General features: G+C 34.0%; 194 protein-coding genes, 4 tRNA genes, 3 rRNA genes and 2 pseudogenes (1 of these 203 only partly in view). 115 read left to right on the top strand and 88 right to left on the bottom strand.

The genetic code is table 11. From position 1 onward, the window contains the following. Positions 1–148 precede the first annotated feature (148 nt). From ACNC7R_RS16600 to ACNC7R_RS16535, 14 genes and pseudogenes are all read right to left on the bottom strand, one after another. Positions 149–1,051: an IS1595 family transposase gene (locus tag ACNC7R_RS16600; protein WP_417942162.1), complete on the bottom strand. Its 903-nt coding sequence runs from the start codon at positions 1,049–1,051 to the stop codon at positions 149–151. 147 nt (positions 1,052–1,198) lie between these two features. Beyond that, a pseudogene (locus ACNC7R_RS16595) lies at positions 1,199–1,775 on the bottom strand (REP-associated tyrosine transposase). A gap of 910 nt (positions 1,776–2,685) precedes the next feature. Further along, on the bottom strand, positions 2,686–3,180 hold the full coding sequence (locus ACNC7R_RS16590) for a hypothetical protein (protein ID WP_417942161.1): 495 nt from the start codon (positions 3,178–3,180) through the stop codon (positions 2,686–2,688). 10 nt (positions 3,181–3,190) lie between these two features. Then, on the bottom strand, positions 3,191–6,718 hold the full coding sequence (locus ACNC7R_RS16585; protein WP_417942160.1) for a hypothetical protein: 3,528 nt from the start codon (positions 6,716–6,718) through the stop codon (positions 3,191–3,193). Between the two features lies 1 nt (position 6,719). Continuing rightward, complete coding sequence (locus ACNC7R_RS16580; RefSeq protein ID WP_417942159.1) at positions 6,720–8,921, bottom strand: hypothetical protein; 2,202 nt, start codon at positions 8,919–8,921, stop codon at positions 6,720–6,722. A 23-nt stretch (positions 8,922–8,944) separates the two neighbouring features. Beyond that, positions 8,945–9,445: a hypothetical protein gene (locus ACNC7R_RS16575; protein WP_417942158.1), complete on the bottom strand. Its 501-nt coding sequence runs from the start codon at positions 9,443–9,445 to the stop codon at positions 8,945–8,947. 355 nt (positions 9,446–9,800) lie between these two features. Continuing rightward, positions 9,801–10,037: a hypothetical protein gene (locus tag ACNC7R_RS16570; RefSeq protein WP_417942157.1), complete on the bottom strand. Its 237-nt coding sequence runs from the start codon at positions 10,035–10,037 to the stop codon at positions 9,801–9,803. A gap of 329 nt (positions 10,038–10,366) precedes the next feature. Continuing rightward, positions 10,367–10,819, bottom strand: a complete 453-nt coding sequence (locus ACNC7R_RS16565; protein ID WP_417942156.1) for a CHAP domain-containing protein — start codon at positions 10,817–10,819, stop codon at positions 10,367–10,369. Continuing rightward, on the bottom strand, positions 10,816–11,103 hold the full coding sequence (locus ACNC7R_RS16560; RefSeq protein WP_417942155.1) for a hypothetical protein: 288 nt from the start codon (positions 11,101–11,103) through the stop codon (positions 10,816–10,818). The genes ACNC7R_RS16565 and ACNC7R_RS16560 overlap by 4 nt, the downstream gene beginning before the upstream one ends. Before the next feature lie 318 nt (positions 11,104–11,421). After that, the gene (locus ACNC7R_RS16555; RefSeq protein ID WP_417942154.1) at positions 11,422–11,667 is read right to left on the bottom strand and encodes a hypothetical protein; all 246 of its coding nucleotides are present in this window, start codon (positions 11,665–11,667) and stop codon (positions 11,422–11,424) included. A 423-nt stretch (positions 11,668–12,090) separates the two neighbouring features. Continuing rightward, complete coding sequence (locus ACNC7R_RS16550) at positions 12,091–12,291, bottom strand: hypothetical protein (RefSeq protein ID WP_417942153.1); 201 nt, start codon at positions 12,289–12,291, stop codon at positions 12,091–12,093. A gap of 122 nt (positions 12,292–12,413) precedes the next feature. Next, positions 12,414–13,130, bottom strand: a complete 717-nt coding sequence (locus ACNC7R_RS16545; protein ID WP_417942152.1) for a DUF3164 family protein — start codon at positions 13,128–13,130, stop codon at positions 12,414–12,416. 12 nt (positions 13,131–13,142) lie between these two features. Continuing rightward, positions 13,143–13,427, bottom strand: coding sequence for a hypothetical protein (locus tag ACNC7R_RS16540; protein ID WP_417942151.1), 285 nt, complete (start codon positions 13,425–13,427; stop codon positions 13,143–13,145). Continuing rightward, entirely contained in the window at positions 13,424–13,558 is a 135-nt protein-coding gene (locus ACNC7R_RS16535; protein ID WP_417942150.1) for a hypothetical protein, read from the bottom strand. The genes ACNC7R_RS16540 and ACNC7R_RS16535 overlap by 4 nt, the downstream gene beginning before the upstream one ends. 306 nt (positions 13,559–13,864) lie before the next feature. Here ACNC7R_RS16535 and ACNC7R_RS16530 point away from each other — a divergent pair, with 306 nt between their 5' ends. From ACNC7R_RS16530 to ACNC7R_RS16520, 3 genes are all read left to right on the top strand, one after another. After that, a complete protein-coding gene (locus tag ACNC7R_RS16530; protein ID WP_417942149.1) occupies positions 13,865–14,548 on the top strand; it encodes a S24 family peptidase in 684 nt (227 codons plus the stop codon). Positions 14,549–14,719: 171 nt separating this feature from the next. After that, positions 14,720–15,151 (top strand): DUF6896 domain-containing protein, encoded by a 432-nt coding sequence (locus ACNC7R_RS16525; protein WP_417942148.1) that lies wholly within the window; start codon positions 14,720–14,722, stop codon positions 15,149–15,151. A gap of 13 nt (positions 15,152–15,164) precedes the next feature. Further along, entirely contained in the window at positions 15,165–15,713 is a 549-nt protein-coding gene (locus ACNC7R_RS16520) for a hypothetical protein (protein WP_417942147.1), read from the top strand. 517 nt (positions 15,714–16,230) lie between these two features. Here ACNC7R_RS16520 and ACNC7R_RS16515 read toward each other — a convergent pair. The 3 genes from ACNC7R_RS16515 to ACNC7R_RS16505 all read right to left on the bottom strand — a co-directional run bounded on the left by ACNC7R_RS16515 (position 16,231) and on the right by ACNC7R_RS16505 (position 20,169). Beyond that, positions 16,231–16,620, bottom strand: coding sequence for a DUF1634 domain-containing protein (locus ACNC7R_RS16515; RefSeq protein WP_417942146.1), 390 nt, complete (start codon positions 16,618–16,620; stop codon positions 16,231–16,233). Positions 16,621–16,624: 4 nt separating this feature from the next. Further along, positions 16,625–17,461 carry a sulfite exporter TauE/SafE family protein gene (locus ACNC7R_RS16510; protein ID WP_417942145.1) on the bottom strand — a complete coding sequence of 279 codons (837 nt, stop codon included), beginning with the start codon at positions 17,459–17,461 and terminating at the stop codon, positions 16,625–16,627. 257 nt (positions 17,462–17,718) lie between these two features. Next, positions 17,719–20,169 carry a TonB-dependent siderophore receptor gene (locus ACNC7R_RS16505; RefSeq protein ID WP_417942144.1) on the bottom strand — a complete coding sequence of 817 codons (2,451 nt, stop codon included), beginning with the start codon at positions 20,167–20,169 and terminating at the stop codon, positions 17,719–17,721. 356 nt (positions 20,170–20,525) lie between these two features. Between ACNC7R_RS16505 and ACNC7R_RS16500 the strand changes: the two genes are divergently transcribed. From ACNC7R_RS16500 to ACNC7R_RS16460, 9 genes are all read left to right on the top strand, one after another. Further along, complete coding sequence (locus ACNC7R_RS16500; RefSeq protein ID WP_417942143.1) at positions 20,526–21,848, top strand: TolC family protein; 1,323 nt, start codon at positions 20,526–20,528, stop codon at positions 21,846–21,848. Between the two features lie 5 nt (positions 21,849–21,853). Beyond that, positions 21,854–23,068 (top strand): efflux RND transporter periplasmic adaptor subunit, encoded by a 1,215-nt coding sequence (locus ACNC7R_RS16495; protein WP_417942142.1) that lies wholly within the window; start codon positions 21,854–21,856, stop codon positions 23,066–23,068. Between the two features lie 2 nt (positions 23,069–23,070). Next, the gene (locus ACNC7R_RS16490) at positions 23,071–23,814 is read left to right on the top strand and encodes an ABC transporter ATP-binding protein (RefSeq protein ID WP_417942141.1); all 744 of its coding nucleotides are present in this window, start codon (positions 23,071–23,073) and stop codon (positions 23,812–23,814) included. A gap of 2 nt (positions 23,815–23,816) precedes the next feature. Continuing rightward, positions 23,817–25,034 (top strand): ABC transporter permease, encoded by a 1,218-nt coding sequence (locus ACNC7R_RS16485; protein WP_417942140.1) that lies wholly within the window; start codon positions 23,817–23,819, stop codon positions 25,032–25,034. Between the two features lie 12 nt (positions 25,035–25,046). After that, positions 25,047–26,084 (top strand): sensor histidine kinase, encoded by a 1,038-nt coding sequence (locus ACNC7R_RS16480; RefSeq protein ID WP_417942139.1) that lies wholly within the window; start codon positions 25,047–25,049, stop codon positions 26,082–26,084. A gap of 24 nt (positions 26,085–26,108) precedes the next feature. After that, positions 26,109–26,834 carry a LytR/AlgR family response regulator transcription factor gene (locus ACNC7R_RS16475; protein WP_163409826.1) on the top strand — a complete coding sequence of 242 codons (726 nt, stop codon included), beginning with the start codon at positions 26,109–26,111 and terminating at the stop codon, positions 26,832–26,834. A gap of 425 nt (positions 26,835–27,259) precedes the next feature. Then, complete coding sequence (gene sprA / locus ACNC7R_RS16470; RefSeq protein WP_417942138.1) at positions 27,260–34,369, top strand: cell surface protein SprA; 7,110 nt, start codon at positions 27,260–27,262, stop codon at positions 34,367–34,369. 217 nt (positions 34,370–34,586) lie between these two features. Further along, on the top strand, positions 34,587–35,657 hold the full coding sequence (locus ACNC7R_RS16465) for a glycosyltransferase family 9 protein (RefSeq protein ID WP_417942137.1): 1,071 nt from the start codon (positions 34,587–34,589) through the stop codon (positions 35,655–35,657). 255 nt (positions 35,658–35,912) lie between these two features. Next, positions 35,913–38,819, top strand: coding sequence for an FAD-binding and (Fe-S)-binding domain-containing protein (locus ACNC7R_RS16460; protein ID WP_417942136.1), 2,907 nt, complete (start codon positions 35,913–35,915; stop codon positions 38,817–38,819). Positions 38,820–38,963: 144 nt separating this feature from the next. On the opposite strand, the gene ACNC7R_RS16455 is transcribed toward ACNC7R_RS16460, so the two are convergent. Then, the gene (locus ACNC7R_RS16455; protein ID WP_417942135.1) at positions 38,964–40,118 is read right to left on the bottom strand and encodes a Gfo/Idh/MocA family oxidoreductase; all 1,155 of its coding nucleotides are present in this window, start codon (positions 40,116–40,118) and stop codon (positions 38,964–38,966) included. 314 nt (positions 40,119–40,432) lie between these two features. Here ACNC7R_RS16455 and ACNC7R_RS16450 point away from each other — a divergent pair, with 314 nt between their 5' ends. The 5 genes from ACNC7R_RS16450 (at position 40,433) to ACNC7R_RS16430 (ending at position 45,492) form a co-directional block, all read left to right on the top strand. Continuing rightward, a complete protein-coding gene (locus tag ACNC7R_RS16450) occupies positions 40,433–42,367 on the top strand; it encodes an amino acid permease (protein WP_417942134.1) in 1,935 nt (644 codons plus the stop codon). Between the two features lie 280 nt (positions 42,368–42,647). Beyond that, positions 42,648–42,893, top strand: coding sequence for a hypothetical protein (locus tag ACNC7R_RS16445; RefSeq protein WP_417942133.1), 246 nt, complete (start codon positions 42,648–42,650; stop codon positions 42,891–42,893). Beyond that, positions 42,883–43,173 (top strand): type II toxin-antitoxin system RelE/ParE family toxin, encoded by a 291-nt coding sequence (locus tag ACNC7R_RS16440; protein WP_417942132.1) that lies wholly within the window; start codon positions 42,883–42,885, stop codon positions 43,171–43,173. Before ACNC7R_RS16445 ends, ACNC7R_RS16440 begins: the two co-directional genes overlap by 11 nt. 225 nt (positions 43,174–43,398) lie before the next feature. Next, positions 43,399–44,802 carry a dihydrolipoyl dehydrogenase gene (gene lpdA, locus ACNC7R_RS16435; RefSeq protein ID WP_417942131.1) on the top strand — a complete coding sequence of 468 codons (1,404 nt, stop codon included), beginning with the start codon at positions 43,399–43,401 and terminating at the stop codon, positions 44,800–44,802. 147 nt (positions 44,803–44,949) lie between these two features. Then, positions 44,950–45,492, top strand: coding sequence for a lipocalin family protein (locus tag ACNC7R_RS16430; protein WP_417942130.1), 543 nt, complete (start codon positions 44,950–44,952; stop codon positions 45,490–45,492). Between the two features lie 63 nt (positions 45,493–45,555). On the opposite strand, the gene ACNC7R_RS16425 is transcribed toward ACNC7R_RS16430, so the two are convergent. Then, positions 45,556–45,930 carry a DoxX family membrane protein gene (locus ACNC7R_RS16425; RefSeq protein ID WP_243234573.1) on the bottom strand — a complete coding sequence of 125 codons (375 nt, stop codon included), beginning with the start codon at positions 45,928–45,930 and terminating at the stop codon, positions 45,556–45,558. Between the two features lie 240 nt (positions 45,931–46,170). Next, the gene (locus ACNC7R_RS16420) at positions 46,171–47,358 is read right to left on the bottom strand and encodes a vWA domain-containing protein (protein WP_417942129.1); all 1,188 of its coding nucleotides are present in this window, start codon (positions 47,356–47,358) and stop codon (positions 46,171–46,173) included. A 183-nt stretch (positions 47,359–47,541) separates the two neighbouring features. On the opposite strand from ACNC7R_RS16420, the gene ACNC7R_RS16415 reads away from it, so the two are divergent. From ACNC7R_RS16415 to ACNC7R_RS16405, 3 genes are all read left to right on the top strand, one after another. Beyond that, complete coding sequence (locus ACNC7R_RS16415) at positions 47,542–48,843, top strand: anthranilate synthase component I family protein (RefSeq protein WP_417942128.1); 1,302 nt, start codon at positions 47,542–47,544, stop codon at positions 48,841–48,843. 24 nt (positions 48,844–48,867) lie between these two features. Beyond that, the gene (locus ACNC7R_RS16410) at positions 48,868–49,878 is read left to right on the top strand and encodes a dipeptide epimerase (RefSeq protein WP_417942127.1); all 1,011 of its coding nucleotides are present in this window, start codon (positions 48,868–48,870) and stop codon (positions 49,876–49,878) included. A gap of 92 nt (positions 49,879–49,970) precedes the next feature. Beyond that, positions 49,971–50,435 carry a DUF1456 family protein gene (locus ACNC7R_RS16405; RefSeq protein ID WP_417942126.1) on the top strand — a complete coding sequence of 155 codons (465 nt, stop codon included), beginning with the start codon at positions 49,971–49,973 and terminating at the stop codon, positions 50,433–50,435. A 178-nt stretch (positions 50,436–50,613) separates the two neighbouring features. On the opposite strand, the gene sucC is transcribed toward ACNC7R_RS16405, so the two are convergent. After that, positions 50,614–51,807, bottom strand: coding sequence for an ADP-forming succinate--CoA ligase subunit beta (sucC, locus tag ACNC7R_RS16400; protein ID WP_417942125.1), 1,194 nt, complete (start codon positions 51,805–51,807; stop codon positions 50,614–50,616). Positions 51,808–52,223: 416 nt separating this feature from the next. Here sucC and gltB point away from each other — a divergent pair, with 416 nt between their 5' ends. The 9 genes from gltB (at position 52,224) to ACNC7R_RS16355 (ending at position 66,882) form a co-directional block, all read left to right on the top strand. Further along, a complete protein-coding gene (gene gltB / locus ACNC7R_RS16395) occupies positions 52,224–56,738 on the top strand; it encodes a glutamate synthase large subunit (RefSeq protein ID WP_417942124.1) in 4,515 nt (1,504 codons plus the stop codon). A 4-nt stretch (positions 56,739–56,742) separates the two neighbouring features. Next, a complete protein-coding gene (locus ACNC7R_RS16390; protein WP_417942123.1) occupies positions 56,743–58,197 on the top strand; it encodes a glutamate synthase subunit beta in 1,455 nt (484 codons plus the stop codon). A gap of 213 nt (positions 58,198–58,410) precedes the next feature. After that, positions 58,411–59,628 carry a diaminopimelate decarboxylase gene (gene lysA / locus ACNC7R_RS16385; RefSeq protein WP_417942122.1) on the top strand — a complete coding sequence of 406 codons (1,218 nt, stop codon included), beginning with the start codon at positions 58,411–58,413 and terminating at the stop codon, positions 59,626–59,628. A gap of 215 nt (positions 59,629–59,843) precedes the next feature. Continuing rightward, the gene (locus tag ACNC7R_RS16380) at positions 59,844–61,070 is read left to right on the top strand and encodes a tRNA modification GTPase (protein ID WP_417942121.1); all 1,227 of its coding nucleotides are present in this window, start codon (positions 59,844–59,846) and stop codon (positions 61,068–61,070) included. 286 nt (positions 61,071–61,356) lie between these two features. Continuing rightward, positions 61,357–62,463 (top strand): hypothetical protein, encoded by a 1,107-nt coding sequence (locus ACNC7R_RS16375; protein ID WP_417942120.1) that lies wholly within the window; start codon positions 61,357–61,359, stop codon positions 62,461–62,463. A gap of 327 nt (positions 62,464–62,790) precedes the next feature. Beyond that, entirely contained in the window at positions 62,791–64,446 is a 1,656-nt protein-coding gene (locus tag ACNC7R_RS16370) for an ATP-binding protein (protein ID WP_417942119.1), read from the top strand. Next, positions 64,443–65,075 (top strand): response regulator, encoded by a 633-nt coding sequence (locus ACNC7R_RS16365; RefSeq protein WP_417942118.1) that lies wholly within the window; start codon positions 64,443–64,445, stop codon positions 65,073–65,075. The genes ACNC7R_RS16370 and ACNC7R_RS16365 overlap by 4 nt, the downstream gene beginning before the upstream one ends. A 115-nt stretch (positions 65,076–65,190) precedes the next feature. Next, positions 65,191–65,511 (top strand): hypothetical protein, encoded by a 321-nt coding sequence (locus ACNC7R_RS16360; RefSeq protein WP_417942117.1) that lies wholly within the window; start codon positions 65,191–65,193, stop codon positions 65,509–65,511. Between the two features lie 417 nt (positions 65,512–65,928). Continuing rightward, positions 65,929–66,882 (top strand): phosphatase PAP2 family protein, encoded by a 954-nt coding sequence (locus ACNC7R_RS16355; RefSeq protein ID WP_417942116.1) that lies wholly within the window; start codon positions 65,929–65,931, stop codon positions 66,880–66,882. A 219-nt stretch (positions 66,883–67,101) separates the two neighbouring features. Here ACNC7R_RS16355 and ACNC7R_RS16350 read toward each other — a convergent pair whose 3' ends face one another. Then, entirely contained in the window at positions 67,102–67,281 is a 180-nt protein-coding gene (locus tag ACNC7R_RS16350) for a hypothetical protein (protein WP_417942115.1), read from the bottom strand. A 308-nt stretch (positions 67,282–67,589) separates the two neighbouring features. Between ACNC7R_RS16350 and ACNC7R_RS16345 the strand changes: the two genes are divergently transcribed. The 13 genes from ACNC7R_RS16345 to ACNC7R_RS16285 all read left to right on the top strand — a co-directional run bounded on the left by ACNC7R_RS16345 (position 67,590) and on the right by ACNC7R_RS16285 (position 81,249). Next, positions 67,590–68,039 (top strand): hypothetical protein, encoded by a 450-nt coding sequence (locus tag ACNC7R_RS16345; protein ID WP_417942114.1) that lies wholly within the window; start codon positions 67,590–67,592, stop codon positions 68,037–68,039. 44 nt (positions 68,040–68,083) lie between these two features. Then, on the top strand, positions 68,084–68,452 hold the full coding sequence (locus ACNC7R_RS16340) for a hypothetical protein (protein WP_417942113.1): 369 nt from the start codon (positions 68,084–68,086) through the stop codon (positions 68,450–68,452). A 765-nt stretch (positions 68,453–69,217) separates the two neighbouring features. Further along, a complete protein-coding gene (locus ACNC7R_RS16335; RefSeq protein ID WP_417942112.1) occupies positions 69,218–69,736 on the top strand; it encodes a hypothetical protein in 519 nt (172 codons plus the stop codon). A gap of 56 nt (positions 69,737–69,792) precedes the next feature. Then, positions 69,793–70,659: an alpha/beta hydrolase gene (locus ACNC7R_RS16330; RefSeq protein ID WP_417942111.1), complete on the top strand. Its 867-nt coding sequence runs from the start codon at positions 69,793–69,795 to the stop codon at positions 70,657–70,659. Between the two features lie 306 nt (positions 70,660–70,965). Next, positions 70,966–72,147 (top strand): hypothetical protein, encoded by a 1,182-nt coding sequence (locus ACNC7R_RS16325; protein WP_417942110.1) that lies wholly within the window; start codon positions 70,966–70,968, stop codon positions 72,145–72,147. Between the two features lie 352 nt (positions 72,148–72,499). Continuing rightward, positions 72,500–74,878 carry a TonB-dependent receptor gene (locus ACNC7R_RS16320; RefSeq protein ID WP_417942109.1) on the top strand — a complete coding sequence of 793 codons (2,379 nt, stop codon included), beginning with the start codon at positions 72,500–72,502 and terminating at the stop codon, positions 74,876–74,878. Between the two features lie 33 nt (positions 74,879–74,911). After that, entirely contained in the window at positions 74,912–75,727 is an 816-nt protein-coding gene (locus tag ACNC7R_RS16315) for a DUF4249 family protein (protein ID WP_417942108.1), read from the top strand. A gap of 8 nt (positions 75,728–75,735) precedes the next feature. Further along, positions 75,736–76,218, top strand: coding sequence for a GyrI-like domain-containing protein (locus ACNC7R_RS16310; RefSeq protein WP_417942107.1), 483 nt, complete (start codon positions 75,736–75,738; stop codon positions 76,216–76,218). A gap of 4 nt (positions 76,219–76,222) precedes the next feature. After that, positions 76,223–76,669 carry a DUF1572 family protein gene (locus ACNC7R_RS16305; RefSeq protein WP_417942106.1) on the top strand — a complete coding sequence of 149 codons (447 nt, stop codon included), beginning with the start codon at positions 76,223–76,225 and terminating at the stop codon, positions 76,667–76,669. 81 nt (positions 76,670–76,750) lie between these two features. Next, positions 76,751–77,413: a thiamine diphosphokinase gene (locus ACNC7R_RS16300; protein WP_417942105.1), complete on the top strand. Its 663-nt coding sequence runs from the start codon at positions 76,751–76,753 to the stop codon at positions 77,411–77,413. Between the two features lie 90 nt (positions 77,414–77,503). After that, entirely contained in the window at positions 77,504–78,187 is a 684-nt protein-coding gene (gene trmD, locus ACNC7R_RS16295) for a tRNA (guanosine(37)-N1)-methyltransferase TrmD (RefSeq protein ID WP_417942104.1), read from the top strand. 211 nt (positions 78,188–78,398) lie between these two features. Then, the gene (gene rplS / locus ACNC7R_RS16290) at positions 78,399–78,749 is read left to right on the top strand and encodes a 50S ribosomal protein L19 (protein WP_163396006.1); all 351 of its coding nucleotides are present in this window, start codon (positions 78,399–78,401) and stop codon (positions 78,747–78,749) included. 277 nt (positions 78,750–79,026) lie between these two features. Next, the gene (locus tag ACNC7R_RS16285; protein WP_417942103.1) at positions 79,027–81,249 is read left to right on the top strand and encodes an NADP-dependent isocitrate dehydrogenase; all 2,223 of its coding nucleotides are present in this window, start codon (positions 79,027–79,029) and stop codon (positions 81,247–81,249) included. A 229-nt stretch (positions 81,250–81,478) separates the two neighbouring features. On the opposite strand, the gene ACNC7R_RS16280 is transcribed toward ACNC7R_RS16285, so the two are convergent. Then, positions 81,479–83,014, bottom strand: a complete 1,536-nt coding sequence (locus ACNC7R_RS16280; protein WP_417942102.1) for a YifB family Mg chelatase-like AAA ATPase — start codon at positions 83,012–83,014, stop codon at positions 81,479–81,481. Between the two features lie 94 nt (positions 83,015–83,108). Next, on the bottom strand, positions 83,109–84,083 hold the full coding sequence (locus ACNC7R_RS16275; RefSeq protein ID WP_417942101.1) for a Gfo/Idh/MocA family protein: 975 nt from the start codon (positions 84,081–84,083) through the stop codon (positions 83,109–83,111). A 307-nt stretch (positions 84,084–84,390) separates the two neighbouring features. Here ACNC7R_RS16275 and ACNC7R_RS16270 point away from each other — a divergent pair, with 307 nt between their 5' ends. Then, positions 84,391–85,716, top strand: coding sequence for an ammonium transporter (locus ACNC7R_RS16270; RefSeq protein WP_417942100.1), 1,326 nt, complete (start codon positions 84,391–84,393; stop codon positions 85,714–85,716). Between the two features lie 278 nt (positions 85,717–85,994). On the opposite strand, the gene ACNC7R_RS16265 is transcribed toward ACNC7R_RS16270, so the two are convergent. The 5 genes from ACNC7R_RS16265 to rlmF form a co-directional block, all read right to left on the bottom strand. Continuing rightward, positions 85,995–88,097, bottom strand: a complete 2,103-nt coding sequence (locus ACNC7R_RS16265; protein WP_417942099.1) for a cytochrome c biogenesis protein CcdA — start codon at positions 88,095–88,097, stop codon at positions 85,995–85,997. Further along, a complete protein-coding gene (gene tilS / locus ACNC7R_RS16260; protein ID WP_417942098.1) occupies positions 88,097–89,407 on the bottom strand; it encodes a tRNA lysidine(34) synthetase TilS in 1,311 nt (436 codons plus the stop codon). The genes ACNC7R_RS16265 and tilS overlap by 1 nt, the downstream gene beginning before the upstream one ends. Positions 89,408–89,476: 69 nt before the next feature. Next, positions 89,477–91,468, bottom strand: coding sequence for an excinuclease ABC subunit UvrB (gene uvrB / locus ACNC7R_RS16255; RefSeq protein ID WP_417942097.1), 1,992 nt, complete (start codon positions 91,466–91,468; stop codon positions 89,477–89,479). 68 nt (positions 91,469–91,536) lie between these two features. Continuing rightward, on the bottom strand, positions 91,537–92,475 hold the full coding sequence (locus ACNC7R_RS16250) for an alpha/beta fold hydrolase (RefSeq protein ID WP_417942096.1): 939 nt from the start codon (positions 92,473–92,475) through the stop codon (positions 91,537–91,539). Positions 92,476–92,869: 394 nt separating this feature from the next. Then, complete coding sequence (gene rlmF / locus ACNC7R_RS16245) at positions 92,870–93,820, bottom strand: 23S rRNA (adenine(1618)-N(6))-methyltransferase RlmF (protein WP_417942095.1); 951 nt, start codon at positions 93,818–93,820, stop codon at positions 92,870–92,872. A gap of 240 nt (positions 93,821–94,060) precedes the next feature. On the opposite strand from rlmF, the gene ACNC7R_RS16240 reads away from it, so the two are divergent. The 4 genes from ACNC7R_RS16240 (at position 94,061) to ACNC7R_RS16225 (ending at position 97,678) form a co-directional block, all read left to right on the top strand. Next, the gene (locus ACNC7R_RS16240) at positions 94,061–94,930 is read left to right on the top strand and encodes an archaemetzincin (protein ID WP_417942094.1); all 870 of its coding nucleotides are present in this window, start codon (positions 94,061–94,063) and stop codon (positions 94,928–94,930) included. A gap of 135 nt (positions 94,931–95,065) precedes the next feature. Next, positions 95,066–95,413 carry a cupin domain-containing protein gene (locus ACNC7R_RS16235; RefSeq protein WP_417942093.1) on the top strand — a complete coding sequence of 116 codons (348 nt, stop codon included), beginning with the start codon at positions 95,066–95,068 and terminating at the stop codon, positions 95,411–95,413. Positions 95,414–95,518: 105 nt separating this feature from the next. Then, complete coding sequence (locus ACNC7R_RS16230; RefSeq protein WP_417942092.1) at positions 95,519–96,694, top strand: MFS transporter; 1,176 nt, start codon at positions 95,519–95,521, stop codon at positions 96,692–96,694. A gap of 51 nt (positions 96,695–96,745) precedes the next feature. Then, complete coding sequence (locus ACNC7R_RS16225; RefSeq protein ID WP_417942091.1) at positions 96,746–97,678, top strand: peptidylprolyl isomerase; 933 nt, start codon at positions 96,746–96,748, stop codon at positions 97,676–97,678. A gap of 161 nt (positions 97,679–97,839) precedes the next feature. Here the strand turns inward: ACNC7R_RS16225 and ACNC7R_RS16220 are convergent, their stop codons facing one another. The 3 genes from ACNC7R_RS16220 to ACNC7R_RS16210 form a co-directional block, all read right to left on the bottom strand. Beyond that, positions 97,840–98,235 (bottom strand): GreA/GreB family elongation factor, encoded by a 396-nt coding sequence (locus tag ACNC7R_RS16220; protein WP_417942090.1) that lies wholly within the window; start codon positions 98,233–98,235, stop codon positions 97,840–97,842. Positions 98,236–98,588: 353 nt separating this feature from the next. Continuing rightward, on the bottom strand, positions 98,589–99,143 hold the full coding sequence (locus ACNC7R_RS16215) for a thioredoxin family protein (RefSeq protein ID WP_417942089.1): 555 nt from the start codon (positions 99,141–99,143) through the stop codon (positions 98,589–98,591). 113 nt (positions 99,144–99,256) lie between these two features. Next, entirely contained in the window at positions 99,257–100,150 is an 894-nt protein-coding gene (locus tag ACNC7R_RS16210; protein ID WP_417942088.1) for an alpha/beta fold hydrolase, read from the bottom strand. 125 nt (positions 100,151–100,275) lie between these two features. Between ACNC7R_RS16210 and ACNC7R_RS16205 the strand changes: the two genes are divergently transcribed. Continuing rightward, a complete protein-coding gene (locus tag ACNC7R_RS16205) occupies positions 100,276–100,611 on the top strand; it encodes a tRNA-binding protein (protein ID WP_417942087.1) in 336 nt (111 codons plus the stop codon). Positions 100,612–100,680: 69 nt separating this feature from the next. Here ACNC7R_RS16205 and ACNC7R_RS16200 read toward each other — a convergent pair whose 3' ends face one another. From ACNC7R_RS16200 to ACNC7R_RS16180, 5 genes are all read right to left on the bottom strand, one after another. Then, positions 100,681–101,229 (bottom strand): RBBP9/YdeN family alpha/beta hydrolase, encoded by a 549-nt coding sequence (locus ACNC7R_RS16200; protein WP_417942086.1) that lies wholly within the window; start codon positions 101,227–101,229, stop codon positions 100,681–100,683. A 22-nt stretch (positions 101,230–101,251) separates the two neighbouring features. After that, a complete protein-coding gene (locus tag ACNC7R_RS16195; protein WP_417942085.1) occupies positions 101,252–102,082 on the bottom strand; it encodes an alpha/beta hydrolase in 831 nt (276 codons plus the stop codon). 10 nt (positions 102,083–102,092) lie between these two features. After that, positions 102,093–104,234 carry a glycoside hydrolase family 3 N-terminal domain-containing protein gene (locus ACNC7R_RS16190; RefSeq protein ID WP_417942084.1) on the bottom strand — a complete coding sequence of 714 codons (2,142 nt, stop codon included), beginning with the start codon at positions 104,232–104,234 and terminating at the stop codon, positions 102,093–102,095. Between the two features lie 209 nt (positions 104,235–104,443). Then, on the bottom strand, positions 104,444–104,812 hold the full coding sequence (locus tag ACNC7R_RS16185) for a PUR family DNA/RNA-binding protein (RefSeq protein WP_417942083.1): 369 nt from the start codon (positions 104,810–104,812) through the stop codon (positions 104,444–104,446). A gap of 67 nt (positions 104,813–104,879) precedes the next feature. After that, entirely contained in the window at positions 104,880–106,658 is a 1,779-nt protein-coding gene (locus ACNC7R_RS16180; protein ID WP_417942082.1) for an ABC transporter ATP-binding protein, read from the bottom strand. A gap of 201 nt (positions 106,659–106,859) precedes the next feature. Here ACNC7R_RS16180 and ACNC7R_RS16175 point away from each other — a divergent pair, with 201 nt between their 5' ends. From ACNC7R_RS16175 to yajC, 3 genes are all read left to right on the top strand, one after another. Continuing rightward, on the top strand, positions 106,860–107,966 hold the full coding sequence (locus ACNC7R_RS16175) for a Glu/Leu/Phe/Val family dehydrogenase (RefSeq protein ID WP_417942081.1): 1,107 nt from the start codon (positions 106,860–106,862) through the stop codon (positions 107,964–107,966). Positions 107,967–108,235: 269 nt separating this feature from the next. Continuing rightward, positions 108,236–109,147, top strand: coding sequence for a transcription antitermination factor NusB (gene nusB, locus ACNC7R_RS16170; protein ID WP_417943187.1), 912 nt, complete (start codon positions 108,236–108,238; stop codon positions 109,145–109,147). 76 nt (positions 109,148–109,223) lie between these two features. Next, on the top strand, positions 109,224–109,505 hold the full coding sequence (gene yajC, locus ACNC7R_RS16165; protein WP_269235125.1) for a preprotein translocase subunit YajC: 282 nt from the start codon (positions 109,224–109,226) through the stop codon (positions 109,503–109,505). A 273-nt stretch (positions 109,506–109,778) separates the two neighbouring features. On the opposite strand, the gene pepT is transcribed toward yajC, so the two are convergent. Together pepT and ACNC7R_RS16155 are read right to left on the bottom strand one after the other, a co-directional pair. Next, complete coding sequence (pepT, locus tag ACNC7R_RS16160; protein ID WP_417942080.1) at positions 109,779–111,056, bottom strand: peptidase T; 1,278 nt, start codon at positions 111,054–111,056, stop codon at positions 109,779–109,781. Positions 111,057–111,170: 114 nt separating this feature from the next. After that, positions 111,171–112,307: a formylglycine-generating enzyme family protein gene (locus ACNC7R_RS16155; RefSeq protein WP_417942079.1), complete on the bottom strand. Its 1,137-nt coding sequence runs from the start codon at positions 112,305–112,307 to the stop codon at positions 111,171–111,173. Positions 112,308–112,500: 193 nt separating this feature from the next. Here ACNC7R_RS16155 and ACNC7R_RS16150 point away from each other — a divergent pair, with 193 nt between their 5' ends. Beyond that, positions 112,501–113,535: a quinone-dependent dihydroorotate dehydrogenase gene (locus ACNC7R_RS16150; RefSeq protein WP_417942078.1), complete on the top strand. Its 1,035-nt coding sequence runs from the start codon at positions 112,501–112,503 to the stop codon at positions 113,533–113,535. Here the strand turns inward: ACNC7R_RS16150 and ACNC7R_RS16145 are convergent. Both ACNC7R_RS16145 and ACNC7R_RS16140 read right to left on the bottom strand, forming a co-directional pair. Continuing rightward, positions 113,521–114,237, bottom strand: a complete 717-nt coding sequence (locus tag ACNC7R_RS16145; RefSeq protein ID WP_417942077.1) for a DUF3307 domain-containing protein — start codon at positions 114,235–114,237, stop codon at positions 113,521–113,523. The two genes, ACNC7R_RS16150 and ACNC7R_RS16145, sit on opposite strands and share 15 nt — an antisense overlap. Beyond that, positions 114,234–114,848: a hypothetical protein gene (locus ACNC7R_RS16140; protein WP_417942076.1), complete on the bottom strand. Its 615-nt coding sequence runs from the start codon at positions 114,846–114,848 to the stop codon at positions 114,234–114,236. Before ACNC7R_RS16140 ends, ACNC7R_RS16145 begins: the two co-directional genes overlap by 4 nt. 320 nt (positions 114,849–115,168) lie before the next feature. Here ACNC7R_RS16140 and ACNC7R_RS16135 point away from each other — a divergent pair, with 320 nt between their 5' ends. After that, a complete protein-coding gene (locus ACNC7R_RS16135) occupies positions 115,169–116,035 on the top strand; it encodes a hydroxymethylglutaryl-CoA lyase (RefSeq protein ID WP_417942075.1) in 867 nt (288 codons plus the stop codon). A gap of 98 nt (positions 116,036–116,133) precedes the next feature. On the opposite strand, the gene ACNC7R_RS16130 is transcribed toward ACNC7R_RS16135, so the two are convergent. Next, positions 116,134–116,919, bottom strand: a complete 786-nt coding sequence (locus ACNC7R_RS16130) for an IS982 family transposase (protein ID WP_417943186.1) — start codon at positions 116,917–116,919, stop codon at positions 116,134–116,136. Between the two features lie 478 nt (positions 116,920–117,397). On the opposite strand from ACNC7R_RS16130, the gene guaB reads away from it, so the two are divergent. After that, positions 117,398–118,870, top strand: coding sequence for an IMP dehydrogenase (gene guaB / locus ACNC7R_RS16125; protein ID WP_417942074.1), 1,473 nt, complete (start codon positions 117,398–117,400; stop codon positions 118,868–118,870). Positions 118,871–118,873: 3 nt separating this feature from the next. Continuing rightward, entirely contained in the window at positions 118,874–119,269 is a 396-nt protein-coding gene (locus tag ACNC7R_RS16120; protein ID WP_417942073.1) for a hypothetical protein, read from the top strand. Between the two features lie 99 nt (positions 119,270–119,368). On the opposite strand, the gene ACNC7R_RS16115 is transcribed toward ACNC7R_RS16120, so the two are convergent. The 12 genes from ACNC7R_RS16115 to ACNC7R_RS16060 all read right to left on the bottom strand — a co-directional run bounded on the left by ACNC7R_RS16115 (position 119,369) and on the right by ACNC7R_RS16060 (position 133,176). Continuing rightward, a complete protein-coding gene (locus ACNC7R_RS16115; RefSeq protein ID WP_417942072.1) occupies positions 119,369–120,256 on the bottom strand; it encodes a L,D-transpeptidase in 888 nt (295 codons plus the stop codon). A gap of 286 nt (positions 120,257–120,542) precedes the next feature. Continuing rightward, entirely contained in the window at positions 120,543–121,127 is a 585-nt protein-coding gene (locus ACNC7R_RS16110; protein ID WP_417942071.1) for an NUDIX domain-containing protein, read from the bottom strand. Between the two features lie 50 nt (positions 121,128–121,177). Next, positions 121,178–122,449, bottom strand: a complete 1,272-nt coding sequence (locus ACNC7R_RS16105; protein WP_417942070.1) for an adenylosuccinate synthase — start codon at positions 122,447–122,449, stop codon at positions 121,178–121,180. Between the two features lie 91 nt (positions 122,450–122,540). Beyond that, entirely contained in the window at positions 122,541–123,005 is a 465-nt protein-coding gene (locus tag ACNC7R_RS16100) for a Fur family transcriptional regulator (protein WP_113677966.1), read from the bottom strand. Positions 123,006–123,093: 88 nt separating this feature from the next. After that, positions 123,094–125,313 (bottom strand): RelA/SpoT family protein, encoded by a 2,220-nt coding sequence (locus ACNC7R_RS16095; protein WP_417942069.1) that lies wholly within the window; start codon positions 125,311–125,313, stop codon positions 123,094–123,096. Between the two features lie 231 nt (positions 125,314–125,544). Next, a complete protein-coding gene (locus ACNC7R_RS16090) occupies positions 125,545–126,333 on the bottom strand; it encodes a TrmH family RNA methyltransferase (RefSeq protein WP_417942068.1) in 789 nt (262 codons plus the stop codon). Between the two features lie 162 nt (positions 126,334–126,495). After that, complete coding sequence (locus ACNC7R_RS16085; protein ID WP_417942067.1) at positions 126,496–127,581, bottom strand: phosphoglyceromutase; 1,086 nt, start codon at positions 127,579–127,581, stop codon at positions 126,496–126,498. Positions 127,582–127,706: 125 nt separating this feature from the next. Next, a complete protein-coding gene (locus ACNC7R_RS16080; protein WP_417942066.1) occupies positions 127,707–129,038 on the bottom strand; it encodes a DUF58 domain-containing protein in 1,332 nt (443 codons plus the stop codon). A gap of 119 nt (positions 129,039–129,157) precedes the next feature. Then, positions 129,158–130,171 (bottom strand): AAA family ATPase, encoded by a 1,014-nt coding sequence (locus ACNC7R_RS16075; RefSeq protein ID WP_417942065.1) that lies wholly within the window; start codon positions 130,169–130,171, stop codon positions 129,158–129,160. Positions 130,172–130,211: 40 nt separating this feature from the next. Next, positions 130,212–131,417: a DUF4350 domain-containing protein gene (locus ACNC7R_RS16070; protein ID WP_417942064.1), complete on the bottom strand. Its 1,206-nt coding sequence runs from the start codon at positions 131,415–131,417 to the stop codon at positions 130,212–130,214. Beyond that, positions 131,410–132,183 (bottom strand): DUF4129 domain-containing protein, encoded by a 774-nt coding sequence (locus ACNC7R_RS16065; protein ID WP_417942063.1) that lies wholly within the window; start codon positions 132,181–132,183, stop codon positions 131,410–131,412. Before ACNC7R_RS16065 ends, ACNC7R_RS16070 begins: the two co-directional genes overlap by 8 nt. Positions 132,184–132,210: 27 nt before the next feature. Next, positions 132,211–133,176, bottom strand: a complete 966-nt coding sequence (locus tag ACNC7R_RS16060; protein ID WP_417942062.1) for a stage II sporulation protein M — start codon at positions 133,174–133,176, stop codon at positions 132,211–132,213. A gap of 20 nt (positions 133,177–133,196) precedes the next feature. Between ACNC7R_RS16060 and ACNC7R_RS16055 the strand changes: the two genes are divergently transcribed. The 9 genes from ACNC7R_RS16055 to ACNC7R_RS16015 all read left to right on the top strand — a co-directional run bounded on the left by ACNC7R_RS16055 (position 133,197) and on the right by ACNC7R_RS16015 (position 141,533). After that, on the top strand, positions 133,197–133,943 hold the full coding sequence (locus ACNC7R_RS16055; protein ID WP_417942061.1) for an RDD family protein: 747 nt from the start codon (positions 133,197–133,199) through the stop codon (positions 133,941–133,943). Positions 133,944–134,026: 83 nt separating this feature from the next. Then, positions 134,027–134,629: a trimeric intracellular cation channel family protein gene (locus ACNC7R_RS16050; RefSeq protein ID WP_417943185.1), complete on the top strand. Its 603-nt coding sequence runs from the start codon at positions 134,027–134,029 to the stop codon at positions 134,627–134,629. Positions 134,630–134,637: 8 nt separating this feature from the next. After that, entirely contained in the window at positions 134,638–135,588 is a 951-nt protein-coding gene (locus ACNC7R_RS16045) for a FemAB family protein (protein WP_417942060.1), read from the top strand. Further along, positions 135,585–136,703 (top strand): DegT/DnrJ/EryC1/StrS family aminotransferase, encoded by a 1,119-nt coding sequence (locus tag ACNC7R_RS16040; protein ID WP_417942059.1) that lies wholly within the window; start codon positions 135,585–135,587, stop codon positions 136,701–136,703. The genes ACNC7R_RS16045 and ACNC7R_RS16040 overlap by 4 nt, the downstream gene beginning before the upstream one ends. Then, positions 136,704–137,978: an O-antigen translocase gene (locus ACNC7R_RS16035; RefSeq protein ID WP_417942058.1), complete on the top strand. Its 1,275-nt coding sequence runs from the start codon at positions 136,704–136,706 to the stop codon at positions 137,976–137,978. It begins immediately after the preceding gene. Between the two features lie 4 nt (positions 137,979–137,982). Then, on the top strand, positions 137,983–138,987 hold the full coding sequence (locus tag ACNC7R_RS16030) for a glycosyltransferase family 2 protein (protein WP_417942057.1): 1,005 nt from the start codon (positions 137,983–137,985) through the stop codon (positions 138,985–138,987). A 112-nt stretch (positions 138,988–139,099) separates the two neighbouring features. Further along, positions 139,100–140,185, top strand: a complete 1,086-nt coding sequence (locus ACNC7R_RS16025) for a hypothetical protein (protein ID WP_417942056.1) — start codon at positions 139,100–139,102, stop codon at positions 140,183–140,185. A 111-nt stretch (positions 140,186–140,296) separates the two neighbouring features. Then, positions 140,297–141,124 (top strand): glycosyltransferase family 2 protein, encoded by an 828-nt coding sequence (locus ACNC7R_RS16020; protein WP_417942055.1) that lies wholly within the window; start codon positions 140,297–140,299, stop codon positions 141,122–141,124. Continuing rightward, a complete protein-coding gene (locus tag ACNC7R_RS16015) occupies positions 141,114–141,533 on the top strand; it encodes a sugar 3,4-ketoisomerase (protein ID WP_417942054.1) in 420 nt (139 codons plus the stop codon). The genes ACNC7R_RS16020 and ACNC7R_RS16015 overlap by 11 nt, the downstream gene beginning before the upstream one ends. Here ACNC7R_RS16015 and ACNC7R_RS16010 read toward each other — a convergent pair. Both ACNC7R_RS16010 and ACNC7R_RS16005 read right to left on the bottom strand, forming a co-directional pair. Then, complete coding sequence (locus ACNC7R_RS16010) at positions 141,520–142,455, bottom strand: glycosyltransferase family 2 protein (RefSeq protein WP_417942053.1); 936 nt, start codon at positions 142,453–142,455, stop codon at positions 141,520–141,522. The genes ACNC7R_RS16015 and ACNC7R_RS16010 overlap by 14 nt on opposite strands. Before the next feature lie 6 nt (positions 142,456–142,461). Then, positions 142,462–143,352 carry a glycosyltransferase family 2 protein gene (locus ACNC7R_RS16005; protein WP_417942052.1) on the bottom strand — a complete coding sequence of 297 codons (891 nt, stop codon included), beginning with the start codon at positions 143,350–143,352 and terminating at the stop codon, positions 142,462–142,464. A 101-nt stretch (positions 143,353–143,453) separates the two neighbouring features. Here ACNC7R_RS16005 and ACNC7R_RS16000 point away from each other — a divergent pair, with 101 nt between their 5' ends. From ACNC7R_RS16000 to ACNC7R_RS15990, 3 genes are read left to right on the top strand one after another with little or no spacing between them, the layout of a single operon-like run. Further along, positions 143,454–143,663: a hypothetical protein gene (locus ACNC7R_RS16000; RefSeq protein ID WP_417942051.1), complete on the top strand. Its 210-nt coding sequence runs from the start codon at positions 143,454–143,456 to the stop codon at positions 143,661–143,663. Positions 143,664–143,685: 22 nt separating this feature from the next. Further along, positions 143,686–144,093 (top strand): class I SAM-dependent methyltransferase, encoded by a 408-nt coding sequence (locus ACNC7R_RS15995; protein WP_417943184.1) that lies wholly within the window; start codon positions 143,686–143,688, stop codon positions 144,091–144,093. A 19-nt stretch (positions 144,094–144,112) separates the two neighbouring features. Continuing rightward, positions 144,113–144,283, top strand: a complete 171-nt coding sequence (locus tag ACNC7R_RS15990) for a hypothetical protein (RefSeq protein ID WP_417942050.1) — start codon at positions 144,113–144,115, stop codon at positions 144,281–144,283. A gap of 8 nt (positions 144,284–144,291) precedes the next feature. Here the strand turns inward: ACNC7R_RS15990 and ACNC7R_RS15985 are convergent, their stop codons facing one another. After that, positions 144,292–144,975, bottom strand: coding sequence for a cell division ATP-binding protein FtsE (locus ACNC7R_RS15985; protein ID WP_223681068.1), 684 nt, complete (start codon positions 144,973–144,975; stop codon positions 144,292–144,294). A gap of 286 nt (positions 144,976–145,261) precedes the next feature. Here ACNC7R_RS15985 and ACNC7R_RS15980 point away from each other — a divergent pair, with 286 nt between their 5' ends. From ACNC7R_RS15980 to ACNC7R_RS15970, 3 genes are all read left to right on the top strand, one after another. Continuing rightward, a complete protein-coding gene (locus tag ACNC7R_RS15980; protein ID WP_417942049.1) occupies positions 145,262–148,276 on the top strand; it encodes a tetratricopeptide repeat protein in 3,015 nt (1,004 codons plus the stop codon). Between the two features lie 87 nt (positions 148,277–148,363). Beyond that, the gene (locus tag ACNC7R_RS15975) at positions 148,364–149,227 is read left to right on the top strand and encodes a PhzF family phenazine biosynthesis protein (RefSeq protein WP_417942048.1); all 864 of its coding nucleotides are present in this window, start codon (positions 148,364–148,366) and stop codon (positions 149,225–149,227) included. 132 nt (positions 149,228–149,359) lie between these two features. Further along, positions 149,360–151,123 (top strand): TonB-dependent receptor, encoded by a 1,764-nt coding sequence (locus ACNC7R_RS15970; RefSeq protein ID WP_417942047.1) that lies wholly within the window; start codon positions 149,360–149,362, stop codon positions 151,121–151,123. A 62-nt stretch (positions 151,124–151,185) separates the two neighbouring features. Here ACNC7R_RS15970 and ACNC7R_RS15965 read toward each other — a convergent pair whose 3' ends face one another. Next, entirely contained in the window at positions 151,186–151,731 is a 546-nt protein-coding gene (locus ACNC7R_RS15965; RefSeq protein ID WP_417942046.1) for a DUF2911 domain-containing protein, read from the bottom strand. Between the two features lie 190 nt (positions 151,732–151,921). On the opposite strand from ACNC7R_RS15965, the gene ACNC7R_RS15960 reads away from it, so the two are divergent. The 7 genes from ACNC7R_RS15960 to secDF all read left to right on the top strand — a co-directional run bounded on the left by ACNC7R_RS15960 (position 151,922) and on the right by secDF (position 163,915). After that, the gene (locus tag ACNC7R_RS15960; RefSeq protein WP_417942045.1) at positions 151,922–152,371 is read left to right on the top strand and encodes a hypothetical protein; all 450 of its coding nucleotides are present in this window, start codon (positions 151,922–151,924) and stop codon (positions 152,369–152,371) included. A 549-nt stretch (positions 152,372–152,920) separates the two neighbouring features. After that, positions 152,921–154,594, top strand: a complete 1,674-nt coding sequence (gene asnB / locus ACNC7R_RS15955) for an asparagine synthase B (protein ID WP_417942044.1) — start codon at positions 152,921–152,923, stop codon at positions 154,592–154,594. Between the two features lie 205 nt (positions 154,595–154,799). Continuing rightward, positions 154,800–156,416, top strand: coding sequence for an asparagine synthase B (gene asnB, locus ACNC7R_RS15950; protein ID WP_417942043.1), 1,617 nt, complete (start codon positions 154,800–154,802; stop codon positions 156,414–156,416). Between the two features lie 206 nt (positions 156,417–156,622). After that, on the top strand, positions 156,623–157,408 hold the full coding sequence (locus ACNC7R_RS15945) for an IS982 family transposase (RefSeq protein ID WP_417943144.1): 786 nt from the start codon (positions 156,623–156,625) through the stop codon (positions 157,406–157,408). A 305-nt stretch (positions 157,409–157,713) separates the two neighbouring features. Next, complete coding sequence (gene gyrB, locus ACNC7R_RS15940) at positions 157,714–159,654, top strand: DNA topoisomerase (ATP-hydrolyzing) subunit B (RefSeq protein WP_417942042.1); 1,941 nt, start codon at positions 157,714–157,716, stop codon at positions 159,652–159,654. Positions 159,655–159,779: 125 nt separating this feature from the next. Further along, positions 159,780–160,715, top strand: a complete 936-nt coding sequence (gene mdh / locus ACNC7R_RS15935) for a malate dehydrogenase (RefSeq protein WP_417942041.1) — start codon at positions 159,780–159,782, stop codon at positions 160,713–160,715. 227 nt (positions 160,716–160,942) lie between these two features. Next, positions 160,943–163,915, top strand: coding sequence for a protein translocase subunit SecDF (secDF, locus tag ACNC7R_RS15930; RefSeq protein WP_417942040.1), 2,973 nt, complete (start codon positions 160,943–160,945; stop codon positions 163,913–163,915). A gap of 726 nt (positions 163,916–164,641) precedes the next feature. On the opposite strand, the gene ACNC7R_RS15925 is transcribed toward secDF, so the two are convergent. From ACNC7R_RS15925 to ACNC7R_RS15900, 6 genes are all read right to left on the bottom strand, one after another. After that, positions 164,642–167,740: an efflux RND transporter permease subunit gene (locus ACNC7R_RS15925; RefSeq protein ID WP_417942039.1), complete on the bottom strand. Its 3,099-nt coding sequence runs from the start codon at positions 167,738–167,740 to the stop codon at positions 164,642–164,644. A 3-nt stretch (positions 167,741–167,743) separates the two neighbouring features. Next, complete coding sequence (locus ACNC7R_RS15920; RefSeq protein WP_417942038.1) at positions 167,744–168,829, bottom strand: efflux RND transporter periplasmic adaptor subunit; 1,086 nt, start codon at positions 168,827–168,829, stop codon at positions 167,744–167,746. 11 nt (positions 168,830–168,840) lie between these two features. Beyond that, positions 168,841–170,088: a TolC family protein gene (locus ACNC7R_RS15915; protein ID WP_417942037.1), complete on the bottom strand. Its 1,248-nt coding sequence runs from the start codon at positions 170,086–170,088 to the stop codon at positions 168,841–168,843. 99 nt (positions 170,089–170,187) lie between these two features. Then, a complete protein-coding gene (locus ACNC7R_RS15910; RefSeq protein WP_417942036.1) occupies positions 170,188–171,546 on the bottom strand; it encodes a HAMP domain-containing sensor histidine kinase in 1,359 nt (452 codons plus the stop codon). Further along, a complete protein-coding gene (locus ACNC7R_RS15905; RefSeq protein ID WP_417942035.1) occupies positions 171,543–172,223 on the bottom strand; it encodes a response regulator transcription factor in 681 nt (226 codons plus the stop codon). Before ACNC7R_RS15905 ends, ACNC7R_RS15910 begins: the two co-directional genes overlap by 4 nt. Before the next feature lie 60 nt (positions 172,224–172,283). Next, complete coding sequence (locus ACNC7R_RS15900; RefSeq protein WP_417942034.1) at positions 172,284–173,372, bottom strand: M42 family metallopeptidase; 1,089 nt, start codon at positions 173,370–173,372, stop codon at positions 172,284–172,286. Between the two features lie 82 nt (positions 173,373–173,454). Between ACNC7R_RS15900 and ACNC7R_RS15895 the strand changes: the two genes are divergently transcribed. After that, positions 173,455–174,132 (top strand): DUF4294 domain-containing protein, encoded by a 678-nt coding sequence (locus ACNC7R_RS15895; RefSeq protein ID WP_417942033.1) that lies wholly within the window; start codon positions 173,455–173,457, stop codon positions 174,130–174,132. A gap of 58 nt (positions 174,133–174,190) precedes the next feature. Here ACNC7R_RS15895 and ACNC7R_RS15890 read toward each other — a convergent pair whose 3' ends face one another. From ACNC7R_RS15890 to ACNC7R_RS15880, 3 genes are all read right to left on the bottom strand, one after another. Next, positions 174,191–176,539: a hypothetical protein gene (locus tag ACNC7R_RS15890; protein ID WP_417942032.1), complete on the bottom strand. Its 2,349-nt coding sequence runs from the start codon at positions 176,537–176,539 to the stop codon at positions 174,191–174,193. Next, the gene (locus ACNC7R_RS15885; protein WP_417942031.1) at positions 176,499–177,524 is read right to left on the bottom strand and encodes a hypothetical protein; all 1,026 of its coding nucleotides are present in this window, start codon (positions 177,522–177,524) and stop codon (positions 176,499–176,501) included. Before ACNC7R_RS15885 ends, ACNC7R_RS15890 begins: the two co-directional genes overlap by 41 nt. A 175-nt stretch (positions 177,525–177,699) precedes the next feature. Then, positions 177,700–180,333: a valine--tRNA ligase gene (locus tag ACNC7R_RS15880; RefSeq protein ID WP_417942030.1), complete on the bottom strand. Its 2,634-nt coding sequence runs from the start codon at positions 180,331–180,333 to the stop codon at positions 177,700–177,702. A 276-nt stretch (positions 180,334–180,609) separates the two neighbouring features. Here ACNC7R_RS15880 and ACNC7R_RS15875 point away from each other — a divergent pair, with 276 nt between their 5' ends. Beyond that, positions 180,610–180,990, top strand: coding sequence for a DUF1573 domain-containing protein (locus tag ACNC7R_RS15875; protein WP_417942029.1), 381 nt, complete (start codon positions 180,610–180,612; stop codon positions 180,988–180,990). A 90-nt stretch (positions 180,991–181,080) separates the two neighbouring features. Here the strand turns inward: ACNC7R_RS15875 and ACNC7R_RS15870 are convergent, their stop codons facing one another. The 5 genes and pseudogenes from ACNC7R_RS15870 to ACNC7R_RS15850 form a co-directional block, all read right to left on the bottom strand. Further along, positions 181,081–181,560 (bottom strand): hypothetical protein, encoded by a 480-nt coding sequence (locus tag ACNC7R_RS15870; RefSeq protein WP_417942028.1) that lies wholly within the window; start codon positions 181,558–181,560, stop codon positions 181,081–181,083. Positions 181,561–181,700: 140 nt separating this feature from the next. Further along, the gene (locus ACNC7R_RS15865) at positions 181,701–181,988 is read right to left on the bottom strand and encodes an OmpA family protein (RefSeq protein ID WP_417943183.1); all 288 of its coding nucleotides are present in this window, start codon (positions 181,986–181,988) and stop codon (positions 181,701–181,703) included. Positions 181,989–182,108: 120 nt separating this feature from the next. Next, positions 182,109–182,407 (bottom strand): annotated as a pseudogene (locus ACNC7R_RS15860) (transposase); the annotation flags it as partial. A 165-nt stretch (positions 182,408–182,572) separates the two neighbouring features. Continuing rightward, a complete protein-coding gene (locus ACNC7R_RS15855; RefSeq protein ID WP_417942027.1) occupies positions 182,573–183,199 on the bottom strand; it encodes a PDZ domain-containing protein in 627 nt (208 codons plus the stop codon). Between the two features lie 174 nt (positions 183,200–183,373). After that, entirely contained in the window at positions 183,374–183,895 is a 522-nt protein-coding gene (locus ACNC7R_RS15850; protein ID WP_417942026.1) for an aspartyl protease family protein, read from the bottom strand. A gap of 122 nt (positions 183,896–184,017) precedes the next feature. On the opposite strand from ACNC7R_RS15850, the gene ACNC7R_RS15845 reads away from it, so the two are divergent. The 6 genes from ACNC7R_RS15845 to lgt all read left to right on the top strand — a co-directional run bounded on the left by ACNC7R_RS15845 (position 184,018) and on the right by lgt (position 189,383). Beyond that, on the top strand, positions 184,018–185,214 hold the full coding sequence (locus ACNC7R_RS15845) for a pyridoxal phosphate-dependent aminotransferase (RefSeq protein WP_417942025.1): 1,197 nt from the start codon (positions 184,018–184,020) through the stop codon (positions 185,212–185,214). Between the two features lie 291 nt (positions 185,215–185,505). Then, entirely contained in the window at positions 185,506–186,177 is a 672-nt protein-coding gene (gene folE, locus ACNC7R_RS15840) for a GTP cyclohydrolase I FolE (protein ID WP_417942024.1), read from the top strand. 91 nt (positions 186,178–186,268) lie between these two features. Continuing rightward, positions 186,269–186,604, top strand: coding sequence for a four helix bundle protein (locus tag ACNC7R_RS15835; protein ID WP_417943182.1), 336 nt, complete (start codon positions 186,269–186,271; stop codon positions 186,602–186,604). A gap of 36 nt (positions 186,605–186,640) precedes the next feature. Then, complete coding sequence (gene cysS / locus ACNC7R_RS15830) at positions 186,641–188,119, top strand: cysteine--tRNA ligase (protein WP_417942023.1); 1,479 nt, start codon at positions 186,641–186,643, stop codon at positions 188,117–188,119. A gap of 22 nt (positions 188,120–188,141) precedes the next feature. Beyond that, complete coding sequence (gene yidD / locus ACNC7R_RS15825) at positions 188,142–188,381, top strand: membrane protein insertion efficiency factor YidD (RefSeq protein WP_417942022.1); 240 nt, start codon at positions 188,142–188,144, stop codon at positions 188,379–188,381. Positions 188,382–188,450: 69 nt separating this feature from the next. Further along, positions 188,451–189,383 (top strand): prolipoprotein diacylglyceryl transferase, encoded by a 933-nt coding sequence (gene lgt, locus ACNC7R_RS15820; RefSeq protein WP_417942021.1) that lies wholly within the window; start codon positions 188,451–188,453, stop codon positions 189,381–189,383. A gap of 277 nt (positions 189,384–189,660) precedes the next feature. Here the strand turns inward: lgt and ACNC7R_RS15815 are convergent, their stop codons facing one another. Further along, positions 189,661–190,044 carry an ankyrin repeat domain-containing protein gene (locus ACNC7R_RS15815; protein ID WP_417942020.1) on the bottom strand — a complete coding sequence of 128 codons (384 nt, stop codon included), beginning with the start codon at positions 190,042–190,044 and terminating at the stop codon, positions 189,661–189,663. 311 nt (positions 190,045–190,355) lie between these two features. Here ACNC7R_RS15815 and ACNC7R_RS15810 point away from each other — a divergent pair, with 311 nt between their 5' ends. Then, a complete protein-coding gene (locus tag ACNC7R_RS15810) occupies positions 190,356–190,853 on the top strand; it encodes a nuclear transport factor 2 family protein (protein ID WP_417942019.1) in 498 nt (165 codons plus the stop codon). Positions 190,854–190,984: 131 nt separating this feature from the next. On the opposite strand, the gene ACNC7R_RS15805 is transcribed toward ACNC7R_RS15810, so the two are convergent. From ACNC7R_RS15805 to ACNC7R_RS15795, 3 genes are all read right to left on the bottom strand, one after another. Next, complete coding sequence (locus ACNC7R_RS15805; RefSeq protein ID WP_417942018.1) at positions 190,985–191,941, bottom strand: phosphoribosylaminoimidazolesuccinocarboxamide synthase; 957 nt, start codon at positions 191,939–191,941, stop codon at positions 190,985–190,987. 173 nt (positions 191,942–192,114) lie between these two features. Continuing rightward, positions 192,115–192,939, bottom strand: coding sequence for a Cof-type HAD-IIB family hydrolase (locus ACNC7R_RS15800; RefSeq protein ID WP_417942017.1), 825 nt, complete (start codon positions 192,937–192,939; stop codon positions 192,115–192,117). 306 nt (positions 192,940–193,245) lie between these two features. Then, positions 193,246–194,196, bottom strand: a complete 951-nt coding sequence (locus ACNC7R_RS15795; RefSeq protein WP_163400029.1) for a PhoH family protein — start codon at positions 194,194–194,196, stop codon at positions 193,246–193,248. 182 nt (positions 194,197–194,378) lie between these two features. On the opposite strand from ACNC7R_RS15795, the gene ACNC7R_RS15790 reads away from it, so the two are divergent. The 12 genes from ACNC7R_RS15790 to ACNC7R_RS15735 all read left to right on the top strand — a co-directional run bounded on the left by ACNC7R_RS15790 (position 194,379) and on the right by ACNC7R_RS15735 (position 206,383). Then, a complete protein-coding gene (locus ACNC7R_RS15790; protein ID WP_417943181.1) occupies positions 194,379–195,206 on the top strand; it encodes an SAM hydrolase/SAM-dependent halogenase family protein in 828 nt (275 codons plus the stop codon). Between the two features lie 199 nt (positions 195,207–195,405). Beyond that, positions 195,406–196,131 (top strand): gliding motility-associated ABC transporter permease subunit GldF, encoded by a 726-nt coding sequence (gene gldF, locus ACNC7R_RS15785; RefSeq protein ID WP_417942016.1) that lies wholly within the window; start codon positions 195,406–195,408, stop codon positions 196,129–196,131. Continuing rightward, on the top strand, positions 196,131–197,816 hold the full coding sequence (gldG, locus tag ACNC7R_RS15780) for a gliding motility-associated ABC transporter substrate-binding protein GldG (protein WP_417942015.1): 1,686 nt from the start codon (positions 196,131–196,133) through the stop codon (positions 197,814–197,816). Before gldF ends, gldG begins: the two co-directional genes overlap by 1 nt. Before the next feature lie 108 nt (positions 197,817–197,924). Beyond that, positions 197,925–199,043 (top strand): DNA polymerase III subunit beta, encoded by a 1,119-nt coding sequence (gene dnaN, locus ACNC7R_RS15775; protein WP_417942014.1) that lies wholly within the window; start codon positions 197,925–197,927, stop codon positions 199,041–199,043. A gap of 333 nt (positions 199,044–199,376) precedes the next feature. Next, the gene (locus ACNC7R_RS15770; protein WP_417942013.1) at positions 199,377–200,006 is read left to right on the top strand and encodes a DsbA family oxidoreductase; all 630 of its coding nucleotides are present in this window, start codon (positions 199,377–199,379) and stop codon (positions 200,004–200,006) included. Positions 200,007–200,956: 950 nt separating this feature from the next. Next, positions 200,957–202,470, top strand: a 16S ribosomal RNA gene (locus tag ACNC7R_RS15765). Between the two features lie 129 nt (positions 202,471–202,599). Beyond that, positions 202,600–202,673, top strand: a tRNA-Ile gene (locus tag ACNC7R_RS15760). A 91-nt stretch (positions 202,674–202,764) separates the two neighbouring features. Continuing rightward, positions 202,765–202,838, top strand: a tRNA-Ala gene (locus ACNC7R_RS15755). Positions 202,839–203,002: 164 nt separating this feature from the next. Further along, positions 203,003–205,884: ribosomal RNA gene (locus ACNC7R_RS15750) — 23S ribosomal RNA — on the top strand. 175 nt (positions 205,885–206,059) lie between these two features. After that, a 5S ribosomal RNA gene (gene rrf / locus ACNC7R_RS15745) occupies positions 206,060–206,169 on the top strand. Together the 16S, 23S and 5S rRNA genes with 4 tRNA genes alongside form the textbook arrangement of a ribosomal RNA operon. A 49-nt stretch (positions 206,170–206,218) precedes the next feature. Beyond that, positions 206,219–206,291, top strand: a tRNA-Phe gene (locus ACNC7R_RS15740). 6 nt (positions 206,292–206,297) lie between these two features. Next, positions 206,298–206,383: transfer RNA gene (locus ACNC7R_RS15735), tRNA-Leu, on the top strand. Positions 206,384–206,529: 146 nt separating this feature from the next. Here the strand turns inward: ACNC7R_RS15735 and ACNC7R_RS15730 are convergent. From ACNC7R_RS15730 to htpG, 5 genes are all read right to left on the bottom strand, one after another. Continuing rightward, positions 206,530–207,303: an ISL3 family transposase gene (locus ACNC7R_RS15730; protein ID WP_417943169.1), complete on the bottom strand. Its 774-nt coding sequence runs from the start codon at positions 207,301–207,303 to the stop codon at positions 206,530–206,532. Between the two features lie 190 nt (positions 207,304–207,493). Beyond that, positions 207,494–207,859 (bottom strand): transposase, encoded by a 366-nt coding sequence (locus ACNC7R_RS15725; protein WP_417942012.1) that lies wholly within the window; start codon positions 207,857–207,859, stop codon positions 207,494–207,496. Beyond that, positions 207,811–208,326 carry an ISL3 family transposase gene (locus ACNC7R_RS15720; RefSeq protein WP_417943180.1) on the bottom strand — a complete coding sequence of 172 codons (516 nt, stop codon included), beginning with the start codon at positions 208,324–208,326 and terminating at the stop codon, positions 207,811–207,813. The genes ACNC7R_RS15725 and ACNC7R_RS15720 overlap by 49 nt, the downstream gene beginning before the upstream one ends. A 6-nt stretch (positions 208,327–208,332) precedes the next feature. Continuing rightward, entirely contained in the window at positions 208,333–208,530 is a 198-nt protein-coding gene (locus tag ACNC7R_RS15715; protein ID WP_417942011.1) for a hypothetical protein, read from the bottom strand. A gap of 201 nt (positions 208,531–208,731) precedes the next feature. Further along, positions 208,732–210,615, bottom strand: coding sequence for a molecular chaperone HtpG (htpG, locus tag ACNC7R_RS15710; protein ID WP_417942010.1), 1,884 nt, complete (start codon positions 210,613–210,615; stop codon positions 208,732–208,734). 201 nt (positions 210,616–210,816) lie between these two features. Here htpG and ACNC7R_RS15705 point away from each other — a divergent pair, with 201 nt between their 5' ends. From ACNC7R_RS15705 to ACNC7R_RS15695, 3 genes are all read left to right on the top strand, one after another. Then, positions 210,817–211,317, top strand: coding sequence for a lipocalin family protein (locus ACNC7R_RS15705; RefSeq protein ID WP_417942009.1), 501 nt, complete (start codon positions 210,817–210,819; stop codon positions 211,315–211,317). A gap of 19 nt (positions 211,318–211,336) precedes the next feature. Continuing rightward, on the top strand, positions 211,337–212,032 hold the full coding sequence (locus ACNC7R_RS15700) for an OmpA family protein (RefSeq protein ID WP_417942008.1): 696 nt from the start codon (positions 211,337–211,339) through the stop codon (positions 212,030–212,032). 103 nt (positions 212,033–212,135) lie between these two features. After that, on the top strand, positions 212,136–213,083 hold the full coding sequence (locus ACNC7R_RS15695) for an ABC transporter ATP-binding protein (RefSeq protein WP_417942007.1): 948 nt from the start codon (positions 212,136–212,138) through the stop codon (positions 213,081–213,083). On the opposite strand, the gene ACNC7R_RS15690 is transcribed toward ACNC7R_RS15695, so the two are convergent. The 4 genes from ACNC7R_RS15690 to ACNC7R_RS15675 all read right to left on the bottom strand — a co-directional run bounded on the left by ACNC7R_RS15690 (position 213,080) and on the right by ACNC7R_RS15675 (position 215,917). Further along, positions 213,080–213,364, bottom strand: coding sequence for a GNAT family N-acetyltransferase (locus ACNC7R_RS15690; protein ID WP_417942006.1), 285 nt, complete (start codon positions 213,362–213,364; stop codon positions 213,080–213,082). The genes ACNC7R_RS15695 and ACNC7R_RS15690 overlap by 4 nt on opposite strands. A gap of 6 nt (positions 213,365–213,370) precedes the next feature. Further along, a complete protein-coding gene (locus tag ACNC7R_RS15685) occupies positions 213,371–213,766 on the bottom strand; it encodes an OsmC family protein (protein ID WP_417942005.1) in 396 nt (131 codons plus the stop codon). 3 nt (positions 213,767–213,769) lie between these two features. Next, positions 213,770–214,651, bottom strand: a complete 882-nt coding sequence (locus ACNC7R_RS15680; protein ID WP_417942004.1) for a pirin family protein — start codon at positions 214,649–214,651, stop codon at positions 213,770–213,772. Between the two features lie 165 nt (positions 214,652–214,816). Continuing rightward, positions 214,817–215,917 carry a DNA alkylation repair protein gene (locus ACNC7R_RS15675; RefSeq protein ID WP_417942003.1) on the bottom strand — a complete coding sequence of 367 codons (1,101 nt, stop codon included), beginning with the start codon at positions 215,915–215,917 and terminating at the stop codon, positions 214,817–214,819. 225 nt (positions 215,918–216,142) lie between these two features. Here ACNC7R_RS15675 and nadC point away from each other — a divergent pair, with 225 nt between their 5' ends. The 5 genes from nadC (at position 216,143) to priA (ending at position 221,655) form a co-directional block, all read left to right on the top strand. Then, positions 216,143–217,000 carry a carboxylating nicotinate-nucleotide diphosphorylase gene (gene nadC / locus ACNC7R_RS15670; protein WP_417942002.1) on the top strand — a complete coding sequence of 286 codons (858 nt, stop codon included), beginning with the start codon at positions 216,143–216,145 and terminating at the stop codon, positions 216,998–217,000. 72 nt (positions 217,001–217,072) lie between these two features. Next, complete coding sequence (locus ACNC7R_RS15665; protein WP_417942001.1) at positions 217,073–217,993, top strand: YihY/virulence factor BrkB family protein; 921 nt, start codon at positions 217,073–217,075, stop codon at positions 217,991–217,993. A gap of 4 nt (positions 217,994–217,997) precedes the next feature. Beyond that, on the top strand, positions 217,998–218,426 hold the full coding sequence (locus ACNC7R_RS15660) for a DUF2147 domain-containing protein (RefSeq protein ID WP_417942000.1): 429 nt from the start codon (positions 217,998–218,000) through the stop codon (positions 218,424–218,426). Positions 218,427–218,435: 9 nt separating this feature from the next. Further along, positions 218,436–219,182 (top strand): subclass B1 metallo-beta-lactamase, encoded by a 747-nt coding sequence (gene bla-B1-FLAV / locus ACNC7R_RS15655; RefSeq protein WP_417941999.1) that lies wholly within the window; start codon positions 218,436–218,438, stop codon positions 219,180–219,182. A gap of 22 nt (positions 219,183–219,204) precedes the next feature. Next, the gene (gene priA, locus ACNC7R_RS15650; RefSeq protein ID WP_417941998.1) at positions 219,205–221,655 is read left to right on the top strand and encodes a replication restart helicase PriA; all 2,451 of its coding nucleotides are present in this window, start codon (positions 219,205–219,207) and stop codon (positions 221,653–221,655) included. Positions 221,656–221,714: 59 nt separating this feature from the next. Here the strand turns inward: priA and ACNC7R_RS15645 are convergent, their stop codons facing one another. Next, a complete protein-coding gene (locus ACNC7R_RS15645; protein ID WP_417941997.1) occupies positions 221,715–222,410 on the bottom strand; it encodes a LytR/AlgR family response regulator transcription factor in 696 nt (231 codons plus the stop codon). Positions 222,411–222,585: 175 nt separating this feature from the next. On the opposite strand from ACNC7R_RS15645, the gene rpsF reads away from it, so the two are divergent. The 7 genes from rpsF (at position 222,586) to ACNC7R_RS15610 (ending at position 228,135) form a co-directional block, all read left to right on the top strand. Continuing rightward, positions 222,586–222,927, top strand: a complete 342-nt coding sequence (rpsF, locus tag ACNC7R_RS15640; RefSeq protein ID WP_007810575.1) for a 30S ribosomal protein S6 — start codon at positions 222,586–222,588, stop codon at positions 222,925–222,927. Between the two features lie 5 nt (positions 222,928–222,932). Continuing rightward, entirely contained in the window at positions 222,933–223,229 is a 297-nt protein-coding gene (gene rpsR / locus ACNC7R_RS15635; RefSeq protein WP_026715037.1) for a 30S ribosomal protein S18, read from the top strand. 67 nt (positions 223,230–223,296) lie between these two features. Next, on the top strand, positions 223,297–223,740 hold the full coding sequence (gene rplI, locus ACNC7R_RS15630) for a 50S ribosomal protein L9 (protein WP_417941996.1): 444 nt from the start codon (positions 223,297–223,299) through the stop codon (positions 223,738–223,740). Positions 223,741–223,831: 91 nt separating this feature from the next. Beyond that, complete coding sequence (locus ACNC7R_RS15625) at positions 223,832–224,830, top strand: hypothetical protein (RefSeq protein ID WP_417941995.1); 999 nt, start codon at positions 223,832–223,834, stop codon at positions 224,828–224,830. 55 nt (positions 224,831–224,885) lie between these two features. Continuing rightward, the gene (locus ACNC7R_RS15620) at positions 224,886–225,359 is read left to right on the top strand and encodes a DUF6495 family protein (RefSeq protein WP_417941994.1); all 474 of its coding nucleotides are present in this window, start codon (positions 224,886–224,888) and stop codon (positions 225,357–225,359) included. Between the two features lie 105 nt (positions 225,360–225,464). Next, entirely contained in the window at positions 225,465–227,468 is a 2,004-nt protein-coding gene (gene ligA / locus ACNC7R_RS15615; RefSeq protein WP_417941993.1) for an NAD-dependent DNA ligase LigA, read from the top strand. Further along, a complete protein-coding gene (locus ACNC7R_RS15610; protein ID WP_417941992.1) occupies positions 227,458–228,135 on the top strand; it encodes a hypothetical protein in 678 nt (225 codons plus the stop codon). The genes ligA and ACNC7R_RS15610 overlap by 11 nt, the downstream gene beginning before the upstream one ends. Here the strand turns inward: ACNC7R_RS15610 and ACNC7R_RS15605 are convergent. Both ACNC7R_RS15605 and ACNC7R_RS15600 read right to left on the bottom strand, forming a co-directional pair. Continuing rightward, positions 228,125–229,036, bottom strand: a complete 912-nt coding sequence (locus ACNC7R_RS15605) for a bifunctional metallophosphatase/5'-nucleotidase (RefSeq protein ID WP_417941991.1) — start codon at positions 229,034–229,036, stop codon at positions 228,125–228,127. The genes ACNC7R_RS15610 and ACNC7R_RS15605 overlap by 11 nt on opposite strands. 52 nt (positions 229,037–229,088) lie before the next feature. Next, on the bottom strand, positions 229,089–229,868 hold the full coding sequence (locus ACNC7R_RS15600; RefSeq protein ID WP_417941990.1) for a 5'-nucleotidase C-terminal domain-containing protein: 780 nt from the start codon (positions 229,866–229,868) through the stop codon (positions 229,089–229,091). 47 nt (positions 229,869–229,915) lie between these two features. Here ACNC7R_RS15600 and ACNC7R_RS15595 point away from each other — a divergent pair, with 47 nt between their 5' ends. Together ACNC7R_RS15595 and dapA are read left to right on the top strand one after the other, a co-directional pair. Then, positions 229,916–230,428, top strand: coding sequence for a DUF6913 domain-containing protein (locus ACNC7R_RS15595; protein WP_417941989.1), 513 nt, complete (start codon positions 229,916–229,918; stop codon positions 230,426–230,428). 16 nt (positions 230,429–230,444) lie between these two features. After that, a protein-coding gene (dapA, locus tag ACNC7R_RS15590) for a 4-hydroxy-tetrahydrodipicolinate synthase (protein WP_417941988.1) crosses the window boundary here: on the top strand, positions 230,445–230,686 show its beginning. Its footprint extends 640 nt past the window's final position; the window shows 242 of its 882 coding nt (coding positions 1–242); it begins with the start codon at positions 230,445–230,447; its stop codon lies beyond the right edge, outside the window.

Below are 230,686 nucleotides of genomic sequence, written 5' to 3'. Positions count from 1 at the left end.
CTAAAATTTTACCTTCGGATTTTGCAAAATTTTGTGCTGCTTGTAAATATTTTTGACACGATGTACAAGTATAAAGCCCTGATTCTATTTCAATAACAAATCTATTACCTTTATGAAAATGATTCTCAAAAAAATTAAATAAAACGAGTTATATAGTTAGTTTCTGTATTATTTGATTATGCTTAATTGGAGATTCCTTAACCATTCTTTGTATGGTTTTGTGGAAAATAGTTTCTTTAAAAATAGATCTATTTATTCTATAGCAAAACTCATCAAAGTAACCTTGTATATGTTTTTTACTTATATGTGAAGGTATTGTCCTTATCCATGACTTTATTTGATGAATCATGATGTGCAATTCTTTAAAATTCTTTCCGTTATTACTTTGAGTTTGTTCGATATTGTATGTCGCTTTTAAAGGGTTATAACCTCTCCATTTATCAGTAAAAACTTTGGCTGTTGTAGAAATATGTTCTTCAAAAATAGGTGTTAATGATTTAGCAGAATAGTCATCAATGGCTTTTACATATACTCGTTTTATTCTTTTTTTATTAGTCAATTCAACGGCTATGACTGCTTTTGTCTTCTTTGTATCATAACTTCTACCTTGTTTACCATCTTCTTTTCCACCAATTACAAACTCATCCACGTGAACAATTTCTGACAAAGGATAATTTTTACTGCTTTTCATAGCAACTCTCACTTTTTGCATAAAAAACCAGGCTGTAGTCTGACTAATTCCATAGCGCTTTGCTACTTGAGTACTGGATAAACTTTTAGTGGATGTACTCATTTCAAATACAATTAAAAATGCCTTTTGCAAACCAAATTTAACCTTATGAAAAAGCGTGTTAGCTGTTGAACTTTCTACATGATTACAACCGTAACAGTGATAATTATAACCACTCTTCTCACATCCTTTATCAGAACCACATTTACTACATTTAAAGCCATCCATCCACTTGATTTTGCTTAAATATGCCTTACATGACAAATCATCTGGTAATTCTTTTACCAAATTGAGTATATTTTGACCCTTAAAATCTTCCATAGCCTTTATAAATAAAGGACTAATATACGGAAATTAAATTAATAAGTCGTTAAATAAAAATTTAGTTTCTGTATCGTTCATTCTAGGTCTTCCAGCTTTGTCAAACCCCCGCTGGCGCGAGCGTCCCGCTCGTGAACGTAAGCATCATCAATTAATATCAATTTCTAAAACAGTTTGGTCATTATCTCCATAATTTCTGGCAGAGCTATATTTCCAGTCTATAGGATTCGTTACAAAGCCGGTTTCAACTGGATTGTTATGAATGTAATTTAATTTTTGCTCAAAAACTTTTAAAGACCAGATTTCAATGGGCTTATTGTTTTGCTGCCAAAACTGCCTGAATTTTACATTGCTATTTTTCTTTCCGGCTCTTTCAAACATCCATAACATCCATTGGCTCCGCCGAACCACTTCGTTAGGTTTCTTTTCTGCTTTCTTGTGGATTTTCTTCGATTGCTTTGAGCATTTTTCTGGAAGTAAAGCCTTTAAAGTCTCTTATTAATCCTGAAGGATCTCCGTTTGCTGATCTAAAAATTAAATGAATATGGCTAGGCATGATACAATAGCCATAAAGTTCCATAGATTTATTTTTTCGACAATAATCTAATGATTCAGTAATATTTGCAAAATACTCCTCCCTTGTAAATACATCTATCCAGTAAACCGTAGCAAAACTTAAAAAGTATGCTCCGGTTTTTTCTCCAAACTTGTATTTTCTGCTCATTTACTTTTTTGAGCTAATGTAAGAAATACTTCGCTTTTATGAACTGTACAGTTTTGAGTTACTGTAAAAGATATACTTTGCGTTCACGAGCGGGACGCTTGCGCCAGCGTGGGAAATACTTCTCTTTTGTTAACTGGGTAGTTTTGAGTTACTGTAAAAGATATACTTTGTGTTCACGAGCATGATGCTCGCGCCAGCGGGGAGAATATGGCTAGGCATGATACAATAGCCATAAAGCTCCATAGACTTATGCTTCCGACAATAATCTAATGATTCTGTGATGTTTGCAAAATACTCATCCCTTGTAAATACATCTATCCAGTAAACCGTAGCAAAACTTATAAAGTATGCTCCGGTTTTTTCTCCAAACTTGTATTTTCTGCTCATTTATTTTTTTGAGCTAATGTAAGAAATACTTCTCTTTTGTTAACTGGGTAGTTTTGAGTTACTGTAAAAGATATACTTTGTGTTCACGAGCATGATGCTCGCGCCAGCAGGGGGGGACGGTTTTGAGTTACTGTAAAAGATATACTTTGCGTTCACGAGCATGATGCTCGCGCCAGCAGGGGGGCTTAAAAAATGAAATAAAATTTTCAATTTCAAGAGATAAACTTTTTTTCAGAAGGTTTAGCATAAAGAGTAAAATGATAGGAAAATATTGCTTTCGGTTTCTAATGAAATACTTATCAGACATTCTAAATTGCGACTTAAATTCTTCTGAAAAAATTTCGTTTTTAATTTTGTTGAAGATAAAAGTAGTCGTTTTTTTTTCAAAATTTAGATGATTTATTTGATTGCAAAAAATACAAAAAATAGTATTAAAGCAAAATTAAAAACACCTGATATTTCAACCTAAAAACTCTTAACTTAATGACATTGCGCTCGCGCCAGCGAGGGGTACTAGACATGGCTAATCCACATAGCTTATCAATATTGGAGTGCTTACATTTAAAGATTCTTGCAATAATTCCTTTATCTCAATTACCATGTCAATATAATATTCCATATCTTCTGGGACATAATCATGATTTATACTTAAATCATGGCTCCAATGATTATCTGGAGCATTATTTATAAGACTCTTCATAATTTCAAAACCTCCGTATTTCTCCCACATACTTATCGTTTCATTTTGCATTGCTGGTACTAATTGATTATTTATAAATTGAATGCAATTTTGTATCTCATTTATATTGAAATAGGCATGCATATCATCAAAAGAGTTAGAATTGCCAATACTAATATTATTTCTTATTTTATAAACTGTTTCTTTTTGAAGTAAATAATAAAAATTACCAGCTAAAGTATCATTAATGCTTTTTGCGTAATAAAGTAATACACTCATTTCTTCTCTTCTAAAATAAGTGTCTAAATTTCCTATAATGTATCTAATTTCAAATGACATATTTATTATTTTAATCGGTTATTATTCTATTATAAGTACTTTCCATTAACTTTTCTCTAGTCGTCCCAAATGTTGATGGATTTATTTCTATAAAATCATTTCTTAAATATGGAGTTGATTTTAATTTTTGTTTAAAATTTGATAAAGGCATTGTCTGACTCTGTCCTGATTTATCGATGTATTTTACTTCAATGGAAAATATTTGATTTAAATCTTGAGGCCTTGAGACGTCTTTCCAAACTTTTTTATTTTGATTAATTATGTAAGATTTTGCTTGACTTATATCTTCGGGCAAATTTCTAAAAAACTCTAATTTTTGTGCATCATCATAAGCTTTTGTACCTGCGCTCTTAAATGTATCGCCTATATTCAATTTAGCACTATATGGAGTTTTAATTTTATTAATTGATGTATTAACCACCATTGCGTCTATGTCTAAATATATACTTGGTTTAAAATTGGTACCATTAGCTTTTTTAAACAAAATATCTACACTATACATTACATCCTCATCATTTGAAATCAAATTATTCAAATAAATTTTCATTGGTTTTTCTACAAAATCACCTTTTGTAAATTTAGAACTAATTCTCAATTCGTCTAATGCTTCTACTTTTTTTAATGGATTAGTAAATAATACATTATTCTTATATTCATTTACTGCTTTAATAATTTCTAATTTAAATGAATCAATATATTCATATTTGTATCCATTAACTAACCAAAAATGTTTATTTTTCTTTAAAAAAGCTCTCCCACTATCATTCAAATTTATATATTCTGAAAGTTTACTAGGGTTACGTTTGAAACCTAAAAATAAATCATTAGATATATCTCCTAATTCTTCAATAATTTTTATCATTCCACCTTGACCTAACCCTAAAAAATCACCTCTCAATATGACATCATCATAATATCTCTTCCAATAAGTTATTAATTGAGGTTTGTCAACAAATTTAGCAAAGGTAACATCATCCACATCTCCAAAAGTATCAATAAAAACTAATTTTCTTTCATAACTAAGAGTGCTTATTACTGGTTTGGTAATTGGATCATCAACATAACGAATTAGCGCATCAGTTCTTCTTTGAACACAGATATACTCAGTAAATTTAGCTTCAGACAGACCTCGTTCGCTTAAACTAATCCAATTGTCAATATATCTACCATCGCGAATGCCACTTGCATTTCTACCATTGTTTAGTAATCTCCAAAATGCAAGATCCTCAATATGTTGAAAATCGTTAAAGAATTTTAATTTTTGCGCATCTGTAAAAACAGTATTGTATTTTGAAAAAATAGTATTAGTAACTCCGCCGAGATCTAAAGTATTCAATCTATTCCCAAAAGTTGTTAAGGACACAGTTTTGCTTCCTTTTAATGTATTTAACAGGTTAATCATATCCAGGCTTAATCCATGAGGTACGCCTGATGGTAAAGCATTTACTAAATCAAGAACTCTTTCAGCTTCACGTGTTGCATGTGCCCTTGCTGTAAGTGATGCTCCCGCTCCTAAAAAGATTAGAGGAATTAATACTTTTCGATATCCTTCTAGTATTTGTTTTTTAGCTAGATTGTTTTCAGTGCTGATTAAATAAGTATTAATATGAGTTAAAGAGCTTGCTGTAAGTGTAAAAGCTTCACTTCCTGTTTCAAATCCTCTCCATACTACAACTGCTTCAGTGGGTTCAAGACTCCCTATTAACGCCCTACCTATTTTAGTTGTATATTTTAAATAATTTAAGTCTGCAATAAAATTAGCTCCTCCTAAAAAATAAGTTAATAATACATCAGTGGTTAAATCTATTACTAAAGAAGCTGCAGCGTCAAAATCGGCTATACGATCAAATTCTTCAATAAAATGAAATAAGAAGGCGGGAACTGTTGCCTTTTTCGGAATACTTAAATCAAGATTAGCTTCAAAACCAGAAAATGATATTTGTTGGTATAAATGAAAGGCCCCAAAGAAAACAGTTTTATCATCATGAGTTTTTCTAATATCAACTTCATGCTCATCTCTAATTAGTTTATCAATTTTTATTTTTTTACCTTCAATAGAAGATTCAAAAGACACATCAATTTTATGAATTCCAATATCCTTAGAGGAGAATTCTAAAAAATTATTATTGTTGTATTCGGTTGGGTTAATTACAAAATAATTCGTAGGATCAACTCCTGAAAAATTTGTAAAAGTATATGTGGGTGTTATGCCAGGTGCTATATAAGCTAAATTGTATTTAGATACTTTCCAAAGCTCAAATATTGCAAAAGCAAAATATTTTTTATTGGTTTGTTCATCAACAAACCAATTAACAAAAGTATATCTCTCAAGCCTTCCATCAGTTAGAGTTTCATATATAGTTTCAAAATTAGTCTGATCACCATTTTGTTTTTCAAGTAAAAAATCTAAAAAATCATTTGCATGTGCAGGAGTTATTGAGATTATAAGCCTAACTAAATGTCTTTGGCTCTCTTCGGACAATTTGCCAACTAAATAGCTTTTTATAGTTTCCAGAATTAGATTATATGGTAAAAGACTCAATCCTGATGGCGTTAAAATTTCTAATAAATATTGTAATTTTTTATCTGAGGGATAATGCTTAAGATTTTTAGTGCTATAACATTTTGTGTAAAAATTTTGAAGACTTGAATAATAATTCAGATAATCTTCATAAGTAGAAAGCGAAGAAAATTGTGCATCAAAACTATCTCGGAAGGGACGGGGTATAATCGATGGAGGAGTACTATAATAATACCCCCAACCTCTTTTTAAATCAAATAGTAATTTTTCAAGATCTGTAAACCCGTGAGTGGGATCGCTATAATCAATATCTCCATCTGCAACACCTGATTCTTTATCAAAAAGGTGTGTATTAGTTGCAATAATTGGAATAATATCTCTATTAATTTCTCTGATCTTAAAAACAATCAAAGTCATTATCTTTTTAAAATTACTTTTTTGAATATTAGTTATCGTAGAGGTATTGATAAAATCTCCTAAATTCTTTTTATAGAAATATCCACCAGATGTTGTTGATTGATCATTAATAACAGTTACTCCATTGACACCATCAGTATTAATTTTGATATCAACAGTTTTAAAATTCTCTATTATTGGTTTTAAATAATTTCGTACTCCCTTATTATCTAAAGTTCTTTGTAATTTAAAAGTATATTTTTTTTCATTATAAAAATAGTCATAAGGCTCGTTGAAATCAATTGTACTAACTGTAATTTCTTCTTCTTCAGTAGCTAAAATTTTATCGAAATTATATTTAGTGAGAATATCTAAAGTTGGAATAGGTTCGACCTTTTGAACGTATTTTAAAAATAAGTCTTCATTGTAATATCCCGATAAATCTGGTTTTTTACGATCTTCTCTTTTGAATTCCGCATGTTGATGATATCTATAAACTTGTGGGTTTATTTCTAGTGTCGTAAATCGAACTAAAAAACCATCAACATCGAAAATTGGGTTGTCAAAAAGATGTATCCTTACAGGAGTTCCATCTTTTAAAATTGCAATAGTTGTTGCCATACTATAAAACTGTGTTAATATTGAAAAATGGTATGTTGATGTCTATATTGGGCATATACTCACTATACCCCTTACTAAAATGATATCTCCTGTCAAGCGAATACACAAAAACAGTATCATCATCCTCCGGTTTAAATAATTCGTTTTTACCGTCAGCGTTTTCTGCTACAAAACCAACTTTATATTTTTGGTATTTGGTGTTTTCAGATGAAATCAATTCATTTCCATCTTCAAAAAGATCTAGTAGAAACAGGCGGGGATTCTTTAATCCAGAAGTGGGAGTAATCAATCTTTTTATTTTATTGTTTTCTTCTTCGGTTAATCCTAAAATAATTTTGTTAGGCGTACTGCCATCCAGGGTTTTTAGTTCCAGTCCGGTTATGGTTTGTGTACTATCGGTAAATAATTTTAGATTGTAATAGTAAGGATCCGGCAGCTCGTAAGTTTTGCTTTTAGTTACCGCACCGCTGGCTGAAGCACTGGTTTTTGTGTCAGGTGAGGTACTTCCGGTTGCAGAGACGGCATTGTTCATGACATCGCCGGCTTCCGTGATATAGGTTACACGTTTAACAGTGGCAGGGGATTCAACGCCTGTTTCTATAATGTCGTTTACAGTTAGTGTTTGTGCGACAGAGATGCCCTGCTGTTTTTTGTCATAAAATTCATTGATAAGGTTCAGTTTTTCAGAAGTCATTTTAGAAAAACTAGGGTCGCCCCCTAATTTTAACAGTGGCTTCGCATGAATTAAGCTAAACACATTATCAAAAAAGTTGGCTTTTCCGTATAGAATAACGAGTTCATTATTTTCGTCCAGCGTTTGTCCGGCGGTATACATATTCACTTTTCCCTGATAAAGCAATATGTTGAGGGTTGCAATGTTTTTTCCTGCTGCTGCGGGTGTGGTAAGCAGGATTGTTGTAGTTAAGTTGCTATAATTTCCCTGTTCGTCTGGTGGTAATCGCAAACCGTCTGCATTGATAAAATTGCCTTTTTGGGCATTGGCTACATCGGCGATTTGTCCATAAAAGGCGGAATTATTATTGTTATCGGTTGTAAACTGCAGGTACAGGTTGTTTGTGGTAACAGTATTGGCCTGTGCCTGATCATTTATTAAGACCGGCCAGCCCTGAGTACCATAAGTGGCAGCTGTCATCGGAACTTCCTCTGAGTTCGGGGCTGTCAATAATCCTGTTTTCAGGTTCTCGGTTCCCGTTTCATTGATTTTATAGTTTCCGTAAAAATCATAACTGCGTGTACGGTCGCTCTGGATGTAAACGTACCAATTGTTTTTGGTAGCAAATTTGTCAATGACTTCATTATAAATGTCGGTGCCTTTTCTTTTGGTTGCTGTTCCGGAGGCAACCGTGGTTACAATACCTTCCGGAACAAATAAACCATAAAAGGCTGCGATATCAATAAACTGGGTAGATTGTTCACGAAGTAATTTTTTCTTCACATCATCACCGCTAAGTGTGATTACAGCTTCTTTTGCTCTGGCATAGGCTAAATTGAAATCAAATTCGGCGTTGTCAAAATTATGCTGGTAATCACCATAATTCAGGACAACATCAATCCCGCATTCCCCTACTGCAAAATTCCCTAATGACATACCCATGCCAATCATTGGCAGTTCAAAATCATCCTTTTCATCAAAAGTATCATCTGCCGCTACAAATTCTGATTCTTTAAAAAAGAAAGCAGCCAGAGGAATTGTCAGATCATCGATACTTTCGTCATAACCAATATATTTGGCTATAAATGAAGGAAGAGGGTCTATGACATTGCCTTGCGCATCTTTGCGGCCTTCGTGAAAGGCTTTGAAATCTATATTTATTTTATTGATGAAATCAGAATTTACACTTGGATTATCAGTAAGGATTTCAGGTCCATTAACGCCTTCTTTAAAAAAGTCTGTTAATTGTAAACCTCTGTATACAAAGTATTTTACATTTAAACCCGGAAAAGGCTGTTTGTAAGGACGGAGAATAAGGTTTACTTTGGTAACGGTTGCCGTTTGAGGATCGGTTTCCTGTGGCTGTACTAAAACCACTCCTTTACAGATCGAAAAGGCTTTTTTGGGATTATCCAAAGTAAATTTAGAAGTCAGTCTGAATTCAGTTTCAGAAACAGGCCCAAAAGCCTGAGCTGATAGTTCCTGAGAAAATCCTCCCGACTCAATGAAAAAATGTGACTGTGTGGACATATTTTGAAGTGTTTTTAAAAGTTTTATTTAAACCATAAAGGCTTGTAGATTTTATAGAGGAATCGGGCAATCAGAAAAAGCAATACAAGCAGCAGCAGTCGTCCCAGCCAGATCTGCACCTTTTGCCAGAAAGTCAAATAATTGACAAATTTTGTGGTGTTGATGGTTTTTACTTCTGTTTCTTTTACCTGTTGCGATTTCCATCGGGCGTAGAGTTCCTGCTCCTTGAGTTCGCAGTCTACATTAAGTTTATTGTTATCAAGGCGAACCTTTGGGCTTTTTAATGTACGCCCTGGTTCGGCCTGAATAACATTTTTTAGGATTACTTTTCCGTTTTGGCATTCGAGTAATGCGTTATAGGAACTACTGTCTTTTTCAATTTTAAAAACAGTATCGTGTACCGTTTCTCTGATGGTGATGGTCTTTGTTTTTTCTTCGCTTAGAACCGGTTTCGGACTTTTGCACGAAACCAGTACTAAGGCTGAAAAAAACAAAAAAACAATTCGGTTTAGATTTTTGTTCATCTCTGTATATAGATTTAAGAAAATAATAATTGGGTTTGATTTTTAAGGTTTTATCCTTTCCGATGCAGCAAAGATTAGCCTAAAATGGAGGCTGAAAAAATAACTGCACAGCGTTTGAACTCCTGTGTTCTGAAGCCGTACAAAGTTGTAAAGCAAGCAAACGGGAGTTTCTTTTAAAGATTAAGATTTAACTTGCTTTTCTATGGCTTCCTCGATCTTTTTAAGTTCGGTAATGACAGGCGTGCAAAGAATTTCGTAAAGCGTTGTACGCGTAATAGGGTACACCGGGCAGATGTATTTTCGCCACACAACAGTGGTCGGAATATCCTCTGTTTTGTGTTTGTAATAAAGTTCCTTAATGAGTTTGTAGCGCAGCAGTTTGTTTCTCTGCATGCCCAGTCTTCTGTTGGTTGAAATTGACATACGGTAGATTGAATTTAGAGTGGTGGGTATGTCTGTTGTACAGTAATTTTAGGGATTTAGAAATTGGTTTTTGTTCCTGAGGCAACTGTGTTACGATACCTGCAGGAACAATAAACCATAATAAGAAATGCCGCATCCCTAATGGCAGAACTCCCCAATGATTTGCCATAGAGCAGTGGCAATTTCAGGACATCATTCGCTGAATTTTTTAAACTGTTGTGTATAAAATTTGCTTTTAAAAAAGAATGTGATAATAATGTCCAATGTTATTTTGTTTTGCCTGATGATTACAGGAGTGGAAATTAGTACTCGAAAGCACTTTGATAAACCTCTATATGAAGGATTCATATTAGGTACCGGGAAGTGTTGAAGGACCAAGGATGAGATTTAAAATAGTAGTTCCACTCCTGTTTGTGGCCACAATACATCATCTTTTGCAGATTGTAAGCTTGATATTTTAATTCGAATTTTGAAGAAATGATTTGTTTTAGAGTAATATTATAATCTTAAAAATCCTTTTATTGTTTTTATTTCTCGTTTTCTTCTGGCAACTTTGTAGCCTTCGCGGCTTCCGGTATCATTAGTGTTGCCTTCGATAGTGTAAAGTGTGGTTCCGGTTACTTTTTCGACAAATCCGGTGTGTCCACTGCCGTTGTTTGCGTCTATGATAAATATATCTCCCGGCTGAGGTGTTTTTTTTACCAGAAGGGGTCTCGAATTGTATTGGTCGAGAACGCCTCCGGTTTTCTTTAAAGGATTTTTTTCATTGATCTGAAGTGCCGCTTTTTGGGTACACCAGTAAACAAAAGCCATACACCAGGCGTATCCTTTGCTAAGCCCTACGCTTCTTAAATAAATTTCGACTTCGGGACCCGAGTTGCTGTTTCTCGGAATTTCCTCAACGCCTACCTGAGCAGAGGCGATTTCTAAGGTTTTTTGTGCAAGTGTCATGATTGTTTTCCGTTTAATTGTTTGAATTTTTGCAATTCATCGACCAGCTGCTGATTGATCAGCATGAGTTCGCGATGCTGTGTTTCCATTTTTTTGATGGTTTCGGTGGCTGCAGTGAGCCTGGCGGTAAGGTCATCGAGTAAATCCCGGTAATATTTTACGGCACTGACGGCGTTGTCAAGTTCGGCTGCCCGGTCTTCGGCCAGTGATTTTCGCATAGAGAAAAGCCAGGTAATAAAAGCGGCAAAGAATGCGGTTAGAGTGGGGTATAAAAACTGCTCCATATAATTGTTATTAAAATTGAATATTAGATTAAAAATGTGTTTGAGAAACAACCCCTGAATTTTGTTCTTGGGAAGAGAAGCGTTACCGGATTTTTTTCGGTTTTTAGTACGGTTGTTTCCTTTTGTGATGGCAAAGATTAGGTAAAAAAAGCCCTAAAAAAAACGAATGCAAGGCGATTGAACACTTGTATTCTATTGTTTTACAGGGTTGTAAGGAAAGTGGGCAAAGCTCATTTTAGAAGCCGTAAATGCCTCATCTTTGCATCACAGAAAAGGATATTCTGATGATTTAAAAGAATGTTTTTCTTTTTAAACAGATTAAGAAGCTTTTTGCTGATTATTCAAAAGTTGTTCAATTTTTTTTAGTTCTGACGTAATAGGCGTACAGAGAATTTCATACAAAGTAGTTCGCGATATTGGATAGACAGGACAAATATATTTGCGCCATACTACGGTGGTAGGAATGTCTTCTGTTTTGTGTTTTTGATACAGTTCTTTGATGAGTTTATAACGCAGTAATTTATTTTTTTGAATTCCGAGACTTCTGTTTGCAGATATTGGCATGAGGATATGGTATTATGAATGATAAAAAATGAAGAAAGATTTTAAGAAGAACGAAGAGTGTGAAGAGTTACTAATGAGTTGAACAATAAATAATGACATGATATTTAAGACAGCCAAAACCATTTGATCATTTTTAAGGAATGGCTTTATACTTCTCTGATGCCATTTGTATGTACCTCGTTCTGAGGTTGTATTTGTTAAAGATTATGTTTAACAATTCGGGTCAGCAAACTCCGCATGACGATCCTGTTTCCTAAACCTGAAAAGGTTCGGATTCCAATAGAAATAATGCGTTTTGGCTGTTTGTTATAAGGGCAGAAATCGCCCGTTTTGCCGGTTCCTGGTTCTCTTCAGAAGGAAGAAGAAGCAGGAACCATTTTTTTACTTGTCAATCTCTTTGAGGTTGCAGTATGAGGATCATTTTTAGCCTTTATAAGTGGCTGTGGTGTGTTTTTTAAACCGGGGATTTTTAATCACAATATTTTCATACTGATTAAAAGCCTGTCGCTCTTTGCTGGATAAGTCATTCCAGCAGTTCCAGTTGCCAAGTCCGTCTTTAAAAATGGTGTGGTCATTTACCTTATAGCTTTCATGGTCTGTAATCGGTTTTATTTTTACGCTCATTTAGATGTTGTTTAAAAATTATTCGTATTCTGAAGTAAAGCCATTCCCTGAATAAAAGTATAGGCTTTAAGTTGGTTGCAATCAGTAAAATGGCTAAAAGTGCCGAGGCATAAATGTCGTTATTAGGCTGCATGATTTTGTTCGTTTTGCTGATTAAAAAAATTAAATGCATAGCCCTGCAAAAAATCAACTGATGACATGGACAGTGGAATGTTGGTTCTTACTCCATTTTCATCAATTCTGCTCGCTTCGATGAACCAGCTGGAGCGTACAGGTTTAAAAGACGAGGCGATAATTTCTACACCGTCTGTAAATTCTTCATTATTGAATTCTTTAGTCAGTTTTTGAAGTTCCAGAACCCTTGAACCTTTTAAGTTTCCTTTGGCATCTTTTTTCAGAAGATTAAATACAATTTTTACCAACGATGCTGTTTCTTTACTGGTAGAAAGTGATGAAATATAATTCTGAACTTTCTCAATACCAATCGTTACCGTATCATCCCAGCCTTCATTGATGCGATATCCAATCGTAATTTCTTCTTTGTCATTAGAGAAAGTGTGTGACATTTGTTTTTCCTTAAAACCATAAACCTGATTTTTTAGGTCCAGAATAGTTTCAAACAGCTGAAAGGTTTCTGTTTTGGCATTTCGCATCATTTCAGATGTTTCGTGTAATCGTGAAAGTGCTTTCGGAATCGTTTCGGCGACTAATTTTTTATAAGCGTCTCTTTCTTCGTTTTTTTTATTTTCGATTCGGTTCAAAGCTTCTTTTAATTGTTGTGCAGAAAATTGAGATAAGTCCATAGCTGAATTGAAATTGGCTGTTGCTGAAGTGTTCATAATATTTGGCTTTTAGTTTTGTAATAAAATTTCTGTTTCATTTTTAAACGGATCTCCGTAATAAGGCTTGAAGTTGTGCTGAACGACAAGTCTGGAAACCTCTTTTAATTTGTTTTCAATGCTTTGTGAAACGGGGCGCGGTGAAGCAGTTTCATCATCCAGAATGTGCATCCACTGAAAACGTTCCTGATTGATACAAATTCTTTCTCCGGCAGTAAAGGTTTTTGTTTTTTCAGAACAATACTGGAGTGCCAGATACAAAAATGCAATGCGGTCTTCGATTTGTTTTTTACTCATGATTTTTTTTCTAATTGATTTTTTAATTTTTGGATATCCGATTCGATTAAATTTCTTTCCTGGCTATTTGGATTTTCGATCAGCCAGTTTTCCAGCTCCTGAATTTTTTCTTTGATTTGAATTTTTTCCATTCCGATTTTGATTAAATGTTACTATGAATACAATGTTTATTTTATTGAAATGCTTTTAATTTTACTTTGGCAGATTCGTAATATTTTTCATTTTTAGTGTAGTGATTGTTTTTTTAGTTTTATAATTTTTATTTGTTTCTGATATTCAGTAATATATGTTTTTAGCTTTTTTTAGAACTTTGACTCTAAATCGTTATTTTATGGTAATTTGTGTTGTTTTTAATCTTTATTTTTCTTTACTTTGCAAATATAATGTAAAATATTACATCAAAACAAATTTTTAACGTAAAAAAAATACATCTTTTTATGGGGTCAACTGAAAGAGTAAGGGAATATCTTGATTATAAAGGGATTACTAAGTATAAGTTCTGTAATGATTTAGGTTTTTCGAATAAGTTTTTAGATAACAGCAGTAACATGGGAACGGATAAGGCGTGTAAAATATTACATCATTATCCGGATATAAACTCGGAATGGCTGCTTACAGGAAATGGAGAAATGTTAAAGGAGAATAATACAGATATTATAATAATGAATAGCGACAGAAAAACTATGGATTCATTGCATGCAACTCAGGAAATACCTTTATATGATTTAGAAGCGGTAGCAGGATTAAGAGAATTATTTAATAGCGGTAAACCGCAAAGAATTCTGGATACTATAAAAATTCCGAACCTGCCCAAATGTGATGGTGCTATATCTGTAACCGGAGACAGTATGTATCCCCTTTTGAAATCCGGAGATATTATATTGTATAAAGAAACGGAGTTTGAAAATATCTTTTTTGGAGAAATGTATCTTTTAAGCGTTAAGTTAAACGATTGGGAAGAATACATTACAGTAAAATATGTACAGAAATCAGAAAATGGTCATGATTTTGTAAAATTAGTAAGCCAGAATTCACACCATCAGCCAAAAGATATCCATATCTCAAAAATATCTGCATTGGCTCTTATAAAAGCCAGCATTCGTATTAATACGATGATGTAAAAGTTGTCAAAAGTTATGATTTCATGGTTAAGAAATCGAATTAATGTGTAGTAAATAGACTAGTTCTCGTTTATCAACAATTCGGGTGCTCGATTTATCGGGCACCCGAATTTGTTTATTAAGTAGTTTTTTCTTTTAAAATCGTAGGCCATATTTGTTTAAATTTGGAGCATGATTGAAAAAATACTGACAGACTACGTCAAGTTTATAAGAAGCTTTGAGGCTTTATTAAAAGATAAATACCAACAAGACATAAATCCGTGTTCGTTTTCAAGTATTTTTTTTGAAAGAATGGGAGACATAGACGGAATCGAATATCGTTTTCACGGAAGTGGATGCACTGCCCAAAAAGATGGAGTTATTTATACTTACGATATTGGTATTAACGAGATTAAATTTACCCAATGGGATCTCACAGAGTTAATTAGAACTCATCCTGAATATCAGAAATTAAATTACAGTTCTGAATATATCGAATATGAACTTTATCAGCTTATAAATAAAGGAATTTTAGATTGGTTAACTATTGAAGAAATAGAAGGTACTCCTTTTGGATGTGTCTTTAAGTGTTATAGAGTTGTTCGGGAATCATCATTAGATTAAAATTATAAGAAGTATGAAATTTGATGATATCAGACAAATTGAAGAAATAAAAGAATATTATCTTTTCAGGGATGAGAAAAACAGATCGTTTAGTTCTGAAATACAGATTTTTGATGGTTTAATGGAAAGGATCGAGTGGTCTACACTTTCTGATCATGAAAAAATAGAACGAAGAAAGAAAGCCTTATTTATAAAATCTGTTCATAAAGATTTATATTCCGATTTGATTATTTTGTATGAAGAGTCTGTTATTGAGCTTTCTATATTGGTTATGAGTTTTTTAGATGATGTTAGTTTTGTAATTTTTGATAAGGAAAAAATGTCTGATCAAGAGTTCTCATTATTTCGATTAAAAAACATGTTGTCTTTCGAGTTATATTGCATACATCATAAGATAAAACTCGAATATTCAGGACATGTTCTATTTGATTATGTTACGGAGCCAATTTTTAAGGACTTAGAGAATACAGTCTATTATGAGAAATATCAATTAAAAACTTTAAGAGAAAAGTTTTTAATTGTCTGCGAATTATTTTTGAAAAGACCTTATGAGAAGTCATAGTTTTAAAAATGTTTTACCATCTAGCGCTCGTTTATCAACAACCCTGGTGCTCGATTGCATCTAGTATCTACTTAAATTATGTAAACAAAACTTAGCGTTTGTAACGCGGATAATAAATGAAAGTTTTTTATAAAAGTGAAATGTTACAATCTCAATTTCATTAGATTATATTGAGTTCTAAATATCCGCGTTGCAAACGCTACGTTTAGTATCCTAAAGAAATTAGATACTCGATGAAATCGAGCAACAGAGTTATTAACTTGTGAATTTAGACGAAGGAGAAATATTTCAAGAACCCTGAAACTGCAAATGCTCAGCGCGTGAGATTTCTCCTTACGTCGAAATGACAAGATTGAGGAATTTTATTGTGTATGTCAATATTTGCATATTTGTTCTCATGAAACCAACCGTCCTAGCCCAGATGGAAGCGGCATCCTTTTGTGGCAGGGTTTGCCGGAAAAGATATAGCGGACAGCTGGAAATAGCTCCTGAAAATCCTTAAAATAAAGTAGCTCTATTAATGCGAAAAACCAAACGAAATACTTAAAATAATGATGCCAATTACAATAGTGGTGATGGCCATATAGAGGTAGTCTTTTTCGAGGAGAAAAGAAAATAACGACAGCAATACCCGAAATACAGGCGTGAGGAACAAAAGTATGATTCCGGAGAAGATGATCGAGTCGCCTTTTCCCTGAATTAGTCCATGGTAAATGGTTGCAATTACTTCGAAAATGTTTCTGTCGTTTTCTTTAAATACCGAGTAGTCTTCGATTTCCTGACCGTGGTGCAGCAGGTAAACGATGCCTCCAATAGCGGCTACAGACAATGCTGTCCAAACGCCATAGCGCAATAAATTACCTATGATGTTCTGAAAATCTTTTTCCTGAGATGTATTGGGTGTCATATTTTTAGATTTTTCCGTTAATACCATTGTAAATCATGTTGATTGCCAGTACAAAAATGAGGCAGGCGAAGAAAATACGCAGTTTCTTAGGGTTGGTTCTCACCAGAATTTTAGCCCCGGCCATCGCTCCGAACAACACCCCAATTACGACTGGCATACAAATTCCGGGTTCGATATAACCTTTCTGAATATAAATTACGGAACTCGCCATTGCCGTAACACCCATCATAAAATTGCTGGTGGTGGTAGAAACCTTAAACGGAATGCGCATGATATTGTCCATAGCAATTACTTTGAAAGCTCCGGAACCGATCCCTAACAATCCCGACATCATTCCGGCGATGCCCATCATGCTGAACCCGCCAATGACATTTTTTGTTCCGTATGCAATTACTTCTCCGTCATGAGTAGGGTAGGTGCCGTTTAGATGCAGTTTTTTAGCCAGCGGACTGGATTCTAAAACGATATGCTCTTCTTTTTTTCGGAGTGAATTAACAGCAGAGAAAATAAGTGTGAGTCCGAATAAAACAGCGATAAAAGAGGTTGGTGCTATCGTTGAAAGCAATGCTCCGCCAACGGCTCCAAGTGTAGTGGCAATTTCGAGGAATATCCCGAGACGCATATTGGTAATTCCTTCTTTTACATAAGCCGCCGCAGAACCTGATGAAGTTGCGATTACCGATACCAAAGCTGCACCAATGGCATAATGGATATCGACTCCGAGGATGATTGTCAAAAGTGGTATAATGATGATTCCGCCGCCTAATCCGGATAAGGAGCCTACAAAACCGGCTAAAAAAGCCCCTAAAAGCATAATCAGGGTGAATGTTACTACTGTCATTGTGGTATGTTTTGCGCTAATTTACAAATAGATACTGTTTATTGTATCATTAAGTTTTGCTGTAAAAGAATAAAAACAGTTTTGTAACAATGAAAGATACTGATTATTAGTACAATAATCACGGACTTAAAAATACCTTAAAAATTTTAGAGAGTCTGAAATAGCTCTTTTATAAAGTTCAGCAAACAGATTATATGCAAAAACCGCCTCAAATAGCACTTTGAGGCGGTTTTGTATGATAAAACAGAAATGTTTTTTTAGAATTTATATGTTACACCTACTCTAAAGTTTCTTGGAGCTTCTGTTTGCCAGTAATATGAATTCAGCCAGGCGTAGTAAGACCCACTGTATAGATATTCGTCTAAGATGTTAAAGACATTAGCTGTTACTTTGATTTTTTTGGTTTCATACGATAATCCGCCATCTAACTTAAAGTAATCTGGTAATCTTTCTAATCCTACACTCCAGGTATCTGTCTGGCGACCTGCAAGGTATGTCCCTCCAATAGAGGCACCAAAACCTTTTAAAATTCCTGAAGGAACTACATAATTCAGCCATGCATTAGCTACATGTTTAGAATACCCAGGAACTATATCACCTTCTTTAAAAGTACTGACATTAGCTTCTGTTACTTTTGATTCGGTAAAGGCATAATTAGCAATTAAGTTTAAACCATCAATAATTTTACCTCTTAAATCAACTTCAAAACCTTCAGCTGTTTTCTCTCCTAATGTGGTACTGTAAACAACTCCCGGTATATAAAAATCGTCGTCAGGTCCCGGTTGAACAGGATCCGTAGTAAGTTCATTCTGTTTAATGATGCTATAAGCAGAAACGGTGGTACTCCAGGTACCGTTAAACCAATCTTTTTTTATACCGATCTCGCGGTTTGTTCCTGTAAGTGGTTTTATAGTTTCTGTAGGCCTCACTCTTCCGGACTGTGGAGTGAATGCCTGATCGTATACTCCGTAAACAGCCAACGAAGGTGTTACTGACCAGCTTAATCCTATACGAGGCGTAATGTGGCTATCTGCAGCCGGATCACTGTAGCTGCTCGTTTGTTTAATCCAGGTGTAACGGCCTGCAAGTGTTAATCTTAATTTATTTTCAAAGAAACCTAACTCATCCTGAACATATCCGGCAGCATATTGCGAACCATATATCCCTCCGGCTCTCTGGCTTAAAGGTGTACTTTCATCAAAATTTGGCATTCCGTTCGCAGGCGTCCCATAATCTGGATTTAAAACATTAAATGGATCTTCTAAAGTATCTAATGCGTGAGTTTGTCCCCAATCGGCCATATAATCTTTTCTTCCTAAATCCATACCTCCCAAAACTTTATGACTTACAGGACCTGTATTGAATTTTCCATTCACGAAAATCTGACCTAAAAACATATCGCTTTCTGCATCCCAAATACTAACACTTCTGATGATTTCTCCCTTAGACAAAACTTCAGTGTCTAAAATATCATCACCGTTAGTATCAACACTTACTGGACCGACCGCACCAGGCCAGGAGCTGTAACCATCCTGCAAATATTTAAAATAAGAAGTCTGCGCTGTCAATTTCCAGTTGCTATCAAAGTTATGTTCAAACATCAAATACCCGCTGTGGTCATTCATTTTAGTGTCCGGCAAACCAGGTTGTGTCATCGTAAAATCTACAGGCATAGTTCCATAACCATCACTGGTTGGGCCAAAAACATAATAAGAACCTACTTCAGTCATTTTAGCAAACTGTCCGTTATATTCTAAAGTAACTTTGGTTTTATCATCGATCTGGTATGACAACACCGGAGCAATTACATAACGGTCATTATGTTCAAAAGGTCTGTGAGAACGTTTCTTTTGGAAAGCACCATTAAAACGGTAAAGGAATTTCCCGGCTTTATCAAATTTTCCATCTAAGTCAATACTGGCACGATAAAAATCGAAACTTCCGGCTAAGATGCTTACTTCGCCTTTTGTAATTCCGGTTGGTTTCTTGGTAACCACATTGTACAAACCACTCGGATCACCACTTGAAAGCATGAAACCTGCCGGTCCTTTTACGAATTCAATGTGGTCAACAAAACTCATATCTTCGGTCAAAGGTCCCCAATAAGAAGAAACAACGTTAAAACCATTTCTAAAAGCCTGGATTTGAGATCCGCGCATGGTGATGTTAGTATACATGTCTCCCCAGTGTTCTAAACGTACAGCACCACTCACGTTACGAATAACTCCGTCGCTCATACTGGTAATTTGTTGATCTTTTAATGTTTGAGAACTAACAATCTGAATGTTTTGAGGGATTTCTAATACCGGAGTATTTAGACGTAACGATAAAGAAGGTTTATTCTGCTTATACTTATTTTTTGTAATAATTACTTCATCAAGATCTTCCTGGCTTTCAGAAAGTGTGAAGTTTTTAGTAGTAGTTTGTTTTGCTATGACTTCGATTTTTTCTTCTACCGATTTAATTCCTACTGAATTAATGCTAATAGTGTAGCTTCCCGGTTTAATATTTTTGATGTCATACAGTCCGTTTGCATTTGTATCGGCGGTGTATTTTGTTCCTTTAAGTTTAATTGAAATGTTTTCAGCAGGAACTTTTCCGCTTAGAGATACTTTTCCGCTTACTTTTCCAAGTTCCTGACTTAACATGTTTATAGAACTTAAAAACAGCAAACTAAATAGGAGTTTTTTGATGGTATTTAATTTCATTTTTGGTATGAGTTAATTTTTTATGCGGCAAAAGTAAGGGCTAAAAGCCTTTTATGCAAATTATTTTTAATCAATCTAAATAAATTAATATTTTCTAAATGGATTAAATAGTTTTTTGCAAGAAAAAAAACTTATTTGATTGCTCCCCAGAGTTTCAAAAGAAGGAGTATTTAATTCGAACTATTATTTGTATTGGCTTATATTATAAGACAATAAACTCCTGTTTTTATCTATTATCTGCATATTTCTCATCTATACAAAAAGACTTTCTGTCTATTTGAGTCAGCCACCTGTCTATTGCATTCTCTTAGTTTGCAGATAGTTCTGAATTTTGATTCAAATTAAAAAAGTATCAAATGAAAGCCACTATAGTAATAAGTTTTATATTATACTCCTTGTTCGGTTACGGGCAGGGGACATCAAATACTAAAAAGCAATGGACACTCGAAGATTGTTTTGCTTACGCTAAAGAAAAAAACATCAGCATCAAAACATCTGTATTGAGTAAACATGCTGCTGAAGTAAACTACGATCAGTCGAAATTGTCAAGACTACCCAATTTAACGGGTTCTGCATCCCAAAATTTATCTTTTGGAAACTCAATAGATCCTATTACAAGTGATTATGTGAACCAAAAAATCAATTCTACAAGCCTAGGAATCAACTCTTCAGTTACTTTGTTTCAGGGAAATCAGATTTCGAATCAAATTAGACAGAATAAATTGCTGGTTGACCAAAATTCGGCTTTTGTTGAGGAAGCTGAAAACAGCGTAATTTTAAGTATTACTGAAGCTTATGTACAAATTTTATACAATAATGAAGGTATTCGAATAGCCGAAAACAATTTAAAGGCCAGTGAAAAAGAAGTACAACGAGCCAAATTAAGACTGGACGCCGGAAGTATTGCCAGAAAAGATTATACTGATGCACTTTCGCAGGCTGCAACTAATAAATACAATCTTATTGCCGCTCAAAATGATTTTTCGAAACAAATTTTAGTATTAAAACAATTACTGGAATTAGGTCCAGAAGAAGATTTTGAAATCGCTTTTCCTTTAGAAAGTAAAACGGCAGAAACAATTCCGGGCAAGATTGAGGTTTATAATAAAGCGGTTTCAATGATGCCGGAAATTAAATCTTCGCAACTGAATGTGGCCGTTTCTCAAAAGGAATTAGACATCGCAAAAGGAGGTTATCTCCCAACTTTATCGCTTTCGGGGAGTTTAGGTTCTGGTTACACCAATACGCAGGAGTTAAGTTTTTCAGACCAGTTGAATTTAAACTTTAATCAACGTGTAGGGCTATCTTTAAGTGTTCCAATTTTCAACAGAAACCAAACCAAAGCACAAGTTCAAAATGCTAAAATAAGCATTGATAAAGCCGAAATAGCTTTGCAGACTGCTCAAAAAGAACTCTATAAAAAAATTCAGACCGCTTGGGAAAATGCAACAGCTTCGAGCGAACAAATGATTTCTGCACAATCAGCAAAAGAAGCTGCGGAAGAATCGTATGCTCTGGCACAAAAAAAATATGAATTAGGTGCTCTGAGTACTACCGATTTGGTAATCAGCCAAAATACGTATACTAATTCTGCTCAAAATTATATTCAGGCAAAATACCTCAACATTTTATACACACAACTATTATCCTTTTATCAGGGAAATGACATTAAAATCTAAAAACAATGAAAAATAAAAAGAACAAAATTATTGTATTATCTGCCGTTGGCTTCTTACTTGTAGCTATTTGTTTTTCCTTTTTACCGGGATCTAAAGAAACTCCGATAAAAGTAGAATCGCTAAAAGCTAAAATTGCAGATATTAAAACAACAGTAACGGCTACCGGAACCGTTCAGCCGATTAATGAAGTTGAAGTTGGAACTCAGGTTTCGGGAGTTGTAGAGAAAATTTATGTCGACTATAACAGCGTTGTTAAAAAAGGACAGCTTTTAGCCGAATTAGATAAAACGAATTTACAAGCGGCATTAGTACAGGCGAAAGCTTTATACAACAGTGCTTTAAACGAGCAGCACTATTTACAGAGTATTTTTAACAGACAAAAGATTTTATATGATAGTCAAGTAATCAGCCGCTCTGATTATGATGAAGCATTATACAACCTGAACAGTGCAAAAAGTACAGTAATTCAGCGTTCATCTGATTTGCAGAAAGCTCAGACTAATTTAGGCTATGCCAATATTTATTCGCCAATTGACGGTGTTATATTGTCTAAAGCTGTTGACGAAGGGCAAACCGTAGCGGCAAGTTACAGCACTCCTACATTATTTACAATCGCAAAAAACCTGACTGAAATGCAGGTTGAAGCCAATGTTGACGAAGCTGATATTGGTCAGGTAAAACAAGGGCAACGCGTAACTTTTACTGTAGATGCTTTTCAGGGCGAAGAGTTTCAGGGTGTCATTACTCAGGTAAGATTAAATGCTACAACAACCTCAAATGTTGTGACTTATACGGTAGTTATCAAAGCTGATAATACGGATTTGAAATTAAAACCTGGGCTTACAGCTACCATTTCGATTTATACTTTAGAATTAAAAGATGTTCTGACAATAGAAGCCAAAGCAGCCAATTTTGCGCCAGATGCTAAAGTTCTGGCTTCGTATCAAAAGCAAAACAATCTTGCAATGACACCTTCAGGATCTAATAAGAATATTGAAAAAGGAAATGCTCAGGTTTGGGGTTTCGATGGTAAAAGTATATTTCCGACAATTGTGAAACTAGGCACAAGTGACGGAATCAATGTAGAAGTTCTAAGCGGATTAAAACAGGGCGATAAACTCGTTTATGGTTTAAGAGAAATTACAAAAGAAGATGTGCCGGCTGAAACAGGAAACAATGACAGTCCTTTTATGCCAAAACCTCCAGGAAAAAAGAAATAAAAATGGCTAAAACAATTATAAAAATACAAGATTTAAAGCGCTCGTTTGTAATGGGAGAGGAAACCATTCACGCTTTAAAAGGGGTTTCGTTTTCGATTGAAGAAGGAGAATTTGTAACCATAATGGGTTCCAGCGGTTCCGGAAAAAGTAGTTTACTAAATATTTTAGGTTGTCTGGACCAGCCTACTTCCGGAGTTTATGATATTGATGATGTCGTGGTAAAGCAGCAATCTAAAAAAGAACTGGCTAAAATTCGAAATGAAAAAATCGGGTTTATTTTTCAGTCATATAATTTACTGCCGAAAACAACAGCCATCGAAAATGTCAAACTTCCGTTGATGTACAATACCAAATATGATTCTGAGGAAATGGATGCATTGGCACTGGCTTCTCTCGAAAAAGTAAATTTGAGTAACAGGTTGCATCATACACCCGCACAGCTTTCGGGCGGGCAGCAGCAGCGTGTGGCCATAGCCCGTTCTTTGGTTAATAATCCAGTTGTGATTCTGGCCGATGAAGCAACCGGAAACCTGGATACGAGAACTTCTTATGAAATTATGGCACTTTTTCAAGAGTTAAACAAACAGGGGAAAACAATCGTTTTTGTAACTCATGAGCCGGACATAGCCACATTCAGCAGTCGTACCATTGTACTCAAAGACGGACATATTATGAAAGACAGTCCAAATACTAATATTCTCTCTGCTGCCGAAGCTTTGGCTGCACTAGGGAAAGAAGACGAATAATTATGAGAATTCTAAATTTATTTAAAATCGCATGGCGAGCCATTATCCTGAATAAGGTACGAACTTTGCTTACCATGCTCGGAATCATTATTGGTGTAGCGTCTGTTATTGCGATGTTAGCTATTGGCGAAGGTTCGAAAGAAAGCATTAAAAGTAAAATTTCGAGTATGGGTTCTAATATGATAACCGTTCGCCCCGGTGCTGATATGCGTGGCGGTGTCCGTTTAGATCCGAGCGCCATGCAAACGCTGACTTTGGGTGATTATGAGGCTTTGAAGACACAGACCAAAATGCTTTCGGCGGTTTCTCCTTTGGTAAACGGAAGCGGACAATCGATTTATGGCTCGCACAACTGGCCGACCTCTATTTATGGCATCACTTCAGCCTATTTAAAAATTAAAGTCTGGGAAGTCAAAACTGGAAGCATCTTTACGGATCAGGAAATAAAATCGGCTGCAAAAGTGGCTGTAATTGGACAGACTGTGGCTACGAATTTATTCCCAAATGAAGATCCGATTGGAAAGATGATTCGTTTCAATAGTATTCCGTTTAAGGTAATTGGTGTTTTGGAGAAAAAAGGCGAAAGTACTTTTGGTCAGGATCAGGATGATGTCATTCTGGCGCCTTATACGACAGTTCAAAAACGTATTTTGGCTCAGGAATATCTGGAATCAATTGTTGCTTCTTCTGTTAGTGAAGAAAAATCGCAGCAGGCTGTTGACGAAGTAACTTCAATTTTAAGAGAAAGACATAAAATTACCGGAGATAAAGAAGACGATTTTAATGTTTTTTCGATGGAAGAAATGATTTCGACCTTTAGTTCGACCAGTGAAATGTTAACCATCTTATTAGTTGCTATTGCCGGTATTTCATTATTAGTAGGCGGAATTGGGATTATGAATATTATGTATGTTTCGGTAAAAGAAAGAACAAGGGAAATCGGATTACGCCTCGCTGTTGGCGGAAAAGATACCGATATTTTGATGCAGTTTTTAATCGAAGCTATTATGATTAGCGTTACCGGAGGAATAATTGGTGTATCTTTGGGATTAGGTACTACTCTTTTTATCGAAAAAGTACTGCATTGGCCAACAGCTGTAACCAGTTATTCTATTGTAATTTCGTTTTTAGTCTGTGCTATTACAGGAATATTTTTCGGATGGTATCCTGCGAAAAAAGCGGCTTCTTTAGATCCGATTACGGCATTGCGTTATGAATAAAACAAGAAACTAATGAATTTTAAACAGAATAAATTGCTAATAGGATTTCTGCATGCCATGATCTGGTTTGTATTGTTTATGCTTCCTTATTTGCTCTCATCAGGACAAAATCAGGCTATCAAAGCAGTGCTGTTTTTTTCATGGATTCCATTATTCTGGTATTCCATCATATTTTACTGCAACTATTTTGTACTCATTGAACGTTTTCTGTTTTCTAAAAAATTCGTTTGGTTTATTTTAATCAATCTCGTTCTTATCACACTTTTCATCTGGGCAAACCAATCGATTAAAGATGTTTTTTTTGATCTTCGAATGCCTCATCCGGATAAAAATGATGATTTCAGACCCTCCAGAAGCTTATTCATCTACAGTGACTTTATATTATTTAGCGTTCCGGTTGTTTTTTCTATTGCAGTAAAAACAACAGAGCGCTGGATAAAAACCGAAGTAGAACGCAAAGAAGCAGTTACTATCAAATTAGAATCTGAATTACAGCATTTAAAATACCAGTTACAGCCGCATTTCTTTTTTAATTCGCTCAATAACATTTATTCTTTGGTAGATACTTCCCCTGAACAAGCCAAACAGACTATTCACAGTCTGAGCAAGTTAATGCGTTATTTATTGTATCAGACTAATGATGAAAAAGTCAGCCTGAAAAACGAAATTCAGTTTATTACCAATTATATTGAATTAATGAAACTCCGGTTTACGGAAAACACAAAAATTGAATATGATTTTCCGGTCTTAAAAACAGATCTTCAGGTTGTACCGCTTTTATTTATTTCCTTAATCGAAAATGCTTTCAAACACGGCGTTTCGGCAAGTCAGGAATCTGAAATTAGCTTTAAAATGAGTATTGATGAAAACCGTATTGACTTCAGTATCCAAAACCATAATTTCCCTAAAACAGAAACTGACAAAAGCGGTTCGGGAATTGGGTTGCAGAATATGAAAAAAAGACTGCAGCTGCTTTACCCGGGTAAACATGAATTTTCTACAGCTGTAAAAGACGGTTTTTTTATTGTAAACCTTACGTTAGAAACTTAATTGTTGTATAATACAAACGAATGTATGTCTGATAAAATAACGTGCCTGATTGTTGATGATGAACCAATGGCTTTGAATTTAGTTGAAAGTTATGTGGTTAAAACCCCTTTTTTACAACTTCAAAAAAAATGCAACAGTGCCATTGAAGCTTTAGAGTTTTTAAATGAAGAACGTGTTGATTTAATTTTTCTGGACATTCAGATGCCGGATTTAACGGGACTGGAATTGGCAAAACTGATTCCGAAATCTACCCGAATTATTTTTACAACCGCTTTTGATCAATACGCCTTAGAAGGTTTAAAAGCCGAAGCTATTGATTATTTACTGAAACCTTTTGACTATACCGAATTCTTTACCGCAGTCAACAAAGCCAGAGAATGGTTTTCGATGACCAAAAATGCCAAAAAGGAGAAAACCGATCAAATGGAATTTATTTTTGTAAAATCTGAGTACAAACAGTTGAAAATAAATCTGGATTCAATTTTATACATCGAAGGTTTAAAAGATTATATTAAAATCTGGATCAAGAACGAACCACATCCGATTCTGACCTTAATGAGTTTAAAAACAATGGAAGAAGAGTTACCGGCTGATCAATTTATGCGTGTGCATCGTTCTTTTATTGTGGCACTCAAAAATGTGGAAGTTGTAGAACGTAGTCAAATTATAATTAACAAACAACGTATTACAGTTTCAGATCAATATAAAACACAGTTTATGAATTACTTATCTGAGAATTCATTAGATTGAATTTTTACTTAAAAAAACAAAAAAGGGTTCACTTCATTGTAAGTAAACCCTTTTTTTGATTTCAACTATCTTTAAAATTAGCCAATTCGCATTAAAAATAATTTATCGACGAAAACTTCATCGATGCTATTGACACCTTAGTATAGCGAAAATCTCCATACTTCTACTTTATTATTTTATCATCGTCTTAAGTCATTTCTTTGAACAGCATTTGGAGAGAAACTACTCTAATATGATACATTTTTTTTGCATCAGAAAGTCCCAAAAATTCTAAGCCTATTCAACAAAACTACTTCCGGTAACATCAATCATTTTTTTTTCAAAACCAATTTGTATCCTCTTCCGGATCGTACAAAATCGCATTTGAATTAAGGAAATTACAATCGTTTCAAAAACAATAAATAAAGGTTACCGGAATCTGGCAAATGATTAAAAAATTATTTTTTTTTCCGGTATTTTTCTGTGCCCTAATGTCAAATGCCCAGACAGTTCAGGATACTATAAAAACTGGATTTGATGTAGGGAAAATTGAAATTGAAAATCCAAAAAGCATCCTGTCCGCTTATACTTATAATTCATTTACCAATACGTATGTTTATACCAGTTCAGTAGATGGTTTTTCAATTTCATATCCTCTGGTTCTAACGCCTGCAGAATATGAAAAGCTGATTTTGAAAGAATCGAGAAGAGATTATTTCAAAAAGAAATCGGATGCTATTGATGCTAAAAAGAAGGATTCCGAATCTGCAAAAAAAGATTTATTACCCAGATATTACATTAATTCAGGTCTTTTTGAATCGATATTCGGAAGTAATACCATTGATATAAAACCCACCGGATCTGTAGAAATGGATTTGGGATTATTGTATTCCAAACAGGAAAATCCGGCATTATCGGCGAGCAACAGATCCAGTCTTACTTTTGATTTTGATCAGCGCATTAGCATGGCATTAGTAGGTAAAATAGGTACCAGACTGAATGTAAACGTCAATTATGATACACAATCTACATTTGCTTTTCAGAATTTATTCAAGTTAGAATATACGCCTGATGAAGATGATATTGTGCAGAAAATTGAAGTTGGTAATGTAAGTATGCCTTTAAACAGCACCCTCATTACCGGAGCACAAAATTTATTTGGTGTAAAGACACAATTGCAATTCGGAAAAACAACAGTTACCGGGGTCTTCTCACAACAAAAATCAGAAACCAAAACAGTGAGTGCAGAGGGTGGCGGAGCGGTTCAGGAGTTTAATTTGTATGCCTTTGACTATGACAGTAACAGACACTTTTTTTTATCACAATATTTCAGGAATAAATATGATGCTACTCTTAAAAATTATCCTTTAATAAATAGCCGGATCCAAATTTCAAGAATCGAAGTCTGGGTTACAAACAAACAAAGCCACGTTAGCAGCACAGCGAATAATTTAAGAAATATAGTCGCCATTCAGGATTTAGGAGAATCACAATTAACAGGTCTTAACGACGATCAGGTTGTGGTTTTAAGTCCTCCAACGGGAATGTTCAATAATCCGGCCGATTCACCTTCGGATAATTCAAATAATGATTATGATCCTGCACAAATTAAATCTGGGAGCGGTTTGCTCAACAGTAATATTCGTGAAATTGCAACTTCAGCATCCGGATTTAATGTTACTGTCAAAGAAGGTCAGGATTATTCAAAACTCGAAAATGCAAGAAAGTTAAGTGCTACAGAATATACGCTGAACAAACAATTAGGCTACATTTCGTTAACCCAAAAACTGGCTAATGACGAAGTTCTGGCTGTTGCTTATCAGTACACTTTAGGCGATCAGGTGTATCAGGTTGGAGAATTTGCAGGTGATGGTGTTGATGCGACCGTAGTTACCGATTCTGAAACGGTTACCACACAAAGTTTAGTCCTGAAAATGCTAAAAAGCAGTCTGGTCAACATCAAAAATCCGGTCTGGAATTTAATGATGAAAAATATTTATCAGATTCCAGGAGCCTATCAAATTGCACAGGAAGATTTCAAATTTAATATTCTTTACACAGATCCTTCCCAGCTCAATTACATCATGCCTGTAACTGCTTTTCCTTCAAATCCAACAGATGAAAACAAAGTTGCCGAAACACCATTATTAAAAGTTTTTAATATGGACCGGTTAAATTCGAATAACGATCCTCAGGATGGCGGAGACGGTCTTTTTGATTTCGTTTCCGGAATAACAATAGACTCGTCAAACGGGCGAATTATTTTTACGACCAAAGAGCCTTTTGGTGAACTGATTTTTAAAAAACTGGCTACAAGCACAGCAGAAGATTATAACAATACAGCTTCTTATAATGCCAATCAGAAAAAATATGTTTTCAGAAGTTTGTACAACAACACCCAAACCGGTGCTTTGCAGGACAGTGATAAAAACAAATATTTATTAAAAGGAAAATATAAATCGTCTGGCTCAGACGGAATTTCGATAGGTTCAATCAACGTAGCTAAAGGGTCTGTAGTGGTTACCGCCGATGGGCGAACTCTGGCTGAAGGAATTGATTACAGCGTTGACTACCAGCTAGGGAAAGTGCATATTCTGGATGAAGCATTATTGGCTTCCAATGCAAGCATTACGGTAACCTTAGAAAATAATACTGTTTTTGGACAGCAGACTAAAAGCTTTATCGGTTTTAATGTCGATCATAAAATATCGGACCAGTTTACTATTGGTGCCACTTATTTAAAATATACCGAAAAACCATATACTCAAAAATCGGTTTATGGTCAGGAGTCTGTTGATAATACCATTTTTGGACTGAATACAAATTTTTCCAGCGAAGTGCCTTTCTTTACCAGACTGGTTAATAAGCTACCGAATATCGATACTGATGTTCCCTCGAATATTTCAGTTCGGGGCGAAGTTGCTTTTTTAAAGCCCAACACAGCAAAAGCGAGTGATTTTGAAGGAGAATCGACCATTTATGTAGACGATTTTGAAACGACTGCATCTACTATAGATTTAAGTTCTGCTTATTCCTGGAGCCTTGCATCGACACCCGGTAATACCGCATCGAGTATGTATAATTTTAACGAAAGTGCCAATGATTTAAGTTATGGATATAAAAGGGCAAAGCTGGCCTGGTACACTATCGATCCTGTTTTTTATACTTCTAAGCCTTCCGGAATTTCAAATGACGATCTTTCACTGAATTCTACCAGAAGAATTTATACTGAAGAATTATATCCAAACACAGAAACTGCAAGCGGACAATCTCTTGTCGTCAATACTTTAGATTTAAGTTATTATCCTTCAGAAAGAGGTCCTTACAACAACGCATTAGATTTTGCTTCTTCACCAAAAGAAAATTTTGGAGGTATTATGAGAGCTTTAAACACGACCAATTTTGAACAGGGAAATGTGCAGTATATTCAATTTTGGGTTTTAGATCCTTATGTAGGGAACGGGAAAACGAGTGCTAGTAACTCCGGGAAACTGTATTTTAATTTGGGCGAAATTTCAGAAGACATTCTGAAAGACGGAAGAAAACAATATGAAAACGGGCTTGGGACTGACCAATTAATGGTAACGCCACGCGGAATCTGGGGAGACGTTCCTGCCTCGCAATCTCTGACTTATGCTTTTGATACCGATGCGGCAAACCGTTCAAATCAGGATGTTGGTTTAGATGGTTTAAAAGGCAATCAGGAGGCTCAAATCTATACCAATTATGCCTCTGAATCTGACCCCGCAGCAGACGATTATACGTATTATCTTAACACCAGTGGCGATATTTTAGAACGATATAAAAAATACAACGGAACAGAAGGAAACTCACCCGTAAGCGCAGATGATGACAATCAGGGATCTTCGACATTGCCAAACACTGAAGATATAAATGGCGATTTTACCATGAATACCGTCAATGCCTATTATGAATATAGTATTGATATGAAAGCCAATATGGAAATTGGTCAAAACTATATTACCGATATTCGAAATACGCAGGTTACCCTCGTCAACGGTACTACTACAGAAGCACGATGGATTCAGTTTAAGATTCCGGTTTCGCAGCCCGAAAATACGATTGGCAGCATCTCTGATTTTACTTCAATACGTTTTATGCGAATGTTTATGACCGGTTTCAGCGAACCTGTAACGCTTCGTTTTGGGTCATTGGATCTGCAAAGAGGCGAATGGCGAACGTACACTGAAACATTGGATGCAAAGGATACCAATACTGATGATGACAATACCGAACTTGATGTCCTTGCCGTAAATATTGAGGAAAACGACGGAAAATGTCCAGTAAATTATGTACTCCCCCCCGGAGTTCAAAGAGAACAATCCTATAGCGGAAACACGCTGATTTACCAAAACGAACAGTCTTTAGGCTTAAAAGTTTCCGGAAAAGGATTAGAACCTAATGATTCCCGTGCGGTTTACAAAAGCATCAGTATGGATATGCGTCAGTATAAAAAACTGAAAATGTTCCTGCATGCCGAATCGCTCACCGGGCAAATACCGCTTTCAGACAATCAGATGACTGCTTTTATAAGGTTAGGAAATGATTACACCGAAAATTTTTATCAGATAGAAATTCCGCTAAAGGTTACATCGTCTTCTAATTGTTCAACTTTGAGCTCTGAATTGGTCTGGCCAGAAAGCAATGAAATCGATTTGTCTTTATCGCTATTATCACAGCTTAAAATGCTGTCAAAAAAAATAGCCACTGCTGATCTTCCTGCTGACGGGATTTACTTTTTGGATGAAGACAATGAAAAATTAGATCCTTCATTAAGCAGCAAGGTCAATAAGCTGCGATTGGGCGTAAAAGGGAGTCCCAATTTAGGATATGTCCGGACTTTGATGATTGGAATTAAAAATAGCGATCAACAGCAGGATATTAAGGGAGAAGTCTGGTTTAATGAACTGCGCCTGGCAGATTTGGATAATTCAGGCGGAATGGCTACCGTAGTAAATCTCGACACTAATCTTGCCGATTTTGCGACCATTTCGGCTACCGGAAAAATGAGTACGACTGGTTTTGGGGCTTTACAGCAAACATCAGTCGAACGAAGTCAGGAAGATCTTCAGCAATACAGCCTGCTTACTAATGTCAATTTTGGTAAACTGTTGCCAAAAACATGGGGCATTAATTTACCTTTTAATTATGCTACTTCTGAAACAACAATTACTCCAAAATACGATCCCGAAAATCCGGATATTACGTTGGAAACTATGCTAAATGCTGCACAAACGGAACAGGAAAAAGCCAATATCAAAAACAGGGCGATTGATTATACTAAAACCACAAGCATTAACTTTATAGGTATCCGAAAAGAAAGAAAACCCGAAAAAAAAGCACATGTTTATGATATTGAAAACTTTACATTCTCTCAATCCTTCAGCGAAACGTATAGTCATGATTATGAAAGAGAGAGTTATGTTGATCAAAGAAGCAATACTGCCTTAAATTATGATTTTAATATAGAGTCCAGAAACATTGAACCTTTTGCAAAAACAAAATTTATGAAGAAGAATAATTACTGGAAGCTTCTGAGTGATTTTAACTTTAATTATATGCCTTCTAATATTACATTCAGTACCAATATTATCAGGCAGTCCAGCCAACAGCAATTCAGACAGACTGAAGTTGAAGGAATTCCATTGGAAACTTCTTTCAGCAGAAATTTTGAATTCAATATTCAGTATGGTTTTACTTTTAACCTGACCAAATCTTTGAAATTGAACTTTACTTCATCGACCAGCAATATTGTCAAAAATTATATGACCAGCGATAATAAAACTATTGATGGTTTTAAAATTTCGGATCATTATTTTAATCCGGGAGAGCCTAATAAACATGTACAAAAGCTGGTCGTAAATTATGAAATCCCCATTAATAAAATTCCGGTATTTAGTTTTGTAAAAGCCAATTTGTCCTACACAGGAGATTACAGCTGGCAGCGGTCTTCGGAAGCATTAACAGAAATTGAAGTTGACGGCATTACGTATAATCTGGGTAATACTGTTCAAAATGCCAGTACAGGCAACTTAACTGCTTCTTTCAACATGGAAACTTTTTATAAATATATAGGTATTTCACAAACCAGTACTCCCAAAAATGCTCCCAAGAAAACAACTCCGATAAAACCCGGAGAAAAAATAGTCAGTAGAGATGTTCCTGAAAAAAGGAACCGAAATTCTTTTTTTAAAAATCTTTATAGCGTTCTGACGAGTGTAAAAAATATTACCCTGAATTTTAGTGAAAACAATGGTACTGTTTTGCCTGGTTATCTTCCAACTTCCGGTTTCATGGGGTTTTCAAAACCAACTTTAGGATTTATTTTTGGAAGTCAAAGCGACATTCGTGACGAAGCTGCTAAAAAAGGCTGGTTAACGACTTATCAGGAATTCAATCAAAATTTTGCTACTTCAAAAAACCAGATTTTTAAAGGTGTCGCCAATATAGAACCTATACCAGATTTAAAGATTGATTTATCAGCAAGCAGAACTTATTCAGAAAATTTTTCAGAACAATATGATGTCAGCAATGGTAACTACAACTCAAGATCGCCTTATACCTCAGGGACTTTTGCCATTTCTACCGTATTGATCAAAACAGCATTTTTTGCCAGCGATGAAAATGGCTCTGAAGTTTTTGAAACCTTTAGAAAAAACCGAATTACGATTGCCAACAGGCTCGCCACTCAAAGAGGGATTAATATAAATAATAGTTCCAATATTGGTACTGACGGGTTTCCTTTAGGATATGGCAGTACGAACCAGGCTGTTTTACTTGCTTCTTTTCTTGCTGCTTACACAGGAACTGATGCTGATCATGCAGCATTGGGAATTTTCAGGGATATTCCGATTCCAAACTGGTCATTAAAATATAATGGTCTTATGCGATATGCTTTTTTTAAAGATACTTTTAAACGATTTTCCCTTCAGCACAGTTATCAGGCGACTTATACGGTAAATGCCTTTAATTCAAATTATAATTATGCTAAAGACCCCAACGGAATGGATGACAATGGTAATTATTATAACCCTACTATAATGTCTAATGTGATTTTGACAGAACAATTTAATCCGTTCTTAAAAGTTGATTTTGAATTAAAAAATTCTTTAAAACTCGTAACTCAAATTAATAAAGACAGAACCTTATCAATGAGTTTTGACAACAACAATTTGACTGAAGTAAACGGGATTGAATATGTTGTGGGTATTGGTTATCGAATTAAAGACGTGACTTTTACCTCAAAACTGGCTGATAATCCTACCAATACTATAAAAAGCGATATCATTCTCAAAGCCGACTTAACACTGAGAAACAATCAGACTATTGTGCGATATCTGGATTATGATAACAATGAATTGGTTGCCGGACAAAATATATGGACTTTAAAAACTACAGCAGATTATTCACTAAGTAAAAGTTTAACAATGGTATTTTATTACAATCACTCGTTTTCGAAGCCTGTTATTTCAACATCATTTCCACTTACTACCATAAGTTCAGGATTTACTTTGCGATATACGTTTGGAAATTGATTTTCTAAAACCCGATCTCTGTAACTTAAATACTAATCTTACTTATTATTATCAAATTACATTATTCGTCTATAAAATTTCTCGTTAAGTCGATTGATGTGCATACATAGATAAATGTACACTTACTTTTAAATCTCAATTAAAACAGAACTAATGTTACCTCGTTGTAATCATCTGATTTTTATACGATAAAACATATATGAGTAAATAATACGGCATGAGCAAAATAAAATTTAAACGAAAAGTTAATGAAGTGAGAAAATCGATCAAGAAAGCATTGACTAAAAACATTCGTTATAAAAATCAATCCTTTCAAAAAAACGATGCCATAACAAATGTAAACAGGGTTTTAATTTGCAGACCAAATCACAGGCTTGGAAACCTTTTGCTAATTACCCCATTGCTTCAGGAAGTTTCTGCAAAATATCCCGATTGTAAGATAGATTTATTTGTAAAAGGCAATATCGCACCTGAAATTTTTAAAAACTATACTACTATTGACACTATTATTCAGCTTCCTAAAAAGCCTTTCAAACAGCCTTTTCAATATCTGAAATCCTGGTTAAAAATCCGAAGAACTAAATATGACCTGACTATTAATGCAGATAGAAATTCATCATCAGGAAGATTATCAACCCAATATTCAAATAGCAGGTTTAAATTTTTTGGAGACACACTGAATGTATCTATAGCATCCTTTTTTTGTGATTTTGAACATGTTGCCAAAACAGCTGTATATGATTTTCGGTTTGTAATTTCTTCTGAAACTATTTTCGATTGGAATGAAAAAGTACCCAATCTGGATTTAAAATTAGATGCTTCAGAACTGTCACATGGTCAGAGAATTTTACAAAAAATAGCGCCAGTTGACAAAAAGATAATCAGCTTATTTACCTATGCCACAGGAGATAAATGCCATTGTACTGCATGGTGGGAAGGGTTTTATGAAAACCTGTGTCTTAGCTTTCCAGATCATACTATTATAGAAATTTTGCCTGTAGAAAATGTTTCGCAAATCGGCTTCAAAGCTGCATCCTTTTATAGCAGGGATATTCGGGAAATAGCCGCCGTTATTGCCAATACATCCATTTTTATTGGAGCAGACAGCGGAATCATGCATCTTGCCAGTGCTGCCAAAGTACCTGTTGTAGGCTTATTCAGTGTTACAAATCCGAAGAAATACAGACCGTACAATAACAACAGTGTCGCTATTGATACAACAGAGAATGATATAGAAAATATTATTGAGGTTTTAGATACTTTACTTCGTCATCGCTTATACTATTAAAAGATGATCTATGAAACTTATCCTTGTCAGAGCCGAATGAACTCTGCTCTATATTTTATATTCGAATAAATAAATAAAAAAAACATACTTAATAAACGGACTGAAATCTTAAATAAAGCAGGAGTTCTCAGTATTCTGCCGGAAACATTGAAAAATCAGTGCCCAATTTTCTTAATTTAGAATAAAAACAAAGGAAATAAGAGTATTTTTGTAGCCGAAAAAACCATCCGTTTTAGTTTATAAATTCAAATCAGAATGTCAATAATTAAGGAGTTAGAACAACTGTCAGCATCATTAGAAGGAACACTTTTATATGATGATCTTCATAAAACGCTTTATTCAACCGATGCGTCGGTGTACCGAATTAAACCCAATGCGGTAGCTATCCCGAAAACGACCGAAGATATTGTCAAACTAATCAGGTTTGCTGGCAGTCATAATATGTCGGTTACGCCAAGAACTGCAGGAACTTCGCTGGCAGGACAGGCGGTGGGAGACGGATTGGTAATTGATGTTTCGAAGCATTTTACTAAAATTATTTCGTTTGATCCCCAAAAGAAAACCGTAACCGTTCAGCCCGGTGTTATTCGCGATGAGCTGAATTTATTCTTAAAGCCTCACTGTGTATTTTTTGCCCCTATTACATCAACCTCAAACCGCGCCATGATTGGCGGTATGGTGGGGAATAATTCTTCCGGGACAACTTCCATTCGGTATGGTGTAACACGTGATAAAATTGCTGAAGTTAAAGCAATTTTGAGCGACGGCTCTGAAGTGGTTTTTAAAGACCTGACTTCGGCTGAATTTATCGAAAAAACAAAAGGCGATACTTTAGAAAATAAAATATATAAAACAATTTACGACGAGCTTTCAGTAAAAGAAAATCAGGAAGAAATTATAAAGGAGTTTCCAAAACCTGAAATTCACCGAAGAAACACCGGTTATGCCGTTGATATTCTGCTAAAATCGGAGTTGTTTGGCGGAACAGAACCGACAATTAACCTCGGGAAACTGCTTTGCGGAAGCGAAGGTACTTTAGCTTTTACAACCGAAGTGACATTGAAAGTGGATGATCTTCCGCCTCCACACAGTATTATGGTGGTTGGACATTATCATACGATTCAGGAATCGTTAGAGTCGGTTGTCGTAGCAATGAAACATCATTTGTACACCTGCGAAATGATCGACGATACAATTTTGGATTGTACCAAAACGAATCGGGAACATGTAAAAAACAGGTTCTTTTTGCAAGGCGAACCAAAAGCGATTATGATGTTCGAAGTGGCAGCCCATACTTTCGAAGAAGCCGAAAAGCAAGCCGATGCCCTGATTGCTGATTTAGAAAAAAACAATTTTGGTTATGCCAATGTAAAGATTTACGGAGCTGATATTGACAAAGCCAACGAACTAAGAAAAGCCGGTCTCGGACTTTTAGGAAGTATTGTAGGTGATGATAAAGCAGCAGACTCTATTGAAGATACAGCGGTTGAATTGAGTGATTTACCAGCCTATATTGCAGAGTTTTCGGCGATGATGTTAAGTCACGGACAGGAAGCGATTTATTATGCACATGCGGGAGCTGGGGAATTGCACCTTCGTCCGGTTTTGAATTTAAAGAAGACCGAAGATTTAAAATTATTCAGAACCATTGCGACAGAAGTAGCACATTTGGTAAAAAAATACAGAGGTTCGTTAAGTGGTGAACATGGTGACGGAATCGTGCGTGGCGAGTTTATTCCGTTTATGATTGGCGATAAGAATTACGAATTGCTGAAAAGAATCAAACTGGCATTTGATCCAAATTCGGTTTTGAATATCGGGAAGATTGTCAATGCCTTGAAAATGGATGAAAATCATCGCGTAGTTTCAGGCAGAATTGAACCGGATATTAAAACGTTTCAGGATTTTTCAGACAGTTTAGGAATTTTGCGTGCTGCCGAAAAATGCAACGGCTCGGGCGATTGCAGAAAATTACCATCGGCAGGGGGAGCGATGTGTCCGAGTTATCGTGCGACCAGAAATGAAAAGGAAACTACCCGTGCGAGAGCTAATGCATTACGGGAATATCTGACGTATTCTGAAAAAGAAAATAAATTCGACCAGAAAGAATTATACGAAGTTTTTGAATTGTGTGTAAGTTGTAAAGCCTGCGCCAGCGAATGTCCGAGTAATGTGGATTTAGCCACTTTAAAAGCCGAATTTTTATACCAATACCAAAAAGCAAACGGATTCTCAACCCGAAATAAGATTTTTGCCAACAACGCTAAACTGAACAAAATGGGAAGTAAATTCCCGTCGATTACGAATTTTATTTCGAATCAGTCATTGGTGAAAAAAACAATGGGAATTGCACCAGAAAGACAAGTGCCGTTATTGGCAAAAAAGACTTTTAGGAAATGGTTTGCCAATAATAAACCAAAAAAAACTGATTTCCCGAATGGAAGGTTGTATTTGTTTGTAGATGAATTCACGAATTATTACGACGTAAATATCGGAATTGATGCTTTTGAATTATTGACGAAATTAGGTTACGAAGTTTTAATCGTAAATCATGAAGAAAGCGGAAGAGCTTATTTATCAAAAGGTTTTTTAGAAGAGGCTAAGAAAATTGCCAATCAGAATGTCAACATTTTTAAAGATTTGGTTTTAGCTAATGCACCTTTGGTCGGAATTGAACCTTCCGCGATTTTGACTTTTAGGGATGAATACTTACGTTTGGCTGATGATAAAGAAGGTGCTGAGAAATTGTCCCAAAATGCTTTTACAATTGAAGAATTCTTCAAAAAAGAAATCATCGACGGAAAAATCACAGCAGATTCATTTTCAGAAGAGACGAAAGAAATTAAAATACACGGACACTGCCATCAGAAATCATTGAGTTCTGTTGAAGCGACATTTGCCATGCTGAATCTGCCTAAAAACAACACGGTTACGATTTACAATTCAGGCTGCTGCGGAATGGCAGGCTCTTTTGGTTATGAAAAAGAACATTACCAAGTGAGCATGCAGATGGGTGAAGATACTTTATTTCCAAAAGTTCGTAATACAGCCGAAAATGTAAAAATTGCAGCTGCTGGAACGAGCTGTCGTCATCAGATATTTGACGGAACGAGTAGGGAAGCGCAACATCCTGTAAGTATTTTGAGAAGCTGTTTGAAGTAAAGTTTAACCGCAAATTTCGCTAAGATTTACGCCAAAAACGAAATGATTTTTTGTTTCTCGCAGATTTAGCAGACTGTCTAAAATCTGCATAATCTTTTCATTGCAATAAAATCAGCTATATCAGCTAAATCTGCGAGAGAAAATTTATAGTATTGCAATCTTCTTTCCGGTTTCAGCTGCTTTGTAGATGGCATTAATAATCTTAATATCTTTCAATCCCTCTTCTCCCGTAATGTGATCAGGAAGTTTTTTGTTGGCCAGCAGCACTTTAGAAATTTCATCCAATTGTTTTTGCTGTTGTTTGATTGGAGGAAATTTAAGAGGACCTTTTGAGGTCTTTCCTTCATAAGGACCATAACTGAGTCCAGGACTTAATTCAAAAGAGCCATAATCAGCAGATGCATAAGTCCGGTCAATATTATAACCACAAGAGGTAGTGCCATTAGCCATAGCACCGCTTGGAAATACCATTTGCCAGGAGATGCTTTCCTCTGTTTCTGAAAATCGGTTTTTATCATTTATCGTACCAAACTGTGCAGTAACGGAAATGGGTTCTTCTCCTAAAATATAGCGGCTGGCCTGTATGCAGTAAATCCCCAAATCCATTAAAGGCCCTCCTCCGGATAATTTTTTGTTCAGTCTCCAGTTAGCCGGACTATTTATATCCACTGGTTTTTTAGCAACGGTGTCATACGTTCTATACCCCAGAGATGATTCGATGTAGCGTACCTGTCCAAAAACTTTCTCTTGCCCTAATCGCTTAATTTCTAAATGAGTCGGCTCGTAATGCAAGCGGTATCCAATAGCTAACTGCACCTTATAATCATTGCAGGCTTTAATCATTTCTTCGCATTCTTTTACATCAATTGCCATTGGTTTTTCAGTGATAACATGCTTTCCCGCTTTTGCAGAACGAATAACGAAATCTTTATGCATGCTGTTTGGCAGGATAACGTAAACCATATCGATATCTTTGTTTTTTATGATCTCGTCAAAATTTTCATAATTATAGATATTCTTTTCAGGAATATTATATTTCTCTTTCCATTTGATGGCTTTAGAAGGTGTTCCGGTCACAATACCTGCAAGATTACAATACTCAGAGCCCTGCATGGATTCAGCTACTATATTGGCATAAATCCCTAAACCGCAAAGGGCAAGGTTTATTTTTTTTCCGTTATAAGGAATAGGTTCAGGTTCTGCTGCTAATAAAAAAGAAGGAAGACTTGTTGAAATGGCTGAAGCGCCAACACCAATTCCCAATTTATTTACAAAGGAACGTCTAGATATTTTTTCCATAAAAATTGTCTTTATATTACATTAAATAGGATTTTAGTAGTAAGCAGTTTTCAAGAAAAAGAGATATTTACATTTCTTGCTAAGTGCTCCAGAGAATATAATTAACTTCAAATTAAATGATTATAAGTTTATTATCCTAAAAAAGCGACATATTTCTCCATAAATATAATTAAGAAAATTTCTGTAATTCTTGACGAAAAATAAGTCAGATAAACAAAATCGTTTTATATATTTGATTTCAGGATAATTTTTGCATTATTTGCAAAATAAAAGCGCAAAGTCTGAAATTTATCAATTTAAAACCAGAATCACATATGGCGTTGTCAGGTTTATTCCGCAAGAAAACAGTACAGGATATTTTAAACCAGGTTGCAAAGAATGAAGCAGATGGTCATAATGCATTAGGGAAGCATTTAACTGCAAAGGACTTAACCGCCTTTGGAATTGCAGCTATAATTGGGGCAGGAATTTTTAGCACCATCGGAAAAGCCAGTGCTGACGGCGGTCCAGCGGTTATTTTTCTATTTCTTTTTACAGCTTTAGCCTGTAGTTTTGCAGCTTTTGCTTACGCCGAATTTGCATCGATGGTTCCGGTTTCCGGAAGTGCTTACACTTATTCTTATGTAGCTTTCGGCGAATTAATTGCCTGGATTATTGGCTGGGCTTTAATTATGGAATATGCCGTAGGAAATATAACGGTTGCTATATCGTGGAGTGATTATTTTACAGGACTACTTCAAAGCCAGGGAGTTAATTTGCCCCAATGGATTCAGATGGATTATTTAACGGCTTCAAACGGTTTTAAAGACGCAATGGGCCTGATGCAGGGAGGGAAAACTTTTGAAAATTTAGACACAGGATTACAGGCAGCTTATACAGCCTGGAAAACAGCACCAACGATTGGTTCTTTCCATTTTGTCGCAGATTTGCCGGCCTTGTTTATTATTGTATTGATTACCGCCTTGGTGTATCGCGGAATGAAGGAATCGCGTAATGCCAGTAATCTAATGGTAGTGGTGAAACTTTGTATTGTACTTTTAGTAATTGCAGTTGGAGTTTTTTATGTGGATACGACCAATTGGGATCCGTTTGCGCCAAATGGTGTAAGTGGAGTTTTAAAAGGAGTTTCGGCAGTTTTCTTTGCTTACATAGGTTTTGATGCCATTTCAACAACGGCAGAAGAATGTAAAAACCCACAGCGTGATTTACCACGAGGAATGATGTGGGCAATTATCATCTGTACCATTTTATACATTGCTATCGCATTGGTTTTAACCGGAATGGTCAGGTATAACGAATTAAATGTTGGCGATCCTTTAGCATTTGTTTTTGAAAAATTAGACTTAAAATGGATGTCCGGCATTATTGCAGTAAGTGCAGTTATTGCAATGGCAAGTGTTTTACTGGTTTTTCAGATGGGTCAGCCTCGTATCTGGATGAGTATGAGCCGAGATGGATTATTGCCAAAAAAATTTTCTACAGTACACCCAAAATTCAAAACACCTTCTTTTGCTACCATTGTAACAGGTTTTGTAGTCGCAGTTCCGGCTTTATTTTTAAATCTGACGATGGTAACCGATCTATGCAGTATCGGAACCTTGTTTGCTTTTGTACTAGTTTGTGCCGGAGTTTTAGTATTGCAGAATAAACCAGAAATTCCAAGGGGAAAATTCAAAACGCCTTACATCAATTCCAAATACATTTTGCCAGTTTTAATGATTGCAGGATTGTATTATGCTTTCGCTTTCAATACTAAAGCTACAATGTCTTTTATTAATAATGAAGCGCAGACTTTTGACGCAACAACTATTATTACGTCATTAAATAAAGAAGAATCAACAAAAGTTCTGAATTACTTAGAAAGTATTGATAGTAAAAATAAAACTGCTGAAACATCTGATTTGGAACATTTATTAAGTCAATATCAGGACAATGAAACCAAGTATGAAGAAGTAGTAAAAGGATTGCCAATTAATGATTCGCTAAAATACGAATCAGGTTTCAGCTTATTCAAACATAAAATTCCAATGTGGATTTTTCTTTTTGTTTTGATGGGATTAGCCGTTTGGGCATTCAGAAAAAAACTGTCTTTAATTCCACTTTTAGGACTTATATGTTGTCTATATATGATGGCAGAATTAAGTGTATGGAACTGGATTTACTTCACAATTTGGTTGTTGATCGGACTATTGATTTACTTTACGTATAGTCGGAAAAATAGTAAGCTGAACTTTGTTGAGAAGTTGTAAGTTAGAATTTAAAATTATATTTAAAAAACCGTTCTTTATATTAATTTCGGAACGGATTTTTTTTTGCAACTGACTGAGTAGGTTTATATGTTTTTTCAATTAGATTCTCCAGGATTTGGTAGATTTAATTGTCAATAGAATCTAAGTGTATTAGCTTAAATATTTTTAAATCTTCGTTTAAAAAACTTTGTGTAGTCATTGTGACCTAGAGTTAAATTCACGTGTCAATTCTCAATTCAAAACTAAAAAACATTAAATTTGATTTAAAATGATAAGGATAATGCAAACAAAAGAATTAAGACTCAAGCTTATAAAAGATTTTGGGAAATTCATAGATGATGATTCTAAATTGGAAATATTAGAAAGTTTTTTCGATGCTATAAATAATGAAGAAAAAAAGTCAATTGTTCCTGATTCGCATTATGATTTGGTTAATGAAGAAAGACAAAAATATATTTCCGGAGAAAATCAGTCTAGTTCCTGGGAGGAAGTGGAAAAACGTCTGAATGCTAAGTATGGCTTTTAGCATTACTATTTTACCGTTAGCAGAAAAAGAAATTGATGAATCTATTGAATTTTACGAAAGCAGAAGTAAAGGTTTAGGGAAAAAATTTCTAACTTATTTAAAATCTTATTTCAAGGTTTTAAAAACAAATCCAGCATTGTACGAAATAAAAAGGAATCTAGGTTATCGCGAATTAATATTGGTTAAGTTTCCATTTGTTATTATTTATGAAATTATTCAAAGCGAAGTAATCATTCATTCTGTTTTCCATACCTCAAGAAATCCTCAAAGAAAACCCTGAGTTTTAACTTTAATAAAATTCACTAAATTTTCTTGCTAAAAATTTTTAATCTTTCGGGAATCAATTTACAGGTTTTATAAAATCCAAATTCATTAATCAAAAAATCAAAAAAGAATCACTTTCTTTTTAAAAATTAAATAAATCATAACAAAAAACCTGAAGCTTTAAACTTCAAACAAAACTTTATTCCTTAATTTTGTAACCGCTAAAATAAAAACAAATACTATGAGTTCATTTGACGTAGTCATTATAGGTTCAGGTCCTGGAGGATATGTATCAGCAATTCGTTGCGCACAATTAGGTTTCAAAACTGCAATTGTAGAAAAATATAATTCATTAGGCGGAACTTGCCTTAACGTAGGTTGTATTCCCTCAAAAGCATTATTATCATCTTCTCATCATTATGCTGAAATTGCTCATTTTGCAGATCACGGAATTGAAGTTTCTGGTGATGTAAAAATCAATTTAGAGAAAATGATTGCGCGTAAACAAGCCGTTGTAGATCAGACCGTAGGCGGAATCAACTACTTAATGGATAAAAATAAAATTACTGTTTTCAATGGTTTAGGTTCTTTTGTAGACGCAACACACATTGCTGTTGCAAAAGCTGATGGAACATCTGAAACTATCGAAGCAAAATATACGGTAATTGCCACAGGATCAAAGCCATCTTCTTTACCTTTTATCAAAATTGACAAAGAAAGAATCATCACTTCTACTGAAGCTTTGGCTTTAAAAGAAGTTCCAAAACACTTGGTTATCATTGGTGGTGGAGTTATCGGAATCGAGCTTGGACAAGTGTATCTTCGTTTAGGAGCTCAGGTTTCAGTAGTAGAATTCATGGACAGAATTATTCCTGGAATGGATGGAGCTCTTTCTAAAGAATTGACAAAAGTATTGAAAAAACAAGGAATGAAATTCTATGTTTCTCACAAAGTAAAATCAGTTGAAAGAAACGGTGATGCTGTTGTTGTTCAGGCTGAAAACGCAAAAGGAGAAACGATTACGCTGGAAGGAGATTATTCATTAGTTTCCGTTGGTCGCCGTCCTTACACAGACGGATTGAATGCGGACAAAGCCGGAGTTAAAATTTCAGACAGAGGACAAGTCGAAGTAAACGATCATTTACAAACAAGTGTTCCAAATATCTATGCAATTGGAGATGTTGTTCGTGGAGCCATGTTAGCACACAAAGCGGAAGAAGAAGGAGTAATGGTTGCTGAAATTTTAGCAGGTCAAAAACCACATATCGATTATAACTTAATCCCTGGTGTAGTTTACACTTGGCCAGAGGTTGCCGCAGTTGGACAAACTGAGGAGCAATTGAAAGCGGCTGGAGTTAAATACAAATCTGGAAGTTTCCCATTCAAAGCTTTAGGACGTGCAAGAGCAAGTGCTGACTTAGACGGATTTGTAAAAATCCTTGCAGATGAGAAAACAGATGAGGTTTTAGGTGTTCACATGATTGGTGCCCGTACAGCAGATTTAATTGCTGAAGCGGTTACTGCAATGGAATTCAAAGCTTCAGCTGAAGATATTTCAAGAATGAGCCACGCACATCCAACTTTTGCGGAAGCGATAAAAGAAGCAGCATTAGCTGCTACTGAAAACAGAGCTTTGCACGTATAATTTTTTACGTAAAATCATATTTTAGAAAACCGTCAGAATTTTATTTTGACGGTTTTTTGTTTTGCAATATGTAATAAGCATAAAAAATTCTGTAAAATGATTTTCTTTTTTAGATGTTATCTTTGATTAATTTTAAAAGCCAACATCATGAAAAATAAATATATAGCTCCAGTTTTGCTTGGAGTAGGAATCGCTTTTTTGCTTTATTCCTGTGGCTCAACTATTCCGGAAAAAGCAACTGTTGTCAATAATTTTGATAAAGCTAAATACCTTGGAAAATGGTATGAAATTGCCAGACTGGATTTTAAATATGAAAAAGGTTTAAATAACGTAACTGCAGAATATTCCCTAAATGATAACGGAACGATAAAAGTAGATAACAAAGGGTATGAGGTTGAAGAAAATAAGTGGAAACAAAGTATTGGAAAAGCTAAATTCGTTGAAAAAGAAAATATAGGGATGTTGAAGGTTTCTTTTTTTGGTCCTTTTTACTCCGGATATAATGTAATTGCAGTTGACCAGGATTATAAATATGCTTTGGTTGCCGGAGAAAGTTTAAAATACATGTGGATACTTTCGAGAGAAACTATACTTCCTGAAAACATTAAAACGGCTTATTTGAAAAAAGCACAGGAAATTGGATATAAAACGTCTGATTTAGTCTGGGTAAAACACGACAAAGCAAACTAAAAAAAATAAACCCGGCAGATTCTTAAAGTCTATCGGGTTTTGTATTTTAAATTTGAATCTAAATCATGGAGTAAAAACACTTTTATAATTATCCCAGTATCTGTAAATTAGAAATAAATTTGCTAAGAATAATAATCCGGCAATAGGAAGACCTTCAGGTGCAAGGAAATAATTAATGAATAAAATGTTTACGGTTATCGGCAAAATCAGGATATTGGCTAATGTTACAAAACGTCCCGTGACGAAAGCAATTCCGCAAAGTAATTCAATTGATTTTGCCAGAGGCAGTAAGTAAGTTGATGCAACAAGACCTACATTAAAAGCTTTAAAGTTTCCGGTTACTTCTGGTTCAGGTGCCAGCTTAAAGAAAAAGCTGATGGAAGCGAAAAGTAGCAAAAGGCCGATTAAAACGCGAACAATAATAGTAGCAATTTTCATAATGCTTAGGATTTTTTAAGGTTAAAAAATATAAATTATGTGCTTGAAATCTATAATCTAAAATTTACGTTTATAACAAATAATTAATTATAAAACGCTATTATATTGGAGTATTTAGTAATCAACTATGTCTCGTTTTGAGATTAATTGAATTCTATATCAAATATAGTAAATTTTTTATTATGAAATTGCTGATTTATTAACAGTTTTATTAGTTTTTGCTGAATTTTAAGCTCTGATTTATTTTAAACTTTCATTAATTAAGCGTTCCATTAATTTATTTAAATATTCTACTTGATAATCTCCCACAGATGCCTCAAGATGGTCATTTCCAATTCCGCTGTCATTGGTTATAAAAACATATGTTCCATTAGTTGCAATTGCCATATAACGCATTAAAAATTCTGTTTCTTTGTCAATTCCACTAGCAGTTATTGGAATGATTTTGATACCTTTTTTACTGGCTGTTGCAATCAAATCATGAATTTCTGAAATAATCTGATCATCATAATGAGGTGGGGCATCAAGTACAAGAAACAGAATTCTGGAAGTTGCATTTTCAGACCATTCTAAATCATTGATTGATTTGTCTAATGCGGTTTCAACAGCTTCCGGAAAATCCCCGCCAGCTTCAGCAGATTGCTCTTTTATAAAATTAACAGTATCATCAATATCTGTAGAAAAATCAGATACTTTTGTTACATAATCTTCTCCTTTGTCTCTGTAAAAAACAGATCCCATGTTTACGGTAACGCCTTGATTTTTACGTTGTACTTTTGAAATAACATCGGTTAGTTCTTCTTTCAGGTATTCTAGTTCATCTCCCATAGAGCCTGTTGCATCAACCATAAAGGCGATATCGATCTTCTTTTCTGTGTTCTCCTCAGAATAATTTTTTAAAACTAATCGATTGACCTTTTTATCGCTGTATGTGAGAATGTTTTTAAATACCTGATTGCCAATTTTTATTTTTAAATTTTGATTGCCAGACTGGTTTTTATTTTTTAGAGAAGGCCATAATTCCGCATTTCCTTTATTGTTAGTTCTGGATGACCAGATGATTTCATTTTGAGAATTAATTAATGAAACTGGTACATCGACTACATTTTCTGAATCGTATTTTATATTTACAGAAATTCTGTCTTTTAAGTAATATTTCCAATAATCACTCATTTCAGAGAATTCAGAATTTGAGTTTAAAGATTCCCAAAATTTCCAATTGCTTAAGTCATTCCATTCACCGGCGGTAATTTGCCCAGCCTGAATTTGTTGTTGTTGATCTGTTTCTGATGAAGATGATTCTGCTGATTCGACATCTGCACGATCTTCTGCGCTTGAATCAGAGGATGCTGAGTCTGCTTTTTTACAGGAAAATAGTAATGTGATGATTACCAATGAGGTCAGGCTTAATTTTACAATTGTTTTCATAAAAGGTTTAAAAGCGTTGATTAATAAATATGCTATAGTGTAAGTAATTTTGATTTTATAGTTAAAAAGATTAATAAATTGACGTTAATCTCGTGTACTAAAAAGCGTGCCAATATTTTTTTAAGATTACTTTATTGAAGGAATTTTTTTGTCGTAATTTTGAAATCTAAAATTGATTCATTTTTGAGAGTTTCCATTCACAAGCATATTCCGGATCCGGAGCAGTTTAAGCAACAGCTTTTAAGTTGGTCACAACAATTTCGAGAGGTTATTTTTTTGGATAGTAATTCCTATCCTCAAGAATATTCCAGTTTCGATTGTTTGATGGCTGTTGATGCTTTTACGTCTTTAAAAACCGATTTTCATAATGCGTTTGAAGATTTAAAACAGTATCAGCAAACTACTAAAGACTGGCTTTTTGGGTATTTGTCTTACGATCTTAAGAATGACACGGAATCTTTAAAATCATCTAATTTTGACGGACTTAATTTTCCGGATTTATTTTTCTTTCAGCCAAAAAAGATTTTTTTATTGAAAGAAAATCAGCTTGAAATCAGTTATTTGTTGCTTTGTGATGATGAAGTTGAAGAGGATTTTGAAGAAATTATTCAAAGTAAAAATGATTCTTTTGAAACGTTGGGTAAAGTCGAAGTGCAGCAACGAATTTCAAAAGAATTATATTTTCAGAAAGTAACAAAAATGCTGGAACATATTCATGCAGGTAATATGTACGAAGCTAATTTTTGTATGGAGTTTTATGCTGAAAATGCGATTATCAATCCGCTGGAAAAATTTCAAAAACTAAATGAGATTTCAAAAGCGCCTTTTTCGGTTTTTTTTAAAAATAATAAACAATTTTTGCTTTCGGCATCACCTGAACGTTATCTGAAAAAAACCGGTGATATCATTATTTCGCAGCCAATAAAAGGCACCTCAAAACGATTTCAAGATCTGAATCAGGATGTAGAATCAAAACGAAATCTTGAAAACGATGCAAAAGAACGTGCAGAGAATATCATGATTACAGATTTGGTTCGAAACGACTTGTCGCATACAGCACAAAAAGGGTCGGTAGAAGTTAAGGAACTCTGCAAAATTTATTCCTTTTTGCAGGTACATCAAATGATTTCGACGGTCACTTCAAAATTAGATGCTCAGTATTCTTCTGTAGATGTTTTGAAAACAACTTTTCCAATGGGAAGTATGACAGGAGCACCAAAAATTTCGGTAATGAAAATCATTGAAAGCCTGGAAGAAACCAAAAGAGGTTTGTATAGCGGGGCAGTTGGTTATTTTACTCCCGAAGGAGATTTTGATTTTAATGTTGTAATTAGAAGTATTTTATATAATCAGGAAAATAAATATGTTTCGTTCTCCGTTGGAAGCGCTATTACGGCTCAGTCTGTTCCTGAAAAAGAATATGAAGAATGTTTGCTAAAGGCCAACGCAATGTCTGAAGTATTAAAATCGTCGAATCCGGTTTAAAATAAATTGTAAAAGTGTTTGTGTATGAAATTAATTTTAAGAACCTATAAGCTAAAGCTAAAACACACTTTTAGAATTTCGAGGAAATCCATTGATTTTCAGCCTTCGTTAATCGTAGAATTGCAGGATGATGGGGTTTCAGGGTATGGAGAGGCTACATCGAATCCGTATTATGGTATTACAGTAGAAATTTTGCAGAGAGATATTGAGAAAATTCGTGATATTGTAGAAGAATCGCATGATGAAACACCAGAAGAATTTTGGCTGAAAATAAATTCGCTTTTAACACATAATCCTTTTGCGTTATGTGCTCTGGACAATGCGTATAATGATTTGTATGCACGAAAAAATGGCAAAAAACTGTATGAATTGTGGAATTATGATATCAGCCATAATCCATTGACGAATTATACCATTGGGATTGATACTATTGAAAAAATGATCCTGAAGATGAAGGGATTTCCGTGGCCGATTTATAAAATAAAGTTGGGTACTCCTGAAGACATTGCAATTGTAACTGAGTTACGAAAGTATACTGATGCTGTTTTTAGGGTAGATGCAAATTGCGCCTGGACTGTAGAAGAAACTTTGAAAAATGCAGTTATTTTAAAAAACTTAGGTGTCGAATTTATTGAACAGCCTTTAAAAGCTAATGATTGGGAAGGGCATAAGGAAGTTTTTGAAAATGCTGTTTTGCCTATTATAGCCGATGAAAGTTGTATCACAGAATCAGATGTTGCAAAATGTCATAATTGTTTTCACGGTGTAAATATTAAACTAATGAAATGCGGCGGAATAACACCAGGTCGGAGAATGATTACTGAAGCAAAAAAACTGGGCTTGAAAACGATGGTAGGTTGTATGACAGAATCTACAGTTGGGATTTCCGCTATCGCACATTTATTGCCCGAATTGGATTATGTTGATATGGATGGCTCATTATTATTGGAAGAAGATATTGCGACTGGTGTAAGGATAATGGATGGTAGAACATATTATCCGGACCGTAAAGGAACAGGTGTGATTTTATTCTAATATTTCCTTTTAAAATAGTGTACCTTTGCAAAATAACGATAATGAGGGAAGATAAATAAAACTTTAACCTCAAACCTGAAACAAAACAAAAAATGACAAACAACGATATCTTAAAAAAACTTCGCGTGGCTTTAATGTTACGTGATGATCAAATAGTAGAAATTTTAGAATTGGTAGATTTTAGAATTTCAAAATCAGAATTAGGGGCTTTTTTTAGAGCAGAAGATCATCCGAACTATATGGAATGCGGTGATCAGGTTTTGCGTAACTTTTTAAACGGATTGGTAATTCATTTAAGAGGAACAAAAGAAAATCCAAAAAATCCAAATGATGTTTTAGCAAAGCATAAAGCTGAGATTCCGAAGAAAGATAATACGAAAGAAAGACCTGAGTTTAAAGCTGTGCCAAAAGACAGTGAAAGAAGAAGAGGTGATCAAAGTTCTTCAAAGTCTGGTTCGACAGCTAAAAAACCTAAAAAGAAAGAATTTCCAAAAGGAAATGGAAAACCATCTGTTGTAGAAAAAGTAGTTTACAAAAACGGTAAGAATAAGAAATAATTAACCGCAAAGAGTGCAAAGGTTTACGCAAAGTTCGCAAAGTTATCTGATATATCTTTGCGAACTTTGTGTTTGTAATTGTAGCAGTGAGAAAAAAATATTGCGTGCTTTGCGGTTAAAAAAAATCCACTCCGCAAAATGGAATGGATTTTATATATAAATTTATTTCTTATTTTAATTAAGAAAGAGCAGCTTTAACCTGGTCAGCGGCTTCCTGGAATTGAACTGCAGATAAAATTGGCATACCAGAGTTGTCAATTAATTCTTTTGCAATTTCAGCGTTAGTTCCCTGCAAGCGAACAATAATTGGTACTTTAATAGCGTCTCCCATGTTTTTGTAAGCATCAACAACTCCCTGAGCAACACGGTCACAACGAACGATTCCTCCAAAGATGTTAATTAAAATTGCTTTTACGTTTGGATCTTTTAAGATAATTCTGAAGGCTGTTTCAACACGTTTAGCATCAGCAGTTCCTCCTACGTCAAGGAAGTTAGCAGGTTCAAAACCAGCGTATTTAATTAAATCCATAGTCGCCATTGCAAGACCAGCTCCGTTTACCATACATCCTACAGTACCGTCAAGGTCAACATAGTTTAAACCAACTTCTTTAGCTTCAACTTCGATTGGATTCTCCTCACGGATATCTCTCATTTCAGCGTATTTAGGTTGTCTGTATAAAGCATTATCGTCGATATTAACTTTGGCGTCAACAGCTAAGATTTTGTTATCAGAAGTTTTTAATACAGGGTTGATTTCAAACATAGAAGCATCAGAACCAATGTAAGCATTGTAAAGTGCATCGATGAATTTAACCATTTCTTTAAAAGCATTTCCAGAAAGACCTAAGTTAAAAGCAATTCTTCTGGCCTGGAAACCTTGTAAACCTACAGAAGGATCAACTTCCTCAGTAAAGATTAAATGTGGTGTGTGTTCAGCAACTTCTTCGATATCCATTCCTCCTTCAGTAGAGTACATAATCATGTTGCGTCCTGTAGCTCTATTTAACAAAACAGAAACATAAAATTCAGAAGTTTCACTTTCACCAGGATAGTAAACATCTTCAGCTACTAAAACTTTGTTTACTTTTTTACCCTCAGCAGAAGTTTGAGGAGTGATTAATTGCATTCCGATAATTTGTCCTGCAAGTTCCTCAACTTGTTGTAAGTTTTTAGCAAGTTTAACTCCGCCACCTTTTCCACGACCACCTGCGTGAATTTGTGCTTTAATTACATGCCATCCTGTTCCGGTTTCAGCAGTTAATTGTTTTGCAGCAGCAACAGCTTCAACCGCATTGTTAGCTACAATTCCGCGTTGAATGCGTACTCCGTAACTCGCTAGAATTTCTTTTCCTTGATATTCGTGTATGTTCATAATATAGAATTTGTCTGGTTCTGAATTTATTTCAGAATAAAAGTGCAACAAAAGTAGCAAAATTGAACTAAAAACTAAAATCTTTTTTAATTAATAATAAACCAATCTTACTTTGTTAAATTAATTTAATTAAAGTCAAAAAAAAGATTAAGCTAATATATCCTCATTGTTAATTTTTAACCACTATATCGTTTTAGAATTAGCATAAAAGCAACATGTTTTCAGGTAAAGTTGTTGATTTTTCTTAATATAATTTAAAACGAATTGTGATTTTGGCAATTCACAATGGGTTCTATAATATTATTATCATTTAAGAACCCTTTTTCTAATATTCCTATAAAAATATGAGGCAAAGTGTGATTTTGGTACATTATATTTAATGAAATCTTTATTTTTGTAAAAAAAAAATATCAAGAATGAAACTAAAAGAACAAGGTCTTTATTTGCCAGAATTCGAGCATGAAAACTGCGGAGCTGGTTTTATCTGCAATCTTAAAGGAGAAAAGACAAACCAAATTATTCATGATGCTCTTGAGATTCTAGTTAAGCTGGAACACAGAGGTGGAGTGAGTGCTGATGGAAAAACAGGAGATGGAGCTGGACTTTTAATTGATATTCCTCATGATTATTTCAAGAGGATATGTGATTTTGAATTGCCTGCTGCACGTGAGTATGCTGTTGGGATGGTATTTTTACCAAAAATTAAAAATCAATACGATTTTTGTAAAGAAGTTTTTGAAAAAGAAATTAAAGCGCAGGGACTTTCTGTTTTAGGATGGAGAACGGTACCGGTTGACTCTTCTCAGCTGGGAGAAATTGCTTTGGCATCAGAACCAACTATTGAACAAATTTTTATTGGTAAGAGTGAAGCTATAGAAGATGCTATTTTTAAAGCAAAATTATATGCAGCGCGTAAAATTACGGAGCATAGCATCAGAAATTCAAAAATATCCCAAAGCTCTTATTTTTATCTTCCAAGTTTATCTACAACGACTATAATATATAAAGGTATTATTATGCCTGAAGATATTGGGCCGTATTATACTGATTTGCAACAAACGGACTTGGTTACACGTTTGGCTTTAGTTCATCAGCGTTTTTCTACTAATACAATGCCTACATGGGAGTTGGCTCAGCCATTTAGATATATGTGTCAAAATGGGGAGATCAATACTTTGCGTGGTAATGTGAGCAGAATGCGTGTTCGTGAAGAAATTATGAAAAGTGAGGTTTTCGGGCCACAAATAGATAAATTATTCCCAATTATTTTACCTGGTAAATCAGATTCTGCTTCTATGGATATGGTTGTGGAGTTGTTAACGCATACAGGAAGATCATTGCCTGAAGTAATGATGATGATGATTCCGGAAGCTTGGGAAAAACACAAAACAATGTCTCCTGAAAGAAAAGCATTCTATGAATACAATGCTTGTATTATGGAGCCATGGGATGGACCTGCTTCTGTACCGTTTTCAGATGGTGATTATGTAGGAGCGTTATTAGACCGTAACGGACTAAGACCTTCAAGATATACAGTTACAAAAAGCGGTAAATTAATAATGGCTTCTGAAATTGGGGTTGTTGATGTGCCTGCAGAAGATGTTGAAAGCCATGGTAGATTAGAGCCTGGTAAAATGTTCCTTGTGGATATGAATGAAGGCCGTATCATCAATGACGAAGAAATTAAAAGTAAAATTGTTTCTGAAAGACCTTATCAGGAATGGTTGAACCAATACAGATTACACTTAAGAGATGTTCCTGAAACATCAGATGTTTGCCCGGTTGAAACAAGTGATCTGCCTACAAGAGAACGTCTTTTTAATTATACTTTAGAAGATATTCAGGATGTAATTACACCAATGGCTCAGACAGGTAAAGAGGCTTTGGGATCTATGGGAATTGATACACCTCTTGCAGTGTTGTCAGACAGGCCGCAGTTGATTCCTAATTATTTTAAACAATTATTCGCTCAGGTAACCAATCCCCCGTTAGATGGTATCCGTGAAGAAATTGTTACGGATATTGCTTTGAACTTGGGTCAGGATCGTAATATTTTTGATATTTCAAGTAAGCAATGCCGTAAACTAAGAATTCAGAATCCGGTTATTTCTAACGGTGACTTAGAAAAAATCAGAACGATTTCTATAGATAACTTCAAAGCAGAAACTTTTAAAATTTTATATCCTAAAGCTGAGGGTATGAACGGTTTAGAAAATGCTTTGGATGCTATTATTGTACAAATTACAAAAGCGGTAGAAAGAGGAACCAATATTATTATTCTTTCTGATAGAGGAGTGAATAAAGAGTTTGCTCCAATCCCTGCTTTATTGGCTTGTTCGTATGTAAATCACCAGATGAACCGTTTGCGTAAGCGTTCTTACTTTGATATTATCATGGAATCTGCTGAACCTCGCGAACCGCATCATTTTGCTACATTATTTGGATACGGTGCTAGTGCGATCAATCCTTATATGGTAAATGAAATTATTCGTGTTCAGGTTAAGGAAGGATTTATTACCGGAATTTCAGAACAAAAAGCAGTTGATAATTTCAATAAGGCAATTGGTTCAGGAATTTTGAAAATTATGAATAAAATCGGAATCTCAACTTTGCATTCGTACAGAGGTTCTCAGATTTTTGAAATTGTTGGATTCAATTCTAAATTCGTTGAAAAATACTTCCCATATACTACTTCAAGAATTGAGGGTATAGGGTTATACGAAATCGAAAAAGAAATTACAGAAAGATACAAATATGCTTATCCTGATAAGTTGATTTCGAGTAGATTAGGTTTGAATATTGGAGGAGAATACAGATGGAGACGTAACGGAGAAAGACACTTGTTTAATCCTACTACCATCGCAAAATTACAGCAGGCTGTTCGATTAAGCGATCAGAATAGTTATGATGTGTATTCAAATACTATTAACGATCAGGCGAAAAGCTTAATGACGATTCGTGGATTGTTTGAATTTGATAATTTAAATCCGATTCCATTAGAAGAAGTAGAGCCTTGGACAGAAATTGTAAAACGTTTTAAAACGGGAGCAATGTCTTACGGATCTATTTCAAGAGAAGCACACGAAAATTTAGCCATTGCAATGAACCGTATTGGAGGGAAATCCAATTCAGGCGAAGGCGGGGAAGACAGAAAGCGCTTCCAGCCGGATGTAAATGGTGACAGTCGTAACTCGGCTATTAAACAAGTTGCTTCCGGACGCTTTGGGGTTACTTCCCACTATCTGACAAATGCAAAAGAAATCCAGATTAAAATGGCTCAGGGTGCTAAGCCTGGAGAAGGTGGTCAGCTACCTGGAGAAAAAGTATTGCCATGGATTGCAGAAGCACGTAACTCAACTCCTTTTGTGGGATTGATTTCTCCTCCGCCACACCACGATATTTACTCTATTGAAGATTTGGCACAATTAATCTTCGACCTGAAAAATGCCAATAGAGAAGCCCGAATCAATGTGAAACTGGTTTCTGAGGTTGGTGTTGGAACAATTGCTGCCGGTGTTGCAAAAGCCAAAGCAGATGTTGTTTTAATTGCAGGTTATGACGGTGGAACAGGAGCTTCTCCTTTAACATCATTAAAACACGCTGGTCTTCCGTGGGAACTTGGACTAGCAGAAGCGCAGCAGACTTTAGTATTAAATAACTTAAGAAGCAGAATCGTTGTAGAATGTGATGGTCAGTTAAAAACAGGTCGTGACGTAGCTATCGCTGCTTTGTTAGGAGCTGAAGAATTTGGTTTTGCAACGGCTCCTCTTGTCGCTTCGGGTTGTATTATGATGCGTAAATGTCACCTGAATACATGTCCTGTCGGAATTGCGACTCAGGATAAAGATTTGCGTAAAAATTTCAAAGGAACTCCTGAGCACGTTATTAATTTCTTTTACTATGTTGCAGAAGAATTAAGAGGTATTATGGCTCAGTTAGGTTTCAGAACGTTAGCTGAAATGGTAGGTCAGACAGATAAAATCAATTCAAACAAAGCAATTGAGCATTACAAAGCTAAAGGACTAGATTTATCTTCGATTTTACACAGACCTGATGCTTACAAAAAAATGCCGATCCGTAATACGGAAAAGCAGGATCATGGTTTAGAAGGCGTATTGGATTTCCAAATCCTTAGAGATTCGCATCGTGCTTTGTACAGAAAAGAAAAAATGACGTTATCTTATCCAATTAACAACATAAACCGTTCTGTTGGTGCTATTGTAAGTAATGAGATTTCTAAAATATACGGTCACCTTGGATTACCTGAGGATACCTTGAATGTTAATTTTACCGGTTCTGCAGGTCAGAGTTTAGGCGCTTTCAGTGCTCATGGACTAACATTTACTGTAGAAGGAAATACGAACGATTATTTAGGTAAAGGTTTGTCCGGGGCTAAATTAATTATTAAAAAGCCTGCAAATGCAACATTTGTAGCTGAGAATAATATCATTGTTGGAAACGTTTGTTTATTTGGTGCAATCGAGGGAGAGGCTTATATCAATGGTATAGCCGGAGAGCGATTTGCAGTACGTAATTCTGGAGCGATTGCTGTAGTGGAAGGTGTTGGAGATCATGGTTGTGAGTACATGACCGGAGGTAAAGTTGTGGTGCTTGGTAACACAGGACGTAACTTTGCGGCAGGTATGAGCGGAGGTATTGCTTATGTCTATGATCCTGAAAACAAATTTAAAAACGGATTGTGTAATACGGAAACAATCGAATTTGAGACAGTTGAAGGCGCTGATGCTGACGACCTAAGAAATTTGATCGAAAGACACGTTCAGTACACAAACAGTACAAGAGGTACAGCATTATTAAACGACTGGGCAGGAAGCTTAGACAATTTTGTAAAAGTGATGCCTACAGAGTACAAAAAAGCGTTGAAACGTCTGGAAACAGAAGAACAAATGGTAGAAGAATTAACAGCATAATACAATGGGAAAAGTAACAGGTTTTAAAGAATTCGAAAGACAAGACGAATCATATATAGAAGTTAAAGAACGTGTAACGAATTATAATGAATTTACGATTCCTTTGAGTGAAGCTGAAATTATTACTCAGGGTTCTCGTTGCATGGATTGTGGTATCCCCTTTTGTCACAGTGGTTGTCCTCTTGGGAATTTAATTCCCGATTTCAATCACATGGTGTACCAGGAAGAATGGCAAAAAGCCTCATGGATTTTGCATTCAACAAACAATTTTCCTGAGTTTACAGGACGTTTGTGTCCGGCGCCATGCGAAAAAGCATGTGTGTTAGGACTTATTGAAGAGCCAATTTCTATCGAAAATATAGAAAAAAACATTGTGGAGCGTGCTTTTAAAGAAGGATGGATCAAACCACAGCCACCAAAAGTAAGAACTGGTAAAACAGTTGCGGTGGTAGGATCAGGCCCAGCTGGTTTAGCAGCAGCTCAGCAATTAAACAGGGCAGGTCATACTGTTACTGTTTTTGAAAGAGATAATGCTATTGGAGGCTTGTTGCGTTACGGAATTCCAAATTTCAAATTAGAAAAAGGAATTATCGACAGACGTATCGCTATTTTAGAAGCTGAAGGAATTACCTTCAAAGTAAATACTAATGTAGGTGTAAACTATTCCATTGAAGATCTAAAAGCATTCGATTCTATCGTGCTTTGTGGAGGAGCTACTGAAAGAAGAGGTTTACCTACTCCTGGAGCTGATGCAGACGGTGTGGTTCAGGCAATGGATTTCTTAACCCAGCAGACTAAAGTAGTTTTTGGAGAAAAAATCGAAAATCAGGTATTGGCTACCGGAAAAGATGTAATCGTGATTGGTGGTGGTGATACAGGTTCTGACTGTGTTGGAACATCAAACCGCCAAGGGGCAAAATCGGTAACGAATTTTGAAATTATGCCAAAACCGCCGGTTGGAAGAAGTGCATCAACTCCTTGGCCTTACTGGCCATTGCAGTTAAAAACATCTACTTCTCATAAAGAAGGCTGTGAAAGAGACTGGTTAATCAATACGAAAGAATTTATCAAAGACGAAAATGGTAAATTAATCGCTTTGAAAACAGTAAAAGTAGAGTGGAAAATGGTTCCGGGTCAGCGTCCTGAATTACTTGAAGTAGAAGGATCTGAAAAAATATGGCCTTGTGACTTAGCTTTACTGGCACTTGGATTTACAGGACCTGAAAAAACGTTAAGTGAGCAATTAGGACTGGAAATTGATTTCAGAAGCAACTATAAAGCAAATAATTATCAGACAAATGTGCCTAATATATTTACAGCAGGAGATATGAGAAGAGGGCAGTCCTTGATTGTCTGGGCTATTTCTGAAGGTAGAGAAGCTGCTCGTCAGGTTGATATTTATTTAATGGGCAAATCTGATTTGCCTACTAAAGAAGGTGGAGATTTACCTGGAGTGTAATAATTATGCAATAAAATTTCTAAACGGCTGTCAATATTGATAGCCGTTTTGCTTTTTTATTATTATTTTTCACAAATTTTCAAAATGTTTTAAATTTAAACAAAACTCACATATAGTTTAAAAAACAAACAATTTGTTATAATTTGTTATTTTTCTATAAATTATTTGCTGGTAGATAAAAGAGTAATAAATTTGCTTAAAATAAGTTTAAAAATGCAAGCAAAAGATTTACTGCAGTTAGCAGACCAATTTGGAAGTCCATTGTATGTTTACGATGCTGAAAAAATCCAATCTCAGTACAACAGATTAACTAAAGCTTTCTCTAAGGTGGAGAAGTTAAGAGTTAATTATGCCATGAAGGCATTGTCTAACATTGCGATTCTTCAGTTATTAAAGAACATGGGGTCTGGTTTAGATACTGTATCGATTCAGGAAGTTTTATTAGGACTTCATGCTGGCTACGACCCTGACAAAATTTTCTTTACACCAAACGGCGTTTCTCTTGAAGAAATTGAAGAAGTTGCCGCTATGGGAGTACAGGTTAATATTGATAATTTATCAATTTTAGAGCAATTCGGGACAAAATATCCTCAAACACCAGTTTGTATTCGTATTAATCCTCACGTAATGGCAGGTGGAAATGCTAATATTTCTGTTGGGCATATCGATAGTAAATTCGGAATCTCTGTGCACCAGTTGCCGCATTTATTGCGAATTGTAGAGAACACCAAAATGAATATTGTAGGGATTCACATGCACACGGGATCTGATATTTTAGATATCGAAGTATTCCTGTATGCTGCTGAAATTTTGTTCGACACCGCTAAAAATTTCAAAAATCTGGAGTTTTTAGATTTCGGAAGCGGATTCAAAGTACCTTACAAAAAAGACGATATCGAAACGGATATTGAAGAACTAGGTAAAAAATTATCTAAAAGATTCAATGCTTTCTGTACAGAATATGGTAAAGATCTAACGTTGATTTTCGAACCAGGGAAATTCCTTGTGAGCGAAGCAGGTTTCTTCTTAGCAAAAGTAAACGTGGTAAAACAAACAACTTCAACAGTTTTTGCCGGAATCGACAGTGGTTTCAATCATTTAATTCGTCCAATGTTTTACGGATCTTCACATCATATCGAAAACATCTCGAACCCGAAAGGAAAAGAGCGTTTTTACTCCGTGGTAGGCTACATTTGCGAAACCGATACTTTTGCCAACAACCGCAGAATTCCGGAAATTACAGAAGGTGACATTTTAGCGTTCAGAAACGCGGGAGCCTATTGTTTCTCCATGTCTTCGAACTACAATTCAAGATACAAACCGGCTGAGGTTTTATGGATGAACGGTCAGGGAATCCTGATTCGAGCTCACGAAACTTTTGAAGATTTGCTTAAAAATCAAATTCCGTTGCCAATAGAAGCAACAGTTTAAAAATAAAAAAAAAGAGAATATCAATGCTAAGTCCCGTTTCTTGTGAAGCGGGATTTTTTTTGCCCAAGATTTTAATAACTAAATAGTTTTACTAAAAAATATCATACATTTGGGGTCATTTTATTCTTAATAAATTATGTTTATTACAATTGCATGATATTATAAGGTAAGCTAAAAAGATTCTAGTAAATCTTCATAATCCCAAATAAATTATAATGAAAAAAAAAATTTTATTTTTAACTATTGCTTTAATTTTAAGTATTAATTCTTATTCACAAATCGCTTTTGAAAATGGATATTTTATTACTGATGATGGAAAAAAAACAGATTGCTTAATCGAAAATATTGATTGGAAAAATACACCGTTAGAATTTAGATATAAATTATTGCAAAATCAGGATGTTCAAAATGCCGATATTCAAACTGTAAAAGAATTTGGAATAAATGGTCAAAGTAAGTTTATTCGTTCTGTAGTCAAAATAGACAGATCAAGTAAGTTTATTGAATATATGAGTAAGGAAAAAAAACCTGTTTTTAATGAGGAAAAATTATTTTTACAGGTACTCATAGAAGGAAATGCAACATTATTTTTATTTACAGATGTAAATGTAAGACGATTTTTTTATAAAATTGATGATTCTGAAATAAAACAACTGGTTTATAAACCTTATTTAGCACATGAGGATTCTATCGCTCATAATAACTATTTCAGAGAACAGCTTTATATAGATTTAAAATGTGAAAGTATTAAGCAGAATGAATATGAAAAGTTGAATTATAAGAAAAATGATCTAACAAGCTTATTTTTGAAATACAATAAATGTAATAACTCTGAATTTGTTGATTTTGAGAATAAAGAAAAAAGAGATTTATTTAATTTGACTGTTCGTCCAAGAGTAAATAATAGCTCATTATCTATAGATAACTCTGTTTCGGATTTTCGTGATTTTGATTTTGGATCTAACTCATCTTTCACGGTAGGAGTTGAGGCTGAATTTGTTTTGCCATTTAATAAAAATAGATGGTCTGTCATACTAGAGCCTACTTATCAATATTTTAGAGCAGAAAAAGCTGCACCAAGTTCAAATGTTGTAGGAGGTGAAGTTCAGGGAAGGGTAGATTATAAGTCCGTTGAATTGCCTGTCGGTATACGTCGTTACTTTTTTGTTAATAATTCCTTCAAAATTTTCACAAATGCTTCAATAGTATTTGATTTTGCTTCAAGCTCTAAAATTACTTTCACTAGAAAAGACGGTTCGGAAATAAGTGCATTAGATGTTTCATCCGCATTATATTTGGGATTAGGTTTAGGTTGTAAGTTTAAAGATAAATATTCTGTAGAAATAAGATATTTAACCCAAAGAGGACTTTTAGTTGATTATTCTTCATGGAATTCTTCTTATCAAACCACCTCATTAATACTTGGATATTCATTCTTTTAGAAGAGTTAAGAGTTGAAAATAATCTTCAGATAATTTGTACAATTTTTTTATATATCCCGTTTCCGAAAGGTGAATGGGATTTTTTTTGCACAATTTTGTCTTCTAATGAAGGAAGGGGGGCGACCCGGGGTTTCGACTATGTTATTATTCTGCTGCTTAAAAATAATGATACTACCTTCTATCCTCATGCATGAAAAAATGACTATTTTTATCCGAAATTACAACATAATAGTAGTTTCTGTAATGGTAAGAAATTAATATTGTAATAAAATAAATACGTAAATTCATGGATGATTTAGTTCTCACACAAAAAGAAAAAGAATTTGATTTGGCTTTTAGATTAGATGGTGGTATTTGGCCAATTAAAGGTATTTTTGAGACAGATAATCTCAGGATTTATGGAAGCAAAATACTTGAGTGGTCTAGAAATAATGGAAAGGATTTACCTTCTTGTAATTTTAATATTATCAATAATTCAAGAGTAAATGCAAAAGCTACTCTTTTTGAAAATCAATATTATATTGGAATAAATGCAGGAACCATAGTGTGTATCAGTAACTTATTTAACAGAATGCTTTCTCATCCTGAAATATTGAAACAATATGGAGATTCTTCTAAAGAAACTCCCCCAGAAAAAATTTTTGACGTGCAAGTTATAGATTTTGATGTGCTAAAAGATTATACAACTGAAGAAAAAATAGTTATTCCAAAAGACCCACAACGTGCAAGTTTAGCGCAATATCTTACACAAACTTGTCTTAAAACAATTTTGATGCATGAGTATGCACATGTAAAAAATGGACATTTAGATTACAAAAAAAATCTTTTTTCGGATAGTAGCTATAATGAATTCACGCAAATAAATAATTTAGTTGAAGGTAACTTAATGTGGCAAGCATTAGAAATGGATGCTGACTGTATTGCTGTTAATAATTTAATCATGGAAGCTGAAGTTTTACTTGATCATAGAGAATTTATTCCAAAAGCATTTACAGAGTTTTATACAGATTTAGAAAATAACATTTACTTAATATATTTTGCTAATTATTGTTTTTATCGAATTTTTGGACGACTTAGTTTTAGCTTAGATAATCTTGATAGTTACACTCATCCTCCAGCTCCTATAAGACAAAGTATGATGTTATCAACTGTATTACGATTTGTTGAAATAAATTTTCCTGAATTACAAAGCAAAATACTCCCAATTGGACTTGAAGTAATTGAAGAAGTTGAAAAAGGATTTAATAAAATTTCTGAACAACAAATAGATATAAGTGGAATACTTTTAGCAGCCTCTCCACTTGCAATTGAGCATATAAATAAAATATTAAAAGCATGGAGTGAGATTCGTTCATTATTAATACCTTTTTCTAAAGGGCCTTTAGCTGAATAATTTTTTTAGTAATGTTAGTCAAACTTATTTAAATTGGAATCTGCTACGCAAAAGTCTTTTTCAGACTTTGCGTAATTTTTAAAATGACATTACAATCGTAAAAGTCTAAAAGTCTCCTGACTTTTAAAGTGAAGGTCTAGTTAAGCTGACAACATGTTTAATTAAATCTAAAATAGCATATAAAGATTTAGCAGAACAATTGCTTCAAAGTTTCTTTTAAAGCACCAAACCAAGTATATTTACATAAAGTATAAAAAACTTGGAAAAAGTTATATTTAGGACTTAAATCAGTCATACTAATCCGGCTATATCTTTAAAATAGATTTAATGAACATCAAAACATTAATACTGATCATAATTAATAGTTTAATTGCGCTGGTAATTGCTTTGTTGTCTTTTTCATCCTACCAGCAGTTTTCAAATGTATTAAACGATCGTATTTTGCTGCAGTTGAATTCTATCAAAACACTTAAGCAAAATCAGATAGAACATTTATTAAAATCAGAATGGGAACGATTTGAGACTTCCGAATTGTATGGGCAAAACATTGACACTAGCGTTTTAAAGCTTCCGGAAAACATTAAAAAAAGTAACGGTATTTACGATTTTACCAAGTATCATGTTGCTAAAAAAACAACCATAGGTTTTGTCTCAAATTCTAAAAAAGGCACAAGTATTAAAGTTTTAGACTACAGTAAAATTAAACAAATACTCCTCGAGCGAACCGGAATGGGGGATAGTGGAGAATCGTATCTGGTGGGAAGCGATTTCCGAATGCGTTCGCAATCCCGTTTTTATCCCAATAAAACGCCTTACACCATATTGGTTAAAACAAAAGGTGTAATCAATGCTTTTAAAGGGATAAATGGCAGAGGTGTTTTTGAGGATTACAGAGGTATTGAGGTATATAGTGTGTACAGTCCAATAGTAGTTCAGAACTTAAAAATGGTAATTCTGTCTGAAATAGATGTTGATGAGGTGACACTTCCCCTAAAGGAATTAAGACAAAGACTTATAGTGCTGACTCTTGGTATTTTTTTACTGGGGGTTATGCTTTCTCTTTTTCTGACAAGATTTATTACCAATCCCATTAAGAACATGCAAAAAAGCCTTCGCATTATGGCAGAAGGTGACTATAATCAGACTAACGAATTTATAAAAAATTCTAAGGAAATAAAGGAGATGTTTGATGCGCTTGCCAATTTAAAAGCCTCTTTGCAGGGTGCCGTGAAATTCTCTGATGATATTGGAAAAATGAATCTCCATACCGATTTTAAACCTAAAAGTCCGAATGATTTGTTAGGGAAAAGCCTTTTGGCGATGCGGGATAAGCTGATAGAGTTCAGAAATAATGATGAAAATACCAGAATACAATCCAAACGAATGCTGGTAAACGGTCTGGAAGATGAAAGGCGCAGGCTTTCGCGTGAGCTCCATGATGGCGTGGGACCTTATTTAACCTCTTTGAAACACTATATTGAAAACAGGGTTAAAAATGAATTGAAGAAAGCAGAAATGAAAAAGATAGTAGATGAAACTATTTCTGAAATCAGACTCATGTCAAATGCCTTAATGCCTGCTTCAATCGATGATTTTGGGGTTGGAGTTACTTTAACCAACTTTATCGAAAGCCTGAAAAAATCGACAAATGTGACTATTGAATATGAAGATTTAACCCAGCAGGATAACTCTAATATCAATCATCATCAAGCAATTAATCTATTTAGAATAACACAGGAGCTGATTAATAATACATTAAAACACGCTGATGCAAAAAATATCCGGATTACGCTTTCGGAATTTGATGAATTTATTTCTCTTTTTTATTTTGATGACGGAATCGGGTTTGATATAAATACTGTTAAATTAGGCTTAGGAATTATTAACATCAAAGAACGTATAGAAATTTGCAATGGTACTATTGTAATCAATGCAGCTCCCGGAAACACAACTTTTGAAATCGAGTTACCTATAGAATTATGAACGAAATCAAATTAATAATAGCGGACGATCATGAGCTTTTTCGTAACGGACTTGCTGAGCTCCTCAGAAAGCATGATGATATAAAAATTGTTAAAAGTGTTGGTGATGGTATTCAGTTTATGGAGCTTATCAATACTAACTTTGAAGCTGATATTGTATTGTTGGACATCACTATGCCTAATATGGACGGTTTTCAGGTTTTAAAAGAATTAAATAACGCTGTTTCTTCCATAAAACCTATTGTGATTTCAATGCACAATGATGGAAATTATATCGCAAAATGTGCTAAAATGGGGGCTTACGGCTACCTGTTAAAAAATACAGACGAATCTGAATTAATCCTGGCAATAAGAAGCGTTAGTAATGGGAAAAAATATTTTAGCGCTGAAATCTCTGAAAAAATGATCAACTTTATGTCAACACAAAGTATCAGTGAAGATATTTTATCCAATAAGGAAACTGAAGTTTTAGGCTTAATTTCTAAGGGACTGACAACTAAAGAAATTGCGAATCAGCTATTTGTAAGTTCCCGGACAATAGAAACCCATCGTGCTAATATTTTAAAAAAGCTAGAAGTAAAAAATACCGCCGAACTTATTAAAAAAGCGGCAAAAATGAATTTAATATAACAAAATCAGAAACTTTACTATCCGTATAAATACGGATGCAAATTGGGTATATTTCCATAATCCTAGAAGGCTGTTACCAATTGTAAATTTATAAAAACAATAAACGGTAATAGTTATGAAAAATATAGCATTAATTTTAGGAGTTTTATTTATTTCTTTTGGTGGGTTTGCACAAGAGGAACCGAATGTGAAACAAAGTGATTTAAAAGGTCCGGCATTTAAAAATTATAAAGTTTGGGAACATGAAACAGTGCCTGCTAAAATATATGCTGAAACCAACAAAGTATCATTACAGGGGCCAGCATTTAAAAATGAGCAGCCAGTTAGAAATACGCCAAAAGAAAATCTGGCCGAAGTAAAAATAGGTGGCTCAGAGAGACAAAAATTAACTGGGCCAGCGTATAAAAACTTTGGACCCTGGAGTAAAAATTGGTAATTGAATTACCAATTGAAAGAGATGATACAGATGTTTGCCACTGTGTAATATCTGATTCAACTGTGATTATAAAATGAATAGGCTGTCTGAAAAGTAATTTTTTAGACGGCCTATTTTAGTCTTCTGCTACAAGGTCTCTCCTATTAGCTCACATCAGAGTTTTAACAAATCATAGTACAATTAAGGCATTGGTGTAGTTTCAAAACGTTTTTTTAATTTTGAGTTTTTTTTTTAAAATCGACTGATATTGTTTGATTTAAGATTAAAATATTTTGTATCTTCTTGAGAATTCTTACATTATTTTTGTTAAATTTGAAATTCAGACTGTTTTGTAATTCAAATACGGCGTGTATTTTGGTTTACTTTTTATTTTACATCCTAGATATGAGCCATTGAATTTAATTTTAAATTGTCACTATGAAATTTTTCAATATAATTTTTTTTAGCCTGATATCAATTCTGTGCTTTTCTCAGGAAGACTCCTTAAAGACAAAAAAACAGAGTGATAGCCTAAAAATAAAAAAAGACAATAGATTCAAGGTGGCAGGTTCCGTTATAGCGGACAGTTTTTTAAGTGTTCCGGGCGATTTTTCTGCAATGGGAAATACCATATCAAGTGACTGGAAAAGAACAGCTCTTTATACTGCGGGAATTGTAGGTTTAATAGCTGTTGATAAACATACTACCGGTTTTTTGCACGATAAGATAGAACCCAATATCGATTATAGTTTGCCAGAGATTAAAAGTACAATACCTCATGTAATCGGAACTGACTCTTACATTGTGTATCCAATAATCGGGCTATATGCGGGATCGTTAATTATTAACAATGAGAAAGGACAGGTTGTGGCTCTAAATGCGGCAAAATCATTGGCTTATTCTTATGTTATTACTCAGATTGTATTAAAAACAATCACCTCAAGAAACAGGCCTCAAAGAAAAATAAATGACGATAGACAAGCAGTAGCACCATTTACAAAAAATCAGTGGGATTTTGGAAACTACGACAATATTCACTTTGGTCATGGTGGCACCGGTACTTCATTTCCCTCTTTCCATGCAACCTCTTATTTTGCTGTCGCCAAAGTGTTTCAAATGGAATATGATAACTACTGGATACCTTATACATTTGTAACTGCAGTCTTTCTTTCAGATATTAAAAGCCATGAACACTGGGTTTCAGATTTACTGGCAGGCGGATTAATCGGTACAATAATTGGACGTTCTATAGTGATTGGCAGTCGCAGGCAAAGGGCAAAAAACAACTTCAATGCTTTTCACTATGATCCTAAGAAAATCAGAATGCATAAACAACTGATTCCTCAAATCTCAAATTCTATGGTGGGACTCCATTTTATCGGAACTTTTTAAAACAGCATAGGTTATCATCGAATTTCAACGGAAAAGTAAAATATTCGGGACATGTCACTCTGGATCGGGTTCATATCTTTTGCTTTGTTTTGCTACGTAAAAGGATACCGCCTCTATTCCTGATGCGATTAGCTGAAGAATTCTACAAAGAATTTTGTTGGGTATCAGCGATAATTTTTATCAGGAACAGGCTGTCAGTATAATTAATAAGAGGAATGCTTATACAAAATCACGTATCGAAAATACATGACTCCAGACTATGAGCAGTAAACAAAATGAGAAAATAATTAAGCCAATTGTTGCCAACATTACTTCTCTGTTTTTTCTTTGATCTCCTTCTTCATTGTTTTGAAATAATTCAAATTCACTTCTTTCTTTTAGGTTAGATTTATTAGCCATGGTTTATAAGATAATTAGTTAGTTTGTACTTGTTTCTGTAAAATATGCTGTTTGGTTTTAAGGTTTTTAGTTTAACATATTGTATTATAATTTCTTCTTAGACTGGAGTGATTTTTTAAAGGAATAAGTTTTACAAGTATATAAGTCAGAAGCCTCCACCTCTCGTAATTTTTTTATTTCCCCCACAATTTAATTCAATTAACTTAAATAAAAAAATTATTTTAGCCTGATATAATTAATTTTCGTTAAAAAAGTTTTCGGAAATATTGTATTGTAAAAAATCCAGATCTAATCCTAAAAAAAATCCTATGAAAATGACTATTTTTATGCCGGTTGCATTCTTCTTACTTTCTTTTAATTTATTCAGCCAGACTATTGCTGAATTAAAACTGAAACCAAAAGAAATTCCGAAAGGCTATACGTTAAGTGATGGTAACAACTGTGTTTCTGTTCAGGCCTGTACTTTTTATAACGATATTGAGACCTATAGCAACATTGTTGGAAAAGTAAAAAGTAAAGCTATGCAAAGTTTTAAAAGCAGACCGGATAGCGGGTCAATTATGTATTTCGAATTCGAACACGTATTCAAAGGAGATCGTTTTTTGCAGGGATTGTTGTGGGGGAAAGGCGGGCAACCTACTGATGAACATCCAGAGGAGTATGTCGTTAAAGGAAAGTTTCTCATTATTTGGAGTTTCCATCCTGACAGTCCTGTCAGAGAAAAATCAGAAGCTAAGATTGAAACTATTTTGCCGTAAATAGTATTTTTAAGTTAAAAAATCTTCATCAAAAAACACAAAAAATGAAAGCACATATTCGAATCCTAATTTATTCAGTTCTATTTATTTTATATCTTATTTTAACCACATTTTTTCTTTCGGTTCAATCGAAATTAAAAACGGATCTGTACATAACCTTAAGTTGTGGTTTTACTGTTTTTAATATCATTTATGCTTTTCTGGTTTTAAAGTGGAAACCGTTATTAAATATCGTTTTTTCTGTTGCTATAGCCTTTCTGGCTTTATTTCTGGCTTTGAAAACTTCAGATTTGCATTTGTTTTCAAAGTATGATCCTTATGATATCAAAACAGCAATAATGACTAATGCTGTTGTTTCTATTGTTTTTTGGGAGATTGTGTATCAGGTGAAAGTTAGGAAACGCTTTGCCTAAAGAAATTAAAAAGCAACTGTAATTATAGCTTTCGGAGAGCATGAATAAACAAGGTTTTATGTGATTTTGACTGAGATAAATCAGATGGAATAATAGAAATTCTAAGAAGTACAGTAACTGGAAAAAGGTGGCTTAGGATTACATATAGAAATGGAAAAAGACTGATTTTCTGATGACTTTAGATACTAATGTATTTAAGAGGTGTAAAGCAGTTTAAAATTAAACTATTTAAATTATTTTGATTATGGGAAACACATCAGAAATAGCAAATCGATTTAAGAAAGTTATTTTAAACGATACCTGGTTGCGAATACCAATTACAAAGATCAACTAGGAAATCTGCATTAGTAAATTGCAGATGCACCAGTTCAAAAACTAAATACAATTTCATTTCTTGCGCAGCATATTCACAATTAAAGCGATGGAATAAATAATGTTTTTAAAGTCGGAACACTGGATATAAAAGACAAATTCAGTTTTGATTTCACTCCGATTCGTTCCCAGTAAGAATCAGAAATATTTCCAGACAAATTTTGGGCTGATACTGAGGAGTTTATTTTTTTGCTGAACAAATATCTAATGAGAAACTGGATCAGGTATTTGTTGATGAAAAATAGGGTGTTTACAAAAGATATATTGAATGTATGATTGAGTATAGTTACTACCATTTGCGACAGATTGTATTACTTAAAAAGATTTTGACTAATGATTATTATAAAATAAAGAATGATTTTAATTCCTATTTTCGTTTAAAAAATATCTTATATGTTTAGAAAATATCTACCTCTTGAAGAATTAGTTTACCATTCAGATCTGACTAAAGAAGAACTGATAAAAAGAGTTCAGAATGAAATTGAAGCACAAAAATCTTTTGGTTTTAGAGCAAATAATTATTCATACAGTAAGCCTTATATAGGTAAAGTTTACAATGATAGTTTTGAAATAAAACGGGCAATTAATTATCGGAATTCTTTTTTACCGGTTATAAAAGGATTCGTGAAAGATGATTTAACGGGTTCTGTAATCTATGTAAAAATGAATATTGCGGTTTTTGTAAAAGTTTTTATGAGCATTTGGCTTGGGGGTGTTTTTTTAGCCTGTCTGGGAGTTACTTATGCCTTGATTTTTAATAACGCTATTACTTCTGAAACAGGATTTTTTATGTTTATACCTTATTTTATGTTTTTATTTGGAATAATAATGGTTGTTTTTGGCTTCAAAGGGGAAAGCAGAAAAAGCATAAAAGATCTTGAAGAAATTTTACAGGCTAAACTTATTCGATGATGAAATTTTGAAAAATAAGAGGCAAAAAAAAATGTAAATAAAATTTCAAAATCAAAATGAATAAGTTTTTTATCCTTATCCTATTAGTATTTAGTACCATAAGTTTCAGCCAAAAAGAAAACTCAAAACCTGTTGAAGCTGTCAAACCTTTTATATTAGGTGTTATTGATGAAATCCCGTCAAAAGAATTAAATGAAAAAAGAATTTTAAATATTTATCTGCCGGAAGGGTACAAGCAGGAAGAGGCGACAAAATATCCTGTCATCTATTTGCTAGACGGCTCCGCAGATGAAGATTTTATTCATATTTCAGGCTTGGTACAGTTTAATAGCTTTGAGTGGATTAATCAGGTTCCAAAGTCCATTTTGGTAGGTATTGCTACAGTTGACAGAAGAAGGGATTTTACATTTCCAACAAGTATTGAAACAGATAAAAAACGTTTTCCGACTTCAGGCCATTCGGATAAATTTATAGCTTTTATTGAAAAAGAATTACAGCCATTTATGGAAAAGAAATATAAAACCAACGATTCTAAAACAATTATTGGTCAATCTTTAGGCGGACTGTTAGAAACTGAAATCTTATTGAAAAAGCCGTCACTTTTTAATAAATATGTAATCGTAAGTCCAAGTTTATGGTGGAATAACGGCTCTTTACTCAATTTAGATTCTGAAATACTGAAGGAGAGTTTTACACCGCAAACTGCAGTTTATATTGCAGTTGGAAAAGAAGGACTTACACCAACTGAAATTCCAAGGGTTATGGAAGTTGACGCGAATATTTTAGCCGAAAAAATAAAAGCATCAAAAAGTAAAAATGTCAAAGTATTTTTTGATTATCTGCCTCAGGAAAACCATGGAACCATTTTGCATCCTGCGGTTTCAAATTCTTTCAAATTCTTTTTTCCGGTTGATAAAAAATAAATTTTCAGGATGCTGAAATTTACTCCGTCATGCATGAAATCCTGTTTTGTTGGAGCAGGATTTTTTATAAATGATTGTTGTTAAAAACAAGTTGAGTTTTTTAATCTTCTGAAAACAAGTTTTCTAATTTAGCCCCGATCGATCCGGTATCCTTTTACAGCGGGGTTCGCTGTAAAAGATTTAGGAGAGAGCGGGACTGGTTTTGTGGTTGAGTTAAATTTTTATGCTTCTCAAAATAAATGTGAAAAGGCATAGTTGTTGAAAAGCTAAAAAAGATATATTTACATTTTCAAAACGATATCTTTTATGCAAAAAATTACTTTACTCGTTTCTATATTATTTCTGGCTTTTTCCTGTGGTGTAAAAACAACCCAGTCCCTAATTAGCGACGGGAATTATGATGAAGCTATAAACCGTGCTGTTGAGGCATTAAAAACCAACAAAGATTCGAAAGGGAAACAGGATTATGTGTATTTGCTGGAAGAAGCATTTGCTAAAGCAAAAGACCGTGATTTGAGGAATCTGGAAATGATGGAAAAAGAAAAAAATCCTGCTAATCTGGAGATCATCTACAATACGTATGTGCAGCTAAACAATCGTCAGGAAAAAATCAGACCAATATTACCGCTTAAGTTATTGAAACAGGGAAAGAGTGCTCAATTTGTTTTTGATAATTATTCTGATCAGATTGTGAACAGTAAAAATGCCTTATCGAAGTTTTTATATGATAATGCACAAGTTCTTTTAAAGTCTTCCAATAAACTAGACGCAAGAAAAGCGTATGATGATTTAAGTTATTTAGAAAACATTAATCCGAATTATAAAAATGCCAAAAAACTGATTAATGACGCACAATTTAAAGGGACTGATTTTGTAAACGTTTATGCTGTAAACGAAACCAATATGATTATTCCGAAGCAGTTACAAGACGATTTGCTGGATTTTAATGCTTATGGATTGAATGATAAATGGACAGTTTACCATAACGTTAAACAAAAAAATACGCATTATGATTATAGCCTGATTTTGAATTTCAGGGAAATTCATATTTCTCCTGAACAAATAAAAGAAAAGGAATTCGTTAATGAAAAAGAAATTAAGGATGGTGTTAAAACACTTCTGGATAGTAGAGGCAATCCGGTTAAGGATAGTTTAGGACGTATTATAAAAGTTGATAATTTTAAAAAGATTAAAATCAAAATTTTCGAATTCAGACAGTTTAAGACATGTCAGGTAACAGCCAAAGTGGATTACGTAGATTTAAAAAACAATAGTTTATTACAATCATTTCCAGTGGCGAGTGAATATGTTTTTGAAAATGTTTATTCAACTTATACGGGAGATAAAAGTGCGTGTGATGAAAAATACCTTACATACTTTAATAAGCGTGCAGTGCCTTTTCCAAACAATGAACAAATGGTTTTTGATACTGGCGAAGATTTGAAAGCTAAATTCAAAAATATTATTCTCCGAAACAAATTCAGATAAAGAACAAACGTTTTTACTGTTGAAAGTAAGATTCTTATGAAATTTTTACATCAAAAAAAAAAGACATTTCATTGTAATGCATTAAATAATTCATAGTATAATCTCTAGAGTTAATGAGCTGTAGAGATTTTTTTTAGCTTAAAAAATAAATGTTATCACACAATACAAAAGAAGAGTAATGTTTTAAAAAAAAAGTATTATGGGTACAAATTTAAATTTTTTGAGACTAGCAAAATAAATTCTAAAATTTATATTTGTCTGTAATCGAAAAGGATTTTCTTAACTCTTTCTTAAAAACATTTAGGTGTTAGTTATCTAGCCAAAATGTTAACTAAGGGATATTTGGTAGGATATGATTGCAAAAAAAATCTGCACATTAGTTGTTTTTATTATTTCTTTATTTTCTTTTTCTCAGGAGAAATTTACCTTAAGCGGAACTATCACAGACTTTGGGAATAATGAATCTCTGATAGGGGTTCAAATTTATATTCCGGATTTGATGATTGAAACTTACACTAATAAGTATGGTTTTTATTCTATAGTACTTCCGGCAGGAGAACATCAATTAAAAATAAATCATTTAGGATATCAGGAAGTCGAAAAAAAAATAGTGATAGAGGGTGATACTAAAAATAACCTGACATTACACGAAAATAGTGAAGAGCTTAAGGAATTGGTAATTAAGGGAGTTAGATATAAAACAAATATTAAATCGCCTGAAATGAGTGTCAATAAGCTATCCATTTTTTCTATAAAGAAAATGCCTGTAGTTTTGGGTGAAGTAGATGTCTTAAAGTCTATTTTGCTCTTGCCAGGCGTTACGAATGCTGGTGAAGGGGCTTCAGGTTTTAATGTAAGAGGAGGAGGCGCTGATCAGAATTTAATTTTATTGGATGAAGCAACGATATTTAATTCATCGCATGTTTTTGGTTTTTTCTCCGTTTTTAATCCGGATGCTGTTAAGAATTTGAAATTGTATAAAGGAGGAATTCCAGCGCGTTACGGTGGGAGAGTGTCTTCTGTTTTAGACATATATCAGAAAGACGGAAATAGCAAAGAATTTCATGTAAATGGAGGAATTGGCCTGATTTCAAGCCGAATTCTTGCAGAAGGTCCGATAGTGAAAAATAAAGGGGCATTTTTGATAGGAGGAAGGACGTCTTACGCACATTTATTCTTAAAATTATCAGAAAACCAAAAAGACAACGCAGCCTATTTTTATGATCTTAACACCAAATTAAGCTATAAACTAAACGATAATAACAGTTTGTTTTTATCCGGTTATTTTGGCCGGGATGTTTTTAAACTAAACCAAATTTTTAGCAATACTTATGGAAATTCTACCTTGAATTTGCGTTGGAGTCATTTGTATTCAGATAAATTATTTGCAAATTTATCTTTAATCTATAGTGATTATTATTACGGACTTGATTTGAATTTTATTGGATTCAAATGGGATTCAGGAATTAAAAATTATACTATTAAATGTGATTTTGAACAATATAGATCAGATAAGTTCAAATTAAATTATGGTGTAAATGGCATTTATTATGAGTTTAATCCGGGGAAAATAAAACCATTAAGTGATCACTTCACTATTAATCCTAAACAGTTAGACAGGAAATATGCGCTTTCACTTTCACCTTATATTGATGCAGAGAATAAACTTTCAAAAAAAATGACAGTTTATTACGGCTTAAGATTCAGTAATTTTTATCGCTTGGGGACTTCTGCCATTAATCTGTATGAAAATAATAATGCAGTTGTATTTAATCCTGATATGCAGATTTATGAAAAAGGTACACCAATTACAACCAAATATTATAGTAACAATAAAGTAATTGAAAATTATAATAATTTTGAGCCAAGATTCTCATTTTCGTATCAGTTGAATGATAATCAGTCTATAAAAGCCAGCTATAACAGAATGGCTCAATATCTTCAGTTAATTTCAAATACGTCGTCACCAACCCCTCTTGATGTGTGGATGCCTAGTGATAATTATATCAAACCTCAAATTGCAGATCAGATTGCTTTGGGGTATTTTAAAAATTTTAATGATGGAACGTATTCATTAGAAACAGAGATCTATTATAAAAAGGTTAAAAACAGGCTCGATTATATTGATGGCGCTGATTTGATTGCGAATGATGCAATCGAGCAGGTAATCCTGAATGGACGTATGCGTGCTTATGGTCTGGAAATCATGTTTAAGAAGAACGAGGGCAGATTCAATGGCTGGATTTCTTATACTCTTTCAAAATCTGAGCAGCAGACTCCCGGCAGAACTCCTGAAGAACCCGGAATAAACAACGGGAAGTGGTATAATTCAGCATATGATAAAATGCATAATCTAGCCATTACATCTGCTTATAATTTAAATGACAGATGGTCATTTGCAGCTAATTTTATTTTACAGTCAGGCCAGCCCATTACCTATCCAAACGGGCAGTACGAATATTTAGGCATAGTAGTTCCCAGTTATGGATTAAGGAATGAAAACCGATTACCAGCTTACCATCATCTGGATGTTTCAGCGACACTGACACTGGCAAAAAATAGAAAAAGAAAGTGGCAAAGTGAATGGGTTTTTAGTATTTATAATTTGTATAACCGCCAGAATGCTGCTTCAATGAATTTCCGCCAAAATTCAGACACCGGCTATAATGAAGCAGTAAGAACTTCTATTTTCGGAATTGTGCCGGCAGTTAATTACAATTTTAAATTCTAAAGTTATTTTCTGAAAGCAAAAAAAATGTTGAATATGAAAAAGATAATTTTGTTAATAATAATTTTTATGACCTTATTCTTTACAAGTTGTGAAGAAGTAGTTGAGGTTAACTTAAATAACGCACCGGCAAAATTAGTAATAGAAGGAGCGATAAACTGGAGGAAAGGGACTTCAGGAGCACAGCAGACTATTAAGCTCACCACTACAGCAGGTTATTTTGAAGGTAAAATTCCGGTGGTATCAGGTGCAGTAGTGTATGTTAAAAACAGTGCCAACCAGCAATTTAATTTTACAGAAGTGCCTAATTCCGGAAGGTACGTTTGTAATAATTTTAAGCCTGTAATAGGCGATACATACACCCTAACTGTAATTAATAAGGGAGATACCTATACAGCAAGAGAAACTATGAAATCAGTAACTCCAATAACCCACATAGAACAAAACTATGCAGGTGAAATTGCAGGCATTGTAGTGAGGTCTTTTTATGATGATCCGGCAGATGTTGATAATTATTATTTATATCAATATGCCTATTCAAATAAAGTTACCTCTACATATTATGTTGATAAAGATGAATTCTATCAGGGCAATGAATTTTTTAGCATTTCTAATGATGAAGATTTAAAAGCTGGTGACGAAATCGAAGTAACACATTATGGAATTTCGAAGCAATATTATAATTATATGAGTATATTGGTGAGTATTGCAGGCAGTAATATAGGCGGCCCATTTCAAACGCCTCCGGCAACTGTAAGAGGCAATATAATGAATATAACCGATAAAAATAATTATCCTTTAGGTTATTTTTCACTAAGTGAAACTGTTTCAGTAAAATATACGGTAAAATAATTAATGATATGGATTCCAGAATCGAAACCCTAGCCGGGAAAAAACTTATAGGCAAACACATTACAATGTCTTTCGTCGAAAATAAAACATTCCAATTATGGAGTGGTTTCATGCCGGAGAGAAAAAAAATCAGGAATCCTATAGACTCTAATTTATATTCAATTGAAGTTTTTCCTGAAGGATATTTTAATAATTTCAATCCTAAAAATACTTTTGAAAAATGGGCAGCTGTTGAAGTTTCTGATTTAAATGAAATTCCGGCAGGTATGGAAAGTTTGTTGATTCCTGATGGATTGTATGCTGTTTTTATTCACAAAGGATCATCGACAGAAGCAGAGAAATCCTATCGTTTTATTTTTACAGAATGGCTTCCGGATTCTCAATACTCTGTTGACGACCGTCCACATTTTGCTGTTATGACTGAAAATTACCAAAAAGATGATCCGAATTCAGAAGAGGAAATCTGGATTCCTGTAAAAAATAAAGTTTAATAGTATGCTGATAGAAATTTTACGATCGCTTTTTAATCGCGATCTCAATAAACTAAAAGAAGAAATTGAAGTGTATCAAACCGAAAACCAGCTTTGGGTTGTGGATCAAAATATTGCTAATTCTGCAGGAAATCTTTGTCTGCATTTAATTGGGAATCTCAATACTTACATAGGTGCTGAACTAGGAAAAACAGGATATGTCCGTAATCGCCCTTTAGAATTTTCATCCAAAGATGTTCGGAAAGATCAATTAATAGCTAAAATTGAAGAAACAATTTTGATGGTAAACAACATTCTGGATGTTTTAACGGAAACTGATTTAGAAGCGATCTATCCGCAAATTGTTTTTGAAAAAGAAATGAAGACAGGCTTTTTTATGGTGCATCTTTCTACGCATTTAGCATATCATTTAGGACAAATCAATTACCATAGGCGGATGCTGGATTTTTAATTCTGTAAAAGATCATAATTCTGAAATTTGAAATGTAAAATAGGAGCATTACCTTTGCGAAGCATTCAAAAAAAACTCAGCATGTCATCACATCATATAGTTCGCGACGATCAGGAACCAGCATTAATTATTGCAAACGGGGCCGCCTGTAGTGCCGAATTATTGGGGCAGCTGCTCGAATGGTCTCCGCTCGTTATTGTACTCGATTCGGCTATTGAACGTGTCATTGATCTGGGAATTAAAGTTGATGTCTTATTGGGGGATTTTGATAGAGGGTTTGATCCGGAAATCTACAAAACAGCACAATATCCAATCGAAATTGTCTGTACACCCGATCAGGATAAAACAGATCTCGAAAAAGCATTTGATTATCTTGTAGAAAGAAAAATTCCGGCCGTAAATGTAGTCTGGGCCACCGGAAAACGCGCTGACCATACCATTACAAACCTAACCAATATTGTTCGTTACCGTGATTTGCTTAAAATTGTAATTCTGGACGATCATTCTAAAATATATTTACTGCCGAATAAATTTGAAAAATGGTACACAGAAAAAACACCAATTTCCTTGATTCCTATTGGTGTTGTGAGCGGTATTTATTCAACTAATTTAGAATATCCGCTACAAAATGACACTTTGACAATGGGTTATAGAACAGGAAGCAGCAATTCAGTTGCAAAAGACGGGATTGTTACGATTACTCATAATAAAGGTGATTTATTGTTGATGGAATGTGCGGATTAAACATGGAATTTTGAAATTGACATTGCCATTCGAATTTGATGAAGCTATTTACTTTGTATCTTTGCCGCTCAGAACAATTGAAGAAATAAAATGCGAATTGATATTATTACGATTTTGCCGGAATTATTGAAAAGCCCTTTTGAGGCTTCGATTATGAAACGTGCCATTGATAAAGGTCTGGTTGAAGTTCATTTTCATAATTTACGCGATTATACTACCAATAAACAAAAAAGTGTCGATGATTATCCTTTTGGAGGAGGTGCCGGAATGGTAATGACCGTTCAGCCGATTGACGATTGCATTACACATTTGAAAAGCCAGCGTGAATACGATGAAATCATTTATATGTCTCCCGATGGTGAAACACTGAATCAGAAAATGGCCAATACTATGTCGATGTATGAAAATATTATTATTTTATGTGGACATTATAAAGGTGTCGATCAGCGTGTTCGTGATCATTTTATTACCAAAGAGATTTCAATTGGCGACTATGTTTTGTCCGGAGGTGAGTTAGGTGCTTTAGTGTTATCAGATGCATTAATCAGGTTGATCCCAGGGGTTTTAAGTGACGAAACTTCCGCATTGACAGATAGTTTTCAGGATAATCTGCTGTCAGGGCCTATATATACAAGACCCGCAGATTACAAGGGCTGGAAAGTGCCTGAAGTTTTAACCAGCGGTCATGCGGCCAAAATTGATAAATGGCGTGAAGATATGGCGTATGAACATACAAAAAACAGACGTCCGGATTTACTTGAAGGACATGATTAGTTTCAGGTTTAATGTTGTTTTTGTTTCAAGTTAAAGTTTTTTATTTCAATAACTTGAAACTTGAAACATGAAACAAAAATAGCACTTGAAATAATTTATAATTTATAATTCATAATTTATAATTATTTTCTACATTTGCACCCGAATTAGACCAACCTCTGGCGAAATCCGTGTATGTTGCTTTATTATAAAAACCATAATTTAAATTATCATGGCAGATTTATTAAAATTCGTTCAAAACGAATTCGTTGCTAAAAAAGATTTCCCTGATTTCGGAGCTGGAGATACTATCACAGTTTTCTACGAAATTAAAGAGGGTGAAAAAACAAGAACTCAGTTTTTTAAAGGAGTTGTTATTCAAAGAAGAGGTTCTGGTAATACAGAAACTTTTACTATTCGTAAAATGTCTGGATCAGTTGGTGTTGAGCGTATCTTCCCAGTAAATCTTCCAGCTTTACAAAAAATTGAAATCAACAAGAAAGGTGCTGTACGTAGAGCAAGAATCTTCTACTTCAGAGATCTTACTGGTAAAAAAGCTAAGATTAAAGATAAAAGAAGATAATCATTTATCTCTTTGTTATAAAAAACTCGTTTCAGGTAATCTGAAACGAGTTTTTTTTTGGATTATTTTTCCGAAATACCAAAAACATAATTTTTTGCTGTAAAAATCATTGATTTAACAATTTAAAGTCTTCGAAATAGTAATCTGTTAATTTCTGGATTTCTACTCAAAACTACACCGTTTTCGCAGTGTTTTTACTATATTTGCTCCGCTCATTTTGAGCCAACTATACTTTGAAATTGCTGATTTCGGCAATACCAATCATAAAAAAAAAAAAATGACACAGAATTCAAAAATTTTTTACACCTTAACTGATGAGGCGCCACTATTGGCGACTTATTCTTTATTGCCTATTGTTCAGGCTTTTACTTCTACAGCCGGTATCGCAATTGAAACCAGGGATATTTCTTTGGCAGGGAGAATTTTATCTAATTTCCCTGAATCATTAACCGATGCTCAAAAAACAGGGGATGCTTTGGCTGAATTAGGCCAGTTAGCAACTCAACCAGAAGCTAATATTATCAAATTACCAAATATTTCAGCGTCTGTACCACAATTAAAAGCTGCTATTGCTGAATTACAATCGCATGGATACAACGTACCAAATTATCCAGAAGATCCTCAAAATGATACTGAAAAAGAAATTAAAGCAAAATATGCAAAAGTATTAGGTTCTGCTGTAAACCCTGTTTTACGTGAAGGTAATTCTGATCGTAGAGCACCAAGAGCGGTTAAAAACTTTGCAAAAGCAAATCCACACTCTATGGGTGCTTGGTCTGCTGATTCAAAAACTAAGGTGGCTTCTATGTCAGGTGGTGATTTTTACGGAAGTGAAAAATCTCTTACTGTTGCTGAAGCGAATGATGTAAAAATTGAATTTGTTGCTAAAGACGGTACTGCTACTGTTCTTAAAGCAAGTACTCCGCTAAAAGCGGGTGAAATTATCGATAGTTCTGTTTTAAGTGTAAGTAAATTAAAAGCTTTTGCCGCTGATGCAATTGCGGAAGCTAAGGCTGCAGGAGTTTTACTTTCTGTACACTTAAAAGCTACAATGATGAAAGTTTCTGATCCCATTATCTTCGGTGCTATTGTTGAAGTTTATTTTGCAGATGTTTTCAAAAAATATGAATCTTTATTTGCTGAATTAAACGTTGATACCCGAAATGGGTTAGGTGATATCTATGCAAAAATCGCTGGAAGACCTGAGCAGGCTGAGGTTGAAGCCGCTATTGCACAAGCTATAGAAAACGGACCAGCGTTAGCAATGGTTAATTCTGATAAAGGAATTACAAACTTACACGTTCCATCTGACGTAATTGTTGATGCTTCTATGCCGGCAATGATCCGTACTTCAGGTCAAATGTGGAACAAAGATGGAAAAGCACAAGATACATTTGCAGTTATTCCGGACAGATGTTATGCGGGAGTTTATACTGCAACAATTGATTTCTGTAAAAAACACGGTGCTTTTGATCCTAAAACAATGGGAAGTGTGCCTAACGTGGGATTAATGGCTCAAAAAGCTGAAGAGTATGGTTCTCATGATAAAACTTTTCAAGTTAAAGGTGATGGTGTTGTTCGTGTTGTTGACCAAAATGGAAATGTTTTAATGGAACAAAATGTTGAAGCAAACGATATTTTCAGAATGTGTCAGGCGAAAGATGCGCCGATTCAGGACTGGGTTAAACTAGCGGTAAACAGAGCCCGTTTATCTGATACTCCTGCAGTTTTCTGGTTAGACGAAAACAGAGCACACGACAGAGAATTGATCGTAAAAGTTCAAAAATACCTTAAAGATTACGATACTACAAACTTAGATATCCGTATTTTAAACCCTGTTGCTGCTACTGAATTTACTTTAGAAAGAATCATCCAGGGTTTAGATACAATTTCTGTAACCGGAAACGTCCTTCGTGATTACTTAACAGATTTATTCCCAATTTTAGAATTAGGAACTTCTGCGAAAATGTTGTCTATCGTTCCTTTAATGAACGGTGGTGGATTGTTCGAAACCGGAGCGGGAGGGTCTGCACCTAAACACGTTGAGCAATTTACAGAAGAAGGATACTTACGTTGGGATTCACTTGGAGAGTTTTTAGCACTTGGTGCTTCATTAGAGCATTTAGGACAAACTTTAAATAACTCTAAAGCTATTGTTTTATCTGAAACTTTAGATCAGGCTAATGATAAATTCCTGGCTAATGATAAATCTCCTGCTCGTAAAGTTGGTCAGATTGACAACCGTGGTTCTCACTTTTACCTTGCTTTCTACTGGGCTCAGGCTTTAGCTGCTCAGGCAAAAGATGCTGAATTAAAAGCAATCTTCACTCCAATTGCTGCTGAATTTGAAGCTAACGAAGCTAAAATAGATGCTGAATTAATTGGTGCACAAGGTAAAGCTCAGAATATTGGCGGTTACTATCAGCCAACTCCTGAATTAGTGAGCAAAGCGATGCGCCCTAGCGAAACTTTCAATGCTATTATTGCTAAAATTGCATAGTTAAAAGTGATCTTATTTATATATTGGAAAAAGACAATCAGAAATGGTTGTCTTTTTTTATTTAGAAATGGCTATGTTTTGCAACACAAATTTCAATAACCCTTTTTTATTTTACAAAAAGTTTAAATCACTTCATAGAAATTTTGAATTCGATACATACAAACACAAAGAAATTAAACGGAGTGACTTGGACTAAATCTTAAATCGCTCTATTGAATAACTAATCCCTCTACCCCAACCAGCCATCCCGGTCTAAACTACGATACTGAATTGCTTCAGCAATATGCGATGAAGCAATTTGAGGAGCAGCATCTAAATCGGCAATGGTTCTGGCGACTTTTAAAATTCTGTCATAAGCTCTGGCGGACAGATTCAAACGTTCCATTGCTGTTTTTAATAATTCTTTAGATTGCTCATCAAGAACGCAGTACTCTCGAATTAATTTACTGCTCATTTGTGCATTATAATGAATATTTGCTAATTCTTGAAAACGAACAGACTGTACTTCACGCGCAGAAGTCACTCTTTGTCTAATGGAGGCGCTGCTCTCTGCTTTATTATCATCTGAAAGTTTCTCGAAAGGCACTGGTGTTACTTCTATATGAATATCAATCCGGTCTAATAATGGCCCGGAAATTTTACTCATATAGCGTTGCATTTCATGTGGAGAAGAAGTATTTGGCATAGACGGATCGTTAAAAAAACCACTCGGACTTGGATTCATACTGGCTACCAGCATAAAAGAAGAGGGATAAGTTACTGTAAATTTTGCTCTTGAAATCGTAACTTCCCTGTCTTCTAAAGGCTGACGCATTACTTCTAAAACATCTCTTTTAAATTCGGGCAATTCATCCAGAAATAAGACTCCGTTATGTGCCATGGAGATTTCTCCCGGCTGAGGATAGCTTCCTCCGCCAACCAGTGCAACATTCGAAATAGTATGATGCGGACTGCGAAATGGCCTTTGGTTCATTAAGCCAACTTCTTTTAATTTACCCGCAACGCTATGAATTTTTGTTGTTTCTAATGCTTCTCTTAGGGTCATTGGAGGCAAAATACTTGGCAAACGTTTCGCTAACATTGTTTTTCCTGCTCCGGGAGGGCCTATAAGAATAATATTATGCCCTCCGGCTGCGGCAATTTCCATACACCGTTTAATACTTTCCTGTCCACGGACATCAGAAAAATCAAATTCGGGAAAATCCAGGGTTTTGTAAAATTCTGCACGGGTATCAATAACGGTTGGTTCTAAAGTTCCTTTTCCTTCAAAGAAATCAATAACTTCCTGAACATTTTCTACTCCGTAAACATCAAGCCCTGCGACAATAGCAGCTTCTTTTACATTTTGTTTTGGAAGAAAAAAACCTTTATACCCTTCTTCTTTTGCTTTAATAGCTATAGATAATGCTCCATTTATAGATTGTAAACTTCCATCCAGAGAGAGTTCTCCCATAATGATGTACCGATCAATTTCGGTGGCTTTTATTTGGTCTGAGGCTACTAAAATTCCAATAGCTAAAGTTAAATCATAAGCAGAACCTTCTTTTCGCAAATCAGCAGGTGCCATATTTATGGTTATTTTTTTGCCTGGCATGGCATAACCATTATTCTTAAGGGCTGCAGCTATGCGATAACTGCTTTCTTTTATGGCATTGTCAGGTAAGCCTACCAAATGATAACCAATTCCTTTATCCATATTCACTTCTACCGTTATAGTAGTAGCTTCAACTCCAAAAACAGCACTTCCAAAAACTTTAACGAGCATACTTCTTTATTTGTAAATATTTTTTTATTTTTAGCAAAATAAGTAAATATTTTAATAAACAAAGTATTACAATGAATATTTTTTTTCTTTAGTTTTAATCGAATTCTAAACCGATCTGATTCTTTACTTTTTCGACAATTTTGCTTAGATCTAAACAATTTTGATGCGACCAGAGCTTACTTTCTATTTGATTGTTTTTAATACAGGTATGGCATTCGATTGCCTCATGTGCAAAACCTTTTCCTATAGTAGGAATACTGAATTTTTTTTCTTCGTCATTTTCAATAATGGAATACCCTTGCGTCATAAACCAAGGAGAGTCTATGTCAATTCTTCCCTGAGTGCCACTGATAGTAGCTTTCATGTCAGAAGCAGAAATTAAACCGGCGTGTAAAACAGATTGAGCGGACTCGTATTGTAAAATCATAGTAGTCTGCAAATCGACTCCTGTTGTGTGGAAAGTTGATTTTGCTATGATTTCTTCCGGAATTCCGAGTATGATATAAGATAAAAATAGGGGATACACCCCGATGTCATAAAGTGCCCCGCCGCCTAATTTTTTGTCTGTCAGTCTAATTCCTAATTCTTTATTATAATAAGCAAAATCAGCTTTAAGGTATTTAACCGATCCTATTTCACCAGTTTTTACTTTATATAGTAGTTCCTGGATTGAAGGAATAAATCGTGTCCAAAAAGCTTCCATAAAAAATTTATTGTACTTTTTTGAGGCCTCAGTCATTCGTACCGCATCGTGGTAGGATAAAGACAACGGCTTTTCGCATAATACATGTTTGCCGTTTTCCATTGCGCAGATTGATAATTCGGCATGTGAATCGTGAGGTGTTGCTATATAAACAATATCAACGTTTTCGTCTAAAAACAGGTCATTATATGATCCGTAAAATGTATCGCAATCGTATTTTTTGGCAAATTCGCCGGCCTTACCGATGTCTCTTGAAGCTACGGCAACTAGTTCAGCTTCATTTATTAATTGTAAATCAGCAGCAAATTGGTCTGCAATGTTTCCTAAACCAATAATCCCCCATCTTATTTTTTGCTTTTTATTCATCTTGAATTATAGTTTGTAAAAATGTTAAAACAGTCAAAGATAAACTAACATAATGAAATGATGGATGCATTTTTTCTATATTATTGTGCTATTTCTTACATATAGTATTTGTTAAAGTTTAAAAAGAAGCTCGTTTTTTGTAATTCAGGATCAATTTTTTTTAAAAATCATATATTTTTTAATCAATAGGTGTAATGTAAAGGGGGGTAAAATGAAAAATTAACAAAAATTAAACATTATAGGGTATTTTTTATGGGGGTATTAAATGATTTTATACTTTTATCAAAAATTTTAAAACTATATAACGATGCGAAAAATTATTTTAAGTGTGATTCTTATCACAATTTTGTTACTGTCCATTTTTTCTATTTCATTTGTTACTGAATCAAAAACATTGGGAGCTCATGTTGTCGAATTGAAAATGGACACAGGAGATACCGCATGGATGGTTGTTGCAACTGCTTTTGTATTATTAATGACACCAGGTTTAGGTTTCTTCTATGGAGGTATGGTTGGTAAGAAAAACGTAATTAGTACCATGCTGCAAAGTTTTATGGCAATGGTAATTGTTACTATTTTATGGGTAGTTATAGCCTTTGGATTATGTTTTGGTCCATCAATAGGCGGATTCATAGGAGATCCTACTTCAAATATATTCTTTCAGGGAGTTAGTGCGAATACCGCTTGGGAGCTGGCACCTACAATTCCTTTTATTCTTTTCGCATTGTTTCAGGCTAAATTTGCTATCATTACGCCAGCGTTAATTACAGGAGCTTTTGCTGAACGTGTACGCTTCTGGGCTTACTTATTATTCATGGTTTTATTCATATTATTTATTTACGCTCCATTATGTCACATGACATGGCATCCTGATGGATTGTTCTTCGGATGGGGAGTTTTAGATTTCGCTGGTGGAACAGTAGTACACATGAGTGCTGGTTGGGCTGCATTAGCCGGAGCTATTTTCTTAGGAAAACGTAAAGTTCAAAAAGTAAATCCTGCGAGAATTACTTATGTATTATTAGGTACAGGTTTATTATGGTTTGGATGGTTTGGTTTCAATGCTGGTTCTGCTGTTGGAGCAGGAAGTCTTGCTGCTCAGGCATTAGGAACTACAACTGTTGCAGCTGCTTCTGCAGCTATGGCTTGGGTTTTCCTTGATAAAATTTTAGGTCACAAATTATCTGCAATGGGAGCATGTATTGGTGCTGTTGTAGGTTTGGTAGCTGTTACACCGGCTGCTGGTTTTGTATCTATCCCTCACGCTTTAGCAATTGGTATCATCGCTGCTGTAATTAGTAATCTTGTAGTGAGCAAATTTCCTAAAGGAAAAATTGATGATGCTCTTGACGTTTTCGCTTGCCACGGTGTTGGTGGAATGGTAGGAATGCTGTTAACAGGGGTATTTGCTTCTAAAGAGGTAAATTCTATTGTTGGGGATAACCAAGGATTAATCTTTGGTGATGCTACTTTATTCCTTACACAATTAAAAGCTTTAGTACTTGTTTCTATATTTGCTTTTGCTGCTTCATATGCATTGTTCTTTATTGTTAACAAAATTACTCCTCTAAGAGTTACGGAAGAAAAAGAAGAATTAGGATTAGATATTTCTCAACACGGAGAGTACCTATAAGGAATTATTCAGTTTAAATACTATAAAAAATGCCCTCTAAATTGAATCTTAGAGGGCATTTTATTTTGAATTAATTCAGCCTTTTTTATTATAAGAAGCAGAAACTTTCTTATTTAGTGCAACATTCCCGCTTTGTCTTTATTGCCCAGTAATCTCATACGGATAATTGCTTCAATATAGTTAGCTGAAATTCATGAAATAAAACCGTATTGAAGTAATTGAGACTATGTTTACAATAATGAGTTTTTCAATGCTTCTACAAAGGTTTATAAGTAATACTATTTAAAGTTTGAAATTCCTTGTTTTAACCACATCAAATATTCTTCAGTATTAACATAGCTAATTGTAGGTTTTGAGCTGTTCAGATTATTTCCTTCAAGATCAGTTATAACGTATAAAGGCTGAGTATTAGTTTTGTATTTTGAAATCATAAACTCGGTCCATTTGTCACCAATTGTTTCAATTTTATCTCCCGAGGCAGTTATAAATTGTTGGTTTGCAGGTAATTTACGTTTATCGTCCACATACAAAGAAATCAAAACCACCTCATTTTTTAAGATTGGTAAAACTTTTTCATCAGACCACACATTGTTTTCCATTTTTCTGCAATTTACACATGCATGTCCTGTAAAATCAAGCATGATAGGTTTATTTACAGATTTTGCATAGGCTAAACCGTTATCATAATCATGAAAAACCATAATTCCGTGTGGTCCTGATTCGGCTCCTTTTGGCAGGTCTTTTTCTGATGAAGCTGTATTATTACCATTTCCTGAACCACCTACACCAAACGGACTTTCACTATAGGTTTGAGGTGGAGGAAAAGCACTGATTAATTTTAAAGGAGCTCCCCAAAGTCCGGGAATTAAATAAAGAGTAAACATCAGCGTAATCAATCCTAAATATAATCTTCCAACAGAAATATGATGCAAAGGACTATCATGAGGTAATGTAATTTTTCCGAACAGGTACAAAGTTAAAGCCCCAAAAATAGCAATCCAGATTACTAAGAATACTTCTCTTTCCAGAAAATGTAATTGTAAAACCAAATCAGCATTTGATAAAAATTTAAAAGCTAAAGCCAATTCTAAAAATCCAAGAACCACTTTTACGGTATTCAGCCAGCCTCCTGATTTTGGTAATGAATTCAGCCAGCCCGGAAACATCGCAAACAGCATAAATGGTAAAGCCAAGGCTAATGAAAAACCAAGCATGCCTACAACCGGAGCGATTCCTCCTGTCGTTGCTGCTATCACCAATAAAGGTCCAACTACAGGTCCTGTACAAGAAAAAGAAACTACGGCCAAAGCAAGAGCCATAAACAATATTCCAATTAGCCCTCCCTTATCAGCTTGCTGGTCAGCTTTATTTGCCCATGAGTTAGGAAGCATAATTTCGAAAGCCCCTAAAAATGAGGTTGCGAAAATAACCAGTAGAACAAAGAATGCTAAATTAAACCAAACATTTGTCGCTAAATCATTTAAGGCATCTGCACCAAAAATCCAGGTAACCAGCCAGCCTAAAGCTACATAAATTACAATAATAGAAATTCCGTAAAAGATAGCGTTCCTAATTCCCTGTGTTCTTGTTTTACTCTGTTTTGTAAAAAAACTAACTGTCATTGGAATCATAGGAAATACGCAGGGTGTAAACAGAGCAGCGAATCCTGATAAAAAGGCTAAAAAGAAAATAGACCATAAACTCATTCCGGAAGTTGATTCAGGTAATTTAGATTTTGTGGCATTCTTTTCTATTTCAGTTTTAGCTGATGCTGTTTTAGTTTTTTCTGTAGAAGATGTCAATGTATCTACGGCAATCCCTGTTACTTTAGTTTCGTCTAATTTTGCTTCAGTTATTGTTGGAATTGCTGCTTCTGTTTTTGATAAAGATGGAACCGTAATTGAGAATTTTTTATTCGAATTGATACAGACTTCTTTACAAACCTGAAAATCAAATTCAACTTCTACAGTTTTTAAATTAGGGTTTACGATCTGAATTTCCTGCTCAATATGTGCCTTACCTTCAAAATAAGTTTCGTTTACTTCAAAAACATCGTTAAAGGATGTCTTGGTCTTTCCTTCTTTGGCTTTCCCAACTAAATTGTAATTGCCTTTTTGATTTTTAAAGGAAATTTCTAAAGCCAACGGACCTCCTTCTGGTGTAAACTGGGAATACATGTGCCAGTCTTTCTCTATAATTCCGTCAAAAATTAAAACAAAATTAGTTTCTGATTTCTTCTCGATTTTAGATGTCCATTTTACCGGTTCTATGATTTGGGCATTACTACTTGCAAAAGCAAAAAAGAAAAATAGTAAGAATAAAATGGATGTAGTCAAGAAGTTTCTTGACGTTACATCCTGACGGGAGTGATTAAAGTTCATTATTGCAGTTCTATTTTAAGTATTTTTTTTGTGGTTTTTTCTATTTTAAATCGTTCATCCTGCCTGATTCCGACTACCCATACAATCTCGTCTTTTGAACATAAAAGCCAGGAGTTCTCTTTTTCAATCAGCGATAACTTTTCATCCTTAAAAAATTTACTGATTTTTTTTGATTTTCCGTTCATTCCAAAAGGCTGAAAAGAATCCCCTTCTTTCCATTTTCTTAAAACCAGCGGATATTGAATTTTTTCAGCATCCGCAAATATAATCTTATTTGATTCTATAGTTATGTGACTAACGTTACAAAGTTTCAAATTTAAGGGAAAATTAACTTCGTGATCGTTCTCATTAATTTCAAACTCTTGTTTTTCTGATACTTCTACAATCGGACTTAAAATCAAGGTTTTCCTGTTTTTAAGTAATCTAAATTCAGCCGAGAAAACCTGTTTTCCGGATTGTCCGTCTACTAAATCATAAATATCATTCCATGCCAGAAATCCAAATTCATTAAGCCATTCATACAAATACGATCTGTAATTAGGCAATTTTTTAAGCTTATTTAAATCGAAATGAATTTCTTCTCCGGCTTCTTTTGCTACCTGCTGATAAATCATAATCGAAGCATCTTCGGCCATTTCATTAGCTTCCTGCAAATAGGATTGTGTTTTCTGGAAAGCTTTTAGGAAATTAGGATTGATTTGCTTTAAAACAGGAACTAAATCATGCCGAATTTTATTACGAAGGTATTTATCAGATGCATTGCTGCTGTCTTCCCGCCATTGGATATTCTTTTCTTTTGCATATTTTAGGATTTCTTCTCTTGAAAAAGGCAAAAGCGGACGGATAATTTTATCATTTTGTTCGGGAATACCAACAAGACCATTTAATCCTGTACCACGGCTGAGGTTGATGATAAAAGTTTCGAGATTATCATCTGCATGATGAGCTGTCAGGATATAATCAAATTTATGGGTTTCCAATAGTTCATAAAACCAGCTGTATCTAAGTTCGCGGGCTGCTATCTGGGTAGAAAGTTTGTAATCTTTTGCAAAAGCTTCCGTATCAAACTGCGTTGTGAAAAGAGATATATTATTTTCTTCACAGTAATTTCGAATGAAATCCTGATCACCTAAACTTTCCAATCCGCGAAGCTGAAAATTACAATGTAAGACTGCAATTTCATAATCTAATTGCTGAAACAAATGCAGTAAAACCATACTGTCAAGTCCGCCACTAACAGCAAGAAAGAGTTTTTTATTTTCCAAAAAAGCAAATCTTGCCGAAATATGATTTTCAAAATTTGTAAGCATCTGTAAAATTAAGAGATGAATGTTTTAAGAACTGCAAAATTAAGGGTTTTAAAAGAAACAAGAACCTTTCTAAGAAAGTTGTTCCTGTAACTTTTTAATATCGTCACGTAATTTGGCAGCTTGTAAAAAATCCAGATCTTTTGCTGCTTTTTCCATCGATTTGCGCTTTTCGCGAATCAGTTTTTCTAATTCAGGTTTTGACAAGTAAGCGGCCTCGGGTTCGGCTGCTGCTTGTAGGGAATGACCAAGTTCGTATTCGACTAAAGGATTTTTAGTAAAGGCTGAATCGATTTTTTTGTTTAAGGCCTGTGGTGTTAACCCGTTTTCTGTATTAAAATTAATTTGTTTGGTTCTGCGGTAATTCGTTTCATCTATCGTTTTTTGCATACTGGCTGTGATTTTATCAGCATACATAATCGCTTTTCCGTTAATATTTCTCGCTGCACGACCAATAGTCTGTGTTAAAGATCTGTGGTTTCTTAAGAATCCTTCTTTATCTGCATCCAAAATAGCAACTAAAGAAACCTCCGGTAAATCCAGTCCTTCACGAAGTAGATTCACTCCAATTAATACGTCAAAAATTCCTTTTCGTAAATCCTGCATAATTTCGATGCGTTCCAAAGTATCTACTTCGGAGTGAATATAACGGCAGCGTACATTTACTTTAGTCAGATATTTTGCTAATTCTTCTGCCATTCTTTTCGTTAAGGTAGTGACGAGAACTCTTTCGTCTAATTCGCAACGCACCTGAATTTCTTCAATTAAATCATCAATCTGATTCAGACTTGGCCTGACTTCAATAATCGGATCGAGTAATCCGGTTGGACGAATAATCTGTTCTACATAAATACCATCTGATTTTTGCAATTCGTAATCGGCCGGAGTGGCAGAAACATACACCACCTGATTTTGCAAGGCCTCGAATTCTTCAAATTTCAACGGCCGGTTGTCCATTGCGGCAGGTAAACGGAAACCATATTCTACAAGGTTTTCTTTTCGGCTTCTGTCACCACCGTACATAGCGTGTACTTGCGAAACCGTTACGTGACTTTCGTCAATTACCATTAAATAATCACTTGGAAAATAATCCAGCAGGCAGAAAGGTCTTGTTCCTGCTTCTCTTCCGTCAAGGTAGCGCGAATAATTCTCAATTCCGGAGCAATAACCTAATTCGCGAATCATTTCCAGATCGAAATTGGTTCTTTCTTCAAGGCGTTTGGCTTCAAGATGTTTGCCTATCTCTTTAAAATAATCAACTTGTTTGACTAAATCCTGCTGTATCTGCCAGATTGCGCCCTGCAAGACGTCCGGAGAAGTCACAAACATATTGGCAGGATAAATGGTCAGCCTTTTAAATTTTTCTATTACTTGTGATGTTTTTACATCAAATGATTCAATTTCTTCAATTTCATCTCCAAAAAAGTGAATTCGATACGCATCATCGGCATAACTTGGATACACTTCTACGATATCTCCCTTAATACGGAAAGTTCCGGGATTAAAATCGGCTTCTGTCCTTGCGTATAAACTTTGTACAAGATTGTGTAATAATTTAGTTCTCGAAATAACCTGATCTCTTGTGATTTCAATGACATTTTTCTTAAATTCTACGGGGTTTCCAATTCCATAAAGACAGGAAACTGAAGCAACTACTAAAATATCCCTTCGTCCGGAAAGTAATGAAGAAGTGGTACTTAAACGCATTTTCTCCAGTTCTTCATTAATAGATAAATCCTTTTCAATAAACACACCGGTTACGGGCATAAAGGCTTCGGGTTGATAATAATCGTAGTATGAGACGAAATATTCTACCGCATTGTTTGGGAAAAACTGTTTGAATTCTGAATATAACTGCGCTGCCAAAGTTTTGTTATGTGCCAGAACCAGGGTGGGTTTTTGTACTTCCTGGATGACATTGGCCATTGTAAAAGTTTTACCTGAGCCTGTTACACCTAATAAAGTCTGGTATTTTTCGCCAGCAATAATGCCTTGCGCAAGTTTTTGGATTGCCTGTGGCTGATCTCCTTTTGGACTATATTCTGAGGATACCTGAAAATTCATTTCGAACTATGAAAAAATTAGTTTTGTAAAGATACAAGTTTGAACGCTATTAAATGGTAAGTTCTTTTTTATTCTAAAAACTCAATCATGGCATCATTTACAATTTTAGTCTGATCAATACTTAAAAAATGTCCTGCATCTTTGATTATTTTTGTCTTGCTGTTTGACAAAAAAGCCTTCACTTTTTCTAAGCTTTCGGGTGAATTAATTACGTCTTTGTCACCAATCAGTACTAAAATCGGATTTTTAATAGATTTTAATTCATCATTAGAAAAAGGAGTCATTTTTAGCATACTAGAATTTGATTTAGCGTATTTATTAGCTAAATAAAATTGTTTTTTGTAAGCAGGGGCAATTTTTTCGGGATGGGTTGAAAAAGTCTCTAAAGTTTTTCCGAATTTTTTTTCGCTTGGAAAAAGTTTTAGCATTAATGCAGAGGATGTTTTACCCATTTTATCAATGAATTTAAAAGTTTGAGCCGGGCTTAACAAGACTATTTTATCAATGGAATTTTCTTTTTGTACAGCCAGTAATGTTGCAATCCATCCACCACGTGAGGCTCCTACAATATCAAATTTGTTTAATTTATAATGGGCAAAAATTTCATTATACCACACAACAATTTCTTCTTTAGAAAGAGTCTGGGCAGTCAGATTAGATTTTCCGGGTTCCATCAGAAAATCGATGGCATATATTCGATGGTTTTTCGCCAGGGCTTTAATGTTGGGATACCACATTGTTGAGCTGGCATCCATTCCGTGTAGCAGTACCAAATCTCTTCCGTTTTTAGGACCTGTAATTATCACATGGGCATTGCCAAATCTGGTTTTAATATTTTCTTCGGTATAGGGAATATTCCAAAGTTTTAAAGCTTTGTCGTAGGAGTTTAGATAGCTTTGTTTTTCTTTTTGGGTTTGGAAGACATAGTCTTCAAATTTTGCTTTTTTAGAAGATCCACAACCAAAAAGCATAACCAAAAGCATAAATTGAAGTAGTACTCTTGTCATAATATTTTGTATTTAGTATAAAAGTACAATAACAGAATATACATTGCCTTCCAGAATTTTGTTTCAAAATATCATAATTATAAGCTTTATGATTTTTTGACTGTTAGGTGATAAATCTGTACAAAAGTTAAAATGGCGTTTGGAATAATTACCGATAAGAGCCATTGATTAATATCACTGAAATCTTTTAAGAAAATCCATAAATTCCAAAAGATATGCAGTCAAAAAGATTAATCAGCCGAATAGCTCTAAGATCTTTTAGTAAAAAATCTCATACTGTAAGTGCAAATGTAGGATAACCTATATTCTATAATGGCTTTGATATTAAATAGTTTAGGTTAAATTTAGCAAAAGTAAATTGCAAAGTCAAGGATTGAGTTTGAAAATCAGTGTTTTAAATAAACCACTTTTCCTCATCTTTAGGTTTCAAAAAAGTCCAGGCCACAATTCGGCTGTTTTTTTGTCCCTGAGCCATAGCAATAGTTCTGATTTCTAAAGCATTTACTTTTTTTAAGGTTTTGTAAATAGCAGAAAGATTCTCTTTTTTAGAAACAAGAGTTGTAAACCACCAACATTGTGAACCATATTTTACGCTTTCGTAAATCATTTGGTTTATAAAACCAATTTCGCCGCCAATGCACCATAATTCGTCATGCTGACCTCCAAAGTTCAGAACAGGTTTATCGTTTTTTTTATCTTTCGGATTTAGATTTGATATTTTCCTGAGAGCACTTTTATGAGCTTCTTCTGCAGAAGCGTGAAAAGGTGGATTACATATGGTAAAAGTAAAACGGTCTTCGGGTGTAATAATGTTTTTAAAAATAAAACGTGATTCTGTTTGCTGTTGTAAACTGATTGCTTCAATCAATTTCGGATTCGCTTTGATAATTTTGCTGCAGTTTTCGATTGCTTTTTTATCAATGTCGGTCGCAACAAAACTCCAGTCGTAAATTGTATTTCCTAAAATAGGATAAATACAATTGGCTCCTGTTCCAATATCCAGTCCTAAAACTGAAGTCCCGACAGGAATATTTCCGTTATTGGATTCACCAAGTAAATCGGCTAAATAATGAATGTAATCTGCTCTTCCAGGAATGGGCGGACAAAGATAATTTTTAGGAATATCCCAATTTTCAATATCATAGTATGTTTGCAGCAAAGCTCTATTAAGCGTTTTTACAGCAATCGGGTTATTGAAATCAATTGTTTTAATTCCGTGTTGGTTTATGACGACAAAAGTTTTTAGTTCTTGACAATTTGAAATAAGAAGTTCGAAATCATAACGTGAACGATGTAGATTTCGAGGATGTAAATTATTTTTCTCAGTATTGTCTGCTGCTTTCATTTTGCGAGTTTGAGTGCAAAGATAGGCATTCCATTTTTAAAGAATGTTTGACTATTTTGTATGTGAATTCTGTGTAATAATTTTCATGTGTTTTTAGTGTCAGACAACTGTTATGACTCTGTTTGTGCAATAAAGAATACAAAAAAAAGAGAATAATTAATCTTGTATAAGAAAAATTATATAAATATTACGGTTTTCAGAGTTTGTTTATTTATTTTTGGTTAAGTAATCCAAATCTAAATGAAAAAAGCAGGACTTCTTATCATCATAATTTTTTGTACTACATGTATTAAGCAGGATGGGAATGAATATTTCGATCAGATTAAAAAAAATGATGTTGAATTAACAAAACCGGTTGAAGGAGATTGGCTCTATTCTCATAAAGAAAAAGGTCAGACTTTTGATCAATTCATGAATTCAAAACATATTGTTCCAACCAGTGAATACAATATTATTTACATAAGACCTATTGGAAATTTTAATTCTTTGCAAAACAAACAAATAGAACTGTTAAGGGAATATCTGGAAATTTATTTTCAGTTAAAAACAAAAATTTTGGAAACAGTTTCTAATGATATTATTCCTGAATCCGCACAGAGAATTGGATATGAAAATAACCAGCAGTTTTTGGCGGGGTACATTTTGGATCATGTTTTAAAAAAAGACAAGCCTTTAAAAAGAATTGCACTTATGGGATTGACCGAAGTTGATTTGTATCCTAAACCGGAATGGAATTTCGTTTTCGGATTGGCCTCTTATCGTGACAAAGTAGGAGTAAGTTCTATTTACAGACTACAGGACGGCAAACTGACTCAGGAGAATTTTAATTTGTGCTTGTCCAGACTTCTTAAAATAAGTTCCCATGAAATTGGTCATATGTTTGGTTTACAACATTGCATTTTTGCAGATTGTGTAATGAATGGCACCAATAGTATGAGCGAAACAGACAAAAATTCTGCAAGATTATGTTCTGTTTGTCAGAGAAAGTTAAATTCAGGTATAAAGTACGACAACAAAAAAAGACTTACTGAACTGAAAAAATATTTTGAAAAAAATAATTTAACAAAGGAACTCCAATTAATAAAGAGAGATATTGCCGTGGTTGAGTAATAACTTTACTATAACACATAATAAACTGTATTTATTTCATTTTTTTATTTCAGTTAAAATTTTTATCATTCAGAAGAATCGATTAAACCTTAATGATTGAAATGTCTTATTTTTGTACCATAAATGAATATTAATATGGAAAATTCTGTTGCAAGTAAAGAGTTTCTTTTTGGAGAGGAAATTCAATGGGAAGTGGTTGGAGAAGGTGTAAAACGTAAAATTTTAGCTTTTGATAATCGCGTTATGCTGGTAAATGTACATTTCGAAAAAGGTGCTATCGGAGCTTTGCACGAACACTATCATACGCAGGTAACTTATGTGGCAAAAGGCAGGTTTGATGTTACGATAAACGGGATCACAAAAACGCTGAAAGAAGGAGATAGCTTTTATATTCCGCCTCATGCAATTCATGGTGTTTTGTGTTTAGAAGAAGGAATGCTGACGGATGTTTTTAGTCCAATGCGTGAAGACTTCATGAAATAATAAATCAATACGATTTTTAAAACACCAATCTGATTAGGCCTGAAAATTCAAAAAATTATACTTTTTTTAAAGTTTGGATAAAAATTAGATTGGTATTTTTGCAAAATGAATTTATCCAAAACGAATGTCTTGTTTATGGCAGCCTGCACAGGCCTCATTGTTGCAAATTTATATTACTGCCAGCCTTTAATTGTTTTAATAGCCAACGAGTTTAAAATTCCTGAAGCAAATGCAGGAACAATAACCTATCTCACGCAGTCTGGATATGCTCTGGGGTTGTTTTTTATGGTTCCTTTGGGCGATAAAATAGAACGGAAAAGACAAATTTTGATTACCACTTTTGCTTCTGTAATTGCATTGTTAATTGCAGCCACGGCAAAAAGCTTCCTGATATTGCAAATCGCATCACTGCTTATCGGGATCACTTCGATAGTACCGCAGCTTATTTTGCCTTTGGCGGCATCATTAAGCAGTCAGGAACAAAGAGGAAAAGTTATAGGAACGATTATGAGCGGCTTATTGGTTGGGATATTGCTTTCCAGAACTTTAAGCGGTTTTATTGGTCAGGTTTTGGGTTGGAGATCGATGTTTTATATCGCTGCCGGAATTTGTCTTTTGATCTTTTTTGTAATTCAGAACAAGTTTCCTGTTAATAAACCTCAGTTTCAGGGATCTTATGGTCAATTAATTCAATCTCTTTTTACACTTATAAAAACGCAGCCTGTATTGCGTGAAGCGACGTTAATCAATGTGTTTAGTTTTGCGCAGTTTGGCGCTTTCTGGACCACTATGGTTTTGTTGCTTTCGGGAGAACCGTTTCATTTTAATAGCGCAACAATTGGTTTATTCGGAATCGTGGGTGCTTCAGGAGCTTTGGCAGCACCATTAGTAGGTAAAATGGGGGATAAAGGTGGTTCAAGAGTAGTTGTTGGCTATGGGTGTTTGTTAATACTAATCAGTTTTTTGGTGTTTTATTTTTCGATAGAAAGCGTTATTGGAATAACAATCGGAATTGTATTTATTGATATCGGAATCCAGGGTGTGCATATTTCAAATCAAACTCGTGTTTATTCGTTGCTTCCTGAAGCCAGAAACAGATTAAATACGGTTTTTATGTCTTTTAGCTTTTTAGGAACTGCTGCCGGTTCAGCTTATGGATTGTTATTATGGAAATTAGGCGGATGGCACGCTGTAACTATCGGATGCGTTGGCTTATCAATATTGGCGTTAACCGTTTACGGGCTTACTTATAAACCAAAATCTAAAAAAATAGAGAGATAAATTGATATAAAATTAATTTGTAAATTTGCGTTCAATTAAAAAATAACAACAATGGAAAACGGAATATACGCTAAATTCAATACTAGTAAAGGCTCGATTTTAGTAAAACTCACACACGAGTTAACACCAGGAACTGTAGGGAATTTTGTAGCGCTTGCAGAAGGAAATATGGAAAACAGAGTAAAACCTCAGGGACAAAAATTCTATGACGGTTTAACTTTTCACAGAGTAATTCCTGATTTTATGATTCAGGGAGGCTGCCCAAAAGGAACAGGAACCGGTGATCCGGGATATAAATTTGATGATGAATTTCACCCAAGTTTAAAGCATGATCGTCCGGGAATTTTGTCGATGGCTAATTCTGGCCCGGGAAGTAATGGGTCTCAATTTTTTATTACGCATGTTCCAACTCCATGGTTAGATAATAAACATTCTGTTTTTGGACATGTTGTTGAAGGGCAGGATGTGGTAGATGCTGTTGCGCAAGGTGATGCATTAGAAAATGTAGAGATAATCAGAGTAGGGGAAGAAGCTCAAAAATGGAATGCTATTGAGGCTTTTATTAGTTTAAAAGGGGCTCGTTTAAAAAGAGAAGCAGCTTTAAAAGCAGAATCTGAAGCAAAAATGGAACAATTAGCTGCCGGTTTTGATAAAACAGAAAGTGGTTTACGTTACAAAATGATTCAAAAAGGAGAAGGTAAAAAAGCAGAAGCAGGGAAAACAGTTTCGGTACACTACGAAGGGTCTTTGGAAAACGGAAAAGTTTTTGATTCCTCTTACCCAAGAAAAAAACCAATCGAATTCAAATTAGGTGTTGGCCAGGTTATCGAAGGATGGGATGAAGGTATTGCTTTATTACAGGTTGGAGACAAAGCGCGTTTTGTAATTCCATCAGATTTGGCTTATGGACCAGGTGGTGCAGGTGGTGTTATTCCTCCACATGCGACTCTTATTTTTGACGTAGAATTAATGGATGTAAAATAAAAAGACATTCTATTATCTTAATAATGTCCCATTCGGTTTTCCGGATGGGATTTTTTTATTTTTTTCATCAGGAATTAGATCATTCAAAATTCAAAATCATGGGAATTAATGTGGTAATGATGGTTATAAAAAAACACCTTCATAAATGAGGTGTTTGCAAGTTAAGAATGGGATACAACGGTATTGTTTACTTCAGTTATTTTTAATGTTTTTATTCCGGCAGGTAATTCCCAATCCACCTGATCATTTTTTTTAAAGCCAATAATAGCAACGCTTAAAGGGGCTAAAATGGATATTTTTCCTTCTTGTACATTTGCTAAAGAAGGCAAAACAATTTGAACTTTTATTTCTTTATTAGATTTAACATCTTCAATTGTCACATGCGAATTGATCCGGATAATTGAATTGTCAAGAATACTTTCTTCACTGATAATAGCACGGTCTAATTCTTGTGAAAGCAGTCTGGCTTCTTTTGCATTTGAATCATTTTTACTCTTTAATAGCAACTCTCGAAGAAACTGATGCTCTTTTTTACAGAAAACAGGTGTTGGTTTCATAGTATTTAATATTAAACGTGGATAAAATAATTGATTATGTTAAATTCCAATTGGCAATAAAGTGCTAACTGAAACTTAATATATTGTTTAATTGAATTTGTGTTTATTTGAAATATGAAAATCTCTCAAATAGAAAAAAACATGATATATTTGGTGAAAATCCTCCGTCTGAAAGAAGAAAAATGAGATAGACGGGGGCCTAAATAATAAAGGCCTTGCTGTGTGAAATAAGTATAGCAGCAATTGGTTTTCTCTCAAAAGAAAACAATAATGCAGAAACTATAAGTAACATAATATTCACGATCACAAAATTAATAGAATTGTAAAGATAAGGAAAACGGATTAGATAATACCTATTTCCATTTAATGTTACAGCCTATACTTGGTTTTTGAGTTTTGTTTAAGCTTCTGTTGTAAATCAAAGCATCAATCGCACTCCTTAAATCGTTTCCGCTTAACGGAATCCCGTTTCCCGGTCTTGAAGCATCTAACTGGCCTCTGTAAAATAAACGTTTTTGATTGTCAAATAAATAAAAATCGGGCGTACAGGCAGCATCGTAAGCTTTTGCTACATCCTGAGTTTCATCAAATAAATAGGGAAAGTCTATTTTGTTATCGAAAGCAAACTTAGTCATCATCTCTGGGGAATCCTGTGGGTATTTCTCAATGTCATTACTGGAAATTGCAATGATACCAATTCCCTGAACACGATAATCATTAGCAATCATGACAATTTCATTGATTACGTGAAGTACAAAAGGACAGTGATTGCACATAAAAATGACAAGTGTGCCTTTTGATCCTTTTAAATCTTCAAAAGAATATTCGTTATTTGAATTGGTATCCTTGAGATTGAAGTTAGGAGCAATAGTACCAAGCGGAATCATATTTGAAGGAGTTTGTGCCATTTTCTAAAGAATTAGTTATTCAAAAATAACTTTAAATTCTTTAAAGAAAGTACGCTTCTGTAAAAAAAAATATCCAAAGAAATTTTAAAGTTCTTTGGATATTAGTTTAAATTTTATGCATTTAAGAAGTTGAGCAAGTCTTCGTTTAATCGCTCTTTTTCAGTATAAAATAAACCGTGTGGCGCTCCTTCATACACTATAAAAGTGCTGTTAGTTATTGCTTCAGCAGTTTTTTGTGAGCTCACTTCAATAGGAACATTTTTATCATCATCTCCATGAATAATTAAAGTAGGAACTTTAATAGTGTGTAATTCATCTCTAAAATCTGTATTTGATAAAGATTCAGCACATTTTAATGTTGCTCTTGGTGAAGCTAATGAACATAGATTTCTGTAATATTCTAATAAAGGAGTACTTAAAGGCTTATTTATTATGTTGACACCAAAAAAAGTTTTACCAAAATTTTCAAGGAATCCTATTCTGTCCTCTCTGATTGCGGCCGCGGTTGCTTCCCCTTTTTCTTTTGGGCGTCCTTCCGGATTGTCTTCAGTTTTGGATAAAAAAGGAATAATGGATGAAATTAGGGCCGCTTTTGTAACGCCTTTTCCGCCATGACGGCTAAAATAACGTACTACTTCACCTCCTCCCATAGAAAAACCAACAAGTGTTGCATTTTCTAATTGAAGCTGTTCAATAATTTCACTTAAATCGTCTGTCAAAGTATCGTAATCATAACCATCCCAAGGCTGTGATGATTTACCAAAACCGCGACGGTCATACGCGATTACCCTAAAGTTATTCTGAACTAAAAATTCAATTTGATATTCCCACATTTCGTTAGAAAGCGGCCATCCATGAATTAAAATTACCGGTTTTCCTTTTCCGTAATCTCTAACATAAAGTTTTACATTTTGAGCTGTTTCAATGTATTTATCTGTGTTTTGCAGCTGAATATCAAATTCTGAATCTCTAAGAGATGTATTGGAGTTTATTAGACTATTTTCCATTTTTATATTTTTTTTGTATTAGCTTAATAATTTGATTTGTAAAATTAGAAGGACTACAAAAAAAGGGGTTATAGAATTAGGAGTAACAATTACAAAATTAATACGTTTGTATAAATGGAAACAACATGGACTTAACCTGGGAAGAATTTGAAAGAACCGACATGCGTGTTGGAACCATAATCGAGATAAATGATTTTCCTGAAGCCAGAAAACCAGCCTATCAGCTTACAATTGATTTTGGCTTCGAAATTGGGATCCGAAAATCATCGGCACAAATTACAAAACGGTACCAAAAACAAGATTTATTAAATCGTCAAATTGTGGCTGTTGTAAATTTTCCTAAAAAACAAATAGGAAAATTTATGAGTGAATGTTTAGTTTTAGGTGCAGTAGGTGAGGAGGGAGATGTTATTTTATTGGCTCCTGATTTTAAAATACCGAATGGATTGAGGATTGGCTGAGTTTTTAATTAAACACATAAGAACATAGTTTAATACAGAGCTATCTTCCTATGTGTCGAAATAAATTTGTTAGCTATTAATTTTTTCAATTAATTGTTGCAAAATTAACTGTCCCTCTTCCCAATATTTTAAATCAGAATCAGAATTGATGTGACCCTGCTGTCCTACATTTACAAAATCGCTGCCCCACATTTTTGCAAAATATTGTTTTCTTTCGAAAGAAGCATAAGGATCATTTTCACTTGCAACTACAATCGAAGGGAATGGCAACTGATAAAGCGGCATTGGCGAAAAATTCCTGATCACATCCGGAGTGTGTTCAGGTGAATCGACATCAGCAGGAGCAACTAATAAAGCCCCGACTATATTTTTATTAGAATTTGTTTCTGCCCAATGTAAAACCAAAGAAACAGCGAGGCTATGAGCAACTAAAATGGTTGGATTTGTAAGTTTTGAAACTTCTTCGTTTAAGCGTGCAATCCAATGTTCCCGAACCGGTTCATCCCAATTGTCCTGGATTAAACGAATTGAATTTTTGAATTTTTCATGCCAAAAGGTCTGCCAGTGTTTTTCTCCGGAATTTCCAAGTCCCGGTAAAATTAATAGTTGTGTCTCCATTGCCGTGGATTGTTTTGATTGATTATTTTTGAAGTTGTTTTTCTTTTAAAATTCGGTTTACTTCATTTACCAACAATGGGAAACCCGGTTCAGTCATGCTATGCCCGTAACCGTCTAATTCGTAAAGTTTAGTTTGCTTATGGCCAACAAGTTTCATCATACGCTCCATATAAGCGTTTTCTTCATAACGTCCCAGCATTTCTAATTCGCGATCTCCTGTAATTAATAAAACAGGCGGAGCGTCTGCCCGGACATGAAATAAAGGAGCAAAAGCATCAATTGTAGGTTGTTTCTCGGGGATTCCGTTTTCTCGTCTAATTTCAAAATGGGTTATACATTGGCTGCTAAACGGAATTAATCCTGCAATTTTATTGGCGTCAACGTTCTCTTTTTGCAGCCATTTTTTATCCAGACCCGTCATCAATGCCAGATACGCACCTGCAGAATGCCCTGAAACAAAAATTGAAGTAGTGTCACCTCCGTAGCCCGCAATGTTATTAAAAGTCCACGCAATAGCAGCGGCCGCATCTTCAATACATTTTGCTGCTTTTACTTTTGGAGACAATCTGTAATTAACTCCAATAATAGCAAAGCCTTTGTTTTTTAATGCTTCAGGAATTTCTTTACTGCCACCGGTTAATCCGCCTCCGTGAAACCATATTATGGTAGCAAATCCCTTAGTGTTTTTTGGATAATAGATGTCTAAAACACATCTTTCATTAATATAAGAATCAGATTTATTGGTGGCTGCATTATAATACTGAATGTTCTCTTTTAGCTCATATTCTAATTTTTGAGCAAAAGAGGAAACTCCAACAATAAACAAACTAAGTAATAACGCTATTTTATTCATATATAAATAATTATTCAACTTTAAAATCAGCTTCCAAGCCATTTTCGGCATGTGAAGCAATCCAGACTTTAAAATCACCTGGTTCTGTTTTTAGTTCCATTTTATCATTATAAGACGCAAGGTCTGAAACAGAAATTGAGAAGTTTATAGTTCTGGATTCCTGAGGCTTTAATTCGATTTGTACAAAGTCTTTAAGTTCTCTCACTGGTCTGACAATGCTTCCTGCAATATCACGTACATATAATTGAACAGTTTCTGTTCCTGTATGCTTTCCTGTATTAGTAATAATGGCAGAAACGTTTAATTTTTCACTGTTATTGTTTTTAAGGACAGTTTTCTCAATTTTTAAATGGTCATAGGAAAAAGTGGTATAGCTCAATCCAAATCCAAAAGGGAACTGAGGTTCGTAACCTGCATCAAGATAATGTGAATTGTTTCCTAAAGAACTTTGCCATGCTTCGACCGGAATGTCCTGAATAGCCACAAAAGTTTTAGGGTCTGCAGGTCTTCCTGTATTGGGGTGATTGTAGTAGATAGGAATCTGGCCGACTTCTTTTGGCCAGGTTACAGGCAGTTTTCCGGATGGATTTACCACTCCCAATACTAAATCAGAAATTGCCGGACCAGCCATAGTTCCGGGATGCCAGGCCATAATTAATGCATTTGTTTTTGGTAAAACAGCGCCCAAAGTTATAGGTCTTCCGGCCATTATAATTACTACAACTGGCTTCCCAGTCTTTTGTAATTCTGCTATTAATTTCTCTTGTAATCCCGGCAGATTAATATTGGCTCTCGAATGTGCTTCTCCTGAGAGAATAGCTTCTTCTCCTGCAAAAAATAAAATAACATCTGATTTTTTGGCAGCTGTTATTGCAGCTGCAAAACCTTCTTCAGATAATGAACGGCTATGCGAAAGTCCGGAAGCATAAAATACATTATCCTCTCCGAAACTATTTTGTAAAGCTTTAAGTGGAGTTTGAGAATCTCCTTTGTTACCGTCAAAAACCCATGTACCTAATTGTTCTCTTGGAGCATCTGCCAACGGACCAATTACCGCTATTTTTTGACTTGGTTTTAAAGGTAAAATCTGATTTTCATTTTTCAATAAAACGCAGCTTTTGCTGGCGGCTGTTCTCGCAGTTTGTAAGGCATCTGCATTTAATAAAGAGAATTTTTCACGGTCTTTAAAATACGGATTGTCAAAAACTCCGGCTCTGAATTTTATTCTAAGGATATTGCGAACCATTTCGTCTAATTGCTTTTCAGAGATTTTCTTTTCTGCAATCAGTGTTTTTAAATGATTTGCATAGGACAAACTGGTCATTTCCATGTCCAGTCCGGCTGATGCAGATTTAAGAGCTGCGTCTTTTTCATCAGCGGCATAACCATGCGGAATCATTTCGGTAACCGAATTCCAGTCACTCACCACAAAACCATCATATTTCCATTCTTCACGTAAAATTTTTTTAAGCAAAAAACGGTTCCCCGAAGCCGGAATTCCGTTAAGGTCATTAAATGAACTCATGAAAGTTGCTGCGCCGGATTTTGCTGCTGCTTCAAAAGGTTTTAGATACACATTTCGAAGTAAAGATTCAGACATGCTGACCGTGTTGTAGTCTCTTCCTCCTTCTGCAGCACCATAAGCTGCAAAATGTTTTGCACAGGCTAAAATCTGTCCGGGAACAGAAGGGTCATTTCCCTGAAACCCTTTAATATATGCTGTCCCTAATCTGGATGCCAATAAAGGATCTTCACCCGGAGATTCGGCTATTCTTCCCCAGCGGGCATCTCTGGCAATATCGACCATTGGGGCGTATGTCCAGCTGATGCATCTTGAATAGGATTCATTAGCTGCGATTTTTGAGGTTTTTTCAACCAATTCCATATCCCAGGATGCAGCTAATCCTAAGGGAATTGGGAAAATAGTTTTGTATCCGTGAATGACATCCCTGCCAAATAATAGCGGAATATGCGTTGGACTTTCTTCTACAGCGATTTTTTGTATTTGAAGAACGAGATCAGGATCCGTCAGATTTAAAATGGCTCCAACCAATCCCATTCGGACTTCTTTTTTAAGTTCTTCAGATAATCCTTTACTGCGGCTGGAAGTTCCTTTCAGACATGCCTGACCTATTTTTTGTTCCAAAGTCATGCTTTTTATGACCTTATCAATCTTTTTTTCAATGTTTAAATCTGATTTTTGGCTGTAAGATATTGAACTTATTAATAGAGTAAATAATAAACAATAAAGTAATCTTGTGGTTAATGTTTTCAAAGCTAGTAGTTTTAAAAACTTAAATATATAAAAAAAGTCCAAAATGCTGAACATATTGGACTCGTACTTTTGAAAATTATATGGGATTAAATATCGTCAAAATCGATATCTGTAAAGCTAGATCTTTTTCCTTCCGCTTTATCAGAACTATATTCTTTTTTAAAATCTTTTTGATGTCTTTCAGATATTACTTCTTCTCCTTTGTGGTTCAGGACATAAGAAGTCATTTCGTCTAAAATTTCGGCGAAAGAGCTAAAATCTTCTTTGTATAGATAAATTTTGTGTTTTTTAAAATGAAAAGAACCATCCTCTTCAGTAAATTTTTTGCTTTCAGTAATCGTGATATAATAATCGTCAGCTTTTGTAGCTCTCACATCAAAGAAATAAGTTCTTCTTCCTGCTCGTAATACTTTAGAAAAAATCTCTTCTTTTTCTAACATGTCGTTTTCTCTCATAATACGTTCTATCATTTTGGAATTAATAGTACTCAAAAATCATAAAAAATTATCTATTACGCAACATTTAAAGTAATTCTTTTTCCGAAAGTTGTTTTAAATATAACGCTGCATAATACCCTTCTTTATTTATTAATTGATTATGAGAACCTTGTTCGAGGATTTGACCATCTTCTAAAATAATAATTTGGTCGGCATTTTTTGCAGAAGAAACGCGATGGCTTACAATTATGGTTGTTTTGTTTTTACAGATTTCAAATAAATTATTCAAAATTGTTTCTTCTGTTTCTGTATCAACTGCTGAAAGGCAGTCATCAAAAAGTAAAATAGCTGGATCTTTAATTATGGCACGTGCAATAGAAACACGCTGTTTTTGTCCTCCTGAAAGTGTGATGCCTCTTTCACCTAAAATAGTTTCGTATTGTTTGTTGAAAGCGATAATATTGTCGTGAACCACTGCATTTTTCGCAGCCTCAATTACTTGTTCATCAGTTGCATTCTGGTTGCCAAACTTGATATTATTTTTAATAGTATCCGAAAACAGAAAGGCATCCTGAGGCACAATTCCGATGCTGTTTCTTAAATCATTCAGATTCAAAGTACTGATTTCGTTGTTATCGATTGTTATTTTTCCTTCGGTAACATCATACAGACGTGAAATTAAAGATAATATAGTTGATTTTCCGGAACCCGTTTTTCCTAAAATAGCCAGAGTTTCCCCTTTTTTTACTGAGAATGTTATATTTTTTAAAGCCTCAATGTTAGTGTCTTCATAGGTAAAATTTACATTTTCAAAAGCAATTGAACCCTCAATATGTGATGAGTCAGGATTAGTGTTTTTAATTTCAGGCTCAATTTTCAAAAACTCATTTAAACGCTTTTGAGAGGCTTCGGCTTCCTGGACCATTGATGAAACCCAGCCTAAAGAAGCTACTGGCCAGGTAAGCATATTAACGTATAAAATAAATTCAGCAATTGTTCCGATATTTGGAATACTTCCGTTAATGTACATAACGCCTCCAAAATAGATTACCACCAGATTACTAATTCCGATAAGGGCAATCATCAGAGGGCTAAATAGTGATTGAACTCTGGCCAAACTTAAACTTTTACTTTTGCTCTCGTTAGAAAGAGTAATCATGTTGTTCTGTTGCTGATCTTCTAATGAATGCGCTTTGATAACACGGATACCTGAAAATATTTCCTGTGTAAAGCTGGAAACTTTTGAAAGATATTGCTGGAAAGTAGTACTGCGTTTATTGATTTCTGAACTAAGTTTAAAAATGCAAAAGGACAGAATGGGTAAAGGAAGAATAGTGTATAAAGTTAATAATGGAGAGACATTATACATATATATAATAACAATAGTAAAACGTATAAAGGTATTGATCGTGTACATAACGGCTGGTCCAACATACATACGAACTTTAGAAACGTCTTCACTAATACGGTTCATTAAATCTCCAGTTCTGTTCTGTTTGTAGAAATTTTGAGAAAGTTTTTGATATTGATTAAAAACCTCGTTTTTTAAATCAAATTCAATATGACGCGACATTACAATTAAAGTCTGACGCATCAAAAAAGTTAGAAATCCGGCAACAATTGCACTTCCAATGATTAACAGCACGTTATGAACTAATTCCTGTTTGTAGTAGCCAATCATAATCGAAGACTGTCGCTCGGTTTCGGGTAATTTTAGGAATTTTTCAATTGTATCAAAAGACTGGCTAACCAGCTTTGGAGTAAATAAGAAAAATATTTGTGCGATTATAGTGATTAAAATTCCAAAAGAAAAACTGTATTTGTACTTAATGAAATATTTGTTTAAATAGCTTAATTCTTTCATTTTTTTAAGAAATGTGATATTGAATTGATTTAAAATTTTGAATTATTACGAATTAAAAATATAATAATTTACATTTTAATCAAAATAATAATATTGTAAAATTATTAATTTTAAGTTTAAAAATTAGCACATGTGTATTTTTTATGTATGTTTGAGTTGTCTTTTTGACGAATTCATAATTTTAACTAAATAACACTAGCTATGGATGCAACTTTCGCAACTGGAAAGGAACTTCAAAAAATGGATCCCGTTTTTGGTCAGTTATCTTTTAACGATCACGAACAAATTGTATTTTGCAATGACAAAGATACAGGTTTAAAAGCAATTATTGGTATTCATAATTCGGTTATGGGGCCAGCTTTAGGAGGTACAAGAATGTGGAATTATGCTACGGAATGGGAAGCTCTAAACGATGTTTTGCGTCTTTCAAGAGGTATGACTTATAAATCAGCCATTACCGGGCTAAATATTGGTGGTGGTAAAGCGGTTATTATTGGTGATGCTAAAACCCAGAAAACACCTGAGCTGATGCGTAAGTTTGGTGAGTTCGTACACTCTCTAAGCGGAAGATATATTACTGCAGAAGATGTTGGAATGGAAACTAAAGACATGGACACTGTTAGAGATGTAACGCCTTATGTTACCGGAATCTCTGAAGAAAGAGGAGGATCTGGAAATCCTTCGCCTGTTACCGCTTACGGAGTGTATTTAGGAATGAAAGCAGCTGCTAAAAGTCAGTTTGGTTCTGATGTTTTAGATGGCAAAAAAGTTTTGGTTCAGGGAATTGGACACGTGGGAGAAACTTTGGTTGAATACTTAACGAAAGAAGGAGCGCAGGTAACGATTACGGATATCAATGAAGAGAAATTATATCAGGTGGCTCAAAAATATAATGCAACTATTTATACTGGTGAGGATTTGTATACTGCGGATGTTGATATCTATGCGCCATGTGCAATGGGAGCAACAATCAATGACGCTACGATAGAAAAAATTAAGGCAAAAGTAATTGCGGGTGCTGCAAACAACCAGTTGGCAGATGAAAATGTTCACGGAGCAAGATTACAGGAAAGAGGCATTTTATATGCTCCTGATTTCTTAATCAATGCTGGGGGAATCATCAATGTTTATGCAGAATTAGCGCATTATGGAAAAGCTGAAATCATGAGTAAAACCGAAAATATCTACAATACAACCTTAGAAATTATTGATTTTGCCGCCAAAAATGGCTTAACGACACATAAAGCTGCTCTTACAATTGCTCAGAATCGTATCGATCAAAGAAAAATCGAGAACGCATCTAAGTAATTAGTGGTTAGTGTTCAGCCCTTGAGTTGATATTTAAAGATTTATAATGGAAAAAAAGTCTCATTTTAGTTTTGCTGAAATTGAGACTTTTTGTTTTTAAAAACGGGACACTAAAAAACGGAGTACTGGATACTTTCTCTACGCCTTCCTGAAATAAACTTTTTTTAATATATATAATTTTAAAATACGCTTAAAAGTTATATTTTTGCAGACTAATTTTTAAAAGTTCTTACAAGGTGGTAAATAGAAGACACTTACGCATTAAAGTCATGCAATCCATTTATGCAATGCATCAAAGCGGTTCTGATAATCTGGAAAAAGAAGAAAAATTTCTTTTTTACAGTATAGATAATATTCAGGATTTATATTTAATAATGCTTTCTTCATTGATTGAAATTTGCAAAAAAGAGGCTGTTTTTTTACATCTTTCAAGCAAAAAACATCTTGCAACTGCTGCAGAACGTAATCCAAACGAAAAATTCATCAAGAATAAAATTTTTCAGCTTTTAGCCGAAAGCAATTCTCTTAGCATTGCTTTAGAAAATCGTAAAATCAACAATTGGTCTTTAAACGACGATTATATCATTTTGCTTTTGAATGATATTAAAGCCAGCGATTTGTATGCAAAATACATGAGCAACAATGTGAATACGTTTGAAGAAGACAGACAATTTGTAATTGATTTGTTCGAAAATGTTATTGTTCCGAATGAAAAACTGTATGAATACCTGGAAGATGATAAATTGACATGGGTTGATGATATCCCGGTTGTAAATACACATATCGTAAAACAGTTAAAAGCAATCAAAACAGAAGATCCGGATGATTTCAGGGTTCCGAAGTTGTATAAAGATGTTGAAGATAAGGATTTTGCGAAAGATTTGTTCAGACGTACGGTTTTAAATGAATCAGTTCTGGCAAAAGAATACGATGATAAAACACCCAACTGGGATAGCGAAAGAATTGCGGAAATCGATACTATTATCCTGAAAATGGCAATTTGCGAATTTTTAAAATTCCCTTCAATTCCGGTAAAAGTAACTCTTAACGAATATTTAGAAATTGCAAAAGAGTATTCTACACCAAAAAGCAGTATTTTTATCAACGGAATTTTGGATAACCTTGTAAAAGAACTTACCGCCAATAAAAAGATGGTTAAGGTTGGAAGAGGTTTAATGTAATTTTACATAAATTTCAAAAAATCATTAACAAATTTCAAAAAGAATATTTTAAATATAAATCAAAAACAAATTAATTATGGGAGGACAATTAACTCAATTTGCGCCATTTCTTTTAATGTTTGTGGTCATCTATTTCTTCATGATCAGACCACAGCAAAAAAGAGCCAAAAACGAAAAAGAATTTGAAAGCAGCCTGAAAGTAGGTGACAAAATAGTAACTAAAAGTGGTTTCCATGGTAAAATTGCTGAATTAGCTGAAACTACAGTTGTAATCGAAACAATGTCTGGAAAGTTAAAATTAGAGCGTTCTGCAATCTCAATGGAGATGAGCGCTGCTTTGAATGCTAAAAAGGCTTAAGTTTTTTTAAATTTCAAAAAATATTAAATCCCAAATTCCAATTTTAAAACTGGAGTTTGGGATTTTTTGTTTTGTACAATGATGTCATTTCGAGGAACGAGAAATCACACTCGTGAATCGACAAAGATTGGCAAATTTGTTTGCGGAGTTTTTTGTGTGATTTCTCCCTTGGGTCGAAATGACAAAAAAAAGCAAAACCTTTATCAAAGTTTGCAATTTTGATAAAGGTTTTATTACGTATTTTTGAATTTAAAGTTTGATTTTGCGCCCAAATTATCTTCTTCTTTTAGTCTTTTCAGGAGTGTCAAAAACACCCGGAATAGCAGTTAACTCTGCAATTTTCACAATTACATCAGTTGCTTTCTGAATACTTTCAGCCGGAACATATTCGTATTTTCCATGAAAATTATGACCGCCTGCAAAAATATTAGGACAAGGTAATCCCATAAAAGATAATTGAGATCCGTCCGTTCCGCCGCGAATTGGTTTGATTATTGGTTTGATGTTCAGTTCACGCATTGCTTTCTCTGCAATGTCTACAATATGTTTTACCGGTAGCACTTTTTCCTTCATATTGTAATACTGATCTTTAACTTCAGTAATTACAATGTCTTCTCCATATTGCTTAGCAAATTTTTTGTTGAATTTTTTAGCAATTTTTTCAATTAACTCTTTACGTTTTTCGAATTTCTTTTTATTGTGATCACGAATAATCAATTCTAAAACAGTTTCTTCAATGTTTCCTTTTATATGGTGAACGTGGAAAAAACCTTCGTAACCTTTAGTCTCCTGTGGTGTTTCTCCTTTTGGAAGTTCATTGATGAAATCATTTGCAATGAGCATCGAATTGATCATTTTTCCTTTCGCGTAACCCGGATGGACACTTTTTCCTTTGAAGGTAATTTTGGCTCCGGCGGCATTAAAATTTTCATATTCTAATTCACCAATCTGGCTACCGTCCATAGTATATGCCCATTGTGCTCCGAATTTCTCTACATCAAAATGATGTGCTCCACGACCGATTTCTTCATCCGGCGTAAAACCAATTCTGATTTTTCCGTGTTTAATTTCCGGATGCTGAATCAGATATTCCATTGCCGAAACAATTTCAGTAATTCCGGCTTTGTCATCAGCTCCTAGCAGAGTTGTTCCGTCAGTTGTGATGATGGTCTGTCCTTTATATTGTAATAAATCTTTAAAGTAATCTGGAGATAAAACAATGTTTTTATCAGCATTCAGAACAATGTCTTTTCCGTCGTAATTTTCAATGATCTGCGGTTTTACGTTTGCACCGCTAAAATCCGGTGAAGTATCAAAATGCGAAACAAAACCAATTGTAGGTACTTCATGCTCAACATTGCTCGGAAGCGTTGCCATAATATACGCTTTGTCGTCAATAGTGACATCTTCAAGCCCAATTGCTTTTAGCTCTTCAACTAATTTATTGGCAAGATTCCATTGTTTCGCTGTGCTCGGTGTTGTTTGTGAATTTGGGTCGGATTCTGTATCAATTGTTACATAACTGATAAAGCGATCTATGATATGTTGCATTTTTTTGAATTTTTAGCAAATATAGAAATTTTTTCTGCGTGAAAATTTAGCTTTTAGTATCAGAAGTAATAAAAAAGAGACTTTGCAAAGAATTCGTTTTAGTGATTTTTATAATTATTTGCTTTTTACACATCTGAAACCAACGTGGTTGGAGGCAGATCTGATTTCGCCTTTTCCTCTGGTTCCTACCATGTATCGTGTACAGTATTGATCTGTGCATAAAAATGAACCGCCTCGGTGTACTCTTTTTATTTCAGCTGTATCATTCGGATCGTAATAAGCATCAGGTCCCTGTGGATTTCTTACGGTTTTTCCGGTTTCTGCTAATGATTTATAATAATCTACACTATACCAGTCATGAACCCATTCCCAGACATTTCCTGCCATATCATACAAGCCGTAGGTATTTGGAGCGTATTGTTTTGCAGGTGCGATTCCTTTAAAGCCATCTTCGCCAGTATCGCCATTTTTTAAAGGGAAATTTCCCTGATAAATATTGGCTTGAAATTTCCCATTTGTTTTTAAGTTGTTTCCCCAGGTATAAAGATTTCCTGTTTTTCCTCCACGTGCCGCAAACTCCCATTCGGCTTCCGTTGGAAGTCGTTTTCCAGCCCATTTTGCATAAGCTACAGCATCTTCGTAAACAACATGTACAACAGGATATTTTTCTTTTCCTTTTATAGTGCTTTGCGAACCTTCCGGATGTCTCCAGTCAGCACCTGGTTCGTAACGCCACCATTGAAGGTAATTATTTAGATTTACAGCGGTTGTGGTAGGGGTAAAGACTGCAGAACCTGTAATTAAATCTTCTTCACTTGCAGTTGGGAATTCGGCTTTCGTTGGTTTTTGTTCTGCTACAGTTATATACCCTGTAGTCTTTACAAATTTTTCAAATTCTTCGTTCGTCACTTCTGTTTCATCCATATAAAAGCCATCTACGTAAACTCTGTGAATTGGAGCGGCATCTTGGGTAGCCCCTTTAATGCTACATAAACCCTCGTCTTCAACATTAGAACCCATTGAGAATTCACCACCCGGAATCCATACCATTCCTTTCGGAGCTTTTCCAGCAGGTTTGTTTTTGTTTTCAATAGTTGGCTTAAATAAATTTCCAGAGGTGTCAGGAGTTTCATGGCATTCCTGTGTAGCAGTTTCTTTTTTTTGCACATGGACTAATTTACCATAGCCAAATGCTATTGAAATAATGCAGATTGTAAGTGTGCTGAATAACCAAAAGGCTTTATTCTTCATTGTGATTGTATTTAACTGGTAATAATATATGAAACTTGTCAAAAATAAATAAAAAATTCTATTTATTCTATAGGATTAATATTTTTATTGTTTTTAAATATCAAACAATAGAAATTATATGTGTTTAGAAAAATACGCATTTTTAAAGTATAATATTTAAATTTGCATCCAAAAAAATAACAACACCCTACTTATGTATAAATTGATAATCCGCCCGATACTTTTTTGTTTTGATGCTGAAAAAGTCCATTATTTCACGTTTTCATTTGTAAAGTTCATTTCAAAGATTCCGGGAGTTACATCCATTATCAAATCAATTTACGAAGTAAAAGACGTCCGCTTAGAGAGAGAAGTTTTCGGAATCAAATTCAAAAATCCGGTTGGGCTTGCTGCAGGATTTGATAAAGATGCTAAGTTGTACAAAGAGCTTGGGGATTTTGGTTTTGGTTTTATTGAAATCGGAACAGTAACACCGGTTGGTCAGGAAGGGAATCCAAAGAAACGCTTATTCAGATTAAAAGAAGACCAGGCGATTATTAACCGAATGGGTTTTAATAACGGCGGGGTTCTGGAAGCTGTAGAGCGTTTAAAAAAGAATTCGGGAGTTTTGATTGGTGGAAACATCGGAAAAAATAAAGTGACTGACAATCAAGATGCTGTTAAGGATTATATCATTTGTTTTGATGCGCTGTTTAATCACGTAGATTATTTTGTAGTAAATGTAAGTTCTCCGAATACCCCAAACCTAAGGGCTTTACAGGATAAAGAGCCTTTGACAGCTCTGCTTCAGACCTTGCAAAACAGAAATGTGGAAAAGCAAAAAACAAGCACTCAAAAAGTTAAACCAATTCTTTTAAAAATTGCTCCTGACTTAACGGATGAGCAATTGTTAGATATTATCGATATTGTAAAAACAACTCAGATTGCAGGTGTAATTGCTACAAATACAACTATTTCAAGAGATGGTTTACAGTCTGATAACCAGGTAGAAACAGGAGGTTTGTCAGGGAAGCCATTAACAAAGCGTTCGACAGAAGTGATTCGTTTTCTTTCTGAAAAAAGCAATAAAGCATTTCCTATAATTGGTGTAGGAGGTATTCATTCTGCAGATGATGCTATCGAAAAACTGAATGCGGGGGCAAGTTTAGTACAATTATATACCGGATTTATTTATGAAGGTCCGGCGTTGATAAAAGCAATCAATAAAAAAGTTTTACAGCAATTGTAGAAGAAGTGACTGTATAAGCAAGCCAATTAGGATTGCAACTCCAAAACTGATTAAAGTTCCTATCATTACATATTCGGTTAGTTTTCGGTCTTTGGCCTCTTTTAAATCACCGAACCTGAAAATGGATTTTGCGGCAAGTAAAAAGCCAATGGCTTCGAAGTGTCCGGTTAAAATAAAGCATAGTGTTAAAAGACGTTCTAAAACGCCAATATAACTTCCAGCGTTGGCAAGCGAGTTGTCGTGATGGCTGTTCTGATTTTCCGGACTCCAGATTGAAATAATGTTTTTTATGAAAACCGAAGTAGGTTTAGTGACGAGTACAATCCCGGTTATCAGAATCCAGAATCGGTTGTCAGGCTCATAAAAACTTAAGTTCTCTTTCTGGTAAAGAAATACAACGCCAATTAAAATCAACAAATGGGCAATTTGATCGATAATAAACCAGATTTGTTTGGTTTTGTTTTTCTGAAAATTCAATTTTATCAGATCGACTATTCCGTGAGTAACAGCAATCAAAACAGCATATGGTATAAAACTGATTTCTCCGGCTAGTATTACGGCTAAAAATCCGTGAAGTAAAATATGAAGATATAAATAAATACTTTTATGCTTATTCGATTCTTTATGGATTACCCATGAAGTCGGCTGCCAGATAAAATCACCTAGTAAATGCGCTAAAAGCAGTTTTATAAACAAAATCATAATGATATAAGTTGTTTTATTTGTTTTCTAAAATAGCGGTCTAAATTCATAACCAAATCAAACTGGGAACGTTTTTGTCTTCTGCTTACAGCAGCCTGATTGATCCCTAATTTTAATCCCAGGTCTTCTTGCGATAAAGTTGGATTTTCTATTGCCAATGCCACAAATTCAGCTGATTGAGCCAGCCAGTTGTCCATAAAGGTAAGTGCTAGCTGTATCATTAGATTTAATTTTTCATCTGTTTCATTATTACCGGTTCGCATAGCTAAAGTGACTTTTTGTTTTTTTAACGTTTCAAAAAGTTCTCCTGAATTAATAAAAGCAGATCCGTTACTCTCGGATATTTTTTCGGCATCGTGGGTTTTATCACCAAAACCAATACTCATACGCGCATCAGATTTTATAGCTCTTAAATGGGCTTTTATCAAAATAGCAGTTAGTAAAGCTTCTTCAGGATTTTTTACTTCGATTTGAAATTCGTCTCCCCTGTAAACTTCCCATTGACTAGGTGTTTCGCCTAATGGAGCTAAGATTTTTTTTAAATCTTCCACCCAATGCTCCGATTCCTGATGTCTGGAACCGATTATATCGCCTGTAAGTATACTAGTCATAATCAATATAATTAAAAGATAAACTTTCTATTACAAATATAAGTAATATTTTTTATTATTACCTTTTTTGGTAATATTCTAATTTATTACTTTTTTTGGTAATATTGATAACTGTTACCGACTTAAGTAGTATCGTTGAATATTACCATTTTCGATAATAATACAGAAGTTATAATATTCAAAAAATCTCATAGCTGCATGTATTTTGTTTTAATGCGTTAAATAAACTGATACATTTCGTTCAAAAAATAATTCAGGAAATAGTTAATTTTTATTTCTTTAAAAAACAAACTAACTTAGCCTTTATAAAAGAATAAGCTTTGAATAAAGAAATCAAAATCATCGAATGTCCACGTGATGCTATGCAGGGTATCAAAACTTTTATTCCTACTAAAAATAAGATTTCTTATTTGCAGGCTTTGTTAAGAGTGGGTTTTGATACGATAGATTTTGGAAGTTTTGTATCGCCTAAAGCGATTCCGCAAATGCAGGATACAGCACAGGTTTTGTCACAATTGGATTTATCTCAGACAACAAGTAAACTTTTGGCCATTATAGCAAATACACAAGGTGCGCAGGCTGCTGCAGAACATGAAGGCATTCAGTATTTAGGATTTCCTTTTTCGATTTCAGAGAATTTTCAAATGCGAAATACACATAAAACGATTGCTCAGTCATTACTTACACTGGAGGAAATTTTTGAAATTGCGGATAAAAAAAATAAAGAAGTCGTAACCTATCTTTCCATGGGGTTCGGAAATCCATACGGAGATCCTTGGAATGTTGAAATCGTTAGCCAATGGACAGAAAAATTGTCTGAAATAGGTGTAAAAATATTGTCCCTTTCTGATACTGTCGGAACCTCAACTCCAGAGGTAATAACCTATCTTTTTTCTCATTTAATTCCAAAATACCCTCAAATCGAGTTTGGCGCACACTTACACACAACTCCAAATAGCTGGTTCGAGAAAATTGATGCTGCACACAAAGCAGGCTGTACACGTTTTGACGGTGCCATTCAGGGATTTGGAGGCTGTCCTATGGCAACGGATAAATTGACCGGTAATATGCCGACTGAAAAGCTTGTTTCTTATTTTACTGCCAATAAAAAAATGACCGGTTTAAATTCTCTAAGCTTCGAAAGCGCTTATAATGAGGCTTCAAAATTGTTCGGTAAATATCATTAAATAAGTGTTTTCTTTTCAACAATGTATTAGAAGGGTGAATTTAATTTAGAATTTGAACTTGATATTGAATTTTACTATTGATAACCCGTTGGGTGAAATTAAATTAGTTGATTTTTAATATTGTTGATATGTCTGTCAAATATGAATTTATTAATGTATTGAATTAATGTCATGGCCGTTATTTTTGCTAAAATTCTTGTTTTAAAACCATTAAAAGATTTAGCATAATTTCTTCGAATTAAAAACTGGTCGCATAGTTGTGAAAACAAAGTTTCAATTCTTTTTGTGGATTTTCTAAAAATATATGGCTGTGGTTTATAGTCTTTTTGATTGATTCTTTTTGGGGTTTCTAATTTGATTTTAACTGTTTGAAATAGGTCTAATTGAACACTCTGGGAAAGATAACCTCTATCTCCAAGAATAACACAATCAGACATTTGGTTTTTGATGTTATTTAAAAAATGAACATCATGAACTTCTGCTTTTGTAATATCTAAAGAATGAAAAACTCCAGATAAAGAACAAACCCCATGAAGCTTATAACCATAAAACCAGCTGTTTTGTGAAGCACAAAAACCTTTAGAAGGAGCTGTTTCAAATTCATCTTTACAGATCTTAATTCTGCTGTGACGAGAAAATTTACAGATTTCCAACGGCATACTGTCAACAATAAAATAGTTTTCGAACTCCAAGAATCGGTTGGCTAATTTGGTTCTGATTTCTTCAGAAAACAAAAACAGTTTTCTTCTTCTTTTATTGAATTGACTACGTTCAATTAAATTAGGAATCATACCGGAACTAATCTGTTTAAAAAGTGAATTCTCACTATCAATAGACATGAATTCAGCTGTTAGACTAAGTGCTATTACCTCTAAATCAGACATCTTGCCACTTCTTCCAACTCTTGATTTAGATACTGAATCATAATTCAAAGAACTTATAACTTCTAAAACCTTAAAATAATTTTTAACTATATTTGACATGGATATTGGTTGTTTAGCGACTTCAAGATACTGCTTTGCAGTGTCTTGACCAATATCTAATCGTTTTTAATTTAACTCAAATAATTTCACCCAACGGGTTATTGATATTGAAATTTCAAATTTATGAAGCAGCTAGTCAGGCTCTCCATTACAAGCACTCGGGTAGAAACACTTTTTCGTGGGGTTTAAAAGAGCTTTCGCTGGTTGCGTTTAAATTAAGAAAAAAAGTGTTTTTCTCTTTCGTGGTTTTTTATTTTGATTCGGCCTCTGGTATAAGAGAATGTTTTCTTTTAGAGTCAAAAAAAAATCTGAATAAGTTAATGAACAAGTTTCCAATTTTTTCACTATATTTGCACGCAATTCAACTAGAAATTGCAACATGATAGCACACAACTCCAAGATCATCGGCGAAGGTTTAACTTACGATGATGTACTATTAGTACCAAACTACTCTAATGTGCTTCCACGCGAAGTGAGTATCAAATCAAAATTTTCAAGAAACATAACATTAAACGTTCCTATCGTATCTGCTGCTATGGATACAGTGACTGAAAGTGCAATGGCAATCGCTATGGCGCAGGAGGGCGGAATTGGAGTTTTACATAAAAACATGAGCATTGAGCAGCAAGCTGCAAAGGTTAGAAAAGTGAAACGTGCTGAGGCCGGAATGATATTAGACCCGGTAACATTGCCCATGAATTCAACAATTGCAGATGCAAAATCTGCTATGAAAGAATTCGGAATAGGCGGTATTCCAATCGTTGACGAAAACAGAATCCTTAAAGGAATCGTGACCAACCGTGACCTGCGTTTCGAAAAAAACAGCTCAAGACCAATCGAGGAGGTTATGACAAGCGCTAATCTGGTTACAGTTGCCGAAGGGACTTCATTAGAGCAGGCTGAGGTTGTTCTACAGGGGCATAAAATTGAAAAATTACCGGTTGTAAATGCTAAAAACGAATTAGTTGGTTTAATTACCTTTAGAGATATAACAAAACTGACCCAAAAGCCAATTGCGAATAAAGATACATTTGGTCGTTTAAGAGTCGCTGCGGCTATTGGTGTTACTGGTGATGCTGTAGAAAGAGCAGGCGCATTAGTTGCTGCTGGTGTAGATGCTATCATTATTGATACAGCGCACGGTCATACTGAAGGTGTTGTAAATGTATTAAAAGAGGTTAAATCAAAATTCCCTAAAATAGACGTAATTGTTGGAAACATTGCAACTCCGGAAGCTGCTAAATATTTAGTAGCAAACGGTGCAGATGGTGTAAAAGTAGGAATCGGACCTGGTTCTATCTGTACAACACGTATTGTGGCAGGTGTTGGTTTTCCTCAGTTTTCTGCAGTTCTTGAAGTGGCTGCCGCTATCAAGGGAACCGGTGTTCCGGTAATTGCTGATGGGGGAATCCGTTATACAGGAGATATTCCTAAAGCTATCGCCGCCGGTGCTGACTGTGTAATGTTAGGATCATTACTGGCAGGGACAAAAGAATCACCTGGTGAAACAATTATCTTTGAAGGAAGAAAATTCAAATCATACCGCGGAATGGGCTCTGTTGAAGCCATGCAGACAGGTTCTAAAGACCGATATTTTCAGGATGTTGAAGATGACGTTAAAAAATTAGTTCCGGAAGGAATTGTAGGGCGTGTTCCTTACAAAGGAGAATTAAACGAAAGTATGCTTCAGTTCATTGGGGGTCTTCGTGCCGGAATGGGATACTGTGGATCAAAAGATATTCCGACGTTGCAGGAGACAGGGCGCTTCGTAAGAATCACATCAAGTGGAATTACAGAAAGTCACCCACATAATGTAACCATTACAAAAGAAGCTCCAAATTATTCCAGATAATTTATGGCTATAAAACTAAAATTAAACGATGTTATTGAAACTGAATTATATTATGGTTTTTATGATATTTATGTTTTAGGAGGTTTTGATGTTCAGGTAAATCCAGATTTTTTTGTCGAAATACTTGATTTAGAAACAAATGAATCAATTCTTTTAAGGGAAAAAAACTTAAAAGCTAGGGATTATAAAAACGGAATTAAGGCTGTTAAATTTTTTACTTTTGAAATTTATAAATACACTAAATGTCGAATCTCAGTTCATAACTTTGAAGACATGATTGTAAAAGATTTAATGCCAATGCCAATAAGAGATATGATTAGTGATTTTTTGTTTAACTTTTTTTCATTAAGAAAGCAAAAAGAGATTAATTTGGATCAAGTTGAAATATTGATTTCTTAAATTAAAACATCTAAAAAGGCGTAAGATATAAATTCTCTTACGCCTTTTTTAGTTTTATTGCTTTTGTATATAAAAAGTGCATCTAATTTAAATCATGTTTTAAAGAGAGGTTGTCATTTTTTCCGTTTCTCTCAAAGTTTGATTTTCTAAAATCTGTGTAATAAAAGATTTTATCTGCTTTTCGATTTCAACTTCAGAAATATCTAAAGCTTTAGAATCAGAAGCTAATTGCAGCCACGGTTTTGGACCGTCAAAATCATAACTCCCAAAAACCACTACAGGAGTTCCTTTTACTTTTACATTCTCTTTGTCTTTCAATATCCATTCGTCAGCAAATCTATAGAGATATTTAGCATCTTTTTCCAGTAATCTTAAGCAAGAATGTGATGCAGGATAGCCTGGTAGTTCATATTGGTGGAAACCAACTCCCAGTTTATTTTCAATATTGAAATTCCATTTTAGTTCCCATTCGTCATTAAAAGTACTGGTCGTTTTTTCCGCTTTCCAATTCGTGAAAAATAATCCTGTTGGAGTTTGGTCTGCTTTTCTACCCATACTGGTTGGCCCTGTACGAACTAACTCACCATTTTCATAAGCTGCAAAAGTTTGCGTTGGATAAGAGAAAATGATGATTTTTGAAACGGCTTCTAAGGCATTCACATGTAAAGGAAATGGGAGGTAATAAGCCAAATCACCACTGAAATCTGAAGGAACGATAAGAGAGTCCAGTTTCAGGAGGTTTGCTTTATCAGCTCTGTTTAAAGCATAGACAATATTCATTTTGACACTGTCGGTTTCATTATTTTTTAGCCATTCTTTACCTTTAATAAACTGATATGAAACAGTCGATTCCGGTTTTTTATATTCAACGGTTTTTTTAGGTTTTTTATTTTCGGATAGAGTAATGGTGTCGCTTTTTTTGCAAGAAACCATTAAAACTAAAATCAGTAAAAGTAATGCGTTTGCGATGTAATACAGCTTCTTCATAATATTGGTGTTTTTGATTATGGTAAAGGTCTATTTTTTAGCATCAGCTCACGTTATAGAATTTTTATGATTATTTATTGGATTTTCATAATGAACTGGGAAATGTTTTTGGTTGATTTCTCTTCTTCTAGATTAAATTTAGATGAAAGAAAAAGCAACCATATTCATAATTATAAAAATGAATAGGATTACTCTTATGTAATTTGTCCAGTTTTTAAATGATTTCATTTAGTTTTGAGTTTAGATTTGGTATAGTTATTCCAAATCTAAAATAATAAAAACGATCTTAAATCAATCCTTTTATTTTGGCATGCTGCAATAACATAATAGTCTTAGCATCTGTTATCTCATCAGATTCAATCATCGCATAAGCTTCATCGAAAGTAAATTCTAAAACTTCTATATTTTCCTGTTCAGCATCCAGTCCGCCTCCTTCGCTTACTTTCATGTTTTCATCGTATTCACCTACAAACAAGTATAAAATCTCGGTTACAGATCCTGGTGACATATATGTTTCAATAACTTTTTGCACTTTATTTAAACGGTATCCTGTCTCTTCTTCCGTTTCACGAATTATGGCCTGTTCAGCATTGTCTTTGTCTAAAAGCCCGGCGCAAACTTCAATCATCATTCCGGTTTTATTTCCGTTAAGAAAAGTTGGTAAACGAAACTGTCTTGTCAGGATTACTGTTTTTTTAGATGAATTGTATAATAAAATTCCGGCTCCGTTTCCACGGTCGTATACTTCACGAATGTGTGTTTCTACAGGCTGATTTTCTTTTTTATAATTAAAGGTAACCTTATTTAATAAATACCAGCTATCGGATAATAATTTAGTTTCTGTTATTTCTATTTCAGGATTTTTTCTCATAATTTTTATGTCAAAAAAAAACGCCCTGATTATCAGAGCGTTTAAACGTATTATTTTGTTATTGTTTGTTTTCTGTCTGGTCCAACCGATACAATTTTGATTGGCACTTCGATTTCTTTCTCAATAAACTCAATATATTCTTTTAGCTCAACTGGCAATTGATCGTAAGTAGTCAATCCTGTTAAATCTTGTTTCCAGCCTTTAAATTCTTTGTAAACCGGTGTTACGTTTTCTGGTTCAATGTTGTATGGAAAGTGAGAGATGTTCTGTCCTTTGTAGTTATATTCAGTACAAACTTTTAAAGTTTCGAATCCTGAGAGAACGTCACCTTTCATCATCATTAACTGAGTAACACCATTTACCTGTACAGCATATTTAAGAGCTACTAAGTCTAACCATCCACAACGTCTTTGTCTTCCGGTTACAGAACCAAACTCATTACCAACTCTTGCCATTGTAGCACCTACTTCGTCAAAAAGTTCAGTTGGGAAAGGGCCGCTTCCTACACGTGTAACATACGCTTTGAAAATTCCGTAAACTTCTTTGATTTTGTTAGGAGCAATTCCTAAACCTGTGCAGGCTCCGGCAGCAGTTGTATTAGAAGAAGTTACGAAAGGATAAGTTCCGAAATCAACATCTAATAGAGATCCCTGCGCACCTTCGCAAAGAATAGATTTTCCTGCTTTTTGAGCCTGGTGCATGTATTCTTCACTGTCAATAAAATCTAATTTTTTAAGTTCCTCAATAGCTTCAAAGAATTCTTTTTCTAATTCGGCTAAATTATATTGAATAGCAACATCATAAAAAGCAATCATTGCCTCATGTTTGTCTGCTAAAGCTCTGTAACGTTCTTTGAAATCTTCCAATTCGATATCACCTACGCGTAAACCGTTTCTACCCGTTTTGTCCATGTAAGTTGGTCCAATTCCTTTAAGAGTAGAGCCAATTTTCGCTTTTCCTTTTGATGCTTCAGAAGCTGCATCTAATAGACGGTGAGTTGGTAAAATTAAGTGTGCTTTTCTTGAAATGATTAATTTCTTTTTAATGTCAAGGTTGAATTTTGCTAAACCTTCGATTTCTTTTTGAAAAACTACAGGGTCAATTACAACTCCATTTCCGATGATGTTTACTGAATCTTTATGAAAAATTCCGGAAGGAATGGTTCTAAGTACGTGTTTAATTCCGTCAAATTCTAATGTATGTCCTGCGTTTGGTCCTCCTTGAAAACGTGCAATAATATCATAATTTGAGGTAAGTACGTCAACAATTTTTCCTTTACCTTCGTCTCCCCATTGTAATCCTAGTAATAAATCTACGGTCATTCTGTTTTAATTTGCGTTGGGACAATCTAAACTGTCCTACTGATTATGTAGTTAATTTTTCTTTTTTAGTTTTTTGAAAAGTCTTAGCAGACTATGAATTTGAGCTCTGCTTTTTGTTTCCGTAGAAATAAAGCGAGTGATTTGTAATTTCGATATCAAAAATTTCTTCGATTGTTTTTTTGATGGTCTGGATTCTTGGATCACAAAATTCAATTACTTCTCCTGAATCAGTCATGATAATATGATCGTGCTGTTTATCAAAATATGATTTTTCGTAGTAAGCCTGATTTTGTCCAAATTGATGTTTTCTCACCAATGCGCAGTCTAACAATAACTCAATCGTGTTGTATAATGTGGCTCTGCTCACACGATAGTTTTTGTTTTTCATTTTGATATATAGGTTTTCTATATCAAAATGTTCCTCGCTGTCATAAATTTCCTGGAGTATAGCATAACGCTCAGGAGTTTTACGATGCCCTTTTTGTTCAAGATACATTGTAAATACATTTTTTACAATTTCTTGATTTCTAGTGTTGTCAGTTGAAATGAGTGTCATATCCGGCAAAGATAAATTTTTATTTTTAATCAATAAAAGTTTCGGGTTTAAAGTTTAGTTATAAAACCCCTATAGAGTCGTTAAAAAGTTAGGTTCTGTATTCTCTGGTTACTTTGTCAACACCATCGATTTTTTTAATAGCATTAATCATTTTTTTCAAAATGGTATTGTTTTTCACAATTACAGCCACCTGTCCATGAAAAATTCCCGCGTCTGTGCTAAGCGAAATACTTTGAATATTTACGCTCATGTTGTTAGAAATTACTTTTGTAAGTTGATTGGTAAGTCCCAAAACATCCATTCCTGTAATATTGATAATGGCTTTAAATTCTTCCTGAGAAGAGTCGATCCATTTGGCGCTCATAATGCGGTAAGCGTAGTTGGACTGCATTCCAATGGCATTTGGACAATCTTTTTTATGTACTTTGATTCCTTCGTTTATAGTTACAAAACCAAAAACATCATCACCCGGAATTGGGTTACAGCATTGGGATAGTTTGTAATCCAGCTTGTCGTGCTCAGTTCCAAAAACCAACATGTCGTAATTACTGCTGATAACCGGTTTATGGATATCCTCTGCTGCAGTATCTTTTGTTCTTTTGATTTTATTTTTAAAGAAATTGATAAAAGTATTGCTCTTTTGTGCTGCATAATCTTTTAACTGCTGATTTTCGATAGCACCGATTCCAACACGATAAAACAAATCTAAACTTGTTTTTAATTTAAAAAAGTTGACTAATTCATTTGTAACCTGTTCGTTCAGGGTAACTTTTAAATGCCTTAGCTTTCTGTTAAGCAGTTCTTTTCCTTCTTCGGCAATTTTTTTGGTGTTCTCGTTAAGGACATTTTTGATTTTGTTTTTAGCCCTCGAAGTCGTTACGTAATCCAGCCAGTTTACCGTAGGTTTTTGATTAGGAGAAGTAATGACTTCTACCTGATCACCGCTTTTTAGTTCATGATTCAAAGGAACCAAACGGCCATTTACTCGGGTTCCTCGGGTTTTAATTCCAATTTCAGAGTGAATGCTAAAAGCAAAATCAAGCGAAGTTGCACCTTTTGGTAATGATTTAATTTCTCCCTTTGGAGTAAAAACGAAAATTTCCTGTGAGTAGAGATTCATTTTAAAATCTTCTACAAAATCCACTGCATTGGTTTCAGGATTTTCTAAGGCTTCACGAAGTAAATTAAGCCATACATCCAGACCACTTTCTTCAGATGCACCGTTTTTATATTTGTAATGTGCAGCATATCCTTTTTCAGCAATTTCATCCATTCGTTCACTTCTCACCTGTACTTCAACCCAACGCCCTTTTGGCCCCATAACAGTTATGTGCAAAGCTTCGTACCCAGTTGATTTAGGAGATGAAATCCAGTCCCGCAAGCGGCTCGGGCTGGGTCTGTAATGATCAGTTACGATAGAATAGATTTTCCAGGCGATAAATTTTTCTTCATGGGAATCGCATTTATAGACAATTCGCAACGCAAATTTGTCGTAAACTTCATCAAAGCTTACATTTTGAGCTCGCATTTTTCGGCGAATCGAATAAATAGATTTTGGACGGCCTTTTATGATATAGTCAATATTTTCAGCATCTAGCGATTTTTTCAAAACATCCGATATATCTTTGATGTATGCGTCCTGTTCTTCTTTTGTTTCTCTTATTTTGCTTACAATGTCTTTATAAATAGCAGGTTCTGTGTATTTTAAACCTAGATCTTCAAGTTTTGTTTTAATGTTATAGAGTCCCAAACGGTGGGCGAGAGGAGCGTAGATGTATAAAGTTTCAGAAGCGATTTTAGTCTGTTTGTACTCCACCATAGAATCCATGGTCTGCATGTTGTGTAAACGATCTGCCAGTTTGATCAGGATAACACGTACATCGTCGTTCAGTGTCAGGATCATTTTACGGAAATTCTCTGCCTGCATGGAAGCATTCAAATCCTTCTGAACCATCGAAATTTTGGTTAGTCCTTCGACCAATTGTGCTACTTTCGGGTTGAATAAACGCTCAATATCTTCAACCGTTATTGGAGTATCTTCGACAACATCGTGTAATAAGGCCGCAGCAATAGAGGTGGCTCCTAAACCAATCTCGGAGGCAACAATTTTTGCAACTGCAATAGGATGAAAGATATACGCTTCACCAGACTTGCGCCTTTGTTCTTTATGAGCATCGACAGCCACGTCAAAGGCTTTCCTAATTAGTTTTTTATCGGCAAGTGTTAAAGTCTGGTAACTGATTCGAAGTAATTCTTTGTACTCTTGTGCAATTGCTTTGTTTTCTTTTTCAATATCTATTTCTGTCATAACGCATGGTTCAATTCCTAAAAATATGAATTTGTTTAAATATACGCAAGGGAATGGATTGCTGATTTTGGGTTTTAAGTTTTAAATTTTGGAAGGTATTTTGATATAAATTGAGCAGGTCAAAGCGTTTTAATCTCGCTTAGTCTTATTCTAAAAGTTTATAAAAATCTGATAAAAATTGTTTGGAAACAAAAAAGCAAATTTGCAGACTTTTAATTTCAACTAATAACTCTAAAAACCTCTTTGTCTTTTAGCTTCAAAAATCAAAATAGCAGCAGCGACCGAAACATTCATGCTGTCAATTTCACCCTGCATCGGAATAATAATATTTTGTGTTGCAGCATCTCGCCATTCCTGAGTTAGTCCGGTAGCTTCTGTTCCTACAACCAAAGCGGTTGGGGTAGTGAAATTCTGTGTATGATAGGAGGTTGAATTTTGTAATGTGGCGCAGTAAAAATTGATTTTTTTATCTTTCAAAAAAGTAATGATTTCTGCAGTCGTTCCGGTTGCAATCTGATTGGTAAACAAACAGCCAACACTGGAGCGAACGATATTCGGATTGTATAAATCGCTTTTTGGATTGGCAATTAAAACAGCATCCAGATTGGCGGCATCGGCAGTACGCAAAAGAGCACCGATATTTCCTGGTTTTTCAGGAGCTTCGGCTACCAGAATCAATGGGTTTTCTGACAACTTTAAATCGGATAATTGCAGTGATTTGGTTTTGGCTACCGCCAGAATTCCTTCAGTGGTATCCCGATAAGCCAGCTTTTGATAAACTTCTTTGTTGATTTCGATTAACTGAACCGATGATGAAACCAGTTTGCTAATTTGATTTTCAGTAACCAGTTCGGGTAAAAACAAAACCGTTTCGATGTCGTAACTGCCTTTTTGAGCTAATGAAATCTCACGTAATCCTTCAATTAAAAATGTGCCGGTTTGTTTGCGGGCTTTCGCTTTTTCCTGTAATAAAACAAGCGATTTTATAAACGGATTCTGGACTGAAGTAATTTGTTTCATTATTTGAGCGACTAAGTTTCTGTGCCGCTAAGGTACTGAGATTTTTTGAAAAGAGGCAAGGCTTCAAAGGAGCAAAGATTGAAAGTGTTTTTTGAATACGAATTAACGAATTATTTTAGTTTAAGACTAAAATAAAATTTGTGAATTCTGGGTGAACAAGAACTATTTTTCAAAAATTTCTTTTACTTCTTCTGCAACAGGATGGTTTGTTGTGAAGTTATGACCTAAGAATTTTGCAATGGTTTGGGCGAATTGTTTTTGATAAAACTGAGATTCTGTTTTGATTTCCCCTTTCGCAAGAATTTCAGGTCCTATTGCAGCAAACCAGATTTCTGATGCGCCTGCAACATCTGCACCGTGGTCTGTCCATTGTGTTTTTGTTTTATCGCCTCTTCCGTGATCAGTAGTTATAAAAAGTGTCGTTTTGTTTTTGTATTGTGAATCATTTTGTACAAAAGTCCATATTTCCTGAATCCATTTGTCTACTTGATTTGCAGCATCAAGATACGAGCGATAGTCGCCATGATGTGCCCATTCATCGGTTTCTCCATAGGCAATGTAAAGTACTTTTGGCTTTTTATTTTTGAGTTCATCTATTGCCTGATAATGTGTAAAAACATCCAGGCATTCATCTTCATGAAATGGTTTAAATGAGTTATTACGCATTTCATTTAGTAGTTTTTGAACTTTAGTTGGTTTGTTACCGCCTACATTATCAAAAGCTGAAATTACTGGAAAACCACTTCGTTCTTCATTTAAAATTCGGTCAAAAGCGTTCCATGCACCAAACGCAGCTGTTTTTCCTTTTAGTTTTGATTGTTTGTTCAGGAATTCTAAAACATTCACATTAGGATTAGGTTTATAACCATTTGAGTTTATCTGAAGATCAGTATTCCCGGTCATGATTTCACTGTATCCTGGATAACTAAACCAGTACGGATTTGAAACGTCTACTTTACATCCCAAATCACGATTGCCGTAAATCTGTCCTTTTAAAGCAATTTCTGACCAGAAAAAAGGCATTATTTTTTTTCGGGATTCTTTGAAGTCTGAATCAGCATACTTTTTATAAATGTAGGTACTATCTCCCTGATTGAATTTTTTGTCATTTGCAATTTGCGAATCCACTCCTTTAAAAACTTCCTGCCATCTAAAGCCGTCTGTCGTTATGATTATGATGTTTTCTGTTTTTTGGGCATTAGCAAAAATACCGCTGAAAATTAATACGATTGAAACTAGTTTTTTCATGTCTTTTTTGAATTACAAAGTTCATCGCAAAGGTTCAAAGATTTTTGAGGATTATTAAATTTTAATTATGAACTTGATTTATTGATAATGCTCATTTTACATTTTCGTAACACATTTCATAAACTCTACAAAATCCCTCTCGACTTAATCTCTAAATATTTATTGATCGCATCCAAAGTCAGATTCTCAGGTTGTGTCAGAACCGAATGGATTCCGTATTTCTTAAGTTCATTGGCGATCAAACGTTTTTCGAACATGAATTTTTCGGCAATTACTTTGTCATAGATTTCCTGAATAGTATTGCTTTTTTTGTTGATGATTTCGTTCAGTTCGGTATTGCTGAAGAATACGACAACCAATAAATGACTTTTTGCAATTCCTTTTAAATATGGCAATTGTCTATTTAGCCCGTCCATGGTTTCAAAATTGGTATACAAAATAATAAGGCTGCGCTGGTTGATGTTTTTCTTGATATCTACATATAAACGACTGTAATCGCTTTCAAAAAAATCGGTTTTGATGTTGTATAAGGTTTCCAGTATTTTTTGCATCTGCGAACCTCTTTTTTCGGCAAAAACCCTGTTTTCTACTTTTTTAGAGAAAGCAAAAATTCCGGCTTTGTCCTGCTTTTTCAGAATTACATTAGCCAAAACCAGCGTTGAATTTATCGCATAATCCAGTAAACTTAAGCCGTTAAAAGGCATTTGCATTACACGGCCTTTGTCAATTGCCAGATAAACCGACTGTGATTTTTCATCCTGAAACTGGTTGACCATCAGGCTGTTTTTCTTGGCAGTAGCTTTCCAGTTTAATGTTCGAAGATCGTCACCCTGAACATATTCTTTGATTTGCTCAAACTCCATTGTATGCCCAATTCGACGTATTTTCTTGATTCCGTATTGGAATAAATTATTTGAGAAAGCCAATAAATCATACTTTCTCAATTGAATATAAGATGGATATGTAGGCACCATTTTGTTTTTGTCGAAAGTAAATCTTCTGGAAATCAGTTTTAAAGGCGATGAAACGTAAATATTTAAATTCCCAAAATAATATTCACCTCGTTCTGTTGGACGCAAATCGTATGAAACTTTATCCTGAGCAGATGCTTTAACATTTCTTTCAATTTTGAAATCACGAATCTGAAACTGAAACGGAATTTCATCAATGATTTTAATTGAAATCGGGAAAGTGTAATGGTTTTTTATCGAAATGCTTATCGGATTTAAATCGCCATTCGAAAGTTTTTCAGGCATTTCTCTTGAAGCTTCAATTCTGTTACGGGCTACATACAAAAGCAAAACATCCAATACCAGAAAAGTCATTAAAACCAAAATAAGAAACCAGACTCCGTTGTATATTACCGGAAAAATAAAAGCGCACACGAATAGTCCGATTATGCCCAAAAGGACATAGAAAAAAAAGTTGTTAAGGTATAGGCTTTTTATGAATTTCACTTTCTTATTGTTTCAGGTTTAAAGTTTCGTGTTTTCCTGCAAGTTTTTTTTCTGACCTTGTAGGTTAAATTGCAGAATTAAGATACCTGCGAGGTTTTAAAACCTTGCAGGAATACAAGTTATCGTGGAATCTCTACTGTTTCAATAATCTGTTTGATGATTTCGGCGCTTGTAATTCCTTCCATTTCACGCTCTGGAGCCACAATGACACGATGCTGCAAAACCGGAACAGCAGCTTCTTTAATATCTTCAGGAGTTACAAAATCCCGCCCGCTAATGGCAGCAAAGCCTTTGGAAGCATTTAAAATAGCGATAGATGCACGAGGAGAAGCCCCTAAATATAAAAAGGCATTTTCACGTGTATTCACTACAATCCTTGCAATGTATTCCAGTAAATTTTGTTCTACCCTGATTTGTTTGATCAGGGCCTGATATTGTTTTATTTCTTCGGCTGAAAGAATCGTTTTAATTGCTTCTAATTTTCCATGATCCTGCAAAAGATGTTCTCTCTGGATAATCAGGATTTCTTCGTCTAATTTTGGGTAATCAATCGAAATTTTGAATAAAAAACGGTCTAATTGTGCTTCAGGCAAACGGTAAGTGCCTTCCTGTTCAATTGGATTTTGTGTAGCAATAACCAAAAAAGGAGCTTCAAGCTGATAAGCAGAACCGTCAATAGTAATCTGACGTTCTTCCATTACTTCAAAAAGAGCAGCCTGTGTTTTGGCAGGAGCACGATTAATTTCGTCAATTAAAATCAGATTAGAGAAAATAGGCCCCTGTTTAAATTCAAACTCTGAACTTTTCAAATTAAAAATAGAAGTTCCTAAAATATCAGAAGGCATTAAATCCGGTGTAAACTGGATTCGGCTAAAGCCAATATTAAGTGTTTTGGATAATAATTTAGCTGTAATAGTTTTTGCAACTCCCGGAACACCTTCGAGCAAAACGTGTCCGTTTGATAAAATAGCAACCAAAAGCTGGTCGATCATCTTATGCTGCCCTACAATTACTGTTTCCAGTTCTTTTTTAATGCTGTTAACGTGTTCTAAAAGCGGTGTCAGATTAAGTCTGGTTTCAAAATTTACATTCTCGTTTGTGATTTCGCTTTCTGTTGTATTGATATCGTCCATGTTTGGTATGTTTTCTTTTGAATGAATTTCAGTTAAAATATTAATGTAAAACTTTTTCTATTGCATTATTAATTCGGATTAAATCTTCTTCGAGGCTTCCGTGGTAACTTTTTCGGTGTTCGTTGATTAAAAATACAAGTTCTCTGATATCTTTTTCATCTTTTCCGGACTTAAGATGCAGTTTTTTTATAAAATCATCATCTAATTTTGATGTGTCCATCAAATATTCATTACGGATTCTTTCCAGAAAATAAATGATTTTTTTATCAATGATGTTATCATGATCACCTTCCTGATAATATAAATTCCCAATAGTTTTGGTAAAATCAACCGTCAGATTGGGCAATGGTTTTAGTATCGGGACGATCCTTTGTTTTCTCTTCGCATTAAAAAGAATAAAAATCAATATTCCAATTAAAGATAAGTATAAAGCCCATTTTAAAGCAGGCTGACTTAAGATATACCGAAGCGGCGAACCTGATATGGATTCGCTGTTTTGTCCTTTTGTGTACCAAAAAACATCGCCTTTCGGTACGTATGACAATACACTTTGGGTATATTGATAGTGATCATCTTTTAATAAATGGAAATTAGAAAAAGCAGCAGGCTGGGTGTGTAAATAAAAGTACCCGTTTACATACGGTACTTTAATAAAATTAATCTGTTTTTGATTTTTATTACCCTGATAACCTAAGACGGTTGTTTGCAGAGTATCAATTTTTGAAAAATAGTAGGCCCCCATACCTTCGGTTAAATGGAACTTCTTCTTACCTAAATTTTTATTAGCCATCCAAATGGACGTACTGTCAGTGTATTGAAAATCCGTTCTGAAGTCAATTTTTAAGCTGTCTAAGAGTGACTGAGGGAACGTTTTCATACTCAGGAAAGCATTGTTTCCATGGGATACAAAATAAAAAAGCTCCTTCATCGACTGATCATCAATGGCAGCAAACTCTGTAATGTTAAAAAAAGTTCCCTTTATTTTGTAAGTGCCCACAACAGTATCCGGAACATATTTTGAGTCGAGAAATTCATACGGGGTTAAAGCGGAAACTCTTTCAATCTTTTGTTTTTTTAAGAGGCCGTTAATTTCTTTGTCGAAAACATACAATCCAAGCGGAATTTTATCATTGACAGAATAGGTTGGTGTCCAGTCAATTTTTTTAGGAGAGTTGCCGCCAGCTATTAAAATTAAGGCAAAAACCAAAACCAGAATAGCGATATAAATTTTAATCGATTTACCCATGGCTAAAGGTTTTTATTGCGTTTTTAAAACGGTTTTCTGCTTTTTCGAACATTCTTTCATCAATTTCAAATTCGCCATACCATATATAGTTATAAACGTATGATAAATAGGTGAATTCTTCTTTATGGAGAGGGTTTTTAATTTCGTGTAAATAATCAGAATTGGTTTTTTCAATATCCCATTCGATATAACGATTTTTGGCCATTACTTTTAACAACCATAGATAATAGTATCGAACAGCAATTCTTTTTTGTCCGGATTCAATGCTTTCTTTAATGAGTTTTTCGAAATCCAGAAGATGAATATTTTTTTCAATATTGGAGTAATGAACTACTTTTTGTTTCGCTTCCTTACTGAAAATCCATTTTCCTTCCTTTCCGATCAGAGCCTTTACAATCAAATAAATTACGAAAACGACAATTAATATGGCCAGTACTTTAAGTAAAATTGCTACAAAATTAAGTGATGCCTGCGGGTTTTTAAAAGTAAATATTCGATTAAGGACGTCTGCCAGCCACTCTTTAAAATGATCCCACCAGTTTTTTTCAGGTATTTTTTGTTCGTAAACAAAGTCGCTGTCGGTATATTTTTTTTTGAAATTTTTCTGAAATGTTTTGGTCTCAATAGTGTCTGAATCGACATAAATATCTGCCTCAGTATATTTTACTGAAGCAGCTTTTAGAGGCTCGGTTTTAACCAAAGTATCCTGTGCATTCAGGATATTGCAGCACAGCATAAAACATAAAATAAGTAATAATCTATTCATTATTGATTATGGTTAATTCAATTTGGTTTAAAGCTGTTGTGTTTTTTTGTGGACAATAAAAGGATAAACCAAATAATAAAAAGAGATAACACCCAGTGTAAAAAGGATGATAAAACTGCTAAGCCAATTGGGCATATCAATAGAGTATCTCGTTATAAAACCTTCCAGAAATCCTGCGCTTATTGTAAAAGGAAATGTACTGAGAAAGATTTTAAAACTGTTTTTGAAACCTATTTTAAATGAATTTGCTCTCGAAAAAGTTTTAGGGAATAAAATAGAGGCTCCTAAAATGAATCCGGCGGCAGTTTCAATAACAATGGCAAAAATTTCCATAGCACCATGAATCCAGATTCCGCGCACACTTTTCCAGAAGACATTTTGTTCAAAAAAAAAGTATTGAAAAGCGCCCAGCATGATACCGTTTTGAGAGGAAATATAAAAAGTGCCAATTCCTCCAAAAAGTCCCCAAATATAACATCTGGCACCTACATAAAGGTTGTTCATGGTAATCCCGACAAAACTTCCCCAGTTGCTTCCTGATCCGTAAACCGCCATTGGATTTCCTTTTTTGATGTTGTCTAAAGTCATGTTTACATAACCATCACCTAAAATTAACCGGACAAAATCATGGTCATATCTGGCAGAAATCACACCAATGGCAACGGTTGCAAAAAACAGAACAAATGCATAGAGCAAATACCTCCTGTAATCGTAAACCAGAAGTGGTACTTCGGTTTTAAAAAATTCAAAAAATCTGTTTTTTTCAGCTCGTTTGGTTTTGTAAATCTTTTGATAAATCTGTGATGCGAGGTGATTTAAGTAAATAACCGTTTTACTTTTTGGATAATACGTTTGCGCATACGACAGATCATTCATCATTTGAATGTACAAATTAGCTAACTCATCAGGATTTTTTTTAGCTTTACCAAAAATAGCCAGTTCAAATTCCAGCCATTTTTCTTTATTTTGTTTTATGAATGCAACTTCTCTCATTGAGGGCTAAAATATAAAATATGTCAGAATTATCTATAACCACAACACAAAATGTTAAAATAAATTTTATCACCGCTTCTGCAGGCGAGAGAATTGGTTCATATTTTATCGATTTAGTGATTAAAATAGCCTATGGGATAGTGGTTTACCTGATTTTTTTCAATTGGCTCAATCTGGATTTTTTATTTAAAAATTTAGATGAGTGGTCTGTAGGCACAATTCTTTTAGGGTTTTATTTTCCCGTTATGATTTATTCCCTTACTCTTGAAAGCATTTTTGAAGGACAGACGATAGGAAAAAAACTAGTTAAAATAAAAGTGGTTAAAATTGACGGGTATCAGGCTGGCTTTGGAGATTATTTGATGCGCTGGTTTTTTAGGCTGATAGATATTTCGATTCTTAACGGAGTTATAGCTTTGATTGCTGTAGTTTCAAGTAAAAAAGGGCAGAGACTGGGTGATATGGTGGCAGGTACTTCAGTAATCACTTTAAAAAATAAAATTGATATCAGCCATACGATTTTAGAAGAAATAGAAGAAACCTATGTGCCAACCTATCCTCTCGTTATTAAATTGTCAGACAATGATATGCGTATCATAAAGGAAACATTTTTGAGGGCTGAAGCGAAAAATGATTACGAGATTATTTATAAGTTAGTTCATAAAATTGAAAATGTAACCGGAATCAAAAATCAGTCCATCGGAGATCCAACAGGTTTTATCCGTACTGTTTTGAAAGATTATAATTTCTATACTCAGAATATGTAAAATTGCAATATCAATGACAATGACAATTTTTAAAAAAATAATCTTTAAAACTTACCTAATCAAAATCTTAGAGCTTTATAATGATGTTCAACCTGTTAGATATTATTGGTACAATGGCGTTTGCGATGTCAGGAGCTTTAACGGCCATGCATAAAAAACTGGATCCGTTTGGTGTTTTTATCATAGCCTTTGTTACGGCAGTTGGTGGCGGGACACTTCGTGATGTCCTGATAGGAAGAACTCCCGTGACCTGGATGCTGGATTTAAAATATGTGTATGTAATTATTTTAGGGTTTATTTTGGCAATTCTTTTCAGGAAAAAATTTGATAAACTTCGTACCTCACTATTTTTATTTGACACCATCGGCTTGGGAGTTTTTACCTTAATCGGACTTGAAAAAGGCATTACAATTGGTCTGCATCCGGTCATTTGTATTGCATTAGGAACAATGACCGCTTGTTTTGGCGGGGTAATTCGGGATATTTTATGTACTGAAATCCCAACCATTTTCAGACGGGAAATTTATGCCACGATTTGTATTTTTGGCGGAATTGTATTTTTTGCATTGCGAAGTTTAGATTTAGATAATGATATTTTATATTTAACGACTTCAGTTGTTATAATTTCGGTGCGTTTGATTGCTGTAAAATTCAAGTGGTATTTGCCGGCATTCGATCATAAATAAATAGTAAATTGAATAAATATACCGTAAAAAAATATACCGAAAACGATTATAAAAAATGGAATGACTTTATTGCTCAGGCCAAAAATGCCACGTTTCTGTTTCATCGGGATTTTATGGAATATCATAAAGATCGTTTTGAAGATTATTCTTTAATGGTTTTTGAAGAAGAAAAACTCGTTGCTGTTATGCCGGCTAATGTATCAGGAAAAATACTATATTCACATCAGGGACTGACTTATGGAGGGTTAGTGTTTTCTTCTAAATTCAAAGCAGAAAAAGTAGAATTGATTTTAGATGAAATTTTATTTTTTCTAAAAAAAAATGCAATTCATACTTTTTACTATAAACCAGTTCCTTGTTTTTATTTTTCGAAAGGGAATCAGGAAATAGATTACTTTTTAATTAAGAAAGGCGCTTTGTTAGAGAAAAAGGAAATGAATCTGGCAGTGAATTTGACAATTCCATTAGAAATATCCAAAAGTAAACTGAAACATTTCAGAAGAATCGAAAATCTTCATTTAGAAATTATTGAAGAACAAAATCTGTATCCTTTTTGGGAAGAAGTTTTAGAGCCAAGATTAGCAGAAAAACATAATGCAAGGCCTGTTCATACAAAAGAAGAAATTACATTATTGAAGAAAAGTTTTCCTGAAAATATTAGACAGTTTTCAATTTATAATGAAAGTGAAATTATTGCCGGAATAACTGTCTTTGAGACAGAAAAGATTGTGAAGTCGCAATACGGAGCTACTACAAAAAAAGGAGAAGAAGTAAGAGCGCTGGATTTTTTATTTATTAATTTAATAGAAAAATACAAAAGCGAAGGAAAATATTTTTTTGATATGGGTATTGTAGGTGATGACAGTAAAAAAGGATATAATGCTGGGCTTTTAAAACAAAAAGAAGAGTTAGGCTGTTCAGTCTATAATCAGGATTTTTATAAAATAAGTGTTAAATGATAAAATTTCTGGATTTAAAAAAAATAAATGAACCATACGAAACTGGTTTTCATGACAAACTGAAATCAATGTTGGACAATGGCTGGTATATTTTAGGGAAAGAAGTCGAAACATTTGAAAAATCTTTCGCTGCATATTGCAATTCAAAATATTGTATTGGTGTAGGGAATGGTTTTGATGCTTTGGTATTGATTTTTAAAGGATACATTCAATTAGGAAAACTTCAAAAAGGAGATGAAGTAATTGTTCCGGCAAATACCTATATTGCAAGCATTCTGGCTGTTTTAGAAGCTGATTTGATTCCGGTGTTAGTGGAGCCAAGATTAGAAACTTATAATATAAATCCTGATTTGATTTTAGAAAAAATCACTTCAAAAACCCAGGCTATTCTGGTGGTTCATCTTTATGGGCAATTAGCAGAAATGGATCAGATTAATGCAATTGCCCATCAAAATAACTTATTGGTAATTGAGGATGCTGCTCAGGCACACGGAGCTGTTTTAGCCGAAAGCCGAAAGCCGAAAGCGGAAAAAAAATCAGGGAACTTGTCAAATGCTGCTGCTTTTAGTTTTTATCCCGGAAAGAATTTAGGCGCTTTAGGCGATGGAGGAGCAGTTACAACAAATGACAATGAATTGGCAAAAACAATTCAATCGCTTAGGAATTATGGCTCAGAAGCCAAATATCAAAATAAATATATTGGTGTAAATTCAAGACTGGATGAACTTCAGGCCGCTTTTCTGAATGCAAAATTACCTAATTTGGATCCTGAAAACAACAGACGAAGAGCAATTGCCAAACGTTATTTGGAAGAAATAAAAAACGAGAAGATTCAGCTGCCGGTTTGGGGTTTTTCGTCAAACCACGTTTTTCATTTGTTTGTTATTCGAACCGAAAGCAGAGATCATTTACAGCAATATTTATTAGAAAACGGAGTTCAGACAATGATCCATTATCCGATTCCGCCACACAAACAAAAAGCATTTTCAGATTGGAATAATTTGTGTTTTCCAATTTCTGAAAAAATACATAATGAAATTTTAAGTCTGCCAATGAGTCCTGTAATGACTGAAGATGAGATAAGTTTTGTAATTGAGATCTTAAATAAATACTAAGTGGATTTTTTAAGAAAAGCAATACAAAGCAATCTGTTTAAAATTACATCTATAAATAGTTTGAGTATATTATTAAAACTAGGAATAGGTTTAATAACGTCTAAATTACTCGCTGTTTTTGTTGGGCCTGGCGGAATGGCTCTGATGGGTAATCTACGTAATTTTATAAGTTCAGCTGAGGGTGTTTCTACATTAGGATTTCAAAATGGTATTATAAAGTATATAGGTGAAAATGAGAACAATCAAAAAGAGTTAGAAAAGATAATTAGCACACTATTGATTAGCTTTTTAGTTGTTGCTTTTTGTTTAAGTATATTGATTTTTACCTTTTCAGATTATTTTTGTTATAAAATTTTTGGGAACAATTTTCGATATGCAATCATATTAAATGTGGTTGGATTAGTTTTACCCTGGAACGCCATTTCGATATTGTTTATATCAATTTTAAATGGTTTAAGCAAGTATAAAAAAGTGATCTATGCTAATGTTATTGCTAATTTTTTATGCATGTTACTTTCTGTTGTACTAATATATTATTTTAGGACAATTGGTGCACTTTTTTCAATTGTTTTTGTTCCAGTTATTTTAGTTTTGGTAACCACCTTTTATTTACCTAAAGAAATTAAAAGTTTTAGGATTTTAAAATTTCACAAATTTGATTTTAATATTTTAAAAAACTTTTTTTCTTTTTCTTTAATGGTTCTCCCACCAACAATACTAAGTCCAATTTTTAAATTGAAAACAAGAAATTTTTTGATCGAGAATGTTGGATTAGATCAATCTGGTTTTTGGGAGGCTATTACAAAAATTTCTAACTTATATTTACTATTTGTCAGTACAATAGTGAGTATTTATTTTTATCCTCAATTAATAAAAGCTACTGAGGCAGTTGAAATAAAAAAAATAATTTGGAGTTTTTATAAATTTATTCTTCCTGTTTTTATTTTAGGAACGTTTTTAATTTATTTTTCACGATTTATAATTGTCAAAGCATTATTTACAGAGGAGTTTTTACCTGTTGCTGAATTGTTTTTTGGACAATTAATAGCTGATGTATTTGGAGTTTGTGGTTTGATTTTAGCTTTCTTGTTAATTGCCCAAAAAAGGACTTTCCACTATATAATCATTGAGGTTTTGGCCATATTCCTTTTATATTTTTCAAGTATTTTTTGTATAAAAATGTTCGGTATTCAAGGGGTTTTAATTGGTCAGTGTCTTGAAGCGTCAGTATATTTAATTGTATTATTAGTATATTTTAGAAAATATTTATTTTAAAATTATGATTCAGGATTTGCTTGTAACAGTTTTTGTACCAGTATATAATGGAGAAAAGTATTTGAACGAAACCTTAACTTCGATCAAAAATCAAACCTACATCAATATTGAAGTTTTGCTGGTCGATGACTCTTCTACTGATGGGAGTAAAATTATTTTAGATAAGTTTGCAAATGATGATGATAGATTTAAAGTTTTTACCAAAAAAAACGGTGGAATGGCAGCTGCTTCCTGGAACTTTATTATGCCTGAAATAAAAGGTGATTATGTGTTCTATTCTTCTCAGGATGATATTTTTTCATTAGATCTAATTGAAAAAATGGTTCAAAAACAAAAAGAGACTAATGCAGATAGTGTACTTCCTGACATGGAGTTTTATTTTGAAAACAAATCTAACAATAAAAAAATAATTGGTTTTAACGGCAATAGGAATGTTGTTTTAAGTGGAAAAGAGGCGTGTATAGCATCATTAAATTGGAGTATTCATGGATTTCCATTAACCAAAACTAGTTTGTTGCTAAACGAGTTTTTTTTTGAAGATGCTTTTGATACAGACGAATTTATAAGCCGGAAATTGTTTCTGAATAGTAATAAAGTTGTTTTTTGTGAAGGAATGTTTTATTACAGACAAGATAATTTGCAAGCTATAACTAAAACATTTACAGCTAAAAACTTTTATACTTTAAATACTTTATTCAGACTTTTTAATTTACTTAAAGAGAACAATTTTGATAAAAGCCATATTGTAAGCATTCAATATTTAATACTTACCAGATATTTACAATTATCATCTAAATTTCAATTTTATGATTTTGAAACTGAAATTGATAAAGAGCAAGTAAAGTCCTACTTATTAGATTTCAAAAAAAATCAATTAAATATTTTTTTTTATTTTTTTACTTTTAGCCATGCCATACTTTCAATGAGATTAAGATATGTCTTGCTGATAATTGTTTTTAAAGTACCTGTTTTATTTGATCTTATGATGAGATTTAATGCAAAAAAATAAAAATTATAATGAAAGTATCAATTAATTGGGTAAACTCATCAGTTTTTATAACCTAATATAACTAGATTCGTTTAAGTAACTTTTACTAATTGTGTTCTAAATTCAACCATATATGAAAATTCTTTTATTAGGCGAGTACAGTAACCTTCATTCTACATTGGCAGATGGTCTTAGATTATTGGGACATGATGTTACAGTAGCTTCTGATGGGTGTAAATGGATGGAAAACGACAGGGATATTAATTTAGCACGACCAGGATATGATTTATATAATTCGATTAAATATCTTATAAACTTAAAAGAGACTTTTAAAAAATTTGTTGGGTATGATGTCGTCCAAATAAAAAGCCCCTCTTTTTTAGATTTGAAGATTAAAAGAAATCTTGAATTTTATCGATTTTTAAAAAAGAATAATGCAAAAGTCTTTTTAGGGGCATTTGGAACTGATTATTTTTGGGAGAAAATATGTTTAGAAAATAAAGTACTTAGATATTCCGATTTATTTATTGGGGAAAAGCCTTTGGATATATATAAATGTGAATGGACAGAAAGCCAATTTAAAGATGCAAATATAGAAATTGCAGAAACTTGTAACGGTATAGTATCTTGCTTATATGAATATTATAAGGCCTATGAGCCATACTACAAAAATAAAGTAGCCTATATTCCATTGCCTATTAACACTGACTTACTACAGTATCAGCAAAAAGGAATTCAGGAAGATAAAATCAAGTTTTTTATTGGTATTCAAAAACTTAAATCCAAATTAAAAGGAACTGATTTACTTCTGGAGGAATTAATGAAAATTCAGGAAGCTTATCCAAAAGAGGTTTTGGTGAATAAAGTTACTTCCTTACCCTGGGCCAAGTATGTGAAAATTATGTCAGGATCTGATGTACTATTGGATCAGCTTTATTCTTATACTCCTGCAATGAATGGCTTAATCGGCATGTCTCAGGGATTGGTTTTGGTGGGCGGTGGAGAACCGGAAATGTATGAGTTGTTGAATGAGCATAATAATCATCCAATTGTTAATGTATTTCCATCAAAAGAAGATATTTACAATAAGTTAGAAGACCTGGTACAAAACAAAAAGAGTATTCCTGAAATTTCAGCAAATAGTAGAAAATTTGTCGAAAAGCATCATAATTATGTACTAGTAGCTCAGCAATATGTTGATTTTTGGAATAGTAAATGAGTATTACTTAGACATTATTTAAACCGCTTAATATTACTTGTATGTTTTTCTGTTGGTATGTTTTGATTTTTGCTTTCAAAAAAACATATATTTGTGATTATATATTATAAAATGGGAAAAGCTTTTACGGAAAATGATATTGAGATTTTGATTTCTACAATGAATCAGAAAAGCCTTGATTTTTTATTTCCAATGTTTCCGTCAAAACACTTCTCCAACTACAATATCCTTATAATTAACCAGTCTAAAACCACCACTTTATCATCTGAATTTCCTTCAGTCAGAGTAATTAATACCTCTGGTTTAGGCTTGTCAAAGAGTCGGAATTCAGCAATAGATAATGCCATTGGAAAAATTCTAATAATAGCGGATGATGATGTGATCTATCAGAATAATTTTATTGAAAAAATTATCACAGCATATAATAAGTTCGATAAAGCAACTGTAATAAATTTCTGTGCAGTCAAAGAAAAAGGAGTTAGTATAAAAAAATACCCTGGAGTTTCGAAACCACAGTTAAACGCTTTTGAAATTTTCAATATTAGTTCTATTGAAATGACAATAAATAAAGAAAAATTAGATTCAGTAGGAATTAGATTCGACGAAAATTTTGGTTTAGGGAGCAGCTTTGAATTAGGAGAAGAAGCCGTTTTTTTATTTGATTTAAAAGATAAAAATGAACAAATAGCTTTTGAAAATCAGGTAATTGTAAAGCATGAAGGTTTGACGTCTTCTAATAAAATAGACAGCCTGCGTAAATATTATATTTATGGGGCAATATTAAGAAGAATTTTAATAACCAATTATCCATTTTGGCTGATGACAAAGCTCTTCTTTGATATAAAGCAAAAAAGGTTAAAAATTAGTTCTTTTTTTAAAGCAATTTATAATGCGAATAAAGGGCGAAAAGCAATTGAAGTCATGAATTATGGAAGATAACAAGAGTAAAATAAATCTGATTTCACTTCCTAAAATTGAAGATCGTAGAGGAAATCTTTCCGTAATAGAAAATGATACCGTTCCTTTTGATATTAAAAGGGTTTATTATGTGTATGATATTCCTAGTGGAGCAGAACGTGGAGGTCATTCGCATAAAGATTTGCAGGAGTTTCTGGTAGCGATATCCGGAAGCTTTGATGTTGTTTTGAATGATGGCATTTCAGAAAGAGTTGTGACATTAAACAAACCTAATATTGGTTTATTAATTCCAACAGGTATTTGGAGAGAATTAAAGGATTTTTCCTCAGGAGCAGTGTGCTTGGTAGTTGCTTCTGATGTTTACATCGAAGACGATTATATTAGAAATTTTGATGAATTTATATGTTCAAAAAAAGCTACTGATAAATAGAAAAATTAAAACCATATCTTCTTAAAAGCTTTTTTGTTTTTAACAAAAAAATCAGCATAAACCGAGGTAAAGAGTATATTATTTTGGTTTTAAAAGAAATATTTTCTTTTGAAATATTCTTAAACAATTCTTTTGATTTTTTATTCTCTCCGGCAATTTTATATTGCAGTGCGTATTCTATTCGATAAATATCTAGATATTTTTTTAGGCTTGGATTATTTTCCTCCAATGGTTTATAGTCATTAAAATCTTTTAACTTTTTGTCTAGTATCGGGGTTTTAGAAAGACTGTTTTCGATGTAATGCAAGTAAGATGCTGTAACTTTATTGCTTATTGCAACAAGATATTTTGACGCAATCCGAATCCACATATCGACATCCTGCCCGCTCGATATAGCAGGTTTAAAGCAGCCTGTTTCTTTAAATACATATTTAGGGATTACGATGGAAGATGATGTAGAAATTGGATAAGTTAAGCTGGATTCAAAATAATCTGAAACAATACCTTCAAAATTTGTAGAAATTCCATTAAATTTTGGAATGTAATTTTTTCCATTATTAAATACTAAATTATAACGCGAGGCATATATTCCTGCATTTGGAAAATTCTGAATTAAAGTTTTTAATGTTTCTAAATGATTAGCCATCCACAAATCATCTGCATCCAAAAAAGCAATATAATTACAATTTGCTTTTTCAATTCCAAGATTTCTTGCTACTGATGCACCTTGATTTTTTTGGTTGTAAAGCTGTATACGGCTGTCGTTAAACCCTAATACCTTAATTTCGCTATTGTCCGTAGATCCGTCGTTGATAATAATAATTTCGTAATCTGTAAAAGTCTGGTTGAGAACACTATTTAAAGTGCTTTCAATATAATTCGCTTTGTTGTATAGTGGAATAACAATAGAGAAAAATGCCATAATAGATTATCTTTTTAAAGTGCAATAATAACCTAATTTATAGACATCGAATAGGATTAATGAAGGATTTTCAGAAAGTAGATTAGTTGTAATTAGGGATTCCAATTTTTTAAAAATATAAGAAGTTAATGTAACAAGCATAAATTTCTGTAATAAATTATAAGCAGAGACAATTTTACTGTCATCAGGATTTATAATTTTGGAATCAATGATAAATGCTAAATTTTCCAAAGCTATTTTTGTTTTTTCAATGAAAACAGCCGAAGTTTCCAAATTCAGATGAAAAGTTGGATTTTCTATATGGCAGACTTGAATGTTTTTTGCTTCTAAATCAGCGAGGAAACATAAATCTTCATAACCATATTTTGTTATTGAATCATCAAAAGAATTCTTTATAAAAAGTTCTTTATGGATCAGTAAATTAGAGGTTAATGCGCGATTATTTGGTTTTTCTTTTCTTACTTTTAAAGAAAGGGATTCCCTCTTATTTCCATAAACCCAACGAAGAAGTTTTTCCTTTTCCGGTTTTTCCGGTTTATATTTTATGCCTCCAAAAACTATTGCATGTTCTGGATCTTTGGCACTTAGGATATACTTTTTTATAAAATCATTTTGCGTAGGGAATGTATCACAATCTAAAATAAGTAACCAATTATATTTTGCCTTTTCAGCTAGTAAATTGATGTTTTTCCCTCTTCCAAGGTTATAATTGTTTACAAAAAAACAGCAGCTTTTAATTGTATTTATATTTTGATTTTCAATGTTTAATATAGAAAAAGAAGCATCATCCTGAACCAGAATTTCATAATCAATTCCTAAACAATCAGCTTGCTCCTTAAGTTCTAAAACCAGAGGAACAGCATTATAATTATAAGCAGGAATAAGTATGGAAAGCATCTAAAACCGATTTTTTAATATATTTGTAAAGGAAATATTTTTTATTAAACATCCCATAGTTTAGTGTAAATTTGATTTCAAATTTCTGAAAAATAAATGAAATGAGTTTAAGGTCTGTTTATTATTCGCTTACACCTAAATCCCGGTTGCTGATTAGAAAATTATACTATTATCCGGTAGATATTCTGGATGGTATTCTGGGAAAGAAAAATAAATATGTTCCGAATAAAGGAGATATTTTTATTGGATCAGGTGATTTCTTAGCACAGGGAAAGCATCATCTGGAACTTTTAATAATATGCAGAGCTTAACGAAAACCATTCAGTACTCGATATTGGTTGTGGGATAGGAAGAGCTGCTGTTGCATTGACTCAATATTTATCTAAACAAGCTAAATATGAAGGTTTTGATGTTGTTGAAAAAGGAATAATATGGTGTAAAAAACATATTACGAAAGACTTTCCAAATTTTAATTTTCAATATATTCCCTTAAATAATGATTTGTATCATTTTACAGATCAAAAAGCGGAGGAATTTGTATTTCCCTATGAAAATAATTCTTTTGATACTATTTTTCTATTTTCAGTTTTTACACATATGCAGCCTTTAGAAGTACAAAATTACTTCAATGAAATTCAAAGGGTTTTGAAGACTGGAGGAAAATGTCTTGGCACTTTCTTTTTATATGATGACAAAAATGAAGAAGTGATTTCAAGTAAACAAAATCAATTTTCCTTATAAAAGAGAAAATTTCAGGTTGATGAATGAAAAAGTGCCTTCTGCTAATATCGCTTTCAATGAAAAGTATATTGACGAAATGATAAAAATTGCGAGTCTAAAACTAGAAAATAAAATATACGGAAATTGGTCAAAAAGAACCTGTGAAGGGCTGTTTGATTTTCAGGATATTTTAGTGTTTAAAAAAGAGTAGAGGGAAGTTTACACACTTCGCTGCACAACTTCAAAAATTCTTTCGTCCTCGCATTTTAATGTTTTAGAAGGGAATTTCATCAACAATGCGTAGTCGTGGGTTGCCATGATAATGGTTTTTCCGTTGGCGTTGATTTTTTTCAATACTTCCAGAACTTCAGAACTTGTTTGAGGGTCAAGGTTTCCGGTTGGTTCATCAGCAAGGATAAATTCAGGATCGTTTAACAAAGCTCTTGCAATCGCAACTCTTTGTTGTTCTCCGCCTGAAAGCTGGTGTGGCATTTTATTCAGGAAATCTTTCATACCCACTTTATCAAGAACTTCGTCGATTTTATGCTGCATGGCTTCTTTTTCTACCCAGCCTGTCGCTTTAAGTACAAATAGCATATTGTCTTTTACAGTTCTGTCCGGAAGCAGTTTGAAATCCTGAAATACAATTCCGATTTTACGTCTCAGATACGGAATCTGGCTTTCTTTTAAATTAGCCAAATCAAATTCAACGATATGACCTTCACCTTCAGAAAGAGGCAAATCTCCGTATAAAGTTTTCATGAAACTACTTTTTCCGGAACCTGTTTTTCCAATTATGTAGATAAATTCTCCATGTTCAACTTCTAAATTGATATGAGATAAAATTCTTCTTCCTTCCTGAAATATAGTGACATCTTTAAGAGATAGTACGGTTTCTGACATAATAAAATTGATTTGAATGTAAAAGTAATAAGTTAACGGTTGGATTCAAAATAAATTTTAATCATTTGAACAGAAAAAATAGTCATAGCCAAAGTGTAGCAAGATTTACTTTGTCGTTAAACTATCTAATTCTAAACGAATCGGTTTGGGAAATTTACAATTGGCATTTTGAGCCTTGTAAAGCTTGAAAAATTAAAAACTTAAAACTTTTGTTCATAATAAAAGCTTAAAACGTTTCGTTATAAACGGTATAAAATGATACATTTGAATACTAAATATAATTAAAATGCGTAAAATTTCCTGGTTATTTTTAATACCATTCGTCCTTTTTTCCGCTATGGTTTCGGCACAAAAATCAGCTATATATACCTACGAATTAAAGGATTTTGATAAAGCACTGGCTTTATATAATGACAAACAATACGCTTCTGCCCAGCATATTTTTGAATCTGTAAAAAATCAGGCTGCAACAGAAGAGGTTAAATCAGATTGTGCGTATTACATCGCCAATTGCGCAATAAGAACGAATCAGGCCAATGCTGATGATTTGATGGAAAAATTTGTTGAAGATTATCCAACAAGTACTAAGCAAAACCAGGCTTATATTGAGGTTGCGCATTATTTCTTCGAGCAGGGAGATTATCCAAAAGCTCTGCAATGGTTTGACAGGGTTGACGAAAGCTACATGAGCAGATCTGATCAGGATAAATTTAATTTCCAAAAGGGATACAGTTATTTTAATGCCAAAAAGAAAAAAGAAGCCACAACGTATTTTAATAAAGTGGTGAATTCTCCCGAATTTGGTTCGCAAGCCAAATATTATTTAGGTTTTATGGCTTATGAAGGCGATGATTACAAAGAAGCGACCAAATATTTTGATGAAGTTTCGGGAGAAGAAAAATACAAGGAAAAGCTGTCGTATTTTCAGGCAGATATGAATTTTAAACTGGGTAATTTTCAAAAAGCAATCGAGCTGGGACAAGCTGCAATGGCCAAGTCGAATGCACTTGAAAAATCTGAATTGAATAAAATTATCGGAGAAAGTTATTTCAATTTAAAACAATACGGTAAAGCGATTCCGTATTTGGAGCAATACGCAGGGCGAAAAGGAAAATGGAACAATACCGATTTTTACCAGTTAGGTTATGCTTATTACGAACAAAAAGACTACGAAAAAGCGATCTCCCAATTTAATAAAATTATTGAAGGGAAAGATTTTGTTGCACAGAACGCTTATTATCATTTAGGTTTGGCTTATCTAAATACAGGAAAAAAACAAGAAGCTTTAAACGCTTTTAAAAATGCTTCTGAAATGGATTTTAATGCCCTGATTCAGGAAGATGCTGCTTTGAATTATGCGAAACTGAGTTATGAAATTGGGAATCAGTACCAAACTGTTCCCGGGATTTTGCTTGATTTCTTAAAAAAATATCCAAACAATTCAAACAGAGCCGAAGTTGAGAAATTATTGGTTGACTCATATATTTCGACTAAAAATTACAAAGAAGCTTTGGTGTTACTGGAGAAAAACAGAACTCCGGAAAATAAATTAGCGTACCAAAAAGTGCTTTTTTACAGAGGTTTAGAATTGTACAACGAGTCTAATTATGCTGAGGCATTAAAAATGTTTAATGGTGCTGTTAAAGAACAAAAGAACCCTGAGTTTACAGCAAGAGCCACTTTCTGGAAAGCTGAATCTGAATATGTAACGGATGATTTTAGAAATGCATTATTAAGTTATAAGCAATTCGCAGGTTTAGCTGCTGCAAAAACAACTGACGAATATAAAAACATTAATTATAATATTGGATACACGTATTTTAAACTGAAAGAATACGATCAGGCAGGGAATTCATTTCAGGCTCAGATTGATAATGCTCCGGCAGATAAAGTTCGCCTAAACGATTCGTATTTGCGTTTGGGAGATTGCCGGTTTGTAACTTCTAAATATGCCCAGGCAATGGAAGCATACGGAAAAGCAATCAGTGCAAAAGGTGTTGATGCTGATTATGCACAGTTTCAAAAAGCGATTTCTTATGGATTTATGTCGAGAAATGACAAGAAAATTGACGAGTTGAATAATTTTCTTCAGATGTATAAAAAATCTGAATATCGTGATGATGTTTTGTTTGAATTGGCAAATACGTATGTGGCTGATAAAAAGAACGATCAGGCAATTAAAACTTACGATCAGCTGATTTCAGAATATAAAAACGGGTCGTTTACTTCAAAAGCAATTTTAAGACAAGGTTTGATTTATTACAACTCTGATCGTGACGAACAGGCTTTAATGAAATTCAAAAAAGTAGCAGCCGAGTTCCCAAAAACTCCAGAAGCTCTTGAAGCAGTTTCGACAGCGAGATTGATTTACGTTGATTCCGGTAAAGTAGATGAATATGCAACATGGGTTCGAACGCTGGATTTTGTTTCAGTTACAGATGCCGAGTTAGACAATGATACTTATGATGCTGCTTTCAAGCAATACAGTCAAAGTAACAACAAACAGGCAATCGTTGGTTTTTCAGGTTATGTGAGTAAATTTCCATCTGGATTACATTCATTAGAGGCTAATTTTTATCTAGCACAACTGCTTTATGCAGAAGGTACAGAAACTAAGTCGGTGGCAAATTATCAATATGTTGTCGCTCAGCCAAGAAATGAATTTACAGAACAGTCATTAAATAAACTGGCTCAGATTTTCCTGAAAGCAAAAGATTGTGATAAAGCAATTCCGGTTTTAGTGCGCTTAAGCGAAGAATCAGATTCTGCTCAGAATCAAAATTTTGCTCAGGCCAATTTGATGAAATGTTATTACGATAAAAGTGATTATAGCAATTCTGTAATATATGCTGATAAGGTACTTCAAAATCCTAAAGCAGATGCGAATGTAAAAGCAGATGCTCAAATCATCGTAGCACGTGCAGCAATGCAGACAGGAGACGAGGACAAAGCAAAGGCTGCCTATGCGAAATTGTCAGCAACATCAAAAGGAGAATTAGCAGCAGAGGCTTTGTATTATGATGCCTATTTTAAAACGAAAGAAGGCAAATTTGATGCTTCGAATGTATCAGTTCAGAAGTTGGCAAAAAACTATTCGGCATACAAATATTACGGGGCAAAGAGTTTGATTTTAATGGCTAAAAACTTCTACGGACTAAAAGACAGCTATCAGGCGACTTATATTTTGGATAACGTAATCAACAATTTTACTGATTATCAGGATGTGGTTGAAGAAGCTAAAAGGGAGTTAAACGCAATCAAATTGGAAGAGTCTAAAACCAATTCGTCAATTACAAAATAGTTTTATAAGTAAAAAGTAAGATGTTATCTGTAAAAAGAACATAAAGGAAATTACATTTTACATCTCACAAATCACATTTTATAAGTTATGAGTTTACCGTTTTATATAGTTGATGTTTTCACTGATAAAAAATATGCTGGGAATCAATTAGCTGTTTTTTTAGATGCCGGAAATCTCAGTTCAGAAGAAATGCAAAAGATTGCCCGCGAAATTAATTTTGCAGAAAGCACTTTTGTTACGAAACTGCATAAAGAAAATAATAAAGCAGAAATTAGAATATTTACGCCTGAGTATGAAATGCAGTTCGCAGGGCATCCTATAATTGGTACTTCATGGGTTTTAATGAATAAGATCTTTGACAACTCGCCTGACGAAATTAAGCTGAATGTTCCAATCGGTCCAATTGCAATTCATCAAACGGAGGACTTGATTTGGCTGAAAGCCGCGCAGCCTAAATTTTGGGATATTTTTTCGAAAGAAGATTTTACTTTATTCAGTAATCTGAAAAGCAGCGACTTTGAAAACCAATTCCCAATTCAGGAAGTGACAACCGGGAGTGCTTTTATCATGGTTGGATTAAGCAGTAAAAGAGCATTGGAAAGCTTAGTTTTGGATAAAGATAAAACGGATGAATGGCTTAAAAAACATTGTAAAACGGCGCACCAGGGCTTGTATTTTTACTATTTAGAAGGGGAAAAATTATTTAGCAGAATGTTATATATTCATCATAATCAGTTAGTCGAAGATGCAGCTACAGGAAGCGCAAGTACATGTTTACAAGCTTATCTGTTAAAAAATCATAAGCCAGAATTCGAATTAATCAATTACCAGGGAGATTGTATTGGTCGTCCTTCTCAGATTCATTTCAAAGGAAAACTAACAGAAAATGATTTTGACATTAAAATAGGAGGAGAAGTTCAGTTTGTTGCTAAAGGTGAATGGGAAGCTTAGTTAGCAAAGAAAATAGATAAAGATTCAAGAGTAAAGATTTAAATAAGATAAAATGAGAGTATTGATAAAAGAATAAATTATGACAAAGTCTATTTCTTTCTTCTTGCATCTATTCTCTTTAAAAAATAAAATATGAAAATTAATTTCCAGAATAAAACCATCATTTTGATATTGCTGTTTGTTTTTCAGCTTTCATTTGCCCAAAAGAAAAATGAGAACATAGGAACAGAAACTGTAAACGTTGTAAAGCCATATTCTCCAACCATATCAGATGCATATAAAGTAAAAGAAACTCCGTCGCTTGACGATTCAGGAAATCAGGCCAAAGAAACTATTAAATATAGTATCTTGTCAGTGCCTGTAGCATCAACTTTTACACCTTCAAAGGGAAAAGCAGCGAATGTTGAAAAATCAAAGCAGGAACGTTTGTTTAATAATTATGCCACCGTTGGAGCCGGAAATTATAGTACATTAAACGCAGAGTTATTTATTAATCAGGATTTAGGAAATAATGATTTTGTGTCTGGAATGTTTCGTCATCATTCATCGCAAGGCGGAATTAAAGATGTGCTTCTGAATGATGAATTTTATGATACAGCATTAAACGTTGGATATGGTCAAAACAACAGGGATATGTCATGGAATGTGGAATTAGGATACCAAAATCAAATTTACAACTGGTACGGACTGCCAAAGAATTTTGGAGCATCTTTGATTCCTCAGGATCGTCTTGATTTAATAAATAAAATCAATCCCGGACATACTTATAACACCATTTCATTAGGGGGGAATTTTGAATTCAACGAAAGTGTTTTTAGCAAAGTAGCAACAAAATTCACGCACTTTTCGGATAGTTTTTCTTCTTCAGAAAATCGTTTTTATCTCAAACCAACTTTTAAAGTGGATATAATGGATCATTCAGTTAATACGAATGTAATTATTGATCACGTAAGCGGAAGTTTCGAAAATAATTACTTAAAAAACAATACAGATCCTCTAAAATACAGTTTGACCAATTTTGGAGTTGAACCAAGTTTTGTAGTCAATGAAAACGACTGGACTTTAGAATTAGGAGCAGGATTATTTTATGCATTGGATGCTGAGAATAGTGGAAATAAGTTTTATATCTACCCCAAAATAAATGCTTCGTATAAATTAGTCGGAGATTTAATGATCTTCTACACTGGAGTAAATGGAACTTTAACTCAGAATTCATATGCTGATCTTGTAAATGAAAACCCGTTTTTATCGCCAACATTAAACATGACACCCTCAAGTACTCAATACAATGTTTTTGCCGGTTTGAAAGGTAAATTGGCTAATAATGTAAGTTATAATCTGACAGGTTCTTATCTGAATGAAAAAAATAAAGCTTTATTCAAAAGCAATGATTACACAGAAGATTTTTCAAACGAGAATTATGCTTACGGAAATTCTTTTGGAGTGGTTTATGAAGACATCAGAACATTTCGTTTCTATGCAGAATTAAAAGCAGATTTCTCTGAAAATGTTACTTTTGGAATTAATGGTACATTTAATAGTTATAAAACTGACGAACCTGTAGAAGCATGGAACTTACCAACAATCAAATTAGGCTCTAATCTTGACGTGAATATAACAAAACAATGGTATGCAGGCTTAAATATTTTTTATGTTGGCGAACGTAAGGATATGCAAACAAGACAAACTGATTTTAGTGTTCCGACTCCGGGCGTTCCGGTTACCTTAAAAAGCTATTTTGATGCCAATGCGCATTTAGGATACAAATTTAGCGAACGTCTGACTTTCTTTTTAAAGTTGAATAACATCGGGAATCAGGCTTACGAAAAATGGCTGAATTATCCGGTTCAGGGATTTCAGGTGCTAGGTGGTGCGAATTACAAGTTTGACTTTTAGTAAATAATGATAAAAAAATAGCTTCCAGTCCGGAAGCTATTTTTTTTGGAATTTTAAATTTTTTATTCAGTAAAAGGAACAGCAACTCTTGATTTATCCCAGCCTAAGTTTAAGATAACTCCTTTATCTCCTTTTGTAAAAACCATTGAGAAAGCTTCTAATGAATCTGCAGCTTGTGTTACAGGAACTTTTAATCTGGCTACATCATTTGCTTCTTTGTAAGAGTAAGATCCCCAGACATTTAAATCTTTACTGATGATAATAGTGATGTTGTCTTTTTCAGGAAGGGTAAATAAAGTATAACTGCCTGCTTTTATCTTTTTATCACCTAATTTCATATCCTTGTAGAAAGTGATTTCTGGGGCCTCATTTGCTCCAGTTCTCCATACTTTTCCTTCTGGAACAAGTTCGCTTAATGCACGCCCTTTCAGTTGTGGTCTGCTATAAGTAATTTTTACAATTTTCGCAGCTTCTTTATAATCGTTAGGGTAAGCCGCTGCATCCATTGGACTTTTGTCTAAGTCAGGAAATTTTTGAGCATTGACATTTAATGATAAAAGCAGTGTAAATGCAATTGTAATTGTCGTAATAATTGTAGATCTTTTCATAATGATAGTTAAAATTAATGAGTGCTAAAATTAGAGATTGTTTGTCAAAAAATAAAAAACATCGTGTTAATTTTTTACAGTGAAGAAAATCGGCTTAAATTGCTATATAGTAAATAAAATTAGGATTGTTTCAGATCTGTAAACTAAAACCTTTGCATCTTTGTAACTTAAAACCTCAGGATCTTTAAAAATGACTTTCAAACAAAAAATACATTCCCATTATTTACAAATGGTTCAGGATCGCATTGATGTTTTCAGGGATATGATTTCAAATCTTACTGAAGATTCTAAAAACGATGCAAAAGGTTCGGCTGGTGATAAACACGAGACAGCTTTATCCATGATGCATATCGAGCAGGAAAAACTGACCAATAAGCTAAAAGAAGCAATTACTCAGAAAGCGGTTTTAGACAAAATTGATTCCTCAAAAATAACCGAAAATATTATTTCAGGAAGTTTGGTAAAGGCAAACGGAATCTATTTGTATGTAAGTGTAGCGTTACCTAAAATTACAATTGACGGAATAAATGTTATTGCGCTTTCACCGCAATCGCCTTTAGGAAATCATTTAATGGGAAATAAAGTTGGGTTTGCTTTTGAGATTAAAGGAACAAAGTATTTAATTGAGGAAGTTAATTGATGTCAGAAAATGGATTATTGGTATTTAGTATGTAGTTTTTCATGGTTTGTTGTGGCTTTTACATTTTATAAAATTCATAAACTTTGGTATAAAGATGTAACTGAAAATAATAAGCTATATAAGTTTCAAATACAAGCAGGGAAATTTAAGGCTTGGGCTGGAATTGTAATGTGTGTAATTAGTGGAATAGTTTATTTTTTTAAAGCATTGCCATAAGAATGTTTTAAGACTTTAATGTCATAAAAAGCATTTTTTGGTATCTATGATTTCCTTGCTTTAAGAATATTTTAATGGTTTTGGAATATTGCTAAATTTACTTTAATAATATTTCGTAAAACTGATGTTTTAAATATAGTTTAGGTATAAAATTAAAATTTTCAAGCCTAAGGCTTTTTTTTACATTAAAATTTTACATTTAGTATGTAAATTCATTATTTTGGTTAAAATTTGTAATTGATATTATTATTTATGTTTTTCAATTAAAACCAATACCACATCTTTGCCTTGTCAAAATAAAATTAAAAGTTCAAAAATATAAAATATAAAATTATGTGTGGAATTGTATGTGCCTTTGACTTAAAACAAAAGGCCGAAAGCTTAAGGCCTCAAGTATTAGAAATGTCTAAAATCATTCGTCACCGTGGACCAGACTGGAGCGGAATTTTTAGCAATGATAAAGCAATTCTTTCTCATGAGCGTTTGGCTATTGTGGATCCTGCTTCAGGAAAACAGCCTTTATTTACAGAAGATAAAAAACTGGTTTTGGCTGCAAATGGTGAGATTTACAACCACAGAGAACTTCGTAAGCAGTTTGCAGGAAAATACAACTTTCAGACTGAAAGTGATTGTGAAGTTATTTTGGCACTTTATAAAGAAAAAGGAGTAAACTTCGTTGATGAATTAAACGGAATCTTCGGATTTGCGATTTATGATGTTGATAAAGATGAATATTTTGTGGCTCGTGACCACATGGGAATTATTCCATTGTATATTGGATGGGATCAAAACGGAACTTTTTATGTGGCTTCTGAATTAAAAGCCTTAGAAGGATACTGTACAAAAATTGAGTTATTCCCTCCGGGGCATTATTTGTCAAGCAAAGACGGTGAATTTGTACAATGGTACAAAAGAGACTGGACAGAGTATGATGCTGTAAAAGACAATGAAACGAGCATTCCGGCAATTAGAGAAGCTTTAGAAGCGGCTGTTCACAGACAATTAATGAGTGATGTTCCTTACGGGGTTTTACTTTCAGGAGGTTTAGATTCTTCTATTACTTCAGCTGTAGCTAAAAAGTTCGCTCAAAAACGTATTGAGTCAGACGATACTACAGATGCCTGGTACCCGCAATTGCATTCTTTCTCAGTTGGACTGGAAGGTTCTCCTGATTTAGCTGCCGCAAGAAAAGTAGCAGATCATATCGGAACCATTCACCACGAAATCAAATTTACAATTCAGGAAGGTTTAGATGCTGTTCGTGATGTAATTTACAACTTAGAAACTTACGATGTAACTACAGTAAGAGCTTCGACCCCAATGTGGTTAATGGCGAGAGTGATCAAGTCAATGGGAATTAAAATGGTTCTTTCTGGAGAAGGAGCAGATGAATTATTCGGAGGGTATTTATACTTTCACAAAGCACCAAACGCAAAAGAATTCCACGAAGAGAACGTTCGTAAATTAGGTAAACTCCATATGTATGACTGTTTACGTGCCAACAAAAGTTTAGCAGCCTGGGGAATTGAAGGTCGTGTACCGTTCTTGGACAAAGAATTTATGGATGTTGCAATGCGCATCAACCCACAAGATAAAATGATCAATAAAGAACACCCAATGGAAAAATGGGTAGTTCGTAAAGCTTTTGAAGATATGCTTCCTGAAAGTGTGGCATGGAGACAAAAAGAGCAGTTTTCTGATGGAGTAGGATACAGCTGGATCGATACTTTGAAAGAAGTTGTTGCTAGAGAAGTTTCAGACGAGCAATTAGCCAATGCGAGATTTAAATTCCCATTGCAGACGCCAACTTCAAAAGAAGAGTATTATTATCGTTCTATCTTCTCAGAGCATTTTCCAAGTGACGCAGCAGCATTGTGTGTTCCTCAGGAAGCAAGTGTGGCTTGTAGTACAAAAATTGCTTTGGAGTGGGATGAGGCTTTCAAAAACATGAACGATCCATCTGGAAGAGCGGTTGCAAGTGTGCATGATGATGCTTATCAAAAATAGTAAAGTTTATTTTAGAACTTAATTTTATAGAAAAACGTTCTCTCTGAGGACGTTTTTCTTGGTTTATAAAACTTTTTTAAATGCTTTTTTGAACTTAATTGTTCGTATTTTAATGTTTAGTTGGATTTTTTATATTTGGTTTTTACCGAAATAAGAGATTTACAGATATAAGGGCTGGAGAAAAATATAATAAAAAAGAATAGGTATGTGTGGAATATTGGCTGTTATCGGTAAAGGGAAAGATCCTCAGCTAGTAAAAGAACTTTCGAAAAGAATGTCGCATCGGGGAGGTGATGAAAGTGATTTGCATATTATGGAAAATGGAAGCATTTTAACCTGTGAAAGATTGTCAATTATTGATTTAAATTCGGGAGGACAGCCAATTCAGGGCTCGAAAAATGCATGGATGGTTCATAATGGAGAAATTTATAATCACCAGAAATTAAGAGACGGAATTTTAAAGCATCATACATTCGGAACAAAATCAGATTCGGAGGTAATAGTGCATTTGTATGAAGAATTTGGTTATGATTTCTGTAATTTACTTGACGGTGATTTTGCTTTTGTAGTGATTAATGGTGACGATTATATTGCAGGAAGAGATCCAGTTGGTGTTAAGCCTTTGTATTATGGATTAGATGAAAGAGGAAGGATTTATTTTTCTTCAGAAATGAAATCCATTGCAGATCAGTGCAAGTCATTTGCGACATTTCCTCCGGGGCATTATTATACAGCTAAAACAGGCTTTGTTAAGTATTATGAACCAGAATATGAAGAGTACGAAAATGCGAACCAGCCACTAGATTTAGATTTGATAAGAGAGTCTCTCATTGAAGCAACCCGCAAACGTTTAATGTGTGATGTACCTATTGGAGTATTGTTGTCAGGAGGATTAGATTCGTCATTAACTTCAGCAATTACATCACGATTATTAGCAGGGAAAAATGAAAAACTGCATTCTTTTTCTATTGGATTAGATGCAGATTCTCCGGACAATATTGCGGCCAGAAAAGCGGCGCAGTTTTTAGGAACACAACACCATGAAATTCATTTTGCCGTTGAGGAGGGATTTGAAATTCTGGACAGATTGATTTATCACATCGAAACATATGATATTATTTCGGTACGTTCTGGTGTTCCAATGTATTTGTTAGCAAAAAAAATCCGTGAAAAAGGAATAAAAGTAATTCTTTCAGGAGAAGGGGCAGATGAGGTTTTTGGCGGTCATCTGTATTTTAGAAATGCACCCTCTTCAGAGGAATTTCAAAAAGAAACGATCGAAAGGGTTCAAAAGCTGTTTACGGCCGATATATTACGTGCAGATAAATCTACAATGGCACATAGCGTAGAGCTTAGAGTACCCTTTTTGGACAAAGATTTCCTTGACGTTGCAATCCAAATTAAAACTGAAGAAAAACAACCAAAAACATATGAGGCTGTTGAAAAATATATTTTAAGAAAAGCATTCGATATGCCTGAAGATCCCTATTTGCCATCAGAAATTTTATGGAGGCAAAAAGAGCAATTTTCAGACGGTGTTGGGTATAACTGGGTGAATAAGTTGATTGAATATTGTAGTTCTCAGGTTACAGATGAACAATTAGCCGGTGCGGCAGCAGAATATCCGTATAATTCACCAACAACAAAAGAGGCATATTTGTACAGGTCTATTTTTCATAAACATTACCCGCAAGTCAGTGCAGCCCAAACAGTAAGAAAGTGGATTCCAAAATGGCAGGATAATCCTGATCCGAGTGGGAGAGCTAATGCTGCACATCTAAATGCAGATACTGAAATAGCAAAGACAGGTGTAATTGTTTAGTAAAAAAAACCCGTTGGGTGAAATTATTTGAGTTAAATTAAAAACGATTAGATATTGGTCAAGACACTGCAAAGCAGTATCTTGAAGTCGCTAAACAACCAATATCCATGTCAAATATAGTTAAAAATTATTTTAAGGTTTTAGAAGTTATAAGTTCTTTGAATTATGATTCAGTATCTAAATCAAGAGTTGGAAGAAGTAGCAAGATGTCTGATTTAGAGGTAATAGCACTTAGTCTAACAGCTGAATTCATGTCTATTGATAGTGAGAATTCACTTTTTAAACAGATTAGTTCCGGTATGATTCCTAATTTAATTGAACGTAGTCAATTCAATAAAAGAAGAAGAAAACTGTTTTTGTTTTCTGAAGAAATCAGAACCAAATTAGCCAACCGATTCTTGGAGTTCGAAAACTATTTTATTGTTGACAGTATGCCGTTGGAAATCTGTAAATTTTCTCGTCACAGCAGAATTAAGATCTGTAAAGATGAATTTGAAACAGCTCCTTCTAAAGGTTTTTGTGCTTCACAAAACAGCTGGTTTTATGGTTATAAGCTTCATGGGGTTTGTTCTGTATCTGGAGTTTTTCATTCTTTAGACATTACAAAAGCAGAAGTTCATGATGTTCATTTTTTAAATAACATCAAAAACCAAATGTCTGATTGTGTTATTCTTGGAGATAGAGGTTATCTTTCCCAGAGTGTTCAATTAGACCTATTTCAAACAGTTAAAATCAAATTAGAAACCCCAAAAAGAATCAATCAGAAAGACTATAAACCACAGCCATATATTTTTAGAAAATCCAGAAAAAGAATTGAAACTTTGTTTTCACAACTATGCGACCAGTTTTTAATTCGAAGAAATTATGCTAAATCTTTTAATGGTTTTAAAACAAGAATTTTAGCAAAAATAACGGCCATGACATTAATTCAATACATTAATAAATTCATATTTGACAGACCTATCAACAATATTAAAAATCAACTAATTTAATTTCACCCAACGGGTTAAAAAAAAACAATTTTTATATTCCAGATTTAAATTTTGGAAAGATAATTTGAAAGAAACCGAAATGGCGTTTTTATGTTATTTCGGTTTTTTTATGTTATCCCTATTTTTAGAATTTCGAATTTATGAAGTTTGGAATTTGAGGGTGTCTTTTGGAATTTATTTTCTGTAATTTTTAATAATTCTGTTAATAACTTAGATGCTTTAAATGGTATTTTAAGAGGTATATAAATTGCGTTTTCATATATTTGCGTGTTAAGACAATAATTACATTTTTTAGAATAAATTATATGAGCGAAGAAATCAAGAAGAACAATTATTCAGCAGATAGTATTCAGGCATTAGAAGGAATGGAGCACGTAAGAATGCGTCCATCGATGTATATTGGAGATGTAGGTGTTCGAGGGCTTCACCATTTGGTCTATGAAGTTGTGGATAACTCTATTGATGAGGCGATGGGAGGACATTGTGATACTATCAGTGTCGCAATAAATGAAGATGGTTCTATAACGGTTGAAGATAACGGACGAGGTATTCCGGTTGATTTGCATAAAAAAGAGGGAGTTTCTGCGCTAGAAGTTGTGATGACTAAAATTGGTGCAGGAGGTAAATTTGATAAAGATTCTTATAAGGTTTCCGGAGGTCTTCACGGTGTTGGGGTTTCTGTTGTAAATGCACTTTCTGTTCATATGAAATCTACTGTTTTCAGAGAAGGAAAAATCTACGAACAGGAATACGAAAGAGGAAAAGCATTATATCCTGTTAAACAAATAGGGGAAACAGATAAAAGAGGTACCCGTCAGACTTTTTATCCAGATGATACTATTTTTCAGCAGACTATTGAGTTCTCATATGATACGCTTTCAGCTCGTATGCGTGAGCTCTCTTTTCTGAATAAAGGGATTACAATAACGTTTACAGATAAAAGAGAAGTAGATGAAAAAGGCGAATTTAAAAGCGAAGTATTTCATTCTGATGAAGGATTAAAGGAATACATTCGTTATTTAGACGGTAATCGCGAGCCGATTATTTCTCATGTAATCAGCATGGACAATGATAAAGGAGAAATTCCGGTTGAGGTTGCCTTAATTTACAATACCAGTTATTCTGAGAATATTTTCTCATATGTGAATAATATTAATACGCATGAAGGGGGTACTCATTTACAGGGTTTTAGAAGTGGTTTGACAAGAACACTTAAAAAATATGCTGATGCTTCTGGAATGTTGGATAAACTGAAGTTTGAAATTTCGGGAGATGATTTTCGTGAAGGTTTGACTGCTATTATTTCGGTAAAAGTTTCAGAACCGCAATTTGAAGGACAGACAAAAACGAAACTAGGAAACAGAGAAGTGGTGTCTCCGGTTTCTCAGGCAGTAGGGGAGATGCTGGAAAATTATCTGGAGGAAAATCCAAATGATGCAAAAGTAATTATTCAAAAAGTAATTTTGGCTGCCCAGGCTCGTCATGCTGCGAAAAAAGCCCGCGAAATGGTACAGCGTAAAACCGTTATGGGTGGCGGAGGATTGCCAGGAAAATTATCAGATTGTTCGGAACAGGATCCTGCAAGATGTGAAGTGTACCTTGTCGAGGGGGATTCGGCAGGAGGAACTGCCAAGCAAGGTCGTGACCGTAATTTTCAGGCCATTTTGCCATTACGAGGTAAGATTCTGAATGTTGAAAAAGCAATGCATCATAAAGTGTTCGAAAACGAAGAGATTCGTAATATTTTTACTGCCTTAGGAGTTACTGTTGGAACTGAAGAAGACAGTAAAGCATTGAATCTTTCAAAATTGCGCTATCATAAAGTAATCATCATGTGTGATGCCGATGTCGATGGTAGTCACATTTCTACCTTAATATTAACGTTTTTCTTCCGTTTCATGAAAGAATTGATTGAAGAAGGTCACGTTTACATCGCAGCTCCACCTTTATATTTAGTTAAAAAAGGAAATAAAAAAGAATACGCTTGGAATGACGTTCAGCGAGATCAGGCGAATGAAAGAATGGGAGGTAGTGCAGCTATTCAGCGTTATAAAGGTCTTGGAGAGATGAATGCTGAGCAATTGTGGGAAACTACTATGGATCCAAACTTCAGGACTTTACGTCAGGTAAACATCGAAAGTTTAGCAGAGGCTGATCAGGTCTTTTCTATGTTAATGGGGGATGAAGTGCCTCCTCGTAGAGAATTTATTGAGAAAAATGCTGTTTACGCTAACATTGATGCATAGTATTAGTTGATATTTTTTGCTCATGGAGTTTTTTGATTCAAAAAAACAAGAAACTCATTAGTCAGTCGTTTAAACAATTTGTATATTAAACCTAAAATAAAGTAATAACCAATAAAGTATAAAATATGAAAGTTACCATTGTAGGAGCAGGAAATGTTGGAGCCACTTGTGCGGATGTTATTTCTTATAGAGGAATAGCCAGCGAAGTAGTGTTGTTGGATATTAAAGAAGGTTTTGCCGAGGGGAAAGCATTGGATATCATGCAATGCGCTACAAACACAGGTTTTAATACTCATGTATCAGGTGTTACAAATGATTATTCTAAAACCGCAGGAAGTGATGTTGTAGTAATTACTTCAGGTATCCCAAGAAAACCCGGAATGACTCGAGAAGAGTTAATAGGTATTAATGCAGGAATTGTAAAAACGGTTGTTGAAAATGTACTTAAATATTCGCCTGATACGATTATTGTTGTGGTTTCTAATCCAATGGATACGATGACTTATCTGGCTTTAAAGTCTACTGGATTGCCAAAAAACAGAATAATTGGTATGGGAGGAGCATTAGATAGTTCACGTTTCAGAACTTATCTTTCTTTGGCTTTAGATAAACCGGCAAATGATATTTCGGCAATGGTAATCGGAGGTCATGGTGATACTACTATGATTCCATTGACCCGTTTGGCATCCTACAACGGAATACCGGTAACAGAATTTCTTTCGGAAGAAGTATTGAAAAAAGTTGCAGCAGATACAATGGTTGGAGGAGCTACACTAACAGGGCTTTTAGGAACATCAGCATGGTATGCTCCGGGTGCTTCTGTTGCATTTTTGGTTGACAGTATTTTAAATAATCAGAAAAAAATGATAGCGTGTTCTGTCTATTTAGATGGAGAATACGGGCAAAAAGATATATGTATTGGAGTGCCCTGTATAATTGGTAAAAATGGAGTTGAACAAATTTTAGAAATTAATTTAAATGAAGAGGAAAAAGTTCTGTTCGCTAAAAGTGCAGATGCAGTTAGGGGTATGAATGATGCTCTAAAATCGATTTTAGCATAAAGATTTTTGTAAAAAAAGAAAAAGGCTGCACTTTTGCAGTCTTTTTTTTGAGATTAATTAATAAATAAATTGTTTAATCTTTTCGAGAATTATATATTTGCTCGGTTTAAAAAAAATGTTGTAATTCGTGATCACGATTTTTTAGTTTTAAAAACTCATGTCAGGGCTTATTTTATGGGGATTTAAAGCAAAACAAAACAATAAAACATAATTAATTTTTAGTAATAATGCAGAATAAAGGACTTATTAAATTTTTCGCAATTCTATTTGCATTGGTAAGTATTTACCAACTTTCTTTCACTTTTGTGGCAAATAATGTCAAAGAGGAAGCTAAAGCTTTTGCAGGAGATAATCCTGATAAAGAATTAAAATATTTAGATTCTATTGGCAAAGTAAAAGTTTTTGATCTTGGTTTTACAGATTTTACTTATAATGAAGTAAAAAATAAACAGTTAAACAAAGGTCTTGACTTAGAAGGGGGGATCAACGTGATTCTTCAGATTTCTATTAAAGATGTTTTGAAAGGTTTGGCTAATAATTCTAAAAACCCTGTTTTTAACAAATCGTTAGCCGATGCAAGTGCAAATTTAGAAGGTAATAAAACCTATTTAAATAAGTTTTTTGAAGCTTTTGATGCGAATTCTAATGGAACTGTAAGATTGGCTTCTCCAGATATTTTTGCAAACAGAAGCTTACAGGGAGAAGGAGGAATCGATTTTCAAATGTCTGATGCACAAGCTCAAAAAGTAATTAAAAGAAAAGTTGATGAGTCTGTTGAAAGTGCTTTTAAAGTATTAAGAGAGCGTATCGATAAATTTGGTGTAACACAACCAAATGTTCAGAAATTAGGAGAAACAGGAAGAATCTTAGTGGAGTTGCCTGGGGCTAAAGATGTTGACAGAATCAAGAAATTATTAGGAGGTAAAGCGCAATTAGAGTTTTGGGAAACTTTTAAAATTGAAGAAATTGGAAATTTCTTGGTGGCTACTAATGAGGCTTTGAAAAAGACTGAAATCAAGAAAACAGAAACTAAAGCTGTTGTTAAAGATTCATTAAATGCATTATTAACAGATGCAAAAGATTCACTTGATACTAAAAAAGGAAACAATCCTTTATTTGACAAAATGATTGGTCAAGGCGGTGGACCTGTTTTAGGTTACTTTGCTCCTAAAGATACTGCTGTAGTTAATGAGTATTTTAAAAGACCTGAGATTAAAGTTTTATTGGCAGGAGACCAGCACAATGCAAAATTTGTATGGAGTAAGCCAACTATTACTAAAGATGCTAAAGGAAAAGATATTGAGGCGGTAGAATTATACGCTTTAAAAGGAAACAGAGATAACGCTCCTGCTATGAGTGGAGGTGTTGTTACAGACGCAAAAGATACTTTTGACCAATTAGGAAAACCAGCTGTTTCTATGCAAATGAACAGTCAGGGAGCAAAAATTTGGGAAGAGTTAACAGGAAGAGCTTTTGCTCAAAAAAGTTATATTGCTATTGTTCTTGATAATGTAGTTTATTCTGCACCTGGAGTGACAAGTGGACCAATTGCCGGAGGAAGGTCAGAAATTACGGGGTCTTTTGATGTTGCTGAAACTAAAGATTTAGCAAACGTTTTAAATGCAGGTAAATTACCAGCTTCAGCAGATATTATTCAGTCAACTGTTGTTGGCCCATCTTTAGGACAGGCAGCAATTGATGCAGGAACAATTTCATCTATATTAGGATTTTTACTAGTTTGTTTATGGATGGTATTTTATTATGGTAAGGCAGGTTGGTATGCAAACCTTGCTTTATTATTAAACTTACTATTCTTATTCGGGATTATGGCAAGTTTTGGTTTCGTATTAACATTGCCTGGTATTGCTGGTATCGTGTTAACATTAGGTACTGCGGTAGATGCTAATATTATTATATACGAGAGAGCGAAAGAAGAATTACGTGAAGGTAAATCATTGTCTGAGGCAGTTCAGGCTTCTTACGGATGGCACGGGGCAATGCGTTCTATTATTGATGCTAACGTAACTCACGTTTTAACTGGAGCAATTTTGTTCATATTCGGAACAGGTCCTATTAAAGGTTTCGCACTAACATTATTAATTGGTATCGTAACTTCATTGTTTACATCAATCTTTATTGCAAGAATCTTTATTGACAGAAATATTGCTGGTAAAGGAGATTTAACTTTTTCTACAAATATTACTAAAAACTGGTTTACTAATTTTCACTTTGATTTTATTAAAATCAAAAAATTCACTTACATCTTCTCTTCTATTGTAGTTGTAGTAAGTTTAATTTCTATTTTCTTTGTTAATGGATTAGATGAAGGTGTTGATTTTGTTGGGGGTAGAACATTTCAGGTCAAATTTGAAAAACCAGTTGACGCGAGTATAGTTTCAGATGAATTATCTGTAGCTTTTGCAACTCCTGTTGAGGCTAAAATATTGGGTAATGATGATCAGTTGAAAATCACTACTAAATATAAAATTAAAGAAGATGGCATAGCTGTTGATGAAGAAGTGAATCAAAAATTATATAAAGCATTAGCGAAATATTTCCCTAATGTTTCTTATGAAAAATTCACAAACACTTACGATGGTAAGGAGATTGGAGTTTTACAAGCTTCTAAAGTTGGAGCCTCTATCTCAGAAGATATTAAAACCAACTCTTACTGGGCAGTTTTAGGAGCAATGGCAGTAATTTTCTTGTACTTAATGATTTCTTTCCGTAAATGGCAGTATTCATTAGGTGCGATTGCGGCAGTTGCTCATGACGTAATCTTTGTATTAGGAATCTACTCTTTATGTTACAAATTCATGCCTTTTCACATGGAAATGGATCAGCACTTTATCGCAGCGATTCTAACCGTAATTGGTTATTCTATGAATGATACAGTAATTGTATTTGACAGGGTTAGAGAGTTTATTATTGGAAACCGTAAAGGAAGTTTCGAAGATATCGTAAATGCTTCTATCAATACAACATTATCAAGAACATTGAATACTTCATTAATGATGATTATTGTATTATTAACGATGTTTATCTTTGGAGGTGAGTCAATCAGAGGGTTCATATTTGCTATGTTAATTGGTATTATTGTAGGTACTTATTCATCGTTATTTATTGCTACACCAGTATTGGTTGATACAATTTCTTCTGAGGAAAAACATATAATTGAAGACAAACACAATAAGGCATAATTAAAATTTAAGCTTTATATAATTTTACATATTGAAAGATCTGGCGAAAGCCGGATCTTTTTTTGTCTTATAATGATTGGATAGCATATTAAATCCAGAGTCCGCATTAAACATCGTTATGAAGCTGAATTATTCCATAAAAGCAAGTGCTCACGTACTGTTTTTAATGAGGAATACTTTTATGTTTTGATTTTAGAAATCGAATTAACTGCTTGGTTTTGAATAAGAATTCAGATGTAGTAGATTTCTAATGCGGACTCTGGGTAAAAATAAATTTAGTTGAATGTTTCTGTTGAGTTGCATTGATCTGGTCAGTCAGAAGCTTTTTAATTGACCAAAACTTATAAGTTCGTTATCTTTTTTATGAAAATGAAATACCATAGTTAGCCCAATGTAATTAAGTTAAGAGATTTTAGATTGAGGATTAGTCCTTTTTGATTTAAAATTTGATGTGGCTAAATATTTGATTGTCGATTTAACGAGGTTTTTTAGATCAGAAATCAAAAATCAGTAATCATTTTATTTTTTAATTCTTAACTTAATGATATTGATAGATAACCTTGGTACTGCATTCTTTTATGGTTTCGTTTTTTTTCAAGATTTTAGAAAATACAGTAGGGATCGTGATAAGCTGCTAAAAATCATTCTTTCTTAAATTCAAAAAAAGCACCATTAAAAAATAATGATGCTTCTTTTCCCTAAATTAAAATGACCAACTATAACTATTTACTCAATTGAAGCATGTTTTTTACGATTGAATATCCAGAACAGAATTGGGAAAACTAATAATGTCAAAACTGTTGCGGTGATTAACCCTCCAATAATTACTATAGCCAAAGGTTTTTGTGATTCAGAACCGATTCCCGTAGAAATTGCGGCAGGTAACAGACCTATCGAAGCCATCAAAGCTGTCATCACTACGGCTCTCGTTCTGGCCTTTACACCCATAAAAATAGATTCTTCGAGTGAAAACTTAGCCTTGAGATTATGATGGAATTCGGATATAAGAATAACCCCGTTTTGAATACAGATTCCCAGTAAGGCTATAAAACCAACTCCTGCAGAGATTCCGAAATTCATTCCGGTTAAATGTAATGCGATGATTCCACCAATTACAGCAAACGGAACATTAGCCAAAACAAGCAGTGAATCTTTAATATTTCCGAATAAGATAAATAACAGGACAAAAATCCCTATCAAACTGATAGGTACTACCTGAGCCAGACGCGCACTGGCACGAACCTGATTTTCAAATTCACCTGTCCAGCCTGTGGTATAGCCTGCAGGCATTTTTACCTGAGCTACTTTTTCCTGCGCTTCCGCAATGGTACTTCCCAAATCACGATCACGAACAGAGAATTTAACCCCAATAAATCGTTTGGTATTATCTCTGTAAATAAAAGCCGGTCCAGTAACCGTTTTTATATCGCATATTTCTTTCAACGGAATTTTGGCACCACTGATTGTTGGCACTTTTAATTCGGCCAAATCTTCTTCGTCTTTTCTGTATTCTTTAGAAAAACGAACCCTTACATCAAATTTCTTTTCGTCTTCATACTTTTGAGTAGCTGTTTTTCCTCCAAATGCCAGTTCTAATACAGCCTGCGCATCACTCAAAGTAACACCGTAAGCGGCCATTTTTTCTCTGTCCAAAATCACACTGATTTCTGGCTGCCCAACATTTCTCAGAATTCCGACATCTTTAATTCCTGGAATATTTTTGATTTTTTCCAGAACCTGATTTGACAATTCATCCAGTTTATCCAGATCATCTCCATAAATTTTCACTGCATTTGAAGCTTTGAAACCCGCTACAGATTCAGCTACGTTATCAATAACCGGCTGCGAATAGTTATAGGTGATACCCTGATGTACCTTTAGTTTCTGGTCCATTTCATTAATCAGTTCGTCCATATTGATTTTACGCGTCCATTCTGATTTCGGTTTTAAATCTACCTGAAGCTGAATGAACCCAAAACCATTCGGGTCTGTTCCATCGTTGCTTCGGCCTGTTTGCGAAAGTACTTTTTTTACTTCCGGAAAAGTTTCCAGATCTTTTCTGATCATTGCCGCCGTCTGCACACTCTCCGGAAGCGACGTGCTCATTGGCAATTCTGCTGTTACCCACAAGGCCCCTTCGTTTAACTGAGGTAAAAATTCGGTACCCAAAAATGAAGCTGAAAAGAAAGTTACCGCAATAATAGAAATTGAAATAACTAATGATTTCACTTTATGTTTAAATGTCCAGGCAAAACCTTTACCTACAATTCTGTCCCAAAAATTCACAAAAGGATTGTTCTTTTCTTTTACATTTTTATTCAAAAGAATGTGGGACAAAACCGGTACCAGTGTCAAAGTGAAAAGTAAAGCTCCCATTAAGGCAAAACCTAACGTAAAAGCCAAAGGTGAGAACATTTTTCCTTCTACTTTCTGAAAAGAAAATATAGGTAATAAAGCTGTAATGATGATTAATTTAGAAAAGAAGATAGCTTTACCCATTTCTGTTCCGGTTTTTTTGATCAGGCTTCCTTTGGCAATTTTGTTATAGGCTTTCATTCCTAATTGATGAGCACGATGATCCAAAACCACAAACAATCCTTCGACCATCACCACCGCTCCATCAATTATAATCCCGAAATCGACAGCACCCAGACTCAGCAAATTGGCACTCATTCCCATCATTTTCAGACATAAAAACGCGAATAATAACGAAAGTGGAATCACAATAGAAACCGTAAAAGTAGTCCTCCAGTCGGCCATAAAAAGAAACACCACGCAGGTAACCAGAATAATTCCTTCGAATAAATTGTGCATTACCGTTTCTGTCGTGAAATTCATCAGATTATCACGATCGTAAAAAGTTTCTATTTTAATGTCTTTTGGCAGCACATTTTCATTTAAATCCTTGATTTTATCTTTGATTAAAGCCAAAGTTTCCTGCGCATTTTCACCTTTACGCATCACGACAATCCCTTCAACGGCATCATCATTTTTGCCAATACCTGTTTGCCCTACTCTTGGCATTGAACTTTCGTAGACAGAAGCTACGTTTTTAACCAAAATCGGATTTCCACCCGCCTGATCAACAATAATGTTTTCAATATCCTTTCGGGATTTTAAAAGACCAACCCCACGAACTACAAATGCCTGTCCGTTTTTTTCGATGATATCACCCCCAACATTCAAATTCCCTGCATCAACAGCATTGTAAACCTGAAGCGGCGTAATATTGTACTTTGCTAATTTAACGGGATCAACACCCACTTCATAAGTTTTAGTCTGACCTCCAAAAACATTCAAATCGGCCACACCAGGAACAGAACGAAGCTGTTTGTCGATCACCCAGTTTTGATACGTTAATAATTCACGGCTATCCCTGCTGTCGCTTTTTACAATATATCGGAATATTTCTCCTGTTGGTCCGTAAGGCGGCTGAACATCCGGTTCGACATCATCCGGAAGCGTAACATTTTTCAGCAAATTATTCACCTGAAAACGGGCGAATGTATCATCGACCCCATCATCAAAAATGATTTTAATAACCGATAATCCAAACATAGTGATACTTCTAACACTTGTTTTTTTCTGCACCGAGTTCATGGAAATTTCGATAGGAGAAGTGACAAAACGTTCTACTTCTTCAGCACTTTTACCGTTCCATTGCGTAATAATGATAATTTGAGTATTGGTTACATCGGGAAAAGCATCAATGGGCATATTTTTGAAGGAAATAAATCCTGCAACAGCCAGTAATCCCACCCAAAAAAAGGTGAATGCTTTGTTCTTGAGCGAAAAAGCAATAATATTTCGTATGAATTTGTTCATCTCTTATTCGTTTAAAGCACGGTAAATAAATAGCTGATTGTTGGTAATGACTTTTTCATTTTCTTTTAAACCACTTGAGATGTAGGTAGTTTTTCCAACTACTCTGTAAACCTCAACTTGTCTGGTTTCGATATTGTGACGATCTTTAAAAATCATAACGAAATTTTTACTTTTATCGAAAACAATAGCCTCACTCGGAATTGCAATCATCGATTTATCTTCTTTAAAAGATAATTTAATGTTGGCATTCATATCTGGTTTCAGTAAAAAATCAGGATTCTGCAGTTTGACTCTAGCCTGCATCGCTTTAGTCTCCGGATCAATCACATTAAAAATTTTATCTACTTTTCCTTTAAAAACTTTATCCGGATAACTCAAAGTCGTAACATCTGCATTGATTCCTAATTTTACTTTATTAATGTCGGTCTCATTAATGTTTGCCATTGCCCAGACTTCGCTTATTTCGGCTATGTCAAAAATATTTTCTGAACGGTCGCTTCTCAAAAGCATATCCTGATTAATGCTTTTTTGAATCACAAAACCACTGATTGGAGCCGTCACTTCGTAAATAGAACCCGCTTTGATATTGTAGATTTTATACGTTTCCTGAACTTTGCTTAACTGAGATTGCGCTTTGTTTACTTCAGATTTTGCCTGAAGTACATCACTTTCAGAATTTAATTTTCCGTCAAATAATTCCTGGGCTACTTTTAGGTTGTTTTTAGCAACCAGCAAATCACTTTTAGCATCAAGGGATTGCTTTTCGAAATCAGCAATATCAGTACTTTTTATAGTTGCCAATACCTGACCTTTTTTTACATAATCGCCAAGTTCTACATTTACCTTGATTACGTTTCCGCCTACAAGCGGATAAACATCAATCATTTTATTGTTGTCGGCCGTTATTTTTCCGTAAAAGCTCAATTCGTTTGTTACGGGCTGTATTTGTGCAACTGCCGTCGTTGTCGTTTTCAGCATATTATCACTCAATGCAAAAGAGGTGTTGATCTGCGGATTTTCTACTTCTTTTTTACAGCCTGCGATGGATAAACTCACAATTGCAATTCCGATGATTAGTTTATGTTTCATTTTATTTCGTTTTAAAATAAGTCTTTGTTGATTGTACTGTTTAGTTCTTCGGCAGACAGCGCCAGTTTTTTCTTTAACTCGTTTACCTGAACATTTGCCTGATTGTAGCTTTCCATAAAATCAGTAAATTCTAATAAGCTGATGTTTCGTTTCTGGAAGTTGGTTAAGATTCCGTTGTAAACGGCTTCAAAATCGGAGTTTACGGTTGGTTTTATCAAAACATAATTTTTACGGGATTCATCCCATTTATTCCAGGCAGAGGTAATTTCGGTCTGAAGCTGTAGTTCAAAATTTTGCTTTTCAATTTTTGACTGTTCCAGAATGGTCTTTGCATACTTGATATTTCCTTTGTTTTGATTCCAAAGTGGCAACGGAATTCCAACAGTCAAATTCGCTTCATTATTAAAAGCACCGCTTCGCTGGTCGTATTTGGCACCCAAAGTAATATCAGGAACCGAAAGTGATTTTTGCCATTTTACATTTAGCTCATTGGCATCAATTTCTTTTTGTTTCGCCAGATAATCAGGTCTGTTTGCAATGGCTTCATTTTCGAAAGATTTTAAGTCGAAATCAATCGTTTTTAAATATTTGCTGAATTCGTCTTTGGAAACATTCGGAACAACTTCATCAGTAGAATTTAAAAGCAATTTCAGATTCGCCTGTTCTTCGATGTTGCTATTCACTACTTCCATTCGCTCATTTTTAAAATTCAGATAAAGCGATTGCAAACGAACAACATCTCTTAAAGGAATATTTCCTTTTTGCGCCTGAACTGAATAGGAATTAATTAAATCTTCAATATGAGCTAATTGTTTGTCTGTGGTTTCCAGACTTTTGGAGTTGTAATAAACCGTATAAAAGCTTTTACGCAATTGCAGTTTCAGCGTTCTGAGCAAATCGTTGAATTGCAGTTCTGCCAGCTGTTCATTGGTTTTTGCTAATTTTATTTCATTGCGTTTTTTTCCGCCCAGATAAATCAGCTGTTCTATACCAAAAACTTTCTGGCCTTGTTTTCCGATATCAAAATATTTATCCCGATCCGGATTGTAAGCGTTGAGTTCTGCTGAAATTACTGGGTTGTCCCAGATACGCGCCTGAATCGTCAGCGCTTTTGAGGCATCGATATTGTAATGCGAAGCCAGCAGAAAGAGGTTGTTTTTTAGAAACTGAGTTTCACAATCTTCTAAAGTGACTGTTTTTTGAGCCAGAGCCATCTGATTCATGGCAATCAGCAGGAATAATGCAAATAACTTTTTCATCGTATCATTTTTATTTGATACAAATATGCTATTGCAGGACTTTAAGTCACCTTAAGAAAGACCTTAAAAAGTGCTTAAAAATGTTTAAGTAGGATTAAATTAATGAAAAATCAATTGAAATAAATTAGTATTTTGTTCAGGTATGCTATAATTGATTTTTGCATTATGAAGTATTAAAATGCGGTTTACAATACGCAATCCCAGTCCGAAACCGGAAGTACCTTTTGAATTTTCGCCACGCATGAAAGGCTGGAAAAGATTTTTCTGTTCGTTTTCGCTGAGTGTTTTTCCTGTATTTAAAACTGAAATCAACAAATCATTTTCCTGAGTACTAATTTTGACTTTTGCCTGTTTGTTATCGGAGTAAACACAGGCATTTTTTAGCACATTACTTATAGCGATTTCCAAAAGGTTTTTATTTGCTTTGATTTCTAAAGCTGTATCAAGATTGTCGCTTTCTTCTATTTCAAACAAAATAACAAAATCAGGAAAGGTTTTATTTAAATTTTCAATAGCCGAAAACAGAATTTCATCCATCCTTTGAATTTCATTGTTGGCGGCAGTATTTGTATCAATTTTAGACAATACCAGTAAAGAATGAATCAGTTCCGATAAATGATTAACATCTGATAAAATAGTACTCAAAAAAGTTTTTCCTTTAATAGATGTTTCCGGATCCGCAATGGTGTTTTCAATTTGTGATGTTATTCTTGATAGAGGAGTCCTGAGTTCGTGCGAAGCGTGAGCAGTGAATTCTTTTTGCTTTTGATACGAAACCTCGATTCTGTCCATCATAAAATTGAATTCGTTGGCAATCAGGTCAATTTCATTTTTATTACTATTAGATTCAACCCGGGTATCCAGATTGTTTTCGTTTATATTTTTAATGTTCTGATGGAAAATACTTAACGGATTCATGGCTTTTTTTACCATCCATGAAGTTAATACCCAACAAATGCAGGTAAAAAAGATATAAGAAATGATTAAAATATATCGCAAAAAAAGTAGTTTGCGTTTTCCATAATCATCTGTGGCCGATATTAAAGCATAAAAATCACGGTCTTTGGTATCATAAAAAACGCCATATACTTCGTAATCACCTTGTTGTTTAAAAAACGTTTTGTGCTTTTTAAGGTATTTTAAATCGTCGACAGACCAGTCAATTTTGGCATCGTCAATACTGCTGTAGATAAGTTTAAAATTAGAATTGAAAACCAGCGTTTTTTCATCATATAATTTATTGATTGAATTCTGATCAATCATTTTTAAAAGCTGATCATCAACTTCTTTTACGTTTACAAGAAGTTTAATGTTGGAAAGTGCTTTTATTTCTAAACGATCCCGGAATTCTTCTTTTCTGAAATTAGAATACAAAACAAAAATCACAGTCGAAGCCAATCCAAAAAGAATTGTAAAGAGCAGACTTACTAAAAGTGATATCCTGTTTTTTAAGGTCATTCCTGATCGCTTAAATAATATCCGTAACCTATTTTGGTTCGGATTAGTTTTGTTTCGTGATCTTTATCTATTTTTTTTCTGAGAAAATTGATGTAAACTTCAATGGTATTCTGATTGGTTTCGATATGATAATCCCAAAGTTTTTCAGCTATGAATTGTTTTGAAAGCACTTTTCCTTTGGCCTGAGCCAAAATCAAAATCAGTTTAAATTCTTTAGGCGTAAGTTTGATTTCTTCGCCTGCGCGAAAAACTTTCATTTCAGATTCTGAAATTTCCAAATTCTGAATTACAATCTTTTCTTCTGCCTGCTGCGGAATTTCTTTTCGTCTTAAAAGAGACGAAATTCTGGCGTACAATTCTTCAAAATGGAAAGGTTTTACCAGATAATCATCAGCACCGCTATCAAAGGAAGCCAGTTTGTCTTCGATTTCGCTAAAAGCGGTCAACATAATGATAGGCGTTTTTTTATCAACTTCTCTGATTTTTTTACAAACTTCTATTCCGTTTATGCCGGGAACATTAATATCGAGAATAATCAGGTCATATTCATAAGGAAAATATTTCCTTAAAAGTAATGCTCCATCATAATACGGCACACACTCGAATTCTTTTGAAGCAAAGAATACAGCTATTTCTTTGGATAAAGTAAAGTCGTCTTCGAGCAGTAAAATTTTCATGTTTGTTTTTATTAGTTAATTCGGTTATAGTAAATAAACGAATTAACTTTTTAAATCGTCTTATTTAAAATAAGAAAAAGTTTCATTGTTTTCGATTTTTAGTAATGACTCATAAATCAGCTGAATCACATTTTCAACATCTTCTTTGTGGACCATTTCTACAGTCGTATGCATATATCGCAATGGGAGCGAAATCAAAGCTGAAGCCACACCACCATTGCTATAAGCAAATGCATCGGTATCGGTTCCCGTAGCTCTGGAAGTCGCATGACGCTGAAAAGGTATGTTTTTCTCCTCGGCAGTATCGACAATTAACTCTCTTAAGTTATTTTGTACTGCCGGAGCGTAAGCAATCACTGGTCCTTTCCCTATTTTTAAATCTCCCTCAACTTTTTTATCTATCATTGGCGTTGTCGTATCATGACAAACATCAGTCACAATAGCAACGTTTGGTTTGATGCGTTGCGAAATCATTTCGGCACCACGAAGACCAATTTCTTCCTGAACAGAATTCACAATATACAACCCAAACGGAAGTGTTTTGTTGTTCTCTTTCAGTAAACGTGCTACTTCGGCAATCATAAAACCGCCCATTCTGTTGTCAATCGCACGACAGACAAATTTATTTTCGTTTAAAATCATAAATTCATCCGGATAGGTAATTACACAACCCACATGAACCCCCAATTCTAAAACCTGCTCTTTGGTTTCGCAACCTAAATCAATAAAAATATTGCTTAATTTCGGGATTTCTTCTTTATCTCGTAAACGTGTATGAATAGCAGGCCATCCAAAGACACCTTTTACAATTCCTTTTTTGGTATGAATATTTACTCTTTTTGAAGGCGCAATCTGGTGATCTGATCCTCCGTTTCTAATAACATATATCAGACCGTCATCTGTGATATAATTTACATACCACGAAATTTCATCGGCATGTCCTTCAATCACCACTTTGAAAGGAGCATCCGGATTGATGACTCCCACGGCAGTACCGTAAGTATCCGTAATAAAAGTATCTACATAAGGCTCCAGATATTTCATCCAGATTTTTTGTCCTTTGCTCTCGTAACCTGTCGGCGAAGCATTATTTAGGTAGTTTTCTAAAAAAGCAATTGAAGTATCATTCAGTATAGATTTTGTACTCATAAAATTTTTTTTTTGCTAATTTATAAATTTGGTATTACAGTTGTGTATATAATGTATAATTTTACACTTAAATATATATTCCATGAGATTTACAACCTGTATTTTATGTTTTCTTTTAATTTCTTTTGCTGTTAAAGCACAGATTACGCCAAAAGAAAGTGAAATGGGCTACACGCTCACTGAAAATGATTCAATTCTGAATGATACAATTGAATTAGCGGAAATTGTTATTTCAAAAGGGGATCTGGATCCGGAAGCCAAAAAACAGTTTCTGATTCTTCAGAACAGGGTGTATAAAGTTTATCCTTATGCAAAACTGGCAGCAGACCGATTAACGGCTTTGAACAACGGAATGGCTCGTTTGAAAACCAGCCGTGAAAAGAAAAAATATTTCAAAATCGTTGAAGATTATCTCAATAATGAGTTCGAAGCAAGATTAAAAAAACTTTCGAGAAAACAAGGGCAAATTTTAGTCAAACTTATCCATCGACAGACTGGAATCACTACATACGAATTAGTAAAAACGTTAAAAAGCGGTTTTAAGGCATTTGTGTCAAATGCTACTGCGAATATGTTTGACATCAGTTTAAAACGGGAATATAAACCTTTTGAAGTCAACGAAGATTATCTGATAGAAACCATTCTCATCCGGGCATTTGAATCCGGCAGGTTGTCTTACCAGAAACCAGCAGATGCGATTGATTATAATAAACTTGAAACATTTTGGGAACAAAAAGCTGCTGAGCTTAATAAGAAATAAGTGTTTTAAAAAAAAAATGTAAAACCCCGACATGATCTAATTCTGTCGGGGTTTGTTTTTATCTTCTGGATTTAAAATATTCTTCAAATGAACTGCAGCTTGACATCAAAGTTTCATAATCATCCGGATAGTTAGATTTTAAATCCTGATAATATCTGTTTTTATTCAATAGAAAATCATCATAATTTTCAATTCTGTTATCATAATCATTTGGATTCTGATATTCCAGTTTATTCTTTTCGCAACGCCCAAGCATCCTTAAGCATAAGGCTTTAAACTGATTTGTTTTTGCATTTTTTAATGCTAAAAGATAATATTCTTGTGCCAGATTACTTTCATAAAATTCTTTTTCATCTTCAAAGGGAGCATCATCAGTGTAACTATGCCAGTAGTAACGACGCATCATCCATGAATTGCCATTTTGTGTCATATTGTAATAAGCATTGGCTGCCAGAAAATAGTAATAATCTTTATTTTCTTCTTTTGGATCAGATGCTTTTTTAAGATATGATATCAAATGTTCTGTAATACTCCGTTTATTTAATTTAAAAAGCTTCTCCTGTTTAATAAACTCAGGTGTATATTTAAGTACAAAGAACGGATTTGCATCAAACATATCAGATTCTTTACAATTTGGCTTTTCCCACAGACAATCAGAATAGTTCGCCAATTTATCAATATTTAGTTTAGCAAAATATTTAGCTGCGAGTTTTAAATTATTCTGGCGAATGTATTTTGTACCAATCAGGTCGTACAGTCTTGGAATTTGAGTTTTGAGATAACTTTGTTTCCATTTAGAAAATGAATCCATAGTATTGTCTGTATTTTCAATTTGCGAAACAATTTCCTGTACTTGTTCAGGAGAATAGCTTACATCAATATAATCGAAATAATCTGAGTAATAGTCCCTATAAGATGTTCTTTTGTTCTTAGGACTTTTCCAGTGGGCAACGTTATAATTATAATTTCCGTATTCCTGCTTGACATCATTAAGTTTAGAATACAGAAAAGCAGCATCAGTTCTATTCTTTTTATATTCTAATTCTCTTCCAATAGCAAATAGAAACTTTTTATTTTTTTGATTTTTAATAAGAATTGGTTTCACATCTTCCATAATCAAAGCTTTTCCACTTTCCTGATTTGCAGTTAAAGCCAATGCTTTTATAATCTGTATCTGATCATAAATTGTTTCTTTCTCAGAAATATTTTTCTCTACAGCCGCAATTTCATTTAAGCAGCTTTGATTGTTTTGAGTTACAAATGACAAATACGCCTTTCCTATTTTCCATAAAACCGGATCATTAATCTTTTTAAACTTTACTTTATTTACAAACTGTAACACTCTGCTGGCGTACGCTCTGTCATTTTCTACCCGATTTAAAATATCCTGTATCGAATTATCTTTATCCTCTTCTTCCCAATAACTAAATTTCGAAACAGATGGATTAAATAAAGAATAATAGGGTGTAAAAACCCAGTCCTCAATTTTATTGATTTCTCTTAATAACAAAAAAGATAAGCCCTCAAATTTCGGATTGTATTTATATACCTGCTCTAAACAATATAAGGTCTGGTCACTTTTTTTAATTCCTGCCAAAAAATAAACATTGGCTCTTTCTTCATTTGTCTTAGCAAATTTTAAAACTTCGTCCAGAGAAATTTTAGAATCAAACTGCTGCGCAATCATAAAACGCTTATCCGGTGCATTTACAAAAACCTGAGCTGCGTAAAAATTTGACAAAGCCTTGTCCTTTTCTGCAAGTGTCCTAAAATACAAACTCCAATAATATAGGATATCTTTTTTCTGAGATTTAAAAACGGTATCGAATAAGGATTTAATTTGATCGAAATCATTATTATAGTAAGCCAGTCTTATTGCTAAAAAGGTATATCGCAACTTAAGTTGCTTATTCTTTGTTTTATTAGAAATAAAAACAGCTTTATCAATCAGTTCTTTTCTTTGCGGCATAGAAGCGCCTTCTTTTCTTTCCCACGGATCTTCATACATGCCATTAAAAAATTCGCAGGTTTTAGCAAACTTTAAATAATTTATGGCTGCTATATCTTTAGTTTTATAAAAATATTGAAGCATTTCATTCGAAGATTGTTCGTTAATATCTTCTTCATTGAAGCTATATAAAACAGTTCGTATCGCTTCAGCAGAAACTTTATTATTGCAATATTTTATCCATAATTTTTCATTCTCATCGATTGCACCTTCCGGATAAACACCATCTGGATTTGGATAAAATGTATTAAACGAATAATTAAATTCAGAATAAGAATAGTAGTTGAAACTTGCTGGGTTTAAAAAAGAATATCGAATGTCTTCTCCAAACGGATAAAAACCGCAGGCAAAAATGCTGTTAGTTACTAAAATTGCTATAAAAAGCAGAAAGTTCTTCATTGTTGTAATTACTTAATTGTTTTTCGTCTAAGTGAAATAAGGTAATTGTAGTATTAGCGTCAAAATCTACATTTTTTTTAATCACTTCGATTGCTTCATTAATTTTCACAGGAGTTAAATTCTCATATTTAATCTTGTCGCCGATTCTTAAGTAAAAGTCATCAACCACAATATCTTTTGTAACTTCGTACCACAAAGGTTTTATCTCTTTTAAAGATTTTAAAATCTCTTTCTGTCCACCGTAAATTACTTTATAAAAGTGATCATTTTGGTACACCTGCATCCAGGAGTAAGTTGGCAGCGCAATATCTAAATGCAATGGGTACTTTCTTTTTTTATTGAGATAAAGCTTTAATTCTTCAATATCTAAAATAGAATTTTTGGAATGATTCTCTAACGGATTGATTAAATTATAACACATCAATGTCGCTTTATCAACTGGTGGAATGCCCATTTTTTCGGGATATTTGTAAGGATATAATCGTAATGTACAGCTAATCTCTTTTTTCGAAATGTTTTTTAGTTTCTTTAAAAAATAGAAATAATTATCTTTTGTTGTCAGTGTCCAGTCACAATCCATTTGAAACTCCTTTACAGGATATGCTCTTTCGAATTTGTCTTTTACATATTTAGTAATCAGGAAATTAATATTATTTGCAAGTGTATCTAATCTTTCTTTGTTAGTATTTTTAAAAACTTCATTTTTAATATAAACAGTGGGAACAATAACAAAATCTTCATTTTGATAAAAACGCAGAGACGATTTGGAAACAGGAAAATCTCCGTAAGCCTCATTATGGTCGATTTCAAAAAACTTAATATAAAGTTTTCTGATTTTTAAATCTTTTAAAATAGTACTTTCCTTTGTACTTAAGTCCCAACTGTCACTTTTCCAGTAATAAATAGATTTTTCAACATTCTCAATTTTATTCGAGCAAGATAAAAAGAGATAAAAAATAAAAGCAAAAAAGAGGATTCTTTTCATTAGAAAAATAAAATTTGGATCATGTAAAAGCGTACTAAATTTATAGCATTTTAAAATACAAAATCATAAAAATCTAATATATTTTTTGAATAAAAATCGGTCATTTTTGTGCAAAATAAAACCCGACAAATTTTAAAAATCTGTCGGGTTTGGTGTTTATAACTAAGTTAAAATTTTACTTTAAACCAGCCAAACTCTGCTCGATTGTAGCAATTTTAGCCAAGGCATCGGCTTGTTTTTGTTTTTCTAAATTAAGGACTTTCTCCGGAGCTCCGTTTACGAATTTCTCGTTAGAAAGTTTTGCTTCAACAGATTTCAGGAATCCTTTAGTATAATTTAATTCTTCTGTCAGTTTTGCGATTTCAGCCTCAACGTCGATGTTTCCTGTAATCGGAATGAAATATTCATTTGATTTTACACGGAAAGACAATGCACCATCTACTTTTTCTGAAACATATTCGAAAGCAGAAACGTTTCCTAATTTCGTGATGATTGAATCGAAATAAGTAGAAACATTTTCGCTATTGATACCTTTTAATTCAATCGCATCTTTAAAAGGAATATTTTTATCTTTTCTAATCGTTCTGATTCCTGAGATTACTTCAATAGAATTTTCGAAATCAGCAATTAAATTAGCATCAAAAGATTTCGTTTCCGGCCAAGTTGAAACAATTAAAGCTTCCTCTGGTGTTCTTTCTGCAATTAAATGCCAAATTTCTTCTGTTAAGAAAGGCATAAACGGATGCAATAACTTCAAATTATTTTCTAACATTTCGATCGCTTTCGCGAAAGTTACGCTGTCAATTGGCTGTTGGTAAGCTGGTTTGATCATTTCTAAGAACCAGGAACAGAAATCATCCCAAACTAATTTATAGATTGCCATTAATGAATCTGAAATTCTGTATTTATCGAAATTATCTTCAATGTCAACTAAAGTTTGTTGCAACTTCGCTTCGTACCATTCAATTGCTACTTTTGATGATTCTGGCTGTGGAATAGTTTCTGAAACTTCCCAACCTTTAATCAATTTAAAGGCATTCCAAATTTTGTTTGAAAACGCTTTTCCCTGATTACATAATTCTTCATCAAACATAATATCGTTTCCTGCAGAAGCACTTAAAAGCAATCCTACACGAACTCCATCTGCTCCAAAAGCATCAATTAAATCTAAAGGGTCAGGAGAATTTCCTAATGATTTAGACATTTTACGACGTTGTTTGTCACGAACTAAACCTGTCAGATATACATTTGTAAATGGTTTTTCGCCAGCATATTCGTAACCTGCGATGATCATTCTCGCCACCCAGAAAAATAAAATATCCGGACCAGTTACTAAGTCATTTGTTGGATAGTAATATTTAAAATCTGGACTTTCCGGATCCATTATTCCTCCAAAAACAGACATTGGCCATAACCAAGATGAAAACCAAGTGTCTAAAGCGTCAACGTCTTGTTTTAAATCTTTTGTTTCAAGTTTCAAGTTTGAAGTTTTCTCCTGTGCTAATTTTAAAGCATCTTCGATGTTTTCTGCTACTACGAAATCTTCTTTTCCGTCACCATAATAGTATGCAGGGATTTGTTGTCCCCACCATAATTGGCGTGAAATATTCCAATCGCGAATATTGTTTAACCAATGCGCGTACGTATTTTCAAAACGTTTTGGATGCAATTTAATATCACCTGTTTCTAAAACCGACTTAATTGCTGGTTTTACCAATTCTTCCATTTTCAGGAACCATTGATCTGATAATCTTGGTTCGATTACGGCTTTTGTTCTTTCAGAAGTTCCCACTTTATTTAAATGTGTTTCTGTTTTTGCTAAAGCCCCAATTTCTTCCAGTTCTTTTGCAATTTCAGTACGAACTACAAAACGGTCTTTTCCCTGATAATGTAACCCGAAGCTGTTTAAAGTCGCATCTTCATTAAAAATATCAACGATTTCTAGGTTGTGTTTTTCACCCAACGTTTTATCGTTCATATCGTGTGCAGGCGTTACTTTCAAACATCCTGTTCCGAATTCTACATCCACATATTCGTCTTCAATAATCGGAATTATTCTTCCACAAATTGGAACGATCGCTTTTTTACCTTTTAAATGTGTAAAACGCTCATCGTTCGGATTGATACAGATGGCAGTATCTCCGAAGATAGTTTCAGGACGTGTTGTAGCAATGGTCAAGAAATCTTCTGAACCTTCGATTTTATATTTTAAGAAAAATAATTTTCCTTGCTGTTCTTCGTAAATTACTTCTTCATCAGAAAGCGTAGTTTTTGCTTCCGGATCCCAGTTTACCATTCTATAACCACGATAAATTAATCCTTTATTGTATAAATCAACAAACGATTTAATTACAGAAGCAGACATATCTGGATCCATTGTAAATTTAGTACGTTCCCAATCGCAAGACGCACCTAGCTTTTTTAGCTGTTCAAGGATTGTTCCGCCATATTTATCGGTCCATTCCCAAGCGTGTTTTAGGAATTCTTCGCGGGTTAAATCGTTTTTATTGATTCCTTCTGCTTTTAATTTCGCTACTACTTTTGCTTCAGTCGCAATAGAAGCGTGATCTGTTCCAGGAACCCAGCAAGCGTTGAATCCTTTCAGACGCGCACGACGAATTAAAACATCCTGAATCGTATTGTTCAACATATGCCCCATATGAAGGACTCCAGTGACGTTTGGCGGCGGAATTACAATAGTATAAGGTGTTCTGTGATCTGGTTCTGAATGAAAATAATTATTTTTCATCCAATACTCATACCATTTACTCTCAATCGTCTTAGCGTCAAATTGTGCTGGAATTGTCATTTAATAGGTTGTTTTAATCGTTGATTTTTTAATTGTTTAATTTTTCTAAATTGCCTGTTTTAATTGTTTTTCTGTAATAATGTCATTATTGCTACAACTCAAAAAATGATTTAAACAAAATAACGGTTAAACAGTTAAACAAAAAATTGGTTCAATTTTTGTAATTATAACTGACAGCAAAAGTAAATAATTAAGTACACTATAAAAAACGAATTAATAATTTGTGTATTAATTAAAAGAAAGTATATTTACTCCTATCTTAAAAACAATTTCAAAATGAAAAATGTTATTAAATTTATTGTGATTGTATTGTTTGGCGTAGCGGGTTATGCCCAAAACGGTCCGAAAATTGAGTTTTCAGCTCCGGATAATACTATCGATTATGGAAAAATTTCTAAAAACGATAATGCAGTCCGTTCGTTTGAATTTACCAATACCGGAAATGCACCCTTATTAATTATTGATGCCCAATCTACATTGAGTTCAATTATTGTTACAAAACCCTCTGGCGCCATACAGCCGGGAAAAAAAGGAAAAATTGACGTAAAATATAATATGGCTACAGGGCCAATCCGTAAAACAATTACTGTTGAAACTAATGCCGTTAATTACCCTGACGGAAGGGTTGCTTTAAAAATTAAAGGCGAGGTTCAGTAAGCATTTTAAAATCACTAAAATAACAAAAGCCGTTTCTTTCATGAGGGAAACGGCTTTCTATTTTTATTTAACTCTGAAATAATTTACATTTTAATTACCAACGCAGTCAACACTATCAAATTTGTATTTTACAAGTTCAAAGTCAATCGGTTTATCTTTAACCAGATACGTCACCCCCATAGTAGTCTGCATGGTTCCGTTTCCTAAAATAAGCTGTTTTTCCTTTTTTAAGAATGCCATCGGATTTTTGAACGCTTTTTTATCTGTTCCCTCTGTAAAAGTATAATCTGCAAACAAGGTATCTCCATGAAATTCACCTTTGATTTCACCAATTCTTTCTGCGGCACCAGAAACTTTCATGGACATGTTTCCTCTTATTTTTCCGTTTTTTAAAGTATTCAATTTTAAATCAATAGTGTCGTCCTCATAAATTGCTTTATAACATTGAGTACTTACCACTTTTTCAGCTTCAGCATTTGCTGCTTCGGATTCTTTTTGTTTTTCATCATTTTTACAGCCTTGCAGTCCGGCCAGAGACAAAATAAAACAGGATAAAATTAGTTTTTTCATAATTCGACATTTATAATTTCAAGGTTATCCCATAAAAATAATAAAAAAGAAGCCAATGGAAAGGCTCTTACTTAAAATTTACCATTTAAAATCTACAAATTTTTAATGACAAATTCAGATCTTCTGTTCAGTTCATTTTCTTATTCGGAGCAGGCATCATCTGTTTTGCATTTTATAATTGGAACAGATTCTCCATAACCTTTGGCAGTTATCCTTTTAGCATCAATACCAGATTGTATGATGAATTCTCTGGTGGAAGTCGCTCGCTTTTGAGATAAATCTTCATTGAATTTAGCATTCCCTCTTGAATCGGTGTGTGATCCGATTTCGATTACCATTCCTGGGTATTTCTTCATCAATTCTACAACCCTTCCTAAAACCACTTTTGATTCTTTTCGGATATACCACATATTGTAATCAAAATAGATAGGATCCGTTTTTATAATCAGCCTGTCTTTATCTCTGACAACATCTTTTTCCTGCGCTAAAATCTGATTTACTTTTTCTTTTTTCTTTACTTCTTCTGCTGCAATCTTATCGGCTTTAGTGGTTATTTTTGAATGAATCCTTGTTTTAAATTCTAGAAAAGATTTGTATAATTACGTCTAATCATAAACTGGTCACATAATTGAGAAAACCAAGTTTCTATTCTTTTTCTGAACTTTTTAAATTGATAAAACTGCGGTTTATAGTCTTTTTGATTTGTTCTTTTTGGGGTTTCTAATTGAATATTAACTTCATTAAACAAATCAAGCTGAATAGTTTGAGAGAGGTAGCCGCTATGCCCCAGTAGCACACAATCTGAAAATTGTAATATTATATCTTTCAGATAATGAATGTCGTGAACAAAACTTCTTTACCTATTTTTACTTCTTGAAGTACGAGCTATTTTACAAATTTCTAAAGGAATACTAAATTATTTAATAAAACTATTTAATCTTAAAAAAAAAATAAACAGCTAATCATTTTATTACCAGATGCAAAAAAAAAACAAAATGAAACAAAGAAAAAACTACAACTCGTCTTCTAATCTAAAACGGAATTTTAGCAACACACTGTTGCGCTCAACTTCTAAATTAATCCAGATATCTTCTTCTGATTTCAAGAGGTTATTAATTTGCTGTAGTGTATATTTATAAGGTTTTGTATCATTAATACTAACAATAACATCACCTTTTTGCAGGCCAGATTTTTCTGCTGCAGATTTTTCGCGAACATTAACGATTTCAAAAATTGGCTTTAATTGAAATTTGTATCTGAAATCATTATTGTTTTTACCGTTAAAACTTTCATCTGTTGCGTTGCTTACACGTACTGTCTCTAAATGTACTGTTTCCTGAACCCATTGCAATCCATTATGCTGAATTGTAATTCCACTTTTGTTGTAACTGAAAGGCTCGTTAAATTTATTATTTTTTTTCAGATACATTGTTTTACCAGCATAATCTAAAACAATTGTAAACCTTTTTAAAACTTCACCTCCAACTGAGCCAATTCTATTTTCAACCAGCTTTACATTTTTTATAGAGTTTGAATCAGGAAAAGAAACAATAGGATTTTTAAATGTAAAATCGGAAAGTGAAAAATTAGAAATTTTGGCTCTGTGACCTTCTATGTCACCGCTAAATCCTTTTCCCAAAAAATCCGGAAAATTCTTTTTCGGTAATTTAATTTTGTCATTTTCAAAAACCCAGAATGAATCACTATTACCAATATCTATAAGTAATTTTGCCTGAATGTTTTTATCTGAAACTACCGCCGAGGCTATAACGTAAGGCTTAGATTTTTCAATAGTAATAGGTATTGTTTTAAATTATTCAATAAAGTTATTTCTGATGTTCTCTTTATTTTGATGTACAAAAATTTTTCTCCTTTGATAATTAATTTCTACTACATTATTTTTAAAAAATTTGTATCCTATTATTCCGTTAACCGGGATTCCAACATGCGAAGATAAATTGAAATCCTGGTCTAAAATTATGTAAACCAAATGATTAATAGATTTTAAACCGTGTGTTTCGAGAATATTATGTGTTGATTTTAAGCCTTCAATTTCTTCTTCACTTCCTAGTCCGCGAAGTTTAATTTTCTCCACATTTTTAAAACTAACCTCTTTTTTGTCCTCCATGCTGAATAGAATTGTTTCATCAACTCCAGAGTCTAATAAAAAGTTTAACTCAATACCATTCACCTTAATTGGAATAAAAACTAAATTATTAATTAGTTTAAAAGGAATCACCACTTTCTTTTTATTCCTTTCAATTAAAAAATCATCCTGAGCATCTGATATAAAAGATTTCAAAAGCAAAAAAAACAATAAGATATATTTTTTCATTGACAATTTTTATTATAAAATTACTAAAAAAACTGATTATTGTTACATTTTTACAACTGCCTCTATTGTTTACGTTAAATCCGAAAAAAAAATGCAAATTTGCACTTCAATAATTTATACTCATGCCAACAATTTCACACAAGGGAAGAAACATGCCCGAATCTCCGATACGCAAGCTGGCTCCTTTTGCAGATTTAGCAAAGAAAAAAGGACACAAAGTGTATCACTTAAATATTGGTCAACCGGATATCAAGACACCCGAAGTAGCCATCGCGGCGGTAAAAAATATTGATTTAACTCTTATAGAATATAGTCCGTCTGCCGGATATGAAAGCTATAGAAAAAAATTAGCTCAATTTTACCAGCGCCAAAATGTAAACGTTAATACAGAAGACATCATTATAACTACGGGTGGTTCTGAAGCCCTACTTTTTGCACTGGCCACAATTACAGATCCCGGAGATGAAATTATTATACCGGAACCTTTTTATGCTAATTACCATGCCTTTGCATCATCTACAAGTGCAACTGTAGTCCCACTTGTTTCTACAATAGAAACGGCATTTGCTTTGCCAAGTATTGATGAGGTCGAAAAACTAATTACACCTAAAACAAAAGCCATTCTGATTTGCAATCCCGGAAATCCGACTGGATATTTATATACAGAGGCAGAAATTAAACAATTGGCAAGCTTAATAAAAAAGCATGATTTGTATTTAATTGCTGATGAAGTTTATCGGGAATTTTTGTACGATGGACATGATGAGCATTTTTCAGTAATGAATTTAGAAGAGGTACAGCAAAACGTAATCATGGTCGATTCTGTTTCAAAGCGTTATAGTATGTGTGGTGCAAGAATTGGCTGTTTGGTAACAAAAAACAAACAGGTTCTGGCAACAGTAATGAAATTTGCTCAGGCACGACTAAGTCCGCCAACAATTGAACAAATAGCCTGCGAAGCAGCAATAGATACTCCACAGAGTTATTTTGATGAAGTAATTTCAGAATACAAAAGCCGCCGTGATACACTTATTACTGAATTAAACAAAATTGAAGGGGTTATTGTTACTAAGCCTAAAGGCGCTTTTTATTGTATTGCACAGTTGCCAATAGACAATTCCGAAGATTTTGCACAGTGGCTTCTGGAAAGTTATGATTTGAACGGAGAAACAGTAATGGTAGCACCGGCTGCGGGTTTTTATTCAACTCCCGGAATGGGACTTAATCAGGTAAGGATTGCCTATGTGTTAAATAAAAAGGATCTAAAAACAGCTGTAAACATATTGAAAGAAGCACTTACCGCTTACAACAAAAAATAATAATAATTAAATAGGATTTCAAAAGAGGCTGTCCGAAAAGTCGAAGCTAGTCTCTGAGAATTGCATAAATGAAATTCGTCTCCAATAGGAGTCTAAGTAGTTTAGTATAAAAAGAGGATGTTCATACTTTTCGGACACCCTCTTTCGTCTTTTTAAAAAACAAAGTTGAGCTTTAATCTAATATTTATATCGAAAGGAGTAATTAATAATAAAAACGATTGAAAAGGTTTCCTATTTATTAATTATCTTTACCGCCTTAAAAAGATATACCCACTATAATAGTAGTTTTTAATGATAAATAACGAAGATTTTTTAGACGAAATAGGCGATAGTCATTTCAGCAGTAATGCAAAAAACCCTTTAAGAGAAGATGCTTTTGTTTTAAGCGATGAGGAAAAAATAGAAAAAATAAAGAAAGATGTTGAAAACATTCTGCAAACTCTTGGAATGGATTTAACAGATGACAGCATAAAGGGAACTCCAAACAGAGTTGCAAAAATGTTTGTAAAAGAGATTTTTGGTGGCCTAAACCCTTCAAGACAGCCAAAAGCTTCTACATTTGACAATAATTATAAATATGGTGAAATGCTGGTAGAAAAAAACATTACCGTTTATTCTACCTGCGAACATCACTTATTGCCTATAGTAGGGAGAGCTCATGTAGCTTATATTTCAAGTGGAAGAGTTATTGGTTTATCCAAAATGAACCGAATAGTGGAATATTATGCAAAAAGGCCTCAGGTTCAGGAACGTTTGACTATGCAGATTGTTCAGGAACTTCAAAAAGCTTTAGGAACTGAAGATGTTGCCTGTGTCATTGATGCAAAACACCTTTGTGTTAACTCAAGAGGAATTAAAGATATCGAAAGCAGTACAGTAACATCTGAATTCGGTGGAAAATTCAAAGAACCTCAAACAAAAAGAGAGTTTTTAGATTATATTAAATTGGATACTCAGTTCTAAAAAGTTTATTGTTTTTAGTTAATAATTTATTGTTGTTATGGCTAAAATAGAAAAATTCGAAGATTTAGAAATTTAGAGACTATACAGAACAATCTGCCAGCAAGTTGAATTTTTAATTCAAAACACAAACTTAAAAACTAATTATTCATTGAGAGATCAAATCGACAGGAGTTCAGGATCAATCATGGACAATATTGCAGAAGGCTTTGAGCGGAATGGCAATAGAGAGTTCATTCAATTTTTAAGTATTGCAAAAGGTTCTGCAGGAGAAGTAAAATCACAATCATACAGAGCTTTTGATAAAAAATTAATTACTGAAGAACAACATTTAAAATTAAATGAAATGATTGAATTAGTTAAGAATAAAATTGGCGCAATGATGAACTATTTAAACAATAGTGAAATCAAAGGTCTAAAATTCAAATAACATCCTAACTAAAAACAATAAACAATAAGTTAAAATATGCCTTTATACACTAATCAACATCTAAAAATATACAACTCGCTTTCGGGTGAAAAAGAAAATTTCAAACCAATCCATGAAGGAAATGTTGGAATGTATGTTTGCGGACCTACAGTTTACAGCAATGTGCACTTAGGAAATGTTAGAACTTTTATGTCTTTTGATGTGATTTTCAGGTATTTTTTGCATCTGGGTTACAAAGTACGTTATGTACGTAATATCACAGATGTTGGTCATATTGTAGACGATGTTGATGAAGGAGAAGATAAAATTGCAAAGAAAGCACGCTTAGAGCAACTAGAACCAATGGAGGTTGTGCAACGCTATACTGTAGATTTTCATGATATTCTGAAAGCCTTCAATTTTTTACCGCCCAGTATTGAACCAACAGCTACAGGACATATTATAGAGCAAATCGAAATCATCAAAAAAATAATTGATACTGGCATTGGTTATGAAGCCAACGGATCGGTTTATTTTGATGTTGTAAAATATAATGAAACTAAAAATTACGGAATTTTAAGCGGCAGAAACATAGAAGATATGCTTGCCAATACCCGCGATTTGGATGGACAGTCAGATAAAAGAAATCCACAGGATTTTGCCCTTTGGAAAAAAGCTGAACCAGAACACATCATGAGATGGCCTTCTCCTTGGAGCGATGGTTTTCCTGGCTGGCATCTTGAATGTACTGCCATGAGTACAAAATACTTAGGAAATCATTTTGACATCCATGGAGGCGGAATGGATTTAAAATTTCCACACCACGAATGCGAAATTGCTCAAAACGAAGCCTGCACTGGTCAGTCTCCGGTAAATTACTGGATGCATGCTAATATGCTTACGCTAAACGGGAAAAAAATGGCTAAATCTACCGGAAATAACATTTTACCGGGAGAAATTTTAAGTGGAGATAATACCGTTTTAAGCAAACCATTTTCTGCATCTGTAACGAGATTTTTTATGCTACAGGCACACTATAGAAGTATTTTGGATTTTTCTGATGACGCGATAACTGCTGCTGAAAAAGGATATAAGAGGCTAATGGAAGCACTTGATGCTTTGTCAACTATTTCAGCTGGGAATTCAAGTTCTATTAATTTTGAATCCTGGAAACAATTGTGCTACGACGCAATGAATGATGACTTTAATACTCCCATTTTAATTGCCCAATTGTTTGAAGGTGTTCGCTATATCAATTTACTGAAAGAAGGAAAAGAGACTATTTCTGCAGAAGATTTAAAATCATTTTCGACTACTATCAATGCTTTTGTTTTTGATGTTTTAGGACTAAGTGACGAAAAAGCTGCTGACAGTAATAATGACAAGTTAGAAGGTGTAGTAAACATGCTGATCGGAATGAGAAATCAGGCCAGAGCTGACAAAAATTTTGCTCTTTCTGACCAGATTCGTGACCAATTGATTGCTTTAGGCATTCAATTAAAAGATGGAAAAGAAGGCACAACCTTTTCGATATAATCACATTATCTTCTAATAAATCATGAAAGTCATCACTCCATTTGTTTTATTAGTACGCTTTTATCAAAATGCCATTTCGCCATTTACACCGGCTTCATGCCGATTCGAACCAACGTGTTCAGGTTATATGATTGAAGCGCTGCAAAAACATGGATTATTTTGTGGAGGTTATCTGGGAATCAAACGTATTTTGAGCTGTCATCCCTGGGGAAGAACTGGCTATGATCCGGTTCCTGAAAAAAAATGTTCGCATAAACATTAACTTTTATTAATGACTAACTCTGTTTTAAATATTTATTTTTACAACTACTCAAAAAAAACATAATATTACATGACACACCCTTTAAACATCGTTTGGAATCCTTCAGAAGGAATCGATTTAGGATTTTTTATGATTCGCTACTACAGCTTAATGTTCGTTATCGCTTTTGGATTAGGATGGTTCCTGATGAAAAAAATGTTTGAACGAGAAAATGAATCAATAGACAAATTGGATTCATTATTTGTATGGACGGTTCTTGCAACTTTAATAGGGGCACGCTTGGGTCATGTTTTATTTTATGACTGGGAATATTTTAGAAATCATTTACTGGAAATCTTTTTACCATTTAAACTTGAACCTGAATTTCAATTTACAGGGTTCCAGGGACTAGCAAGTCATGGTGCTGCCATTGCTATTATAATTGCGATGTATTACTACAGCAAAATGATTCTAAAGCGTCCGTTATTGTGGATTTTAGACCGAGTAGTCATTCCGGTTGCAAGCGGTGCTATTTTTGTACGTATCGGAAATTTCATGAATTCTGAAATTATAGGTAACGAAACTACTTCTGCATTTGGAATTCGTTTTCTACACGATCAGTTTAGCAAAAACGAAGCGGTTAATGCTACTCAAATTGCAAATCCTGCAGATGCTTACACCGCAATTGCAAATGATCCAAAATTTGCAGATTTATTAGCTCAGGTTCCCGCAAAACATCCAACACAACTATACGAAGCGTTTTGCTATATTTTTGTATTTGCCATTTTATACTTCTTATACTGGAAAACAAATGCAAGACTTAAATCAGGGTATTTATTTGGACTGTTTTTGGTACTTTTATTTGTAGTAAGATTCATAGTTGAATTTGTAAAAGAAAGTCAGGGAGGTTTTGAAAGTACATTAGGCTATTTTTCAACCGGACAATGGTTAAGTATTCCTTTTATAATAATAGGTCTTTTCTTCATCATTAAAGCACAAAGAAATCCTTTGGCAGCATCATGAAAAAAGAAATAAATAAAAAAAATGCCCATACTAATTTTGTATTGGGCATTTTTTTTTATACCATAAAACTAATGCTCCAGTTATTTATTATTAATGTATTTCAGAAACAGAAAATTAATTTTCATAAAAAGTCTGTCTAGCTGTACACTATATCTTTTCACTGCTGAAGAAGCAGCAAAAAGGATATCACTTCCATTGCGCTAAAAAAATAAAACGGTCCTTGTTTAAAAAGACCGTTTTAAATACTAATTCAAAATTTTTAAAACTATTAGATTTACTACTTTAGATTCGACAAAATAGCAGCTACTTCTGTTGCATTAGATAATTGTGCATATTTCAAAGCTGTAAATCCTTTTTCATTTTTAATGCCTGGTTTTGCTCCCTGTGCTAATAAAATTTTAACTATTTCAACTTTGTTGTAACGTGCAGCTGTCATTAAAGGAGTCATGTCCTCTGATATTTGATTAACATCGGCTCCGTATTCAATAAATTTCAAAACAATTTGAACATCTCCTTTAAAAATTGCCACATTTAGTGGGGAAGCATCATAAGGAGATGTTATAACTTTTTTCTCTCCATTAAAAGATTTGAAATCTGATGCTAAAGAAACATTTGTAAAAGCTACTAAAGCTACTCCTAAATAAACGATTGATTTTTTCATAATGAATGTTGTTTTTTGATTGATTAATGATGATGATTTTTTAATTCTGATGTAAAAGTAATCCAATTTTTGTATTATGCATTACAAGGTACTATGTTTTAACTATTTCTTAACATTTGCCTAATGAAACAGACTGTGTAAATTGTTCGACATCTATATAGACGCTAAATTATCATTTTCGTTACAGTAGTTTTGATAATTTTACAAAAGGCACTGTAATTGTTAATTTTTTTAAGCACAAGATGTTATTTTATCTAAATTTACATTTTCACACAAATCTTAAATAAGCTTTATTTAATTTCGATATTTATATGAAAAAAGTAATACCTTCTTTAACTTTTTTAATGTTGATGGTTTGCCTGACCAGTTGCAATTCTCAAAAGAATTATGATTATGCCGTAACCAAAAATTATAAACCGGATGATCCGGAACTCTATAAAAAGATTATAAGTCTGGATAGTATTTTCTTCGGATTTTATAATTCCTGTGACAAAAACCTTGAGAAATATGGTGATTTTTATTTAGAGGATATTGAATTTTATCATGACAAAGGAGGAATGATGAATTCTAAAAAAGATATTATAGCGGCTACTCAGAAAAATATTTGTGGAAAAGTCATGCGTGAATTAGTAAAAGGTAGCATTGAGGTGTATCCAATAAAAGATTATGGAGCTTTAGAAATTGGCCTGCATAAATTTCACAATAATACTGAGCCGGCAAATACAGAATCAAAGGCAGGAAGATTTATGATCTTTTGGAAAAATGTAAACAATGATTGGAAAATTGCACGGGTAGTAAGTTTACACTAATTCTTTTCATAAAAAAACATGAATTTTTAATCTATGACAAAAATAAGAACGCCCTGCTATGATATAGCAAGGCATTTTTTATTTGTAATTGTAAGATTGTTATAAGTAACAATTAATTTAATCCCTAAAAATTACTGTCTGGAAGTAAGATAATCTAATACATTTTTTTCAATACGTTGGTCAATATTATTAATATCAGCTCTAACGAATTTTTCTCCTAAAATATTCTCGTATAATTCGATATATCTTTCAGACACTGATTCGATGTAAGTATTTGTCATTTCAGGTATTTGCTGACCTTCCTTTCCCTGAAATCCATTTTCGATCAGCCAGCGACGCACAAACTCTTTTGATAATTGTTTCTGCTCTTCACCTTTTGCCTGCCTTTCGGCATATCCGTCTGCATAAAAATAACGTGAAGAATCCGGAGTATGTATTTCATCAATTAAAACGATAACACCTTCTTTCGTTTTTCCGAATTCATATTTGGTGTCCACTAAAATTAAACCACGATCAGCAGCGATTTCAGTTCCTCTTTGAAACAAATCACGGGTAAATTTTTCTAAAACAATATAATCTTCTTCAGAAACAATTCCTTTTGATAAAATGTCTTCACGTGAAATATCTTCATCATGTGAACCATTGTCAGCCTTTGTAGTTGGTGTAATAATAGGTTCAGGGAATTTATCATTTTCTTTTAAATCTTCAGCCATTGTAACTCCACAGATTTGTCTTTTTCCTGCAGCATATTCTCTTGCAGCATGTCCTGAAAGATAACCCCGAATGACCATTTCAACTTTAAATGGCTCACACAAATGTCCAACAGCTACGTTTGGATCTGGAGTTGCAATCAGCCAGTTTGGCACAATATCCTCAGTCAACTCCATAAATCTTGTTGCAATCTGATTCAGAATCTGACCTTTATAAGGTATTCCTTTTGGCAAAACCACATCAAAAGCCGAAAGTCTGTCAGTAGCGACCATTACTAAAAGTTCGTCGTTGATATTGTAAACTTCTCTCACTTTTCCGCGGTACACTGATTTCTGATTCGGGAAATTAAAATTTGTAGTTGTGATTGTATTACTCATTGTCTTTATAGTTGTGTTGAATTTTATGGATGCAAATTTAAAACTATTTCAGAGAGTTTCACAATGAAAAAGAAGGAGATGCAATAATAAATGTTTGTCTAAATTTAAATCAATTTAAACAAAAATCCTTAAAGAAGTTTTCAAGAATTTAATTTTATTAAGAAAAGCAATTATTAAACAAATTCTTTATCTAAAATTTTAGAAGCGATGTACTTTGCTACACCATCTTCTGCATTGGTTTTTATAACTTCTAAATCAGGTAATGTCTCTTTTAATAATGCAGGGGCATTTCCCATAATCAATCCTTTTCCGCATGCAGATAGCATTTGGACATCATTAAACCCGTCACCAAATGAAACAGCTTCCTTTAGAGTAAATCCTTCTTTTCCCAGAATTATTCCAATAGCGACAGCTTTATCAATAGATTTGTCCATAAATTCAAGACAGGTTGGCAGGCTGAATGCATGGTGTAAATGTTCAGAAGAATTGGCTAAAACCGCATCTTTTAATTTTACCAGCTTTTCGTGATTATCGCATGAGAAGAAGATTTTAATGGCACCAAAGTCTTCCAGATTTCTATAATCAACCAATTCAGGGCGATATTTTAATTCTGCCTGAAAAGCATTTAATCTTTCATTTACTTTATTGGTCTGCCAAACGTTTTCCTTAAATAAAACCACTGTAATATCGGGATCTATTTCAATATTTAGGGCAGCTTTTACCACCTCACTGTCTAAATTAAAAGAAAACAATTCTTCTTTTTCAGGCGAATGGATTCTTGCTCCGTTTGAACTTATTAAATAAACAGGCACTTCTAATGTTTCGATAATAGCCATTGCATCCAGATGATGACGGCCAGTGGCAACGACAATAAGATAATTTTGATTGTGAAGTTGCTGAAAAATCGATTTTGTGTAGTCTGAGATTTTGTGTTGAGGGTTGAGTAAAGTTCCGTCAAGGTCACTTACTACAACTTTTATGTTTTTAAGCTTAGTCATATTAATAATCAAATATTTATGAAATGCAAAATTACGGTTCTAATCCCGGAAGACCAAAGTTTAGAAGCCCTGAAGGCTCGAATTAAGGCAAGTTTATTATTTATTTAACTTCAAAAATGCTTTTTCAAAATAATCGTCACTTTTTATTCATTGAAATAATATATAACAGCTTTTATTTCAATTAAATTAGCAACCATCATTACATAAAAATAATATTCGTTTTGCATCTTTCTTTGAAAACGTACAAAACGAATATTATAAATGTTAAAAACAATTTACTATTTATGTTTCACTAAAAATCAAATCTTAATCGTGGTTTTCTATTTGCTTATAAGCATCAATTACCTTCTTAACCAGTCTGTGACGTACGATATCTTTATCATCGAGGTAAATTATTCCAATTCCTTCAATATCTTTAAGTACCAAAAGGGCCTCTTTAAGTCCTGAAATGGTGCGTCGTGGCAAATCGACCTGCCCCGGATCACCTGTAATCATAAATTTAGCATTTTTCCCCATTCGGGTCAAAAACATCTTCATTTGTGAATGGGTTGTGTTTTGTGCTTCATCAAGAATTACAAAAGCATTGTCTAAAGTTCGTCCGCGCATGAAAGCGAGTGGGGCAATCTGAATAATTCCTTTCAGGATGTAGTCTTCGAGTTTTTCGTTCGGAATCATATCTCGTAAAGCATCGTAAAGCGGCTGCATATAAGGATCCAGCTTTTCTTTCATATCACCTGGCAGGAATCCCAGATTTTCTCCTGCTTCAACTGCTGGACGCGTCAAAATGATTCTTTTAACTTCTTTATCTTTCAGCATTTTTACGGCCATAGCCACACCTGTGTATGTTTTTCCTGTCCCCGCAGGTCCAACGGCAAAAACCATATCATTTTTTTTGATGGTATCAACCAACAGCTGCTGGTTAGGCGTCATGGCTTTTACAATTTTACCTCCAACACCATGAACCAGTATTTTGTCATGATCTAATGATTTTCTTTCATCCTGACCATCACTCATAATTACACGTTCAATTACATTATCATCAATATTATTATATCGGGTAAAATGAAGCATAAGCCTCTGAAATCTTTTTTCGAATTCATCTAAAACTTCTTTTTCGCCAAAAGCCTTTAAAGTGGTCCCTCGTGCTACGATTTTAAGCTTTGGGTAGTACTTTTTGATTATTTCCAAATGGCTGTCATGAGCACCCCAGAACTCTTTAGGGGCGATGTCTATTAGCTCGATTATTCTTTCGTTCAAATGAGGTAATTTTAAATTAAAAATAAATTTGTTTGTAAATCTATTGCTGTCGGGTATGTTTATATCTTTAAGGGCAAATTGTATTTTGTTTCTTTCAATTTGCATTAAGTATTACTAGATTTGCATTTCTCAAATTTAATGAAATTTAGGTTTAAATACTATCAATAGTTATAAACAAAATGATGTCAATAATTACCCTTACTACCGATTACGGATTGAAAGACCACTTTGTTGGTTCGCTGAAGGGTAAAATACTTTCTGAAATTCCGGAAGCAAAAATTATTGACATTTCTCACGACATTGATCCATTTAACACTGCTGAAGCAAGTTACGTTATTGGCGCATCTTATCTGAGCTTTCCAAAAGGAACTGTTCATTTAATTGGTGTCGATATTGAATTGAATAAAGAGAATCAACATATTGCCATGCAGTGGAATGATCACTACTTTATTTGTGCTGACAACGGAATTTTAAGTATGCTTACACAAAAGATTGTTCCGCAGAAAATGGTTGCTATTAATATTCATGACCGTTTTCCGGCTGAATCAAGTGATTTGGATATTTTTATACAAGTTGCCTGTCATATAGCAAAAGGAGGCTTGTTGAATGTTATCGGAAAAGAAATTTCGGAGATTAAAGAAGTAACAGAACTGCAGGCAGTTGTTGCCGCAGATGGTAATTCACTTAAAGGGTATGTTATTTACATTGACCATTTTGGAAACGTGGTAACCAATATTTCTAAAAAACAGTTTCTGGATGTTGCCAAAGGACGTGCGTACGAAATCGTTATGAATACCAAAAACATCAAAACGATTCTGCCTAATTATTCCGCCATTGCAACTTCTGATAAATATCCTATAAAAACTTATGAAGGCGAAAAACTGGCTATTTTTAATGAAGCTGGTTTTCTGGAAATAGCTATTTTTAGAAGCAATCCTTCAAAAGTTGGTTCTGCTAATAGTCTGTTGGGATTGAATTATCGTGATGTGATTACGATACAATTTTTTTAAGAATTTAAAATTTAGGTAAAAAGTTAAGATTAGAATGCATTTAGTTGCTCATGAATAGCCAAAACATATTCATTGGAATTTTATTTTTTTTCTAAAAAGAAGAATCAATTTTGGTATTTTTGCGCGCTTGTAATGCTTTTGGATAGGATACCAAAGCAAATAACAAAATCAAACGATTAAACGAAATAAATGTTTTTACATGAAATCAATCATTTTACGGGAAATAAAATCCTTTTTTGGTTCTCCAATAGGCTATTTGGTCATTGCAATTTTCTTAATCAGCAACGGACTATTTTTATGGGTTTTTGAAGGGGATTATAATATTCTAAATACAGGTTATGCAGATTTGACTCCATTTTTCACTTTGGCACCCTGGATTCTAATTTTCCTTATTCCGGCAGTAACAATGAGAAGCTTTTCTGATGAAAAAAAACAGGGGACAATGGAATTACTGTTCACTAAACCATTATCAATTTGGGAAATTGTTAACGGGAAGTTTCTGGGAGCTTTATTTTTGATTGTCCTGGCAATTATACCAACATTTATTTATGTAAAAGTAATTTCTAATTTAGGTTTTCCTGAAGGGAATATCGATATGGGAAGTACTATCGGTTCTTACTTCGGATTATTATTTCTGATTGCTTCTTACTCGGCTATTGGAATTTTTACATCTACACTTTCAGAAAACCAAATTGTAGCCTTTATCATTTCTGTTTTTTTATGCTTTTTCTTTTATTACGGTTTTGAAGGTCTGGCTTCTCTAATTCCCGGATTTTCTGGTTTTATTTCGGTTTTAGGGATGCAGGATCATTTTAAAAGTATGAGTAGGGGAGTAATTGACACTCGCGATGTAATTTACTTTTTAAGTATTACAACTCTGTTTTTATCTTTTACAGTTTATCAATTAAAATCTTTTAAAGCCTAATGAAACCATCTGCTCAAATAAATATCAAAACGTTATGGATTACTATTTTTATTTTGGTTGTCCTGAATGTATTAGGAACTTTATTTTTTTACCGATTTGATCTGACCAAAGACAAGCGATACACTTTATCCGAAACTTCTTTAAAGATTGTAAAACAAGTTCAAAATCCATTATCGATTAAGATTTATATGGATGGAAAACTTCCATCCGATTTTAGACGTTTGCAGCAAGAAACCAGACAATTGCTAGAAGAATTTCAGGCGTATAATAAAAATATTGTTTTTGAATTTGTTGATCCATTGGAAAATGAGGATGAGAGTGTTGCTTTAACCGAATCTCTTTTCAAAAAAGGATTAACACCAATAAATTTGACTATTGATGACAAAGGAAAGCAGTCTCAGCAAATGGTTTTTCCATGGGGTACTGTAGTTTATAATAGTAGAGAAGAAAAGATACCATTATTAAAAAATAGAATGGGGGCTTCTACTACGCAAAAAGTAGTTGGTTCAATTCAGCATTTAGAATATTCAATAGCAGATGCTATCAATAAAATTGTCAAAAAAAAGCAAAAGAAAGTTGCTTTCATAAAAGGAAATGGTGAAATAAATGAAATTCATGTTGCCAAAATGCTGATGCAAATTCGTGAAAGCTACTATATCGGGCCTTTTACTTTAGATTCTGTTGTCAAAGATCCTAATAGAACTTTAGAGGCTTTAAAAAAATATGATTTGGCCATTATCGCAAAACCTACAGAAGCTTTTTCTGATGAGGAAAAACAGGTTTTAGATCAGTTTATCATGAACGGAGGTAAATCATTATGGTTTATTGATCAGGTTGCTGCTGATATGGATAGCCTTTATAATCAGGCTGGAGCCACTCTGGCTTATCCAAGAGATTTGCACTTAAATGATATGTTCTTTAAGTACGGATTCCGCATTAATCCTGATTTGATAAAAGACGAACAGGGTACTCCAATAAAATTAGCCACCGGTGAACAGGGAAGCGCAACACAATATCAGGATTTTATCTGGAAATTTGCTCCATTAGTGTCACCTGAAAGTAAACATCCGATTGTGAAAAATTTAGGCGGAATCAAATTTGATTTTGCAAGTCCAATTGATACATTGAAAAACGGAATTAAAAAGACCGTTTTATTGCAGTCATCACCTTATTCAAAAAAAACAGGAACACCTTTTGAGGTTAATTTAGGCATTGTTTCAGAGCAGACTTCTCCAAAAGATTATCTTAATAAAGGGAATTTACCAATGTCGGTTTTATTAGAAGGAAGTTTTCATTCTGTTTTTGAAAATCGTGTTTTGGCTTTTAAAGAAAAGTCATTTTTAGCAAAAGGAAAGCCTACTAAAATGATTGTTGTTTCTGATGGTGATCTTGGTAGAAATCAATTGGATAAAAACAGAATGCCGGTAGAGTTGGGTTACGACCAGCGCTCAGGAAATTTATACGACAATAAAGATTTTGTAATGAATTGTATTAATTATCTACTGGATGACACCGGACTTATTAACATTAGAAGTAAAGATTTAGATTTACCGTTATTGGATAAAGAGAAAGTTTATGAAAATTATACTCAGACACAATTCATAACTATCGGACTTCCAATCTTAGTTTTGTTGGTTTTCGGTCTTATGTTTACTTATATCCGAAAAAGAAAATACAGTAAATAGATGTTAATAAAAAAATTGTAAAACTAAGATTGTTTACGATATATTTGTAATCCTTATTTTAAAGTTTAAATAACCAAAAAAATAGGCTCAAAAATTAAAAACAAACAGATGAAATTTATAGTATCGAGTTCTTACTTATTAAAACAGTTACAAGTTTTAGGTAGTGTAATTAACAGTAACAATACGTTGCCTATTTTGGATAACTTCTTATTTGAACTAAATAACGATGAGTTGACAGTTTCTGCTTCAGATCTTGAAACTACAATGTCAGCAACATTATCAATCGATTCTAAGAGTAAGGGAAGTGTGGCTGTGCCTGCAAAACTTTTACTTGAAATTTTAAAAACATTTCCTGAACAGCCTTTAACTTTTACAGTTGAAGATAATAACACTGTGGAAATTAGTTCTAATTCAGGAAAGTATGCTTTAGCATATGCTGCCGGAGAAGAATTTCCTAAATCAGTAAATCTTGATGATCCATCTGTGACTCTTGTTCCTGCAGATGTATTGGCTACTGCGGTAAGCAAAACTATTTTTGCAGCTGGTAATGATGATTTACGTCCGGTAATGTCTGGAGTTTTCTTCCAGTTTTCACCAGAGGGATTGACTTTTGTAGCTACTGATGCCCATAAATTGGTAAAGTATGCGCGTGCAGATGTAAAAGCATCTCAGGTTGCAGATTTTATTATGCCTAAAAAACCTTTGAATATCTTAAAAAGTATTCTTGGAAGTTCTGATGCTGAAGTAAAAATTGAATATAATGATTCAAATGCAACTTTCTCATTTGATAATTATATTTTAATGTGCCGTTTAATTGATGGGAAATATCCAAATTACGAAGCGGTAATTCCAAAAGAAAATCCAAACAGATTAATGATTGATCGTTCTTTATTTTTAAGTTCTGTTAAGCGTGTTGCGATTTTTTCAAACAAAACTACTCATCAAATTCGTTTGAAAATAGCAGGAGCTGAATTAAATGTCTCTGCTGAAGATATTGATTACTCAAACAAAGCAGAAGAAAGGCTAACCTGTGATTATCAGGGAGATGATCTTCAAATTGGTTTCAATTCACGTTTTTTAACAGAAATGCTTACTAACCTACAATCAGACTTGATTATGTTAGAGATGTCATTGCCTAACAGAGCCGGAATTCTAACTCCTGTAGATGGTTTGGAAGAAGGAGAAACTGTTACAATGTTGGTGATGCCTGTTATGTTAAATAGTTAACATCAAAATTCGTTTTTGTTACAGGGATTTTTTTTAATTTCGAATTAAAAGTATATCATTGTAAAAAAAAATATCGCTATTAACCAACCATTTTTTATACCTGAAAACCGCAATTCTTAAAAGGAGTTGCGGTTTTTTATTTTGTTTAACGTTTCAAGTTAGGTGTTAGTCTAATCGTAAAGTGCTGAGATTTAAATAAAGCTATGCGAACTTTGTGTTTTTAAATATAAGCTGAGAAAAAACTTGGATTGCTTTGTGGTCAAACTTTACTCAAAGTATTCAACGTGAAACCTGAAACTTTAAACCTGAAACAATTTTTCCTAACTTTGCAATATGAAAATAGAAATTTGGTCGGATATCATGTGTCCGTTTTGTTACATAGGAAAGAGACAATTAGAAAATGCTTTGACAGAATTTCCAAATGAGGAGTTTGAAATTGAGTGGAAAAGTTTTCAGCTCGATCCGTCAATAACCCCTCAGAGTGGTAAGGATGTTTATACTTTTTTGGCTGAACGGAAAGGTATTTCAGTTGAGCAGTCAAAAGAAATGCATAAAGCGGTTGTTGAGCGTGCGAAAAGTGCTGGTTTAGATTATCATTTTGACAAAACAATTGTTTCGAATTCACTAACAGCTCATCGCATTATACATTTAGCAAAGACAAGAGAATTGGCTAATGAAATAAAAGAAATTTTCTTTAAGGCATACTTTACAGAAGGGAAAGATTTAAATGATCCTTCGGTTTTAATAATGTTAGGTATTCAGGCAGGCTTAGATGAAAATGAAGTTCGGAAAGTAATAGAAAATGAGAATATGTTTTTAAATGATGTGCAAAAGGATATTGCCGAAGCGCAGGAAATTGGAGTGCAGGGTGTTCCGTTTTTTGTTTTTGATAGAAAATATGGCATTTCGGGAGCTCAGCCTGTTGAGGCTTTTATACAAACAATTAATAAAGTCAGGGAATAGTCTTGAATATTTACTAAAAACCAATCCCGATAGTTACTTAATACTATCGGGATTGTTTTTTATACATATATATAATAGTATAGCAGGAGAGTTTATGCAGTCTGATTGAAGTTTAAGAAAAGGGTATTTACTTTTAATAAGGAGCTGTTTCCCGCTATTGGTTTCAATCTTTTGCTTTTTAAAGAAAAAAGCAAAAGGATTTTCACTTCTATCGGGGCTATGAGGTGCTTTTTAAAGAGAAATAGCTGTAGAAAAGATATAATCAAAGCTTTTCAGGATGAAAAGAAGCTTTTTTAAAACATAACTTTTGTTCAGCAAACAGTATTAAAGATTAAAAACTCCTCAAAAACGGAATTCAAAAAGCATGCTGAAATAAGGGAAAATCAGTTTGTAGTAGAAAAAACTTACAATTTTTCAAAAAAGTCTAATCTGTAAGGAATTTGTTATGAGTTAGTTAATAAAAAAGGTTTAAAAAGATTGAAAAAATATAAAAAAAAGAGTTGTAAATGTAAATAAAGGTGTTACTTTTGCACCCGCAATAACGAAAGGCGTTCACTGAAATACTGGCAAGCACTCTGATTGAGAGAAAAAAGATTTTCAAAAAAAAAAGATTAGAAAAAGCTTGTGAGATTTGAAAAATGCTTTTACATTTGCACCCCGTAAAACACGGAAAGTTCGTTGAGAGATTGAAAGAAAAAGGAGAAAAAAGAAACGAAAAAAAAGTTTCAATTTTTTTAAATTTTTCTTGCAGGAAACAAAAAGAATTTTTACTTTTGCACCCGCTTTGAGAAACAAACGATAAGCGAAAAAAATAAAGAAAATTACGTTCGTAGACATATTGAATTGACAGCCGTTTTAACAGAGATGTTAGGACAAAAGAATAAGAGTAATGGAATCGATAGATTAGGGAAGAACCGATAGATATTCATCGCAATATAATATTAAAATATACGATGAAGAGTTTGATCCTGGCTCAGGATGAACGCTAGCGGCAGGCTTAACACATGCAAGTCGAGGGGTAGAAGTCTTCGGGCTTTGAGACCGGCGCACGGGTGCGTAACGCGTATGCAATCTACCTTTTACAGGGGGATAGCCCAGAGAAATTTGGATTAATACCCCATAGTATAGTGAGTTGGCATCAACCTACTATTAAAGTCACAACGGTAAAAGATGAGCATGCGTCCCATTAGCTAGATGGTAAGGTAACGGCTTACCATGGCTACGATGGGTAGGGGTCCTGAGAGGGAGATCCCCCACACTGGTACTGAGACACGGACCAGACTCCTACGGGAGGCAGCAGTGAGGAATATTGGACAATGGGCGCAAGCCTGATCCAGCCATGCCGCGTGCAGGATGACGGTCCTATGGATTGTAAACTGCTTTTGTACGAGAAGAAACACTCCTTCGTGAAGGAATTTGACGGTATCGTAAGAATAAGGATCGGCTAACTCCGTGCCAGCAGCCGCGGTAATACGGAGGATCCAAGCGTTATCCGGAATCATTGGGTTTAAAGGGTCCGTAGGCGGTTTAGTAAGTCAGTGGTGAAAGCCCATCGCTCAACGGTGGAACGGCCATTGATACTGCTGAACTTGAATTATTAGGAAGTAACTAGAATATGTAGTGTAGCGGTGAAATGCTTAGAGATTACATGGAATACCAATTGCGAAGGCAGGTTACTACTAATGGATTGACGCTGATGGACGAAAGCGTGGGTAGCGAACAGGATTAGATACCCTGGTAGTCCACGCCGTAAACGATGGATACTAGCTGTTGGGCGCAAGTTCAGTGGCTAAGCGAAAGTGATAAGTATCCCACCTGGGGAGTACGAACGCAAGTTTGAAACTCAAAGGAATTGACGGGGGCCCGCACAAGCGGTGGAGCATGTGGTTTAATTCGATGATACGCGAGGAACCTTACCAAGGCTTAAATGTAGATTGACCGTTTTGGAAACAGAACTTTCGCAAGACAATTTACAAGGTGCTGCATGGTTGTCGTCAGCTCGTGCCGTGAGGTGTCAGGTTAAGTCCTATAACGAGCGCAACCCCTGTTGTTAGTTGCCATCGAGTCAAGTCGGGAACTCTAACAAGACTGCCAGTGCAAACTGTGAGGAAGGTGGGGATGACGTCAAATCATCACGGCCCTTACGCCTTGGGCTACACACGTGCTACAATGGCCGGTACAGAGAGCAGCCACTGTGTGAGCAGGAGCGAATCTATAAAGCCGGTCACAGTTCGGATCGGAGTCTGCAACTCGACTCCGTGAAGCTGGAATCGCTAGTAATCGGATATCAGCCATGATCCGGTGAATACGTTCCCGGGCCTTGTACACACCGCCCGTCAAGCCATGGAAGCTGGGGGTGCCTGAAGTCGGTGACCGCAAGGAGCTGCCTAGGGTAAAACTGGTAACTAGGGCTAAGTCGTAACAAGGTAGCCGTACCGGAAGGTGCGGCTGGAACACCTCCTTTCTAGAGCCTCATATGTTAGTGGATACACACGTTGGGGATAAAAGATGATTATTTATAAAGTTCTGAATTGAAAGATTTGATTACTCTTGCTGTTAATTTAAAAAAATAATGAAAATTAAGTAAAAACAGAGTCTCGTAGCTCAGCTGGTTAGAGTACTACACTGATAATGTAGGGGTCGGCAGTTCGAGTCTGCCCGGGACTACTATTTAACTTAAAAAAAAGGAAATTTTAGAGGTTGAGTAACCGTTTTAAGTACTGTTAACTAAAAACTGTTAACTGACAACTAAAAAATGGGGGGATTAGCTCAGCTGGCTAGAGCGCCTGCCTTGCACGCAGGAGGTCAACGGTTCGACTCCGTTATTCTCCACGAAATAATTGAAAATTATCAATTGATAATTATTAATTGTTAAAGTTCATTGACATATTGAGATAAGAAAAAATTAAAAAGTAGAAAGCGTTTTTTATTATTAGTAGTAATACAAATAAAAGAAAACAAAAAAAACGGTCTTGTTTTAAGTAACAAGATTGGTACAATAAGCAAAATAAGGGCGTATGGGGGATGCCTAGGCTCTCAGAGGCGATGAAGGGCGTGATAAGCTGCGAAAAGCTGCGGGTATGGGCACACACCATTTGATCCGCAGATACCCGAATGGGGCAACCCACTATGTTGAAGACATAGTACACCGATAGGTGGGCAAACCCGCTGAACTGAAACATCTAAGTAGGCGGAGGAGAAGAAAACAAAAGTGATTCCGTAAGTAGTGGCGAGCGAACGCGGATTAGCCCAAACCAATGTTGTTATGGCAATGTTGGGGTTGTAGGACCACGATATTTTATGTACACGGAACCAGAAGTTACTGGAAAGTAGCGCCAAAGAGGGTGATAGCCCCGTATGGGTAACAAGTATAATAGATAGTGGTATCCTGAGTAGGGCGGGGCACGTGAAACCCTGTCTGAATTTGGCGGGACCATCCGCTAAGGCTAAATACTCCTGAGAGACCGATAGTGAACCAGTACCGTGAGGGAAAGGTGAAAAGAACCGTGAATAACGGAGTGAAATAGATCCTGAAACCATACGCTTACAAGCGGTCGGAGCCCTTTGGTGGGGTGACGGCGTGCCTTTTGCATAATGAGCCTACGAGTTAACGTTGCTGGCAAGGTTAAGTGATTAAGTCACGGATCCGTAGCGAAAGCGAGTCTGAATAGGGCGCTTTAGTCAGTAGTGTTAGACGCGAAACCGTGTGATCTACCCATGGGCAGGATGAAGCGCTGGTAACACAGTGTGGAGGTCCGAACCGGTTGACGTTGAAAAGTCTTCGGATGACCTGTGGGTAGGGGTGAAAGGCCAATCAAACTCGGAAATAGCTCGTACTCCCCGAAATGCATTTAGGTGCAGCGCTGATAATAGTTATATAGAGGTAGAGCTACTGATTGGATGCGGGGGCTTCACCGCCTACCAATTCCTGACAAACTCCGAATGCTATATAATGTTTTACAGCAGTGAGGGCTTGGGTGCTAAGGTCCAAGTCCGAGAGGGAAAGAACCCAGACCATCAGCTAAGGTCCCCAAATATATGCTAAGTTGAAAGAACGAGGTTTGTCTGCCCAGACAGCTAGGATGTTGGCTTGGAAGCAGCCATTCATTTAAAGAGTGCGTAACAGCTCACTAGTCGAGCGGACGAGCATGGATAATAATCGGGCATAAGCATATTACCGAAGCTATGGATTTACAGTTTACTGTAAGTGGTAGGGGAGCATTCCAGCAGGGTTGAAGGTGTATCGTAAGGTATTCTGGACTGGCTGGAAAAGAAAATGTAGGCATAAGTAACGATAATGCGGGCGAGAAACCCGCACACCGAAAAACTAAGGTTTCCACAGCTATGCTAATCAGCTGTGGGTTAGTCTGGTCCTAAGGCGAACCCGAAAGGGACAGTCGATGGCCAACGGGTTAATATTCCCGTACTACTAATTACTGTGATGGGGTGACGGAGTGATGAAAGCGCCGCGAACTGACGGAATAGTTCGTTAAAGTACCTAGCTATATTCTCTATAGGCAAATCCGTAGAGAATGGTGAAATACGATAGTACTCGGAGTCTTCGGACAAAGAGATAGTGCGCCTAAGGGCTTCCAAGAAAAACCTCTAAACTTCAGGTAATTAGTACCAGTACCGTAAACCGACACAGGTAGTTGAGGAGAGAATCCTAAGGTGCTCGAGAGATTCATGGCTAAGGAATTAGGCAAAATAGACCCGTAACTTCGGGAGAAGGGTCGCCCCGAGCAATCGGGGCCGCAGTGAAGAGGTCCAGGCGACTGTTTATCAAAAACACAGGGCTCTGCAAAATCGTAAGATGAAGTATAGGGCCTGACACCTGCCCGGTGCTGGAAGGTTAAGAGGAGATGTTATCTTCGGAGAAGCATTGAATTGAAGCCCCAGTAAACGGCGGCCGTAACTATAACGGTCCTAAGGTAGCGAAATTCCTTGTCGGGTAAGTTCCGACCTGCACGAATGGTGTAACGATCTGGACACTGTCTCAGCCATGAGCTCGGTGAAATTGTAGTAACGGTGAAGATGCCGTTTACCCGCAGTGGGACGAAAAGACCCTGTGCACCTTTACTATAGCTTAGTATTGACCTTGGATAAATGATGTGTAGGATAGGTTGGAGACTATGAAGCGGCGTCGCCAGGCGTTGTGGAGTCATTGTTGAAATACAACCCTTTGTTTATCTGAGGCCTAACTCTTCGAAGAAGATGACAGTGCTTGGTGGGTAGTTTGACTGGGGTGGTCGCCTCCAAAAGAGTAACGGAGGCTTCTAAAGGTTCCCTCAGTACGCTTGGTAACCGTGCGAAGAGTGCAATGGCATAAGGGAGCTTGACTGAGAGACATACAGGTCGATCAGGTACGAAAGTAGAGCATAGTGATCCGGTGGTTCCGCATGGAAGGGCCATCGCTCAAAGGATAAAAGGTACGCCGGGGATAACAGGCTGATCTCCCCCAAGAGCTCATATCGACGGGGGGGTTTGGCACCTCGATGTCGGCTCGTCACATCCTGGGGCTGGAGAAGGTCCCAAGGGTTGGGCTGTTCGCCCATTAAAGTGGCACGCGAGCTGGGTTCAGAACGTCGTGAGACAGTTCGGTCTCTATCTACTGTGGGCGTTAGAAATTTGAGTGGATCTGATTCTAGTACGAGAGGACCGAATTGGACTAACCTCTAGTGTATCTGTTGTCCCGCCAGGGGCACCGCAGAGTAGCTACGTTGGGAAGGGATAAGCGCTGAAAGCATATAAGCGCGAAACCCACCACAAGATGAGATTTCTTTTAAGGATCGTGGAAGATGACCACGTTGATAGGCTATAGATGTAAAGGCAGTAATGTCATAGTCGAGTAGTACTAATAATCCGTAAGCTTATGTACACCCTTTTCCTCCCGTGTAAAAGACGGGAGGGAAGCACTTTCTAATAGAATAATAGTTTTCTTTATCTCAGTATGTTAAGATATTGTCCGTACGCGGAAAGTAACTAGTAAAGAGTAAGTAGTGATTAGCTTAAAAACTAATTACTAAGCACTAAGGACTAATTACTAACAACCTTAAGGTGGTTATTGCGGCGGGGCTCACCTCTTCCCATTCCGAACAGAGAAGTTAAGCCCGCCAGCGCAGATGGTACTGCAGTTTTGTGGGAGAGTATGTCGTCGCCTTTCTTTTGAAAACCCTATTCTGAAAAAGAATAGGGTTTTTTGTTTAAAATGAGGTACCTTAGCTCAGATGGTAGAGCAATGGACTGAAAATCCATGTGTCCCTGGTTCGATCCCTGGAGGTACCACAAAATGCTCGGATGGTGAAATTGGTAGACACGCTGGACTTAAAATCCAGTGGACAGCAATGTCCGTGCGGGTTCAAGTCCCGCTCTGAGTACAAATCCCTAAAAAAACGCAATTACTATAACTTAAGTAATTGCGTTTTTTTGTTTTATGAAAGCTTTTAAATAATCAAAGGATGAGATATTCCTAAATTATTATGTAAACTAAGGATCAAAGCAAAAACCTGTGGGGATGCAAAAATTAAGCATAAATATTAGTTAGCCTAAAAAGGAAGTATTCTATATTTCTAACACCTCTAAATTTTGATCTAAATGCTTTTATTTTAGCATTGAATGATTCTGCAGAAGCATTAGTACTTCTGTTATCAAAATAATTTAAGATGGTTTGATAATGATTCATAATTGTACGAGAGATTGTACCGAAAGACTTAAATCCAGATTGATCTACTTTTTCATGCCATCTGGCTAATTTTGCAAAACCAATGATTTTATCGGTTGTATTCTCAAAGATGCCACGGAGCTCTTCAGTTAGATTGTATCCTTTTTGAATATCAGGATATAACTCAAATAGTAAGGTAGCACGTTCTATTTGATTTTGAGTCCATTTCGATTTGGATTTATACAAGAAATAGCGACTCCTCGCTAGTAATTGCTTAAGGGTATCCCCATTTGAAAGTGTTTTAGATTCGAAATTTACTTTTGACTTTTTGGCTTTTTCAATAGCATCATTTTCTTGATCAATGGCTTGCCAACGATATTTAATCCTGATTTCCTGCAGGGCTTCTGCAGCTAGCTTTTGAACATGGAATCGGTCTGTAACTCGAGTAGCATTAGCAAAACACTTTTTAGCTATCAATCCCATATTCCCGGCCATATCCAGAGTAATTTCCTTGACTAGATTCCGCTGTTTAAGAGGAATTTTTTCAATAACGCCAATAACTGTTTCTGCTTTAGTTCCTGCAATCATAGCTACTATAGTTCCTTTTCTACCTTTACCGGATTTGTTGGTTAAAATAGTATAGAGTTCGCCATTTGAAAGTGAGGTTTCGTCTATTGATAAACGCTTTCCAATATTTTGTGGAAAAAGAAGCCATTTTTTAGCATGTGATATTTGATCCCAAACTTTGAAATCACTTAGAAAATCTTTGTATTGACATTGCAGGTTTCTACCAGAAACTCCATAGAAAGAGGCAATGGTATTACAATCATTTGGACTGGAATCTATTGATCTCTTTTAAAAAAGACGCAAACTCCTGGGTTACACGAGTTCTGTCTGCTACTAAATTCCAATCTCTAAAAACGATCTTTCGAGTATCTTCATTAAGCCATCTTCTGCGAGTGATGTGAAGATATACTTGGTGTCCACGGATAGGAAAATCCTGAACCGTTATCTCTTCGAAGAATCCTTTTGAGCTTAATTTTGATTCTCTGTATTCTTTAGGTATCGAATTAATCTCTTTTAAATACAGATGGAGTGTTTCATCTTTCTTTTTATAAGAAGTAAGTTCGAAGTAGTCTACTATTATCTCAGGTAATAACAACTTAAGGATATCGATAAAAGAATCTTGCATTGGGGGATAGATTGAACATACAAATATCTAGATTTTAATATTTCCCCACAACAATATGTTATGATCCCTTTTCTACCTTTACCGGATTTGTTGGTTAAAATAGTATAGAGTTCGCCATTTGAAAGTGAGGTTTCGTCTATTGATAAAAGGAAGTATTCTATATTTCTAACACCTCTAAATTTTGATCTAAATGCTTTTATTTTAGCATTGAATGATTCTGCAGAAGCATTAGTACTTCTGTTATCAAAATAATTTAAGATGGTTTGATAATGATTCATAATTGTACGAGAGATTGTACCGAAAGACTTAAATCCAGATTGATCTACTTTTTCATGCCATCTGGCTAATTTTGCAAAACCAATGATTTTATCGGTTGTATTCTCAAAGATGCCACGGAGCTCTTGAGTCAGATTGTATCCTTTTTGAATATCAGGATATAACTCAAATAGTAAGGCAGCACGTTCTATTTGATTTTAAGTCCATTTCGATTTGGATTTATACAAGAAATAGCGACTCCTCGCTAGTAATTGCTTAAGGGTATCCCCATTTGAAAGTGTTTTAGATTCGAAATTTACTTTTGACTTTTTGGCTTTTTCAATAGCATCATTTTCTTGATCAATGGCTTGCCAACGAAAAAATACAGCGGACAGCACGGTCAACAAGGAAACCATGTAAAATATTTAAGAATAAATGCTTTTAAATTAGTATTAGGGGTTACTGAAATTAAAGCAACTTTGGTAGTTCAATGAAGGATTTAATCTTTCTGAATTATGATGGCTGAATAATATTTTAATTGAACTTTGTATTTTGAATAAAAAAAACCTGCAAACTTTTCGTATGCAGGTTCATAAATTTTTTTTATGATTAAAAATTTATTTAATCAGATCAAAACTTCTTTTTACAAAAGCTGTAAGTTCTTCTCCTTTTAATAAATTTTGAGATAATTTGGCAAGATCCAGAGCTTGTTTGACTAGGTTTTCCTGAGTTGATTTGTCTTCAGTATTTAAAATGTTGGAAGCTAAATCAGAGTTTGTATTTACTACTAAATTGTACATTTCTGGCATGTTTCCCATTCCGAACATTCCTCCACCGCCAGACTGGCTCATTTCTTTCATTCTGCGCATAAATTCTGGCTGCGTGATAATAAATGGTGCAGCTTGGCTATCCATCGCTTCCAATTGAACAGAATATGCTTTTGGGATGTAAGCTTCTAATGAAGTTTTTAAAGCCTCTTTTTCTTCATCCGATAATTTAGAAATTGTATTTTCATCCTTTTTTATTAGGTTATCGATGTGGTCAGAATCGACACGAACGAAAGTTAAATCTCTATTGTCGCCTTCTATTTTCTGGATTAGATGTGATATGATAGGAGAATCTAAGAGCAATACTTCATATCCCTTTTCTTTTGCTGTTTGGATATAAGAGTGTTGAGCATCTTTATTTCCAGCATATAAAATGACTAGTTTTCCGTCTTTATCTGTTTGGTTTTCTTTTATCTTCTCTTTTAATTCTTCAAGAGTAAAATAGGTGTCATCTACAGTTGGGTACAATACAAATGCACCAGCCTTTTCGTAGAATTTATCCTCAGAAAGCATTCCATACTCTAAAACAATTTTAATATCGTTCCATTTTTGTTCAAAATCAGCACGATTTTCATTAAATAGAGCTTTTAATTTATCAGCTACTTTACGTGTAATATAGTTTGAAATTTTCTTAACAGCACCGTCAGCTTGTAATCCTGAGCGAGAAACATTTAATGGGATATCCGGAGAATCTATAACTCCTTTAAGCATTGTCAAAAATTCAGGTACAATTCCTTCAACATTGTCGGTAACGTACACCTGATTTTGGTACAATTGAATTTTATCTTTCTGAATTTGCAAATCAGAACCTAATTTAGGAAAGTATAAAATTCCGGTTAAATTAAATGGATAATCTACATTTAAGTGAATGTTAAATAACGGTTCTTCAAATTGCATAGGATATAATTCTCTGTAGAAGTTTTTGTAATCTTCATCAGATAATTCAGAAGGCTGTTTTGTCCAGGCAGGGTTTGGATTATTAATGATGTTATCGGTTTCAACGGTTTCATTAACGTAATCTTCAGGAGCATCTTCTGGTTTTGGAAGCGTTTCTGTTCTAGTTCCAAATTTAATTGGAATAGGCATAAATTTATTATACTTATTCAATAGTCCGCTGATTTTAGAATCTTCTAAAAATTCAAGCGAATCTTCTGCAATATGCAAAATAATCTCAGTACCACGTGAAGTTTTGTCAGCTGGCTCGAGAGTAAATTCAGGGCTTCCGTCACAAGTCCAGTGTGCTGCTGGTTCATCTTTATAAGATTTTGTAATGATTTCCACTTTTTCAGCAACCATAAAAGCAGAGTAGAAGCCAAGACCAAAATGTCCGATTATTCCAGAATCTTTTGCAGAGTCTTTATATTTGTCTAAAAACTCCTCAGCACCAGAGAAAGCTACCTGATTGATGTATTTCTCAACTTCATCTGCAGTCATTCCTAAACCCTGATCGATGATGTGGATTTTTTTACCTTCTTTGTCCACTTTAACTTCGATAATTGGATTTCCGTACTCTACTTTTGCTTCCCCAATGCTAATCAGGTGTTTCAATTTTAAAGTAGCATCTGTACCATTCGATACCAACTCACGTAAAAAGATTTCGTGATCGCTATATAAGAACTTTTTGATTAAGGGAAAGATGTTTTCTACAGAAACATTAATTTTACCTGTTGTCATATTTTTTAATTTTTTAGTTTAATTAGATTAGTTTCACTTATTCAAATTAGATACCAATTTTTTTATAGTGACAAAATGTCGTATGTGTTAATTTTGAAAGAAAATAATAGGATTTTGGAACTCAACATATTTTGATGAGTTGTATCTTTGCGATACAATAATTGTCAAATGTGTAAGTAATAACTTAAATAATTCTAAAAAATGAAGAAATTTATTTTCATTTGCATGATGTCCACGATCTTATTTGCGTGTAAATCAGCTTCATCAACTACAGCTTCAACAGAAGCAGAAATTTCAAAAAAACTTGACAGACCAACTCAAGTTGCTATCAAAGGAAACTGGGTACTTACAAATGTTTCTTATGCCGGATCTGATTATATCAAAGTTAATTCTTTTGATCTTGCAGATTCTAAATGTTTTATAGGCAGTACCTGGAATTTTATTTCTAATAATAATAAAGGTACAATGACACTGAATTCTCCGAGTTGTACGGCCTTTACTTCTCCCATTGTCTGGAGTATTAATAATCAAGGACTTTTTGTTTTGAAAATTGTTGATCCTGGAACAAAATCAAAAAATGTGAGAACAGGATATTTGTTAAAAGTGGCAGGATTAACTGATAATTCATTTCAGTTGATTGATACAATTAATGTTGGTGGACAATCTAAAGATGTTACTTACCAATTTCAAAGAGCTAATTAATTTTAAAGAAGAATAAAAAATGAAAAAGATAACAGTTTTAGGATTGAGCAACTTACTTGTATTAGTTAGTTTATTTGCAAGCTGCGATTCAGTTAAAAATGCTAATAATACTCAAAAGGGTGCCGGAATTGGTGCCGTTGCAGGAGGTGTAATTGGAGCTGTATTAGGAAATAATTTAGGTAAAGGTGGAAACGCTGCTCTGGGAGCTGCAATTGGAGCTGCAGTTGGTGGAGGTACCGGAGCACTTATTGGAAATAAAATGGACAAGCAGGCTCGTGAAATTGATCAGGCTCTGCCGGGTGCAAATGTAGAGAGAGTAGGTGAAGGAATACACTTAACGCTTAATGAAAATGCTGTTCGTTTTGACACTAATAAATCAACCTTGACTGCTCAGGCAAAAGCAAATTTGGATAAATTAGTTCCGGTTTTTAATGATTATGGAGATACTGATATTCAAATTTTTGGATATACTGACAATACTGGTAAACCAGAATATAATTTAACACTTTCCGGACAGAGAGCCGCATCTGTAAAGGCTTATTTGGTTTCAAAAGGATTACAATCAAGCCGTTTTAAGACATCAGGTTTAGGAATTGCTGATCCGATAGCTACGAATGATACTGCGGAAGGAAGATCTCAAAACCGTCGTGTTGAGTTTGCAATTACTGCAAATGATAAAATGGTTAATGAGGCTAAAGCTCAGGCTGGAAAATAATTTAAGTACAATAAAATTTATTAAAAGCTGTTTCTTAATTGAAGCAGCTTTTTTTTGCCTTTCGAAATTAAACATTGTAAATTTGAACTCTCAATTAAAACACATGCTTGACATTCAAAATATTTCATTTTCGTATACCGATAAACCCGTTATAAAAAACGTTTCTTTTACCATAAATAAAGGTGAAAACATTGCTATTATTGGTGAAAGCGGCTGTGGAAAAAGTACGCTTTTAAAACTCATATATGGACTGTATGATCTGGATGAAGGAAAAATTTTTTACGAAGAAAAACCAGTTTTAGGGCCGAAATATAATTTAATTCCGGGAATGCCTTATATGAAATATCTGGCACAGGATTTCGATTTATCACCTTATGAAACGGTAGCTGAGAACGTAGGAAAGTTTCTTTCTAATGGTTTTGCTAATATGAAGAAGCTGCGAGTTCAGGAGCTTTTAGAAATGGTTGAGATGGAGCAGTTTTCAAATATTAAAGCAAAATTTTTAAGTGGCGGACAGCAGCAAAGAGTAGCATTAGTTCGTGTTTTAGCATTAGAACCTGAAGTTATTTTGCTTGATGAACCTTTTAGTCAAATTGATGCTTTTAGAAAAAATGCGTTACGCCGAAATTTATTTAGATATTTGAAACAGAAAAAAATCACCTGTATTATTGCTACGCATGACAGTACAGATGCTTTATCATTTGCCAATGAAGCTATCGTTATGCGCAACGGAGAAATTATGACTAAAGGTAATCCGGCAGAAATTTATACAAATCCATCTTCGAAATATATCGCCTCTCTTTTTGGAGAAGTTAATGAGATTCCAACTCATTTATTGCGACCTTCCGAAGATGAAACTGAAAAATCATTAGTTTATCCACATCAGTTAATCATGGTTGAGCATTCTGATTTGGAAGTTAAAGTCCGAAGAACCTATTTCAGAGGAAATCACTATTTGATTGAAACTGTTTACAAGAGGCAACTGATATTTTTTGAGAACGAATTTGATTTACCTCTTGAAATAACTATTTTCTTAGGGCTTAATACTTAACCAAATAATACATCATGAATGTCTTCTGTTTTGTCAAAAACGCTTTTTGCAAAAGGACAAAGTGGAATAATTTTCAGACCATTATTTCTGGCGTAGTCTACAGCTGCCATAACTAGTTTTTTCCCAACGCCTTTTCCGTTGAATTCTTCGTTTACTTCAGTATGGTCAATGATGAATTTTGCATCTCCTGCCCATGTATAGGTCATTTTTCCGGCTTGTTTTTCGTTTTCGATAGCTTCAAAATAGCCTTTTCTTATATCGTTGATTTGATGGATGTCCATGATGAATTATATTAGTGTTGTTTTAATTTCGATTGAATTAGTTAATGTTTTATGAATCGGACAGCTGTTTGCAATAGTTTCTAAGCGTTGTTTTTGAGCATCGTCAATTTCGCCGGTAATTTCTATCTTTCGGATAAATAAAGATACTTTTTGATCAGAATCCCTTTCAAAATCTACTTTTATATCAATTTCAGAAACATTCCATTGTTTTCTGTTGATGTACATTCGTAAAGTAATTAAGGTACAGGAGGCCAAAGATGAGGCTAAAAGTTCAGACGGACTGAATCCTAAATTTTTACCGCCCATTTCCTGAGGTTCATCTGCAATAACAATATTTCCACTGGCAGATGTTATTTCTGTTCGATACAAACGAGTATCTATTTTTGCGGATAGTGTTTCCATAAATTATTTACTTCTTGGTTCTGGTAATGGTACAAATTCAGTTTCGCCCGGAACTTTCGGAAATGTTTGTGCTGTCCAGTCTTGTTTGGCTTTTTCAATAAGATTTTTATCTGATGAAACAAAATTCCAAAAGATAAAATGCTCTTCAGGTAAAGGCTGTCCCCCAAAAATATACACAGTTGAATGGGCTGTAATTTCAAATTCGCAAAGCGTACTGTTATTAGTAATCAGAATTTGTTTCGAATCATAAACATGCTCGCCATTTTTAATGCTTCCCTCTAAAATATACAAACCACTTTCGCCGAATAAATCTTTTCCGATATTCATTTTTTGAGTTTCCTTACTTTTAATTTCAATAAAATATAATGGGCTGTAAACAGGAACCGGAGATTTTTTTCCGAAAGCTTCACCGGCAATCAGTTTATATGAAACGCCATTTTCTTCCCAGGCCGGAATATCGTGAGCTTCAACATGAGTGAAATTCGGATCGATCTGTTCCAGTTCTTTCGGAAGCGCCACCCAAATCTGCAATCCGTGAAGCATTTTATCTGAATGTCTTAAATATTCGGGAGTTCTCTCTGAGTGAACAATTCCTTTTCCCGCTGTCATCCAGTTTACAGCACCTGGTTTTATTTCTAATTCAGTTCCTAAACTATCGCGGTGCATGATGCTTCCTTCAAACAAAAAAGTAAGCGTAGAAAGCCCAATATGCGGATGTGGCGGGACATCCATATTTTCGTATTGATTTAAGTGTGCAGGTCCCATATGATCAATAAATACAAATGGTCCAACGGCTCTTTTTTCACGGAAAGGCAATAACCTGCCTACCATAAAATTGCCAATATTGGCAGCGCGTTCTTCTATAATTAAACTGATATTTGACATGGTTGATTTTATTTGAAACAAAATTACAGCAGTAGTACAAGTGTGTAACTTAATTTAGATTAAGAAAATTCGTTATTAGATTTGTATCTATAAAAATAAGAAATAAAAGATATATGGATTATATAAACTGTTACAAATCCAATATGCTAAGTTGAGAAATATGTTTTAATCAATTAGTTCAAATTCTAAAACGTCACTTTCAGTTCCATTGATTATAATCGATAAGTGATGAATTCCGGTATAGAAAACACGTGTTGTGATTAATTTAAACGACTGGTTTCTTTCAATTTTTATTAGTTGATTAGGAGGATAGATTTTTTCACTGATTTTGAAAACTTTTTTTGCCAGATGTCCTTTTGCTTTTTTGTAATGAACAGCATATTCTAAGCGAATCGTTTTTGGCTCTTCATTTTTATTATGTAAATGAAAACGAAACTGCAAATAATCTCCAATTTTTACAATTGGTGTTTTGATCTCAAAAGATGAAAGTTCAATATTTGTGCTTTCTAAGCCATAATGATTTAAAATTTCAGGATGTCCCTGCTTTAATAAAGTGCGGCATCCGTGTTTGATTATCCCATCAGTTTCTTTACTGTGATTTTTCCATCTGGAAGCGATTTCAAGTACAATTCCCGGATTATCTTTTACAATATCATTGAGATTGTTGGCAACGCTTCTGCGAACGTATTCAGATGGATCCTTTTTCAAATTTTCTAAAATGGGGAGAATAGAAGTTGGATTTTTTTTCAGGAACGGAATGGCCATTGCCCAAGGTAATCTTGGCCTTGAGCCTTCACTCGCTAAGCGGCGTACATGATGATTTTTGTGTAAAGACCATCTTATCATTTCGTCAATCATTTTTTGTTTATATTTTAAAATGAAAGGACGAACAGCAAATTCACAACTTATAAATTGTGTAATTGTAACAAAAGCTTTTACTGAAGTTTCAAAATCATCTAAGCCATATATTTCAATGTAATCGGCAAAGAAAATAAAAGCCAGATTACCATCGGTAAAACTATTTTTCTTTAAGTTTTCGATGATTTTGTCAATTAAAGCAACTGCTTCAGGGAAATTTTCAGGCATAAACTGATGAAGAACAACTGTTGTATGCTTCATTCGGTCTTTCCATTCTTTTTGAGTAAAATTACCTTCGTAAATGGCATCGATGAATTTCTGTTTGTGAAATGAAGGATGTACTTCGGCGACAGCCTGGCCAAATTTTTCGTAAAATGTAACGGAGTATATATCTTTAATTAATCCCATGAATTTTATTTGAATGAAGCTCAAAGATATTTAATGTACTGGAACAAAAAATAAAAATGTTTAAACGATTAAAGATTAAGTTTCATTTAGAAAAAACTTTATTTGCCCAATTATATTGATGCTTAATGAAAGAGATGATAAAGATGTTATTTAACTTTTCGGGCTAAAGTAACTTTTAAATCCACAAAATAAGTCCTATTTTAGCATCTTATAAAATTTAACAAAATGATTAGCGAAGCACAATTTCAAACGGAATTACAATTATTGATAAGTAATGCAATTCGGGAAGATGTAGGGACGGGAGATTTTAGTTCATTGGCGTGTGTTCCTGATACTGCAAACGGACAAGCTAAATTATTGGTAAAGGATCAGGGGATAATTGCTGGAGTAGAACTAGCTAAAATGATATTTCAATATGTTGATCCGGGACTGAAAGTAAAAACTTTTATTGAAGACGGTTCTCACGTAGAATACGGGCAAGTTGTTTTTGAAGTTTCGGGGCGTTCACAAGCTATTCTGAAAGCTGAAAGGGTGGTTTTGAACAGTATGCAGCGTATGTCTGCAATTGCTACCAAAACAAATCATTTGATGCAGCTTCTGGAGGGAACTGGAGCTAAAATATTAGATACACGCAAAACAACTCCAAATTTCAGAGTGGCCGAAAAATGGGCAGTAAAAATCGGTGGAGGAGAAAATCATCGTTTTGCCTTATACGATATGATAATGTTAAAAGATAATCATATCGATTTTGCAGGAGGAATTACATTAGCAATAAATAAAACAAAGGAGTATTTGAAAGCTAATAATCTGGATTTAAAGATTATTGTTGAAGCCAGAAATTTAGATGAAATTCGGGAAATCTTATTGAGCGATGGGGTTCACAGAATTCTAATTGATAACTTTAATTATGAAGATACGAAAACAGCCGTAGCCTTAATTGGTAAAAAATGTCAGACAGAATCTTCAGGTAACATTAACGAAAAAACGATTCGGGAATATGGACTTTGCGGTGTAAATTATATTTCATCAGGAGCTTTGACACATTCAGTTAATAATATGGATTTGAGCCTGAAAGCTTTCTAAAGAAACAACTTATCATAGTACATTAGAGTTTGTAATCTAAAATTTAGGCTCAACTAACTAAAACTATACTATATGTCGCAGGAAATAGGAGATCGGCTTGAGAAAATGCCAGTTGTACGTTTTTTGATTCAATTCTTAAAGGATATAAAATTACCATGGTTGGAAGGTTTTTCATTGTATGATTTACTCGAAATGTATATTCTGGGTATTCTGGAAGGGGCTTTTTCCTACCATGCCAGTGCGGTGTCGTTTAGTTTCTTTATGGCTTTATTTCCTTTTGCACTGTTCATCCTGAATCTAATTCCTTATATTCCTATTGAAGGATTTCAGAATGATTTTCTGCAATTTGTGCAACAGGGAGTTCCGCCAAATACTTACGATGCGATTAGTAAAATAATAAGTGATATTTTAAATAATAGTCACTCAGGTTTATTGTCATCAGGATTTTTGCTTTCAATTTTTTTGATGGCAAATGGTATTAATGGTATTCTTAGCGGTTTTGAATCGTCTAAACATGTTTTTGATAAGCGTGGTTTTTTTAGTCAATATTTGGTAGCAATTGCGATTTCACTAGTAATGACACTTATATTATTTGTAACTGTGGCGACCATTGTTGTTTTTGAGGTGTTTATTCAAAAAACGATTATTCAGGATGTGCTGAGCGACAGGATTCCATTGATTATTTTGGGAAGATATTTGTTTGTTATGCTTATGATTTTGATAACATCTTCAATATTATTGCGTTACGGGACAAGGCAATACAATAAGGTTCCTTTTATTAGTATCGGATCGGTTTTTACAACAGTTTTAATTATTATATCTTCGTTCTTTTTTGGAATTTGGGTTATAAAATTTTCAAAGTATAATGAACTTTATGGTTCTATAGGGACATTATTGATTCTAATGTTTTATATTTGGATAAACTGTATGATACTGCTGCTGGGTTTTGAACTCAATGCCACAATCAGAAAATTAAAACAAAAAAATAAATAGGATTATGAAAAATTGGATGTTAGCTATTGCTTTTTTTCTATCGTTAAATGCTATTCATGCTCAAGGCGTTGTTGGGAAATGGAAAACAATTGATGATGAAACGGGTGAGGCAAAATCAATAGTAGAGATTTATGAAAAATCCGGAAAAATGTACGGAAAAGTCGTAGATATACTTCGTGCTGATCATAAAAAAGATGTATGTATAAAGTGTGAAGGGGGCGAAAAAAATAAGCCTATTTTAGGTATGGTAATTATTAACGGACTTAAAAAAGACGGGGCTGAGTATAATGGAGGGACAATTTTAGACCCAACAAATGGGAAAAAATACAAGTGTTATATTACTCTGGATTCAGCTGATAAATTAAAACTTCGTGGTTATATCGGGATTTCTATTGTAGGTAGAACACAATACTGGACACGAGTTAAAAATTAATTTTATAAAATGCGAAATTTAGCTTCCCTAATTTTATTCTTAGCAACACTATTTGATAGCTCGGCACAATCTAAGAATTCATCATTACAGATAAGTCATCTTTCAGGTGGCTTTTATGTTTATAAAACATTTCATGATTACAAAGGACAGTTAATTTCTGCTAACGCAATGTATCTTGTTACAGACGCTGGTGTAGTTTTGTTTGATGCGCCCTGGGATGAAACGCAGTATGAACCATTATTGGATACTATTAAACAAAAGCATAATAAAGATGTTATAATGTATTTTGCGACACATTCTCATGAAGATCGTGCAGGAGGTTTGAATTTTTACAGACAAAAAGGAATTAAAACGTATACTATAAAAGCGACAGATCAAATTCTTAAGCTTGAAAACCAAAAAAGAGCCGAATTTATAATTCCGAATGATACTACTTTTACAGTTGGTCAACATACTTTTGAAGTTTATTACCCAGGAAAAGGACATGCTCCGGATAATATTGTAGTTTGGTTTGATAAAGATAAATTGCTTTATGGAGGTTGTTTTGTTAAAAGTGCAGAAGCAAAAGATTTAGGTTATCTGGGGGATGCTGATGTGAAAGAATGGGAGAAATCACTTCAAAAAGTACAAGCGAAATTTAAAAATCCGATTTATATTATTCCTGGTCATGATGATTGGAGGAATACAGAATCTCTGAAACATACTTTGAGAATGGTTCGGAAATATAATACGGTACAAACTTCGGGTAAAAAATAATTCACAAATTTAAAATAATTACATGTTTTTTGTCGAAGTTGTTTTACCGCTTTCTTTAGCTAAAACCTTTACATATCGTATTTCTGAAGCTGAATTCCATTTTATTAAAAATGGAATGAGGGTAGCAGTGCCTTTTGGCAAAAGTAAAATTTATACAGCTTTGGTTATTGATCTGCACCAAAATGAACCAGGTTTGTATGAAGCGAAAGAAATTCATCAAATACTAGACGAAAAGCCAATTGCAACAGAAATCCAGATTAAGCACTGGCTTTGGGTAGCAAATTATTATATGTGTGGGATTGGAGATGTGTATCGTGGTGCATTTCCTGTAGGGTTATTACTGGAAAGTGAAACGATTATTTCGCATAAACCAAATCGTATAATACATGATAGTGAGCTTTCTGATGATGAATTTTTGATTTATGAAGCTTTACATCATCAAAGTTCACTTAAGGTTCAGGATATCATTTCAATTCTGAATAAGAAAAATATACTTCCGGTTCTTCAAAAAATGATTTCAAAAGATATTATTGTTTTAGAAGAGGAAATAAAGGAAAGTTATAAACCAAAATTGGTTCGATATGTAAAACTGCATTCGAAATATGAATCTGATAGTGGTTTAAATGAATTGTTGGGAATATTGAAAAATGCTAATAAACAAAAAGAAATTGTTTTGGCTTATTTTCAAATTAGTGCTTCAGAAAAGAAACCCATTACAGTTAAGAAATTGGTAGAAGTCTCAAATTCGGCTTCCACAGTTGTAAAAGCATTAATAGAGAAAGAAATTTTTGAAGAGTATTATTTGCAGCATGACAGGGTTTCTTTTGAAGGAGCTGCTTCGGAAAAACAATTAGTATTGAGTAAGACTCAGCAAACAGCTTTAAATGAAATTGAAAATTGCTTATTAGAAAAAGAGGTTTGTCTGCTTCACGGTGTTACTTCAAGTGGTAAAACAGAAATATATATTAAGTTAATAGAGGGATATTTAGCCATAGGAAAACAGGTTTTATATCTTTTGCCTGAAATTGCACTTACAGCGCAACTGGTATCTCGTTTGCGATTTCATTTTGGCGATAAAGTAGCTGTTTTTCATTCTAAATACAGTAACAACGAGAGGGTAGAAGTCTGGAAGAAAACGCTGGAGAATTCAGAAAAAGCACAAATTGTAATAGGGGCAAGGTCGGCTTTATTTTTGCCTTTTACTAATCTTGGTTTATTAATTGTGGATGAAGAACATGAACAGACTTTTAAGCAGACTGATCCGGCACCTCGATTTCATGCACGTGATTCAGCAATTGTTTTGGCTAATTTTCATGGTGCAAAAGTGCTTTTAGGATCAGCAACTCCAAGCATTGAAACTTATTTTAATACTCAAATTCAAAAATTCGGTTTAGTTACCATTACCGAACGTTATAACGATGTCCGAATGCCTGAAATTGTTTTGGTTGATTTAAAGGACAAACATTTTAGAAAAAGAATGACGGGCCACTTTAGTGATCTTTTGATTGAAGAAATAGCAGAAGCGTTGTCTTTAGGTGAACAAGTAATTTTGTTTCAAAACAGAAGAGGATATTCGCCAGTGATTGAGTGCTCAACCTGTGGGCATGTGCCCCATTGTCAGCAGTGCAATGTAAGTTTGACTTATCATAAATACAAAAATCAGCTGCGTTGTCATTATTGCGGTTATTCAATAGCAAAGCCAACGCATTGTCATAATTGTTCTAGTATTGATCTGACAACAAAAGGCTTTGGAACAGAGCAGATAGAACAGGAGCTAGGCGCACTTTTTCCGAAGGCAAAAACCGGAAGGATGGATCAGGATACGACAAGAGGGAAGTTTGGCTTTGAAAAAATTATTGATGCCTTTAAAAACAGAGAAATAGATATTTTGGTTGGTACACAAATGCTGGCTAAAGGATTGGATTTTGATAATGTAAGTCTAGTTGGAATTATGAATGCTGATAATATGCTGCATCATCCTGATTTTAGAGCATTTGAACGCAGCTTTCAGATGATGACGCAAGTCGCAGGAAGAGCCGGAAGATCTAAAAAACAAGGAAAAGTTGTGATTCAGACTTATAATCCAAATCATAATACAATTCAGCAGGTTACGATGCATGATTATGCGGGTATGTATAAGGAACAATTGTATGACAGGAAAATTTATAAATATCCACCTTATTTCAGAATTATAAAACTGACTTTAAGACACCGTGATTTTGATAAATTAAAAGAAGGTACCATGTGGATGTATCAGGTTTTAAACCAAAACTTAAATTTGCCTGTTTTAGGTCCTGAAGAACCTGCAATTAACAGGATAAGAAATGAATATATCAGAACAATATTGATCAAAATTCCGCAAAACATGCCTTTAACAGCTACAAAAAAAACTATTCAGAAAATATTGAATAGTTTTGAAGCAGTTCCGCAATACAGAGCTATAAAGGTGGTTGTAAATGTGGATTTTTATTAACTATTAAGAGATATTGGATGTAATTATTAAAGATCAAATTATATCCAACTTGTTAAATATTAAGGCGTCGATAAGGCTCTTACTAAATCTTCTTTTTTGTTTCGGCTAAGCGGAATCTTAGTAATACCAATTTCTGCAAATTTGCTGTTGAAACGTTCTACTTTGTCAATGTTGATAATATATGATTTATGGACGCGGATGAATTTTTCTTTTGATAAATCATTCTCAAAAGATTTCATGGTTGATAATACCAAATTACTGTCATCTTCAGTAACAACCCGTACATAATCTCCAAAAGCTTCGATCCATTTGATTTTAGATGTGAAAATTTTAAGCTTTTTAAGGTTGCTTTTAATAAAAATGTGTTCGCCTTCTTCTTCTTTTACTTCTTTTTTAAGCATATGCATGTCAATTGCCCTTTTTACAGAAGCATTAAAACGTTCAACGGCTATTGGTTTTTGAAGATAATCTGTGGCATCATAGTCAAAAGCTTTCAATGCATATTCAGCTTTAGAAGTAATAAATATGATCTGAGGTTTTGATTTTAAACCATCAAGAAAGTCAAAGCCATTAATAACAGGCATTTCAATATCCAAAAATATTAAATCGATATTGTTTAAAGACATACAGTTTTTTGTTTCGATTGCATTAGAAAAGTCCCCAATAAGGTGTAAGCCAGGATGATTGTTGACTAATTTTGCAATAATGGCCCTCTGTATAGAACTATCATCTACAACAACACAGTTTAGTTTCATAAGAGTTAGATTTAATAAGTTCAAGTTTACAATAGTAAATGTATTATTTTTTTGGAAAAAAAACTAAGGTGATAGCCAGTTTTTTGCATTTCAACGAATAAAAGAAAAAAAATGTTGGTTTTTAAAATATATTGGTTACTTTTGCACCCAATTTTAACAAATAAATATTGTATTTATGAATCATTATGAAACTGTTTTCATTTTAAATCCCGTTTTATCTGAGGTTCAGGTGAAGGAAACAGTAACGAAATTTGAAGAATTTCTTACTAGTAGAGGAGCTGAAATGGTATCGAAAGAGGATTGGGGGCTTAAAAAAATGGCTTATGAAATCCAAAACAAAAAAAGTGGTTTTTATCACTTATTCGAATTCAAAGTAGCTGGAGAAGTTCTGATTGCTTTTGAAACTGAATTCAGACGTGACGAAAGAGTTATGCGTTTTCTGACTGTAAGTCTTGATAAACATGCTATTTCTTGGGCTGAAAGAAGAAGAGCTAAACTTAAATCTACAAAAGCTTAATTATTATGGCAACATTACAACAATCTGCTTCAGGAAAAAAAGACGGGGATATCAGATATCTAACGCCTTTAAATATAGAAACAAACAAAACTAAAAAGTATTGTCGTTTCAAAAAATCAGGAATCAAATATGTCGATTATAAAGATGCTGATTTCTTATTGAAATTCGTTAATGAGCAAGGGAAAATTCTTCCTCGTCGTTTAACAGGTACTTCATTGAAATACCAAAGAAAAGTGTCTGTAGCTGTAAAAAGAGCTCGTCACTTAGCATTAATGCCATACGTGGCCGATTTATTAAAATAGTAAAAAAAATCTAGTCGCTGGTTTCTGTAAGTCAGAACCTAACTTCTAAAATTATAAGGACAACAACATGGAAATTATTTTAAAACAAGACGTACAAAACTTAGGGTTTAAAGATGATGTAGTATCTGTAAAACCTGGTTATGGTCGTAACTTTTTAATCCCTCAGGGTTTTGCTACTTTAGCAACTCCTTCTGCTAAAAAAGTTTTAGCTGAAAACCTAAAACAAAGAGCACACAAGGAAGCTAAAGTTGTTGCTGATGCTAAAGCTTTAGCTGAGACTTTAAAATCTCTTGAAATTAAACTTACTGCTAAAGCGGGTGGAGAGAAACTTTTTGGTTCTATCACAAACATTGATATTGCACAAGCTTTAGAAAAATCTGGTAACCCTATTGATAGAAAATTTATCACTAGTGGTGTTGTAAAACGTACTGGAAAATATTCTGCAAGTATCCGTTTGCACAGAGATGTAATCGTTGACTTGCCATACGAAATTGTTGCTGAAAAAGCATAATTTTTTAAGTTTATAATACATTAAATCCCGTTTCATTTAAAAAAAATGAAACGGGATTTTTTTTATATTTATATTTTAGAAAATATTTAATATGACTAAAGCAAATAAAATTGAGGGATTGAATATTATTTTGATTCTTGTATCTTTATTTCTGTCTCTAATGCTGCCATTTGAACTTTTTCTTTTTTCTTATGCGGTTTTTGGGCCATTACATTACTTAACTGAAATTAACTGGCTTCATCAAAAGAATTATTTTGTTCAGGAGAGAAAATATATCTGGATTTTAATAGTACTTACAATAGTAATAACTTTTTTGATGTTTTTTAAATATTTAAAATTAGAGACTGTGTTTTCAGGTTATTTAAGTAACTATTTCATGTTGTTATTTGGTGTTTTACTTGTCTCTGGTTTGTTCTTTTCTATAGGATTGGTGTTGTTTAAAGATTCTAAAAAGATTTTTTTGACTTTAATTTTTGCTTTCATTTTTGGATTATTGTTTCCGAAATTTTTCCCCTTTTCTTTTTTTATTGTCAGTGTTTTTTTGCCTACCATTATTCATGTGTATTTTTTTACCTTATTATTTATGGTTCTAGGGGTTTTAAAAGATCGTTCTGTTTATGGTGTAATAACAATTATTATTTTAATTTTGACTCCTTTTTTTATTTTGTACAATCCTTTTTTGTTGACATTTCATACATCCGAATGGGTGAAAGATACTTTTTTAGAAACTGGTTTTAAGAATGTTATTGTGTCTATAAATGAAATTTTAAGTGATATTTCAATTACATATTTTGATTTTAATTCCGTGCTAATTATAAAAATCCAGACATTTATTGCTTTTTCATATACCTATCATTATTTAAATTGGTTTTCTAAAACATCAATAATTGGATGGAATAGAAACATCTCTAAATCGTATTTAGTATCTATTTTACTTTTGTGGCTAACATCAGTAGTTTTGTATATTTATAATTATAAGATAGGCGTTATGGTTTTGTATTTTTTAAGTTTGCTTCATGTTATTGTTGAATTCCCATTAAATATTATTTCAATAAAAGGGGTCTTTTTCTCAAGAAAGATATTTGATTAACTTTTAAAAGTATAAATTTGCAGGCTTAAAAATTGAAGCATTTTATATAAGGAAAATGAAATATAATAGATTAACAAAAGAACAATTTGAGGAATTGCATCCGGAATTTACTAAATTTCTAGCGGCACAGTCGATTGATAGGACGGAATGGGATAAGATAAAGGTAGAAAAACCAGAAGTTGCCGAACAGGAATTGGATGTTTTTTCGGATTTAATTTGGGAAGGCGTTTTGTCAAGAGCTGAATTTTTAGAACATTTTTCTAAAAATCATATATTTTTATTTCAGTGTTTTGAAACTTATGTACAATCTATTGTATTGAAGTCTTTGGTTGCTGAAATTGATTTCCTTACTAAAGATGGTCTTCAATGGTTAAGTGATAATATGTTTACAGATGCAATTGAAATGAAAACGGGAAAGAAAATTTTTACTGAAGATCGAAACTCTTCTATTTTTGAATTAATACAGCAGGGGGCCTTTTTAAGTGACGGTCAATTGTTCAAACAAATTAATTCAATTTTAGAGTCTTAATTCTTTTTGTATTGATATTTAGTTGGTTATGTTTTAAAATAAAAAATAATCCTAATTTTGAGACTCGGTTTTTATACGTTATAATCAGCACTATTTTTAATATTTATGAGTATTCAGGAAATAATTCAGAATTTACGAAACGAACTTAATCAACACAATTACAATTATTATGTACTTGATGATGCTACAATTTCTGATTATGATTTTGATATTAAATTAAAACAACTTCAGGATTTAGAAAGTAAACATCCTGAATTTTTTGACGAGCATTCTCCGACTCAAAGAGTAGGTGGGATGGTTACCAAAAATTTTAAAACTATACCACATCAGTTTAGAATGTATTCTTTGGATAATTCTTATTCTAAAGAAGATTTAGTAGAGTGGGAAAACCGGATTCAGAGAGTTCTTGGAAATGTTGATTTACAATATACATGTGAACTAAAATATGACGGTGCTTCAATAAGTATTACATATGAAAACGGAAAACTGGTTCAGGCTTTAACACGTGGGGATGGTTTTCAGGGAGATGAGGTTACCAATAATATTAAAACAATTAGATCAGTTCCTTTGCAATTAAAAGGAAATTATCCTGATAAGTTTGACATTCGCGGTGAAATTATCCTTCCTTTCAAAGGTTTCGAAAAAATGAATCAGGAACTAATTGAAATTGGTGAAACTCCATATTCGAATCCAAGGAATACAGCTTCCGGAAGTTTAAAACTTCAGGATAGTGCTGAGGTTGCTAAACGTCCTTTAGAATGTTTATTATATTCGGTAACAAGCAATAATTTACCTTTTTCTTCTCAAATTGAAGGATTACAATTAGCAAGAGAATGGGGGTTTAAAGTACCAAGTGAGGCAAAATTAGCCAATACGATGGAGGAAGTTTTTGACTTTATTGATTATTGGGATACTCATCGTCACAAGTTGCCTTACGAAACAGATGGCGTAGTGATAAAAGTAAACAGTTTTCGCCATCAGGAAGAATTAGGGTACACAGCAAAATCACCTCGTTGGGCTATTGCATACAAATTTAAAGCAGAGCAGGTTTCGACGAAATTAAAATCAATTTCTTATCAGGTTGGCCGTACCGGAGCCATTACTCCTGTGGCAAATTTAGAGCCGGTACAGCTGGCTGGAACCATTGTAAAGAGAGCTTCTTTACACAACGCTGATCAAATTGAAAAATTAGATATCCGAATAAATGATACCGTTTTTGTTGAAAAAGGGGGCGAAATTATTCCAAAAATCATTGCTGTAGATTTAGAACAGCGTCCTTTAGATTCGCAGAAAACAAATTATATCACTCATTGTCCGGAATGTAGTTCCGAGTTAGTCCGAAACGAAGGCGAAGCAAATCATTATTGTCCAAACTTTTATGGTTGTCCACCGCAGATTATAGGCAGAATTCAGCATTATATTTCAAGAAAAGCCATGGATATCGAGGGACTTGGGGGAGAAACGGTTGCTTTACTTTTTAAAAATGGTCTGGTTCAAAATTATGCCGACTTGTATGAGCTAAAAGTAGAGGATATTCTGCATCTGGAAAGAATGGCGCAAAAATCTGCTGAAAATCTGGTGAACGGTGTTGAGAAATCGAAAGAAATTCCATTCGAAAGTGTTCTTTTTGCGCTGGGTATTCGTTTTGTGGGAGAAACTGTTGCCAAAAAATTAGCCAGACATTATAAAAATATTGATGCATTATGTCAGGCTTCACTAATGGAATTGATTTTAGTAGATGAAATTGGAGAGCGAATTGCAAAAAGCGTCATTGAATTTTTCGAGAATGAAGAAAATCAAAAAATAATTCAACGATTAAAAAGATATGGTGTTCAGTTTGAAATTATTGAAAAAGTAAATCCTGATGCAACCGATAAGTTCTTAGGGGAAACCTTCGTAGTTTCAGGAGTTTTTACTCAGTTTTCAAGAGATGAATTAAAGAAGACCATAGAAGATAATGGCGGTAAAGTGGGGAGCTCTATTTCTGCAAAAACAGATTTTGTGGTAGCTGGGGATAATATGGGGCCGGCGAAATTAGAAAAAGCAAACAAATTGAATATCCCAATACTATCTGAACAGGAATTTATAACCAAATTGAATGAAAGCTAATAGTCCTTCATTAATTTTATATTCGATTGCATTTTTTTTTACAATCTTGTTTGATATTCTTCGATATGATTATCTTATGGTTTGTATGAAATCGATTGTAATTCCTTCTGTTTTCTTTTATTTTTATTCGTCAAATAATTTTAAAATTGATAAAACCCAGGTTTTAATTTTTTCTTTATGCTTTGTTGGAGAAGTATTTCATCTTATGGATGTAGAAATTTCGACTCTGGGATCTTCAGTATGTTTTTTGTTTGTTTATTCTATATTAATCAAAAAGATTATTGTTGAAAAGATAAAACTAAAAAGAACAGATTTATTACCGATAACTCTGGTAATCTTAATTATTATCTATTTGTTGTTCTCTGTTTTAAGTTTACAGTTTGATAAAATCAAAGACTTTCAATTTCTATACTGTATTTACGGAGTTGTATTAAGTGTATTAGGCATTATTTGTTATACAAAATATATAACCAGAGGGACTTATGTTACTTTACTGCTTACATTAATGATTACCAGTTTTATAATTTCTGATATTTTTTTTATTTTTAATGAATACTACTCTCATTCTTTAGTTTTAATCCTGATTAGGGACATTGCTCAGATTCTCGCGTACTTTTTTATGGCAAAATATTTTATCGTATCAAATAAAAAGAGGGTTAAACAATAATTGATTTCCCTTGATTAGTGTGGGAATTATTTTTGTCAAAGTAAAAATCGATTCTGCCTAAATTTATTCCGTAGCATCCCACCTGATTTACCAGAACGTCCTCGCCTACTTTGTTTTTTACAATGGTAGGCTTATCTAAAAATGTATGTGTGTGACCTCCAATAATCAAATCAATATCTTGTGTCAGTTCTGCTAATTTTAAGTCACAAATTTTTGAAGCATTTTCTTTGTATTTATAACCCAAATGCGAAAGGCAGATAATAAGGTCGCATTTCTCTTCTTTCTTTAATAATTGAGTCATATCCTGCGCAATTTCAACAGGATTATTGTAAACTGTTTCCTTGTACATTTTTTTATCAACGAGTCCGTCAAGCTCAATTCCTAAACCAAAAACACCAACTTTAATTCCGTTTTTATTATAAATTTTATAAGGCTTTACGATTCCGTTCATGATTGTATTTTTAAAATCATAATTCGAACAGATAAGATCAAAACGGGCATGTGGCATTTGTGCGTACAAACCATCAAGACCATTGTCAAAATCATGATTTCCAATTGTAGAAGCATCATATTTCATCATGCTCATTAGTTTGAATTCAAGTTCACCTCCATAATAATTGAAATAAGGAGTTCCCTGAAAAATATCACCGGCATCCAGTAAAAGTACGTTAGGGTTTTCTTTTCGAATGGTTTCAATGAGAGCAGCTCTGCGTGATACACCGCCTTTGTTAGGATTGCGAGGATCATCAGCAGGAAAAGGATCTATATGGCTGTGTACATCGTTAGTGTGTAGAACGGTTAGATGCTTTATATCGTTTGTTTCAAAACTACTTAATGAAAAACCTAGGCTTAATAATGCAGTCCCCGCAGCAGTTTTCTCAATAAATTCTCTTCTTTTCATTTTGTTTTGTTTTTTTACTAAAACGACTGTTTTATTTCTGATTTAAGTTTGATTATTCTTCTGTAATTCTAATATCTTTTGGAATCGGAATTGTATCTGCTTCTTTAAAATAATCAATTAGTACATTTCGAAGTTTATAATTCAGGTCATATTTCTGAGTAGCTTTGAGAAAAAAGTTCATACTGTCTCCGCCATTTGCCAAATAATCGTTTGTTGTTACATAATATGTTTTAGTAATGTCAAGAGGTTTTCCCTGAATTTGAATGTTTTTAGCAGTATTATCTTTTGAAATTGTAAAAGTCATACCGGCTAAAGGATGAGCTTTCTTTTGTTTAATTATATCCGAAGTCATTTCGAGAATCTGATCACCTTTTAAAGCCAGGACAACGAGATTGTTTTCAAAAGGCATAATTTCGAAGGTAGTTCTTGTTGTTACATTTCCTTTAGGTAATATAGCCCTTATTCCACCGTGGTTTAGTAAGCAGAAATCAATGTCTTTTTTTTCACGTATTTTAAAAACCTTATTTCCATTTTGTAAACAAATATCAGCTATTAGGTTTCCAATATTGGTTTGCCATTTTCCAACACTTTTATCAAGTGTTTCCGGGCAATAAGCTAATACGCTGTCTAAATCTTTATTGATGTGATCACGATAAGGTTTGATAAAGTTTTCTATCTCAGGCGTCTGATTGCTTTTTTCGGTAATGGGTAATTGTTTACCTTCTATTTTATTCAGATGATAATTTTTCTTACTGCAGGATAAAGCAAATAAAAATGTTAAGAATATAACAAAAAGTTTTAAAAATACGTTATACTTTTTTAGTTTTACCATCTTAAATGAGACTTAAATAATTAATTTTGTAATCTGGTAAAAATACTATGTTTTTAAATTACTTGAAGGATTTTTTCATAAAAAAAACATTAAAAAATAATTTACGTAATGTAAAAAAAGAAGTATTTACCTGTAACGTAAAGACAATTGGCTTATTGGTTGACGAGAGTGATTTCAGGCATTCAAAAGCACTTATTGAGGAATTAGTTTCAAAAGGAATTGATTGTGAAAGAATTAAAATTGTGGTGTACAGAAATAAATTTAAGGATAAAAAAATATATTCTTATCCAACTTTTACCCAAAAGCACATAGATTGGAGAGGCAAGAGTAAAGTTGATTTTTTAACTCAATTTATTGAAACAGAATTTGATCTTTTGATTAGTTATTATGATGTTCAGAAGCCCATTTTGAAACTGATTACAAATCAGTCAAAAGCAAAATTTAAAGTAGGATTTGCCTCAATAGATAAAGATATAAATCGTTGGATGATAAATACTTCTTTGAGCAATTATAGGCTTTTCGTTTTTGAATTGTTCAGATATTTAAAAAAAATAAAGTAAAAATATAATTTAGAATATGCAATCATTAATAGGAACAGGTGTTGCCCTTGTCACTCCATTTAAAAAAGATTTTTCAATTGATATCGAAGCTTTGCAGCGAATCGTTAATTTTTCGATTGACGGAGGGGTAGAATATCTTGTTGTTATGGGAACAACGGCAGAAAATGCAACTTTGACACAAGATGAAAAAGAATTAGTTATTAATACTGTTGTTGAAGTTAATAACGGAAGACTGCCCTTAGTTCTTGGAGTTGGAGG

It is taken from the genome of Flavobacterium adiutor, assembly GCF_048282555.1.
Taxonomy (GTDB): domain Bacteria; phylum Bacteroidota; class Bacteroidia; order Flavobacteriales; family Flavobacteriaceae; genus Flavobacterium.
Note: the sequence above shows the minus strand (reverse complement) of the source record. Positions and strands in the feature narration are given on the sequence as shown.

Excerpts from the sequence above, each read along its gene's own strand:
- ACNC7R_RS16600 (WP_417942162.1), bottom strand. The coding sequence starts at position 1,051 with ATGGAAGATTTTAAGGGTCAAAATATACTCAATTTGGTAAAAGAATTA.
- ACNC7R_RS16590 (WP_417942161.1), bottom strand. The coding sequence starts at position 3,180 with ATGTCATTTGAAATTAGATACATTATAGGAAATTTAGACACTTATTTT.
- ACNC7R_RS16585 (WP_417942160.1), bottom strand. The coding sequence starts at position 6,718 with ATGGCAACAACTATTGCAATTTTAAAAGATGGAACTCCTGTAAGGATA.
- ACNC7R_RS16580 (WP_417942159.1), bottom strand. The coding sequence starts at position 8,921 with ATGTCCACACAGTCACATTTTTTCATTGAGTCGGGAGGATTTTCTCAG.
- ACNC7R_RS16575 (WP_417942158.1), bottom strand. The coding sequence starts at position 9,445 with ATGAACAAAAATCTAAACCGAATTGTTTTTTTGTTTTTTTCAGCCTTA.
- ACNC7R_RS16570 (WP_417942157.1), bottom strand. The coding sequence starts at position 10,037 with ATGGCAAATCATTGGGGAGTTCTGCCATTAGGGATGCGGCATTTCTTA.
- ACNC7R_RS16565 (WP_417942156.1), bottom strand. The coding sequence starts at position 10,819 with ATGACACTTGCACAAAAAACCTTAGAAATCGCCTCTGCTCAGGTAGGC.
- ACNC7R_RS16560 (WP_417942155.1), bottom strand. The coding sequence starts at position 11,103 with ATGGAGCAGTTTTTATACCCCACTCTAACCGCATTCTTTGCCGCTTTT.
- ACNC7R_RS16555 (WP_417942154.1), bottom strand. The coding sequence starts at position 11,667 with ATGCCAATATCTGCAAACAGAAGTCTCGGAATTCAAAAAAATAAATTA.
- ACNC7R_RS16550 (WP_417942153.1), bottom strand. The coding sequence starts at position 12,291 with ATGAGCGTAAAAATAAAACCGATTACAGACCATGAAAGCTATAAGGTA.
- ACNC7R_RS16545 (WP_417942152.1), bottom strand. The coding sequence starts at position 13,130 with ATGAACACTTCAGCAACAGCCAATTTCAATTCAGCTATGGACTTATCT.
- ACNC7R_RS16540 (WP_417942151.1), bottom strand. The coding sequence starts at position 13,427 with ATGAGTAAAAAACAAATCGAAGACCGCATTGCATTTTTGTATCTGGCA.
- ACNC7R_RS16535 (WP_417942150.1), bottom strand. The coding sequence starts at position 13,558 with ATGGAAAAAATTCAAATCAAAGAAAAAATTCAGGAGCTGGAAAACTGG.
- ACNC7R_RS16530 (WP_417942149.1), top strand. The coding sequence starts at position 13,865 with ATGGGGTCAACTGAAAGAGTAAGGGAATATCTTGATTATAAAGGGATT.
- ACNC7R_RS16525 (WP_417942148.1), top strand. The coding sequence starts at position 14,720 with ATGATTGAAAAAATACTGACAGACTACGTCAAGTTTATAAGAAGCTTT.
- ACNC7R_RS16520 (WP_417942147.1), top strand. The coding sequence starts at position 15,165 with ATGAAATTTGATGATATCAGACAAATTGAAGAAATAAAAGAATATTAT.
- ACNC7R_RS16515 (WP_417942146.1), bottom strand. The coding sequence starts at position 16,620 with ATGACACCCAATACATCTCAGGAAAAAGATTTTCAGAACATCATAGGT.
- ACNC7R_RS16510 (WP_417942145.1), bottom strand. The coding sequence starts at position 17,461 with ATGACAGTAGTAACATTCACCCTGATTATGCTTTTAGGGGCTTTTTTA.
- ACNC7R_RS16505 (WP_417942144.1), bottom strand. The coding sequence starts at position 20,169 with ATGAAATTAAATACCATCAAAAAACTCCTATTTAGTTTGCTGTTTTTA.
- ACNC7R_RS16500 (WP_417942143.1), top strand. The coding sequence starts at position 20,526 with ATGAAAGCCACTATAGTAATAAGTTTTATATTATACTCCTTGTTCGGT.
- ACNC7R_RS16495 (WP_417942142.1), top strand. The coding sequence starts at position 21,854 with ATGAAAAATAAAAAGAACAAAATTATTGTATTATCTGCCGTTGGCTTC.
- ACNC7R_RS16490 (WP_417942141.1), top strand. The coding sequence starts at position 23,071 with ATGGCTAAAACAATTATAAAAATACAAGATTTAAAGCGCTCGTTTGTA.
- ACNC7R_RS16485 (WP_417942140.1), top strand. The coding sequence starts at position 23,817 with ATGAGAATTCTAAATTTATTTAAAATCGCATGGCGAGCCATTATCCTG.
- ACNC7R_RS16480 (WP_417942139.1), top strand. The coding sequence starts at position 25,047 with ATGAATTTTAAACAGAATAAATTGCTAATAGGATTTCTGCATGCCATG.
- ACNC7R_RS16475 (WP_163409826.1), top strand. The coding sequence starts at position 26,109 with ATGTCTGATAAAATAACGTGCCTGATTGTTGATGATGAACCAATGGCT.
- sprA (WP_417942138.1), top strand. The coding sequence starts at position 27,260 with ATGATTAAAAAATTATTTTTTTTTCCGGTATTTTTCTGTGCCCTAATG.
- ACNC7R_RS16465 (WP_417942137.1), top strand. The coding sequence starts at position 34,587 with ATGAGCAAAATAAAATTTAAACGAAAAGTTAATGAAGTGAGAAAATCG.
- ACNC7R_RS16460 (WP_417942136.1), top strand. The coding sequence starts at position 35,913 with ATGTCAATAATTAAGGAGTTAGAACAACTGTCAGCATCATTAGAAGGA.
- ACNC7R_RS16455 (WP_417942135.1), bottom strand. The coding sequence starts at position 40,118 with ATGGAAAAAATATCTAGACGTTCCTTTGTAAATAAATTGGGAATTGGT.
- ACNC7R_RS16450 (WP_417942134.1), top strand. The coding sequence starts at position 40,433 with ATGGCGTTGTCAGGTTTATTCCGCAAGAAAACAGTACAGGATATTTTA.
- ACNC7R_RS16445 (WP_417942133.1), top strand. The coding sequence starts at position 42,648 with ATGCAAACAAAAGAATTAAGACTCAAGCTTATAAAAGATTTTGGGAAA.
- ACNC7R_RS16440 (WP_417942132.1), top strand. The coding sequence starts at position 42,883 with ATGGCTTTTAGCATTACTATTTTACCGTTAGCAGAAAAAGAAATTGAT.
- lpdA (WP_417942131.1), top strand. The coding sequence starts at position 43,399 with ATGAGTTCATTTGACGTAGTCATTATAGGTTCAGGTCCTGGAGGATAT.
- ACNC7R_RS16430 (WP_417942130.1), top strand. The coding sequence starts at position 44,950 with ATGAAAAATAAATATATAGCTCCAGTTTTGCTTGGAGTAGGAATCGCT.
- ACNC7R_RS16425 (WP_243234573.1), bottom strand. The coding sequence starts at position 45,930 with ATGAAAATTGCTACTATTATTGTTCGCGTTTTAATCGGCCTTTTGCTA.
- ACNC7R_RS16420 (WP_417942129.1), bottom strand. The coding sequence starts at position 47,358 with ATGAAAACAATTGTAAAATTAAGCCTGACCTCATTGGTAATCATCACA.
- ACNC7R_RS16410 (WP_417942127.1), top strand. The coding sequence starts at position 48,868 with ATGAAATTAATTTTAAGAACCTATAAGCTAAAGCTAAAACACACTTTT.
- ACNC7R_RS16405 (WP_417942126.1), top strand. The coding sequence starts at position 49,971 with ATGACAAACAACGATATCTTAAAAAAACTTCGCGTGGCTTTAATGTTA.
- sucC (WP_417942125.1), bottom strand. The coding sequence starts at position 51,807 with ATGAACATACACGAATATCAAGGAAAAGAAATTCTAGCGAGTTACGGA.
- gltB (WP_417942124.1), top strand. The coding sequence starts at position 52,224 with ATGAAACTAAAAGAACAAGGTCTTTATTTGCCAGAATTCGAGCATGAA.
- ACNC7R_RS16390 (WP_417942123.1), top strand. The coding sequence starts at position 56,743 with ATGGGAAAAGTAACAGGTTTTAAAGAATTCGAAAGACAAGACGAATCA.
- lysA (WP_417942122.1), top strand. The coding sequence starts at position 58,411 with ATGCAAGCAAAAGATTTACTGCAGTTAGCAGACCAATTTGGAAGTCCA.
- ACNC7R_RS16380 (WP_417942121.1), top strand. The coding sequence starts at position 59,844 with ATGAAAAAAAAAATTTTATTTTTAACTATTGCTTTAATTTTAAGTATT.
- ACNC7R_RS16375 (WP_417942120.1), top strand. The coding sequence starts at position 61,357 with ATGGATGATTTAGTTCTCACACAAAAAGAAAAAGAATTTGATTTGGCT.
- ACNC7R_RS16370 (WP_417942119.1), top strand. The coding sequence starts at position 62,791 with ATGAACATCAAAACATTAATACTGATCATAATTAATAGTTTAATTGCG.
- ACNC7R_RS16365 (WP_417942118.1), top strand. The coding sequence starts at position 64,443 with ATGAACGAAATCAAATTAATAATAGCGGACGATCATGAGCTTTTTCGT.
- ACNC7R_RS16360 (WP_417942117.1), top strand. The coding sequence starts at position 65,191 with ATGAAAAATATAGCATTAATTTTAGGAGTTTTATTTATTTCTTTTGGT.
- ACNC7R_RS16355 (WP_417942116.1), top strand. The coding sequence starts at position 65,929 with ATGAAATTTTTCAATATAATTTTTTTTAGCCTGATATCAATTCTGTGC.
- ACNC7R_RS16350 (WP_417942115.1), bottom strand. The coding sequence starts at position 67,281 with ATGGCTAATAAATCTAACCTAAAAGAAAGAAGTGAATTTGAATTATTT.
- ACNC7R_RS16345 (WP_417942114.1), top strand. The coding sequence starts at position 67,590 with ATGAAAATGACTATTTTTATGCCGGTTGCATTCTTCTTACTTTCTTTT.
- ACNC7R_RS16340 (WP_417942113.1), top strand. The coding sequence starts at position 68,084 with ATGAAAGCACATATTCGAATCCTAATTTATTCAGTTCTATTTATTTTA.
- ACNC7R_RS16335 (WP_417942112.1), top strand. The coding sequence starts at position 69,218 with ATGTTTAGAAAATATCTACCTCTTGAAGAATTAGTTTACCATTCAGAT.
- ACNC7R_RS16330 (WP_417942111.1), top strand. The coding sequence starts at position 69,793 with ATGAATAAGTTTTTTATCCTTATCCTATTAGTATTTAGTACCATAAGT.
- ACNC7R_RS16325 (WP_417942110.1), top strand. The coding sequence starts at position 70,966 with ATGCAAAAAATTACTTTACTCGTTTCTATATTATTTCTGGCTTTTTCC.
- ACNC7R_RS16320 (WP_417942109.1), top strand. The coding sequence starts at position 72,500 with ATGATTGCAAAAAAAATCTGCACATTAGTTGTTTTTATTATTTCTTTA.
- ACNC7R_RS16315 (WP_417942108.1), top strand. The coding sequence starts at position 74,912 with ATGAAAAAGATAATTTTGTTAATAATAATTTTTATGACCTTATTCTTT.
- ACNC7R_RS16310 (WP_417942107.1), top strand. The coding sequence starts at position 75,736 with ATGGATTCCAGAATCGAAACCCTAGCCGGGAAAAAACTTATAGGCAAA.
- ACNC7R_RS16305 (WP_417942106.1), top strand. The coding sequence starts at position 76,223 with ATGCTGATAGAAATTTTACGATCGCTTTTTAATCGCGATCTCAATAAA.
- ACNC7R_RS16300 (WP_417942105.1), top strand. The coding sequence starts at position 76,751 with ATGTCATCACATCATATAGTTCGCGACGATCAGGAACCAGCATTAATT.
- trmD (WP_417942104.1), top strand. The coding sequence starts at position 77,504 with ATGCGAATTGATATTATTACGATTTTGCCGGAATTATTGAAAAGCCCT.
- rplS (WP_163396006.1), top strand. The coding sequence starts at position 78,399 with ATGGCAGATTTATTAAAATTCGTTCAAAACGAATTCGTTGCTAAAAAA.
- ACNC7R_RS16285 (WP_417942103.1), top strand. The coding sequence starts at position 79,027 with ATGACACAGAATTCAAAAATTTTTTACACCTTAACTGATGAGGCGCCA.
- ACNC7R_RS16280 (WP_417942102.1), bottom strand. The coding sequence starts at position 83,014 with ATGCTCGTTAAAGTTTTTGGAAGTGCTGTTTTTGGAGTTGAAGCTACT.
- ACNC7R_RS16275 (WP_417942101.1), bottom strand. The coding sequence starts at position 84,083 with ATGAATAAAAAGCAAAAAATAAGATGGGGGATTATTGGTTTAGGAAAC.
- ACNC7R_RS16270 (WP_417942100.1), top strand. The coding sequence starts at position 84,391 with ATGCGAAAAATTATTTTAAGTGTGATTCTTATCACAATTTTGTTACTG.
- ACNC7R_RS16265 (WP_417942099.1), bottom strand. The coding sequence starts at position 88,097 with ATGAACTTTAATCACTCCCGTCAGGATGTAACGTCAAGAAACTTCTTG.
- tilS (WP_417942098.1), bottom strand. The coding sequence starts at position 89,407 with ATGCTTACAAATTTTGAAAATCATATTTCGGCAAGATTTGCTTTTTTG.
- uvrB (WP_417942097.1), bottom strand. The coding sequence starts at position 91,468 with ATGAATTTTCAGGTATCCTCAGAATATAGTCCAAAAGGAGATCAGCCA.
- ACNC7R_RS16250 (WP_417942096.1), bottom strand. The coding sequence starts at position 92,475 with ATGACAAGAGTACTACTTCAATTTATGCTTTTGGTTATGCTTTTTGGT.
- rlmF (WP_417942095.1), bottom strand. The coding sequence starts at position 93,820 with ATGAAAGCAGCAGACAATACTGAGAAAAATAATTTACATCCTCGAAAT.
- ACNC7R_RS16240 (WP_417942094.1), top strand. The coding sequence starts at position 94,061 with ATGAAAAAAGCAGGACTTCTTATCATCATAATTTTTTGTACTACATGT.
- ACNC7R_RS16235 (WP_417942093.1), top strand. The coding sequence starts at position 95,066 with ATGGAAAATTCTGTTGCAAGTAAAGAGTTTCTTTTTGGAGAGGAAATT.
- ACNC7R_RS16230 (WP_417942092.1), top strand. The coding sequence starts at position 95,519 with ATGAATTTATCCAAAACGAATGTCTTGTTTATGGCAGCCTGCACAGGC.
- ACNC7R_RS16225 (WP_417942091.1), top strand. The coding sequence starts at position 96,746 with ATGGAAAACGGAATATACGCTAAATTCAATACTAGTAAAGGCTCGATT.
- ACNC7R_RS16220 (WP_417942090.1), bottom strand. The coding sequence starts at position 98,235 with ATGAAACCAACACCTGTTTTCTGTAAAAAAGAGCATCAGTTTCTTCGA.
- ACNC7R_RS16215 (WP_417942089.1), bottom strand. The coding sequence starts at position 99,143 with ATGGCACAAACTCCTTCAAATATGATTCCGCTTGGTACTATTGCTCCT.
- ACNC7R_RS16210 (WP_417942088.1), bottom strand. The coding sequence starts at position 100,150 with ATGGAAAATAGTCTAATAAACTCCAATACATCTCTTAGAGATTCAGAA.
- ACNC7R_RS16205 (WP_417942087.1), top strand. The coding sequence starts at position 100,276 with ATGGACTTAACCTGGGAAGAATTTGAAAGAACCGACATGCGTGTTGGA.
- ACNC7R_RS16200 (WP_417942086.1), bottom strand. The coding sequence starts at position 101,229 with ATGGAGACACAACTATTAATTTTACCGGGACTTGGAAATTCCGGAGAA.
- ACNC7R_RS16195 (WP_417942085.1), bottom strand. The coding sequence starts at position 102,082 with ATGAATAAAATAGCGTTATTACTTAGTTTGTTTATTGTTGGAGTTTCC.
- ACNC7R_RS16190 (WP_417942084.1), bottom strand. The coding sequence starts at position 104,234 with ATGACTTTGGAACAAAAAATAGGTCAGGCATGTCTGAAAGGAACTTCC.
- ACNC7R_RS16185 (WP_417942083.1), bottom strand. The coding sequence starts at position 104,812 with ATGAGAGAAAACGACATGTTAGAAAAAGAAGAGATTTTTTCTAAAGTA.
- ACNC7R_RS16180 (WP_417942082.1), bottom strand. The coding sequence starts at position 106,658 with ATGAAAGAATTAAGCTATTTAAACAAATATTTCATTAAGTACAAATAC.
- ACNC7R_RS16175 (WP_417942081.1), top strand. The coding sequence starts at position 106,860 with ATGGATGCAACTTTCGCAACTGGAAAGGAACTTCAAAAAATGGATCCC.
- nusB (WP_417943187.1), top strand. The coding sequence starts at position 108,236 with ATGCAATCCATTTATGCAATGCATCAAAGCGGTTCTGATAATCTGGAA.
- yajC (WP_269235125.1), top strand. The coding sequence starts at position 109,224 with ATGGGAGGACAATTAACTCAATTTGCGCCATTTCTTTTAATGTTTGTG.
- pepT (WP_417942080.1), bottom strand. The coding sequence starts at position 111,056 with ATGCAACATATCATAGATCGCTTTATCAGTTATGTAACAATTGATACA.
- ACNC7R_RS16155 (WP_417942079.1), bottom strand. The coding sequence starts at position 112,307 with ATGAAGAATAAAGCCTTTTGGTTATTCAGCACACTTACAATCTGCATT.
- ACNC7R_RS16150 (WP_417942078.1), top strand. The coding sequence starts at position 112,501 with ATGTATAAATTGATAATCCGCCCGATACTTTTTTGTTTTGATGCTGAA.
- ACNC7R_RS16145 (WP_417942077.1), bottom strand. The coding sequence starts at position 114,237 with ATGATTTTGTTTATAAAACTGCTTTTAGCGCATTTACTAGGTGATTTT.
- ACNC7R_RS16140 (WP_417942076.1), bottom strand. The coding sequence starts at position 114,848 with ATGACTAGTATACTTACAGGCGATATAATCGGTTCCAGACATCAGGAA.
- ACNC7R_RS16130 (WP_417943186.1), bottom strand. The coding sequence starts at position 116,919 with ATGTCTGATTTAGAGGTAATAGCACTTAGTCTAACAGCTGAATTCATG.
- guaB (WP_417942074.1), top strand. The coding sequence starts at position 117,398 with ATGATAGCACACAACTCCAAGATCATCGGCGAAGGTTTAACTTACGAT.
- ACNC7R_RS16120 (WP_417942073.1), top strand. The coding sequence starts at position 118,874 with ATGGCTATAAAACTAAAATTAAACGATGTTATTGAAACTGAATTATAT.
- ACNC7R_RS16115 (WP_417942072.1), bottom strand. The coding sequence starts at position 120,256 with ATGAAGAAGCTGTATTACATCGCAAACGCATTACTTTTACTGATTTTA.
- ACNC7R_RS16110 (WP_417942071.1), bottom strand. The coding sequence starts at position 121,127 with ATGAGAAAAAATCCTGAAATAGAAATAACAGAAACTAAATTATTATCC.
- ACNC7R_RS16105 (WP_417942070.1), bottom strand. The coding sequence starts at position 122,449 with ATGACCGTAGATTTATTACTAGGATTACAATGGGGAGACGAAGGTAAA.
- ACNC7R_RS16100 (WP_113677966.1), bottom strand. The coding sequence starts at position 123,005 with ATGACACTCATTTCAACTGACAACACTAGAAATCAAGAAATTGTAAAA.
- ACNC7R_RS16095 (WP_417942069.1), bottom strand. The coding sequence starts at position 125,313 with ATGACAGAAATAGATATTGAAAAAGAAAACAAAGCAATTGCACAAGAG.
- ACNC7R_RS16090 (WP_417942068.1), bottom strand. The coding sequence starts at position 126,333 with ATGAAACAAATTACTTCAGTCCAGAATCCGTTTATAAAATCGCTTGTT.
- ACNC7R_RS16085 (WP_417942067.1), bottom strand. The coding sequence starts at position 127,581 with ATGAAAAAACTAGTTTCAATCGTATTAATTTTCAGCGGTATTTTTGCT.
- ACNC7R_RS16075 (WP_417942065.1), bottom strand. The coding sequence starts at position 130,171 with ATGGACGATATCAATACAACAGAAAGCGAAATCACAAACGAGAATGTA.
- ACNC7R_RS16070 (WP_417942064.1), bottom strand. The coding sequence starts at position 131,417 with ATGGGTAAATCGATTAAAATTTATATCGCTATTCTGGTTTTGGTTTTT.
- ACNC7R_RS16065 (WP_417942063.1), bottom strand. The coding sequence starts at position 132,183 with ATGAATAGATTATTACTTATTTTATGTTTTATGCTGTGCTGCAATATC.
- ACNC7R_RS16060 (WP_417942062.1), bottom strand. The coding sequence starts at position 133,176 with ATGAGAGAAGTTGCATTCATAAAACAAAATAAAGAAAAATGGCTGGAA.
- ACNC7R_RS16055 (WP_417942061.1), top strand. The coding sequence starts at position 133,197 with ATGTCAGAATTATCTATAACCACAACACAAAATGTTAAAATAAATTTT.
- ACNC7R_RS16050 (WP_417943185.1), top strand. The coding sequence starts at position 134,027 with ATGTTCAACCTGTTAGATATTATTGGTACAATGGCGTTTGCGATGTCA.
- ACNC7R_RS16040 (WP_417942059.1), top strand. The coding sequence starts at position 135,585 with ATGATAAAATTTCTGGATTTAAAAAAAATAAATGAACCATACGAAACT.
- ACNC7R_RS16030 (WP_417942057.1), top strand. The coding sequence starts at position 137,983 with ATGATTCAGGATTTGCTTGTAACAGTTTTTGTACCAGTATATAATGGA.
- ACNC7R_RS16025 (WP_417942056.1), top strand. The coding sequence starts at position 139,100 with ATGAAAATTCTTTTATTAGGCGAGTACAGTAACCTTCATTCTACATTG.
- ACNC7R_RS16020 (WP_417942055.1), top strand. The coding sequence starts at position 140,297 with ATGGGAAAAGCTTTTACGGAAAATGATATTGAGATTTTGATTTCTACA.
- ACNC7R_RS16015 (WP_417942054.1), top strand. The coding sequence starts at position 141,114 with ATGGAAGATAACAAGAGTAAAATAAATCTGATTTCACTTCCTAAAATT.
- ACNC7R_RS16010 (WP_417942053.1), bottom strand. The coding sequence starts at position 142,455 with ATGGCATTTTTCTCTATTGTTATTCCACTATACAACAAAGCGAATTAT.
- ACNC7R_RS16005 (WP_417942052.1), bottom strand. The coding sequence starts at position 143,352 with ATGCTTTCCATACTTATTCCTGCTTATAATTATAATGCTGTTCCTCTG.
- ACNC7R_RS16000 (WP_417942051.1), top strand. The coding sequence starts at position 143,454 with ATGAGTTTAAGGTCTGTTTATTATTCGCTTACACCTAAATCCCGGTTG.
- ACNC7R_RS15990 (WP_417942050.1), top strand. The coding sequence starts at position 144,113 with ATGAATGAAAAAGTGCCTTCTGCTAATATCGCTTTCAATGAAAAGTAT.
- ACNC7R_RS15985 (WP_223681068.1), bottom strand. The coding sequence starts at position 144,975 with ATGTCAGAAACCGTACTATCTCTTAAAGATGTCACTATATTTCAGGAA.
- ACNC7R_RS15980 (WP_417942049.1), top strand. The coding sequence starts at position 145,262 with ATGCGTAAAATTTCCTGGTTATTTTTAATACCATTCGTCCTTTTTTCC.
- ACNC7R_RS15975 (WP_417942048.1), top strand. The coding sequence starts at position 148,364 with ATGAGTTTACCGTTTTATATAGTTGATGTTTTCACTGATAAAAAATAT.
- ACNC7R_RS15970 (WP_417942047.1), top strand. The coding sequence starts at position 149,360 with ATGAAAATTAATTTCCAGAATAAAACCATCATTTTGATATTGCTGTTT.
- ACNC7R_RS15965 (WP_417942046.1), bottom strand. The coding sequence starts at position 151,731 with ATGAAAAGATCTACAATTATTACGACAATTACAATTGCATTTACACTG.
- ACNC7R_RS15960 (WP_417942045.1), top strand. The coding sequence starts at position 151,922 with ATGACTTTCAAACAAAAAATACATTCCCATTATTTACAAATGGTTCAG.
- asnB (WP_417942044.1), top strand. The coding sequence starts at position 152,921 with ATGTGTGGAATTGTATGTGCCTTTGACTTAAAACAAAAGGCCGAAAGC.
- asnB (WP_417942043.1), top strand. The coding sequence starts at position 154,800 with ATGTGTGGAATATTGGCTGTTATCGGTAAAGGGAAAGATCCTCAGCTA.
- ACNC7R_RS15945 (WP_417943144.1), top strand. The coding sequence starts at position 156,623 with ATGTCTGATTTAGAGGTAATAGCACTTAGTCTAACAGCTGAATTCATG.
- gyrB (WP_417942042.1), top strand. The coding sequence starts at position 157,714 with ATGAGCGAAGAAATCAAGAAGAACAATTATTCAGCAGATAGTATTCAG.
- mdh (WP_417942041.1), top strand. The coding sequence starts at position 159,780 with ATGAAAGTTACCATTGTAGGAGCAGGAAATGTTGGAGCCACTTGTGCG.
- secDF (WP_417942040.1), top strand. The coding sequence starts at position 160,943 with ATGCAGAATAAAGGACTTATTAAATTTTTCGCAATTCTATTTGCATTG.
- ACNC7R_RS15925 (WP_417942039.1), bottom strand. The coding sequence starts at position 167,740 with ATGAACAAATTCATACGAAATATTATTGCTTTTTCGCTCAAGAACAAA.
- ACNC7R_RS15920 (WP_417942038.1), bottom strand. The coding sequence starts at position 168,829 with ATGAAACATAAACTAATCATCGGAATTGCAATTGTGAGTTTATCCATC.
- ACNC7R_RS15915 (WP_417942037.1), bottom strand. The coding sequence starts at position 170,088 with ATGAAAAAGTTATTTGCATTATTCCTGCTGATTGCCATGAATCAGATG.
- ACNC7R_RS15910 (WP_417942036.1), bottom strand. The coding sequence starts at position 171,546 with ATGACCTTAAAAAACAGGATATCACTTTTAGTAAGTCTGCTCTTTACA.
- ACNC7R_RS15905 (WP_417942035.1), bottom strand. The coding sequence starts at position 172,223 with ATGAAAATTTTACTGCTCGAAGACGACTTTACTTTATCCAAAGAAATA.
- ACNC7R_RS15900 (WP_417942034.1), bottom strand. The coding sequence starts at position 173,372 with ATGAGTACAAAATCTATACTGAATGATACTTCAATTGCTTTTTTAGAA.
- ACNC7R_RS15895 (WP_417942033.1), top strand. The coding sequence starts at position 173,455 with ATGAGATTTACAACCTGTATTTTATGTTTTCTTTTAATTTCTTTTGCT.
- ACNC7R_RS15890 (WP_417942032.1), bottom strand. The coding sequence starts at position 176,539 with ATGAAGAACTTTCTGCTTTTTATAGCAATTTTAGTAACTAACAGCATT.
- ACNC7R_RS15885 (WP_417942031.1), bottom strand. The coding sequence starts at position 177,524 with ATGAAAAGAATCCTCTTTTTTGCTTTTATTTTTTATCTCTTTTTATCT.
- ACNC7R_RS15880 (WP_417942030.1), bottom strand. The coding sequence starts at position 180,333 with ATGACAATTCCAGCACAATTTGACGCTAAGACGATTGAGAGTAAATGG.
- ACNC7R_RS15875 (WP_417942029.1), top strand. The coding sequence starts at position 180,610 with ATGAAAAATGTTATTAAATTTATTGTGATTGTATTGTTTGGCGTAGCG.
- ACNC7R_RS15870 (WP_417942028.1), bottom strand. The coding sequence starts at position 181,560 with ATGAAAAAACTAATTTTATCCTGTTTTATTTTGTCTCTGGCCGGACTG.
- ACNC7R_RS15850 (WP_417942026.1), bottom strand. The coding sequence starts at position 183,895 with ATGAAAAAATATATCTTATTGTTTTTTTTGCTTTTGAAATCTTTTATA.
- ACNC7R_RS15845 (WP_417942025.1), top strand. The coding sequence starts at position 184,018 with ATGCCAACAATTTCACACAAGGGAAGAAACATGCCCGAATCTCCGATA.
- folE (WP_417942024.1), top strand. The coding sequence starts at position 185,506 with ATGATAAATAACGAAGATTTTTTAGACGAAATAGGCGATAGTCATTTC.
- cysS (WP_417942023.1), top strand. The coding sequence starts at position 186,641 with ATGCCTTTATACACTAATCAACATCTAAAAATATACAACTCGCTTTCG.
- yidD (WP_417942022.1), top strand. The coding sequence starts at position 188,142 with ATGAAAGTCATCACTCCATTTGTTTTATTAGTACGCTTTTATCAAAAT.
- lgt (WP_417942021.1), top strand. The coding sequence starts at position 188,451 with ATGACACACCCTTTAAACATCGTTTGGAATCCTTCAGAAGGAATCGAT.
- ACNC7R_RS15815 (WP_417942020.1), bottom strand. The coding sequence starts at position 190,044 with ATGAAAAAATCAATCGTTTATTTAGGAGTAGCTTTAGTAGCTTTTACA.
- ACNC7R_RS15810 (WP_417942019.1), top strand. The coding sequence starts at position 190,356 with ATGAAAAAAGTAATACCTTCTTTAACTTTTTTAATGTTGATGGTTTGC.
- ACNC7R_RS15805 (WP_417942018.1), bottom strand. The coding sequence starts at position 191,941 with ATGAGTAATACAATCACAACTACAAATTTTAATTTCCCGAATCAGAAA.
- ACNC7R_RS15800 (WP_417942017.1), bottom strand. The coding sequence starts at position 192,939 with ATGACTAAGCTTAAAAACATAAAAGTTGTAGTAAGTGACCTTGACGGA.
- ACNC7R_RS15790 (WP_417943181.1), top strand. The coding sequence starts at position 194,379 with ATGTCAATAATTACCCTTACTACCGATTACGGATTGAAAGACCACTTT.
- gldF (WP_417942016.1), top strand. The coding sequence starts at position 195,406 with ATGAAATCAATCATTTTACGGGAAATAAAATCCTTTTTTGGTTCTCCA.
- gldG (WP_417942015.1), top strand. The coding sequence starts at position 196,131 with ATGAAACCATCTGCTCAAATAAATATCAAAACGTTATGGATTACTATT.
- dnaN (WP_417942014.1), top strand. The coding sequence starts at position 197,925 with ATGAAATTTATAGTATCGAGTTCTTACTTATTAAAACAGTTACAAGTT.
- ACNC7R_RS15770 (WP_417942013.1), top strand. The coding sequence starts at position 199,377 with ATGAAAATAGAAATTTGGTCGGATATCATGTGTCCGTTTTGTTACATA.
- ACNC7R_RS15725 (WP_417942012.1), bottom strand. The coding sequence starts at position 207,859 with ATGCAAGATTCTTTTATCGATATCCTTAAGTTGTTATTACCTGAGATA.
- ACNC7R_RS15715 (WP_417942011.1), bottom strand. The coding sequence starts at position 208,530 with ATGGTTTCCTTGTTGACCGTGCTGTCCGCTGTATTTTTTCGTTGGCAA.
- htpG (WP_417942010.1), bottom strand. The coding sequence starts at position 210,615 with ATGACAACAGGTAAAATTAATGTTTCTGTAGAAAACATCTTTCCCTTA.
- ACNC7R_RS15705 (WP_417942009.1), top strand. The coding sequence starts at position 210,817 with ATGAAGAAATTTATTTTCATTTGCATGATGTCCACGATCTTATTTGCG.
- ACNC7R_RS15700 (WP_417942008.1), top strand. The coding sequence starts at position 211,337 with ATGAAAAAGATAACAGTTTTAGGATTGAGCAACTTACTTGTATTAGTT.
- ACNC7R_RS15695 (WP_417942007.1), top strand. The coding sequence starts at position 212,136 with ATGCTTGACATTCAAAATATTTCATTTTCGTATACCGATAAACCCGTT.
- ACNC7R_RS15690 (WP_417942006.1), bottom strand. The coding sequence starts at position 213,364 with ATGGACATCCATCAAATCAACGATATAAGAAAAGGCTATTTTGAAGCT.
- ACNC7R_RS15685 (WP_417942005.1), bottom strand. The coding sequence starts at position 213,766 with ATGGAAACACTATCCGCAAAAATAGATACTCGTTTGTATCGAACAGAA.
- ACNC7R_RS15680 (WP_417942004.1), bottom strand. The coding sequence starts at position 214,651 with ATGTCAAATATCAGTTTAATTATAGAAGAACGCGCTGCCAATATTGGC.
- ACNC7R_RS15675 (WP_417942003.1), bottom strand. The coding sequence starts at position 215,917 with ATGGGATTAATTAAAGATATATACTCCGTTACATTTTACGAAAAATTT.
- nadC (WP_417942002.1), top strand. The coding sequence starts at position 216,143 with ATGATTAGCGAAGCACAATTTCAAACGGAATTACAATTATTGATAAGT.
- ACNC7R_RS15665 (WP_417942001.1), top strand. The coding sequence starts at position 217,073 with ATGTCGCAGGAAATAGGAGATCGGCTTGAGAAAATGCCAGTTGTACGT.
- ACNC7R_RS15660 (WP_417942000.1), top strand. The coding sequence starts at position 217,998 with ATGAAAAATTGGATGTTAGCTATTGCTTTTTTTCTATCGTTAAATGCT.
- bla-B1-FLAV (WP_417941999.1), top strand. The coding sequence starts at position 218,436 with ATGCGAAATTTAGCTTCCCTAATTTTATTCTTAGCAACACTATTTGAT.
- priA (WP_417941998.1), top strand. The coding sequence starts at position 219,205 with ATGTTTTTTGTCGAAGTTGTTTTACCGCTTTCTTTAGCTAAAACCTTT.
- ACNC7R_RS15645 (WP_417941997.1), bottom strand. The coding sequence starts at position 222,410 with ATGAAACTAAACTGTGTTGTTGTAGATGATAGTTCTATACAGAGGGCC.
- rpsF (WP_007810575.1), top strand. The coding sequence starts at position 222,586 with ATGAATCATTATGAAACTGTTTTCATTTTAAATCCCGTTTTATCTGAG.
- rpsR (WP_026715037.1), top strand. The coding sequence starts at position 222,933 with ATGGCAACATTACAACAATCTGCTTCAGGAAAAAAAGACGGGGATATC.
- rplI (WP_417941996.1), top strand. The coding sequence starts at position 223,297 with ATGGAAATTATTTTAAAACAAGACGTACAAAACTTAGGGTTTAAAGAT.
- ACNC7R_RS15625 (WP_417941995.1), top strand. The coding sequence starts at position 223,832 with ATGACTAAAGCAAATAAAATTGAGGGATTGAATATTATTTTGATTCTT.
- ACNC7R_RS15620 (WP_417941994.1), top strand. The coding sequence starts at position 224,886 with ATGAAATATAATAGATTAACAAAAGAACAATTTGAGGAATTGCATCCG.
- ligA (WP_417941993.1), top strand. The coding sequence starts at position 225,465 with ATGAGTATTCAGGAAATAATTCAGAATTTACGAAACGAACTTAATCAA.
- ACNC7R_RS15610 (WP_417941992.1), top strand. The coding sequence starts at position 227,458 with ATGAAAGCTAATAGTCCTTCATTAATTTTATATTCGATTGCATTTTTT.
- ACNC7R_RS15605 (WP_417941991.1), bottom strand. The coding sequence starts at position 229,036 with ATGAAAAGAAGAGAATTTATTGAGAAAACTGCTGCGGGGACTGCATTA.
- ACNC7R_RS15600 (WP_417941990.1), bottom strand. The coding sequence starts at position 229,868 with ATGGTAAAACTAAAAAAGTATAACGTATTTTTAAAACTTTTTGTTATA.
- ACNC7R_RS15595 (WP_417941989.1), top strand. The coding sequence starts at position 229,916 with ATGTTTTTAAATTACTTGAAGGATTTTTTCATAAAAAAAACATTAAAA.